The sequence below is a fragment of the Variovorax sp. PDC80 genome (assembly GCF_900115375.1).
In the GTDB taxonomy this organism is placed as follows: Bacteria; Pseudomonadota; Gammaproteobacteria; order Burkholderiales; family Burkholderiaceae_C; genus Variovorax.
This window is the reverse complement of sequence record NZ_FOWG01000002.1, coordinates 387,477-618,162: the sequence shown is the minus strand read 5'-3', so window position 1 is coordinate 618,162 and position 230,686 is coordinate 387,477. Positions and strand designations below refer to the sequence as shown.

The following is a 230,686-nucleotide window of genomic DNA, read 5'->3' as shown; positions in this document are numbered from 1 at the left end:
CACCGCCACCGGGCTGCGCTCCGCGAACTGCCCGTTCCAGTACGGGTAGTAGGGATAGGGCGGCGTGATCGCGCTGGCCGTGTCGAGCCGCGCCATCTGCGCGTCGCTCAGCTGCCAGCCGAGCGCGCCGAGGTTCTGCGTGAGCTGCGCCTCGTCGCGCGCACCGATCAGCACGCTGGCCACCGTGGGCCGCTGCAGCAGCCAGTTGAGCGCGATCTGCGCATGGGTCTTGCCGGTCTCCTCGGCCACGATGTCCATCGCGTCGACGACGCGGTAGAGGCGCTCGTCGTCCACCGGCGGCGCGAAGCCGGCGGTCTCGTGCAGCCGGCTGCCCGCGGGCAGCGGCTGGCCGCGCCGGATCTTGCCCGTGAGGCGGCCCCAGCCCAGCGGGCTCCAGACGATCGCGCCCACGCCCTGGTCCAGGCCCAGCGGCATCAGCTCGAACTCGTAGTCGCGCCCGACCAGCGAGTAGTAGGTCTGGTTCGCCACGTAGCGCTCGAGGCCGAGCCGGTCGGAGGCCGCGAGCGACTTCATCAGCTGCCAGCCCGAGAAGTTCGACATGCCGATGTAGCGCACCTTGCCCGACTTCACGAGGGCGTCGAGCGTGCCCAGCACCTGCTCGACCGGCGTCATCGCGTCGAAGGCGTGCAACTGCAGGATGTCGATGTAGTCGGTGCCCAGCCGCTTCAGCGCGGCCTCGGTCGCGCCCACCAGGTGGTGGCGCGAGGCGCCGACCTGGTTCGGCCCGTCGCCCGCGCGCAGCGAGAGCTTGGTCGAGACGATGGCCTTGTCGCGCCGGCCCTTGAGTGCGGCGCCGAGGATGGTCTCGGAGGCGCCGTTCGAATAGACGTCGGCGGTGTCGAACAGGTTCACGCCGGCGTCGAGCGCGATGTCGACGATGCGGCGCGCGCCGTCGGTGCCGGTGTTGCCCCAGGCGCTGAACAGCGGACCCTGTCCGCCGAAGGTGCCGGCGCCGAAACCGAGGGCGGGCACTTTGAAGCCCGAGCGGCCGAGAAAGCGTTGTTCCATGAGAACTTCTCCTTTGTTTGAATGCGGGATGTATCAGGCGCGCACCGAGGCGCAATCGCCGGGCAGGGCGCGGTCGCCGCGGCGGTCGAGCGCGCGGCTCCACAGCGCGATCGCGAGGCCCGCCACGGTCAGCAGCGCGGCGGCCCAGCCCAGCGCGCGCAGGCCCGGGCCATGGTCGATCACCACGCCGCCGGCCCAGGCGCCGAGCGCATTGCCGAGGTTGAAGGCCGCGATGTTGAGGCTCGAGGCCAGGTTCTGGCCGGCGCCCGAGGCCTTCTCGAGCACGCGCAGCTGCATCGGCGCCACCGTGGCGAAGGAGGCCACGCCGAGCAGGCCGACGAAGACCACGGCCGCGATCGGCGTGCCGATCGCGAACTGCATGCTGCCGAGCACCACCGCGAGCACGGCCAGCGTGCCGAGCACCGCGGGCATCACGGCGCGGTCGGCCAGCCGGCCGCCGAGGATGTTGCCCACGGCCAGGCCGCCGCCGAACACCAGCAGGATCGGCGACACGGCGGATTCCGACAGGCCCGTGACCTGGGTCAGCAGCGGCTGGATGTAGGTGAAGACGGCGAACACGCCGGCGAAGCCGAGCACCGTCATCGCCAGGCCCAGCAGCACCTGGGGCCGGGCCAGCACGGCGATCTCCTCGCGCAGCGGCGCGGGTCTGGCCTCGCCCTCGACGCGGGGCACGAACACGGCCAGCACCGCGAGCGCCGCCACGCCGATCAGCGCCACGGCCCAGAAGGCCGCGCGCCAGCCGAAGTGCAGGCCCAGCCAGGCGCCGAAGGGCACGCCCAGCAGGGTGGCGGCAGTCAGGCCGGTGAACATGATGGCGATGGCCGAGGCGCGACGCTCGGGCGCCACCAGGCCGGTGGCCACCACCGAGCCGACGCCGAAGAAGGTGCCGTGGGCGAGCGAGGTGATGACGCGCGCGCCCATCAGCAGTTCGTAGTTGGGCGCCAGCGCGCAGGCGATGTTGCCGAGCGTGAAGATCGCCATCAGCGCCAGCAGCACGGTCTTGCGCGGCAGCCGGCGGGTGGCGATGGTGAGCAGCGGCGCGCCGACCGCGACCCCGAGCGCATAGCCCGAGATCAGCAGGCCGGCGGCCGTGATCGAGACCTGGAGGTCGGTCGAGACCTGCATCAGCAGGCCCATGATGACGAATTCGGTGGTGCCTATTCCGAAGGCACCGGCGGTGAGGGCGAGTAGAGCGATGGGCATGATGCCCTGTACTGTGCGGACGAAGTCCCTCGTTGACTAGAATGCCGCTGGTCAACGCACTTGTGAATTCAACTCACAAGCCGAATCCACCGGGGAACACGCCATGCCGCGCATCGAGGTCAACCGTTCGGGCGAGATGGAGGCCTTCGTGCAGGTGGTCGACGCGGGCGGCTTCTCGGCCGCCGCGCGGCTGCTGGGCATGACGCCCTCGGCCGTCAGCAAGCTGGTGGCGCGGCTCGAGGCGCGGCTGGGCATCCAGCTCGTGCACCGCTCCACGCGCAAGCTGCAGCTCACGCCCGAGGGCCTGCACTTCTACGAGCGCAGCCACCGCGTGCTGGCCGACATGGACGAGGCCGAGCGCTGCGCGGCCGCCGGCGCGGCGCCGCGCGGGCGGGTCAGCATCAATGCCAGCGTGTCCTTCGGCCACCACATGCTGGTGCCGCTGGTGCCCAGGCTGATCGAGCAGCATCCGCAGATCACGCTCGACATCGCGCTGACCGACCGCATCGTCGACCTGATGGACGAGCGCGCCGACATCGCGATCCGCTGGGGCCAGCTGCCGGCCTCCGACCTGGTGGCGCGGCGCATCGGCGACACCAGCCAGACCATCCTGGCCGCGCCGTCCTACCTCGCGAAGTACGGCACGCCGCGCACGCCGCAGGAACTCGAGGCGCACAGCCGCCTGGGCTGGACCTACCGGCGCAGCGCGCCCGACTGGCCGTTCCGCATCGACGGCAGGACGATCCTGCTGCCGGTGGCCGGCCCGGTGCGCGCGGGCGATGGCGAGACCCTGCGCCACCTCGCGATCGCGGGCGCGGGCATCACGCGGCTGTCGCTCTATCACACGCAGCACGACATCGACGCGGGCCGGCTGGTGCCGCTGCTCGAGGAGTTCAACCCGAACGAGGTGGAGCCGATCCACGCGGTCTACATCGGCAAGGCCGGCACCCTGCCGGCGCGGGTGCGCGCGGTGCTCGACTTCCTCGTGGCCTGCTCGGGCGTGGGCGGCGGGCGCTACACGCGCAGCCGCACGGCGCCGATGCCGGGGAAATCGGCCGTCACCTGATCGCCGCGCGCGCAGGGCAGCAGGCCGATCCACGAGCCCGTGGTGACCACCGTGCCGGCCGGTACGGTCTGGCCATGGCGCGTGAGATGGCGCAGCCAGATCGGCAGCAGCCAGGCCGGATCGCCGAGCGGATGGCTGCCTTCGCGCACCACCGTGTCGGCGTTGCCGATCTTCGTTTCGCAGCGCTGCGAGGCCCAGTCGATGGCGGCGAAGGGTCGCCATTCGCCGAGCACCAGCGCGCCGTGCACCTGCGAGTCGGCCAGCCGCAGCAACGGCGTGGCGGCCTCGCGGTCCTGCCAGCGCGCATCGCAGACCTCGATGGAGACGGTCATGGCATCGACCAGCGCGGCCGCGTCTTCCTGCGCGAGCGAGGCGGCCAGCGCCGGCGTGACCTCGCGGCCCAGGCGCAGCGCGATCTCGGCCTCGATGCCGGGCTGGTGGAACACGAGGTCGGAGCAATCGGCCGGGCTCTGGCGCACGCCGGCGGGCGGCAGCGGCGCATGGGTGAGCGTCGCGCCGCGCGAGCCGCCGCCGGATTTCCAGCAGCCGGGCAGGGTGCCCGCGTCGAACCAGCCGAGCGCCGCGGCCACCGCATCCTGCACCGCGTAGGCCTCGGCGGGCTCGTGCAGCGTGTCGAGCCAGGGCACGGCATCGAGCGTGCGGTCGGCGCGGCGCGCGGCGACGAGGGCGTCGGCCAGCGCGGAAAGAGCAGGGGGCAGGGTGGTCGTGTGTGCGTTCATGCCGCCGATCTTCTCAAGATTCGACGCGCACGTTGCCGTCCTTCACCACCTTGGCCCACTTGGCGATCTCGGTGTGGATGAACTGCCTGAACTTGTCCTGCGAGCCGCCGCCGTCCTCGGCGCCGTAGGTGTCGAGCTTCTCCTGCACGTCGGGCATGGCGAGCACGGCATTGACGTCGCGGTTAACCTTCTGCGCGATCGGCGCCGGCAGCTTGCCCGGGCCCGCGAGGCCGTACCAGGTGGTGGCCTCGAAGCCCTGGAAGCCCTGCTCCTGCATGGTCGGCACGTTTGGATGGCCCTTGGCGCGCTGGGTGCGCGTCTGCGCCACGGCGAGCACGCGGCCGCTCTTCACGTGCGGCGTGGCGGCGGTCATGGTCTCGAAGCTGTACTGGATCTGCCCGCCCATCAGGTCGGCCAGCAGCGGCCCGCTGCCCTTGTAGGGCACGTGCAGCGCATCGACGCCCGCCTGCAGCTTGAACATCTCGAGCGCCAGGTGCTGCGCCGAACCCGCGCCGGCCGAGCCGAAGCTCAGCGTGCCGGGCGCGGCCTTGCAGGCGGCCACGATGTCCTTCACCGTGAGCGCCTTCTGCGCCGGGCTCGCGATCAGCAGGTTGGGCGTGACGCCCACCAGCACGATCGGCACGAAGTCGCGTTCCACGCTGTAGCGCAGCTTGGGCTGCAGGCTGGGCGCGAGCGCATGGCTGTTGATGTGGGCCATCAGCAGCGTGCTGCCGTCGCTGGGCTGCTGCGCCACGTAGTCGGCCGCGAGCACGCCGGCCACGCCGGCCTTGTTCTCGACGATCACCTGCTGGTTCCACATCAGGGTGAGCTTCTGCGCCACCACGCGCGCCAGCGCATCGGTGCCGCCGCCCGGCGGGAAGCCCACCACGATGCGCACCGGCGCGTTGGGCCAGTCCTGCGCGAACAGCCGGGGCACGCCCAGCGTGGCGGCCGCGGCGGTCGCGGCCTGGATCAGGGAACGTCGTTGCATCGTGCTTGTCTCCGTGGATGGATGGGTGTGTCGGATGCGGGGCGGGAAGGGCGCATGTCCGTGCGGCCCTCGCGCCGAGGCCGCCGCGCCGTTCGAGCGGCGCGCTGCGGCCTGGAATCGATCGAGGCTCCCTGTGTCGCTAGGCGGCCTTCTTCAGCGCCACCGGCGCGGCCGCATGGCTCGCGAAATGGTCCATCGCCGCCTGCACGCCGCTGCCCGCGAGCTTGATGCCCGTGAGCTTCATGCCCATCTCGACACCCGCGACCATCGCCACCAGCGTGAGGTCGTTGCTGTCGCCGAGATGGCCCATGCGGAACATGCGGCCCTTGAGCTTGCCCAGGCCCGTGCCCAGCGAGAGGTCGAAGCGCTGGTGGATCAGCCGGCGCAGCGCGTCGGCATCGACACCCTCGGGCGTGATCACGCCCGTGAGCACCGGCGAATAGACGGCCGGGTCGGCGCACTGGATCGGCAGGCCCCAGGCCTGGACCGCGGCGCGCACGCCCGCGGCCCAGCGGCGGTGGCGCGCGAACACGTTGTCCAGCCCTTCGCCCAGCAGCATGTCGAGCGATTCCGAGAGGCCGTAGAGCAGGTTGGTGTTGGGCGTGTAGGGCCAGTAGCCGTCCTTGTTCATCTCGACGATCTCGTCCCAGGCCCAGAAGGCCTTGGGCAGCTTCGCGCTCTTGGACACCTCCAGTGCGCGCGGCGAGAGCGCGTTGAAGCTGATGCCCGGCGGCAGCATCAGGCCCTTCTGCGAGCCGCTGACCGTGACGTCCACGCCCCATTCGTCATGGCGGAAGTCGGCGCTCGCGAGGCCCGAGATGCTGTCGACCATCAGCAGGGCCGGATGGCCGGCCGCATCGATGGCCTGGCGCACCGCGGCGATGTCGGAGGTGACGCCGGTCGAGGTCTCGTTGTGCACCACGCACACGGCCTTGATCTTCTTCTCGGTGTCCTTGCGCAGCCGCGCCTCGATCAGCTCGGCCTGCACGCCGCGGCGCCAGCTCGGCGCGTTCGGCAACTGGTCGTCGCTGCCCGCATAGGCGAGGAACTCGGTCGACACGCCCAGGCGCGTGGCCATCTTCTGCCACAGCGAGGCGAAGTGGCCGGTCTCGTACATCAGCACGTGGTCGCCCGGGCTCAGCGTGTTGGCGAGCGCGGCCTCCCAGGCGCCGGTGCCCGAGGCCGGGTAGATCGCGACCGGGTGCTTCGTCTTGAAGATCTGCTGGATGCCGCCGAGCACCTTCAGGCCCAGCGTGCCGAACTCGGGCCCGCGGTGGTCGATGGTGGGCAGGCTCATGGCCCGCAGGATGCGGTCGGGCACCGGGCTGGGGCCGGGGATCTGGAGGAAGTGACGGCCGGTGGGATGGAGGTCGAGTTGCAGCATGGCGGGTCCTTTCGGCGCCAGTTTTGCATTCAAAATTCATTTTGTTCTGCTGGTTTACCCTGAAATTCAAGGGTTGTGGGTGTTCTTTTTTGCATTCAAAATGCAATCACGAGGCCCAAAGAACGCATCCCATGACCGCCGAAATCATCGAAATCTCCCGTCTCGCGCTGCACGACCAGGTCGCGGCGCGGCTGCGCACCATGCTGGTCGAAGGCCTGATCGCGCCGGGTGCCAAGCTCAACGAGCGCGAGCTCTGCCTGCAGCTGCGCGTCTCGCGCACACCGCTGCGCGAGGCGATCAAGCTGCTCGCGGCCGAGGGCCTTGTCGACCTGCTGCCCAACCGCGGCGCGGTGGCCGTCAAGCTCACCGAGGCCGACGTGATCGACACCTTCGAGGTGCTGTCCATGCTCGAGGGCATGTCGGGCGAACTGGCCGCGCGCCGCATCACCGAGGAGCAGCTGTCCGAGGTGCGCGCGCTGCACTACGAGATGCTGGCCTGCTATGCGCGCCACGACCTCTCGGGCTACTACCGGCTCAATGCGCGCATCCATTCGGCGATCAACGAGGCCGCGGGCAATCCGGTGCTGTCGAACACCTACCGCTCGATCAATGCGCGCGTGCAGTCGCTGCGCTTTCGCACCAACCAGAACGAGGCCAAGTGGAAGAACGCGGTGGCCGAGCACGAACAGATGATCGAGGCGCTGGCCGCGCGCGATGCCGCCGCCATGCGCAAGGTGCTGGTCGCGCACGTGCTGCGCAAGCGCGACACCGTGCTCGAGCTGCTGCGCGAGGGCGAGATCTATCCGCCCGCGAAGAAGACCCGTTCCAAGGCGCCCTGAGCGCGCTTCCCCCCAAAAAAAGAAAACCCACGATGCTCATCGAACCCGCCAGCCGCATCCAGCCCGCCGGAACCGTCCTGCCGCCCAACGACACCTGCGAGGCGCTGGCGCGCCGCCTGCGCGCCGAGACGCAGGGCGAGGTGCTGTTCGACGCGGGTTCGCGCGGCCGCTACGCCACCGACGCCTCGATCTACCAGATCACGCCCGTGGGCGCCTTCGTGCCGAAGACCGAGCGCGACATCGCCACCGCCATCGACGTGGCGCGCGAGCTCAAGGTGCCGGTGCTCGCGCGCGGCGGCGGCACCAGTCAGTGCGGCCAGACCACGGGCGCGGCGCTGGTGATCGACAACAGCAAGCATTTCCGGCGCGTGCTCGACCTGGACCTCGAAGCGGGCACCGCCACCGTCGAGCCCGGGCTGGTGCTCGACCATCTCAATGCGCAGCTCAAGCCGCACGGCCTCTGGTATCCGGTCGACGTGTCGACCAGCGCCCAGGCCACCCTGGGCGGCATGGCCGGCAACAACTCCTGCGGCTCGCGCTCCATCGCCTACGGCAACATGGTGCACAACGTGCTTGGCGCGAGCGCCTGGCTGTCGAGCGGCGAGCTGGTGGACTTCGGGCCCGTGGGCACGCTGGGCGTGCGCGCCGCGGGCATCGCGCAGTTCGTGCGCGGCCTCGCGCGCCAGCACCGCGAGGCGATCGCGGCGAACTGGCCCAAGGTGATGCGCCGCGTGGCCGGCTACAACCTCGACATCTTCGACAACCAGAGCGAGAAGCCCTACACGGCCGACGGCAGCGTGAACCTCGCGCACCTGCTGATCGGCGCCGAGGGCACGCTGGCCTACACGCGCAGCCTCACGCTCAAGCTGGCGCCGCTGCCGCGCGCCAAGGTGCTGGGCATCGTCAACTTCCCGACCTTCCATGCGGCCATGGATGCCGCGCAGCACATCGTCAAGCTCGGACCCACCGCGGTCGAGCTGGTCGACCGCACGATGATCGAGCTGAGCCTCGCGAACCCGGCCTTCAAGCCCACGGTGCAGACCGCGCTGATCGGCAAGCCGGCCGCGATCCTGCTGGTGGAGTTCTCGGGCGCCGAGAAGGCGCCGCTGCTGCAGGCGCTGGCTCGACTGGTGGAACTGATGGGCGACCTGGGCTTGCCGGGCAGCGTGGTCGAGATGCCCGACGAGGCGCGCCAGAAGAACCTCTGGGAGGTGCGCAAGGCGGGCCTCAACATCATGATGAGCCTCAAGGGCGACGGCAAGCCGGTGAGCTTCATCGAGGACTGCGCCGTGCCGCTCGAACACCTGGCCGAGTACACCGACGCGCTGACCGAGGTGTTCGCACGCCATGGTTCGCGCGGCACCTGGTATGCGCATGCCTCGGTCGGCACCCTGCACGTGCGGCCGATCCTCGACATGCGCGCCGATGGCGGCGCCAAGATGCGCGCCATCGCCGAGGAGGCCTCGGCGCTGGTGCGCAAATACAAGGGCGCCTTCAGCGGCGAGCACGGCGACGGCCTGTGCCGCGGCGAATGGATCGAGTGGCAGTTCGGGCCCGCGATCAACGAGGCCTTCCGCGCGATCAAGCACAAGCTCGATCCCGTCGGCCTGTTCAACCCCGGCAAGATCATCGACCCGCCGCGCATGGACGACGGCGCGCTGTTCCGCTTCGCGCCGCCGACCGCGCCCAAGCCCTATCGCCGCATCGAACTCAAGCCGGTGCTCGACTGGTCGGCCTGGAACGTGAATGCCGACCCGGTGACCGAGCAGACCTCCGCGCCCGGCACCGGCGGCGACAGCACCGGCGGCCTGGCCAAGGCGGTCGAGATGTGCAACAACAACGGCCACTGCCGCAAGTTCGACGCCGGCACCATGTGCCCGAGCTACCGCGTCACGCGCGACGAGCAGCACCTCACGCGCGGCCGCGCCAACACGCTGCGGCTGGCGCTGTCGGGCCAGCTCGGCCCCGATGCCTTCACCGGCGAGGCCCTGCACGAGACCATGGACCTGTGCGTGGGCTGCAAGGGCTGCAAGCGCGACTGCCCGACCGGCGTGGACATGGCGAAGATGAAGATCGAGTTCCTGGCCCACTACAAGCGGCGCCACGGCCACACGCTCAAGGACCGGCTGGTGGCGCAGTTGCCCGACTACGCACACCGCGCGAGCCGGCTGCCGTGGCTCCTGAACCTGCGCAACAGCGTGCCGGGCGCCGCCTGGCTCGGCGAGAAGCTGCTGGGTTTCTCGGCCAGGCGCTCGCTGCCGGCCTGGCGCAGTGACACCTTCTGGCGCGCCAAGGACGGCGAGCCCGGCCTGTTCGCCGACCGCGACACCGTGCTGGCGATCGCGCGGCGCGGCGGCAAGGCCGCGGTGCTGTTCGTCGACACCTTCAACGGCACCTTCGAGAGCGAGAACGCGCTCGCGGCCGCGCGCGTGCTGCAGGCCGCGGGCTATGTGCTGCACACGGTCGAGAAGCGCGGCGCGCACCATTGCTGCGGCCGCACCTACCTGGCCAGCGGCATGGTCGAGGAAGCCAAACGCAAGGCCGAGGCCCTGATCGATGCCTTGCTGCCGCTGGCGCGCGCGGGCGTGCCGGTGGTGGGCCTCGAGCCCTCGTGCCTGCTCACGCTGCGCGACGAGACGCTGGTGATGGGCTTCGGCGAGAAGGCCGAGACCGTGGCCAAGCAGGCGCTTCTGTTCGAGGAGTTCGTCGCGCGCGAGGTCCGCGCCGGCCGTTTCGAGCTCGCGCTCAAGCCGGCCGAGGCGCCGATCCTGCTGCACGGCCACTGCCACCAGAAGGCCTTCGGCGCGGTGAGCCCGGTGCTCGAGGTGCTGAAGCTGATCCCGGGCGCCGCGCCCGAACTCATCGAGAGCTCGTGCTGCGGCATGGCCGGCAGCTTCGGCTACGAGGCCAGCCACTACGAGGTCTCGATGCGCATGGCCGAAGCCAGCCTGTTGCCCGCGATCCGCGCCAAGCCCGGCGCCATCGTGGTGGCCGACGGCACGAGCTGCCGGCACCAGATCGCCGACGGCGCGCAGCGCGAGGCGATGCACGTGGCGGTGCTGCTCGAGCGGCTGCTGGTGCACGCGGACGCCGCGGCGCACTGAGCGGCCGATTCACGCGCGACAGCGCGGCGGCGCCGGCTGCCGCAGAATGGTGCATCCCCGCGCACCGCCCGATGTCGACCACCCTGACTTCCTCCGCCCCCGTGCCGCCCACCTTGCGGCTGGCTTTCGCCCTGTCGATGGGCGCGGCCGTCTCGCTCGGCATCACGCGCTTCGCCTATGCGCTGCTGCTGCCGCCGATGCGCGACGACCTCGGCTGGAGCTATGCGCTGGCGGGCGGCATGAACACCGCCAACGCGGTCGGCTACCTGGTCGGCGCGCTGGTCACGCCGGCGCTGATGCGGCGCTTCGGCGTGAGCCGGCTGCTGGTGGTGGGCGCGGTGCTCGCGAGCCTGTTCATGGCCGGCAGCGGCTTCGTCACCGCGGCGCCTGCGCTGCTGCTGCAGCGGTTGCTCGCGGGCATCGCGAGCGCCTGGGTGTTCGTGGCCGGCGGGCTGATGGCCGCGCGGCTCGGCGAGGCCGACGCCTCGCGCGGCGGCCTGCTGCTGGGCATCTACTACGGCGGCACCGGTTTCGGCATCCTGGCCTCGGCGCTGCTCGTGCCGCAGGTGCTGCAGGCCGCCGCGGGCGAACCGCATGGCTGGGCCTGGGCCTGGTGGGCGCTGGCGGTGGCCAGCGGCGTGGCGACCGTGCTGCTGGCCTGGGCCGGCCGCGCGCTGCCCGATCGACCCGCGCCCGTGTCCGCCACTTCGGCTTCCGGTGCCGCACCCGGCGCACCGGTCGCGCTGCGGCGCTTCGGCTGGGCGCTCGCGGGCTATGCCTTCTTCGGCATCGGCTACATCGGCTACATGACCTTCGTGATCGCGCTGCTGCGCGAGCAGGGCGCGAGCGCGGGCTTCGTCACGCTGTTCTATGCGTTGCTGGGCATCGCCTGCATCGCCTCGTCGCGGCTGTGGGCCGGGCTGCTTGACCGCTACCGTGGCGGCCAGCCGCAGGCGCTGCTCAACGGGCTGCTGGGCGTGGCGACCTTGCTGCCGGTGCTCAGCGCCTCGGCGCCCATCGCGCTGGTCTCGGGGCTGCTGTTCGGCGGCGTGTTCCTCTCGGTGGTGGCCTCGACCACCGCGCTGGTGCGCCACAACCTGCCGTCCTCGCGCTGGGCCCAGGGCATCAGCGTCTTCACCATCGTGTTCGCCTTCGGCCAGATCGTGGGCCCGACCATCACCGGCTGGATCTCCGACGGCCCGGGCGGGCTGGCGCGCGGCCTCGTGGGGTCGGCGATCGCGCTGTGGCTCGGAGCCGTGCTGGCTTCGCGCCAGCATGCGCTGGAACCCGCATGAACGGAGGGCTTCGCCATGGATACCGCTGACACGCGCCAGCTCGCCGACGCGTCCGCCGTGCCGGGCTTCGCCGTGTTCGATACCGCGCTCGGCGTCTGCGGCATTGCCTGGGGGCCGCGGGGGCTGGTCGGCGTGCAGCTGCCACAGGATGACCCCACGCTGCAGCCCGCGCTCAGGCGCATGCGCCAGCGCTTTCCCGAGCTGCCCGAGGCCGAGCCGAATGCCGAGGCGCGACGCGCGATCGCGGCGGTGCAAGCCTTGCTCGAAGGCGCGCAGGACGACCTGCGCGACATCGTGCTCGACATGCGCGGCCTGTCCGATTTCCATCGGCGCGTCTACGAGCTCGCACGGCGCATTCCGCCGGGCCAGACGCGCACCTACGGCGAGATCGCCGAGGAACTGGGCGACAAGACGCTGGCGCGCGCGGTGGGCCAGGCCATGGGCCTCAACCCCTTCGCGCCCGTGGTGCCGTGCCACCGCGTGCTCGCTGCCGGCAACAAGCCCGGTGGTTTCTCGGCCGGGGGCGGGGCGCTGACCAAGCTCAGGATGCTCGACATCGAGGGCGCGCGGCCCAACGGGATGGCGTCGCTGTTCTAGGCGCGAGGTTCAGCGGCGCCGGCGGCCCGGCGCGCGCGGAACGCTCAGCAGCTGGCTCAAGGACGCGACCTCGCGCCGTTCCCCGCCCGGATGGGTGTCGGCGCCGCGCACCTTCGCGCCGAAATCCAGCGCGGTCCTGCGCTCCAGTTCCGCGATGCTCACGTGGTAGCGCTTCACCTTCTCGAAGCTCACGCGCGCCAGGGCCGCTTCTGACAGCGTGGCCTCGGGCACGTAGTCGATGAGCGGCGTCTGGTCGATGCTCAGGGCGGTCGCCTGCAGGCGGCCGTCCTCCACCCGCAGCACGATCTTCCAGTACTCGCGCGGGGCCTTGAACCCGGCCATCCCGGGCATGCCGCGGTCCCAGGGAATGTCGTTCTCGTCGTCGAAGATCGGTCCGGTGAACACGCTGACGCGCGCCTGGTCCGCCACCGCGTTGTTGAGCACAAAGTCCTCGAGCGCGCGCCAGTACAGGGTGCCGCCCGCGTGCGCGGCCGCTTCGGCGCCCGGCTTCCTCTTGCCCATGTTGAAGAAGCCCACCTGCGGCGACCGGTTGGTCACGTGGAAGGTGTCGGCATTGGCGCGCACGACGATGTCGTCCGGCCCCCAGAGCGGATCCTGCCGGCGCGTCAGGTGGCCTTGCTGGAAGATCCGGTTCGCATGGTCCGCCTTGCGCTTGTCGACAATGGCCGCGCCCTGTGCGTCGTAGGCCGTCTGTCCCGCGTACAGCGCGGGCGGGGTCTGTTCTTCCTCGGGGATGCGCGGGTCGATGAACCAGAGCTCGCTGGCCTCCGGGGCCTCGTCCGCTTCCTCCTCGCCCGGATGGAAGGCGGCGATGACGCCGGTGCTGCGGTCGTAGCTCTTGGCGAGGCGCCCGTCGATGTTGGTGGCGGTGAAGCAGGCCAGCCGCCGTTTCTTGTGCATCACCACGCTGAAGTGCTCGTACGGCAGTTCGTACTTGGGCCGGCCCGCCTTGGGACGCGTGTTGACGGAGACCGCCCGCAGGGCCGCGGCACCGCGCGGCTTGGGCAGGGGAACGGCAACGCCGGGCAGGAAGTCGGGCTGGTAGCCGTCGCGGTTGCCGTAGTCCGGATCGACCTGGACCCGCGCCTCTTCGCCGGTGCTCGACGGCGCCGCGTCGGCATGCGGTTGCGGCGCGACGTCCTGCGCGGGCGTCGGCGATCCGTTGCGGGCCGGGTAGCCGCCCAGCTGCACGCTCACGCGCAGCGGGATGGTCCAGGTCGCCGTGCCGTCGCTGGCCACGTCGACCGACGCACCGAGCGAAGCGTCATGCGCCACGGCCGGTGCGGCCTCGACGGACGAGACCACCTGCGGATCCAGGCCCGCGGCGATGGCCTCGGTGATCTTCTCGCGCTCGCGCGCCGGCAGGCCGCTCTTGCGCGTGTTCATGTCGGTCACGATGGCGCTGATCCGGATGCCTTCGTTGACCGTCTTGGCGATCTGCTTTCCGTTCTGGTCGAGCAGGTCGCGGTGCGGCGATCCCCAGTGGTGCAGGGCGATCACCTGCCACAGCACGTTGAAGACCGGCGAGCCCGAGGAACCCGGCTCGGTGTCGGCCACGTAGTGCAGCGTGGTGCTCGCGCGCGAGACCAGCTGGTTCTCGCGCAGCACGGCTTCCTTCATGCGGCCGTCGGGGTGCTGGACGATGTTGGCGTGGTCGCCCAGCTGGTGCTTGTCGCGGGCCGCCGAGATCGGCAGGAAGCTGTAGCCCGCGAGCACCCCGGGGCCGCTCAGGCGGCCGCCGACCGCCAGCACGGTGTAGTCGAGGTCGTCCTGGTCGTTGGTGAGGAAGCAGGCCTCGGGCGCGAAGGCGAAGCGCGTGGGCACGCGCGGGCGTCCCGCGAGGTCGCGCTCGTAGTCGAACTCCACCAGCAGGTCCGCCGCATCGGCCTTGGAGCCGATCACGTGGTTGTTGGTGAGGAACAGCACGGGCGAGATCATGAAGCCGGTGCCGAGGCCCTGGCCGTCGCGCGTCACGATCCGCGCCACGGCGCGCGCCGCATAGGCGCCGCGCTGCAGGAACGCGACATCGACGAAGTCGATCGTCTTGCCCCAGACCTTCTCCGCGCCCGAATGCGGCGCCTCGCGCGCGGCCTCCTGCACCGGCAGGCCGATCCGTCGCTGCAGCACGGCGCTGCGGCGCAGCATCTCGGGCTCGGCATCGCCGGGCCGGCCGGCGCCGATCGCATCGAGCGAGCGCTGGATCTGCTCGGCCTGCTGCTGGATGCGCTGGCGCGCGGCGACACCGATATGGGCGGGCTCGTTCATGTTCTCCTCCAACTGGCCGCGGGGGCGGCGGCGATTGCGGGTTTACGGACCGTCTCGCTCGCCTTTTAAAGGGCCTTGATGACAGGACGATGCAAAGGCACGGCCGCGTCAGGCGTTCTGGATCAGCCGCCGCAGTTCGTCCACGTGCCGGCGCAGCGCCTCGTCGTCCATCGCCGTGTAGCCGATCACCAGCCCCGGCGGCAGGTCCTTGCGCTGGCAGAAATCCGAGATCGCCTGGAAGCGCAGCCCGCGCTGCGCGGCCGCGCGCAGGAACGGCGCCAGCGCCATGTCCGGCGGCAGCCACCACACGAGGTGGAAGCCCGCGTGTTCCCCGGTGACATGCAGCCGCGCGGGCTCGAGCGCCGCGCGCAGGCCGCCGAGCACGAGGTCGCGCCGCTGCGCATAGACCATGCGCGCGCGCCGCACGTGGCGTGCGAAGTCGCCGCTCTCGAGGAAGCGGGCCAGCGCCATCTGCTCGATCACGCCGGTGGAGCGCCCGGCGATGTGGCAGGCACGGCGGAAGTCGGCGACCAGCGCGCGCGGCAGCACCATGTAGCCGATGCGCAGCGCGCCGAACAGGGTCTTGTTGAAGCTGCCGCAGTGGATCACGCGGTCGGCCGCATCGAGGCTCTTGAGGGCCGGCAACGGCGCGCTGTCGTAGCTGAACTCGCTGTCGTAGTCGTCTTCGACCACCCAGGCCTTCGCGGCCTCGGCCCACGACAGCAGTTCGAGGCGGCGCGATACCGGCATCGTGAGGCCGCTGGGCGACTGGTGCGCCGGCGTGACGTGCGCGAGCCGCGCGCCCGCATGCTGGCGCGCCTGCGCGACCGAGAAGCCTTCGGCATCGATCGGGACATGGATCAACTGCTGGCCGTGCTGGCCGAAGATCGGCGCGGCATGCAGGTAGCCGGGGTCCTCGAGCAGCACCTTGTCGCCGGGCGCCAGCAGCAGCCGCGCGCAGAGGTCGAGCCCTTCGCGGATGCCCGAGACGATCACGATCCGCTCGGCCTCGCAGGCGATGCCGCGCGCCACCCCGAGGTAGCCGGCGATCTGCTCGCGCAATGCCGGGAGCCCGAAGGGATCGTCGTCGGACAGTTGTGCCGCGGTCACGCGCCGCGCGCTGGCCTGCAAGGTGCGGCGCCAGAGATCGAGCGGGAATAGCGCCGGATCGGCCACGCGTGCCATGAAGGCCTGGTGGGCCTCGGTGGCGGCGAGCGGCGCCATGTCGGTCTTCCAGGCCGGCCGCGTACGGGGCGTGGCCGGGCGCCGCTTCGCGTCGCCGGCCTCGAAGAAGCGGTCGGGCACCTGCGCCGCCACGTAGGTGCCCGATCCGGCCCGGCTGACCAGGTAGCCCTCGCTGCGCAACTGGTCGTAGGCCGCGTCGACGGTCACGCGCGACACCTGCCAGCGTTGCGCGAGCTGCCGCGTGGAGGGCAGGCGCGCGCCCTTGGCCAGCGCGCCGTCGAGGATGCGGGCGCGGATCTGGCGGTAGATCCACGCCTGCTTGGCCTCGCCCTCGAGCGGCGGCTCGGTCGCGAGATCGAGGCTCGACGGCGTGCGCCGGGCCTGCGGGGGGCTCGAAAGTGGCCTTATCGCTTTCTCCGAAATGGATCTACAAGCAAGGCCACATTCTATTTAGATTCGCGTCCCAGGCATTCCACCCACGAAGCTCCCCATGACGACGAACCCCACGCACTTCTTCTGCACCCTCGCGCCCGACGGCCCGCGATTCCCCCTCGATGGCGCGGGCAGCCTGCTCGACGCGGCCCTGGCACAGGGCGTGGCCGTGCCGTTCTCGTGCAAGCGCGGCGAATGCGGCTCGTGCCGCGCGCAGTTGCTCGAGGGCGGCGTCGAGCGCATCGCGCCGCCCTCGGAGGCGGCCTACCAGGTCGACGCGGGAGAACTGCTGATGTGCCAGTGCCGTGCCACCAGCGACCTGCGGCTGCGCTTCGCGCACTGGAGCGCGCCGGCGCTCGCGCCATCGCGGCACTCCGCGAAGGTCTTGATCTGCGAACCGCTCACGGCCAAGGTCATGCGGCTGGTGGTCGAGCTGCAGAGCGCCGAGCCGTTCCGCTGCGCGCCGGGCCAGCATGCGCAGTTCGTGCTCGAGGACGGCGAGCGCCGCAGCTTCTCGATCGCCAACCGGCCGTCGGAAGAGGGCGAAGCCTTGAACCGGCTCGAGTTCCATATCCGCCGCATGCCGGGCGGCCTGTTCACCGAGCAGTGTCTCGCGGCGCTGCGGCCCGCGGACCTGCTCGAGCTTGAGGGGCCCCATGGCGCCTTCGTCTGGCAGGCGCCCTCCGACGGAATCGAGCACCTCGTGCTGCTGGCCACCGGCACCGGCTTCGCGGGCGTTCGGCCGATCCTGCAGACGGCGCTCGCGAGCGGCGCGTTCCGCACGGTGTCGTTCTACTGGGGCGTGGCCGAGGCCGGCGACTGCTATGCGGCCGCATGGCTCGACGAGATGGCGCGGGTGCATGCGGGCTTTCGCTGGACCGCGGTGCCGTCTTCGCGCGTGGAGGTCAAACAGCACGTGCAGCACGCGGCATCGAAGGCCGCGCACGACTGGGAGCGCACGGTCGTCTATGCCTGCGGCAACCCGGCCATGGTGCGCGACGCGCGCGCGCTGCTGCAGGCCGAGGGGCTGCCGAAGGCGCGCTTCGTCTCGGAGGTGTTTCTGCCGAGCACGAAGCAGGTCGTGCGCCATCCCTGGGAGAAGGTGGGCGCCACGTTCACGCGCGACGGCATCCTCGAGGCGCGCCGCCGCTCGATGGAGGCGCTGCCGCAGATCGCCGCGCTGATCGAACCGGGCATGACCACGGGCGAAGCGATCGCGGTCGCCGACCGGCATCTGCGCCGGCTCGGCGCCGCCTACAACTGGCATCCGACCTATGTGCGCTTCGGGCCCGATACGCAACGCACTTCGCGCGAGCCGGTCGATCGGCAGCGGCGCCTGCGCGAGGACGACGTCTACACCGTCGACCTGGGTCCGGTCTGGGACGGCTACGAAGGCGACTACGGCGATACCTTCGTTCGCGGTGCCGATGCCGACCACGCGCGCGTCACGCGCGCGGCGCGCGACATCTTCGAACGCGCGCAGGAGGCCTGGCGGCAGGGCTTGAGCGGCGCCGCGCTCTACGACTTCGCGAGCGGCCTCGCGCGCATGCATGGCTGCGCACTGGTGCGCGAGACCGGTGGCCACCGGGTCTCGGACTTTCCGCATGCGCTCTACGGCAAGCACCGCCTGGCCGAAGCCGACTTCGTTCCGGGCGACGGCATCTGGGTGCTCGAGGTCCAGGTGCGCGACCTCGAACGGCCGATCGGCGCCTTCTTCGAGGACGTGCTTCTTAAGAATTGATTCAGAACATTCCTAGCTCTGCGGCCTAGAGTTCGGCAATGACTGTGAACCGTATCGACCCCCGACCGCTTTTTCTTCTTCGCATCTTCCGTTCTTCCGCGCCGCGTATGGCGCTCGCGGCCCTTGCCGCGGGCACGCTGCTCGCGGGCTGCGTGACGCCCGGCGAGCATGCGCGCGAGCAGCGCATGCGCGACGAGCAGAACTGCATGGCCTATGGCTTCCGTCCCGAGAGCCCGGCCTATGCGCGCTGCCTGCAGAACGAGAACCTCTCGCGCCAGGACCGCGACAACCTGCAGGACATCGAATCGCGCCGCCGCTCGGAAGACCCGCGCCGCTATGGCGGCGGTGGCGGTGGCTGGGAGCGCGAACGCGACCGGGACCGCGATCGCTATGACCGCATGAACGACAACCAGCGCCAGGCGCTGCGCAACTGCGACCTGCTGCCGCCCGCCAACCAGCCGGGCTGCCGCGCGATGGTCTGGTCGACGCTCAAGTAGGGCTGCGCAACGCCTCGTCCGAGGATGCGGCATCGAGTTTCGCGAGCGCGATGACCGCCGCCTGCAGCACGAAGCCCGCGAGCGCGAGCAGCAGGCAGCCGGCTTCGCCCCAGAGCGCGCCGGCTCCCGCGCCGAGTGCGGCCCCCACGGGCCGCGCGCCGGCATTCACCGTGAGGAACACGGCCGAGACGCGGCCCAGCATGCCCGCGGGCGTCACGCCCTGGCGCAGGGTGGTCGAGCTGATGGTCCACACCATCGGCCCGGCGCCGAACACGAACAGCGACAAGGCCGCGAGCCCGGCGCTGGGCCACCGCAGTGTCGACGCCATCAACACCGCGGCCAGCACCGCGCCGAACGGGCCGACGCGGATCGCGCGGCCCGGGCTCGTGCGCGCGGCGATGCGCGGCGTGAGCAATGCGCCCGCCACCATGCCCGCGCCATACATCGCGAGCGTGAGCCCCACACCCTGCGCGCCGAGGCCGAGGGCGCGCACGGCATGCGGCACATAGCCGGCCTGCAGCACGAACCACGCGATGTTGAAGACCGCGCCGGTCAGCAGCATCGGCCGCAGCCAGGCATGGCGCAGCACGAAGCGCGCGCCTTCGCGCAGCTCGGTCCATGGATGGCGCGCGGCGGGCACGCGGCGCGCCGGCTCGGGGAGCTTCCACAGCAGGGCCACCGCCGCGACCGACAGCGCCGCCGCCAGCATGAAGGCCGCGCCCGCCCCGGTCCAGGCCACGAGCGCGCCCGCCACGGCGGGGCCGGCCGCGAAGGCCGCGCTGCGCGCCAGCTCGATGCGGCCGTTGGCACGCGCCAGCGCCTCGCGCGGCACGAGTTCGGGCACCAGCGCGGGGGCCGCGACGCTGAAGGCCACGGTGCCGATCGCGCCGATGAAGCCCAGCAGCGCCATGCCCGCGATGCCCAGGCGCGCGGACCACGGCGCCGCCAGCACGGCGAGCATCAGCAGCAGCGACAGCGCGCGCAGCACTTCGGCGCGCAGCATCAGGCGCCGGCGCGGCATGCGATCGGCGAGCAGGCCCAGCGGCATCGCGAGCAGCAGGAAGGGCAGGGTCTGCACGGCCGCGAGCAGCCCGGTCTCGGCGGCGCCCGCGCCATAGGCCATCACCGCGACCAGCGGCACCGCGGCCAGGCCGAGCTGCTCGGCCGACTGCGCCGCGAGGTTCGCGTGAGCCAGGTGGAGGAAGGGGCGGGGCAGAGAGGAGGACATGACCCGATGGTCACGGGCCGCCCCGCATCGGGCTGGCCGAAAACGGACCCGTGAAGACGGGCCTCAGCCCACGGCTTCGGCCTGCTGCGCCAGCAGCATGTCCTCGAACCAGTCCGCCACCTGCCGCGCCTCGGGCGCCGCGCCCGGCGCGAGCCCGTAGTAGTAGCGCTCGAGCCGCATGCGCAGCGCGGGCAGCGGCGAGTGCAGCCGGCCCGAGGCGAGGTCGTGCGACACCAGCGAGGTCGGCGCGAGCGCGATGCCCAGGCCGTCGACCGCGGCCTGCAGCACGAAGTGCAGGTGGTCGAACTGCAGCCGACCGGCCGGCCGCACGCGCGGTGCGCCGACCTGCTTCTTCCAGGCCTCCCAGTCCTCCTTGCGCGTGCGCGCCGACAGCTGCACGTGCGCGGCCAGCGCGCGCAGGTCGCGCAGCGGATGGGCCTTGAACAGCGCGGGCGCGCCGACCACCAGCACCTCGTCCTCGAGGAAGGGCTGCACCGCGATCGCGCCCGGCCAGCCCTCGAGCCCGCGGCGCACCGCGATGTCGAAGCTGTCGGCCACCTGCTCGGGCATCACGGTGCTCGTGACCACCTGCGGCTCGATGTCCGGATGGCGCTCGACGAAGGAGGGCAGGCGCGGGATCAGCCAGCGCACCGCGAACGAGGGCCGCACGTTGATGCGCACCGTGCGCGCCGCGCCCTGTGCCTGCAGCGCGCGCGCGGCGGCGCCGATCTGCGCCAGCGCGGGCTCGACCTCGGCGAAGAACTGCTGGCCCTCGGCGGTCAGCGCGACCTGGCGGATGCGGCGCTCGAACAGCGCGACACCGAGGAAGGCCTCGAGGCCCTTGATCTGGCGGCTGATCGCGCTGTGGGTGACATGGAGTTCGTGCGCCGCGCGCGTGAAGCTCAGGTGGCGCGCCGCGGCCGCGAAGGCGCGCACGGCGTTCAGGGGAGGCTCGCGGGACGGCATGCGTGCGATTTTGTCACGCATGCGGCGCGTTAATGTCGTTTGTCGGCGCGGGCTTCGCGGGCGCACGATGCGGGCTCGATGTCTTCTTCTTCCCGCCGCTCCGCTTCCGTCCCCGCCACGTCCGCGGCCTCCGTCTCCACCACCGACCGCAACTCCCGCCACGCCGCGCTCTCGCTCGGGCTCGCACTGCCGGGCGACGTGGTGCTCTACCTGCTGCTGCCGATGTATGCCGTGCAGTTCGGCGTGACGCTCGCCGAGGCGGGGCTGCTGCTCGCGGCCAACCGGCTGGTGCGCATCGCCGGCTATGGCTGGGTGGCCGACTTCTATGCGCGCCATGGCGACCGCCGCACCTGCACGCTGGCCGTCGCGGGCGCGGTGCTGTGCTGCCTCGGCTATGCCACGCTCTCGGGGCTGTGGGCGCTGCTGCCGCTGCGGCTGCTCTGGGGCCTGTGCTTCGCGGCCTTCAACCTCTCGACGCAGGCGCTGGCCACGGCCGACCCCGTGGGCGCCGCGCGCCGCAGCGGCCGCTCGCGCGCCTTCATCGCGCTCGGTCCGGTGGTGGCGCTGCCGCTGGGCGCGGTGCTCGCGCACTGGAGCGGGCCGCGCACCATCTTCTGGCTGCTGGCCGCGGTGGCGCTGCTCGGGCTGCTGGCCGCGCGCCGGCTGCCGACGGCGCCGCATCCGGTCGCGGTGGCGGCCAAGCGCTTCCAGCGGCCGAACAGCCTCGACGGCTGGTCCTTCATGGAAGGGCTGGCGCTCGACGGCCTGTTCATCGTCGGCCTGTCGTACCTCGGCAAGGACCTGCTGCCGGGCGCGGCGGTGGTGGTGGCCGGCGTGCTGATGGCGCTGCGCTACTTCTCCGAGATCGCGCTCAGTCCCGTGGGCGGCCGCATGGCCGAGCGCTTCGGCGCCGAGCGGCTGCTGGTGAGCCTGTCGCTGCTCACGGCGCTGGCGCTGGTGGGCTTCGGCCTGGGCTGGCTCTGGAGCTGCGCGGCGCTGATCGTGGTGCTGCGCGCGCTGCAACTGCCGCTGATCGCGCCCATCGTCGCGCACCGCACGCCCGGACCCGAGCGCGTGCAGGCGCTGGCCGCGCGTTCGACCTGGCGCGACATCGGCGCGGGGGCGGGGCCGGTGCTGGCCGGGCTGCTGTTGCCCATTGCGTCGTCGGCCTGGATCTACGGCGTGGCGGCGGCGCTGCTGGCCGCGATGGCCATCGCCTGCGGGCGCAGTGCCGCGAAACTCGAGCCATCCCCGGATTCCCTTCACCATCGACCGTCATGACCCACGACCCGCACGCGATCCAGACCCTGGCCCAGCTCCAGGCCCTGTTCGGCCAGCCCGGCGAAGCCTCGCTCAAGAAGGAGATCGACTGGCTGCATCCGTCCTACCGGGCGCTGATCGAGGCCTCGCCGTTCGCGGTGCTCGCCACCCTCGGGCCGGACGGCCTCGATGCCTCGCCGCGTGGCGATCCGCCGGGCTTCGTGGCGGTGAAGGACCCGAAGACGCTGTGGATGCCCGAGCGCCGCGGCAACAACCGCATCGACAGCCTGCGCAACATCGTGGCCGATCCGCGCGTGGCGCTGCTGTTCCTGATCCCGGGCGTGGGCGAGACCCTGCGCGTCAACGGCCGCGCGCGGCTCACGGTCGATCCGGCGCTGCTCGCGCGCTTCGCGGTGGAGGGCAAGGCGCCGCAGTGCGTGATCGAGATCGCGGTCGAGACCGTGTTCTTCCAGTGCGCGCGCGCGATCCAGCGTTCGCGGCTGTGGGCGCCGCGGCCCGACGAGGCACGGCCCGACGTGCCCACGCCCGGCGCGATCCTGTCGGCGCTGACCGATGCCGCCTTCGACGGCGCGAGCTACGACCGCGAGCTGCCGGCGCGGCAGAAGGCCACGCTGTACTGAGGAACACCGCGCGGCGGGGCGGCCCGAAAAATATTTCTTCGAAGACTGAGGGTTTGGGGGCCTTCGTTCGTCTTCAGGAGGTCGGACCCGTTCCGGCCTCTCGAAGACAGCGAAGAAAGCCCCGCCCATGCACCCCGGTCATTCCCCGTTCGAATCCCTGCAGCCGCCCGCCGCGCCGCGTCGCCGCTCCAAGTCCTTCGTGCTGCGCTGGTGCGGCAACGGCTGCGGCGAGGTAGCGATGGTCGGGCCGCTGGGCTGGTGGCCCTGCTGCTCGAAGGAGTGCTGGGAGGCCTGGCGCCAGCTCGAGACCGCCAAGGCCGCGGAAGCGACGCGGCTGGCCGGCGCGGAACTGCGCGCCGGCGCCTGAACGATTTCAGGCCCGTCCGGGTGCCGTGGCCTGCTCGGTGCGCGCGTCGTGGCCGATGATCAGCACCAGCACGAAGGCCACGGCCGCCAGCAGCGCGAGGAAGATCACCGCGTAGATGTCGTTGCCCATGCGGTCCTTGAGCGTGCCGAAGATGGTCGGGCCGATGTAGCCGCCGAGGTTGCCGATGGAGTTGATCCAGGCGATGCCCGCGGCCGCGGCGGTGCCGCTGAGCATCGCGGTGGGCAGGGTCCAGAAGGTGGGCAGGGCGCTGAAGATGCCGAAGGCCGCGAGCGTTACGGCCGCCATCTTGGGCACCGGCGCGCTGGTCTCGGCCGCCAGCACCAGGCCGACGAAGATGCAGGCCAGCGGGATCAGCAGGAACCACTTGCGTTCCTTGCGCGCATCGGAGGCGCGGGTCCAGAACAGCATCGCGATCGCGCCCACCAGGTAGGGGAAGGCGTTGATGAAGCCGATCTCCACGTTGCCCAGCCCGCCGAAGCCCTTGATGATCTGCGGCAGGAAGAAGCTCAGGCCGTACAGCGGCACCGTGATGCCCATGTAGACGAAGCCCAGGCCGATCACGCGCGGGTTCAAGAGCGACTGCTTCCACGAGATCTGGTTGATCGACTCGCGGTTGCGCCGCTCGGCGTCGAGCGTGCCCTGCAGCCACGTGCGCTCCTCGTTCGTGAGCCACTTCGCGTCCTTCGGACCGTCGGGCAGGTAGAACAGCACGAAGAAGGTCAGGATCAGCGAGGGGATCGCCTCGAGGATGAACAGCCACTGCCAGCCGTGCATGCCGCCCATCCCGTCCATGTTGAGGATGAAGCCCGAGATCGGCGAGCCGATCACGGTGGAGATCGGGATCGCGAACATGAACCAGCCGACGATGCGCGCGCGGTAGGCCGAGGGGAACCACAGCGTGATGTAGAAGATGACGCCGGGGAAGAAGCCGGCCTCGGCGATGCCGAGCAGGAAGCGCACGACGTTGAAGCTGGTCGAGCCGCCGACCCAGGCCTGGGCCGCCGACAGGATGCCCCAGCTGAACATGATCCGCGCGATCCAGCGGCGCGCGCCGAAGCGCTCGAGCGCCATGTTGCTCGGCACCTCGAACAGGAAGTAGGCGATGAAGAAGATGCCCGCCGCGCTGCCGAACACGGCCGCGCTGAAGCCCAGGTCCTTCGACATGGCGGCGCCCGCGAAGCCGAGGTTCACGCGGTCGAGGTAGGCGATGAAGTAGCTGACCATGAGCAGCGGCAACAGCCGCCAGCTCATCTTCGAGATGGTTCTCTGCTCGATCGGATTCACGTGTTGTCTCCTGTTGTGTGTGTGATATGGGAGGCGTTGAGGAAAGCCGCGGCCGTCGCCGGCCGCCGGACCATGTTAGGCCGGCCGGGCCGGCATTCCTGACACGGAAATGACCGAGGCGGGAAAGCACGGGGCAGGGCGCTTGTGCACCTTCCGCGGCCGGCCTGCATCGGGCCCGGGACTCGACCGGTTCGCGCATATGGTTATCGCTTTTCCATCGTTCCGGCCCCCGGGGCGCGGGTATAGCCTTCGTGACGATCCACGCTTTGCCGACCCGTCCCGATGTCCACGACCGCCGCTTCCTCCCCGTCCTCTTCCCCTTCCGAACCCACCGCCCCCCGTGGTCCCTCCGTCGCCTGGATAGCGGGCGTCGGCGCGAGCGCGGGCCTCGGTGCCGCGCTCGCGCGGCGCTTCGCGCAGGAGGGCTTGGTCGTCGCGCTGACCGGCCGCACGCCGCAGCAGCTCGAGGCCGTGGCCGCCGAGATCGCGGCCGCGGGCGGCACGGCCCATGCCTTCGCGGCCGACGTGGCGAGCGAGGCCGAAGTGCACGGCGTCGGCCAGCGCGTGCGCGCGCTCGGGCCGCTGTCGGTGGCGGTGTTCAACGCCTCCAGCGCGGCGCGCGCGCCCACGCTCGAGATCTCGGTCGAGCAGTTCACCCAGGCCTGGCGCACCAGCACGCTCGGCGGCTTCGTGTTCGCGCGCGAGGCGCTGCGGGGCCTGCTGGCCAATCCCTTCGACGGCGCCACGCCCGCGGGGCGCGGCAGCCTGCTGTTCACGGGCGCCACCGCCGCGCTGCGCGGCAAGCCGCCGTTCGCGGCCTTCGCGGCCGCCAAGGCCGGACTGCGTTCGCTGAGCCAGAGCCTGGCGCGCGAGTTCGGGCCGCAGGGCATCCATGTCGCCCATGTGGTGATCGACGGCGGCATCGACGGCGAGCGGCTGCGCAGCGGGGCGCCCCAGCGCGCGGCGCAGGCCGGCGAGGACGGGCTGCTGCAGCTCGATGCCATCGCCGAGAGCTACTGGCAGCTGCATGCCCAGCATCGCAGCGCCTGGACGCAGGAACTCGACCTGCGGCCGTTCAAGGAACCCTTCTGATTCAGAACGAGGAGCGCATGAGTTCCGCATCGCCATTCAGTCCGCACGAGCATCCGCTCATCGCCACCCTGCCATCGGTCGAGGCCGAGCTCAACTACCTGAAGCCGGGCCAGGGCCGGCCCGCGAGCTACACCTTCGAGCCGCCGCCGGGCACGCCCTGGGTCACGGGCGAACTCGAGGCGCGGCGCGTGGCCATCCGCGACGGCCGCCCGCTGGTGGCGCTGCGCGAGCTCTCGCTCGACCGCAGCGGCTTCACCCAGATCGCGCACCGCAGCGTGCTGGCCGACTTCTCGCAGGACGCGACCATCCGCGATCTCTACTACCGCGAGTCCGAGGCGCTGCTGCGCGACGTGACCGGGGCCGAGAAGATCGTGGTGTTCGACCACACGCTGCGCGACAGCGCCCAGGGCTCGCGCCGCACTTCGGAACTGCGCGAGCCGGTGCGCCGCGTGCACGACGACCAGACGCCGGCCTCGGCGCGGCGCCGCGTCACCGACCACCTGCCGCCCGACGAAGCGGCCGAGCGGCTCGCGAAGCGCTTCGCGATCGTCAACCTGTGGCGGCCGCTGGCCACGGTGGAGCGGCTGCCGCTCGCGCTGTGCGATGCGCGCTCCATCGATCCCGCGGACCTGGTGCCCAGCGACCTGATCTACCCCGACAAGGTGGGCGAGACCTATTCCTTCACCTGGAACCCGAAGCACCGCTGGTACTGGTTCCCGCGGCTGCGGCCCGACGAGGCGCTGCTGCTGAAGATCTTCGATTCGCGCGAGGACGGCACGGCGCGGCTCACGGCCCACACGGCCTTCGAGGACCCGACCGGCTCGCCCGAGGCGCCGCCCCGCCGCAGCATCGAGCTGCGCGCGCTGGTGTTCTGGGACAAGCCGTGAGCGCGCGCAAGCAGCTGCGGCTGGGCGCTTTCATGCGCCCGGTCAGCATCCATACCGGTGCCTGGCGCTACCCGGGCGCCTGGCCCGACGCCAACTTCAACTTCGAGCGGCTCAAGCAGCTCGCGCAGACGCTGGAGCGCGGCCGTTTCGACGCCTTCTTCATGGCCGACCACCTCGCGCTGCTCAACATGCCGATCGAGGCCTTGCAGCGCAGCCACACGGCCACCTCGTTCGAGCCCTTCACGCTGCTGTCGGCGCTGGCGCAGCACACGCAGCACCTCGGGCTGATCGCCACCGCCTCGACCACCTTCGACGAACCGTTCCACATCGCGCGCCGCTTCGCCTCGCTCGACCACCTGAGCGGCGGCCGCGCGGGCTGGAACATCGTGACCACCTCGAACCCCGACGCGGCGCTGAACTTCGGCCGCGAGGACCACATGGAGCACGACGCGCGCTACGACCGGGCGCGCGAGTTCTACGACGTGGTGACCGGCCTGTGGGACAGCTGGGCCGACGACGCCTTCGTGCGCGACGTCGACAGCGGCCGCTTCTTCGATCCGGCCAAGCTGCACGTGCTGGCCCACAAGGGCGAGCACCTGTCGGTGCGCGGGCCGCTGCACATCGCGCGGCCGGTGCAGGGCTGGCCGGTGATCGTGCAGGCCGGCGCCTCGGAGGCCGGGCGCCAGCTCGCGGCCGAGACGGCCGAGCTGATCTTCGCGGCACCGGGCACGCTGGCGAACGCGCGCGCCTTCTATGCCGACGTCAAGTCGCGCATGCGCAAGCTCGGGCGCGACCCCGAGCATCTCAAGATCCTGCCGGGCGCCTTCACCATCGTGGCCGACACGGTCGACGAGGCGAAGGCGATCCGCGCGAAGCTCGACAGCCTGGTGCACTACGACAGCGCGATCGCCTCGCTGTCGATTGCGCTGGGCCACGATGCCTCCAGTTTCGACCCCGACGGCCCGCTGCCCGAGGTGCCGCCCACCAACGCGAGCCAGAGCGGGCGCGAGCGCGTGATCGAGCTGGCCCGGCGCGAGAACCTCACGGTGCGCCAGCTCGCTCAGCGCCTGGGCGGCTATGGCGGCCTGGCCTTCGTCGGAACGGCCCAGACCATCGCCGACGAGATGCAGGAATGGCTCGAGAGCGAGGGCTCCGACGGCTTCAACGTGATGTTCCCCTGGCTGCCCGGCGGGCTCGATGCCTTCGTCGACCGCGTGGTGCCCGAACTGCAGCGCCGTGGCATCTTCAGGCAGGAATACGAAGGTCGTACCCTGCGCGAGAACCTGGGCCTGCCGCGGCCGGTCAACCGTTTCTTTTCGCAGGATTAGCGGGGCCGGGGCGAGGGGACACTGGGCGCGCCGCCGGCGCGCGGGCGGCGCATTGGCGACAATCGCTCCAATGCGTTCCTCTCCCTTCTTCCGCATGGCCCTGCTGCTGGGCCTGCTCTCCGCCATCGGTCCCTTCGCCATCGACATGTACCTGCCGGCCCTGCCGGCCATCGGCCAGAGCCTGCGCGCCGACATCGGCGCGGTCCAGATGAGCCTCACGGCCTTCTTCATCTCGCTGGGCGCGGGCCAGCTGCTGTACGGGCCGGTCTCCGACATGGTGGGCCGCAAGCCGCCGTTGTACGCGGGCCTCGCGGTGTTCGCGATCGCCAGCGTGGGCTGCGCGCTGGCCACCGACATCCAGACCCTGATCGCGCTGCGCTTCATCCAGGGCCTGGGCGCCGCGGCCGGCATGGCGATCCCGCGCGCGGTGGTGCGCGACCTGCACACCGGCACCGATGCCGCGCGGCTGATGTCGCTGCTGATGCTGGTGTTCAGCATCTCGCCGATCCTCGCGCCGCTGGTGGGCAGCGGCGTGATCGCGGTCACGGGCTGGCGCGGCGTGTTCTGGGCCGTCACCGTCGCGGCCGTCGCCGGCCTCGCGATGATGGCCACCTTGCTGGCCGAGACCCGGCCGGCCTCGGAGCGCGTCGAGAGCAGCATCGGCAGCGCGCTGTCGGCCTACTGGCTGCTGCTGCGCGATCGCCACTACCTGGGCCTGGTGTTCATCGGCAGCTTCGCGATGGCGGGCTTCTTCACCTACCTCGCGAACTCCTCGTTCGTGATGATCGACCACTACGGCCTGTCGCCCGCGCTCTACAGCGTGGCCTTCGGCGTGAACGCGGCCGCCTTCTTCGGCGCCTCGCAGTTCAACGGCGCGCTCGGCGAGCGCTTCGGCCTGGCGCGGCTGGTGAAGTTCGGCGTGGCCGGCTGCGGCGTGGCGATGGTCGCCATGTTCGCCTACTACGCCATGGGCGGCGACAGCCTGTGGGTGATGATCGTCCTGTACTTCATCGCCTCGGGCTTCATGGGCTTCGTGATCCCGACCACCGGCGTGCTGGCGCTCGAGATGCACGGCGCCATCGCCGGCACCGCCTCGGCGCTGCTGGGCACGCTGCAGATGCTGACCGGCGCGGTGGCGATGGCGGTGGTGGGGGCCTTCACCGACGGCGGCCCGCTGCCGATGGTGACCGGCATGGCCGCGGGCGCACTGATCGCCGGCCTGCTGACCTGGCTCACGCTGGGCGGCGACCGCGGCACGCAACCGGCGCGCCGGGTGCAGGAGGCCTGATGAGCAGCGTGGCGGCCAGCGTGGGCACCGAGGGCGGCGCGCGCGTCATCGACGGCCTCGACCAGCCCGCGCGGCGCTGGTCGATGCTGGTCATCATCCTCGGGTTGATCGTCTCGGTGCTCGACGGCACCATCGTCAACCTTGCATTGCCGGGCATCGCGCGCGAACTCAACGCCAGCGCCTCGCAGTCGATCTGGGTCGTCAACGCCTACCAGATCGCCATCCTCGTGATGCTGCTGCCGCTGGCCTCGCTGGGCGACCTGGTCGGCTACCGCCGCGTCTACCTGGTGGGCATGGCGGTGTTCACGCTGTCGTCGGCGGCCGCCACCTTCGCCAACTCGCTGACCACGCTGATCGCCGCGCGCGCCTTCCAGGGCCTGGGCGCGGCCGGCATCATGAGCGTGAACGCGGCGCTGGTGCGGCTGACCTATCCGTCCTCGCAGCTCGGCAAGGGCATGGCGATCAACTCGCTGGTGGTCGCCACCTCCTCGGTGGCCGGGCCCTCGGTGGCGGCGGCGATCCTGTCGGTGGCCTCGTGGCCGTGGCTGTTCGCCATCAACGTGCCGCTGGGCATCGTCACCTTCGCGCTCGGCATGAAGGCGCTGCCCTTCAACCGCGTGGCGCCGGCCGCGGGCCTGCGCTTCTCGCCGATCGACGTGACGCTCAACGTGCTGATGTTCTCGCTGGTGTTCCTCGGCGTCGACCGCCTGGGCGTGCGCGAGGGCGGGGTGGAGGCGGGCGGCCCGCCGCTGAGCGCCTGGCTCACGCTGCTGGCCGGCGTGGCGGTGGGCATCGTCTACCTGCGCCGGCAGCGCTCGCTCGCGGTGCCGCTGTTCCCGATCGACCTGCTGCGCATCCCGGTGTTCGCGCTCTCCATGGGCACCTCGGTGGCGGCCTTCTGCGCCCAGATGCTGGCCTACATCGCGCTGCCGTTCCTGCTGCTCGACGTCTACGGCCGCAGCCATTTCGAGGCCGGCCTGCTGATCACGGCCTGGCCGCTGGCGATCGTGGCGATGGCGCCGCTGGCCGGCCGCCTGATCGGCCGCTATCCCGACGGCCTGCTCGGCGGCATCGGCCTGGGGCTGATGGCCGCCGGCCTGTTCTCGCTGGCGCTGCTGCCGGCGCACCCGGTCAATGCCGACATCGCCTGGCGCATGGCGCTGTGCGGGCTGGGCTTCGGGCTGTTCCAGTCGCCGAACAACCACACCATCGTGACCTCGCCGCCCGCGCACCGAAGCGGTGCAGCCAGCGGCATGCTCGGCACGGCGCGGCTCACCGGCCAGACCCTGGGCGCGGTGGTGCTGGCCGGCGTCTTCAGCATCTGGAGCCCGCACGGCGGCCACGGGCCGGTGGTGGCGCTGGTGCTGGCCGGCTGTTGTGCCGGTATCGCCGCAATCTTCAGCAGCTTGCGGCTCAGGACGACGGGACACGCGGGCTGAATAGGTTAGGGTACGGCCCCATGAAGGAAGTACCTGATACGGTGGTATGCCCCGGCTGCGACGCGGTCTATGCCCGCGCCGAACTGCAGCCGCGCGAGGTCGCCCATTGCGCGCGCTGCGGCACCGAGATCGGCCGCCATCCGGGCGCGCAGGAAAGCCGCATCCTGCCGCTGACCGTGACCAGCCTCATCATGTTCGCGATCGCCAACCTGTTCCCGATCGTCGAGATCGAGCTGCAGGGCCTGCGCAGCCAGACCACGCTGGCCGGCGCGGTGGTGGTGCTCGGCGCCGAGGGCATGTCGGTGGTGGCGCTGCTGGTGCTGGCCACCACCATCCTGTTCCCGCTGCTGCAGCTGTGCATCCTGGTCTACCTGCTGATCCCGCTGCGGCGCGAGCACCGGCCGCTGGGCTTCGCGATCCTGGTGCGGCTGATGCAGTCGCTGCGGCCCTGGGGAATGATCGAGGTGTTCCTGCTCGGCGTGCTGGTGGCCGTGGTCAAGCTCTCGAGCATGGCGACGGTGGTGCCCGGGCCCGCGTTGTGGGCCTTCGTGGCGCTCACGGTCACGCTGACGGCGGTGCTGTCGTTCAACCCGGGCGCGTTCTGGGAAATGACCTTCCGCGCCGCCGGCGACGAGGACGAGGAGAGGGCTTCCGCATGAAGTTCCCTTCGCTGCGCCGCGCGCGCCCGCCCGAGCCGGAGCCTGCCGGGCACGAGCCGCACGCCGACGCGCCGGTCGTCACCGCCGCCTCGCTGGGCCTGCTGGCCTGCCCGCACTGCGCGGCCGTCTGGCAGGACGCGCAGGAGGGCGATGCCTGTGGGCGCTGCGGCACGCACCTGCACACGCGCAAGCCGCAGAGTCTCACGCGCACCTGGGCCTTCCTGATCGCGGCCTGCATCATGTACATCCCGGCCAACCTGCTGCCGGTGATGATCACGCGCACGCTGTTCGGCGCGCAGTACGACACCATCCTCAGCGGGGTGATCTATTTCTGGGTCTCGGGCGCCTACGGGCTCGCGGCCATCGTCTTCATCGCGAGCTTCCTGGTGCCGCTGTTCAAGCTGGCGGTGCTGTTCCTGCTCGTGGTGATGGCCCAGCGCGGCAGCACCTGGCGGCAGCACGAGCGGGCCAAGCTCTATCACATCATCGAGATCATCGGCCGCTGGTCGATGCTCGACGTGTTCGTGGTGTCGCTGTTGACCGGGCTGGTGCAGATCCAGGGCTTCGCGGTGATCACCGCGGGCGTGGGCATCGCGGCCTTCGGCTCGGTGGTGGTGCTGACCATGCTGGCCTCGCTGAGCTTCGACCCGAAGCTCACCTGGGACAGCAAGCAGGCACAGGCCGTGCAAGAGAATTTCGAGAACAGGGAAGAACAAGCAGCATGAGTGAAGAAGAACAACCGCAAGACCGACCGGCGCCGTCCGCGCCGCCATTGCCGAGGCCGCAGGTCAAGCGCCGCCGCGAGTGGCTGCCCTCGCTGATCTGGCTGATCCCGATCGTGGCCGCGCTGGTTGGCGTGATGCTGGTGGCGCGCATCCTGATGGAGCGTGGCCCCGAGATCGTGCTGACCTTCAAGACCGCCGAGGGCCTGGAAGCCGGCAAGACCGCCGTCAAGTACAAGGACGTGCAGATCGGCCTGGTGCAGAGCCTGCGGCTGGCGCGCGACCGCTCGCACGTGCGCGTGCTGGTGCAGCTCAACAAGGAGGCCGAGGGCTTCACCTCCGAGGACTCGCGCTTCTGGGTCGTGCGGCCGCGGCTCGACACCTCGGGCATCTCGGGCCTGAACACGCTGCTGTCGGGCGCCTACATCGGCGCCGACGCCGGCGTGTCGAAGGAGACCTCGGGCGAATTCAAGGGCCTGGAGGCGCCACCGATCGTCACGCGCGACGACTCGGGCCAGCAGTTCCTGCTGCGCGCCGCCGACATCGGCTCGCTCGACGTCGGTTCGCCCGTGTACTTCCGCCGCATCAAGGTGGGGCAGGTGGCGGCCTACGAGCTCGACGGCGACGGCCGCGGCGTGACGCTGCGCGTGTTCGTCAACGCGCCCTACGACAAGTTCGTGGGCGTCAACACGCGCTTCTGGCAGGCCAGCGGCATCGACGCGCAACTGAGCGCCAGCGGCTTCACGCTGCGCACCCAGTCGCTCGCGACCATCCTGCTCGGCGGCATCGCGTTCCAGGCGCCCGAAGACGCCATGGGCCCGCTCGCGAAGGAGAACACCGCCTTCATGCTCGCGCCCGACGAGGTCACCGCGATGAAGGAGCCCGACGGCCCCTCGCAGACGCTGCTGATGTACTTCAACCAGTCGCTGCGCGGTCTGGTGCCGGGCGCGCCGGTCGACTTCCGCGGCGTGGTGATCGGCGAGGTCAAGTCGATCGGCGTCGAGTTCGACCGCGCCGAGCGCGAGTTCCGCATGCCGGTGCTGGTGCAGATCTATCCCGACCGGCTGCGCCGCCGCAGCGTCGATCGCACGAACGAGAAGGAGCCGCGCTTCTCGCAGCAGGAGCGCCTGCGCTTCCTCACCGAGAAGGGCCTGCGCGCGCAGCTGCGCAACGGCAACCTGATCACGGGCTCGGTCTATGTCGCGCTCGACTTCTTCCCGAAGGCGCCGCCCGCGAAGATCGACCTGACCAAGAGCCCGATCGAGCTGCCGACCATGGCCAACAGCCTCGACGAGATCCAGTCGCAGGTGCAGGAGATCGCGAGCAAGCTCAACAAGGTGCCCTACGAGCAGATCGCGCAGGACCTGCGCACCACGCTGGCCACGCTCAACAAGACGCTGACCGCCACCGAGCAGACGGTGAGCCGCATCAACAACGACGTGACGCCCGAACTGGCCGCGGCCATGAAGGACGTGCGCAAGACCGTGAACTCGGCCGAGCGCACGCTGGCCGACGACTCGCCGCTGCAGCAGGACACGCGCCAGATGCTGCAGGAGCTCACGCGCGCCGCCGGTTCGGTGCGCGTGCTGACCGACTACCTCGAACGCCATCCCGAATCGCTGCTGCGCGGCAAACCGGACGACAAGAAATGACGAAGACGCACAGCCGAACCCTTCTCGCCGGCATCGCCGTGCTGGCCGCGCTCGCCGCGGGCTGCGCGAGCAAGCCCGACAGCTACTACACCCTCGCGAGCAGCGTGCCCGCGGACCAGATCGCCGCGCCCGCCGCCAGCGGCACCGTGCCGCTGGCCATCGAGCTCGCGCCCGTGGCCGTGCCCGAGCGGCTGGCGCGGCCGCAGATGGTGGTGCGCAAGCCCGGCGGCAGCGTGCAGGTCGAGGTGCTCGAGCAGCACCGCTGGGCCTCGTCGTTCGAGAACGAGCTGCGCGATGCGCTGGCCAGCGGCATCGCCACGCGCCTGGGCGCGCTCGACGTCAGCAAGGGCGGCCGCCCCAACGTGCAGCCGGTGTGGCGCATCGCGGCGCAGCTCAAGCAGTTCGACGCGGTCGACGGCGGCCGTGTCGAAGCGGCCTTCAGCTGGACCCTGCGGCGCGCCGACGAGCCCCGCACGCTGGTGTGCAGCTTCGAGGCCGGCGAACCCGTGGGCACCGGCATGGACGCGGTGGCGCAGGGCGCCCAGCGCGTGACCGCGGCCGCGGCCGCGGCGATGGCGCGCAGCGTGGCCGCGGCGCGCGCGAATCCGTCGGCGACCGCCTGCGCGCTCTGAGGGCGGCGGCCCCGCAATGGCTGCGGGGCAGGGCGGTGCGGCGGGATGAAGCTCTGGACTGGGTGAGACCAAGAAGAAGCGGAGACCAGCGATGACACAGATCGGCAAGACGCCCTGCGACGACACGCTGATCCGGCACGGCGCCGACGCCGTCGACGACACCGGCTGTCCCGAAGCCTCCAGGCCCTGGGTGCTGGCCGCGGCCATCGTCGGCTCGAGCATGGCCTTCATCGACGGCACCGTGGTCAACGTCGCGCTGCCCGCGATCCAGGCCGACCTGCGCGCGACCGCCTTCCAGGCGCAGTGGGTGGTCGAGTCCTATGCCTTGCTGCTGGCCGCGCTGCTGCTGGTGGGCGGCGCGCTCGGCGACCACTTCGGACGGCGCCGCGTGTTCGCGATCGGCGTCGCGATCTTCGCGCTCTCGTCGGTGGCCTGCGCGCTCGCGGCCAGCGTGCAGCAGCTGATCGCCGCGCGCGCGGTGCAGGGCATCGGCGGCGCGCTGCTGGTGCCGGGCAGCCTGGCGCTGATCAGCGCGGCCTTTCCCGAGAAGCAGCGCGGCAAGGCCATCGGCACCTGGTCGGGCTTCAGCGGCATCACGGCCGCCGTGGGGCCGGTGCTCGGCGGTTTCCTGGTCGATCATTTCTCGTGGACCTGGGCTTTCCTGGTCAACGTACCGATGGCGCTGCTGGTGCTGTGGATCTGCTGGCGCCACGTGCCCGAGAGCCGCGGCGCCTCGGCCGGCGGCGGCCTCGATCCCTGGGGCGCGCTGCTGGCCACGGCCGGGCTCGGCGGCATCGTCTATGCGTTCATCGAGGCGCCCACGCAGGGCTGGACCTCGGCGGCCGTGCTCGCGGCGCTGGCCATCGGCATCGGGGGCAGCGCGGGCTTCGTCGCCATCGAGCGGCGCGTGCGCGCGCCGATGCTGCCGCTCTCGCTGCTGCGCATCGGCAACTTCAGCGGTGCCAATCTGCTGACCCTGCTGCTCTATGCGGCGCTCGGCGGCGGGCTCTATTTCTTCCCGCTGAACCTGATCCAGGTGCAGGGCTGGTCGGCCACGGCGGCCGGCGCGGCGCTGCTGCCCTTCATCCTCATCATGTTCGCGCTCTCGGGCTGGGCCGGCCAGCTGGTCGACCGCTTCGGGCCGCGGCTGCCGCTGGTGATCGGGCCCGCGATCGCGGCCGTGGGCTTCGCGCTGTTCGCGCTGCCCGGCGTGGGCGCGAGCTACTGGAGCGGCTTCCTGCCGGCCGTGGTGGTGCTGGGCCTGGGCATGACGGTGACCGTGGCGCCGCTCACCACCACCGTGATGAACGCGGTCGGCCCCGAGCTCGCGGGCGTGGCCTCGGGCGTGAACAACGCGGTCTCGCGCGCGGCCGCGGTGCTGGCCATCGCGGTCTTCGGCGCGATCATGGCCTGGGCCTTCGATGCCGCGCTGGCCGAGCACCTGCAGGCCGCGGGCGCCTCGGCGCAGGTGACGGCCTTCTTCGAGGGCGAGCGTGCCAAGCTCGCCGGCGCCGCCATGCCGCCGGGCGTGGATGCGGCCAACGCCGAGGCCCTGCGGCGCGCGGTGGCCGAAGCCTTCGTGGCGGGCTTCCGCTGGGTGATGCTGCTGAGCGCCGGGCTGGCGCTGCTCAGCGCGGCCAGTGCGTGGCGCATGATCGGCGGCAAGGGCGCGGCTCAGGCCAACTGAAGCCGCTCGGGCACGCGCTGCGCGTGCTCGGCCAGGAAGGCGGCCAGCGTGCTGTTCACGACCTCGGGGTCGGTGATGCTGAGGAAATGCTGCCCGCCCTCGACCTCGATGTAGCGCGCCTGCGCGATGGCCGCGGCGATGCGGCGGCCGACCTCGATCGGATAGGCGTTGTCGCGCGTGCCGTGCATCACCAGCACCGGCATGCGCAGCGCGCCCACCAAGGGCGCGATGGCATCGCGGCCGGCCAGCGCGTCGAAGGCCAGTTGCCACTGCACCGGGTTCCACGACTGCCAGGAACGCTTCCAGGCACCGGCGTCGAAGTCCGGACCGAAGCAGACATGGGCCATGGCCTCGATCGCCTGCAGCGGCGGCGCCTCGAAGGACGAGGCCTGCACCTCGGCGACCAGGGCGCGGTAGGCCTCGCGCGTGGCCTCGGATTCGGCATCGATCGAGGAACCGAACACCGCCACGCTGGCGATGCGCGAAGGCGCGAGCAGCGCGGCACGCAGCGCGACGAAGCCCCCCTGGCTGGTGCCGGCAACGGCGGCGCGGTCGATGCCCAGGTGGTCGAGCAGCGCGAGCAGGTCGCGCGCCGAGTCCCAGAAGCCGAAGGGATGTTCGGCCGCGCTCTCGCCATGGGCACGCTGGTCCCAGACGATGCAGCGATGCGTGGCCGCGAAGTGGCGCAGCTGCGGCGCGAACATCTCGGCGCGCATGCCGAAGCTGTGGCAGAACACCAGCGCGGGCTTGTGGCCGCCGGTGTCTTCGTAGCGCAGGCGATGGAAGGGCAGTGACAGGAAGGGCATGGGGATGTCTCCGAGGTGATCGATGGGATGGGGCCGCGACGCCGCGTCGGGGTCTGCGAGGTTGTACCGGCGGTCCGCCGTTCGTAGGATTCCGCGCTTGCTCTGTTCTTGTCCGGGATTGCTCAGTGAACCACGCGACCGCTCTTCCTGCCGCATCGTCCAGCTACGGCGCCAAGTACGCGGCGGCCGGCAGCCTCGCGCTCGCCGATTCGTTCGCGCGGCCCTGGCGCGGTTTCGGCGCCGAGATCCGTCGGCACGCGGCGGTCGACGCACCCGGCTTCGTGCAGCCGGTGACCGAGGTGGCGATCGGCATCGCGGGCCATGGCCGGGTGTCGCGGCGCGCGGACGGCGAGGCCGAGCAGCGCTTCGAGGCGCAGCCGGGCCGCTTCTGCATCTGCCCGGGCGGGGTGCCGGTCGACCATCTGCGGCTGCAGGGGGAGGGCGTGGAGCTGCTGCACTTCTACGTGGATGGCGGGCTCGACCCGGACTTCGCGGCCCGCACGGCGCTGGCCGACTGGCCCTACGCGGGCGGGCTGGCCGATCCGCTGGTGGCGCAGATCGGGCTGGCGATCGCGCAGGAGCTGCGGCAGGAGAGCAGCGGTGGCGAACTGCTGCTCGACACGCTGGGCCATGCGCTGCTGGCGCGCATCGGGCAGCGGCACACGGGCGCGCCGGTGGCCCGTCCCGCCACGGCGGGCCGAGGCCTGTCGCCCGCGCGGCTGGCGCGCGTGCAGGCCTATCTGCAGGCCCATGTGGAACGCGCGCTGTCGCTCGAGGACATGGCGCGCGAAGCCTGCCTGAGCCGTTTCCATTTCGTGCGCGCGTTCAAGGCCTCAACGGGCCGCACGCCGCATCAATATCTGGGCAGCCTGCGGCTCGAGCTCGCGAAGTCGTTGCTGGCCGCGGGCCAGGAGAGCATCGAGGCGATCGCCTGGCGCCTGCAGTTCGCGAGCGCCTCGGGTTTCTCGCGCGCGTTCCGGCGCGAGCTGGGCCTCACGCCGTCGGCCTACGCGCAGGCGCTGCGGCGTCGCTGAGCAGGGTGTCGAGTTCGGCCCAGAGCGGATCGCACTGGCCGGCTCGGTAGGCGGCGGCCTTGAAGGTGGCGTGCTCGCCGCGGTAGGTCTCCCACAGGTCGCGATGGCCATCGGCCACGCAGGCGCGCACGTTGGCCAGCCGGTCGGCCGCCTTCACGGTCAGCGCGAGTTCCTGTTCGCCCTTCACATGCGACATGGCCGCATAGGTCCGCGCCTTGCGCTCCTTGCGGTTGGCACCGGGCGCGTCGCTCAGCAGTGCCACGCAACCCGCCACCAGGGTGCCGAAGCGTTCGGCGACATCGGCCACGGTGGCTTCGGTGTCTTCCACCACGTCGTGCAGGTAGCCCACGACCTGCGCCTGTTCTCCATAGGGCCGCAGCAGCGCGACCACTGCATCGAGGTGATGAACGTAGGGGTGCACGCCGTACTTCTGGTCGCCGTGCATCTGGATGGCGTAGCTTCTCGCGGCGTCTGGGGAGGTCTCTGGGGTCATGCGGACAACCCTAGCGGGTCGTGTGTTTGGTGGCAATGGTGAGAGGGCCGTGTTGTCGTAGGCCGGGGACGGGCGCGCGCCGACGGGGTACTCCCCTCCGCGAATGTCCCCCGCCTTCGGCTCCTCCTTTATTTCGCTGCGGGGAGTACCCCATCGACGCGCGCCTGGACGCCACCGTTGTTGAACCGCCGGCACCACCGCAGCGCTCCCGTGCACAGGGCAGCGGGTGCTTCCCGCAGCGAAATCAAGGAGGAGCCGAAGGCCGGGGACATTCGCGGAGGGAAGTACCCGCTGTCCTGTGCACGCGCCCCCAGCGCCCCCAAGAACCGTTGTTTACGAAGGAAAACACCTACCGAAACGACATTGCAACACCATTGGTGTATCGATACAGTAAATCGTTCCACCAAACGGGCGTTCGACCCCACAGGAGACAAGCCATGACCTCGATTTCACGCCGCCGCTTCGTCCAGTCATCGTCGGCCCTGCCGCTCGCGATGGCGGCCGCCGGCACGGGATTCACGCCCTTCGTCGCCGCGCAGGACAAGACCGTCGCGCTGCGCCTGTCGTCCTCGCACGTCGCCGACCTCAACTCCTCGCACTTCGCGTGGAACCAGCTCATGCAGGTCAACCTCAAGAAGGCCGTCGGCGAGCGCATCCGCATCGACTACTTTCCCAACAACCAGCTCGGCAAGGAAAGCGACGTCGTGCAGCAGGTCAAGGTCGGCTCCATCGACATGATGCTCACCGGCTCCTCGATCTGGGCCACCGTCACGCCGCAGTTCGGCATGCTCGACCTCGGCTACCTGTTCGATAGCTACGAACACGTCGCCAAGGCCCTCGACGGCGGCGTCGGCGCCAAGCTCAACGACATGCTGGTCAAGAGCACCGGCTGCCAGGTCATCACCTGGGGCCAGCACTACGGCGCGCGCAACGTCTACACCAAGCAGCCCGTCAAGTCGCTGGCCGAGGTGAAGAACGTCAAGCTGCGCGTGCTGCCCACGCCCGCCTTCATCGAGACCTTCAAGATCATGGGCGCCATCCCCACGCCCATCTCCTTCGGCGAGCTCTACATGGCCGCGCAGACCGGCGTCGTCGACGGCTTCGAGCACGATGCCGCCACCGTGCTCGCGAGCAAGCTCAACGAGGTCGTCAAGCACTGCTGGATGACCGAGCACCTGTTCAGTCCCATGGTCTGCATCGCCGGGCGCCGCGCCATGGACCGCATTCCGGCCGACCTGCGACCGGCGTTCCTCAAGGCAGCGGCCGAATCGACCGCGCAGCAGCGCCAGATCGGCGCCGAGAAAGGGCAGGGCGCCATCGAGGAACTGAAGAAGCTGGGCCTGAGCTTCACGCCCATGGCGAAGAACGAGCGCGACCAGGTGCGCAAGGAGATGGAGGCCAGGCTCTGGTCGGCCTTCGCCAAGCAGTATCCCGAGACCGGGCCGCTGTTCGCCGCCATCAACGCCGCCCGCGCCTGACCGGCATGTCCAGCGTCCTGCCCCCGATGGCCCCGGTCACGCCCGCCGTCCTGCCGCCGCTGGCACCGCTGCCGGCCGCGGGCCACGGCCACGATCCGCGCGCCCTGGGCTTCAGCACCGCCCACCCCGCGGGCCGCGGCCTCGCCTGGCTCACGCGCGCCATGGAGAACGTGGCCGGCGTCGTGCTCGCGATCGATGTTCTCATCGTCTTCGTCTCGGTCGTGTTCCGCTACTTCCTGCACGACCCCTTCGACTGGGCCGAGGAGGTCGCGCGCGCGCTGATGGTGATCCAGGTCTTCTTCGGTGCGGCCACCGTGCTCGCGCGCAGCCAGCACGTGGGCGTCGACCTGTTCCGCGGCCTGCTGCCCGCGCGCTGGCAGCCCGCGCTGATCCAGTTCGGCAACTGGATCGTGGTCGGCGTCTCGGCCAGCCTGCTCGCCTCCTCGTGGGAGCTGCTGCTCGACGCCTACAACATGACCACCCCGATCGGCCTGCCGCAGTGGATCTACGTCTACCCGGTGGTCATCGGCAGCCTGTTCATGACGCTCTTCGGCCTCGCCAACGCCGTCAACGGACCGGCGCGCCGCGTGTGGAGCACCCTGGCCGTCGGCATCGCGCTCACCGCCGCCGTCGTGGGCTGGAACACCTTCGTGCCCGGCCACGCCATCGCGCCCTGGATGCTGCTGACCGCCGGCTTCCTCGGCGGCCTGATGCTCGGCGTGCCGATCGCCTTCGTGCTCGCGCTCTCGTCGCTGGTGTTCTTCATGGCCGATCCCTCGCTGCCGATGCTGGTCTATTCGCAGCAGGTGATGGCCGGCACCGACCACTACGTGCTGCTCGCCATTCCCTTCTTCGTGCTGGCCGGCCTGCTGATGGAATCCAACGGCATGTCCTCGCGGCTGATCGAACTGCTGCTGCGCATGTTCGGCCGCCTGCGCGGCGGCCTGGGCCTCATCACCATCACGGCCACCGCCTTCTTCTCGGGCGTCTCGGGCTCCAAGCTGGCCGACATCGCCGCGGTCGGCGGCATCATCATGCCGGCCGTGCGCAAGACGAAGCAGGATCCGAACGAGACCGCCGGCCTGCTGGCCTGCACCGCGGTGATGGCCGAGACCATCCCGCCGTGCATCAACATGATCATCATGGGCTTCGTCGCCAACATCTCGATCGCCGGGCTGTTCATGGCCGGCCTCGTGCCCGCCGTGGTGCTCGCGCTCTCGCTGGCCGCGGTCACCATCTACGTCGGCGCGCGCATCGACCCCGACCAGGCCTTCGACGTGCGCACGCCCATGTTCCGCCTGCTCGGCGGCGCGCTGGTCGCGCTGGTGATGGTGGCGATGATCGGCAAGGGCGTGACCTCGGGCGTCGCGACCTCGACCGAGGTCTCGTCCTTCGCCGTGGTCTATGCGCTGGTGGTGGGCTGGCTGGCCTTCCGCGAGCTCACCTGGTCGTCGGTGGCGCGCCTGTTCGTGCGCTCGGCCTCGATGGCGGGCAGCATCCTCTTCATCGTGGCGGCCGCGTCCAGCCTCTCGTTTGCGCTGACAATCCAGCAGATCCCGCAGTACCTGTCGTCGTTCATGATCGAGTTCGCGCACGCATGGGGCAGCACCATGTTCGTGATGCTCTCGGTGCTGATCATGATCGTGTTCGGCGCCATCCTCGAGGGCGCGCCCGCGCTCATCATCTTCGGGCCGTTGCTGACACCGATCGCGGCGCAGCTGGGCGTCAATCCGCTGCACTTCGGCACCGTGATGGTCATCGCCATGGGCTTCGGCCTGTTCGCGCCGCCGGTGGGGCTGGGCCTGTTCGCCACCTGCGCCATCACCGGCACGCAGGTGAAGGACGTGGCGCGGCCGATGATGAAATACCTCGCGGTGCTGTTCGTCACCCTGGTGCTGCTGGTGCTGGTGCCGGCCTTCTCGGTCTGGCTGCCCACGCGCATGGGGCTGTGACGACGCACGAATGCAGGACCGCGATGAACCCGAAAGGACCCCGAAAACCGTGAGCAGAATCAGCGATGTCGCCCAGCGGGCGGGCGTTTCGACCAGCACCGTGTCGAATGTGTTGAACGGCCGCGTGGACCGCATGGCGGCCGCCACCCTCGAGCGGGTGCAGGACGCGATCCGCGACCTCAAGTACCGGCCCAACACCTCGGCGCGGCAGCTCAAGACCGGCTACACGCCGCTGATCGGCCTGCTGGTGCCGTCGATGGCCAACCCGATGTACGGCTTCATCGCGCGCGAGGTCGAGACGCTGGCGCAGGAGCGCTACGGCTTCCGCATCATGATCGGCAACACCTACCGCGAGAAGGAACGCGAGGCGCGCTTCTTCGAGGACCTGATGGCGCACGGCGTGCGCGGCGTGATCATCATCTCGTCGCTGATCGACGAGCAGCACGTCGAGGCCGCGGCCGAGCGCGGCCTGGTGGTGGTGAGCTACGACCGGCGCGCCACGCCCGGCGAGGCCTCGGTGATCGACCACGTCACGGTCGACAGCTTCGAGTCCTCGCGCATCGCCACCGCGCACCTGATCGAACGAGGCCACCGGCGGCTGGCCTTCGTCACGCCCTCGGGCCGCACCATGAGCCGCAACGAGAAGATCCAGGGCTTTCTCGCGGCCGCGCGCGCAGCCGGCCTCGAGGCCAGCGCGCGTGTGGTCGAAGGGCTGCCGGTCGACGAGTACGGCGACTCGATGATGAGCGAGCTGGGCCGCACCCAGGCCAGCCAGCTCGCGCAATTGCCCGAGCGGCCCACCGGCGTGGTCGGCGTCAACGACCTGCTGGCCTACGGCCTGATGGCGGGCTTTCGCGATGCCGGGCTCGCGGTGCCCGACGACGTGTCGGTGGTCGGCATCGACAACGTGTTCCTCTCCACCCTGATGTACCCCGCGATGACCTCGGTGCGCGTGCCGGTGCCCGAGATGGCGCAAGTGATGGTCGAGCGCGTGATGAGTCGCCTGGCCGACGGCGCGCTGCCCGCGGGCGAGTTCCTGTTCGCGCCCACGCTGGTGGCGCGCGACTCGGTGGCGCCACCGCGCGGCTGAGGCCGCCTTCTTCTTTCTTCCTGCCTTGTCCATGACCACGGTTTTCGTCAGCCATCCCCAGAGCAAGCTCGCCCACTACTTCGGCGAACGCGCGAGCACCGCGCTGCGCGCCTTCGCGCAGGTGCGCTTCAACCCCGAGGACCGCGATCTCTCGTCGCACGAGATCGCCGAACTGGCGCGCGACTGCGACGCCATCGTCTCCTACCGCCAGACCGTGGGCGACGAGGCGCTGTTCGCCGCGCTGCCCAGGCTGCAGGCCTTCGTGCGCTGCGCCATCGACATCCGCAACATCGACCTCGCCGCCGCGAGCCGCCACGGCGTGCTGGTGACGCAGGCCAGCGCGGGCTTCATCGCCTCGGTGTCCGAATGGATCGTGGGCGCGATGATCGACCTCGCGCGCGGCATCAGTGCCTCGACCGCGCTCTACCACGCGGGCCTGCCGGTGCCGCCCGTCATGGGCCGCGAGCTGCGCGGCGCCACGCTCGGCGTGATCGGCTATGGGCAAATCTCACGCTACCTCTGCACCGTGGCGCAGGCGCTCGGCATGCGCGTGGTGGTGCACGATCCCTTCGCGGTGATGGCGCAGCCCGGCATCGCGCAGGCCGGCTTCGGCGAGCTGCTCGCGCAGTCCGACTTCGTGGTCTGTCTCGCGGCGGCCACCGAAGACACCGAGAACCTCATGAACGCTGCCGCCTTCGCGGCCATGCAGCCGGGCGCCTTCTTCATCAATGCCGCGCGCGGCAACCTGGTCGACGAGGACGCGCTGGTCGCGGCACTCGATGCCGGCACGATCGCGGGCTGCGCGCTCGACGTGGGCCGCGCGCCCGACCAGATGCCGTCGCCCGCGGTGGCGCGCCATCCGCGCGCGATCGCCACGCCCCACATCGGCGGCCTCACGCCGCCCGCGGTCGAGCACCAGGCGATGGAAACCGTGTCGCAGCTGGCCGAGATCTTCCAGGGCCGGGTGCCGAAGGGCGCGGTGAATGCCACCGAGGCCTATCGCTGGCGCCAGGCCTTCGGCGTGCCGGCCTGATCCCTTTCCCCATCCACCGAGAGCCTCCATGGAACCGACCCGGAACGCGCGCTATGCCGGCGCCTGCGACTGCCATGTCCACATCTACGAAGACCGCTTCCCGCTGATCCCGAACGTCGCCTGGGTGCCGCCGCACTCGCCGGTGTCGGCCTACCGCGAGCAGGTGCAGCAGCCGCTGGGCATCGAGCGCGCGGTGGTGGTTCAGCCCACGGGCTACGGCTTCGACAACCGCTGCACCCTCGATGCGCTGGCGCAGTTCGGCGAGGCGGCGCGCGGCATCGCGCTGCTGGCGCCCGACGCGCCCGACGCCGAGATCGCGCGCCTGCATGCGGGCGGCATGCGCGGCGTGCGCTACATGATGATCGGCGGCGTGCTGGGCTGGGAGTCGCTGCCGGGCATGGCCGCGCGCATGGCCGATGCCGACTGGATGATCAACCTGCAGCTCGACGGCCGCACCATGCCCGAGCACGAGGAGGTGCTCAGGAAGCTGCCGTGCCGGCTGGTGCTCGACCACAACGGCAAGTTCCTCGAGCCGGTGGCGCCCAGCCATCCCTCGTTCCAGTCGCTGCTGCGCGTGATCGACGCGGGTCGCGTGTGGATCAAGCTCTCGGCGCCCTACGAGACCTCGAGGAGCGGCGCGCCCGGCTACGACGACGTGAGCCTGCTCGCGCGCACGCTGGCCGAGACCTTTCCCGAACGCTGCCTCTGGGCCAGCAACTGGCCGCACCCGGGACGCGATCCGCGCCCCGAGAGCGCGCCGCTGTACGACCTGCTGTTCTCGTGGGCCACGAGCGAGGACACGCGCCGGCGCATCCTGGTCGACAACCCGGCCGCGCTGTACGGGTTCAAGGCCTGACGCGGGCCCCGGGGAGGGCGGATCCGAAGCCCGCCATAATCGGCGCTCCCGTCTTCTTGAACCGCCTCAGGTCAGCCACGCCGCGTCGAAGCCAACCTGCCTCCTGGACTTCGACCCACCCTTGCCGGTGCCGGCGCGCCCGTGTTCGAACGCTATTACCGCGAACTGCTGAACTTCCTGTCCCGCAAGGTGCCGGACCGCGCCACCGCGGCCGACCTGGCGCAGGAGAGCTATGCGCGCGTCTACGAGGCGCAGCGCGCGGGCAGCGTGGTGCGCGACCCGCGCGCGCTGCTCTACCGGGTCGCGCGCAACCTCGTCACCGACCATCACCGCCGCAGCAGCGTGCGCGCGGGGCTCCCGGAGTCCGAGGCCGAGGACGGCCTGGGCGAGCCCGACGACTGCATGGGCCCCGCGAGCCTCGAGCCCGACGCGGCCCTGGCCTCGAGCCAGGGCCTGGCCGCGATGATCGCCGCCATCGACGGCTTGCCGCCGCGCTGCCGCGAGGCCTTCGTGCTCTACAAGTTCGACGGGCTCTCGTATGCCGAGGTCGCCGAGCGCATGGGCATCTCGGTGCGCACGGTCGAGATGCAGCTGCGCATCGCGATGGCCGCCTGCTGGGACTGCCTGGAGCGCGACGGGAAATGAAGGGATCCACGATGAACCGAAGAGAGACCGCGTCCTACAGGGTTGGCGCCCGCTCGTGCGTCTCCATCTCCAGGGACGCCCTCGCCACATGAATTCGACGCCACCACCGGAAGACGCATCGCGCCTGCGAGAGGAGGTGCTCGACTGGTTCGTGCGCCGCCAGCGCGAGGGCTGGAGCGCCAGCGAGGAGCGCGAGTTCCAGGGCTGGCTGGTGGCCGATCCGCGTCGCGGCGAGGCCTGGCGCGCCTGGGCCTCGCGCTGGCAGGCCGTCGATGCGATTCCGGCCGCGACCGTGGCCGGCTGGCGCGGAGGCTTCGCGGGCCGCGCCGCCACGCCCACGCGGCGCGGCTTCATGAAGCCGGCGCTGGCGCTGGCCGCCACCGGCATGGCCGTCGGCGCCGGCTACCTGGGCTGGCGCGAGCTGCAGGCGCAGCCGGTGTTCGTGCAGGCCTTCGCCACCCGGCGCGGCCAGCAGCTCGACCTGCCGCTGCCCGACGGCACGCGCCTGCGGCTCGACACCGCGACCCGCATCGAGGTGCAGCTGTTCCGCGACCGGCGCGAGGTGCGGCTGCTCGAGGGGCAGGCGGTATTCGCGGTGCAGTCCGATGCCGAACGGCCGTTCTCGGTGCTGGCCGGGCCGCTGGAGGTGCGCGTGGTCGGCACCCGTTTCTCCGTGCGCCACACGCCGGGGATCGACGGCGCGGACGGCACGCGGGTGTCGGTGGAGGAGGGGCGGGTGCGGGTGGCGCGGCGCGACCGCACCGGAGACAGTGCCTGGGCCGCGCCCTCGGCCGCGAGCCTGCGCGAGGCGGTGTTCCTGGTCGCAGGCCAGCAGCTCGAGAGCGACGCCCAGGGCCTGCTCGGCACGGTGGCGGCGGTGCCGGGCGAGGGCATCGCGCCGTGGCGCGAGCACCGGCTGAGCTTCGTCGACACGCCTCTGGGCCGCGCGCTGGCCGAACTCGAGCGCTACGGCAGCACCGGCCTGGTGGTGAACGATCCGGCCGTGGCGGCGTTGCGGCTGACCGGCACTTTCGACCCGCGCGATCCGCGCACCCTGCGCCGCGCGCTGCCAAGCGCCTTGCCGGTGCGGCTGAAGGAGGCGGGCGCGGTCACCGAGCTGGTCGCTGCGCACTGAACGAGAGGCGCCGCTGCCGGGCGCCGGAAAAAATTTTCGGCGGGACTACGGTATTTCTCGCGCTTCGTGCGTCAACCCAGATGAGAACCATTTGTATTCAAAGTCTGGAAACGTAGATGAACTGCTTGAAATCGAAGCCGGCACCGCTGGCCCTGGCCCTGGCGCTCGCCATGGGCCACCTGACCGCATCGGCCCAGGCGCTGCCGGCCGACCCGGTGCCGATCCGCATCGCGGCCCAGCCGCTGGCCCAGGCGCTCAACGACTGGGCGCGCCAGACCGGCGTGCAGCTCGTGGTACAGCAGAGCCTGGTGGCGGGCAAGACGGCGCCGGCGGTCGCGGGCCGGCTCGCGCCGCGCCAGGCGCTCGACCAGTTGCTGGCCGGCAGCGGCCTGTCGGCCAGCGTGGAGGGCAACGCCGTGGTCATCCGCACGCTGGTGCCGGGCGCTTCCAACGCCTCGCTGCCGGCCGTCACCGTGCAGGCCGAGGGCGAGCAGAGCGCCACCAGCCGGGTGCAGGGCTACGTGGCCCGGCGCAGCGCCACCGGCACCAAGACCGACACGCCGATCATCGAGACGCCGCAGTCGATCTCGGTGATCACGGCCGACCGCATCGAGGCCATGGGCGCCGCCAACCTCAAGGACGCGCTGGGCTACACGCCGGGCGTGTCGACCACCACCTATGGCGCCGACTCGCGCTACGACTGGATCTCGCTGCGCGGCTTCGATGCCTACTCGCCGGGCTTCTACCTCGACGGCCTGCCGCTGCGCAACAACAGCACCTGGGGCGTGTGGCGCACCGAGAACTACGGCGCCGAGCGCATCGAGCTGCTGCGCGGTCCCTCGTCGGTGCTCTATGGCATGAGCGGGCCGGGCGGGGTGGTGAACGTGGTCAGCAAGCGACCGACGGCGGAGCCGGTGCACGAGCTGCAACTGCAGCTGGGCGACCACGCCCGCAAGCAGGTGGCGGGCGATTTCTCGGGTGCGCTGGATGCCGAGGGCAAGCTGCTCTATCGCATCACCGGACTGCTGCGCGATGCGCAACTGCCGGCGGCCAAGGAGGCCGACGACCGCAGCTACATCGCACCGTCGCTGACCTGGAAGCCGTCGAGCGACACCACGCTCACGCTGCTGTCCCAGTTCACCCGCACGCGCAGCGGTGTCTACACGCGCGCGCGGCCGCAGGTCGGCTCGCTCGATCCGACCGCGATCGGCAGCTACATCCCATCGAAATTGTTCGTCGGCGAGCCCGGCTTCGACCGCTTCGACCAGGACCAGGAAATGGTCGGCTACCAGTTCGAGCACCGCATCGACGACACCTGGACGGTGCGGCAGAACGCGCGCTATGCGCACCAGAAGCTCGACTACACGGGCACGCAGCTGCGGGGCTTCACCGCGCTGAACCCCGATGTGCCGAACGATCCGGTCAACTTCCAGCAGATGGCGCGCAGCGTGTTCGGCAGCCGCGAGAACATCGCCGCCGTGGCGCTCGACAACCAGGCGCAGGCCGACTTCCGCACGGGCGAGGCGCAGCACAAGGTGCTGGTCGGGCTCGATTACCAGCGCACCCGGATCGACCAGATCACCTTCAGCGGCGGCAGCGCCTCGCCGCTGAACATCTACGCGCCGGTGTACGGCGGGCCGATCGAGCGGCCCGCGCCGTATTTCGACGGCATCACCCGACTGACGCAGACCGGCCTCTACCTGCAGGACCAGATCAAGTGGGGCGAGCGCTGGTCGCTGACCCTGGGCGGGCGCTACGACGATGCCGAAAGCACGGTCTTCAGCCGCCTCGACGGCTCGACCCAGCGCATCCGCGACCACAAGTTCACCAGCCGGGCCGGCCTGGTCTACCTGCATCCGAGCGGCTGGGCGCCGTACCTGAGCTACTCGGAGTCGTTCGCGCCGACCGCCACCATCGACCCGGTCTCGGGCGACCCGTTCAAGCCCGAGAGCGGCAAGCAGTTCGAAGCCGGCGTGCGCTACCAGCCCACGGGCAGCAAGGCGATGTACAGCGCGGCCGTCTTCGACCTGCGGCGCAAGAACTACATCAGCTTCGACGGCGATGCCATGCCCAGGCAGACCGGCGAGATCTCGGTGCGCGGCCTGGAGCTCGAGGCCACGGCCGAGGTCGCGCCGCGCATGAACCTCACGGCCTCCTACAGCTACACGCCGCGGGCCATCGTCACGGCCAGCAGCAACGCCAGCGAGATCGGCAAGCAGGCCACGGCCGTGCCGCGCCACCGGTTCTCCGTGTGGGCCGACTACCGCTTCGCCAATGGCTTGAAGCTCGGGCTCGGTGCCCGCTACACCGGGACGAACTATGGCGACGGCGAGGCCGCGCGGCCGAGCAAGGTGCCCGCGTCCACGGTGCTCGACGCCATGCTCGGCTACGACATCGATCGCTGGACCCTGGCGCTGAACCTGCGCAACCTCACCAACAAGACCTACATCGCCAACTGCGGCTACGGCAACTGCTACTACGGCTATCCGCGCACCGCGACGGCCACGGCCACCTACCGCTGGTAGGCCTCAGGAGCGCGGCATCAGCTCGTAGAAGTCGAAGCCGTTGCTGCGCCCGCCGAGGCAGCCGGCCAGCGTGTCCTCGACCTTGCGCCACAGCGCGAGCCGGTTGCGCCACTTGCGCACGCTGTGGCCCTCGTCGGGAAAGCTCAGGAAGTCCACCGGCCGGCCGAGCCGGCGCAGCTCGGCCACCACGTCGTCGGAATCCTGGCGCAGCACGCGCACGTCGTTGGCGCCGTGGATCACCAGCAGCGGCGCCTCGATGCGCTCGAGCTGCGACACCGGCGAATCGCGCAGCATGCGCGCGCGCTCCTCGGGCTGGTTCACGTCGCCGAAGAAGCGCGCGAAGTAGTGGCGGTTGCGCCAGAACGGCGGCCAGTTCTCGATCACCCGCGGCCAGTTGGCCACGCCGACGATGTCGATGCCGCAGCGGTAGTCGTGCGGCTTGCGGATCAGTTGCGAGAGCACCGAGAAACCGCCGAAGCTGGCGCCCAGCACCGCCATGCGCCGCGGATCGGCCACGCCCTGGTCGATGGCCCATTGCGCGGCCTCGGCGATGTCCTGCTGCAGCCGGCCGCTGGTCTGGCCCGCGCCGGCCATCATGAAGGCGCGGCCGTAGCCGCTCGAGCCGCGGTAGTTGACCTGCAGCACCGCATAGCCGCGGTTCGTGAGCATCTGCACGGTGTTGAAGCCCGCGGGCAGCCAGCTATCGCGCGTCCACGGACCGCCATGGATGCTGATCACCAGCGGCGCCGGGCCCTGCACGCCGCGCGGGCGCGCGAGGTAGCCGTGGACCTGCAGGCCGTCGGAGGCCTTGAACGCGAAGGGTTCGGTCGACGAGAAGAAGTCGTCGCCGTTTTCGCGCGGCGGCGGGGTGAGGCGTGCCAGCGCCTGGCTGTCGCGGTCGAGCAGCAGTTCGACCGTGCCGGTCTCGGTGACGGCGCGCAGCACCATGCGCCGCTGATCGAGCGTGCTGCTCTGCGGGCGCGCGATCACTGGATCGGCCGCGAGCCAGCCACGCTCGCGCGCGAGCTTCATGGCGGCGGCCACCTCCGCGTCGAGCGTGGCGTCGAGGTAGCGGATGCGCGGGCGGCCGGGCTCGGAGGTCCAGGCCTGCGGCGCGCCCTCGTTCGGCGGGAAATAGACAGCCCCGAGGTCGACCTGCGCGTCCTCGGCCAGCACCTTCTCGGCGCCGGTGGCCAGGTCGGCCTCGACCAGCACCAGCTTGTCGCGCCCGATGTTGCCGAGCGCCCAGAGCCGGCCGCCGGCGCGGTCGATGCGCAGCGGCGCATAGGCATCGAAGGCCTCGATGGTCTTGAAGGGGCGCCAGCTGCCGTCGCCCTGGCGCAGCTCCATCAGCAGGTCGGAGCCGTCGACGCTGCCGAGCTGGCGCATGCGCGCGGCCGGCTCGCGCCGGGTGTCGACATACCAGGCGACCACGCGGCTGCCGGGCTCGCCGCGCGCCACCTCGCGCACGCTGCGCGTGCGCGGGTCGGCCTCGAACAGGTCGAGGCTGGTGCGGTCGTTGCGGTTGCTCGTGAAGAAGAAGTTCGGGCTGCCGGGCGCGCCGCCGATGACGCCGGTCGAACGCACGCCGGGCCAGGGCGTGACGGCCCAGGGTCTGGCCTCGGGCGACTGGCTGTCGAGCACGAAGATCTGCGTGTTCTCGTCGCCGCTCGCGTCCTTGAGGTAGGCGATGTGGCGGCTGTCGGGCAGCCAGGCGTAGGCGGACGCGTTCGCCAGCGTGCCGGTGGCGAAGCTGCGCGTGCTGGCCGACTGCACCGTGGCCGCGTCGGCGCTGTCGCGCACGGCCAGGCCCACGTCGGTGCCGACGGTCTGCACCCACAGCAGCTTGCGGCCATCGGGCGACAGCACGTGGCCGCCGACCGTGTCGACGTTGGCGACGAAGCGGCGCATCGGCACCAGCGGCGGCAGCGTCCGGTCCTGGCCGGCCTGGACCAGCGCCGGATGGGTGGGCGCCGTGGCGCAAGCAGACAGCAACAACGCGCCGGCGGCGCAGGCCAGGGCGAGCAGGGCGGTGGGGCGAAAGTCGCGAGGCATGGTTGCGGTTCCTGGAGAAGCGGCCGCCGATTGTGCGAAGCCCGACCTTGGGCGAAGCCAAAGATGGCGCGCCCCGTCTTTGGCTTCGCCCAAGGTACGCGCGCGCACAATCGCCGCGTGCACATCCTGCTGATCGAAGACGACCTCGACCTGGGCCGCGCGCTGCAGGCCGCGCTCAAGGTGGACGGCCTCACGAGCGAATGGCTGCGCCGCGCCCGCGACGCGCCGCGCGTGCCCGACGCGGCCGTGTTCGACTGCGTGCTGCTCGACCTCTCGCTGCCCGACGGCAACGGCTTCGAGCTGCTGGCACGCTGGCGCGGCGAGGGCGGCACGGTGCCGGTGATCGTGATCACCGCGCGCTCGGCGGTCGAGGACCGGCTGGCCGGCCTCGACGGCGGCGCCGACGACTTCGTCATCAAGCCCTTCGCCACCGCCGAACTGATCTCGCGCATCCGCGCGGTGCTGCGGCGCTCGGCGCGCCAGGCCAGCGAGGTCTGGACGCTGGGGCCGCTTTCGATCGCGCCGCGGCGCCACCAGGCCACGCTGGCGGGCAGCGCGCTCGAGCTGTCGCCGCGCGAGTTCAGGCTGCTGCTCGAACTGGCGCGCGAGCCCGGCGCGGTGGTCGCCAAGGGCGTGCTCGCGCAGCGGCTGGAACCGCTGGGCGAGCCGCTGGACTTCGCGGCGGTCGAGGTCCATGTGTCGAACCTGCGGCGCAAGATCGGCGCGACGCGCGTGCACACGGTGCGCGGCGTGGGCTACATGCTGACGCCATGAGCGCCGCGCCGGGCCGCCCCAAGCAAGCTCGCACCGCAGTGCGAAGCACGCAGGTACTTCAATGAGCCGTCTGTCATTCGCCTGGCCCGGGCCCAGCATCGGCCGGCGCGTGCTGGCCGCGATGCTGATCGCCTTCGTCGGCGTCTGGCTGATGCTGCTGGCCTACTTCTACATCGAATTCCGCCAGGCCCTCGCGGTCGACCAGGGGCTGAAGAAGCTGGGCCGCGCGATGAGCGCCTCGTTGCGCGAGCTCGACAGCGACGAGCAGGCGGTGGGCGTGATGCGTTCGACCGCGACTCAGTTCAGGACCCTGCGCATCAGCGGCAATCCGGGCGGCAGCGTGTGGATGGAACTGCGCCGGCGCGACGATGGCGCGGTGCTCTACCGCTCGGCCTCGCTCGGCGACCGGGTGCTCGACGCGCCGGCGCCGCAGGTGATCGAGCGCGATTTCGACGGCGTCTCGTACTGGGTCCACGGCACCGAGGCCGGCCGCTGGCGGCTGCAGCTCGCCGAGCCGCGCATCACGGGCTGGTGGGTGCTCGAGCGCAATGCCACGCGCCTGCTGCCCTACCTGCTGCTGGCCTTTCCGATCGTGCTGCTGCCGGTGTGGCTGGCGGTGCGGCTCGGGCTGCGGCCGCTGCAGCGGCTGGCCGACCTCATCGCGCGGCGCGGCAGCAGCGACCTGTCGCCGATCGGCTACGACCCGCCCCAGGCCGAGCTCAAGCCGTTGACCTCGGCGCTCGAACGCATGCTGCGCCAGCTGCGCGACAAGCTCAGGCAGGAGCGCGCCTTCGTGCACGACGCGGCGCACGAGCTGCGCACGCCGATGGCGGTGATCGCCGCGCAGGCCCATGCGCTGGCCGGTGCGGCCGACGCCGCCGAGCGCGAGCGCGCGCAGCTGCATCTGGAGCAGGCGATCGCGCGCGCCTCGCACCTCACGCAGCAGCTGCTCGACCTGGCGCTGCTCGACGATGCGCAGCCCTCGGCGCCGAAGCGCGTCGACGTGGCGCAGTTCGCGCGCGGGCTGCTCGCGCAGGCGGCACCGCAGGCCATGGCGCGCGGCATCGAGCTGGCGCTCGAAGCGCCCGACAGCCTGCAGGCCGAGGTCGATGTGCCGGCGCTGCAGTCGGTGCTCGAGAACCTGCTGCACAACGCGATCCGCCATGTGCCCGACGGCGCGCAGGTGGCGATGACGCTGCGCGTGGAAGACGGCCGCCTCGCGCTGCTGGTGGCCGACGACGGGCCCGGCATTCCCGCGGCCGAGCGCGAGCGGGTGTTCGAGCGCTTCCACCGCGGCGAGGGCGCGCACGAGACGCCGGGCTCGGGCCTGGGCCTCGCGATCGTGAAACAGGCGGTGCACCGCATGGGTGGCGAGGTCGCCATCGTCGACGGCCTGGCGCCGGGGCGCGGCGTGGGTTTCAGCGTCCGGCTGCCGCTTTCCGGTCGCACGAACACTTACGGCTGACGGGCATCGCCCGGGTTGACAGGGGCTGCGCGAGGCTTCGATACTGAACCCATTGGTTCATCAACAAAGCTCCAAGGAGATACCCATGCAAAGGATCGTTCCCTGCCTCTGGTTCGACGGCAATGGCGAGGAGGCATTGAAGTTCTACAGCGCGATCTTCCCGAACTCGCGCGTGACCGACACCCTGCTGTGGGGCGACGTCAACCCGGCCAAGAAGGGCTCGCTGCTCACCGCCACCTTCGAGCTCGACGGCCAGGCGTTCATGGTGCTCAACGGCGGCCCCGAGTACAAGTTCACCCCGGCCATCTCGATGTACGTGAGGTGCGAGACCCAGGCCGAGGTCGACCACTACTGGGACAAGCTGCTCGAGGGCGGCGGCCAGCCGGTGCAGTGCGGCTGGCTCACCGACCGCTTCGGCGTCTCGTGGCAGGTCGCGCCCGACGCGATCATCCGAATGTTCCAGGACAAGGATCCGGCCAAGGCCAGGCGCGCGATGGAGGCGATGATGAAGATGGTCAAGCTCGACATCGCCACCGTGAAGAAGGCCTTCGACGGGGCCTGAGCGCTACACCAGCCGGTGGATCGCCTTCTTGCGCCACACCAGCTGGTAGTACGCGGTCTGCAGCAGCAGCATCGCGCCGAAGGTCACCGGGTAGGCATACCAGATGCCGTCCAGGCCGATGCGGTGGCTCATGAACCAGGCCACCGGCACCTCGAGCCCGAGCAGGCAGGCGATCGAGATCAGCGTGGGCACCAGCACCGAGCCGCTGGCGCGCATGATCCCCGACAGCGCCGAGGCCATGCCGAAGATCACCAGGCTCCACAGCATGATGTGCAGCAGCTCCTGCGCGATCTCGATCACCGGCGCGCTGGTGATGAAGAAGCCCATCAGCGGCCGCGAGAACAGGTAGCCCAGCAGCACCAGGCCGCCGGTGAGCAGCAGGTTCATCATCAGCGCCGTGCGCGCGATGGCGCCGAGGCGGTCGGCGCGGCCGGCACCGATGGCCTGCGCGCCGAGGATCGAGGCCGTGATCGCGATCGAGATGGCCGGGAACTGCACATAGGCCACCACCTGGTTGACCGCGCCGTAGGCGGCCGTGGCGCTCGAGCCGTAGCCGTTGACCAGCGACAGCAGCACCACCTCGGCCAGCGCCACCACGATCATCTGCACGCCCGTGGGCACGCCGACCTTGAGCACGGTCTTGAGCAGTTGCGGGTCGATGCGCATGCTGCGCAGGAAGGCCGCGTCGGGCGCGAGCGGGCTGTTGCGCTGGCGCAGCCGCCAGCCCAGCCACAGGGTCGCGACCAGGAACGAGAGCACCGAACCCCAGGCACCGCTGGTCACGCCGAGCTGCGGCAGGCCGCCCCAGCCGCGGATCAGGGCCGGCGTGACGAGCATGCCGATGGTGGTGGAGATCAGGAGCGTGAGCAGCGGCGTGACGGTGTCGCCCACGCCGCGCAGCATCGCGGTCGAGATCAGGAACACGAACACGCCGGGCATCGCGATCAGCATGATCCGCGCATAGCGCGTGGCCTCGGCCAGCACATCGGGCGGCGTGCCGAGCGCGGCCAGCAGCGGCGTGGTGAAGGCGCCGCCGAACACCGCGATCACCAGGCCCATCAGGATGCCCACGCTCAGCGTGGTGCCGGCCACCGCCTTGGCGCGGGCGACGTCGCGCGCGCCCCAGGCCTGGCCGATCAGCACCGAGGCGCCGGCGCCCAGGCCGATCACGAAGGCGATGAAGAAGAAGAACACCGGGAAGAAGCTAGAGACCGCGGCCAGCGCGGTCACGCCGATCATCTGGCCGATGTAGATGTTGTTGAGCGTGCCCGACAGCGACTGCAGGATGTTGCTCAGCAGCATGGGGGCGAGGAAGAACAGGAAGGTCTTCCACAGGGCGCGCGGCGCGCCCACGGGGGCCACGGGCGTGCCCTGGAGGCCGCTCGGGTTGGGGGCTGTGTCTGTCTTGGCGTTCATTCGTGGGTCCAGCTCGCGCCGGAGAGTTCTTGTAAATGGGCCCGCAGGTCCTCGGGCCAGGTCGAAATGTGTTGCTCGAAGCGCTCGCGCTCGAGCGCGAACAGGGCGCGCATGGCTTCCTCGAAACCGGGCAGGTTGCCGGCCAGCACCGTCATCACGCCGTAGGTGGCTTCCCGCGCCGCGCGTGCGGCATCGCGCCCTGCGTTGACGCGGCGTGCCTCGTCGATCAGCCGGCGCAGCGCGACCGAGGCGCCGCCGGGCTGGCGGCCCAGCCACTCCCACTGGCGCGGCAGCAGCGTGACCTCGCGCGCCACCACGCCGAGCTTGGGGCGCCCGACGCCGCGCGGCGGCTCGCCGGCCGGCGCCGGTGGTTCGCGCAGGTCGAGGTCGATCTGCGCGCCGCTGCGGTCGTCGAACACCAGGTACGGCGTGTCGTCGGTACGCGCGCGCAGCGCGGCGACCAGCTCGGTACGCGAGCCGCGTGCGATGCGGTGGAAGCCGGCGAAGGCGGTCAGGGTGGACGCGGGATCGGCGCAGGCCGGGAGGGAAGAGGTCTCGAGGGTCATGGAGGCGGAGCGGTAATTTACCCGGGGGCAATGAAGAAAGCCTGACTTTTCTTGCGCCCGGCGAAGGAGGAAGGCGAAGGGGACGGCTGGCACCGGCGAAGGCTCAGGCGCGCGGCCGCGCCGGGGCGTTGTAGCCCTGTGCGCCGTGGCAGCCGGACTCCTCGGCCCAGAGCTCGAACAGCGCCTCGAGCTCGGCCGCGCGGTCGAAGGCCGGGTCGTCGCGCTCCTTCACGCGCGCCAGCTCCTCGAAGGCGAAGGCCTCGGCGCCGAGCGCGATCCAGTCCTGCTGCAGCGCCTTGTTGCGGTGGCTGCGCAGGTTCAGTTCGAAGCGCTGGCGGTTCATCGCGCCCACGATGTCGAGCGCGGCCGCGGCGAATACCCGCCCCGTCTTCAGGTTGCGGATCGCGAACACGCCGGCGGGGAGCGTGCTGTCCTTGTACTGCCGGGTGAGGGCGCGCCGTGATTCCTGGGAAAGTGTCATGGCGCCAATTTTACCCGGGTTAAATTGAATCTATCAATATACCCGGGTAAAAATAGGCGCGCGCCTCAAGCCCCGCGCAAGCGCCGCCATGCCCGCAGCGCGCGCCGGTTGAAGGCATGCACCAGCCGCCAGGGCCGGCTCTGCCGCACGAGGTCCAGCACCCGGTCCTTCCAGGCCTTCCAGCGCGGATACCAGCGCGCGAACAGCGGGATGCGCATCAGCGTGCCTTCGACGAGCTGGAAGATCCGCGCCACCACCGCGGTGCCGGCCAGCTTGGCCGCGACCAGCACCGCCACGCCGCTGCCCGCGTGGCCATGGCTGAACAGGAACAGCGCCAGCACCTTGACCGGCAACAGCAGCAGCACCGGCAGCAGGAAGGCCAGCAGCGCGCCCCAGGGCGGCAGGCCGCGCAGCCAGGCTTCGGCGCGCGCCCACAGCGGCAGCCGGGCCAGCCGCGCCGCGAGCGCGGCCAGCGGTTCCCAGCCCCATTCCTCGAACAGCAGGAGCGGCACCAGCAGCACGGCGAACACCGTCCGTAACAACTTCCCGAAGCGGGACGGCGGCCGGCGCGGGCCAGGGGAGGAGGGTGGTTGCACGGTGGGGAGGTGGGGGCGTGGAGCGGTCGGACAAGTGTCCGCGCCGGGAGGCCGGACGCCATTTTCACTATGGCAAACTCGCGCGCTTCATTCGACCAACGCGACCGGCCGGCCGGTCGCAGCGACAGGGACGCCACTCAGCAATGCAGAAAATCATTCGCCAGCTCGCCGCCGAAATCAAGGTGGGCGAGCATCAGGTGAAGGCCGCCGTCGAACTGCTCGACGGGGGCGCCACGGTTCCATTCATCGCGCGCTACCGCAAGGAAGCCACCGACGGCCTCGACGACACCCAGCTGCGCGAGCTCGAGGCGCGCCTGAGCTACCTGCGCGAACTCGAGGACCGCCGCGCCGCGGTGGTCAAGGCCATCGACGAACAGGGCAAGCTCACGCCCGAACTGCGCGCCGCGATCGAACTCGCGCCGACCAAGCAGGAGCTCGAAGACCTGTACCTGCCGTTCAAGCAGAAGCGCCGCACCAAGGGCCAGATCGCGCGCGAGTTCGGCATCGAGCCGCTGGCCGACAAGCTGCTGGCCGACCCCACGCTCGATCCCGCCGTGGAGGCCAAGGCCTTCCTGCAGCCCGCCACCACGCTCGACGACGGCAAGCCCGGCCCCGATTTCTCGACCGTGCCCGCGGTGCTCGACGGCGTGCGCGACATCCTCTCGGAACGCTGGGCCGAGGACGCCGTGCTGGTGCAGCGCCTGCGCGAGTGGCTCTGGAACGAGGGCCTGCTCAAGTCCAGCCTGATGAGCGGCAAGGACGAGAACAACGCCGACGTCGCCAAGTTCCGCGACTACTTCGACTACGACGAGCCGATCGGCCGCGTGCCCTCGCACCGCGCGCTGGCCGTGTTCCGCGGCCGCGCGCTCGACATCCTCGACGCCAAGCTGGTGCTGCCGGTGGAGCCCGAGCCGGGCAAGCCCAGCGTCGCCGAAGGCCGCATCGCGCTGCACCTGGGCTGGAGCCATGCCGGCCGCCCGGCCGACGACCTGCTGCGCAAGTGCGTGGCCTGGACCTGGCGCGTGAAGCTCGCGCTGTCGACCGAGCGCGACCTGTTCACGCGCCTGCGCGAGGACGCCGAGAAGGTCGCGATCAAGGTGTTCGCCGACAACCTGCGCGACCTGCTGCTGGCCGCGCCGGCCGGCCCGCGCGTGGTGATGGGCCTGGACCCCGGCATCCGCACCGGCGTGAAGGTGGCGGTGGTCGATGCCACAGGAAAGCTGGTCGAGACCGCGACCGTGTTCCCGCACGAGCCGCGCAAGGACTGGGAAGGCTCGCTCCACACCCTCGGCAAGCTCAGCGCCAAGCACGGCGTGAACCTGATCGCGATCGGCAACGGCACCGCCAGCCGCGAGACCGACAAGCTCGCCGCCGACCTGATCAAGCTGCTCGCCAAGATGGCGGCCCAGGCCGGCGCGCCCGAGATGAAGGTCGACAAGGTGGTGGTCAGCGAGGCCGGCGCTTCCGTCTATTCGGCCAGCGAATTCGCGGCCCTCGAGATGCCCGACGTCGACGTGAGCCTGCGCGGCGCCGCCTCCATCGCGCGCCGGCTGCAGGACCCGCTGGCCGAGCTCGTGAAGATCGACCCCAAGAGCATCGGCGTGGGCCAGTACCAGCACGACGTGAACCAGAGCGAGCTCGCGCGCACCCTGCAGGCCGTGGTCGAGGACTGCGTGAACTCGGTGGGCGTGGACCTCAACACCGCGAGCGTGCCGCTGTTGAGCCGCGTCTCGGGCCTGTCCTCGGCCGTGGCCAAGGCCGTGGTGCGCTGGCGCGATGCCAACGGCGCCTTCGGCACCCGCAAGCAGCTGCTCGAGGTCACGGGCTTCGGCCCCAAGGCCTTCGAGCAGAGCGCGGGCTTCCTGCGCATCCGCGGCGGCACCGATCCGCTCGACGTCACCGGCGTGCATCCCGAGACCTATCCGCTGGTCGAGCAGATCATCGTCAAGACCGGCAAGCCCATCGCCGAGCTGATGGGCCGCGCCGACATGCTCAAGACGCTCAAGCCCGAGCTGTTCGCCAACGAGAAGTTCGGCGTCATCACCGTCAAGGACATCCTCGGCGAACTCGAGAAGCCCGGCCGCGACCCGCGCCCCGACTTCAAGGTGGCGCGCTTCAACGACGGCGTGGAGGACATCGCCGACCTGCAGGAGGGCATGATCCTCGAGGGCACCGTGAGCAACGTCGCCCAGTTCGGCGCTTTCATCGACCTCGGCGTGCACCAGGACGGCCTGGTCCACGTGAGCCAGCTGAGCCACAAGTTCGTCAACGATGCGCGCGAGGTCGTGAAGACCGGCGACATCGTCAAGGTGAAGGTGATGGAGGTCGACGTGGCGCGCAAGCGCATCGGCCTGTCGATGAAGCTCGACGCCGCCCCTGCGCGCCGCGACGGCCCGCGCGACAACCGCTTCGAAGGCGCCGGCCGCGGCCAGCAGCCGCGCCGCGACAACACGCCGCAGCCTTCGGGGCAGATGGCGAATGCGTTTGCGAAGCTGCAGGGGTTGCGCAAGTAGCCAGTGCCGATGGTGAAGCCACCTGTTAAACTAGTCATCTAACTAGTCTGATTGGTGGTTTCCCATGAAAAGCTGGCCGGTACAGGACGCCAAGGCGCGTTTCAGCGAGTTCCTCGAAGCCTGCCTGGCCGAGGGGCCCCAGATGGTGACGAAGCGCGGTGCCGAGGCGGCCGTGCTGGTGCCGGCCGCCGAGTGGCGGCGCCTGCACGCGACGGCTCGTCCTTCGCTCAAGGAGCTGCTGCTGGCCCCCGAGGCACGCACCGAATTCCTGGTGCCGGAGCGCGGCGTCGCCCGCAGGCGCAAGGTCACGCCGCTGCGCTGAGGACGAGGGCCGCATGTACCTGCTCGACACCAACGTCATTTCGGAACTCCGCAAGCCGCGCCCGCACGGCGCGGTCATCGCGTGGCTCACGCCGATCGCGGACAGCGAGCTGCACCTCTCGGCCGTGACGCTCGGCGAGATCCAGGCCGGGATCGAACTCACGCGCGAGCAGGACGCGGCCAAGGCCGACGAGATCGAGCAGTGGGCCGCGCTGGTCGCGGGCTCGTACAACGTCCTGCCGATGGATGCGGACACCTTCAGGCTCTGGGCCAAGCTCATGCATCGCAGCTCCAACACGCTGTACGAAGACGCCATGATCGCGGCCACTGCCAGGCAGCACTCATTGACCGTGGTGACCCGCAACGTCGCCGACTTCGCGAACTTCGGCGTCGCGCTGCTCAATCCCTTCGAGCACGGCAAGCCATGAAAGCCCTGCGCATCTACGCCGGCCCCGCCGCGCGCCGGCACATCGAGGCCCAGGGCCTGCGGCCGCAGGATGTGCGCACCATCCCGGGCGCGGCCGGCGGTCCCAAGGGGCTGATCCTCGGGCCGATCGATCGATTCGTCTTCGGCGAGTGGCTCACGCAATCGGACCAGCCGGTGCACCTGGTGGGCGCGTCGATCGGCGCCTGGCGACTGGCCACGGCCTGCCTCGGCGATCCGGTCGCGGCCTTCGAGCGCTTCGAGCACGACTACGTGCGCCAGCAGTTCGAGGTGCCGCCGGGACAGAAGCGGCTGAGCCCGCACCAGCTGAGCGAACGCTTCGCCGAGAGCCTGCAGGCCTTCTATGGCGGGCGCATCGGCGAGGTGCTCGCGCATCCGCGCTACCGGCTGCACGTGGTGACCTCGCGCGGGCGCCACATCCTCGGGCGCGAGGGCAGGGCGCGCACGCCGGTCGGCTACCTCGGCGCCTTCGCCTCGAACAGCGTGCACCGCAAGACCCTGGGCGCCTGGCTCGAGCGCTGCGTGTTCTCCACGCCCGGCGCCGAGCTGCCCTTCGGCACGCTCGACTTCCGCACCCGCCAGCATGCGCTGCGCGAGGACAACTTCAACCTGGTGCTGCAGGCCTCGTGCTCGATCCCGTTCCTGCTGGCCGCGGTGCACGACATCCCGGGCGCGCCGCGCGGCGCCTACTGGGACGGCGGCATCACCGACTACCACCTGCACCTCGACTACCAGCCAGTCGACGACGGCCTGGTGCTGTACCCGCACTTCCAGCGCGCGGTGGTGCCGGGCTGGCTCGACAAGGGGCTGCGCTGGCGCCACAAGTCCACGGGCTTCCTCGACCGCATGGTGGTGCTGGCGCCCGATCCCGACTGGGTGAAGACGCTGCCCAACGGCAAGTTGCCCGATCGCAAGGACTTCATCCATTTCCAGAACGACGCGCAGGCGCGCATCGCGGCCTGGACGCGGGCCACGCGCGAGGCCGAGCGGCTGGCGGACGAGCTGCAGGAATGGCTGGCGCGCGGCAGCGCGGCCGAGATCCTGCCGCTCTGAGCGGCGCCGGGCAAACCCTGAACGGGCGCCAGGCCCGCGCTTCGAGAATGGCCCGCATGCCGTCCGGCCCGGACGGCCCATAACAAGCAGGAGACCGTTCCCGATGCCCCATGTCCTGATGTCGCGCCGCCGCTTCGCCATCGCCACCTCCGCCGCCGGTGCGGCCGCCACGCTCGGCCTGCCGGTGCTCGCGCAAAGCGCCTGGCCCGGCAAGCCGATCCGCATCGTCGTGCCCTACACGCCCGGCGGCTTCACCGACCAGATGGCGCGGCTGGTGCAGATCGGGCTGCAGACGCGGCTGGGCCAGCCGGTGCTGATCGACAACAAGCCCGGCGCCAACAGCCTGATCGGCGTGGATGCGGTCGCCAAGGCCGCGCCCGACGGCAGCACCTTCGGCGTCGTGATCGCGGCCTATGCGGCCAACACCTCGCTCTATCCGAAGCTGCCCTACGACCCGCGCAAGGACCTCGCGGGCGTGTCGCTGATGGGCGTGTCGCCGCTGCTCGCGGCGGTGAACCTCGACGCGCCGTTCAAGACCGCGCGCGAACTGATCGACTACGCGCGCGCCAACCCCGGCAAGGTGAGCTTCGGCTCGTCGGGCAACGGCTCGGCCGCGCACCTCACGACCGAACTGTGGAAGTCGCTCACGAAGACCTACATGATCCACATCCCGTACCGCGGCGCGGTGCCGGCGCTGACCGACCTGATGGGCGGGCAGATCCAGCTCTTCTTCGATGCGCCCACCGGTCTCATCAACCAGGCCAAGGCCGGCAAGATCCGGCTGATCGGCGTGGCCGGCGACAAGCGGCTGCCCGCGGTGCCGGAGGTACCGACCTTCATCGAGCAGGGGTTCTCGGGCTTCACCGGCAGCACCTGGGCCGGCATGCTCGCGCCGGCCGGCACGCCGCGCGAGATCGTCAAGCGCATGTCGGACGAGGTGGCGCGCATCATCAGGAGCGACGAGACGCGCGCGAAGCTCGATGCGATGGGCACCTTTCCGGCCGGCGGCACGCCCGAGGAGTTCGATGCCTTCATTGCATCGGAGACCGCGAAGTGGGGCGCGGTGATCCGCACCGCGGGCGTGAAGGCCGAGTAGCCATCGCTGGCACGGCGGGTGCTTGCCCGCCGTTCATGAAGCACTTCATCGTCGAGATCGACTACCTCGTGCCCCTGGCACGCATCCAGGAATCCGTGCCCGCGCACCGCGCCTACCTTCAACGGGGCTACGACGCCGGCCTGCTGTTGTGCTCGGGCCCGAAGGTGCCGGCCACCGGCGGCTTCATGCTCGCGCGCGCGGAGTCGCTCGAACAGTTGCAGGCCTTCTTTCTCGATGATCCGTTCAGCCGCGAGGAGCTCGCGCGCTTCACCTTCAGCGAGTTCCTGCCGGTGAAGCGCCAGCTCTGGGCCGAGGAGTGGTTCGTTGCGCCGTCCGCCCCGGCGGATTGAGGCATCACACCTTGTCAGCGGCTCAGGCCGCGAGCACCAGCACCTTGAACTGGCTCGGCACGATCCGCATGCCGACGATGTTGCAGCGGTTCTGCACCGACAGGCTGGTCATGCGCGTGCACGGCGTGCCCTTGAGCAGCACGGTGAAGGCGCCCGTGATGTGGCGCGAGGGCCCCATCACCGTCTGCGAGACCACGCCCATCAGCACGCCCGCGTTGTCGCCGTTGGTGATCGGCGTGACGGTCGCCATGTTGTGGGCCGGCGTGCCGCCGTAGAGGATGTTCCAGGCGTTGGGAATCGCGGTCGGGCCCAGCGCGAAGTTGGGGTAGGGGATCGGCAATGCCGGCGGCGTCTTGCAGACGTCGGGGAAGGCGAGGTCGACGCCCATCATCTGTGCGTTGGCGAACATGGTGGCTGTTCCTTTCTGGCTGTCGTCGGTGGTCGATGGCGCGGGTCAGCCCATGTGGATCTGCTCGGCATCCACCTTGACCAGCCCCTTGCTGCTCACGAGCGTGTTCTTCGCATGCAGCCGCAGGGTCTCTTCCGCCTGGTAGTCGATCTGCCCTGCGCGCACCTGCTCGACCTCCTCGGTGAGCCTGAAGCTCGAGCGCGTGAGCACGCTGAGCCGGTCGAGCACGGTCTCGCAGGTGCGGCCGACGAAGCGCGCGAGCAGCGTGGTGATGCGCACTTCGCTGCCGCGGTAGTCCATCTCGCCGACCTCGAGCCGCGCCTTGCGTGCCTGCAGATCGAGCGCGGGCGCGGCCAGTTCGAGCCGGGTGCCGGCCTGCAGCGTGAGCACGCCGTCGACCGCGAGACGCGCCTGCGCCGGGTCGGCCTGCACGATGACGGCGATCAGGTAGGCCTGGTCGCGCCGCGGTCCGGCCACCAGCACCGTGTCGCCGACCGAAGGCTGCAGCAGGCAGCTCGCGGCGCGCGGGCAGTGCCAGCGGTCGCCACCGGCCTCGGCCTCGACGAGGAAGGCATCGCCGGGCAGCGCCTGCAGCACGGTGCCGAGGGCGTTGCCGGTCCAGGCGGCGGGCGCGGGCAGTGGGCGGTGCAGCAAGGTCTGCATGTCGGGCGCGTCGTGCGCGGCGGGAAAAGATGCGGGAGGAGAGGCGCGTTCGCGCAGGGCGGCAGGGCTCATGGTGCGAGGTCCTCGAGGTCGTCGGAAGTGGAAGGCAGCGGCCGGCCGAAGCCGTCACGGCCCGCGCGTTGCGGCCGGTCCTGGCGCGCGGCCGAGAAGCGTTCGGCCTCGAACAGGGCCGGGTCGCTGTCGAGCACGCCGCCGCGGTCGCCCCATCGGGTGCCGGACTGCAGCGCGCGGTGCATCTGCGTGCGCTCGAAGAAGGCGCCGCGCAGGTCGGCCTCGCCGAGGTCGGCATAGGCGAAGTCCGCATACACGAGCCGGCTGCGCGCGAACGAGGTGCGCCGGCACTGCGCGCGGTGGAACACGCACTGCTCGAGCCGCGCATCCGACAGGTCGGCGTCGTCGAGCCGCGCACCGACCCACAGGCTCTGGTCGAAATGCCCGCCGCGCGCATCGGCGTGGCGCAGGTCGGCCTCGGGAAACAGGCACTGCGGCGCATGCACCGCGGTGAGCACCGCGCGCGCGAGCTTCGCGCCCTTGAAGTTGCACTGGATCAGCGTCGCGCGGTCGAAGTTGCTGCCGCCGAGGTCGGCATCGATGAACTGGCAGAGCCGGAACTGCTGGCCCGAGAAGTCCTGGCCCGCGAGATCGGCCTCGCTGAAGATCACGTTGTGGAAGCTGGCGCCCGTGAAGCGCGCGCCGCGCAGCGCGGCGCGGTAATAGACGGTGGTGTTCAGCGCCACCGCGTCGAAACGGGTGCCGGCCAGGCTCGACTCGCCGAACACGGCCTTCGTGAGTTCGGCCCCCGCGAAGCTCGCGCCATCGAGCCGGCTCTGGTGAAAGGCCGCGAGATCGGCCCGGGCCTCGGCGGCATCCATCTCGTGCAGCTCGCAGTCGCTGAAGGCCGCGCGGCTCATCGTGGCGCCGCGCAGGCTCGCGCGCGCCAGGCTGCAGCGATGGAAGCCCGCGCGCTGCAGGTCGGCCGCGTCGAGCACGGCGCCGTCGAAGCGGCAGGCATCGAAGGCCGATTCGGCGAGCTTCGCGCCGCGCAGGCTGGCGTTGGAGAAATCGCAGTCGCGCAGGGCGCCGCCGCTGAGGTCCAGGCCATCGAATCGCATCCCCTGGAAGTCCTGCCGCTCGATGAATTCGCCGCCGCGCAGTTTCAGGGCCAGGGTTTCCGGCGTCATTGCACCGGGTCCGCCGCGCGGCGTGGCAGCGTCTTGGCCTGTTCGAGGTAGGCGCCGTGGGTGTCGGTCACCGTGTCGATCACGGTCTGCGAGACGTCGGCACGGAACAGGTTGGCTTCGCGCAGGTCGCAGGAAAGCAGGCGGGATTTCTGCAGATGGGCATTCATGAGATTGGCGCCGCGCAGCGAGGCCTGCGTGAAGTCGGCGCGGATGAACAGGCTGTCGGGGGCGTCGATGGCGCTCAGGTCGGCGCCGGTCAGCACGCAGCCCGAGAGATCGCAGGTGTCGAGCGTGGCGCGCACGAAGCGCGCGCCCTCGAGCTGCATCTCGCGCAGGCTGCAATGGACCAGCGTGGCGCCTTCGAAATCGACCGTGCGCAGGCTGCTGGTGCCGACGAAGCAGGTGGTGCGCAGCGTGGCGCCGCGAAAGCTCACGCGCCGGTCGGCCACGGTGTGGGCCCAGGCGCAGGCTTCGAACGAGGCGCCCGCGAAGTCCAGGCCCTCGACCTCGCAGGCAATGAGGCCGAACTTGTGCAGCGTGGCGCCGCGAAAGCGGCAGTCCACGAGTCGGCTGCCTTCGAGCACGGTCACGTAGTCGAAGTGCGCATCGTCGAAGCGGCAGCCCTCGAAGTGCATGCCGAACAGGTTCAGCTGCGCGAGCCGCGCGCCGCCGAAATCGCAGTGCTCGAAGCGACTCTTCTCGCTCGTGGTCTCGGACAGCCGGGCGTGCGCGAACGAGGTGCGCTCGCAGCGCGCGAGGCTCAGGTTGGCGCGGTCCAGCACGCAGTGGGCCAGCGAGGCATGCGCGAGGTTCGCGCGCACCAGCACCGCCTCGGTGGCATCGGCGCCGTCGAGCTGCGCACCCGCGAGCGACGCGCTCTCGAGCAGGGTGCGGTGCAGCCTCGCGCCGCGCAGGTCGATGCCCGAGAGGTCGGCGCCGGTCAGGTCCAGGCCCGAGAGATCGCGCGTGGTCGCCATGAGCTGCAGCACGCGTTCGCGCGCCTCGGCCGCGCGGGTGCCGTCCATCGCATCGGCGGCGCTCTGGTGCTGCGCGCCGAGCCGGTACATGTCGATCAGGCCGCGGCGGCCGTTCTCGGCCGCCTGTTCGAGCGCGCGCTGCTGCTCGGGCGGCATCTGCGGGCTGCGCGTGGCGGGCGCGATGCCCAGCAGGCCCTGCATCACGGTCCTCGCATCGAAGGCAGGCGGGCCCTTGACCTCGGTGCGCTGCGCGTTGTCGACCATCTCGCCGGTGTCGAAGCCGACCTTGCGCGACTCGGGCGCGTTGGCCTTCGCATGCCGCGCGAGGTCGCGGCGGCCGTCCTCGAGCTTCTGCAACTGTTCGCGCTCGTAGGCCTTGGCGCGCTCCATGAACGCGGGCAGCTCGCTGAGGCTGGGCCGCTTGGTGAAAGGCTCCGGCACCGCGCGTTCCTTGAAGTGGCGCGGCTTGTGGCCGGCGGCCACGCCCTGGTCGGCGAGGTCCTCGCGCAGCGTGCGCGCGCGTTCGCGCATGTTGCGCACCAGGGGCGATTCCTCGTCCTCGAGCTGGTCGATCCAGGGGCCGATGGTCTTGGCGGGCAGCAGCTCCTCGTCGCGGAAGGTGTGGAGCGCGCCGGTCTCGGGGTCGCTGCGGCGCTGCAGGATCTCGAGGTAGTGGGCCAGCGGGCGCGGTGCATCGGCGGCGCGCTCGATCGCGGGCATGACGTGCGTGATGTCGGCGGCGTCGTCCTCCGCGATCGCGGTCTCGCCGTGGAAGATCAGCGCGATCTGTTCGCGGTGCGGGAAGAACCAGGCCGTGGTAAGCCGCAGCTCGACCTCGTCGAAATGTTCGGGCTCGTCGCCGCCGGCTTGCGTCTTGCGCGCCACGAAGCCGCGCGCGCGCCAGTCGGGCAACCGACCGCGCTGCACGGGCTGCGCGGGGTGCATGTTCCAGACCTCGTAGGGCGTGCCGCCCGCGATGCGGTCGGCCTGGGTCCAGCGTTGCTCGGGCGCGGCGGCATTGAAGAGCCGCCAGTCCATGTCCTGCGCGAAGCCGGGGAACAGGTGCTCGCGCCAGTGCGCGCCGTAGTCGCTGCCGATCAGCCGCATGCGCGCGGGCCAGCTCACGTCGATCGCTCCGAGGCAGGCCGGCTCCATCGCCCGGCCCGGATGATCGATGCGGCGCTGCGGATGCTCGACGTTGGGCAGCCGCTGCACCCACAGCCCGTTCACGAGTTCCGGCTGCTGGCCGATGCCCAGCGGGTTGTCGGCGAAGGCCGGGCCGCCGTAGGCGCGGCTCCAGTCCAGGCGCATCGATTCGAAGGGCTGCGGCGCGCTCGCGCGGCCGTCGACCCAGTAGCGGTCGCCGAACACCACCAGCTGCCGCGCCAGCGCGCCCACGCGCAGCTCGACCGCGCAGGCCGTCTTCTCGGGCTGGTGATGGGTGTAGGCATGGCCGGTGGCCAGGAACTCGGCGCAGGCCTTGGGCATGCCGAGGTCGATGGCGCCGGTGGGGCCGAGCTCCTCGGAGACCGTCTTCCAGAATTCGGTCTCGGGCAGCAGCACCGGCTGTTCGTCCATCGACACCATGCCCATCACCGTGAGTGCCAGGCGCTGCTGGCCCTGGCGCAGGAAGGGGCGCGTGATGACGCTCAGCCGCAGGGGTTTGACTGTTTTCACGGGCAGGCGCGGCTCAGTGCGAGGCGCGCGGAATCTCGAGCGGCGTGCGCGCGCGGTCGATGGCGAAGATGGAGGCGTCGTTCGGATCGCGCAGCAGGTGCACCGGCTTGCCGGGCACGGCGAACTGCGGCAGCAGTCCTTCGTCGATCAGCGTGCGCACGATGGCGGGGCGCTCGTCCACGATGGCGTCGGTGCCGATCACGCGCAGCGCGAGTTCGACGGCATACACGGTCTGGCCCTGCGAGCCGCCGCGCGAGAGTTCATTCTCTGAACGCTTGAGCGACTCGACCACGGCCTGCGCGGGAATGCCGGTCTGCGCCAGCCGCTCCCAGGTCTTGGCCTCGGCCGAATAGGCGCGGTTCTCGCGCGTGGCCACGACCACGACCGACACCGCCACCAGCAGCATCGAGCCCATCAGCACCGCGAAGACGATCCACAGGAGGATTTCCATCGTTGCCGGGTGCGTCAGACCACCAGGGTCAGCACCTTGAACTTCGCCGCAAGGCCGCCGGTCGCGATCAGCATGCCCTTCTGGGCGATCTTCAGGCCCGTGGTGCTGATCTTCAGCGGCGCGTTCTTCAGCGAGAAGATGGCCACGTCGATCTTGACCGTCGCGAGCTGCGCGTTGAGCGCCGCGTAGTACTGCAGCCGCGCACCCCACACGTCCAGCGACATCCCCACCAGGCTCAGCCGGAAGCCGACGCCGCCCACGCGCGCGAGCCGCCAGTCGCCGCTCGATGCGTAGTTGTTGTTGTAGACGGTGGAGTTGTTGGTGTAGTTGTTGGTCGTGTTGTTGTAGGTGGTCGAGGTCGTGTTGTAGACGTTGGTGTTGATGACGTGCTGCGTCGTGTTGTGGATGTGGTTGGTGGTGTTGAAGGTCACGTCGGGCGAGGTGTGCACCGTCGGGCCGGTCACGATGGTGGTCGAGGGACCGTTGACCGTCACGTTGTTGACGGTGTTGATGGTGTCGTTGCGCCCGCCGCTCACGAAGCGGATCTCCTGGCCGTCGATGGTGCCGTGGAAGCCGCCGGTGATCGCGAGGTTGACGCCGCCGGTGATGGTGTCGTTCAGGCCGCCGGCCAGGTTGCGGTTCTTGCCGCCGGTGATGCGCTGGTTGACGCCGCCGCTGATGGTCTCGTTGAAGCCGCCGGTCACGTCGCGCGTGTCGCCGCCGGTGATGGTCTCCTGCGCGCCCGCGGTGATGTCGCGCGTCTCGCCGTCCTGGTAGGTGGCCGACTCGTGGCCCTTGATCAGCGTGGTGCGGGTGCCGTCGGTGGTGTGGGTCTCGTCGGCCTCGACCTCCACGTCGAGGTTGCGCTCGGCATGCAGCAGGATCTGCTCGGCGCCGGTGCGGTCCTCGAAGCGCAGCATGTTCGCCTGGTTCGCCGCGCCGCCTTCGCTCGAGCGCGTGAGGATGCCGCTGGCCGTGGCGTTGGCCGGCAGCTCCCACGGCGGCATCTGGTCGCTGTTGTAGACGCGGCCCGTGATGATCGGCCGGTCGGGCTCGCCGCCGATGAAGTCGACGATGACCTCCTGGCCCACGCGCGGCATGTGCATGGTGCCGAAGTTCGCGCCGGCCCAACTGCTCGACACGCGCACCCAGCAGGAGCTGTTCTCGTCGGCCTGGCCGTAGCGGTCCCAGCGGAACTGCAGCTTCACGCGGCCGAAGCGGTCGGTCCAGATCTCCTGCGGGCCGACCACGGTGGCGGTCTGCGGGCCGTTGGTGCGCGGGCGCGGCGTCTTGCGCGCGGGCCGGTAGACCACGGAGGAGGGCAGCACGCTGAAGTCGAACTCGCACACCGACTCGCTGCTGCCGCCGCTCGAGTACTCGGGCTCCTGCAGGTCGTAGCGGGTCTCGGTGACCAGGTACTCGCGGTTGTCGGCTTCGCGCGGGCAATGCGTGAGCGAAAACAGGTAGCCGGGCGCCATGCCCGCCACGTTGGTGTGGCCCGCGGCCAGCTCGTGCGCGCACTGCAGCTCCTGCAGGCGGATGCGCGCATAGGTGTCGCCCTGCTGGTGCTCGCTGTAGCCGCCCAGCCATTCGTAGACCTCGTACGAGGCATGGTCGTGGCCCTTGGGGTCCTGCTGCACGCTCTGCAGCGAGGCGCGCGACTTGCGGAAATCGAAGTCGTCGAGCATCACGCGGCCCGAGGTGATCTGCTCGGCCACGCGCCAGCGGTCGATGCAGGGCTCGAGCGCGTCGACCACGCGGTCGCGCGGCCGGTACGGGATGCTGGCGTAGCCGGGCAGCGGCCGGTAGGCGCCGGCATCGTCGGCCAGCACCAGCAGGTGCGAGCCGTTGCTGTGCTCGAAGTGGTAGGAGATGCCTTCGTGCTCCATGAGGCGGCTCGCGAAGGCGAAGTCGCTCTCCTGGTACTGCACGCAGTTCTCCCAGCTGCGGTAGCTGCCGGTCAGGCGCTTCTCGTACTCGAAGCCGTACTTGCCGAGCACCTCGTCGAGCACCTCGGGCACGCTCCTGTTCTGGAAGATGCGGCTGTCGGTGGTGCGCGTGAGGTACCAGAGCCAGGGCTGCACCAGCGCGCGGTAGACGTAGTGGCGGCCGGTCTCGTTGGCGCGGCCCAGCAGTTCGAAGCGCACCACGGTGCCGTTGAGGAAGCGCGGGCCGGCGTCGTCCGAGACCTCGATGCTCAGCGAGGTGCCCAGCAGCGTCTTCAGGTCGAGGTTGAAGCTGGTGCTGACCATGTCGACCTCGAACTCGAAGAGTCGGGAGAGGCCTTCCTGTCCCCGCATCGCGCGAAACTTCAACTGCTCGGCGCTCAGTGCGGTGTGGACCCGGATGGTTCGCGTCATTCGAAGGTGTTCCCTGTTCTCGAAGGACCCGGCGGGTGCGGGTCGTCGAGGCCAGTCTAGGAAGCCCTCATGTCATCGACATGACGCGATGGCGCATGCGGCGCGCTAAGACCGCGCGCTTAAGACGAACTGTTTATAAGGCCGGGGTCGGCGCCCCGGCCGGGCCTCACATGGAGGCTTCGAGCATCGCGCGGTAGTCGTCGCGCGTGGCCAGTCGCGGGTTGGTCTTGTGGCAGTGGTCGGCCATTGCGCCGTCGATGATCTGCTCGAACAACGCGGGCGTCACGCCCACTTCGGCCAGGCCCTTGGGCAGGCCCAGGCGCGCGTTCATGTCGCGGATCGCATCGCCGAGGTCGCCGGCCGAATCGAGGTGCATGGCCTGCGCCATGCGCTGCAGCCGCTGCTCCTTCTGCACCGACTCGGCACCGGCGTTGAAGTGGATCACCGCGGGCAGGAACAGCGCGTTGAGCGTGCCGTGGTGCAGGCGCGGATCGACGCCGCCGAGGCTGTGGCTCAGCGAGTGCACGCAGCCCAGGCCCTTCTGGAACGCCATCGCGCCCTGCATCGAGGCGCTCATGAGGTTGAGGCGCGCCTCGCGGTCGCTGCCGTCCTTGGTGGCGCGCTCGATGTGGCCCCAGGCGCGCTCGAGGCCGTCGAGGCCGATGCCGTCGGCCGGCGGGTTGAAGGCGGCCGACATGAAGGTCTCCATGCAGTGCGCGATCGCGTCCATGCCGGTGGCGGCGGTCAGGCGCGGCGGCAGGCCGAGCGTGAGCTCGGGGTCGCAGATCGCGGCCTTGGGCATCAGGAACCAGCTGTGGAAGCCGAGCTTGCGGTGGTCGTCGACGATCACGATCGCGCCGCGCGCGACCTCGCTGCCCGTGCCGCTGGTGGTGGGCACCGCGATCAGCGGCACCGCGCGCTCGGTGATCTTGGGCGAGCCGCCCTCGATGGTGGCGTAGGTCTTGAGCGGACCTTCGTGCGTGGCGGCGATCGCCACGCCCTTGGCGCAGTCGATGGCCGAGCCGCCGCCCACGGCGATCAGGCCGTCGCAGCGGCCGCTGCGGTAGAGCTCGACGGCCGCGCGCACGGCGGCCTCGGTCGGGTTGGACGGGGTCTGGTCGAAGATCGTGACCTCGAGGTCGGCGATGGCATCGATCGCCTTCTGCAGGATGCCGGCCGCGCGCACGCCGGCGTCGGTCACGATCAGCGGGCGCTGGATGCCGATGCGCGCGCACTCGCTCGACAGCAGCTTCACCGCGCCGAATTCGAACTGGATCTGGGTCAGGTATTGGATGAGGGCCATGGGGTGGGGGAGGGGTTCCGGAGCTTGCGGGCAGTACGATGGCGGACCATCGAATCTACCGAAACTATCAGGAGGGAGGCACCTTGCACACGAAGAAAACCCTTGCCGCTGTCGCGCTCGGCACAGCGATCGCCGTGCTGTCCGCCGCACCGGCGCTGGCCGCCTGCCTCAGCGACGAACAGGTCGCCGATTTCGCGGCCGCGCTCGAGGCCCACCGGCCCGCGGCGGACATCGAGAACATGGGCGAGACCGATGCCTCCTGCACGCGCGCGAAGCTCAATGCGCTGCATGCGCGCAAGCACGGCCCGGTGGTCGGCTACAAGGCCGGGCTCACCAATCCCGCGGTGCAGAAGCGCTTCAACTACGACCAGCCGGTGTGGGGCGTGCTCTACCGCGACATGGTGCTCGACACCGGCGCGGTGGTCGATGCCGCCTTCGGCGCGCGGCCGCTGTTCGAGGCCGACATGCTGGTGCGCGTGAAGAACGCCGACATCAACGCCGCGAAGACGCCGGCCGAGGTGCTCGCCGCCATCGACCAGGTGATCCCCTTCATCGAGCTGCCCGATCTCGCGGTGCAGACCCCGCCCAAGCTCGGCGGCCCGGGCCTCGCGGCCATCAACGTGGCGGCGCGCCTGGGCGTCAAGGGCGTGGCGATCGACGTGCCCGCCGACAGCGCGGGCCAGGCGGTGTTGCTGCACAGCCTGCGCGACATGACGGTGGTGATGAAGGACGGCTCCGGCAACGAACTGGCGCGCGGCAAGGGCTCGGACATCCTCGAGCATCCGCTCAATGCCGTGGTGTGGCTGGCCGTTGCGCTCGGCAAGGAGGGCATTGCCATGAAGCCCGGCGACCTCATCAGCCTCGGTTCCTTCTCGCCGCTGCTGCCGCCCAAGGCGGGGCAGACGGTGCTCGTGACCTACGAAGGCCTGGCGCGCGCCCAGCCCGTGGTCGTTTCCTTCAAGTGACATGACGACGAATCCCACCGCACAACGACTTCCCCATCCGCTGACCGCCAAGATGGCCAGCGTGGTCGAGCGCATGGCGCGCGCCGGCCACCCCTCGCTCGACCAGCTCACGCCCGACGAGGCCAAGGCCTCGTACGAACGCGGCGCGGGCGTGCTCGAGGTGCCCAAGCCCGCGCTCGCGCGCATCGAGGACTTCGAGATCGCCGCGCGCGACGGCCATGCGATTCCCGCGCGGCTCTACGCGCCCTCGGCCGAGGTGCTGCCGGTGCTCGTGTACTTCCACGGCGGCGGCTTCACGGTCGGCAACATCCGCACCCACGACACGCTGTGCCGCGTGCTGAGCAAGAAGAGCGGCTGCGCCGTGGTGTCGGTCGACTACCGGCTCGCGCCCGCGCACAAGTTCCCGACCGCTTCCGACGATGCCTGGGATGCCTTCGCCTTCGTCGCACGCGAGGGCGCGAGCCTGGGCCTCGATCCCGCGCGGCTCGCGGTCGGCGGCGACAGCGCGGGCGGCACGCTGGCCGCGGTCTGCGCGATCCTCGCGCGCGACGCGGGCCTGCCGCTGTCGCTGCAGATGCTGATCTACCCCGGCACCACCGGCCACCAGGACACCGAGTCGCACCGCCGCTACGCCCAGGGCCCACTGCTGACCAAGGCGCTGATCGACTACTTCTTCGGCCAGTACGTGCGCAGCCCGGCCGACCGCGACGACTGGCGCTTCGCGCCGCTGATCGCCGACGACGTGGACGGCGTGGCACCGGCCTGGATCGCGCTGGCCGAGTGCGACCCGGTGGTCGACGAGGGCATCGCCTATGCCGACAAGCTGCGCGCCGCGGGCGTGCCGGTCGACCTCGAGATCTACCGCGGCGTGATCCACGAGTTCCTCAAGATGGGCCGCGCGGTGCCCGAGGCGCTGCAGGCGCAGGACGACGCGGCGAAGGCGCTGCGCGACGCGCTGCGGCCCTGACGACCCCGATTTCATTTCCCCTGGAGACAACAAGAATGCAACGCAGTGATTTCCGTTTCTTCCACCGCCTGCGCGTGCGCTGGGCCGAAGTCGACATGCAGAAGATCGTCTTCAACGCGCACTACCTGATGTACTTCGACACCGCCATCGCCGACTACTGGCGCGCGCTCGCGCTGCCCTACGAGGAGGCGATGCATTCGCTGGGCGGCGATCTCTACGTGCGCAAGGCGACCATCGATTTCCGCGGCTCGGCGCGCATGGACGACGTGATCGACGTGGGCATGCGCTGCGCGCGCATCGGCACCTCGTCGATGACCTTCGAGGGCGGGCTGTTCCGCCAGGGCGAGTTCCTGGTCGGCTGCGAGCTGGTCTACGTGTTCGCCGACCCGGCCACGCAGACCTCGAAGCCGGTGCCGGCCTCGCTGCGCGCGATCCTCGAGGGCTTCGAGGCCGGCGAGACCATGCGCGCCATCGACACCGGCGACTGGGCCACGCTCGGCGAAGGCGCGGCGGCGCTGCGACGCGCGGTCTTCATCGAGGAGCAGAAGGTGCCCGAAGCGATGGAGTGGGACGAGCACGACGCGGCCGTGCCGCATGTGGTGGTGCGCAACCGGCTCGGCCAGGCGATCGCCACCGGCCGGCTGCTGCCGGCACAGGACGGCCGCTCGATGATCGGCCGCATCGCGGTGCATCGCGCGCTGCGCAGCGGCGGCCACGGCGTGGCGGTGGTGCAGGCGCTCGAAGCCGCGGCCCGGGCGCGCGGCGATGCGGAGATCGCGCTCTACGCGCAGCGCAGCGCCGAACGCTTCTACGAACGGCTCGGCTATGCGGTGCACGGCGAGCCCTTCGTCGAGGCCGACATCCCGCACATCGAGATGCGGCGCGTGCTGCGCTGAGCGTCGTTCAGTAGCGCGGCGGCGGATCGGGCACGTAGCCCGCTTCGGATTCGGGGAACGGCGTGGGCCCCGCGGGACGCGGCCAGCGCGGCGCCGGATTGGCCGGGATCACGCCCGCGGCGACCAGGTTCTCGCGGCTGTCGTAGCGGATGCGCACCACCTCGTCGGGCGAGGAACGCAGGCGCTCGAAGGTGGTGTGGCCGACGTACGAGGTCTCGCGGCGGCCATGGCCGGTGCCGAGGCTGGGCGCGGGCTGGCTGCGCGACTGGGCCATGGCGGAGGATTCCGCGGGGGCCGCGCTGTCGGCCGAGGGCGCGGTTCCCGGCGCCGGCGCCATCGACTTGTTGCGGGCCTCGAAATCGCCGCGCGGGGCCGACTCCTCGCGGCTGTAGCCGTCGCGGCGCGGGAAGGGCATCGGCACGGGCGGCGGCGGTGCGACGCGCTCGCGGAACACCGCGACGCCGATCACACCGACCTCGTCGGGCCGGCCGGTGCGGCTCGCGTAGGAATTGCCGTTGGCGGTGAACTCGAAGGCCGCGATCTGCGAATCGCTCTTGCGCCAGCCCGCGATGTCGGCGCGCTCGCCGCCCGTGAGCACGTAGCCGTTCTGCTGCACGCCCGCGGTTTCGCCGGTCAGCACGTTGACGCCGTCGACCGACATCACGGTCATCAGCCGTTCGCCCATGCGGTTGCGCAGCCGCAGCGCATAGCGCGCGCCGGGACGCCCGGCCAGCCAGTACTCGCCGTTGGCACGGTAGATCGGCAGCTCGCGGCCGGTGGCGCGGTCGACCACGCTGACTTCCATCAGGCCGCCGAGGCGGTCGACGGGCGAGGGCGGCAGGTAGGGGCGCGCCGGGGTCTGGGTGCAGGCCGAGAGCGCGGCCAGCGCGAGGGCGGTGGAGAAGAATCTGCGGTTCATGGAGGTCTCTCTTTCCTTGCCGGAAGTGGTCGGTGCAGGCTTCTACGGCGCACCGGCGGCAACGGGGTTAAGAAAGACGCACAAAAAAAGGCGCTATCTGAAAGATAGCGCCTTGCGCCCGAACGACGGGCGTTGGAAGCCCAAAACGCCTCACTGATTGGGCTTCAAGCTGCAGCGCGGTGCCGGTGGTCGGCGCCCGGTGCTGTTCGGAGACTCAGATATCTTCGAGCAGCGGATAAGGCAAAGGTTCCACCTGGAGCGCCGGGCCGCTGGCCGAGGCCGCATGCAGGCCACCGGCCTCGAGCGCCGCGATCTGCATCGAGATCAGCGCGGCCCAGCCGCCGTCGGGCGCCGGCGCGGCCTGCGCGACCGTGCCCACGGGCTGTTCGGCATCACTGGCGGCAAAGACTTCCTGGCCGGCCGCGACTTCCCCGTCGGCCTTCACGAGGTAGGTGCGGCGCTTGAGCGTGCCGCGGAACTGGCTGCGCGCCACCACTTCCTGGCCGGGGTAGCAGCCCTTCTTGAAGTTGACGCCGCCCACCGATTCGTAATTGATCATCTGCGGCACGAAGGCCTCGACCACCGGCGTGGTGAGCGTGACGATGCCGCTGCGCACCTCGCTCCACGACCACAGCGCCGCGTCGAGCGCGGCGCCCTGCGGCGCGGCGCTGCCGGCCGGGGCCAGCCAGAGCGCGCGCGGCACGCCGTCGGCCGGGTAGAGCGAGATGGCGCTGCCGCCCTCGATGCCTTCGATCGCGCGGCGCTGGCCGGGCGCGGCCGAGGCGTCGAGGCCGTTGGCCGCGAGCGCGGTGCCCGCGAGGCCGAGCAGCGCGAACTGCTCGCTCGCGTCGCTGAGCTTGGCCTTGGCGCGCAGCACGTACATCGACAGCCGCTTGAGCGTGGCCGCCAGGATGTCGCGGCTGCAGACCAGCAGCACGAGATCGGGCTGCGGGCGGATGCCGATGAAGCTCGCGATCACACGGCCCTTGGCGGTGCACAGCGCCGCCAGGCGGGCCTCGGCGGCGCCGAGCAGGGAGAAATCCTGAGTGAGCTGGCCATGCAGGAAGGCCGCGGCATCGGGGCCCTCGGCACGGATCACGCCCAGATGGGCGAGGGGCGCAACGCCATTGAGAACGACTGTGGTCATCGCTGAATTATCATGGCCGGGCCTGATTCGTCAGGACCGCGGCGACGGCAGCCTTTCTTCTTGCAGGGCCACCGCCTCGAGCGGCCGCCACGCTGCCGCGAAAAGCCCCGTCCAGCCCGTTCCGCCACCTCATCCTCCTCCGCTCTTCCATCGGATCCGTGCGCCGCTTCATCCTCACGCTCTTCCTGCTCGCTGCCCTGGCCGCGCTGGCCGCCGGTGCCGGCGGGCTCTGGTGGGTGCACCAGCCGCTCAAGCTGCCGGCGCCCAACGTCGATCTGTCGGTCGAGCCCGGCACCACGCCGCGCGGCATCGCCCAGGCCGTGGCCGACGCCGGCGTGGCGGTCGACCCCCAGCTGCTCTACCTGTGGTTCCGCATCTCGGGCCAGGACCGGCAGATGCGCGCCGGAAGCTACGAGCTCGACCGCGGCGTGACGCCCAAGCTGCTGCTCAACATCCTGGTGCGCGGCGAGGAGGCCACGCGCAGCCTGGTGCTGGTGGAAGGCTGGAACATCCGCCAGGTGCGCGCCGCTCTCGCCAAGGCCGAGCAGCTCAAGCCCGACAGCGTGGGCCTGAGCGACGAGGCGCTGATGGAAAAGCTGGGCCGGCCCGGCCAGCACCCCGAAGGGCGCTTCTTCCCCGATACCTACACCTATTCGAAGGGTTCGACCGACATCGCGCTGCTGCAGCGCGCGATGCGCGCCATGGACAAGAAGCTAGAGGCCGCCTGGGCCGCGCGCGGCAGCAACCTGCCGCTGCAATCGGCCGAGCAGGCGCTGATCCTCGCGAGCATCGTCGAGAAGGAGACCGGCAAGGCGGCCGATCGGGCCGAGATCGCCGCCGTCTTCAACAACCGGCTACGCATCGGCATGCCGCTGCAGACCGACCCGACCGTGATCTACGGCATGGGCACCGCCTTCGACGGCAACCTGCGCAAGAAGGACCTGCAGACCGACTCGCCCTGGAACACCTACATGCGCAACGGCCTGCCGCCCACGCCGATCTCGATGCCCGGCAAGGCCGCGCTGCTGGCCGCGGTGCAGCCGGCGCAGAGCAAGTCGCTGTATTTCGTCTCGCGTGGCGACGGCACCAGCCAGTTCAGCAGCTCGCTCGACGACCACAACCGTGCCGTCAACCGCTACCAGCGCGGCGGCGGCACTCCTGCGACGAAGGCGGCCCAATGAACGCTGGCGGACTCTTTCTCACGCTCGAGGGCATCGACGGGGCCGGCAAGTCCAGCCACCTCGATGCCTTGCAGGCGCTCTTCGAGGGCCGGGGCCGCGCGGTCACGCGCACGCGCGAGCCGGGCGGCACGCCGCTGGCCGAAACGCTGCGCACGCTGATCCTCGAACAGCCGATGGACCCGCTGACCGAATCGCTGCTGGTGTTCGCCGCGCGGCGCGACCACATCGTGCAGGTGATCGAGCCGGCACTGGCGCGCGGCGACGTGGTGCTGTGCGACCGCTTCACCGACGCCACCTTCGCCTACCAGGGCGGCGGCCGCGGCTTCGACGCCGAGGTGCTGTCCACGCTCGAGCGCTGGGCGCAGGCCGGGCGCGGCGGGCAGTCCGAGGTGGCCTTGCTGCAGCCGCACATCACGCTGTGGTTCGACCTCGCGCCCGAGATCGCGGCCCAGCGCCTGGCCGGCGCGCGCGTGCCCGACAAGTTCGAGGCCCAGCCGGTCGAGTTCTTCCGCAAGGTCGCGCAGGGCTATGCCGAGCGCGCGGCCGCCGACGCGGCGCGCTTCGTGCGCATCGATGCGAGCCAGAGCCGCGACCAGGTCTGGCAACAGGTCGAGGCGGCGCTTGTGGCGCGCGGCCTGGCCGGGGAGGGGCGCGCATGAGCGCAGCGGAACTGTCGCCCTGGCTGCGCCAGCCGCTGGTCGAACTGCTGCGCCAGCGCGGCCACGCCTGGCTGTTGCAAGGGCCCTCGGGCCTGGGTCAGTACGACTTGGCGCTCGCGCTCGCCTCGGCCTGGCTTTGCGAGCAGCCGACGGAGGAGGGCGCCGCCTGCGGCCATTGCCCGAGTTGCCACGCCATCGAGGTCCGCACCCATGCCGACCTCTGCGTGCTGATGCCCGAGGTGGCGATGCTGGACCTGGGCTGGCCGCTCGACGAGAAGGCCCAGGCCGACATCGACGATAAGAAGCGCAAGGCCAGCCGGGAGATCCGCGTCGAGGCGATGCGCGACGCGGTCGGTTTCGCGCAGCGCACCAGCGCGCGCGGCCGCGGCAAGGTGGTGCTGGTCTATCCGGCCGAGCGCATGAACACCATCACCGCCAATGCGCTGCTCAAGACGCTCGAGGAGCCGGTGGGCGACGTGCGCTTCGTGCTCGCGAGCGAGGCTGCCTGGCAACTGCTGCCGACCATCCGCAGCCGTTGCCTCGGTTTCACCTTGCCCTGGCCCGACACGCAGCAGGCCGAGGCCTGGCTCGCGGCGCAGGACGTTCCCGCCGCGGATGCCGCCGCCCTGCTGCGCGCGGCCGGCGGACGTCCGAGCGACGCCTTGCGGCTCGCGCGCACCGGCCAGTCGCCCAAGGCCTGGGCGCTGCTGCCCAAGGCCGTGCTGCGCGGCGACGTCGGCGCGCTGGCCGACCAGGCGCCGGCCCAGGCGGTCGGCGCCTTGCAGAAGCTCTGCCACGACCTGATGGCCGTCGGCAATGGCGCCGCGCCGCGCTTCTTCGAGCCCGGTGACCTGCCGGCCGCGCCATCGCGGCTCGCGCTGGCGCGCTGGTCGAAATCGCTGGCCGCGTCGGCCCGGACCGCGGAACATCCGTTCAATGCAGGACTCATGCTGGAAGCGCTCGTGAGCGAAGCGCGCAGCACCCTCAACTCAGCCGCTCGCCGCCCATGAACCAACCCGCAGCCCCCTCCGCCAATTCCGCAGCGACCGCTGCCGCAGCAGCCGCCGCCGCTGCGGGTGGCGCCACGCCGCACCGGCCGAGCGTCATCCAGCTCGCCATCAAGGAGAAGGGCGCGCTCTATGCGGCCTACATTCCGCTGTTCTCCGAGGGCGGTATCTTCATTCCGACCTCGCGCGAATACCGGCTCGGCGACGACGTCTACGTGCTGCTGACCCTGCCCGAAGACCCGCAGCGCTATCCGGTGGCCGGCAAGGTCGCCTGGATCACGCCGGCGCGCGCGGCCGGCAGCCGGGCGCCCGGCGTGGGCATCCGCTTTCCGTCCGACGAGAAATCGCGCCAGCTCAAGGCCCGCATCGAGGCCGCGCTGGGCGGCTCGATGGCTTCCGACCGGCCGACGCAGACGATCTGACATCCGGCGCGGCCCGGCCGCCCCTTGCGCTCGCCAGTTTTCCGGCTCCCTTCGTTTCCTCAGATTCCTGGCGATGTTCACCGACTCCCACTGCCACCTGACCTTTCCCGAATTCGCCGACCAGATGGACACGGTACGCGCCGCCATGGCCGCCGCCCAGGTCAACCGGGCCCTGTGCATCTGCACCCGGCTCGAGGAGTTCGACGAGGTGCAGGCATTGGCCGCGCGCTACGACAACTTCTGGGCCAGCGTGGGCGTGCATCCGGACACCGAGGACACGCTCGAGCCCAGCGTCGACGACCTCGTGCGCCTGGCCGCGCGGCCGCGCGTGGTGGCGATCGGCGAGACCGGCCTCGACTACTACCAGATGGAGGAACGCAAGGGTGGCCGCAGCATTGCCGACCTCGAATGGCAGCGCGAGCGCTTCCGCGTGCACATCCGGGCCGCCCGGCAGACCGGCAAGCCGCTCGTGATCCACACGCGCGAGGCTTCGGCCGACACGATCGCGATCCTCAAGGAGGAGGGCGAGGACGGCTCCGCGGGCGCGGCCGGCGGCGTGTTCCACTGCTTCACCGAAACCGCCGAGGTGGCGCGCGCCGCGCTGGACCTCGGCTTCTACATATCCTTCTCGGGCATCCTGACCTTCAAGAAGGCGCAGGATCTGCGTGACGTGGCGGCCTTCGTGCCGCTCGAGCGCATGCTGATCGAGACCGACAGCCCGTACTTGGCACCGGTGCCGTACCGGGGCAAGACCAACACGCCGGCCTACGTGCCGTACGTGGCACGGCAGATCGCCGAGCTGCGGCAGTTGCCGGTCGAGGCCGTGGCCCAGGCGACCAGCGACAACTTCGAGACACTGTTCAAGGGGGTTCGACAATGATGAAGAAAAACTTCAAGAAACTCGTTTATCTGTCTGCTTTTGCAGCAGTTTTTTCCGCGCATGCAGGTTCTTTCGAGGACTTCTTCAGGGCCGTGCGCGCCGACAATCCGAGCGGTGTCCGCAGCCTGCTGCAGCGCGGCTTCGACCCCAACACGCGCGACGAGCGCGGCCAGACGGGCCTTCTGATCGCGCTGCGCGAGCCGTCGCCGAAGGTGATCCAGGTGCTGCTCGAATCGCCGCAGACCAATGTCGAGCTGCGCAACGCCAAGGACGAGAGCCCGCTGATGCTCGCGGCCATCAAGGGCCAGCAGGACCTGGTCACCCAGCTCATCAAGCGCGATGCCGACATCAACAAGCCCGGCTGGACGCCGCTGCACTACGCGGCCACCGGCGGGCACCTGGCGATCATGAAGCAGCTGCTCGACAACTTCGCCTTCATCGACGCGCAGTCGCCCAACGGCACCACGCCGCTGATGATGGCCGCGATGTATGGCTCGACCGACGCGGTCAAGCTGCTGCTGGCCGAGGGCGCGGACGTCACGATGAAGAACCAGCTGGGCATGACCGCGGTCGATTTCGCCAACCGCGCCAATCGATCGGAAGCCGCGGCGCTGATCGCCGCGACGTCCGCGGCAAAGCCGGTGCCGAAGGACGGCAAATGGTAGGTATTGGTTAATAAAGTATTAGTTTTTGCTGTTGACGATCGTTATTCGTGACTTATTTCATGCTCCATCAGATGAGAAACCGATGGGGTTTGTATTTTTTGGAAACAGGCGCGAACAGAATGAGGGCTTCGATGAAGCCCTTTTTTTCGCCCGAAACATCCATGCAAGTCACCATCCAACAGCTCGGCGGCGGCGCCCTGGCATGGCAGATGTCGTTGCTCGCAGCACTTCTGATCGCCGGCACGCTCGTGGGCTGGCTCCTGTATCTGGTCATCAAGGCGGGCGTGCGCGATGGCATGAGCGAGGCGCTGCGTCGGCGCCGGCAGATCCGGCAATCGGATCTGGTTGCGGATGGCGGGGCGAACACGCGGGATTGAGGTTTCGCGCGCGGCCTGGGCTGGGCGCCACGAATCTCCACCTGCCTGCCTCCCCAGATAATCGGCACAATGTGCATTATGTAAAATCAATGATCTTGTTGTTTGGCCCGATGGCAGCCAAGCGAGGCAAGACCGTTGTGATGCGTGATTGCGGAAATGCGGCCTGAAGAGGCCCCCGCTGCCCCATCCCCACGAAGCCCATCGACCCCGCAAAAGAAAAGGCGCCCGGCACCAAGGCCGGGCGCTCAAGAACCTACAGCTGTCACGGTAGGTGCCCCAAGCCAGGGAGGAGGAGTCGCTCGGGACACCGGGATGCTGAGTCTTCGTGATGAACGTCCGTGTCGGACGGCGCCGATAGTTCGGGGCTTTCGGGAGGCCCTCGAATCCGCATGAATTCGGTGAGTACTCATATTCTGTTCATATTTGCCGCCTAGCATCCGCCGCATGCTGCTGGCCAGGCTTCGCCGATGGATCGACGCGCACCGATGCATCGGGTGCGTGATCGGTCTTTGGCTGGTGCTGCTGCATCCGTTCATCTCGGCGCATTTCCACAGCGACGGCCTCGAGGACGAGCCCGGCCTCAAGGTGCGCAATGCCGGCGAGACCGTGCGCTTCGAACCCGACGAGCGCGCCGGCCATGCGAAAAGCCTCGAGACCACCATGTTCGCGCAGGCGTCCTGCTGCACGGTCATGGTCAATGTCCTCAGCGCGGCCTTCGATGGCTTCATGGGCATCGTGCTCGCGCTGCTGCCGTTGACCATTGTCGTGGCGACCGGCCTGACCGGTGCGCGCCACGAACCGCCGCGGCGCATCGGCGCGCGGAGTGGGGCGCCTCCCCTGCCCCGCCCCTGGCTGCGGCTGCCGCCGACCACGGCACCGCCGTCCTTCGCCTGATCCGTTCCGGCGGCGCGCCCGCGCCGCATCCATCGCTTCCCTGACGCCCCTGCGGCAGGGCCGCTTCACTTCGCCCACGAGGCCTCCTCCATGTCCTTCGCCCGTCCGCGTCCTTGCCGCGCCGCTCGTGCCTGCCCGCGCACCGTCTTTGCCCCATCCCGTTCGTTCCGGTAGGCTGCATGAACGCATTCCATCTCGACCTGCTGCAGTGGCTCGCCGCCGGCCCCCATCCCACGCCCTGGGTGCTGGCGATCGCGGTCGGGCTCGCGCTCGGCGGTCCCTGGCTCTCCACGGCCGTGATCGGCGCCGCCGCCTGGCGCCGGCCCGGCCATCGGGCCTATGTCCTCTTCATCCTCGCGGGCGCCGGGCTCACCGCCATGCTGTGCCAGGAAATCGCCGCGCGCATCAACATGCCGCGGCCCTTCATCCTGGGCCTGGTGCCCGCCTACATCCCGCACGGCGCCAGCGCCGCATTGCCGAGCACGCATGCCTCGGTGATGTTCATGGTGGCTTTCGCCTTCCTCGCGCGGCCGGCGCTGCGCGCACCGGGCATCGCTCTGTTCGCGGTGGCCGCCGCCACGGGCTGGGCGCGCATCCACGTGGGCGTGCATTTCCCGCTCGACATCGCAGTCGGCCTGATGTTCGGCGCACTCATGGCGGGCCTGCTCGGCGCTGCCTGGTGGATGCTGGAACTCGGGGCACAGCAACTCGCTGCCCGCATACCGGGCCTGGCGGGCAAGCGCTGGCCGACGATGCCGAGGCCGCGCGCCTGAGCCGCGCGGCATAAGAAAACTCGAAAAGCGCATTTCCCAATCGAAGGGCGCGGCTGCAAAGTCGTCGCCCCATGGAATCCCTCACGCATCCGCCGCGCACCGCGCCCGGCAACCCATCGCCCGTGGCCGTGCCGCCACGTGCCTCGCAACCCCAACCGCCCTCCTACGACCAGCTTGCCGACCGCTTTCGCCCGATCTTCGCGCGCATCGCCGAAGGCGCGGTGCAGCGCGAGAACGAACGCCTGCTGGCCCACGATGCCGTGGCCTGGCTGGCCCAGGCCGGCTTCGGCGCGCTGCGCGTGCCGGTTGCCCAAGGCGGACTCGGCGCCTCGGTCGAGCAGTTCTTCGACCTGCTGATCGAGCTCGGCGAGGCCGACTCCAACCTGCCGCAGATCCTGCGCGCCCATTTCGGCTTCATCGAGCGCCTGTTCGCCGAGATCGATCCCGCGCTGCACGGCCCCTGGCTGCGGCTCGCGGCCGACGGCGTGATCTTCGGCAACGCCACCACCGAGCTCGGCGAAGGCCCGCTCGGCCAGATGCAGACCACGCTGCGCCGCGACGGCGACGGCTGGCGCCTCGAAGGCGACAAGTACTACAGCACCGGCACGCTCTATGCCGAATGGATCGCGGTCTCGGCGCAGCGCCACAACGACGACGGCAGCAACGACCGCGTGATCGCGCTGGTGCCCTCCGAGGCGCCGGGCGTGGAGCGCGTCGACGACTGGCGCGGTTTCGGCCAGCGACTGAGCGCCTCGGGCACCACGCGCTTTCGCAACGTGCGCGTCGATCCGGCGCACGTGCTGCTCTACGTGCGCGACCAGCCCACGCCGCTGACCGCGCAGTTCCAGCTCACGCACCTCGCCACCCTGGCCGGCATCGCGCGCGCGATCGTGCGCGACGCGGTCGATTTCGTGCAGCCGCGCAAGCGGGTCTACAGCCACGGCAGCGGCAGCACGCCGCGCGAGGACCCGCTGGTGCAGCAGGTCGTCGGCCAGCTCGCGAGCACGGCCTTCGTCGCGAGCTCGACGGTGCAGGCGGTGGCGCGCACGCTGGGCGAGATCGATCGCCTGCGCCAGCGCGGCGAAGCGATCCCCGAGCCGCTGCTGTTCCAGGTCGAGCTCGAGACCGCCAAAGCCCAGGCCGGCATCGTCGATGCGGTGCTGCAGGCCGGCACGCGGCTGTTCGACGTGGGCGGTGCCTCGGCGCTGCAGGAGGACATCCGGCTCGACCGCCACTGGCGCAACGCGCGCACGCTGGCCTCGCACAACCCGACCATCTACAAGGGCCGCGTGGTCGGCGACCACCTGCTCAACGGCGCCCGGCCCACCTTCTACTGGGCCGTGGGCGCGAACGTCTCGTCCTGAGGGCCCCGGCGGCGACATGCCGCAGCCGACGAATCCGCATATCCATGCGTGCATTCATTCGTTGGCCGGGGCGGGTGCAGCGCCAACACTCGCCCTTCCCTTCTTCATCCTCCGGCGGAGCAATTCCCATGACCCTCATCGACGATCAACCTGCCATCGGGAGCGCCCAGGCATGACCTCGGCCGATCACGCACTCGACGTGTCCGGCGTGCTGAACGCGCCGGAGTTCCGCGGCACCACAGCGGCCCCGACGCCGCGCGCGCCGCGCCCGCCCGCGCCGGTGGCCACCGATGCCGCCGCCGTGCTCGCGCGCCGCCACGCGCTGCCGCCGGGCCTCTGGCGCACCGGCGTGCTCGCCGCCGCGGCCTGGCTGGCGCTGGGCCTGCTCACGCTGCTGTGGCCCAACAAGCCGATCGGCTTCAGCGACTGGAACTTCACCGAGGAATTCGGCTACGCCACGCTCGTGATCGCCGCGGTCTTCCTCGTCATCGCGCTGCTCGGCCCGCGCGCCGGCCGCGTCGCGCGCACGCTGCGTCCGGCCGGCCAGTGGCTGGTGGCCTCGGCGCTGGTGCTCGCGCTGTGGGAGATCGCCACCGCCAAGCTCGCCGTGCTGCCCTCCCCCTTCTTCGCGCCGCCGCAGAGCCTGATCGACGTGCTGCACGAGGACTGGCAGCGTCTGGGCCTGTCCACCGCCTACTCGCTGCGCCTGCTGGCCAACGGTTTCGTGATCGGCGCGCTGGTCGGCTTCGTCACCGGCGTGGCGGTCGGCTGGTCGCGCATCGCGGGCTACTGGGTGCATCCGCTGCTGCGCTTTCTCGGCCCGGTTCCGGCCTCGGCGCTGCTGCCGCTGGCCTTCTTCTTCGCGCCCTCGAGCTACGTGGCCGCGGTGTTCCTGGTCGGCCTCGCCACCTTCTTCCCGGTTGCTGTGCTGACCTGGTCGGGCGTGGCCTCGGTCGGCAAGAGCTACTACGACGTGGCGCGCACGCTCGGCGCCTCCGAGCGTTTCCTGGTGTTGCGCGTCGCCATCCCGGCCGCGCTGCCGCAGGTCTTCGTGGGCCTATTCATGGGCCTGGGCGCCTCGTTCTCGGTGCTGATCACGGCCGAGATGATGGGCGTGAAGGCCGGCCTCGGCTGGTACCTGCAGTGGGCACAGGGCTGGGCCTCGTACGCCAACATGTATGCGGCGCTGCTCGTGATGGCCGCGCTGTGCTCGGGCTTGATCACACTGCTGTTCAAGGTGCGCGACCGCGTGCTGTCGTGGCAGAAGGGAACCGTCAAATGGTAGAAGCCGTCCTCTCCCCCAGCGTCGAGGCAGGCACCGCCGCCCACACCGGCGCGCTGATCGACATCCACGGCGTGAGCCACTGGTTCGAAGTGCCCACGGGCGTGCTGCAGGTGCTCGACAACATCGACCTGCAGGTGCGCCCCGGCGAGTTCGTCGCGCTGCTCGGCCCGAGCGGCTGCGGCAAGTCGACGCTGCTGCGCCTGGTGGCCGGCCTCGAGCCCGCGACCACCGGCCGCATCACGCAAAACGGCGAACTGATCGAGAAGCCCGATCCCTCGCGCATCGTGGTGTTCCAGGACCCCACCTTGTTCCCGTGGCGCAGCGTCTGGGACAACGTGGCGCTGGGCCTGCAGGCGCGCGGCGTGCTCGACGCGCAGCGCGGCCGGGTCGACGAGGCGCTGCAGCGCGTCGGCCTCACCGAGTTCGCGAAGGCCTATCCGCATCAACTGTCGGGCGGCATGGCGCAGCGCGTGGCGTTGGCGCGTGCGCTGGTCAACGACCCGCAGCTGCTGGTGCTCGACGAACCGCTGGGCAAGCTCGATTCGCTCACGCGCATCGCGATGCAGAGCGAGCTCGTGAACCTCTGGCAGCGCGACGGCTTCTCGGCGCTGCTGGTCACGCACGACGTCGAAGAGGCGCTGTTCCTGGCCAACCGCGTGATCGTGCTGAGCGACCGGCCGGCGCGCATCGCGGCCGAGCTGGTGGTCGACCTGCCCTACCCGCGCCATCGCGGCGATCCGCGCCTGGCCGAGCTGCGGCACGAGGCGCTGCGCCACCTGGGCCTGGACGCGACCTGGTGAGACCGGCCTTCGAGGCGCGGGCGCGATGAACGCGCTGCCCGATGCGGCCTGGCTCAATGTCCTGATCGAGGGGCTGCAGACCCTGCAGTTGCAACTGCTGAGGCTGCTCGATGCGCTGGGCCTGGTCGCCCATGCGCACGGACAGCCCGCCTGGCCCTGGGCCGAGCGGCTGTCGGGTGAGAACCTGCTGATCGACCTGGGCCAGGCGCGCCGGCTCGGCATCAGTGTCGTGCTGCTGGGACTGTCGCTGCTCGTGCTGGTCCTGGCCCTGCTTTGGCGCCGGCGCCGGATCTGGCTGCTGGGCGCCGCGGTGTTGCCCGTGGTGCTGGCCCCCTGGCCCGATGCCAACGTGGTCCTGGCGCCCGCGCATCCCACGAGCTTTCAGCAGCATGCGGCGGGCTTCAGCGCCGAGGCCATCGCGCGTGGCCGCACGCTCTATGCGCAGAACTGCGTGGCCTGCCATGGCAGCGACGGACGCGGCCAGGGTCCGCTGGCCGCGGCACAGCCCGTGTGGCCACCCAATCTCACGGGTCCGCTGCTCTGGCGCCGTGCCGATGGCGACCTGCTGTGGCGCGTGCTGCACGGCACGCGCGATCGCCATGGCGCAATGACGATGCCGGGCTTTCAAGGCCGATTGAGCGAGAGCGACGCCTGGGCCCTGATCGACTACATGAAGGCCCAGGCCGCCGGCGAAAGCCTGCGCGTGGCGGGCGTGTGGGCCCAGCCCGTGAGCCCACCCGACATGGCGGTGCGTTGCGACGGCAAGCCGGTGCGCATGCTCAGCAGCTGGCGCGGCCAGCGCATGCGGATCGTTGCCGGTGGCGATAACGCAAGTGCGTTGCTCGAGGACCCGCGCCTGGTGACGGTGCTGCTCGAACGCAAGCCCGCAGCTGCTTCGAAACAGGACGACCGGAGCATCGCCTGCGTGGCCGATTCGCCCGCGGCGTGGGAGGCCTTCTCGCTGATCGCGGCCACCGAGAAGCTCGAAGGCACGCAGTTGCTGGTCGATCGCGCGGGCTGGCTGCGCGCGCGCGGCGAGCCCGGCAAGAGCGCATGGAGCGACGACGATCTTTTGTGCCGCGCGGAGGCTGCTTCAGGAACGGCAGCCACGCCGGTGGCCGCGGCCGACGGGCTCGGCGCGCTGATCACGCGCATGGATGCGCAGCCGGTGCGTTTCGTGAAGGGCGGCTTCGTGCATTGACGGCGCGGCGCCGTCGTTCACCACGAATGCATCAGCACCGAGGGCCGCAGCGTGGCCATGGCCTGCAGGCGGCGCAGCGCACGGCGCGGCACATGGCCGTAGGCCGCGCGGCGCGCGATCGCATGGGCCGACGCGGGCGGCACCCGCCACGCGGTGGCGGTGCGCGAGATGACGAGCTGGGCCTGGTCGGCCACGGAATGGTAGGTGCGCAAGGGCATGGGGGACTCGATGGGTAACGCATCGATTCTGCGCAAGGCATGCGGCAACTCAAAGACGGATTGCGAGTTACCTGATGCATTCCGTGATCGCCCTGCCGCGCGGTGCGCGGCGTACGATGGACCGGCATCCCTTCTTCCCTTTGCATCGCTGCACATCAGGAGATACCGATCATGTCGAACCATGTCTACAAGAGCCTCGAGCTCACCGGCTCGTCCACCACCAGCATCGAGGACGCGATCCAGGGCGCGATCGCCAAGGCGCACGAGACGGTGCGCAACATCCAGTGGTTCACCGTCGTCGAGACGCGCGGCCATGTGGCCGAGGGCCGCGTGGCCCACTGGCAGGTCACGCTGAAGATCGGCTTCACGCTCGAGTGAGCGTGAGCGCCGGCTCGTTCAGGCGAAGTCGGTCGATGGTTTTTCCCAGAGGTTGACGCCGCCCTCGACCGCATGGCGGTCGATCTCGGCGAGCTCCTCCGCGCTCAGCGGCGCACCCTGGAGCGCGGCCACGTTGTCGACGATCTGCTCGGGCCGACTCGCGCCGATCAGCGCGGAACTCACGCGCGGATCGCGCAGGGTCCAGGTCAGCGCGAGCTGGGCCAGCGACTGGCCGCGGCGCTGCGCGATCGCGTTCAGCGCGCGCGCACGCTCGATGTTGGCATCCGACAGATGCTCGGGCTTCAGCGAACCGCCGCCCGGGCGGTTGATGCGCGCATCGGCCGGCACGCCCTGCAGGTACTTGTCGGTCAGCAGGCCCTGCGCCAGCGGCGTGAACGCGATCACGCCGGCACCGAGTTCCTCGGTGGCGCCGAGCAGGTCCTTCTCGATCCAGCGGTTGAACAGGTTGTAGGCCGGCTGGTGGATCAGAAGCGGCACCTTCCATTCGCGCAGCAGCGCGGCCATCTCGCGCGTCTTGCCGGCCGAGTACGACGAGATGCCGATGTACAGCGCCTTGCCCTGCTGCACCGCCTGGGCCAGCGCCGAGGCGGTTTCCTCGAGCGGCGTGTGCGGGTCGAAGCGGTGCGAATAGAAGATGTCGACGTAGTCGAGGCCCATGCGTTGCAGGCTCTGGTCGAGGCTGGCCAGCACGTATTTGCGCGAGCCGCCGCCCTGCCCGTAGGGGCCGGGCCACATGTCCCAGCCGGCCTTGCTCGAGATGATCAGCTCGTCGCGATAGGGCTTGAAGTCCTCGCGCAGCAGGCGGCCGAAATTGGTTTCGGCGCTGCCGTAGGGCGGGCCGTAGTTGTTGGCCAGGTCGAAGTGGTTGATGCCGAGGTCGAAGGCGGTGCGCAGCAGCTGGCGCTGGGTGGCGATCGGCGTGGTGTCGCCGAAGTTGTGCCACAGGCCGAGCGAGATGGCGGGCAGCACGAGGCCGCTGCGGCCCACCTTGCGGTAGGGCATGGATTCGTAGCGCGTGGAGGCGGCGAGGTAGGTCATGGGCGATGGAAGAACGCGAAGAGAAAGAGAAAGGCGCCATGTCGGCGCCGGTACTTCGCGTTCGAGGATAGCGGCAATCGCGTCGGCGCGCAGGCCGCCGACCGCTCCCTTACGACGCCACGGCCGTGTCGCGCCCGAAGGCCAGCGCCGCGAGTTCCTCGTCCGATGCGGGCAGCACCGGCGGCACCAGCGCGTCCTGCAGGAACAGCCGCAATGCGGTCCATCCCGAGCCGTCGGCCTTGCGCGCCTGGCGCCATGCGGCCGCTTCGAGCAGCAGCACCGATTGGTAGGTGCGCGCCATGCCCCAGGCCAGGCGCCGGCCGTCGCTCTCCTGCGCGCGCGGCATCAGCTCCGCGAGCGTGCGCCGCGCATGCACGATGGCATCGGGCGCGCGCGTGCCATGGCCCGCGAGCGTCGAGAGCCGCCCGTCGATGTCGGCGAGAAAGGCCTCGCCCGCTTCCGGCGCGCGCAGCGCCCGCAGCACGTCGTGCGCGAGCACCGAGGTCGTGCCCTCCCAGATGCAATGCACATGCAGGTTGCGCAGCACGCGCGGGATGCCTGTGTCCTCCACATAGCCCGCGCCGCCGAAGCTCTCGACCAGCTCGCTCGCGGCCCAGATGCTCTGGCGCGCGCAGGCCAGCTTGGTCAGCGGCGCCAGCAGCCGCGCGAGCCCGGGCGCGCCGGTGCCGCGCTCGTGGCGATTGAGCGCGAGCGCGGTCTCGAAGTTGAGCGCGAGCATCGCCTCGTACTCGGCCGTGATGCGCGCGATCCACTGCGCATGCAGCGGCTTCTCGCTGAGCAGCTGGCCGAACACGCGACGGCGGGTCGCGTAGTCGCGCGCCAGCATCAGCAGATGGCCCACGCCCGCCGGGCCGCCCCACGAGGCCCACAGCCGCGCGACGTTGAGCAGGTCGCCGATCTTGGCCACGCCGCGATCGATGCCGCCGACCGGCACCGCGACCGTGCCTTCGAGTTCGAGCTCCGCGGTCGGCAGGGCGCGCGTGCCGAGCTTGTCCTTCAGGCGCCGCACGGCGATGTGGTTCCAGCTGCCGTCGGGGCGGCGCAGCTCGACCAGGAACAGCGACAGCCCGCGGCTGCCCGGCACCGCGTCCTCGGGCCGCGCGAGCGCGAGCGCCATCTGCGAGGTGGTGGCCGAGGTGAACCACTTGGTGCCGTGCAGCGACCAGGTGCCGTCGCCGCGCGGACGCGCGACGGTCGAGGTCTGGCCGACGTCGGAGCCGCCCTCCTTCTCGGTCATCCACTGGCCCGAGGTCCAGCCGCCCTGCCGCGCCGTGAGCTTCGGCTTGTAGCGCGCGGCCAGCGCTTCGTCGTGCAGCGTGAGCAGGCGCGCGGCGCCATCGGTCATCACCAGCGGACACGAGGCCACCGCGCCCGCGCCGTCGTAGAGGTTCACGAGGCCGGCCTGCACCACGCGCGTGAACTCGCCATAGGGGTTCTCGTAGGGCAGCGCGACCAGGCCCTCCTCGAGGCCGATGTCGACCAGGCGGTGCCAGGCCGGATCGACCTCGATGCGGTCGACGCGCCGGCCCCAGGCATCGAAGGGCTCGTGGCGCGGCACGTTGTGCTCGGCCGTCGCGGCCAGCGCGGGAATCTCCCGCATCGCGCGCTCGCCCATGCGCTGGAACAGCGGGCTCGCGTCGGCGAAGACCTCGGCGGGCAGCAGGCGTTCGAGCGTGTGGTGCAAGGTGCGGTCGCTCGCGAAGCGGTTCGACAGCTCGGGATGGGGCTGGATGAAGTCGGTCATGGTGTCTCCTTTGCCGAAGGCGGAACCGGCGCATTCGCGCCCTGCCCTTTCTTCGCGGGGGCGGCGCGCGCGGCGTGGTCGAGCACCGCGGCCAAACACAGCGCGACGATGTCTTCCACCACGCGCTGCGCCGCGCGCTTGGACAGCACGCCGAGCGCGAGCGGGCCGATCATGGCCTCGGCCAGCGCGCCGACGATCGCCGCGGCGCTGGTGTGCGCGTTCTGCGCGCGGAACTCGCGGCTGTCGATGCCGTCCTCGATCACGGTCACGAAGATCGCGCGATAGGGTTCGCGAAAGCGCAGCCGGTCCTCGTCGATCTGCGGCGCCACCGGTTCGGCCAGCAAGGCCCACGCGAGCTTGGGCCGCTTGAGCGCGCGGTGCGCGAAGGTGCGGATGATCGCGGCCAATCGCTCGCCGGCACCGCTCTCGGAGGCGGCCGCGGCGGCGCAGGCGTCGATCTCGCGCTGTGAGGCCTGGCGGAAGACCTCGTCGAACAGGTCGGTCTTCGACGGGAAGTACTGGTAGAGCAAGCCGGTCGAGACCTCGGCCGTGGCCGCGACCATCGGCATGGTGGTGCCGCCGTAGCCATGTGTGGCCACGAGTTCGAGCGCGGCCAGCACGATGCGCTCGCGCGTGAGCGTCATGCGCTCTTCGACTTTCGATGTGCGTCGGTAGGTCACGCGAAGAATTGAATCACAGTTCATTTCTTATTGCAATTGCACTCCGGCTCCCTATACTTCGACGCCTCGGCCGCATCGCAACGATCGCGCCGCCGGCGGCCACGGCGTTCAGTTCAACCACCAAGGAAGCTTCTCCATGCGCAGGTTCGACGACTCCTCTTTCGGTCATGGCTGGTTCCAGGCTGCCTACAGCGAGGACCTTCGCAAGGGCGACGTGCAGCCCCTCACGGCCATGGGCCGCGAGTTCGTGCTGTGGCGCGACATGCAGGGCCAGGCCCATGCGATGGATGCGCACTGCCCGCACCTCGGCACCCACCTGGGCCATGGCGGCCGCGTCTGCGGCACCTCGCTGCGCTGTCCGTTCCACGGCTGGCAGTTCGCAGGCGACGGCGCCTGCACCGACATTCCCTACAGCCCGAATCCGCGCCTCGAGATGCGGCACCTGAAGTCCTGGCCACTGGTCGAGCGCAACGGGCTGGTGATGGTTTGGTGGCATCCGCGCGGCATCGCGCCCACCTTCGAGGTGCCGGCGATGCCCGAGCATGGCGATGCGCAGTGGTCGCGCTACCGGCGCCAGCGCTGGGAGGTCGCGACGATCTGGCAGGAGGTGCAGGAGAACATCGTCGACACCACGCACTTCCACCACCTGCACGGCGTGGCCACGCTGGCGCGGCTCGACCGCTTCGAGCCCGCGGGGCCGGCGCTGCACGTGAACATCCTGCACGACTTCAACACGCCGCGCGGCCGGCTGCCGGGCTTCCTGCAGACCTCGCTGTACGGCCCCTACTTCGCGACGGTGCGCTTTCGCATCGCCGATCTGGCCGAGATCCTGTTCGTCGATTCGGTGGTGCCGATCGAGGCCGGCCGCGTCGCCGTGAGCTTCAGCCTGATGGCGCGGCTGCAGGGCATCGCCTCGCCCGACATGAGCCTCGCGCTGATCGACGAGGCGATCCACCAGGTGAGCCAGGACGTGCCGATCTGGGAGCACAAGATGCGCTGGAAGCGCCCCAGCCTCGCCGAGGGAGACGGGCCCATCATGCGCTTCCGCCATTGGGCCGAGCAGTTCGAGACCGAGGACGAAGTCCCGGCCCCCGCGCCCCTGCGCCGTATCGAGATCGCCGCCCATGCATGAGCTCGCCGCCACCGATGCCGTCTTCGTGCGCGAGGACGCGAACACCTGGCGCGCCAGCGAGCTCGCGCGCGGTCCCTGGGATCCGCGCGCGCAGCATGGCGGTGCGCCCTGCGGCCTGCTTGCGCACATCGCCGAGTCGGCCATGGAGGGCGAAGGCTGGCAGCTCGCGCGGCTCACGGTCGAGCTGATCCGGCCGGTGCCGGTCGACCTGCTGTCGTCCGCCGTCACGACCGAGGCGGGCCGCACCACCGCGCGCGTCGAGATCGCGTTGCTGGCCCAAGGCAAGCCGGTGGCGAAGGCGCATGCGCTGCTGGTGCGCACGCAGCCCGTGGTGCCGCCCGAAGAAGCGTTGCAAAGGCCGCTGGCCCCTGCCCTGTCGATGCCGGCACCCTCGGACTGCACGGCACCGCTGCGCATCCCGGGCCTGCCCGACGTGCGCTCGTTCTATTACACGGCGACCGAAAGCCGCGTGGCGGCCGGCGATGCCGCGGCACCCGGTCCGGCCGCGGCATGGTTTCAATTGCGCGTGCCGCTGGTGGCCGGCGCCGCCAATTCGCCCGCGATGCGCGCCGCCGCCGCGGCCGACTTCGGCAATGGCCTGAGCTGGGTGCTGCCGGTCGAGCGCTTCAACTTCGCCAACGCCGACCTCTCGCTGCAGCTCGCGCGGCAGCCGGTCGGCGACTGGATCGGCCTCGATGCCGTGACCACGGTCGCGCCCGACGGCAGCGGCTGCACCTTCAGCCAGCTGCACGACGAGCGCGGCCGCTTCGGCTTCGCGACGCAGACGCTGCTCGTCTTCGCGCGCTAGCGTTTCAGCTCAAGCGCTCGTCAGCCCGCGCGACACCGGCAGCTTGCGCACGCGCTTGCCGGTCACCGCGAAGATCGCGTTGGTGATCGCGGGCGCGATGCCCGAGGTGCCGGGCTCGCCCATGCCGCCGGGCGCTTCGCCGCTGGCCACGATGTGGGTCTCGATCGCCGGCGTCTCGTTGATGCGCAGCGGCCGCACGTCGTGGAAGTTCGACTGCTCGATGCGCCCGTCCTTCACCGTCGCCTCGCCCCACAGCGCGCCCGAGATGCCGAAGATCACGCCGCTCTGCACCTGGGCCTGCACCGTGTCGGGGTTGACGACCACGCCGGTGTCGAGCGCGCACACCACGCGCCTGACCACCGGCTCGCCGCCGTCCTTCGGCACCTCGACCTCGGCCACGAGCGCCATGAAGGTGCCGAAGGCGAACTGCAGCGACACGCCGCGCCCGCGCTGCGGCGGCAGCGGCGTGCCCCAGCCGGCCTTCTGCGCCGCGAGCTCGAGCACGGCCTTGGCGCGCGGGTTGGCGCCCAGCAGCGCACGCCGGTAGTCCACCGGATCGGCCTTGGCCGCATGCGCGAGCTCGTCGATGAAGCTCTCGACCACGAACACGTTGTGCGTCGGCCCCACGCCGCGCCAGAACGCGGTGGGCACCGGCGGCTCGTGGTTCACGTACTCGATGCGGATGTTCGGCAGCGCATAGGGCGGTTTCTCGGCGCCGTCGATGGTCTCGGGATCGAAGCCGTTGTTGTAGGCCGGCGGCAGCCAGCGCTTGAGGATCGACGAGCCCGTGATGCGATGACGCCAGGCCACCGGCCGACCCTGCGCATCGAGGCCCGCGCTCACGCGGTCGTAGAAGTACGGCCGGTACATGTCGTGCTGCGTGTCCTCCTCGCGCGTCCACACCACCTTGACCGGGCCGTCGACCTGCTTCGCGATCTGCACCGCGCGCGTGATGCTGTCGACCTCGAGCCGGCGGCCGAAACCGCCGCCCAGCAGGTGGTTGTGCACCGTGACCTTCTCCACCGGCAGGTCCGATGCGGCCGCCGCCGCGGCACGCGCGCGCGTGATCACCTGGGTGCCGACCCACACCTCGCAGCCGTCGGGCCGCACATGCACCGTGCAGTTCAGCGGCTCCATCGCCGCATGGACCAGGAACGGCACCTCGTACACGGCCTCGAGGCGCTGCGCCGCGCCGGTCATCGCCGCCGCGTTGTCGCCCTCGTTGCGCGCCACCGCACCGGCCTGCAGCGAAGCCTGCTTCATCGACTCGACGATCGCCGCCGAATCGATGCCCGCGTTGGCGCCGCCGCCCCATTCGATCGCGAGCGCCGCCAGGCCCTTCTTCGCCGCGCCCATGTGGTCGGCCACCACCGCCACGCAGTCGTCGAGCCGCACGATCTGGCGCACGCCGCGCACCGCCTTCGCCTTGCTGTCGTCCACGCTGCGCAGGCGGCCGCCGAACACCGGCGACTGCGCGAGCGTGGCGACCTTCATGCCCGGCACCTTGGCATCGATGCCGTAGAGCGCGCTGCCGTCGACCTTGGCCGGCGAGTCGAGCCGTTTCGCGGGCGTGCCGATCAGCCGGAAATCGGCCGGCGCCTTGAGCGCCACCTTCTCGGGCAGCGGCAGCTTCGCGGCGTCGGCGACCAGCGCGCCGTACTTCAGGCGCCGGCCGCTGGCCGCATGCACGACCTCGCCGCGGGCCGCCTTGCAGCTGTCGGGCGCGACCTTCCAGCGCTGGGCCGCGGCCTGCACGAGCACCGTGCGCGCGGTGGCGCCGGCACGCCGCAGCGGCTCGTAGGCGGCGCGGATGGTGGTCGAGCCACCGGTCACCTGGAAGCCCAGCAGGGGATTGCCATAGAGCTTGTCATCGGGCGGCGCATGCTCGACGCGCACCGCGGCCAGGTCGACCTCGAGCTCCTCGGCGATCAGCATCGGCACGCTGGTGTAGGTGCCCTGCCCCATCTCGATGTAGCCCATGGTCACGGTCACGCGGCCATCGGGCGCGATCTTCACGAAGGCATTGGGTGTCCAGGACGGCGTGCCGGCCGAGGCGGCCTCTGCCGCATCGGGCACGGCGCCCAGGCCCACGCCGATCAGCAGGCCGCCGCCGAGCGCGGCGCCGATGCTCAGGAAGCCGCGGCGCGACAGCGCGGGCGAATCCACCGGCGCGTGTTCCGTCAGTCGATCGATCAGCATCTCAGGCCACCGCCTTTCCGGAGAGCGCGCGTGCCGCTTCCTTGATGCCCGTGCGGATGCGCACATAGGTGCCGCATCGACAGACGTTGCCGCTCATCGCGGCATCGATCTCCTCGTCGCTCGGCGCCGTGTTCTTGCTCAGCAGCGCGGTAGCCGACATCAGCTGGCCCGATTGGCAGTAGCCGCACTGGACCACGTCGAGGTCGAGCCAGGCCTTCTGCAGCGCGCGGCCCACGCGCGTGGCGGCGAGCGACTCGATGGTGCTCACGTTCGCCTTGCCCACCGATTCCACGGTCGTGAGGCAGGCCCGCGTGGGCGCGCCGTCGACATGGATGGTGCAGGCGCCGCACAGGCCCATGCCGCAGCCGAACTTGGTACCGGTCATGCCGAGCACGTCGCGCAAGGCCCAGAGCACCGGCGTGTCGCCGTCGACGTCGAGCGGGCGTTCGATTCCATTGACTTTCATGTTGTTCGTGTCCTTGTCGTGGGGTGGTTCGCTGCCCCCGCGACGCACCCGGCGGTGCGGCACGCAGGCAGGCCGACCGGAGGATGTCACGCCGCGCGAATTCCTGCAGGACGCGCAAGCCTCCTTTCGAGACATCGTGCGTAGGCGATGTCCGGCCGCACGATGCGCGGCGCGGCCGTTCCCGGGCGCCGATCGGGCGTCGACCATCCACAGACCGCCAGGAAAGGATCACCATGTTCGACCACATCGGCTTCAGGGTGCGCGACCTGCGCGCCGCGCGCCGCTTCTACGACGCGGTCGCGGGCGCGCTCGGCCTGCAGACCCTCGACAACAGCGCCCATTCGTTCCTGCTCGTGCGCAGCACCGAGCACACGGTGCCCTTCGTCTGGATCGGCACCGACCAGCCGGCCTTCTGGAACGGCGCGCACCAGGTGTCGGCCAGCCCGATCCATCTCGCGTTCTCGGCGAAGACGCCGCAGGAGGTCGATGCCTTCCACCGCGCGGCGCTGCAGGCCGGCGGCATCGACAACGGTTTTCCCGGCCCGCGCGGGCCGGCCGAGATGCACTACTACGGCGCCTACGTGCTCGACCCCGACGGCAACAACGTCGAGGCCGGCTGCCGCGGCGCGGGCTGATGCGGCCGGCTCAGGCCGCGACCGCGCCGGCGTACATGTAGCGCCGCGACCAGGGCAGCGTCTTCGCGGCGCGGCCGGCCTTGCGGCCCACGATCTGGTAGATCGCCACGTCGTCGTTCTCGAACGCATAGGCGCAGCCCGCGAGGTACACGCGCCAGATGCGGAACTTCTCCTCGTCGACCATGGCGCGCACCTGCTCGGTGTGCGCCTCGTAGGCGTCGCTCCACAGCCGCAGCGTGCGCGCGTAGTGGCGGCGCAGGTTCTCGATGTCGAAGGCCTCGAGGCCGCCCTGTTGCATGGCTTGCAGCGCCAGGCCGATGTGCGGCAGCTCGCCGTTCGGGAACACGTAGCGGTCGATGAAGTCGCCGCCGCCGTACGAGACGCCGCCGCCCTCGGGGTCGGACGAGGTGATGCCGTGGTTCATCACCACGCCGTCATCGGCCAGCAGCTCGCGCACGCGCTGGAAGTACTCGGGCAGGTTCTTGCGGCCCACGTGCTCGAACATGCCGACGCTGGTGATGCGGTCGAACTGCCCGCCCACGTCGCGGTAGTCCTGCAGCCGGATCTCGATGCGGTCGGCCAGCCCCGCGGCCTGCACACGCTCGGTCGCGAGCTCGAACTGGTTCTGCGACAGGGTCACGCCCACGCAGCGCGCGCCGAACTTCTGCGCCGCGCGGATCACGAGCGCGCCCCAGCCGCAGCCGATGTCGAGCAGGGTCTGGCCCGGCTGCAGCTGGATCTTGGTGAGGATGTGGTCGATCTTCTTGAGCTGCGCGGTCTCGAGGTCCTCGTCGCCGTTCTCGAAGTAGGCGCACGAATAGACCATGTTCGGGTCGAGCCAGAGTTGGTAGAAGGCGTTCGAGACGTCGTAGTGGTACTGGATCGACTTGCGGTCCGACGCCTTGGTGTGCGTGAAGTAGCGCGCCATGCTCTTGAGCGCGCTGGCACCGGCGCCGGTGCCGCTGTCGAGCGAGCTCTTCGCGAGCGCGTAGGCGATGTCGATGATGTCGCTGAGCTTGCCCTCGATGTCGATCTTGCTCTGCACGTAGGCCTCGCCGAGGTTGGCCAGCGTGGGCTCGAGCATCAGCGACAGCGCCGAGGGCGACTTCACGTGCAGGGTGACGGCGGGGCCGCTGAAGTCGCCGAAGTCGTACGACTTGCCGTCCCACAGGGTCAGCCGCGCGGGCAGATTGGCACGTGCGCGGACGGCCGCGCTCCACTGTTCGACCTTCTTTTCCCAAAGCATGCATTTCTCCGTGTTGGTGTTGCTTGCGATTCGGGAAAGCACGATAGCGAGATTCCTTCGGATGTGCAGGGACATGCCGTGCTCGACCTGATGGCGACACGACTTAGCGTTGGAATCTGACGGGAAGCCGTGGGTCCGGCGGCAACGTGCGGGAAAACTACAGTATTCAGAAATCTGACAATCTGTAATACAAATGCACTATTTACAAAGAATAATTGCGGAAATCGTAACGAAGCTGCGTACAGGCCACAGAGCCTCGGCTAGGGAAAAAGCTCGGATGCAAACCAACCTCCAATCCCAATGCAGATGGCTATTTCGTCTTCCAAGTGTTCCTGCGGGCTCGCCCATCTCGAACGCATACCGCGTCGCGCCTGGATGCGCTGGCTCCCGTGGCTGCGCCACTACCAGTGCACGCTGTGCGGCGGCAGGCGCATGGCCTCTGAAAACTCGGTGAACTCCGCCGTGGCTGCCCGTGCGAGCCGCGAAGCCGTCGAGCGACGGTAATCGGCCGGCCCTGACCATCGCCTGAACGGGCGCGCCCGCGGGGCGCGCACTTCTTCACCCGGCCCTCGCGCCGGGGATCTTCGAAACTCTCTCGACCGCCGAGAGAAGCTCAGTCGTAGCGCACGGTCACGAGCGCGACGGCGGCCGCCTGCGCCGCCATCGACAACACCCCACCGTCCTGCCCGATCGACCGCTCGCTGCTTGGCGCGAGCTGCGTCGTGCGCCCCCGCGCGTCGATGAACGCGATCGCCAGCGGCTGCTCGCCGAGCGTATCGACCCGCACGCTGGCGCTGGGCGGATCGATCTCCTGGCGCAGGAAACGGATCTCCATGGTGCGGCCCGTCACGCGGTGAACGAGCGCGCCCGGTCTCGCGTCGACGCGCATCTCGTAAGGCGCGCCGACGATCGCGCCGGTGAAGTGGATGGTCCCGTCGGCGGCCGTGGCCGCCAGCGGCAGAAGGCACAGGGCAAGCATTGCCCGAGGTGCCAGGTTTCGAAGCGTCGACCCGTGATGGTTCACGTTGACTCCCTTCTCGCTGCTCAGTTGGCTCCCTTATTTCTGAACAGAATGAAACCATTCTTTACAAGTGAATGCAAGCAATTGTTTCCGTCATTGCGAGGGGTTGCCAGTCGATCCGGGACGCTGTACGGGGCTGTCACCACGCTGTCGCGCCAGCGTGTTCCGCGCGGCGGCGGCGGCGTCCGCGATCAGGAACGCGGGGCCAGCTCGGGCGGCGCGTCGCTGGCCTCGATGAACAGCCGCTTGATCATCGGAAAGCGCGCGCGCACCTGCCGCTCGATGGCGGCGATGGCCGCGGCGGCTTCGCCGGTGTCGGTGTCGTCCTTGAAATTGACGTCGACGATCGCGAGCACCTGGTCGGGTCCGATGTACATCGACAGCACCCGGCCCACCTCCTCCACGCTGGGCTGCGCCATCGCCAGCTCGCGGATCGCGCGTGCCGTCTCGGGCCGCACGCCCTCCCCGATCAGCAGGCCGCGCGACTGGGCGATCAGCAGCAGCGCCACGCCCGCCAGCAGCAGGCCGATCACCATCGAGGCCGCGCCGTCGAACACCGGCATGTCGAAGCGGTGCCCGAGGTAGATGCCCAGCGCCGCCACCGCGAGGCCGGCCAGCGCGGCCGAATCCTCGGCCAGCACGGTGTAGGTGGTCGGGTCCTTGCTGCGGTCGAGCGCCTGCCAGAACGGCGTGCCGCCGGCCTGGGCGCGGAACTGCCGCAGCGCGATCAGGAAGCTCGTGCCTTCGAACACCGCCGCGGCCGCGAGCACCACGTAGTTCCAGGTCGGATCGCGCAACGGCTCGGGATGGCGGATGTGCTCGATGCCTTCATAGAAGGACACGCCGCCGCCGAGCCCGAAGATCAGCACCGCGACGATCAGGCTCCAGAAGTAGAGCTCCTTGCCGTGGCCGAACGGATGCTCCACGCTCGCCGGGCGCTTGCTCAGGCGCAGGCCGACCAGCAGCAATACGCCGTTGAAGGTATCGACCGACGAATGGATGCCCTCGGACAGCATCGCCGAACTGCCGGTGATGCCGGCCACGACGAACTTCGTGACCGCGATGGCGATGTTGGCGCCGATCGCGCCGTAGATGGCGATGCGGGATTCGGCCATGGGTGGGGCGTGGCCGTACGCCGAGCGGTTCAGGGCAGGCCGAGATAGATGCGCAGGTCGTCCCGCTGGGTGCCGGCCGAGGCGACGGCGGTGCGAAGCCGTTCTTCCGACACGCCGAACCATTCGGTCCAGTAGTCGACTTCCTTGAGATCGGTCACGTCGATCCGGTCATCGTCCCTGGGGATGCGGATCTGAAGGTCTTCGGACATCGGGCGTTCTCCTGCGTTGAAGCCACGCAGTGTCGCGAGCGCGCGGCGCCACGAGGCCGGACGCGGACGACAGCGCGTGCAGGACGGCATCCATGCGCGCGGCGCAGGCAAGAAGCTCAGGCGGCCTCGCGCGAAGCCGCCCCGAGCGCGTCGTTGCCCGCTTCCCCGAGCCAGCGCCGCTTGTCGCGCAGCGGCGGCGCGCCGAACATGCGGCCGTACTCGCGCGCGAACTGCGAGGGACTTTCGTAGCCCACGTCGTGCGCGGCCGTCGCCACGTCGGCGCCGGTCAGCAGCATCAGCCGCCGGGCCTCCTGCAGGCGCAGCTGCTTCTGGTACTGCAGCGGGCTCATCGCGGTCACGGCCTTGAAGTGATGGTGGAACGAGGACACGCTCATGTGCACCGCGCGCGCCATGTCCTCCACCTTCAGCGACTGCGCGAAGTTCACGCGCAGCGCGCTGATCGCCTTGGCCACGCGCTGGGTGTGGCTGTCCTGCAGCGCGATCTGCCGCAGCCGCGCGCCCTCGCCGTTCACCAGCAGCCGGTACATGATCTCGCGCTTGATCAGCGGCGCCATGATCGGCACGTCCTCGGGCGTTTCCAGGAGGCGCAGCAGCCGCAGCACCGGCTCGAGCACCGGCATCGCGATGCGGTTGACGTACATGCCGCGCGAGGCCGGCGCATTGGCCTTGGCCGGCAGCTGCTCGTTGCGGATCAGCTCGCCGATCTCGTCGACCGCGAGTTCGAGCCGCAGGCCCAGGTAGGGCTCCTGCTCGCTGGTCACGCGCACCTGGCCGCACACCGGCAGGTCGACCGAGGTCACCAGGTAGTGCATCGGGTCGTACACGTAGATGTCGTCGCCCACCATGATCCGCTTGGAACCCTGCGCGATCAGGCCCAGCGCCGGCGTCTGCATCGCGTGCTTGGGACCGTCGGGCTTGCTGACGCAGTAGACGAACAGGCCGGGCACCGCGGTGTCGACGGAGCCGTCGCGGCCGCCGGTCACCAGGTTGATCAGGCGCACCAGCTCCTTGCGGGCTTCGTCGAGTTCGGGTTCGAGCGGCAGCGGCGTGCCGATGGCGGAAAGGATGTCGGGGGTTTCGTCGGACATGTGGCGGGGTCCTTGTCACGGTGGAGAAACAAGCGGCTCGAAGCTTAAACCTGCCCTGGCGCCAGCGCGCGCCCGCGGCCATCGGTCTGGAGAATTAGGCAAGACCTTTGCAGGAACGCGCTGGCCCTGGGACGCTGCCCGGCCGGATACTTTTCGCAGCCCTCCGGGCTTCCCAACGCAAAGGAATTCTTTCGATGCAATACCGCAAATTCGGCCGCACCGGCCTCTTCGTCTCCGAACTCTGCCTCGGCACCATGACCTTCGGTGGGTCTTCTGGCATCTGGGGTCAGATCGGCGATCTCCAGCAATCCGACGCCGAGGCGCTGGTCGGCCGCGCGCTCGACGCCGGCATCAACTTCATCGACACCGCCGACGTCTATTCCGAAGGCCAGTCGGAAGTCATCACCGGCCAGGCGCTCAAGAACCTCAAGGTGCCGCGCGACAAGGTGGTGGTGGCGACCAAGGTGCTCGGCGAGACCGGCAGCAAGGGCGTCAACTCGGCCGGCGCCTCGCGCTACCACATCATGGACGGCGTGAAGGCCAGCCTGCAGCGGCTGCAGCTCGACCACATCGACCTCTACCAGATCCACGGCTTCGACCCCGCCACGCGGATCGAGGAAACCGTGGAGGCGCTCGACACCCTGGTGCGCCACGGCCACGTGCGCTACGTCGGCGTGTCGAACTGGGCCGCCTGGCAGATCGTCAAGGCGCTGGGCATCGCCGAACGCAAGGGCCTGGCGCGCTTCGAATCGCTGCAGGCCTACTACACCATCGCGGGCCGCGACCTCGAGCGCGAACTGGTGCCGATGCTGCGCAGCGAGGAGGTCGGCCTGATGGTCTGGAGCCCGCTGGCCGGCGGCTTCCTCAGCGGCAAGTACAGCCGCTCGGGCGAGGCGCAGCAGGCCGAGCAGGGCAGCCGCCGCATCGCCTTCGACTTTCCGCCGGTCGACAAGGAACGCGCCTTCGACTGCATCGACGTCATGCGCGAACTGGCCGAGGCACGCAAGGTCTCGGTGGCGCAGATCGCGCTGGCCTGGCTGCTGCACCAGCCGGTGGTGACCAGCGTGATCATCGGCGCCAAGCGCGTCGACCAGCTCGACGACAACATCGCCGCCACCGCCATCCAGCTCGATGCCGACGAGCTCGCGCGGCTCGACAAGGTCAGCGCGCTGCCGGCCGAGTACCCGGGCTGGATGCTCGAGCGCCAGGGCGGCGTGCGGCGCCAGCGCGTGGCGGATTCGCTGTCGCGCGGCTGAGCCGACGAAAGGGCCGCCACGCGGCGGCCCTGCCCTACTTCTTCGGCTGCACCTCGAAGGCCAGCAGCTGCGTGATCTGGCTCGCGGTGTTGAAGTTGTTGTCCGACACCAGCACCAGCGTGTCGTTGCCGTTGGGCAGCTTCGGTCCCCAGGTGATGCCCTCGATGTTGTCGAGCTTGGCCAGTCCCAGCGTGTTGAGGTCGAGCACCAGGCGCTTGCGCACCGGCTTGTAGTCGGCGCCCACGAGGCTGGCGAGGCCGCGCACGTCGGTGGCACCCTCGGTCTCGATCTCGTAGAGACGGATGTAGTTGCTGTAGTTGCCGTCGGCCGCTTGAACGCCCGCGCGCTCGATCACCAGGAACTGGTGGTCGTTGATCGCGAGCATCTCCGACACGCCGTTGTCGGCGTTCGGGCCCGTGGGCGCCTTGGGGATCGCATCGATCGGATAGGCCACCTGGCGCAGCACCGCGCCCGCGCGGTCGAACTGCGTGAAGCGCGAGACCGCGCCGCTCGTGGGCGTGGGCAAGGGGCCGTCCTCGTAGATCGGCGCTTCCATGCCGACCCACAGGCTCTTGCCGTCGGCCGAGAAGCTCAGCGCCTCGTAGGTCGCGTTGTTGCGAGAGCCCTTCTCCTGCGTCGGCGACATCCTGAACATCGCGGGCGCCGGCAGGATCAGGTTGGCCACGCCGTCGATGGCCATGCGCGCCACGAAGGGATCGAGGCCGCGTGCGCGGTCGCCCTCGCTGCCCCACCACAGGCCGCCGCCCTGCGGATCGATGCGGAACGATTCGGGATCGGCCGCGATGCTGGGGCTGCCGGAGACGTTGGAATAGACATTGCCGTTCATGTCCTTGAGCGCGATCGTCGAACGGAAGCGCACCGAGGAGAAGCGCTGGCCGTCGTAGTCCAGCTCGGCCGTGTGGAAGCGCGACGAGACGCGGTCGTCGCTGAGGAAATACCAGAGCCTGGTGGCCGGGTCGTAATCGACCGCCGAGAGGCCGCCGACCTGCACGCCGTCGATCTTCAGGTCGTTGGCCAGCACCTGTTCGCCGATCAGCCGCACGCTCTGCACGCTGCGCTCGGGTGCGGGCGCCGGCGCGGGTGGCGGCGCCGCGGGCGCGGGCGCCGGTGCCACCGGCAGGAACACGGCGCCGTCGCCACCCCCGCCGCAGGCGGTCAGGACCGTGGCCGCGCAGAGCGCCGCGACCAGAAGACGAAGAGCGGCAGGCTTGAAGGGAGGTGCGAAGGAAGGCATCGGGCGCTGCGCGAGTGGGCGAAGCGCCGGATGCTAGGGAGGGCAGATGACGGTTCGGTGAAGCCGCGCCGACCGCGACAGCAGGAGCGCCCCCGCTCAGCCCGTGTTCCGGCGCACCAGCGCCGCGATGTATTCACGCAGCGAGACGCGCCCGCGCTCGGGGTTCTCGACCTCGTACTTCTTCTCGAGCGTGACGCGCGTCATCGCCGCATAAGAGGCCGCGCCCGCGTCCGAGAAACCCATCGCCTTGAACGCATGCTCCCACTGGCTGCGCGGCGTCTGGACCGCGCGCACCGGCTTGTTCAGCGCCAGCGCGAAGGCCTCGGCCACGTCCGCGCTGGTGTAGGCCTCGGGCCCTTCCACGTGGTGCGGGCCCGAATCCTTGGCCGGCCCTTCCATCAGGCGCGCCGCGAACTGGCCCAGGTCACGCGGCGCCACCATCGGCAGCGCGAAGTCGACCGGGTACATGGTGTGGACCACGCCCTGCTGCTGCGCCGTTTGCAGCGACAGGTCCCAGTTGCTCATGTAGTAGGCCGCGCGGATCACGGCAGTGGGAACCGGCTGGGCCGCGAGCGCCTGCTCCATCTCGTAGAGCACGCCGAGGTCGCCGATGCGCTCGCCGGGCTGCGCGCCATAGGCCGACTCGGCCACGATCTTCTCGAGGTCGGCGCCTTCCACCGCGCGCAGGATGCTGCGCAGGCTGCGCCGTTCCTCGGCCGCGGTGTCGGTCGAGGGTGCCGCGGGCGGGTTCAGCAGGAACAGGCGCTTGCCGCCGGCCAGCACGCGCCGGAAAGCGGCGATGTCGAACACGTCGACCACCGCGACCTTGGCGCCCTTCTTGCGCAGCGCCTCGGTCTTCGCGGCCTGGCGCGTGATGACGGTGACGGGCTGGCCCTTGGCCAGCAGGGCTTCGGCCAGGGCCGAGCCCACGTGGCCGGTGGCTCCGAGGATGATGTGCATGGTGTCTCCGTGAGTGTGCTTGCGCTCAACCGCGCTGTTCGTTGCGCTTGCGCGTGGCCGCGGCCTTGCGCGCCGAAGCCGATCGCGCGGCCGCGGGCCGGCTCGCCGCCGCGGCACCGCCCTTGTGGCCACCCTTGCGCGACGGCGCATGGTTCTCGGCCTTGCCGCGGCCCGAGCCGCTCTTCTTGCCGCCGCCGGTCTCGGCATTGACGGTGGCCCAGGCACGGCGCTCGGCCTCGCCCTTGCCGACGCCGCGTTTCTCGTAGCCGTCCTCGATGTGCTCCGCCTTGCGTTTCTGCTTGTCCGTGTAGGACGACTTGTCGCCTCTTGGCATGGTCATCGCTCCTGTGTGGATGAAGATGAAAACCATGCTGCGCGCGCCGCGTGCACCCCGGGTAAGAAAAGCCAAGCGGCCTGCGTCAGTGCTGTCCGTCGTCGGCGACGCAACAGGGATGCATCGAGGTGTGTGGCGGGCGGTGACGGTTCAGGCCACGTGCGCCCGCGATGGCGATGCAATCAGCGGATGCCTTCGCGCTGGGCGACCGAGCGCGCGTCGCGCGCCCACACCTGCAACACGAAGTCGTCCTCCTCGTGCAGCACCAGCCGCGCCAGGCCGAGCGCGGCCAGTGCGCCGTGCACGTCGGCGGTCGAAAGGCTGCGCTGCGCGAAGTCGGGGCGCCAGTCGCAGGCCACCAGCGTGCCGTCGGCATCCAGCGTGCGTTCGCAGCAGGCGGCCACGCGGTCCATGGCCTCGCGGTCCAGAAAGTAGCCCATCTCGCTGAGCACGATCAGATCGAAACGGCCGGGGCCCGGCTGCGGCTCGAGCGGCCAGTCCTCGGGCAGCGTCTGCTGCCGCACCTCCACATGGCCGAGCCCGGCCGTGCGCCGCCGCGCGGTCGCCACCGCCTGCGGCGAGAAATCGCTCGCGAGCAGCCGGTCGCAGCGCGGGGCCAGTTCCAGCGTGAGTTCGCCGATGCCGCAGCCGGGTTCGAACGCGTCCCGGTAGTGCGGCCGCGGCAATGCGGCGAGCAGCACCGCGCGTTTGCGCGCCTCGTACCAACGCGCGCGCAGCGCATAGGGGTCCTCGCTGGCCGCGTAGAGCGCGTCGAAGTACGGGCGGTGCGTGTCGCCGCTCACAGGAAGACCACTTCGTACGGCCGCTGCGCGCGCGCCAGCGTGGTGGCGCGCAGCACCGGCGGCGCGCCGGTCGATGGATCGCGCCGCAATTGGCTCGTGAAGGCGCGCACCGCGTCGCGCTTGCGCCGCAGCGCCTCGGGGTCGAGCAGCAGGCGCCGTGCGTGCCGCCATGGCATGCGCGCATCCGCGGGGCGCGCCCAGTGCCAGCCCCAGACCGGCACCTCGACCAGCCGCGCGCCCGCGCTCGCGGCCGCCAGCGCGCAGGCCTGGCCCGTGGCCTCGTGGTCGGGATGGCCATCGCGGCGCCAGGTCGTGAAGACCACGTCGCGCGGCCGCAGCAGCGACACCAGCTGCGCCGCCAGCATCGCCTGCATCGCCTGCAGCCCGCCGTCGGGCAGCGCGAGCCGCACCGGCTCGATCGACAGGCCCAGCCGCTCGAGCGCGCGCAGGCTTTCGCGCGGACGGTTGCGCGCCAGCCGTTCGGGCGGCCACACGGCCGATCCGCGATGGCTGGCGGTGCCGTCGGTCACGGCGATCACCACCACCTCGCGGCCCTGCTGCGCGAGCTGCGCCAGCAGGCCGCCGACCGCGAGCACCTCGTCGTCGGGATGCGGCGCCACGACCACGACGCGCGCGCCCGCGGGCACCAGTTGCTCCGCGTCGATGGCGGGCAGCCGTGCCAGCCCAGGCCAGTCGTTCCATTCGTCCTCGGTGGTGCCGTCGCCGCGGATCGCACGGCGGGCCGTGTCGTCGAGTGCCTTGTCCGTCACAGCGCCCATGCGGCACTCCTTTGGTCGAAAACGATCTGGCCCAGCGCGGCCAAGTCGCGCTCGGCATGGCTTTGGCGCAAGTACACCGGCAGGTCGGCCATCGCGCGCGCGAAGCGCGCATCGCGGCACAGCGGCGCGGCGCCGAGCGCGCGGCCCGCGTGGCGCAGCACCGTTTCGGCCGACTGCTCCACCACGAGGCGCGCGTTCAAGGCCACGCGGCGGGCGTCGTCGGCCGGATGGGTGTCGATCCAGTGCGCGGCCTGCTGCAGCACCGCGGCGCCGCCGGCGAGCGCGGCATCGATGGCACCGAGGTGCGCGAGCCGATGCGCGTCGGGCTTGGCGCCCTGGGCCGCGAGCGCGAGCACCTGGCGCGAGATGCCGAGCGCGCCGCCCCACCAGCAGGCCGCGATGCCCGCGCCGCCCTGCCAGAAGCCCGGCCGGCTCACGTAATCGCCCGGCTTGCCGATCGGTACCGCGAGCGCATGGTCGAAATGCACGTCGACGCTCGCGCTCGCCGCCATGCCGACGGCCTCCCAGCCTTCGTCCGAGACACGCACGCCCGGCTGCCGGAGCGACACGGCCGCGAGGCAGGCACGGCCCTCCTCGTCGTGCACGCTGACGATCGCATGCGTGAGACCCGCGGCACCCGAGCACCAGGCCTTGCGCCCGTCGAGCCGCATGGCGCCGGGACAGCCCTCCTCGGGCCGCATGGCGACGCGCGCAGCGGGCGGCTCGGCGCACCAGGTGCCCCAGCGCGAGCCGGGCGGCACGGCCGGGCCATGCAGTTCGGCCAGGATCGCGAGCGCATCGGTGTGGCCTTCGTAGAGCTTGGCCAGCGAGAGATCGTGCGCCGCCACCTCGGCCAACGCGCGCCAGCGCATCAGCGTGCGGCCCTGGGCGGGCCATGGCACGCGGTCGGCGCCGGCTTCGACGAGGCGGGTCAGTGCGGCCGCGGGATCGGCGGGAAGCCGAAGCCTCTCGAGGGTGTCGCTGCTGAGGTCCTCCGTCATGGATCGTGGGCGTCTCTGTGTCTGTGTGGGCCTGTTGAACTCACGCGACCATAGACAGCGCCTTTCCCCCGTCCCGTCGGCAGGCAGCCTCCGGCCTTGTAGGAGCAGCGGTGACGCGCGCCCCACCGGGCGCGATCAGTCAGTCCCCGAGCACCTTCTCGAGATCCGCCTTCAGGCTGGTGGCGCGCTCGGGCGCCTTCGCCAGGCCCGTGTCGACCAGCGTCTGGGCGATCGACCGCTCGCCCAGGTGCACCGCGATCCGCGCGAGGTGCAGCGCCGTGCGCGCATGGATCGCGGTCGGATCGGTCTCGCGCAGCATCTGCACGAAGCCCTGCGGATAGCTGCCGTGCCGCGCGAAGAAGGCGCGTCCGGGCCTGGACCATTCGCTCACGATGAACGCGACCGTCTCCTCGGTTTCCGCCATCGAGCTGCCATAGGCCCAGCCGTAGGCCGGTCCGGGCGGCGGGTCCATGCGGTCGCGGAACACGCAATGCGATTCCTCGATCTCCGTCGGCGCGACCTGGCCACCGCCTTCGGTCGGCAGGAAATCGAGGTGCGCGCCGAGGTTCAGGTAGCACTGCTTGCCGCCGCTCGCGCCCTGCACGTTGAACACGTGGATCACCGGGCCCGCGATGCGTCGCAAGGTCTGGCCCGTGCCCTCGAAGCCTTCGGCCTGGAGCACGGGATAGAGCTGGCGGGTCAGCAGCTTGAGGAAGGCGGCACGGGTGGTCATCGGCTTCGTGGTCGGAGTGGATGGAAGGCGCATTCTGACCGCGCCATCGTGTTCGCTATGCTCGCCCCGCGTTTCAGGAGAACGACGGATGGCAGTGGTGGCACAGGATCAACGGATGGCGGCCTTGCGCGAACTCGGCGTGTCCGCGGCCATGCAGCGGCTCGCATCGGGCGAATGCCTGCACGAGGCCTTCAGGGGCTGCTGCCTCGGACCGCCCTTTTATGCCTACCGCGGCGCCGCGGTGCCCGAGGGCCCGGCGCTGGTGCCGCTGTGGGACCGCGACAGCCGCGTCGCGGCCGTCTGGCGCCAGCACGACGGCCTGGCGTTCATCGAGTTCAGCATCGAGGACCCCGGCGCCTTCGAAGTGCGGGCCCGAACCGAGCAAGGCTTCTGGGCCAGCCGCTTCGACTTCCTCTACGAATGCGACCTCGCCATCGAGACGTTGCAACAGGCGGCCGACTCCGTGGGCTTCCGCTTCCTCGATCGCCACCTGGCATCGCGCGAAGCCGCCGAGGATGTTCTGACGAGCTTCGCGGCGCATCGCGGCTGGCTGCACGCCCTGGTCGCGGAGATCGACCGCGAAGCGGCCGACCCCGGTCTCAGCGCCCGAGCGGCGCGAAGGCCGTCGCCTTGATCTCGACCAGTCCACCTTCGGGGTTCAGCTCGGTGACGGCCAGTTCCACCGCCGCGGGATAAGGCGCCGCGAAGAACTCGTCGCGCACGCGCGCCATGGCCGCGAGCTGGCCGGCCTTGTCCAGGCGCAGCTTCGCGCTGCCGAAGACATGGAACATCTGCAGCTCGACCACGTCGTCGAGCCGCGCGTCGCAGGCGAGCAGCAGGCGCTCGATCTGGCGGAAGACACTGCGCAGCTCATCCTCGAAGCCGGCCTCGTTCATCGCCTCGGTACCGCGCTGGCAGGCCACGATGCCCGAGAGATGGACGACATCGCCGGCGCGTCGCGCGGGTGCGTAGTGGAACTGCGCGACATCCGCCGCGAGCGCGTCGGGGATCACGACCTTGCCGGTGCGCGTGGGAATCTCGCGTATGCCGTCGATGGAAATCGGGTTCATCGTTTCAATGGAATGATTGTTCAAGAATTGGGCAAAAAAAGCGGACCGCGAAGGCCCGCCGTCATGAAACGCAGGCCGGCGTCAAAGCCTCGCGAGCGTCCCCTCCATCGCGTCCTCGAGAAAGGCGCGATCGGGCATCGACTGGCCGAGGATGCGCAGGCCGTAGTAGCTCGCGAGAAAGGCGCGCGCCATCTTCAGCGGCTGCCGCTCGCCGCCGAACTCGCCGTTGCGCTGCCCCACCGCGAACAGGTGGCACAGCAGCTGCTCGAGCCGCACCACGTAGACGCGGCTGATCTCGGCCACCGCCGGGTCCTTGCCCGCGCGGTCCAGCGTCGCGAGCAGCGCCATGCAGCCGCGCCGCTGCCGCGGATCGAGGTCGCCCTCGATGCCCCACAGCATCAGGCCGCGCAGCCGCTCCTTCGCGCTGCCGGGCCCGTTGAGGATGCGCGTCTGCGCCTCGATGCCGAGCTCCTGGTAGCGCAGCAGCGCCTGCTCGTAGAGCTGCTGCTTGCTGCCGAACGCGTTGTAGAGGCTGCCGCGGCCCAGGCCGGTCTGCTGGCACAGCGCCTCGGCCGAGCTGCCGTCGTAGCCGTTCGACCAGAACACGTCCATCGCCGCCTCGACCACGGCGGCGTCGTCGAAGCCGCGCGGCCGGCCGCTCATCGCGTGGCCTCGGCCACGGCCCAGCTGTCCTCGAGCATGTGGTAGCGCACGATCAGGCCGTCGCGTACGCCGATGTCGAAGGCGAAGGCGGTCTCGATCAGCCGGCCGGTGCGCTTCACGCGCGTGGCCAGGTCGCCGAGCACCACGGCACGCCCCTGCCCCACGAGGATGGCGTCGATCGCGAAGCGCTCGGGCGCCACGTGTTCGCGCAACTGGCGGAAGAACTCGGCCACGCCATGCCGGCCGCTCTTGCGGCCGATCCACGGCACGGTTGCCGTGTCGCCGGCGATGAACCAGTCGACGTCCTCGCTGAACAGGCGCGCGATCTCGGTCGCGTCCGCGCCTTCGCGGATCCTGCGAAACAGCGTGTCCACGGTCTCGCGCACGGCGGTGTCGGTCATTTCTGCGTTTCCAAAAAAGAAGGGGCCGGTCCCGTACCGGCCCCTCGAATCGATTCTAGGGCTTACTGTAACGATCGATCAAATATCGACGGCCGATGCCCCCGCTCACGCGAGGGCCGGCGCGTCAGCCCGTCACGGGGATGGGCCTGAACGACCAGACCAGCGGCGTGTAGTTCGCGTAGTCCACGTCGACCACGACCGCGATCGGGTCGGGGATCGTCGGGGCCGCCGCATTGCTGGTACCGATGACCTTGGCATTGAGCTCGTTGCTCACCACGGACTTGCTCTGGATGAACCAGTAGCCGAGGACTTCGCTGGGCATCAGGCACCAGAGTTGGTTCTTGCGCTGGTCCTCGTCCTTGGAGATCGGCGCCACCACCACGTTCTGCTCGGTGGCCAGGGTGAGCACGAAGCCGGTGGTCATGGTCGTCTGCAGGTACCACCAGCCGGGCGCGCCCGCGGGGATGAAGCGCCATGCCTGGTTGGGTCCATCGTTCGGCGGATAGGCGATGACCTGCCGGTTCGGGGCGGGGTTGTTCCCGTAGACGTCGAGGACCAGGCTCGGCTTGCCGAACTGGCCGATGACGAAGGGCTGTTCCGGCGTGATGAAGTAGGCATCGGGTGCAATGAATCCCGGGTCGGTGATCGGCATCATTTCTCCTGTTCGCAATGGGTGGGAATGGCGGCGTTCAGGGCTCGAGCGGCTGATCGCTCGAACCGCCCGGCCAGTACTTGTCGATGAGCTGGTAGGCCGTCTCGAGATCCAGCTTGTTGCCGTGGTCTTCCAGCAGCGAGATGGCCTGCGGGCTCGTGGAGTTCTCGGGGATGAAGCACGGCAGCCGCGGATTGAGGTTGGTGAAGCGGTCCCCGAGCATCAGCTTGGCCAGGGTCGGCATGAGGTTGTCCGAGGTGCCGTTGAGGCACATGTCGAGCATCGGCGAGGACCGCTCCTGGTTCATCAGGAACGGTGTCGTGTTCTCGAACGGATTCGGCACGCCGTCCATCCATTGGCGCGCGCCCCATTCGTAGGTGTTGGGCGCGACCCAGTCGGGCATCAATCCGGTGCCGATGGTGATGGCCGAGATGTCCTCGAGCTTGTGGCCGTTGTGCACGGCCAGCGCGATCGCGGCCATGGTGGGATCGTGGTTGAAGAAGGCGCCATCGACATTGCCTTCGAAGGAATTGAGCTGGCCCGGCATCGAGCCGCTCGAGGTCGCGGCCTTGGCGATGGGGTAGTTCACATGCCCATCGAAGCCGTCCTTCAGGTCGGCCTCGGTCAGCATGTTGGTGACCATCCAGGGCGACCACGGCTTGGGGACCACGATGCCGTCGACCAGTTCGAGACCGCCCACGTTGAAGGTCACGAACAGCACCTTCTTCCGGGTCTCGTCGCCGACCTTCTTGGCGCCGTGCAGCAGGTCCTGCGTCTCGTACACCGACTTGATCGGATAGGCCGGCGCCGTCGGATCGGTGTTCATGTTGTCGTAGAAGTTCAGCTCGCCGTGCGTGAAGAGATGGATGATCTCCTCGGGCGTCTTGCCCGCCAGCAATTCGCTCGTGATGATCGAGCCGGTCGAGCAACCCGCGATCAGGTCGACATCGCGAATCAGGTCGGGCCTGTATTCCTTCAGTCGCTTGAGAATCGTGACCGACATGAGTCCGCGAATTCCGCCGCCCACAAAAGCCAGGATGGTGAATTTCTTTGCCACTGGAAAGACTCCTTTAGGACATATCCCGAGATGGGACGCGGAGTCTCTTCTTCGCCGTCAATCGTCGTCTACGAGTGGATTCCCGCTGAATTGGAATGTTGTACAACCCAATGGATTAGCACCCACGGCAATCCGTTGCGAGAAGAAAGTTCAATGGCGGAATAGATAATTCCGCATCAATTGGATGGTCTATTCGACATGGCGAATGATCGCATTGAAATGCATTCGCCGGAATTGAGATTGCAGCTTTCGATTGGCAGATCGATGTGACGGTATCGTGACCGTCAACGCCCGAACACCAGCAGCAGATTGTTCGCCGGCATCTCGTGCCGCGCGTGCAGGCGCAGCCCCGCATCGCGCGCCTGCGCTTCCACGTCCTTCAACGGGCGGATGCCCCAGGCCGGGTCGCGCTCGCGCAGGCTCCGGTCGAACGCGAGGTTGCTCGGCGCCGGCACCGTGCCTTCCTCGAAGTAAGGCCCGTAGGTGACCAGCACGCCCTCGGGCCGCAGATGCCGCGCCGCGCCTTGCATCAGCGCGGCACAGGTGGCCCATGGAGAGATATGCAGCATGTTCGCGCAGTAGATCGCATCGAAATCCTGCGCGAAGGCCACTCCCTGCGAGGGCCAGGGTGCATCCATCACGTCGAGCAGCACCGGCGGCTTGAGCCCGGGCAGTCCGGCCTGCTCGACGCGGCGCGCGAGCGCGGGCAGCGCGCGCGCATCGGCATCGCTGGTCTGCCAGGTCCAGCCGGGCAAGGCCGTTGCGAACCACTCGGCATGCTGGCCGGTGCCCGAGGCGATCTCGAGCGCCGCGCCCTCGTCGCCGAGGAGGTCGCGCAGCCGCTCGAGGATCGGTTGCTTGTTGCGGTCGGCGGCGGGGCTGAAGGAAAGATCGGACATGCGGTGCTCGGTGGCGATGGGCGGGAGCCGGAGGCTATCAGCCCTCGACCGGCACGTGGAAATCGATCACCGCGCCGGGCCGCGTGGGTTCGAACTTGCCGTCGTACAACTCGAAGTCCGGGCTGTCGGCCAGCTTGAGGCCCGAGGCCGGGATCAGTTGGCCCCAGATGGTCGCCATCGCGTTCTTCACCTGCGGGTGCAGGGCCGATCCGTCGAGCGTGATGCGGAACACCGCATAGGTCGCGGCCGGGATGCGCTTCTCGCTGAAGCCCGCGGGCAAGGTGCTGCCGGGCGCGATGCCCACGCCCGCCATGTAGTCGAAGCTGCCCTCCTCCCGGTCGACGCTCCAGACCGCGCCATAGGTGGCCCAGCTCGGTTCCTGGCCCTTGAACGGCAAGGCGCCGATCAGGGCGGACCACAGTTGCGGAATCTCGGCGCGGCTCTCCTGGTCGAAGCGCCGGGCCGGGCCGGCGATGCTGAAGGCCTCGAGGCGCACGAGGTCGGGCAGCCGGGTCACGGCGGTGGAGGTGCTGGTGGGCAGGTTCATGGGATATTGGCCTTCGATGGGTGTGAGCGCGAAGCCGGCACGAAAGCGGCCGGGCGACACGCCGAAGATGCGCTTGAACGCGCGGGTGAATGCTTCCTGCGACTCGAAGCCGCAATCGAGCGCGAGCTCGACGAGCTTGAGCTCCGGCTCGTCGCAGAGCCGGCGCGCGCCGCGCACCAGCCGGCGGCCACGCACATAGGCCATCACGCTGCGGCCCATGCGCGCGGTGAAGAGCCGCGAGAAGTGATACGGCGACAGTCCCGCCTGCTGCGCGATGCGATCGAGCGTGAGCGTGTCGTCGAGCCGCGCCTCGATCCAGGCGATGAGCTCGGCGATCAGGTCAGGGGTGGGTCGGTCCATGCCGCGATCATCGGCCACGCGGGCGCGGCGCGTCCTGACCGAACTTGCTGTCCGGCCCTTCGGGTTCGCTAGATCAGCCGCTGGATCGGCTTGCGCTTCCACACGCCGTGGAAGTACAGCGCCTGCAGCCCCAGCGCCACTAGGTAGGTCAGCGGATAGGCGACCCAGACGCCGCGCAAACCGAGCGCCTGCTGCAGCACCCAGGCCAGCGGAAACAGCAGCACGGCCAAGCAGCCCAGCGAGATCGTCGTGGGCACGCGCACGGTGCCGGCCGCGCGCATCACGCTCGTGAACACGCTCGCCATACCGAAGGCCACGCTGCCCCAGACCGTGATGCGCAGCACCGAGGCCGCGAGTTCGATCACGGCGGGGTCGTTGCTGAACAGGCTCACCGCGAGCGGCGCCGCCAGCGACACCAGCGCGGCCAGCCCAGCCGTGAGCGCGAGGTTCATCCACAGGCCCACGCGCTTCACGTGGTCGATCTCGTCCAGGCGGCCGGCACCGATGGCCTGCGCCGCGAACACCGAGGCGGCGATGGCGATCGACATCGCCGGGAACTGCACATAGGCCATCACCTGGCCCACCGTGCCCCAGGCAGCCGTCGCGCCGGGGCCATGGCGGTTCACCAGCGACAGCAGCATCGCGTCGGCCAGCGAACTCGTGATGAAGAAGAGCCCGGTGGGCACGCCGAGCCGCGCCACCGTCGCGAGCACGGGCGCGTTCCAGCGCAGGTGCTCACGCAGCTTCGCGGGTGCGAGCAGGCTGTTCTTGCGATGCAGGTGCCAGGCCAGCCATAGCACGGCCAGTGCGTTGCCCGTCATGCTGGCCCAGGCCGCGCTCTGGGTGCCGAGCCGCGGCAGCCCGAGCCAGCCGAGGATGAAGGCCGGCGTCAGCAGCACCCAGACCGAGGACGCCACGGCGAGCGCCTTGAGCGGCGTCACCGTGTCGCCCAGGCCGCGCAGCAGCGCCGCCAGCATCAGGTGCACGAACAGCACGGGCATCGCGGCGAACAGCACGCGCGCATAGCCCACGGCATCGGCGAGCACGTCGCCCGGCGTGCCCAGCGCCTGCAGCACCGGGCCGATCCCCGCCGCGCCGATGCCCGCGATGACGCACGACAGCAGCAAGGTGCCCAGCAGCACCGAGCCCGCGACGCGCCGCACCTTGTCCGTGTCGCGCGCACCCCAGGCCTGGCCCACGAGCACCGAGGCGCCCGTGCCCAGCCCGATCGCGAAGGCCATGCAGCACATGAAGAGCGGAAAGAAGCTGACCGCCGCGGCCAGCGCACGCGTGCCGAGCAGCTTGCCCAGGTAGATCGTGATGGCCGTGCCGCCGAGCGCCTGCAGCACGTTGGTCAGGACCAGAGGGCCGAGGAAGACCAGGAAGCGTTGCCAGAGGGGGCGGGTGGAAGTGGACTCCATGGGGGGCGGATCGTAGCGCGCGCCCTGCCCCGGCCTCCGGCGTGCCTCAGCGGTCGTCGTCGTGCCACGCCGGGCCGGGCGCGCCCACCCTGCGCCGCGAGCGCGTGCGCAAGGTGATCGAGTAGCGCAGCGCCGGCGTCGGCGCGATCGCGTGCTGCCATTCCCAGCGCGCCGCGCCGCGCAGCAGGTAGATCGAGCGCGGCTCGATCCCCAGCTGAACCATGGGATCGTTGGCCGCGTAGTGGCCGTCGCGCCGGTAGGGCCGCAGCTGCATCACGGCGTCGCCGCGCAGCGAGATGCCGACGATGTGCTCGAAGTCGGGCACGTCGCGGTGCCAGCCCAGCGGCGTGCCGGGCTGGTACTCGGAGATCAGCGCATGGGTGAGCTCGGCCTCGTCGATGCCGGCCCAGGCCGCGGCGCGGCGGCGCAGCGGATGCAGCGATTCGGGCAGCGGCGCACCGGGCAGCAGCCGGTTGGCATCGAAGTCGTAGCGGCCGCCGAAGCCGATGCCGCGGCGGCGCGCGGTGTAGGCCTTGTAGCGCATCTCGCGCAGCGTGAAGCCACCGACGATGGCCAGCAGCTCGGCCTCCTCGGCGCGGCTCAGGAACTCCGGCGCATAGCGCAGCCCGTCGATGGCCGCGACCGGCGCGGCACCGAACAGGTCGGGCTGCGCATCGTGCTCGATGCGTCTAGCGGCGCGCATCGTCGCCCCTCCCCGGCCCACCTTGGCCACCCTGCCCGCCAAGGCGCACCTCCCACCAGCGCGGCAGCAGCTCGCGGATCTCGGCGCGCGAGAAGCGGTCGTCGAGCAGGTGCAGCACGCCCTCGTCCTCCTCGGTGCGGATCACGCGCCCCGCGGCCTGCACCACCTTCTGCAGGCCCGGGTAGAGGTAGGTGTACTCGTAGCCCTTGCCGAAGCGCGCGTCCATGCGCTCGCGCGTGATCTCGTTGAGCGCGTTGTATTGCGGCAGCCCGAGGCTCGCGACGAAGGCGCCCACGAGGCGCGTGCCCGGCAGGTCGATGCCCTCGCCGAAAGCGCCGCCGAGCACCGCGAAGCCGATGCCGCGGCCGCCGACGGCGAAGCGCTCGACGAAGGCCTGGCGGTCGGCCTCGGGCATGCCGCGGGTCTGGCTCCACACGGGCACCTCGGGATGCCGCGCGACGAAGGCGGCGCAGGCCTGCTCGAGGTAGTCGAAGCTGCTGAAGAAGGCCAGGTAGTTGCCGGGCCGGCGCGCGTACTGGCTGCCGATGATGCCGGCCACGCTGCGCAGCGAGTGCGCGCGGTCGCGCCAGCGCGTGGAAACATCCATCGCCACCTCGACATGGAGCTGGCGGCCGCTGAACGGCGAGGCTACGTCGAGCTCGGCCACGTCCTCGGGCAGGCCCAGCGCATCGCGGTAGAACGGAAACGGCGAGAGCGTGCCCGAGAAGCAGACGGCCGAGGCGGCATCGGCGAAGCGGCCTTCGAGAAAGGGCGCGGGCACGAGGTTGCGGATGGCCAGCCCGCGCGAGCCGTTCGGCCCCAGCGTGCGCTCGAACACCGAGTGGTCGCCGAAGCTCTCGGCCAGCCGCGCGAAATGCAGCGCATCGAAGAAGAAGCGCTGCAGCGGGCCCTGCGCCGCATCGGGCGTGGCCGCGAAGTGCTCGGCCATGGCGGTGTTGGCGGCCTGCAGGCTGCGCGCGAAGCGCTCGGGGATCTCGTCGGCGGTCTCGTAGTCGACCGCGTTGGCCTGCTGCGCCTCCTGCAGCGCGCCCCATTCGCGGTGCAGCCGCGCGAGCGGGCCGCGCACGGCGGCCGGCGCGGCGCGATGCGCCTCCTCGAGCGCGCCGTCGTCGAGCGGCGCGGTGTACATGCCGCGCGCGCGCTCCAGCAGGTTGTGGGCCTCGTCGACCAGCAGCGCCGCGCGCCATTCGCGCTCCTTCATGGTGGCCCAGAGGAAGGCGCTGCCGTCGAAGTAGTAGTTGTAGTCGCCGACCACCACGTCGCTCCAGTGGGCCATTTCCTGCCCGAGGAAATAGGGGCAGACCTCGTGCGCGAGCGCGATGCGGCGCAGCGCCGGGCGGTCGAGCCAGGCGGCGCGCGCGGCCTCGGCGCGCGCTGCCGGCAGCCGGTCGTAGAAGCCCTTGGCGAGCGGACAGGCATCGCCATGGCAGGCCCGGCCCGGGTGCTCGCAGACCTTTTCGCGCGCGGTCAGCTCGAGCACGCGCAGCGGATCGGCCGGCGCCTTGCCGCCCGCGGCGGCCTGGCGTTCGAGCAGCCGCAGCGCCTCGAGCGCGATCGCGCGGCCCGAGGTCTTGGCCGTGAGAAAGAACACCTTGTCGACGCGGCCGGCCGCGCGCGCCTTGAGCAGCGGGAACAGCGTGGCCAGCGTCTTGCCGATGCCGGTGGGCGCCTGCGCCATCAGGCAGTGGCCCTTCGAGGCCGCGCGGTAGACGGCCTCGGCGAGCTCGCGCTGGCCCGTGCGGAAGGCGCCATGCGGAAAGGCCAGCGCGCCCAGCAGGTCCGCCAGCGCCGCGTGATGCCGGCCCTCGCGCTCGGCCCAGGCGATGTAGCGACCGCAGAGGTCCTCGAAGTGGGCCTGAAGTTCCTCGCGCGTGTGCAGTTCCTCGAGCACGGTTTCCTCGCCGCTCGCGAGGTCGAGGTAGACCAGCGCCACGGTGATCGCCGCATGGCCGTCGGCTTCGCAGAGCATCCAGCCATAGCAGCGCGCCTGCGCCCAGTGCAGCGCGCGGTGGTTGCCGCGGATGGCGTCGAAGTCGCCGCGGAAGGTCTTGATCTCCTCGACGCGGGCACTGCCCGACTGCAGCTCGTAGCCGTCGGCGCGGCCGCGCACCAGCAGGGCGCCGCATTCGGACTGCAGCGCGACCTCGCTCTGGTAGTGCTCGCCGCGCCGCCCCTGCACCAGCGCGTGGCCCGCCATGCCCTCCTGCGCGCTGGGCGCGGGCACGAAGCGCAGGTCGAGGTCGCCGGCCTTCGCGCCGAAGGCGCACAGCGCCTTGACGGAGACGGGCGCAACGGTGGCGCAGAGGGCTTCGCGGGACATCGGCGTGGAGGTTCGACAGGACGCAGCGGCCGCCAGTATATGGATATTCATCCAGTGTGCTGGTGGAATTCACAGTATCCCTGCCGGCGCGTAGGCTGGGGCGCACGGGCGTTTCCGGGCCGAACCGGCAGCGGCGCCCTGTCCGGAAGGGTCCGATGTGCCACCGCCTTCGCCTCGCCTGTCCGACTTCCGAAAGGAGACACCGATGACTACCCTGAAACCCGCCACCGAACTCGCCGCCGCCGCGAGCCGCCCGTACCCCAACGACAGCGCGGCCTACCGCCAGGCCCGCACCGCCCTGCTCGCCGAGGAGATCGAGCTGCGCCGCCACGTCGAGCGCGTGGCCGCCCAGCGCCGCGAACTGCCGCTGGGCGGCGAGCCACCGCCCTACCGCTTCCGCGACGAGAACGGCCGCACGGTCGGGCTCGACCACCTGTTCGGCGACCACGACACCCTGGTCACTTACTTCTGGATGTACGGCCCGCAGCGCGAGCGGCCCTGCCCGATGTGCACCGCCTTCCTGGGCGCGCTCGACGTGCCGGTGCGCGACATCGCGCAGAAGGTGGCGTTCGCGGTGCTCGGCCGCTCGCCGGTGGCGCGCCAGCTGGCCTTCGCGCGCGAGCGCGGCTGGCGCAACCTGCCGTTCTACGAGGCGGTCGGCGACGACTTCGCGCGCGACTACCGGGGCCTTGCGCCCGACGGCAGCGAATGGCCGGCGCTCGACGTCTGGGTCCGGCGCGAGGGCCGCGTGCATCACTTCTGGGCGCCGGAGCTGGCCGAAACCGCCGACCCGGGCCAGGATCCGCGCCTCGCGGTCGATCCCACGCCGCTGTGGAACATCCTCGACCTGACGCCGGCCGGCCGCGGCAGCGACTGGTATCCGCGGCTAGAGTACTGAGCGCCGGGGGAGGCCCGCGGCCTCTCCTCCCCTCCTCTTCCCTCGCGCCTTGCCGCCGTTCCGGGGCCGGGCGGGCGGCCGCGCGCCGCCCGTCCCGTCCGGTCGAAGACAATGTCAATTGTTCGTTCACAACTACGTTCGAAATGAAAACTGCTGCCGCGATCGACACCGCCGACTTCGAGCGCCTGCTGAGCCGCAACATCAAGCTGCCGCTGCTCGGGGGGCTGTTCGGTGCCGTCGTCTTCGTCGCCCTGATCCTGTACCTGCTGTCCACCATCGCCTGGGTCGAGCACACCGACCAGGTGGTGCGCAGCGCCAGCGAGCTGCAGCGCCGTTCCATCGACATGGAAACCGGCATGCGCGGCTTCCTGATCAGCGGGCAGGACCGCTTCCTCGAACCCTACGACGCCGCGCTGGCGCGCGTGAAGACCGACACTGCGGCGTTGCGCCAGCTGGTGGGCGACAACCCCCAGCAGATCGAGCGCGTCGACCGCATCGGCTCGCTGCAGGGCGCCTGGAACGAGTTCGCGGCCGACATGATCGCCGCGCGCCGCAGCGGCGGCGACTTCGAGGCCGCCGTCAAGCTGGGCCGCGGCAAGCGCCTGACCGACGACATCCGCAACGAGTTCGACAACTTCATCAACACCGAGCAGTCGCTGCGCTTCCAGCGCAACGCCGAGGTCAAGCGCACCAGCTGGATGGTGGTGGGCCTGTTCCTGCTGTTCACGCTCACCTTGAGCGGCCTGGTCGCCTACTTCGGCCGCCGGCAGCTGGTGCGCCTGTCCGAGAGCTACGACGCGGTGCTGCAGGAGCAGGAGGCGCACACCGAGCGCCTGACCGAGCAGGCCTGGCTGCGCACGGCCCAGACCGAGCTGGTCGGCGAGCTGGTGGGCGAGCTCAGCGCGGCCGACATGGGCCGCAAGATCCTGGCCTTCTTCTCGCGCCACCTGGGCAGCACCGTGGGTGCGCTCTACGTGCGCGAGCGCCATGGCCCGCTGCGCCGCGCGGCCAGCTACGGCTTCTCGGTCGAGGCGGAGAACGCGCAGCAGGTGTTCTCGCCCACCGAGAGCCTGGTCGGCCAAGCCGCCGCCGAGAAGCGGCTGATGCTGATCGATCCGGTCGAGGCCGACTACCTCAAGGTCAACTCGGGCCTGGGCGAGATGCGCCCGCGCGCCGTGGTGCTGCTGCCGGTGGCCAACGACGGCGTGTCCAACGGCGTGGTCGAGCTCGGCCTGCCCGGCACGCCCGACCAGCGCGCGCGCGACCTGTTCGAGGTGGTGGCCGAGGACATCGGCACCTCGCTGGCCGCGGCGCGCTACCGCGAGCAGCTGCAGGACGTGCTGGCCGAGACCCAGCAGCTCAACGAGGAACTGCAGGTGCAGCAGGAAGAGCTGCGCACCGCCAACGAGGAGCTCGAGGAGCAGTCGCGCGCGCTGCGCGCCTCGCAGGCCATGCTCGAGAACCAGCAGGCCGAGCTCGAGCAGACCAACAGCCAGCTGTCCGAACGCACCGAGGCGCTCGACCAGCGCAACATGGCGCTGCGCCACGCCCAGCGCGACCTCGAGGAACGCGCCGACGAGCTGCAGCGCGCGAGCCGCTACAAGTCGGAATTCCTCGCCAACATGTCGCACGAGCTGCGCACGCCGCTCAACAGCGCGCTGATCCTGGCCAAGCTGCTAGGCGACAACCCGCAGGGCAACCTGAGCACCGAGCAGGTGAAGTTCGCCGAGTCGATCTATGCCTCGGGCAACGACCTGCTGGTGCTGATCAACGACATCCTCGACATCGCCAAGGTCGAGGCCGGCAAGCTCGACCTGGTGCCCGAGGACACGCGCCTGGACCGCCTGGCGCAGGGCCTGGAGAGCACCTTCCGTCCGCTGGCCGACGAGAAGCGGCTGAGCTTCCGCCTCGAGCTGCATCCGGCCGCGCCGGCCTCGCTGGTCACCGACCGCCAGCGCGTCGAGCAGATCCTCAAGAACCTGCTGTCGAACGCGCTCAAGTTCACCGAGCAGGGCGAGGTCTCGCTGGTGATCTCGGGCACGGCCGACGGCGGCGCCTCGTTCGCCGTCTCCGACTCGGGCATCGGCATCGCGCCGCACCAGCAGGAAGTGATCTTCGAGGCCTTCCGCCAGGCCGACGGCACCACCAGCCGCCGCTATGGCGGCACCGGCCTGGGCCTGTCGATCTCGCGCGACCTCACGCAGCTGCTGGGCGGCACGCTCAGCGTGCAGAGCGAACCGGGCCAGGGCAGCACCTTCACCCTGCACCTGCCGGCGCAGGCACCGCAGGCACCCGCGCAGCAGGAGCCGGCCGCCGCGCCATCGCGCGCCGTGGGTTCCGCGCCGGCGCGTCTGCCCGCGCGCGCGCCGGTGCCGGTCGCGCCCCCGGCCCCGGCCGCGCCGGCCCCCGTGGTGCCCGCGCCGCAGTTCGCCGACGACCGCGCGCTGCCGCGCGACCTGCAGGTGCGGCGCGTGCTCGTGATCGAGGACGAGCCGCAGTTCGCCCACATCCTCTACGACCTGGCGCACGAGCTCGGCTACCGCTGCCTGGTCGCGCACGGCGCGGCCGACGGCTTCGCGCTGGCCAGCGAGTTCGTGCCCGACGCGATCCTGCTCGACATGCGGCTGCCCGACAGCACCGGCCTGGACGTGCTGCAGCGCCTGAAGGACTCGCCGCTCACGCGCCACATCCCGATCCACGTGGTCTCGGCCGCCGACAACGCCGAGGCCGCGCTGCACATGGGCGCGATCGGCTATGCGCGCAAGCCCGCCACGCGCGACGAGCTCACGCGCGTGTTCGCGCGGCTGGAGGAGAAGCTCACCCAGAAGGTCAAGACGGTGCTGCTGGTGGAGGACGACGACCTGCAGCGCCGCAGCGTGATCCAGCTGATCGGCGACGACGACATCGAGATCGTCGACGTGGCCTCGGGTGAAGAGGCGCTGGAGCTGCTGCGCAGCCGCATCTTCGACTGCATGATCACCGACCTGAAGCTGCCCGACATGCAGGGCAGCGAGCTGCTCAAGCGCATGGCCTCGGAGGACATCGTCTCGTTCCCGCCCGTGATCGTCTACACCGGGCGCAACCTCACGCGCGAGGAGGAGGCCGAGTTGCACCGCTACTCGCGCTCGATCATTATCAAGGGCGCGCGCTCGCCCGAGCGGCTGCTCGACGAGGTGACCCTGTTCCTGCACAAGGTCGAGGCCGAACTGTCGAGCGAGCGCCAGGGCATGCTCAAGGCCGCGCGCGGACGCGACCGGATCTTCGAGGGCCGCACGGTGCTGCTGGTGGACGACGACGTGCGCAACATCTTCGCGCTCACGAGTGCGCTCGAGCAGCGCGGCGCGAAGGTCGAGATCGGCCGCAACGGCCGCGAGGCCCTCGAGCAGCTCGACCGCGTGAAGGAGATCGACCTCGTGCTGATGGACGTCATGATGCCGGAGATGGATGGCCTGGAAGCCACGCGCCACCTGCGCGCCGATCCGCGCTTCGCCAAGCTGCCGGTGATCGCCATCACCGCCAAGGCCATGAAGGACGACCGCGAGCAATGCCTGGCCGCGGGCGCCAGCGACTACCTCGCCAAGCCGGTGGACCTCGATCGCCTGTTCTCGCTGCTGCGCGTGTGGATGCCGAAGATGGAGCGCCTGTGACCGGATCGCCGCCGCCCTCGCCGCCCGAACGGCCGTCGACCGGCCGCCCGGTCCTGCCCGCCTCGCCCGCCGTGCCGGGCGCGATCGGCGCGCCGCCGCAGCCGCTGAGCGACACCGAGATCGAGCTGCGCCTGCTGATGGAGGCGATCTACCTCAAGTACAGCTACGACTTCCGCGACTACACGCTGGCCTCGCAGAAGCGCCGCGTGCTGCACGCGCTCACGCAGCTCGGCTTGCCCTCGATCTCGGCGCTGCAGGACCGGGTGCTGCGCGACGCCGCGCTGTTCGGGCGCCTGCTGCAGTTCCTCACCGTCCCGGTCAGCGAGATGTTCCGCGACCCGGCCTATTTCCTGGGCCTGCGCCGGCACGTGGTGCCGCTGCTGCACACCTATTCGTCGGTCAAGGTCTGGGTGGCGGGCTGCAGCACCGGCGAGGAGGTGTTCTCGCTCGCCATCCTGCTGCGCGAGGAAGGCCTGCTCGAGCGCACGCAGATCTATGCCACCGACATCAACCCGGCCTCGCTCGAGAAGGCGCGCCAGGGCATCTTTCCGCTCGAGGCGATCCGCGGCTACACCGCCAACTACCAGCGCGCGGGCGGGCTGCGCGCGTTCTCCGACTACTACACCGCGGCCTACGACGCCGCGCGCTTCGACCCCTCGCTGTGCGCCGACACCATCTTTGCCGACCACAGCCTGGCCACCGACAGCGTGTTCGCCGAGACCCAGCTCGTGTCCTGCCGCAACGTGCTGATCTACTTCAACCGCGAGCTGCAGGACCGCGCGCTCGGCCTGTTCCACGAGTCGCTGAGCCACCGCGGCTTCCTCGGCCTGGGCGCCAAGGAGAGCATCGACTTCTCGGCCTACGCCGAGCGCTTCGAGCCGCTGGCGCGCCCCGAGCGCATCTACAGGAAGGCCACGTGAGACAGGCGCTGCCCTCCCACCTGCGCCGCCGCGTCGAGGCGGTGGTCATCGGCGCCTCCGCGGGCGGCATCGACGCGCTGCTCGCCCTGCTGATCGGCCTGCCCCTGATCAGCCGCATCCCCAAGGTGGTGGTGCTGCACCTGCCCGAGGGGCACGACAGCCGGCTGGCCGAGGTGTTCGGCGAGCGCGTCGCCATGCCGGTGCGCGAGGCGGCCGACAAGATGCCGCTGGTTCCCGGCACGCTCTATTTCGCGCCGCCCGGCTACCACCTGTCGATCGAGCGCGATCGCTGTTTCTCGCTGAGCTGCGAGCCGCCCGTGCTGTTCTCGCGCCCCTCGATCGACGTGCTGATGGCCTCCGCGGCCGACGTCTACGGCGCCGGCCTCGCCGGCGTGTTGCTCACCGGTGCCAACGACGATGGTGCCGAGGGCATGGACCGCATTCACCGTGCCGGCGGGCTGACCGCCGTGCAGGACCCCCAAGAAGCCCTGGTTTCCGTCATGCCCAACGCCGCCATAGCGCGCCATTCGCCCGACTTCGTGCTGCCGCTGCGCGATCTCCACTCCCTGCTGATGCACCTGGAGACCGCTCATGGAAATTGATGTCGAAAGCAAGCTGCTGATCGTCGACGACCTGCCCGAGAACCTGGTGGCGCTCGAGGCGCTGATCCGCGCGCCCGGGCGGCCCGTGTTCCGTGCCCAGTCGGCCGAGGAGGCGCTGACGCTGCTGCTCGAGCACGAGTTCGCGCTCGCCATCGTCGACGTGCAGATGCCCGGCATGAACGGCTTCGAGCTGGCCGAGATGATGCGCGGCACCGAGCGCACGCGGCACATCCCGCTGATCTTCGTGAGCGCCGCCGGGCGCGAGCGCAACTACGCCTTCCAGGGCTACGAGAGCGGTGCCGTCGACTTCCTGCACAAGCCGCTCGATCCGCATGCCGTGATCAGCAAGGTCAACGTGTTCGTCGACCTGCACCGCCACCGCAAGGCGCTGCGCCACGAGATGGAACTGCTGGCCCACGCGCACCGCAAGCAGGAGGAGCTGGTGGTGCAGCTGCAGGTCACGCAGCGCGAGCTCGAGCGCGCGGTGCGCATGCGCGACGACTTCATGTCGATGGTCTCGCACGAGCTGCGCACGCCGCTCAACACCCTCTACCTCGAGGCCCAGCTGCGCCAGCTGCACGTGTCCAAGGGCAACCTCGCGGCCTTCACGGCCGACCGCCTGCCCGCGATGATCGAGCGCGACCAGCGGCAGATCCGCAACATGGTGCGGCTGATCGACGACATGCTCGACGTCACGCGCATGCGCAAGGACGCGCTCTCGATCCAGCCCAAGCCGACCGACCTCGCGCAGCTCGCGCGCGCCGTGGTCGAGAACCTGCGCCAGCAGGCCGAGGCCGCCGGCTCCGAGATCTCGCTGCAGGCGCCGGCCGAGCTGCCGGGCGTGTGGGACGAGTTCCGCATCGAGCAGGTGCTGACCAATCTGCTGACCAATGCGCTGCGCTACGGCGGCGGCCGGCCGGTCGAGATGGTGGTGGAACAGGTGGGCACCGGCGACGACGGCTTCGCGCGCGTCAGCGTGCGCGACCGCGGCATCGGCATCGCGGCCGAGGACCAGGCGCGCATCTTCGAGCAGTTCGAGCGCACCGAGCACAGCCGCAAGCATGCGGCCGGGCTCGGCCTGGGCCTGTACATCACGCGCCAGATCGTCGACCTGCACGGCGGGCGCATCGGCGTCGAGAGCGCGCCGGGCGAGGGATCGACCTTCAGCGTCGAGCTGCCGCTGGCCGCGCCGCGAGGATCGGCACAACCGTAGGCTTGCTCCTACCCCACGCGCGGCGCGGTGCCGGGACAATGTTCCATTCCGGACATTTTCAGAAAACCAAAGGCCGCAAAGGCCACCAAGGACCGACCGCCGTGAACGTGCTGATCGTCGACGACAACGAAGCCGCAGCCGACCTGCTGCAGGAACTGCTGACCCTGCAGGACCACACCGCCCGCTGCACCTACACCGGCCAGCAGGCGCTGGACGCCGCCGCCGCCGAACGCTTCGATGCCGCGCTGATCGACCTCACGCTGCCCGACATCCCCGGCACCCAGGTCGCGCGCCGGCTGCGCGAGACCGAGGCGCAGGGCGCGCCCAAGCTGCTGATCGCGATCTCGGGCTTCTCGGCCGCCGATGCCGGCGCCGCGGGCGGCCCCGACGGGCGCAAGCTGTTCGACCACCATCTGCAGAAGCCGATCGACATCGGCGCGCTCGAGGACATCCTCGCGGCCGCGGGCTGAGGCCTTTTTCCGCTGCATTAGCATCGCGGCCATGCGCCGCTTTCTTCCCTCCGCTCTCCTCGCCCTTGCGCTGAGCGCGCTGGCCGCATCGGCCGCCGCGCAGTCCCCCGACACCGTTCCCATCGCGCCCGCCGAGCGCGACCGCCTCGTGGCCCGCACCGCCGAGCTGGTGCAGGCCCGCTACGTGTTGCCAACGCAGGCCGATGCCATCGCGGCCCACCTGCGCGCCCGGCTGCGCGACGGGGCCTATGCGGGCATCGAGACGGCCGACGCGCTGCGCGCGCAGCTCGAGCAGGACCTGCAATCGGTGAACCAGGACAGGCACCTGCTCGTGGGCTTCAGCCGCGAGCCGCTGCCGAAGCCGGCCGATCCGAAGGCCGTCGCGGCGGCGCAAGTACAGCTGGCGCGGCAGTACGTGCGCCACAACCACTGCTTCTACAAGGCCGAGCGCATGGCCGGCAACGTCGGCTACATCGACCTGCGCTGTTTCGACAAGCCCGCGGCGCTGGCGGCGACCGCCGCGAGCGTCTTCGGTTTCCTCGGCCACACCGATGCCCTGATCGTCGACCTGCGCCAGAACGGCGGCGGCTGGCCCGCGGGCGTGGCCCAGGTCAGCAGCCATCTGCTCGAAGGCAAGGTGCACCTCAACGACGTGCTGCATCGCGAAGGCCACCGCGTGGAGTCGCACTGGACCCGCGCCAGGCTGCGCGGCCCGCGCTACCTGAACCGGCCGGTCTATGTATTGACCAGCAGCCAGACCTTCTCGGGCGGCGAGGAGTTCGCGTACAACCTGCAGGCGCTGAAGCGCGCCCGCATCGTCGGCGAACGCACCAAGGGCGGTGCCCATCCCTCCAGGAACCATCGGTTGAACGATCACTTCGAGGTCACGATCCCCTTCGCGCGCTCGATCAACCCGATCACGCGCACCAACTGGGAGGGAACGGGCGTCGTGCCCGATCTGCCAGCCGGCGCGGACGAGGCGCTGGGCGTGGCGCACCTGGCGGCGCTCAAGGAGCTGGTCGGCAAGGACAGCGATCCCGCGACCGTGGGCGATGTGAGCGCGGCGATCGAGGCGGCGGAGGCCGCGAAGGCATCGGCCGGCGCTCGCAAGTAGATCCGGGCGATTGCGCCGCTCAACTCGCCGTCAGCACCTTCAACGTCAGCTGCAACACCATCGGCTGCCGCATGTCCCGTGGCGGCGGCTCCGACAGCGGCTGCGCGGTCAGCAGCTGGCGCAGGTCTGCATCGGCCTGCGCATTGCCCAGCGAATCGAAGGCCACGCGCTCGGGCCGGCCGTCGGGTGCGACCCACACGCGCACGATCAGCGGTGGCGGCGGCAGGGTGCGGCCCTCCTCGAGCAGGCGCTGCTGCATCCAGGCATGCAGGCGCTGCACGGTCTCGTCGGCGGGGTCGCTGAGGCGGCCCTGGAACTGGTTGCCGGCCAGCTCGGCATAGCTGATCCAGTGCTGCGGCACCGGTGCGCGCGCCGAGGGCGCGGGCTGGGCCTGCACGGGCATGTGCACGGCGGCCAGGCCGAGGCCGGCGAGGCCGAGCGCGCGGAACAGGCTGGCCCAGGGCCGCGGCGCGGCGGCGGAATGACGGTGCGAGGGGAACATGCGTTCTTTCGGGGAAAGTTCTGGAAATCGGTGTCGGCTCAGCCGCACAGCACGCCGACCGACAGCGTGGCGGCGCGCGCGGCCGGCGACTGCTGGGGGCCGAGCTGCGGGGTGTCGCTCTCGCTGTAGGCCACGCCGTTGTCGCGCAGGAAATGCTTGATGCGCGCGGCGGTCTCGGCGCGCACGCGCGTGGAGCCCGCCGCCGCGCCGCTGCCCGACAGGCTGGGCAGCCGGCTCAGCGTGCCGCCGCTGGCGCCGGGCGCGGCCGCGATGCGCTCCACCACCACGCCCAGCAGCAGGCCGCCGGCGTCGAGCACCGCGCTGCCGCTGGCGCCGGGCTTGGCGCCCGACAGCAGCTGCAGGCCCTCGGCGCCCGGCACGGTCAGCGCGTTGCCGAGCACGGCCGAGCGGTCGGCCATGCGCTGCAGCGGGCCGTGGGCTTCGGAAAACACCGAGATTGTCGCGGCAGGCAGCACCTCGCTGCGCGGGAAGGTCGCGCCCAGATAGGGCTTGATGTCGCTGTGCAGCACGGCGATGTCGAGGTCGGCCAGCGGGCTCGTCACGCGCACCGTGGCTTCGGCCACGCGCCCGTCCTTGAGCACGAACAGCGAGCGGCAGCCGGTCACGGCATGGCGCGCGGTCAGCACGTCGCCGGCTTCGTTGAGGAACACGCCGCTGGCGTTGCCTTCGAGCCCGCGCGCGGGCTGTTCATCGGCCGCTTGGGCGGCCGGCCACGCCAGCACGGCAGCGGCCGCGCAGGCGACAGCCGCCATGCGGCGTGCAAAGCGTAGGGAAGTCATCGCCATAGAGACGGATGAGCGGGCCGCCGAATGCGCTTTGTCACGCAAGTTTCACGAAACTCTTCCCGCGCCTAGCGGCCGCGCGCGCCGGCGCCGCCGAGTTCGGCCAGCCGCGCGCGCTCGGCCGGCGTGAGCTTCGCGAGCTGCGCGGCGTCGAGCGCGCCCTGCCCCAGCATCTGGAACGGACTGGCCGGGTCGTAGCGCACGCTGCGCTGCGCGGGTGCCGCCGGCGCGCCCGTGGCACCGCCGGACGGTGCCGGCGCGGGGGCCGGCGCCTCGTCGCCGAAGCCCAGCACGCGCACGGTGAACACCGAGGGCAAGGCCTGGCGTGCGCTCGCGCGTTCGCGCTGCATCACGTCCTGCGCCGCCATCGTGGCCTGCGAGGCGGCGGCACTCGCATTCGTGAGCGCGCCGACGTTGACCGAGGCCACCACCGGCAACCCGGCCGACTCGCCCTTGACCTGGATGTTGGCGGCGTTGACCACCTGCAGCGCCGCGAGGTTCACGTTGCCCGAGACGCGAATCCCTGCCTCGCCCGCGTCGATGGTCCCGAGAGGCGCGATCAGGTCCACGTCGCCCGGCGGCACCTCGGGAATCGGATCGAGCGTCGCGATGCCCGCGCCGGTGCTCGGCACGTTCGGCGAGAGCTTGACGTTGCCCAGCGCGTCGTACTCGCGCTTGGGCGGCGTGTAGACCAGCGTGGTCTTCGAACCGCGCCCTGCATTGATGTCGCCCGTGGCCGACCAACCGAGGATGTCCCCGCCGAAGGTGGTCATGATGCGCGACAGGCCCAGCAGGATGCTGCCCTGGCTGTAGATGTCGATGCTGCCCTCGCCCTGGGTGATGAGGCCGGCGGGGCTCACGCTTCCCACGCTCGCCGGGGTCACGCCCTCCACGCCGACGATGGTGCTGCCGCCCGGCGTCAGGGTCTGGATGTCGCCGCCCACCACGGTGCGGATGCCGGCGTTGCCGTTGCTGCCCTGGTAGAGCGTGAGGCCGCCCGCGCGCGCGATCGGCTGCCCGTTCGCGTCGCGCTCGGGGAACAGCGCCGCGATCGCGTTGCGCCCGCGCAGGTAGCTGCCGTAGCGCTTGCTGTCGGGGTCGTTGTACTCGCGCCCGCCGGCCGTGAGCTCGGCATAGAACACCGCGCGCACGAACACGCGCTGCTGCTCGGGCGGCAGCGCCTGGAAATGCGCCAGCGCATCGGCCGGCGACGAAGCCGCGTAGCCGAAGCGCTCGCGCAGCCATTGCGCGAGCTCGGCGTCATAGGTCTTCACCACCTTGCCGGGCTGGTCGGCCAGCGCCGCCGAGGGGTCGATCACGCGGGCCGGGTCCAGGTACTGCGCCGCGAAGCCCGCGAAGTCGCTCGCGCCCTGCCCGCGCGGGCCCGCGCCCAGGCCCGCCTGCACCACGATGTCGGCACCGGGGCGCCGGTCGCCGAGCGCGATGGCGCCCAGGCTGGTCAGGCTGGCGCGGTTGCCCTGGTAGACCTGCCCGCCCGCCGACACCTCGAGCGTGCCGGGGCCGGCGATGCTGAAGTTGGTGTAGAGGATGTCGCCGCCGGCCGCGATCATCGAGATCTCGGCCGGGTCGCTCTGCACGATCAGGCCGCTGCTGTTGACGATGTCGCCGCCGGCCAGGATGCGCAGCGGCTTGGAGGCCAGGTAGGTCGGGATCGGCGCCTCGCCGTTGCCCAGGCTCACGTTCTGCAGGCTGCCGATCTGCACCGCCAGCACGTCGCCGTCGACCGCATAGATGTGCGAGGCCACGCCGGTGCCGGCCATGCTGGCGTCGCTCACGGTGTTGAGCCCGAAGTTGAACAGCGTGCCGCCCGTGCCGATGTGCGCGGGAATGTAGTCGGCGAAGCTGTTCTGGTACATCGCGTCCCACTCGTACTGCTGCAGCTTGCTGGCGTTCCAGTAATTGGTGGCGGCCAGCGGGTTGCTGGGGACATTGCGCAGCATGCGCCAGCCCGGGCGCAGCGGCGTGACCATGCTCGACAGCGCCGTGCCCAGCGGCCCGATCGCGTTGTGCCCGAAGGTGACGGAATTGGTCGCGTCGCCGCTCACGAGGTCGCGCGCCAGCAGGTCCAGGTGGCCGACCGGCGACGGCATCATCTGGCCGGCACCGGGGCTCTCGGTCGCGTAGTAGATGCTGCCGCCGGCCGCCACCGCGCTCAGCGTGGCCGGCATGATGTTCGTGCTGCTGCTCACGTCCTGGATGTTGGTCACGGGATCCATGTTCGGCATGCCGAAGGGCGAGACGTTGCCGCCCGCGGAGAACAGGTCGAGCGCCGTGCGGTCGGTCCACAGCGTGAACCAGCTGGCGGTCGGGCCGCTCAGGCTGCCGTTGCTGGCCTGCGTCTCGACGCGCTCGCCCGCGCGGCCCGCATCCACCACCGCGCCGATCGCGAGGTCGCCCAGCGTCTCGATGCGCAGCACGCCGTCGCCCGGCGCGAAGTTCACGACGCCGTCGCGCTGCCCGCTGTAGGGCGTGTGCGGATCGACCGCGCGCGGGTCCTGGCTGTTGGGCGTGGCGAAGTTCTTGAGCACCACGCTGCCCACGTCGGCGGCGGCCATGCGCGTGTCGCCGCGCAGGTTCGCATACAGGCCGGTGCGGATCTGCCCGCCGGCCGAGACGTCGAGGTTGCCGCCGCCGGTCTGTGCCAGCACGCCGCCGTCGGCGACGCGGCCGGTGCTGCCCACCGCGACCAGCAGGCCGCGCGTGAAGGAGCCCGTGGTGCCGATGTTGCCGCCCGCGTGCACGCTGGCATTGCCGCCGCCGAGCGTGCCCATGCCGGCGAAACCGCCGAAGCCCAGCCGCGGCTGCGCGAGGGTCGGCCAGCCGTCGATGGCATAGCTGCCGAAGTTCAGGCCCCAGGCCGTGCGCTCGCCAATCTCCGCGCCGCCCTGGCGCCACAGCCACTCGCCGGTCGACAGGGTCTCCGGCTGCAGGTAGCCGAGGATGTCGCCCTGCGCCGAGAGCGTGAAGTCGCCGCCGTTCTCGGTGAACCACATGCGTTGCGCGGGCAGCGTGCGCTCGTAGTCCGCGTTGCCCGCGCCGAGCACGCTGCCGTCGGGCAGCCTGGCGCGCGGCGCGTTGTAGCCCGAGTCGTTGCCGGTGCCGGCCACCGAGGTGCCCGCGGTGTACACGCCGAACAGCGACTCCTGCCGGTAGCTGCCGCCGGCGTAGAGCTCGAGGTCGCCGGTGCCGGTGCGCACCACGCTCGGCGCCTGCACGGTGAACTGGGTGGTCGTGCCGGCCAGGTGCAGGTCGTCGAGCAGCAGGTTGCCGCGGCCGGCCAGTTGCGCGGCCCCCTGCAGCCGGCGCGTGTCGGCGGCGCCGAGGTCGGCGCCGCTCACCAGCCGGATCGAGGCCGACAGGCTGCCCGCGGCCAGCATCTGCGACGCGGCCCACAGGCGGCCGGGCTCGGCGCGCGGGCCGCTGAGCAGGATGTCGGCGCCGCCCGGCGCGACCGCGGTCAGCACCGTGCCGGCCGCGACCGTGATGGTGCCGGCGAGGAAGCCGTTGTAGATCGTGTCGCCCGGTCCATAGGTGCCGTAGTCGTCGCTGATCGAGCCCGACACCACGACCGGGTAGTCGCCCGAGAAGATGCCGGGGAACACGTACCAGAAATCGCCCCAGGTGGCGTTGAAGGGCACGCTGACCGTGACGTCCTTCGGCGCCGGCTGGTTGGTGAACAGCACCTGCAGGCGGGTCTGCCAGCCGTTGTCGTCGGGCGTGGCCGGCGGCGGCGCGAAGCCGTCGTTGATGCTGCCGTGGATGTTGAGGTCGCCGCCCGCGCGCAAGGCCAGCGACATCGGCTCGCCCGCGCCGTAGCGCGCCGAGGCCAGGTCGCGGTCGGCCGCGGGGCCGTAGCGGTAGCCCGACAGGTCGAGGTCGCCCTTGACCGTGAGGTTGCCCGTGGGCGTGCTGCTGGCGATCTCCACGCCCGGGCGCAGATGGAAGGCCTCGCCATAGGCCGTGAGCCCGGCCATGCGCGCGCGCAGGTCGGCATTGCCGCGCGCGGCGGCGTCGAAGGCGCGGCTGTCGCTGTCGATGCGGTTCAGGTAGTCCTGGTCGACGATCTGGCCGCTGGCGTCGTCGGGGTCGGGCCGCGCATTCGTGTAGCGCGCGACGCCGTTCAGCGCGATCGCCTGCGCGCCCTTGATGTTGAGCGTGCCCGCGGCCGCGATCGCGATGTCGCCGCCGGTGGCGTTGGCCGGTGCATCGGGACCGGTGGCGCTGGGGCCGGTGCTGCCCACGCGTGGCGCGTCGATGTCGACGTGGCCGCGCGCGATGCCGTCGGGCGAGCGCAGGTCCAGCGTCGCGCCCGGCTCGAGGCGTACCGTGCCGCCGGTGCTGCCCAGCGAGATCTTCGCGCGGTTCGACGCATCGATGGGCACGCCGTAGCTGTCGGTGACCAGCGTGGTGGCATGGGTGTCGAGCACCGCGCCGGCTGCCAGCGTGAGGTCGCCGCTGGCGTTGAGGCGGATGCTGCCGGGCGTGGCGCCCGAGGCGTCGATGGTGCCGTTGACCGTGAGGCGGCCCGCGTCGGTGGCGATGCTCACCTGCCGCGCGCGCACGCCGTCGCCCACGTTCAGATCGCCCTGCTTCACGACGAAGCCGCGCGCGCCGAAGAAGGCGGCATGGTTGAGGCGCGCATTGAGCGCCGCGAAGTCGGCGTCGGAGATGGCGCGGGTCGTCAGGTCGAACTTGCCGTCGTCGAAGCCGGCGCCGCCGCCCGCGCCGAACAGCGCGCCGGCCAGCGTCACCGTGCCGGCTTTGGCGTCGAGCGTCAGCGCACCCGCGTCCTCGTGCGCGGCCGACACGTCGATGCGCGAGCCCGCGGCCTGCGCGATGCTGCCGTTCGTGCTCGTGAGCGTCGCGGCGCCGCCCCAGCTGTACTTGGTGATGTCGTAGAACTGCACGGCGCGGCCCGACAGGTCGATCTGCGCGCCCTCCCCCAGTGCGATGTCGCCATCGGCCAGCAGCTCGAGCACGCCGCTGGGCAGCGCCACCGTGGTATCGAGCGACACGCGCCGGCCCTGCAGGCTCAGCGAGGCGCCGAGTTCGGCGATGGCGGCGGTGTCTGGTGCGCCCGCGCCCGCGGGGGCCGAGACGTCGATGTCGCCGCCCGCCACATAGCGCATCGCCGAGCCGGCCTGCCCCGTGAGCAGCGGCGTCACGATCGACAGCGAGCCGCCCTGCAGCGTGCCGTCCGCGTCGCGCGAGCGCCCCACCAGCAGCGCGGCCTTGTTGTTGGCCGTGACGCGGTCGCTCGCCTGGATCTTCACCGCGCCGAAGCCCAGCGCCAGGCGCTCGAGTTCGGCCTGGCGCTGCGGCTGGCTCAGTGCGTCGTAGCCGAACTGCACCGTGCGCGCATCGATCACCAGCGTGCCGCTGCCCGTGCCCGGACCGCCCGGCTGCACCGCCACCGGGGCCGCGCCCGCGTACGGCGTGGTGGTGCCGTTGCCCGTGGCGATGCCGTTCCAGACGAAGTCGCGCGTGGCGATGCGCACCGTGTCGGCGTCGCCGCCCAGGCCGTAGAAGGCCGGCGTGTTGAACACCAGCTGTACCGGCGAGTCGCCGGTGTCCAGCGTCAGCGCGCCGTAGAAGTTGAAGGCGCCGCCGGCCGTGAGGCTCAGCCGCTCGAGCGCCGGCACGCCGGTGCTGGCCGAGGGGCGCAGCAGGCGGTCGAGCGTGCCCTGGGTCAGTTGCCAGCCCGGCTGCATGGCACCGGCGGCCTGCGCGGCCGCGAGGCTGGCGGCGGTGCCGATGTTGATCTGGTCCTGCGCCACCGTGAGGTAGCGCGCGCCCAGGTTCACGTCGCCCAGCGTCAGCCCGCCGGGCGCGGCGAAGGCGATGGTGCCTTCGCTGAGCACCGTGGCGCCGTCGTGCACCGTGATCCGGCCCGTGCCGAGCGCCGGCAGGAAATCGAGCCAGCCGTTGCTGACGGCGAACACCGCCGGCGAGTACGGGGCGCTCGACACGCCGGGTGCATTCGCATAGAGGAAGCCCAGATCGGAATCGACGCCGGGCCGGCCCATGCCGCGCGTGTCGAGCACCGCGCCGCCCTCGACCTCGACCTGGTTGCCGATCAGGAAGATCTGGCCCGCGCGCAAGGTCGCGCCGCTGCGCACGTTCACCAGGCCCACGCCCAGGCCGTTCGAGAAGTACACGCGCGCGCTGTCGCCCGAAGAATCCTGGCCATTGAAGAAGGTGTAGATGCCGCCGATGGCCAGCGTGTCGGCGCGGAAGGCATTGAGCATGTCGGCCGACACCTCGATGGCGCCGGCCTTGGGCTGCGCGGTGCCGCCGACGATGTCGATGGGCTTGTCGCCCAGCAGGTTGACCTGGCCACGCAGGCCGCCAGGGGCCGCGTCCAGCAGCGCCCGGCCCTCGAACTGCAGCGGTGCCACCGCGTCGTTCTGGGCGAAGCTGAAGCGCAGCACCTTGCCGTCGACCGGCAGCAGCGGCCGCACGTTGCCGAACAGCGCCGCCTGCGCCTTCGCGAAGTCGGCGTAGCTGGTCTCGTTGTATTGCGAGAAGCGCCGCACCGTCTGGCCCGGCGTCACCAGCACCTGGCGCGGCAGGCTGTCGCGGATGCCGGTGCCGGCGATGCCCAGCGTGCCGGTGGTGGCCCACGAGCCGCTGCCATCCGCCAGCGCACCGGTGGCGGCCGCGCTGCCCGACAGGGCCCCCATGCGCGCACCCACCTCGACGCGGAAGGCGCCCGGCATCAGCGCATAGCTGGCGGGCAGCAGCGTGTAGGTGCCGGCGGGCAGGCCCGGCACCCCCGTGCCGACCGTGATCTGCCGGCCCACCGCCGGGTCGCCGGCGCCCTTGTCGCGCACCACCGGCGCATAGGCCGAGGCGTAGCCGGGCACGATCGCATAGACCGCGCTGCCCTTCGCGGCGGGCGCATAGGCCGCCGGATTGGCATTCGCCAGCGCCGTCGTCAGCACGTCCACCGAGCCACCGCGGCCGGTGATGAAGCCCGCGCCGCGCAGGTCGCCGCCGCCCGAGAGATCGAGCACCGAGCCCGGCTCGGCCACCACCGAGCCGCCGCCGATCGAGATGCCCTGCGCCAGCACGTAGGAATCGCTCGGCGAATTCGAATTGAGCCGCTGCGTGAAATTGCCGCCGAGGCTGAACAGCGTGCCGTCGGTGCCGCGGTAGGTCAGGCCGTCCTGCGTGCCGCCGTAGGGCATGGTCAGGCCCGCGGCGCTCACCGAGCTCAGGCTGCCGTCGCGCAGCACCAGCTTCATCCAGGGCAGCGCCTCGGGATTGGCGATGACGCTGTTCATCCAGGCCGGGCCGTAGAGCGAGCCGCCGATGTCGTTGAGCCCGATCGTGCCCAGCGGCGCGCGCACCACGCCGCCCTGGTCCAGCGTCGGGCCCATCAGCACCAGCTGGCCGAACACCGAATCGGGCACCGGCGCGGCGCGGCCGTTCGAGCGGATCACCAGGCTGCGCGCCTGGTCCCAGACATTGGAGGAATTCGGCAGGCTGGCCTGGCCCGCGATCACCACGCCGCGCTGCCCGCTCACCGGATAGAGCTGCGCCGCCTCGATCAGCAGGTCGCCGGTGACGACGAAGGCGGCATTGCCTAGCCGGATGTCGCCCTCGCTGCGCAGCGTGACGGCAGCGAAGCCGTCGGCCTCGACGGTGCGGCTGGCGCTCGAGCCGCTCGGCGTCACGGAACCGTCGCCGTAGCCGGCGACGACGCCCGACTGCATGCGGCCGTAGATGTCGATCAGGCCTGCATCGAGCGTCAGCGCGCTGTCGCCGTGCGCCGGGCGGCCCACGGCCCGGCCGCCGATGATGATGCCGGGGCTGAAATAGCCCGAGGCGCCGTCCCAGCTGCCGCCATCGAGCCGGATGTAGGGCGCGGCCAGCCGCACCTTCGCATCGGGCGTGGCGTCGGCCACCGTCAGGAAGCCGTTGCGCAGGTTGAGGCTGCGGCCGAGCTGGAGGTCGATGTCGCCGTCGAACAGCAGCAGGTCGTGCGCCGACAGCGTCAGCGCATCGAAGCCGCCCGCGCTCACCCGGTCCGCCGAGAGCACCGCCGCGCCGTACTTCAGGCCCGCGTCGGCCTGGCCCGGCGCGAGGCCGTCGGCCAGACCGCCGGGACGGTAGTGCTGCGTCAGCGTGATGTCGTGCATCGTCTGCACGGCGTCGGAGAGGTTCTCCACACCCGCGAGGTAGCGCCGGTTGGCCATCTCCAAGGTCAGCGAGCCGCCGGCCGCGCCGGCGCCGCCCGCGCGCGCGACCAGCGTGCCGTCGATGACCATGCCGACGTACGAATGCAGCCCGATGCTGCCGCCGGCACCGGCCAGCGCGAGCGGCCGCGCGGGCACGCCGGCGGCGCCGCCGGCCGAACCATCGATCTCGGCATAGGCACCCGAGGCGTCGAGCACGGCACCCGGCCGGATCACGAGGAAGGAATCGGACAGGCCGAGCTCGATCGTGCCGCCGTCGGGCGCGACGCCATAAGCGCGGCCCTGCGCATCGCGCGCGACGTAAGCGCGCGCGGCCGCGTCGAGCACCGCGTTGTCGCCGATCCAGACCGAGCGCGTGGTCGAGGCCTGGTAGCTGAACTGGGAAGTCGGCTGCGAGGCGATCGAGATGGCGCCGCCCCAGGCGTCGAGCCGGCCGTCCACCGTCAACTGGCCGCCGTTGCTCCACAGCGTGATGGCCTGGCCCGGATCGACCGCGATGTGCGCATCGGTGCCCACTGTCAGCGGCGCGAGCAGGCCCGGGCCGGCGATCCTCGAGCCCGCGTCGAACTCGATGCTCGCGCCGCCGCGCTGCGCGAGCCGGGCGTGCTGCGCATCCTCCTGGTAGAGCGGCGGCGTCCACACCGGCAGCGCGGTGGCGAGCCGGCTGCCGCCGGGCAACGCCTGCAGGCCGTCGACATCGGTGCGCAGCACCGGCATGGCGACCTCGATGCGCGTGCCCGGCACCACCACGAGGCCGTCGCTTGCCGTCACCACGTAGTGCGAGAAGCCGGTCTGGAACAGCGTGGGCGACAGCGTGCCCGTGGGCGCCACGGCGACCGACCGCGCCAGCACCGCGCCGGCGGCGAGCGAGCTGCCGGCCGCCAGCGTGAACGGCATGTCGAGCACGCTGCCGGCGTTGTAGCGCACCAGCGTCGGCACGATCGGCAGCCCGTCCGGGAACACGTCGGCGGGAATGGTGACGCCGACCGGCAGGAAGAAGCCCTGGGTCACCGTGGTGCCCGCGGGCACGGTGCTGCCGATGCGATGGAGGACCCCATTCGAATCGAAGAGGTTGAACGGCACCACCCAGTCCGCCTCCAGCACCAGCGGCGCATTGCCCGGGATCCGGATCTCGACCTGCTGGCCCGTCACGGTGTAGCCGGCCGGCCGGCGGGTCAGCGTCACCGTGAGATCGATCGGCGCGATGTCGCCCGCGACCAGCTGGTAGTCCTGCAGCAGCCGCAGGTTGACCGGCGCGGCCTGCCCGGCCGCGAGCAGGCCGTCGGTGTCGAGCGCCTGGCCGCCGATGCCGACGGCGGTGCCCGAGCGCACGTCGAGCGTGCCGCCGCCGTTCACGCCGAAGGCGCGCAGCTCGCCCGCCAGCGTGAGCAGCGCGGTGGGGTCGGTCGCGGTCGAGTTGGCGTCGGTCACGTAGCCGGCCGCCAGCGTCACGTCGCCGCCATGGCCGCCGCGCAGGGCGCCGTTGCGCAGCAGCGCCGCGCCCGAGGACACGTCGATCGCCGCGCCCTGCGCCAGAGTCACGTCGCCGGTGCCGCGGATCGACACGCTGCCGCCGTCGACGTAGGGCAGGCCCGCATCGTCGCGCGGATCGGCCAGCAGGTTGGTCCACAGGCCGCTCGCATCGAGCGTGGCGCCCGCGGCCACGGTGGTCCGCGCACGCTGGCCCGTGGCGGGCGCCAGCGCGATGCTGATCGTGGTGCCCTGGCCGGCGACCGAGGGCAGCACGTTGCCCAGCGCGATCTGGCCGCCGCGCGCCACGAGATCGGCGTTGATCTCCACCTGCGGCGCATACAGCGCGATGCTGCCGCCCGGCACCACCGCGAGCGCCGCCTCCACCGTCAGGCTGCGCGTGCCGCCGGCCATCAGCTGACCGAGCTGCCAGCCGTTGACGCGGTCGCTGTCGACATGCAGCACGTCCTCGAGCGCCTGCGGCAGCGGCCCGTCGGGCGCGATGCCGTCGCCCAGCGCCGGTTGCGCGGTGCCGAACACGACCTGGCCGAAGCTCGGCGTGAAGTTGTGGAACACGCCCTGCGGTCCGTTGGTCTTGTCGGCGTTGAACACGGTCGTGTAGTTGCCGAGGATCAGTTGCGCGGCGAGCGCCGCGGCGTCGTGCGACTGCGCATAGCCGTCGATGCCGCCATCGCGCTGGATCGTCTGGCGCGGGCCGCGGTAGACCGTCGTCGTCAGGTCGCCCTCGAGCACGGCGGCACTGGTCGAGACGATCAACTGGCCCGCATCGCGGCCCACCGTGTAGCCGTTCTCGAGCCGCTGCTGCGGCCCGATCAGCGGGTTGTAGAAGAAGCCCGTGGTCTTGTCGCCCCAGCGCTTGTGCGCGTCTTCGTAGCCCTTGTAGAGGCCCGTGTACTGCACATCGGCGGGTGCGCTCGAGACTTCGTAGAGCCGCCCGTCGGCCCCCTTGAGCCAGCTCTGCTTGATCATCCCGGTCTGCACGTCCAGCGTGCCGCCCGAGAGGTTGATGTTCGAACCCGCCTGCGCGACCAGCTCGTTGCCCGCGAACACCACGCTGCCGCCCTGCGCGCCCCACTCGCCCACCGTGTGGCCCTGCAGGCCCAGGTAGCCGCCGACCTCGAGCAGGCCGCCCGGCGTGTACCAGCGCTCCTTGTCGTAGCCGCCCACGCCGGCCGCCACGCGCAGCAGCTTGCGCCGGTCGATCCATACGTTGCTGTTGTTGAGCATCGTGGTGTCGCGGTTCAGCGGGGCATCGCGCTGCTCGTTGCCCTGGATGTTGATCTCGACGTTGTTCGAGGACATCGCGACCTGCACGCCCACGGCGCCCGAGACGTCGAGCCGCGCGCCATTCGCCACCGTGCTGCGGCCATTGCTCGCCGCTACCGCGATCTGCCCGCCGGTGGCCAGCGTGGTCGAGCCGCCCTCGAACACCACGCCGCCGCCCGAGACGATCTCGATGCGCGACTGGTCGCGGCGGTCGTCGAGGCGCGCGAGGTTGTCGAAGCCGCCCGAGGCCGCGGTGCGGCGCGCCAGGTCCTGCACGGCCGAATCGGCGATCAGCGCATCGCGCTGGCTGTCCAGTGCCGTGCGGCCGTTCTGGTCGTCGAGCAGGATCGCATTGAGACCGCGTGACGTGACGGTGACGCTGCCGAGCTTGTCGCTGGCCGAGTTCAACAGATGGATCGTGCCGCGCGTGTCGACCGTCGTCGTGGACACGGCCACGCCGTCCTGCACCACCTTGCGCCCCGCGAGCGTGATGTCGCCTTCGGGCGCCTGCAGCAGGCCGGTGTTGGTGACCGCGCCCGCCGTGCTGTCGGCATTGAACTGCGGCGCCACTTCGTTGCCGCGCGTGGTCGCGTACTGGTTGCCCGTGGTGCTCTGGCCGGGCCGCACGATGAAGAAGTCGCCGGCCGCCATCTGCACCTGGCCGCGTGGCGTGGCGATGGTGCCGGCGTTGGCGACCTCCTTGCCGAGCAGCAGCGCATAACCACCGCCTTGCGTGACGGTCGTCGGCACCGCGGTGTTGATGCGCGCACCGGCCTGCACCTCGACCTTGCCATTGGCATCGGTGAAGCTCGGCGTGTAGGCCCCGCTTTCCTGCGCGCTGTAGATGCCGCGCGCCTTGAACTGGTCATCGCCGATTTTGGCGGCGGCCGCCACGAGATTGCGCGTATTGGTCTGGCTCGAGCCGCTGAACACGATGCCGTTGCGGTTCGCGATCAGCACCGTGCCGTCGCCCTTGATCTGCCCCTGGATCTGCGAGGGCCGCGCCTGTGGGTCGTTGACGCGGTTGAGCACGGCCCAATCGGCCTGCTGTTTGAAATCGACCGTGGTGCGCTTGCCGACGTTGAAGGTCTCCCAATTGAGGATCGCGCGGTCGCCGGTCTGTTGAATGGTGACCGTGGTGCGGCCATCGGTGCCTTGCGATTGCACGGGTGCCTGGGCATTGAGCCAGCCCGCGGTCAACGAATTGGTGTCGACACGAAGACCACCATCGGCCAAGCCATCAGGCACCGACGAAGGATCATCCAGCGCCGCCTGCCGTGCCGCCGCTTGTGCGGCCTGCTGCGCCGCAATGCTCTGCGCGGCCAGGTTCAGGTTGCCGATCGAACGCTGCAACTGCTCGCGCGCCTGCTGCTGTTGCGCGCTCGGCGTATTGAGCGACGACACGGGCAGGCCATTGGGCAAGCGCCCGGTGGCGATCGCCTGACCCTGCGCGATGTTCTTCTGCGCCATCCAGGCGGCACTGAACGCGCGTTGCTGCGCATGCGCCGCGCCCACCGCGCCGACCGCGAGGACGACGGCGACGGCATGGGCCAGGGGTGCGAGGCGTCGCGGTCCGGTGCGGCGGCCAGGGCGTGCGGGGAACGCGGGCTTCACCGGGGCAGGATGGAGGGGCGGCATGACAGGAATCTTTCAGTGGCGTTTCGAATGGACAGGAAGCCATGCGATGGCTTTGCCCATAGACGAATGCCGACGACGAAAGCTGTACACCTCGCCGCGCATCGGCAGCGAAGAATGCCGCCTCAGTGAAGGATCACGATGCCGCCCGGCAAGGCCGTGAGCTCGAGCCGGAACAGCCGCTGGATCTGCGCCAGCGCCTTGTCGAGGTCGTGGATGTGAAAGCGCCCGCTGACGGGCTTGCCCGCGAGCCCGCTGCCCAGCAGCATCACGCGGCCCGGCCGGTAGCGGTTGATCTCGTCGACCACCTGCGCGAGCGCGGTGCGCTGGAAGCGCAGCACGCCCTCGCGCCAATCGGAACGCTCGCCGCCCTCGATGCTGCGCACCGGCTGCGGCTGGCGGCCCTCGTACACCAGTTCCTGCGCGGCACGCAGCGCGAGCGACTCGGCGCCGAGCGTCACGCGCACCTGGCCTTCGAGGCAGCGCACGCAGACGCTGCGCGCATCGGTGTGGCGCACCTCGAAGCGCGCGTCGACGGCCTCGATGCGCCCGAGCGCCGCGCTCACGGTGAAGGGCCGGCCGCGCCGCGTGGCATCGACCGCGACCTCGCCGCCGATCAGCTCGATGCCGGCGGTCTCGCCCTGCGCGGCCTGCAGCGCGATGCTGCTGCGCGTGTTCATCTCGACCGTGAGGTCGGGCGCGAGCGCGAGGCTGCGCTGCTCGCCGGTGCCGGTGCGGTAGTCGGCCTGCCAGCTCTCGGGCGCGGGCCACAGGCCCAGCGGCGGATGCATGACGACCACGCCGGCCGCGACCGCCGCGGTGGCGATGCCGGCGCCCAGGAAGGCACGGCGCGGCAGTGTGCGCACGGCCTGCGCCACCGGCCGCGGCGCGGCGCGCAAGGCCGCGAGCGCGGGATCGTCGGCACCGGCCAGCGCGGCCGCGCCGGCCATGTCGCGCCACAGCCGGTGGGCGCGGCCGAAGGCCTGGGCATGGGCCTCGCTGAGCGCGCACCAGCGCTTGAGCGCGCGCGCATCGCGGGCCCGCGCGCTGCCCGAGGCCAGGCGCTGCACCCAGGCATGGGCCTGGCGCTCGAGGGCCTCGGCATCGCGCGGCGGCATGGGGGACGAATCGGACACGTTCAACGGCCTCGCAAGGAACCAACACCGGGCCGCGGCGCGCCTGCGCGCGGTGCCCTCTTCTTCCAGACGTTTGTCGCGGCCCGGAACTGCACGGCGGCGGCGAGGAATTTCATCGCGTGCGCTCCACGATGTACTCGTGCGCGCGCCGCAGTTCGCGGTCGACCAGGCTCAGCGACACGCCGAGCCGGTCGGCCACCTCCTGGCGCGGCATCTCGTCGACGCGCACCAGGATCAGCACGTGGCGCCGGCGCGGCGGCATCTCCTCGATGATCGCGGCCAGCTGCGCGAGCTCCGAGCGCCCCAGCGCCTCCTGCGCCGGGCCGGGCGCGGGATCGCTGAGCTCGGCGAACACCTGCTCGACCTCCTCGCCGTTCATGAAGCGCGCCTCGGCCCGGATGCGGTCGAGCGCCACGTTGGTGGCCATGCGCATCAGGTAGCTCAGCGGGTACTGCACGGGCTCGCGCGGGTCCTGCGCCTCGGTGGCGCCGGCCTGCAGCCGCAGCCAGGTGTCCTGCAGCGCATCGCCCGCGAGGTCGGCACTGCCGAGCTGCAGCGTGAGCCGGCGCTTGAGGTCGTCGTAGCGGCCCACCAGATAGTCGCGCAGCATGCCGAAGCTGGAACCGCTCACCGTGCCGCCCCCACGCGCGCATCGCAATGCCAGCCGCCGCCTTCCGCGCGCGGCGCGATCAGCATCACGTAGGGCGGCTGTTCGGCGCCGGCCAGCGGCGGCCGGCCCAGTTGCACATCGGCCAGCGCCGCGAGCACCGCGCGGTCGCGCGCGGCATCGCCGGTGGAGCCGAGCAGCAGCGGGCGCACCACGCGGCCCTGCGCGTCGAGGCCGAAACGCAGCGCCGCGCGGAAATCGCCCGCGGCCAGTCGCGGGTCACCGCAGAAGGCCTCGTTGACGCGTGCCTGCACCAGCCCGTCGTCGGGTCCCGGTGCGCGCGCCGCCTCGGCCGGTGCTTCAGCGGTTGCCGGCGCGCCGGGTTCGAGCACGAAGGCATCGGGCGCCGTGTAGTGGACCGCAAGGCCGGTGCCCTCGAGCAGCCGCTGCAGCGCCACCTCGGGCGTGTAGCGGCCCTGCACCGCCGCGCTGCTGCGCCCGGCGATCGACTCGGCCGTGTAGAAGCCCGAGCGCCCGGTGAGCGCGCCATAGGCATCGAGCGCGCCCTGCAGCGGCTGCACGCGCAGGTCGAAGCGCAGCAGTCCGGCGGACGGCATCGTCGAGGGAGCGGATGGCAACGCAGGTTCTGCGGCGGCGATCGGGTTCAGGAACGCCATGCACCCCGCCAGTGCGAGCGCACCGGCCGACGGGACCGTGGTTGCCATACGCGGGACATGCTCATGCCATTTCGGAGGAAGGGAGCGAAGCGGCGGCACCGCGGCGCGGCCGTTGTTCGGCGGCGATGCTAGGCAGAAAGTTTGACGGCGGCGTGACGCGCGCCGTGCGTTTCACTTCGGCCGCGTCGGCGCGAGCGCGCGCCGCGCCGCGTTGAGCTCGGCGTTGGTGATGTGCAGGTCGGCCATGACGCGCGCGAGCATGTCGAGCAGCGCCTCGCGCTGCCGCAGCCGCACGGTCTCCGCGCGCCGCGCGCGCTGCACCTGGCGCGCGGTGGCGTGGATCGCGCGCAGCGTCGGCGAGTCGTGGCCGTCGAAGGACTCCCCGGAACGAAGGCTGTCGGGCATCGCGCTGGGATGCGTTCGGCGCGCGCTCAGGCGGCGGCTTCGACCCGGTCGGCGGCACCAGCGGCCGGCGCTGCGCCGTTGGCGGCATCGCCGCGCGTGGCGGCGGCCGGGCCGTAGTTGCGCAGGTGCAGGAAGAACTCGCCCATCATCTGCATCCACAGGCGGGCGCTGAACGCGAGGTGCGCGGGCGTCACGCCGCCGGCGACCACCACGTCCATCTCGAGCACCACGAAATCGCCATGCTGCGCGACGCGCGCGAAGCGCTTGCTGCGGTGCCAGGCGGCCAGCACGGCCTCGGGCAGCGTGCCGCCCTGCACGTGCAGCGGGCAGCTGAAGGTGAAGTCGGTGTACTGGGTGGTGGTGACGGGATTGCCCCACAGCACCTGGAAGCCGATGCCGTGGCTGGCGCTGTGCAGGCGGACCACGCCGTCCTGCTCGATGGTGGAGACGGCCGCGCCGGCGGCCTTGATGGCGTCGGAGACCTGTTCGGGCGTGACCGCGTCGAGCAGGTCGAGGGCCTCGGCGGGCGTGGCGGCGGCGGTGGTGGTGTCGGTCGGGGTGTTCGTCATGAGGTTCCCTGTCTGTGGATGGTGGTTGTTGGTTGTGGAAGGCGGTTCAGTTGGTCTTGCGCAGCGCGGCGTCGAGCGCGGCGGCATCGATGCTCAGTTGCGTGGCCGGCGCGAGCTGCGCCAGGTGGGCCTGGATCAGCTGCTGCTGGCGCTGCTGGCGCAGCGCGGCCTGCAGCTGCGGGCGCATCTCGTCGAGCGTGGCGGTGCGCGCGGGCTGGCTCTCGAGCAGCTTCACGACGTGGAAGCCGGCGGCCGATTGCACCGGGTCGCCGACCTGGCCGGTCTTGAGCTTGCCGACGGCGTCGCGCACCTCGGGCAGCATGCGCGCGAGCGGCAGGTTGCCGACCTCGCCGCCGCGCTCGGCGCTGCTCTTGTCCTGCGACTTCGCGCGCGCGAGCGCCGCGAAATCGGTGCCGCGCGCCTCGCGCGCCAGCTTCTGGGCTTCCTCGCGCACCTTGGCGACGGCCGCGGGCGCGGCGTCGGGGGTGGCGAGGAAGATCTGTGCCACGCGGTAGGTGGGCGGCAGGTTGAAGCCAGCCTTGCCCTGCTCGTAGGCGGCGGTGAGCTCGGCATCCGACGGATAGCCCGCCGGCACCTGGCTCACCGACTCGAGGTAGCCGGTGGTCACGATGCGGGCCGTGAGCTCGCGCACCGCGGCGTCGATCTTGGCCTTGACCTCGGGCTTGTCGGTGAAGCCCTTGTCGCGTGCCTCCTTCAGCAGCGCCTCGCCGAGCAGCCGCTGGCGCAGCCAGCCCTCGACGCTGGCGCGGTTGTCCTTGACGGCCGCGCGCTCGGCATCGGGCAAGGCCTGCAGCAGCTTCTCGACCTCGTCCTGGCGCACGGTGAGTTCGCCCAGGCGGGCGACCACCGGTGCGCCCGTGGGCGCGGCGATCTGCTGCGCCGCGGCGCCGAGGCAGGCCGACGAGGCCAGCAGCAGCGCGGCCAGCGTGCGCAGGCGCGCGGGAGCAAGGGGTTTCTTCGGGTTCATGGGCTGGGTTCCTTCTGGCCGCTCACTTCGCGGCGGGTGCCGAGGCGGCGGCGGCCGGCGGCGTGGCCGCGGCCTCGGCCGGCTTGGGTGCATTGACGGCGCGCGCGTCGAAGCGGCCTTCGTACAGCTTGTCGCCGTACTGCTGCGCGATCTGCTCGAACTTCACGCGGCTCTGGGCCGCGAACGGCTGGCGCGCGGCGAACACGCTGCCCATGTCCATGGTCTCGTAGGCGCGCAGCACCTCCTGGCCCACGGCATAGAGCTGGGTGTTCTTCGCCTCGCACTGGGTGAGCGCGGTGCGCTGCGTGCCGGTCTCGGCCAGCAGGCGCTGGCGCTCGGCTTCGGAAGCGCGCGCGGTGCGCAGCAACTCCTCGTAGGCGCTGCGGAACTGCGCGATCTGGCCGCCGGACTTCTCGGCCGCGGCCTGCGCCTGCTGGCGGATCTGCTCGACGCCGGCACTGGCCTGCTCGCGCGCCTGGCGTTCGCCGGCGAGCTGGGACTGGGCGCGCGCGAGGTCCTTGCGCAGCGCCTCGACTTCGGCCGCCGGCGCGGGCGCGCCCGGTGCCGCGGCGACCGGCTTGCCGGCCTTGAGCGCGGCCAGCTCGTTCTGCGCCTGCTGCAGCTGCGAGGTGGTGATGCGCAGCTGCGCACGCAGCCGCTCTTCCATGCTCTGCGCACCGGCCGCGGCCGGTGCGCCCTGGGCGTGCGCGCCGCCGGCCAGGCCGGCCTGACCGGCGAAGGCGAGCGCCAGGACGAGCGCTGGGGTCTTGAAATGGGATCGGGCCACGGCGACGTCCTCAGAAGCGCGCATTGAGTTCGAGCTGCAGCGTGTCGATCGACAGCGGCGGACCATAGACCTCCTTGGTCGAGATCCAGCGGCCGGTGAACCAGAGGTTCTTGTCGAACGCGTACGAACCGCCGAGGAAGTAGCCGCGTGCATTGGTGCCGCCGCCATGGAAGGTCGAGTCGTTGTAGCCGTCCGGCAGCGCATCGGGTTCGATGCGCTTGTAGCCCGCGAGCACGTTCCAGTCGCCGCGCGCGGCCGGTGCCGGGCGGCCGTAGGTGGCCTGCAGCATGAAGGCGTTGCCGCCGCTCTTGTAGTCGGCCTGGGTGGTGCCGCCGGTGTTGCCGAAGTTGTTGACGATGGCGCCGCGGATGCCCGCACGGCGCCAGATGTCGTTGGCGTCGTAGGCGGTGTTGCGGATGAAGTTGGCGTCCAGGCGCAGGTTGTTGCCCGCGACCTTGGTGTCCCAGCGCATGTTCAGGTCGACCAGGCGGAACTTCGAGGCCAGGCCCACGTACTGCGGCTGCGGCGTGCCGGCCGGGTTGAGCGGGTCGAGCGAGATGTCGCGCAGCAGCATGAGCGTGTTGCCCTTCTGCATGAAGGCCGGGCGCGACCAGTCGGTGCTGCAGCCGTCGGCGCCCGCGTACAGCGCGCAGGGCTCGGAGACCTTGCCGCTGATGTTGCGGAAGTTGTAGTACGCGAGCGCGCCGCGCAGGCGGTTGTCGTCGTCGATCTTCCAGTCGGCGCCGACCTGCGCGCCGAACAGCCACTTGTTCTCGCTCTTGGCCTTGTCCTGGCTGCGGCTGGGCGCGTTGTCCGAGGAGTACTCGAGCGGGATCAGGCCCACCGTGCCGAACAGCGACAGGTCCTTGTTGCTGGCCAGCGCCTTGTCGAACTGGAACGCGATGCCGTCGAAGTTGAGGTCGCTCGAGAACAGCGTGTCGGTCGACATGAAGGGGTTGCCGAAGCGGCCACCCGTGACGGTGAGCCAGTCGACCGGCTTGTGCGAGATCCACATCTGGTCGAGCCAGACGCTCTTCTTGCTCAGGCCGCCGCCCAGGGTCTGGGTGGTCGAGACCGGGTTGTCGTCGCTGCCCGAGGCCAGGCGCACGCCGGCCTTGGTGTTCTCGCTGAGGTCCGCGAAGATGCCCACGCGGGCCCGGGCGCGGAACAGGTTGCGCCGGTCCTGGCGCGTGTTGAGCAGCGAGGGCAGCGCGAGGTTGGTGTTGGGGTTGACGTCGTAGCCGCTGCTCTTGTTGAGGTCGGGCCAGTTGATCTCGATGTTGCTGTTGTTGCCCGCATAGCTGCGCGACTCATTGCGCACGCGCACGTCGCCTTCGAAGCGGATGCGCTTGCTCCACTCGGGCGTTTCGTTGGGCGCGGCCCAGCCTTCGTCCTTGGCCTGCGCCATGACCTGGGCCTTGACCTCGTCGCGGATCTGGTCGCGCACGGTCTGCGAGATGTAGGGCACGCGCACGTCGCCCGGCTCGAGCCGCAGGCCACCGGCGCTGGCGCCGGCCACGGCACCGGCCGACACGGCGGCCAGCCGCTGCTGGGCCTGCTGCGAGGCCATGGCTTCGGCCTGGGCCTGCGCCAGCAGCGCCTCGCCCACGTCCTTGGCGAGCGTGCCGCTCTGGATCAGGCCGCGGATCAGCTTGACCATGGCGGTCTCGCCGGCCGGTCCGGCCGGGGCCGACTGGGCGGCCGCGCCGCCCGCGGCCAGCGCGAAGGCCGCGGCCACCGCGGCGGCCAGCGCGCCCTGGCGCAGGGCCGGCGCGAGGCGTCGGGCTGGGGAATATTTGGAGGGGTTCATCGCTTCGTTCACAGGATTGAATGGGGGGATGGGCGGGGCTTCGGCGTGCGTCACTGCCGGCGCCCCTTCATGGACACGCGCATCGGGAAGCGCAGCGAGGCCGGTGGCTTCTCGTCGAAGCGCTCGAGGCCGCGCACCATCGCCAGCACCGCTTCGTCGATGTCGGTGGTGCCGGTGCCGCGCACCAGTTGCGCCCGCGTGGTCCGGCCCTCGGCGTCGAGCCAGATGTCGATCTGGATGTCGTCGAAGCCCAGGTTGCGGGTGCGCGGGTCGCGCAGCAGCGCCTGCTGCAGCACGCTCGCGGCATAGCGCGAGAATGAGCCGCTGCCCAGGCCGCCGCCGGCACCGGTGCCGCTCATGCCGCCGCCGCTGCCGGCCTGGATGCCGAAGGCATCGCTGCCCGCCTGCGCGGCGCTGTCCATGGTCACGGGGTCGCCGAGGTCCTTGTTGGGACTGGGCGGGGTGTCGTCCTTCGGCGGCTCCAGCGGCTCGATCGGCTTGGGCTCGGGCTCGGTCACCGGCTTGATCTTTTCCGGCTCGGGCTCGGGCAGCTTCTCGGGTTCGGGCGGCGGGGGCGGTGGCGGCGGCAGCATCAGCGTGGGAGCGTCGGCCACCACGCGCTTCTGGCTCGCGGTGTCGGCCAGCAGATACCACACGAGCGCCGCCAGCAGCGCCAGCAGCACCGTGCCGATGGCCCAGCCGCCCCAGCGGCGCCACAGCGCGTGCGCGTCGGCAGGCGCGCCGCCGCCGGCCGCGGCGCGGCCCTCGAAGGCGAAAGTCGGATCGCGAGGTTTCACGCGCCGGTCCTCACTTCTGCTTGCCGGTCACGAGGCCGATCTGGTTCAGCTCGATGCGGCGCAGCAGGTCCAGCACGTCGACCACCTTGGCGTACTGCACGCTCGAATCGCCGCGCACGATGACGGGGAAATCGGGCGACAGGGCCTTCTCGGTGCGCAAGCGCTCCTCGAGCTCCGGCAGCGAGACCGGGTAGGCGTCGAGGAACACGTTGCCCGCGTTGTCGATCGTGATGGCCTTGGTCTTGGGCTTCTCCAGCGCCACCGAGGAACTGGCCTTCGGCAGGTCGACCTTGATGCCCGGGATGCTGGCGTTGCTGGTGAGGATGAAGATCACCAGCACGACCAGCAGCACGTCCACGAACGGCGTGATGTTGATGCCGCCGGTGCGCTTGCGCACGGCGAACTTGGCTGCGTTGGGCATGTGCGTCGCCTCAGGCCGGAACCTGTGCCGGCGAGGTCCAGCCGCCACGTGCCGCGTTGTCGTCGGCCGTGCGGCGCGCGCCGCCCTGGGCCGCGACGGCCGCGGGCACCGACCTGCCCTCGCCCTGCTCTTCGGCCAGGCGCGTCACGAACTCGTCGACGAACACCGCCATGTCGGCGCCGATGGCGTCCGAGCGCGAGGCCAGCCAGTTGTAGCCGAACAGCGCGGGGATCGCGACGCCCAGGCCGGCGGCGGTACACAGCAGCGCGGCCGCCATGCCCGGTGCCACCGAGTTGATGTCCACGGCACCGGCCATCGCCGCCACCACGAACACCAGCATGATGCCGATCACGGTGCCGAACAGGCCGACGTAGGGCGCGCCTTCGATGGTGGTCGACAGCCAGTTCATGCGCTTGGACATGCGTTCGGTCTCGCGCACCATCACGCCGTCCATGGCGGCGCGGATGGCGCCGATGGTCGCGCTCGACACGGCGCTCAGGTCATAGCCGCGTTCGTGGCGACGGCGCATCTCTTCGATCGCCACCTGGTAGAGGCGCCACAGCGAGGAGTCGTTGCGGACTTCCTGCGACACGGTGTTGCTGATCGCGAGGCGGTCCAGCGGGGCGCCGGCGGCTTCGCGGAAGTGCTCGATGAAGCGGGCATTGGCGCGCGAGGTGGCGCCGTAGCTGCGGCCCTTGCCGATCATGATGGCCCACGACAGCACCATCATCAGGCCCAGCAGGCCGACGACGATCCAGGCGTCCAGCGGCATCGCGGCCAGGATGAAGCCGAAGTGGCTCTTGCCGGCCTGCTGCTCGTCGGCACCGAAGGCCGTGAGGCGCGATTCGGCGCCTTGCGAGACGGCGTCGGCCAGCAGCAGCGCATCGCCGCGAGCGACCTTCGACAGGCGCACTTCGTCGATCGCGCCGGTGAACGGCGCCCAGGCGGCGGGTGCGGGAGCGTTCTGGCCGGCGGCCGGGGCGACCGGCGTGGCGGCCACGTCGGCGCCGAGCGCGGCGGCCGTGTTCAGCGCCGGCAGGCGCGCGGCCAGCGACACCGCGGGGCGGCCGCCGACGTACAGCGCGACGCTGTCGCCCTCGGCCTTGACCGCGATGTGCGACCACTGGCCGGCCTGCACCGGCTGCGCCGGGGTGCTGCGCTGGCCGTTGACCTGCACGAAGGGCACGCCCTGGTCGATGCCGACCAGCAGTTCGCCCGCGCCGTCGCGGCGCGCATAGATCACCTGGCGCGCGCCGAGCTGGTCGGGCCGCACCCAGGCGGAGAAGGTGAAGCTGGAACCGGCGGCCAGTGCCAGCGAGGGCGTGGCGGGCAGCATCAGCGGGGCGCCGGCGAACTGCGCGCCCTTGCCGATCACCGTGCCTTCGGCCGGCACGGTCGGGGTCTGGCCGTTGTTGCCGTAGGCGGTCGTGTCGCGCGGCGGCACCGCGCCTTCGGCGAAGTGGTAGACCAGCGTGTAGTCGGGATCGAAGCTGCGCTGGCCGTTGCCCGAGGCCGGGGCCTTGGGGTTGCCGTAGTACATCCAGAGCTTCTGCGGCGTGCCGGCCGAGACGTTGGGCACGTCGACCCAGACCAGCGCGATGCCCAGCAGCGGATCGAACTGCTCGATCTGGTGGTTGAGCACGGTCTTGTCGTCGCCGGCCACGAAGCGCAGGTCGGCACCGGTCTCGCTCACGCCTTCGAACTTGAAGTTGCCCGTGTGCAGGCGCACCAGCACCGGCACGCGGCCGGCGTCGCTGCCGATGGCGCCGGCCTGCGGGCCGCCGTCCACGGTGATCGGCTTGCGATAGGCCCATTCGGGCTGCCACCATGCATGGGCCAGGCCCGGCAGGAGCGTGCTCAACAGCGTGAGCGCGAGGAAAAGAAAGCGTCGCATGACAGGGGTTCTCCGGAAAGCTCGTGGAAAAAAATTCTTGAAAGTGGCGTTGCCGCGTTCGGATTCGGGTTCGGTGATCAGTAGCTGGCGTTGATGCTGAAATTGACCTGCGTGTCGCCCTTCTTCGTGCGCGGGCCGTCCTTCAGCGGACGGCCGACATCGATGCGGCCCGAGAAGTACTGGCCGACCTTGAAGGTGGTGCCCAGGCCCACCGAGGCGAGCGCGAAGCGGTCGGCCTGTTCGGGCAGCGGGTTCTTCAGGCGCAGGCGCGCACCATCGAAGAAGGCATAGGCGCGCCAGCCCTCGACCCAGGGGTTGAGCCAGGTCAGCGGCGGCGTGCGCCATTCGACCGAGCCGACCACGCCGTAGTCGCCGGTGGCCTCGGCCGACAGATAGCCGCGCACCGAGTTCATGCCGCCGCCGGCGATCTGTTCGCTCGACACCAGCGGCGAGTCGGTCATCTGGCCGTTGACGCGGAAGGCGAGCTGCGAGCCGCCCTCGAAGGTGTAGCTGCCGTTGAGGTCGGTCTTCAGCACCATGAAGCTCGGCGAGGACTTGTAGCGCTTGTAGTCGAACTGCGCCTGGTCGCTGCCGTAGCTGAAGAAGCTGCGCGTGCCCACCACCAGCGACACGCCCACGCCGTACTGGCTCTTCTCGGTCTGGCGCAGGCCCGAGTACGACAGCGTGATCGGCGCGTACTTGAGCGGCACCTCGTCGCTGCTGTTCTTGAGCGTGAGCGCCTCGCGGTTGTTCTTGAGGTCGACGCCGGCGCTGAACGAATGCCACCAGTTGCCGGCGTTGGGCACCGTATAGGTGGCCTTGATGCCGAGCGAGTGGCCCTTGCCGAGCACGTCGGTGCCGCCCACGGTGGCCACGTTGCTGTCGGACCAGAAGGCCGAGCCCTCGAGCGACCAGTTGCTGTTGGGCAGCGGCGCCAGGTACGAGGCCGACACCACCTGCGTCTGCTTCAGGTCCTGCGGCGCGCCGAAGAAGCTGATCGAGGCGCTGTGCCCGAGCTGCCACAGGTTGTCGTGGCCGATCGAGGCCGAGGCGCGCAGCTTGCGCGTGTCGGCGCTGTAGTCGTTGTTCAGGCCGACGCTGGCGCGCCACGGGCTCTGGTCCTCGACCTTGAGGTCCACGTCCATGGTGCCGGGCATCGCGCCCTGGCGCACCAGCGGCATCACCTGCCGCTTCGGACCGCGGTTGAGCGCGGCGAGCTGCGACTGGGCCTTGTTGAAGTCGGGCACGGTGCCCTCCTGCAGCGCGGGCACCTGGTCGCGCACGTCCAGCGGCGAGTTGTACTCGGCGCCGACCACGCGCACGCGGCCGACGCGGGTCTCGCTGACCTGCAGGAACACCACGCCCTGCGCGACCTGCTGTTCGGGCAGGTCCACGTAGACCGACTGGTAGCCGGCGGCCTGGTAGGCGGCGAGCAGCGCGTCGCGCGCGCCCTCGATGTCCTTGAGGGTGCGCTCGGGACCGAGGAAGGGCGTGACCGCCTTCTCGATCGCGCGGGCGTCCAGCGCGGTGTTGCCGCGCACGATGTATTCGGTGACGTCGACCTTTCGTTCGGGTGCGGCCGGCGCGGCAGCTGCCGCGGCCGCGGGGGGCGGGTTCTGGTTCGGGGCCTGGGTGTCGGCGGGTGCGGCGGCCGCCGGCGCGGTGTCCGCGGCTTGCGCCGACGCGACGCCGTGCGCACTCAGCGCCAGCACTGCCAGCCACACCGCTCTCCAGCACATCGGTGGGGCGTTCTTCTTCAAGTCATGCATTTCCAGCTCGGTTCTCAAGGATGAAGCTCGCTCGGCAGCGGCCCATGGTGGAGAGCCTTCATGTCGCCGCTGCGTACGTTTCCTAGACGCCCGGCAAGCGCGGCGACTGTCGTTTGTCACGAAAACTTCATCAAGAAAAGTCGGACGGGTCCTGCACGGGGTCGTCCCCGCACATAAGAAGAAGGGCCTCCACGCGGGAGGCCCTTCCTGGAATGACGCGGCGGATGCCGCGTGGTCCTTCGTGCTACTGCTTCAGATTGCGGCGCTCGCCCGGCGTCAGCGACTGCATCTGGGCGGTGCTCAGCGCGCCGGCGCCGAGCACCTGCACCACGCCCTTGGGGTCGTAGGCGGCGCCGGTGGTGCCGCGCTCGCGCGCGCCGCCGTTGCCGGCCGGCGCGCCTTCGGGCGCCTCGTTGCCGAAGCCCAGCACCCGCACCGTGAAGACCGAGGGCAAGGCCTTCCTCGCCTCGGCGCGCTCGCGCTGCAGCGAGTCCTGCGCCGCGATGCCGGCCTGCGCGGCCGCCGCGCTGGCGTTCGAGAGCGCGCCCACGTTGACCGCCGCCACCACCGGGATGCCGGTGGACTTGCCCTGCACCTGGATGTTCTCGGCATTCACCACGTGCAGCGCCGCGAGGTTGACGTTGCCCGAGACGCGGATGCCGGCCTCGCCCGCGTCGATGGTGCCCAGCGGCGCGATCAGGTCGATGTCGCCCGGCGGGATCTCGGCGATCGGGTTCAGGGTGGCGATGCCCGCGCCGGTGGTCGGCGCGTTGGGCGACAGCGTGACGTTGCCCACGCCGTCGTAGACGCGCCGCTGCGGCGTGTAGACCACCGTGGTCTTGGCACCGCGCCCGGCGTTGATGTCGCCCTCGGCCGACCAGCCCAGGATGTTGCCGCCGAAGGTGGTGAAGATGCGGCTCTGGCCCATCAGGATGCTGCCGTGGGCGTAGATGTTGACGTCGCCCTCCCCCTGCGTCATCACGCCCGAGCCCGGCCCCGGCACGAAGCCGCCGTCCACGCCCACCAGCGTGCGCCCGCCCGGCGTCATCACGTGCACGTCGCCGCCGAACTGGGTGTGGATGCCGGCGTCGAGCACGTCGTAGAAGTTCACGTCGTAGGCCGGGCTGCCCAGCGCCTCCCACTCGGCCTTGGTGATGTAGGTCTTGCCCGGCGTCGGACGGTCCTTGCCGACGCCGTTGCTGACCACGTAGCCGTCGATGTAGATCGCGCTGCTGAACAGCGTGAGGTCGCCCTCGTAGCTGCGCGGGCGGCCTTCGGCATCGGTGTCGGGCAGCAGGGTGGCGATGGCCTCGCGGCCGCGCAGATAGCTGCCGCGGCGCTTGCCGCCCTCCTCGTTGTATTCGCGCCCCGAGGCCTTGAGCTCGGCGTAATAGACGTTGCGCAGGAAGGCGCGCTGCTGCTCGGCCGGCAGCGCGGCGAAGAAGGCGCGCGCGTCCATGGTGGCGGCGTCGAAGTGCAGGCCGAGGCGGTTGGCCCCGCCGAAGCGCTCCGTGAGCCAGTTGACCAGGTGCAGCCGGCTCTCGACCTTGTACTCGCGCGCCAGCGAGCGGTTGGCCGCGCTGTCGCCGCGCGAGAGCGCCTGCTGGCGCTCGCGGTCGAGCTCCACCTGCTTGCGCGCCAGGAAGGCCGGGGCGCCGGCCTCGTCGCCGTCGTAGCCGAATTCGCGCACGAGCCACTGCGCGAGCGACAGCGCGCCGTTGTAGACCGCCACGGCCTTGCCCGGCTGGTCGGCCAGCGGCTGGCCCGGATCGGCCAGGTTGGCCGGATCGAGGTAGCGCTTCGCGAAGGCCTGCCAGTCGGCGCCCGCGCCCATGCCGGCCGACACCGCCACGCTGGCGCCGCTGCTGCGGTCGCCGGGCTTCACGTCGACCACGGCGCCCAGCGTCTTGACCTCGCCGCGGTCGGCGAAGTACAGATCGCGCCCGGCCGTCACCTCGAGCAGGCCCGGGCCGGTGACGTAGAAGCTGCTGTGGCGGATGTCGCGGCCGGCCTCGACCACCGAGATGTCGTCGGCCAGGCCGTGCGAGATCAGGTTGCCGCGGCCCTCGCCGATGGTGTCCTTCTGGCCCAGGCGCGTGCCCGAGTCGGTGATGTCGCGGCCCGCGCGCACCGCCACCGGGATCGAGCCGTCGTAGCGCGTGCCTTCGCGGCCCAGGTGGCCCAGGCTCGCCATCTGGCCGAAGCGCAGGCCGACGATGTCGCCTTCCACCGCGTAGTAGCGCGCCGGCTCCTGGCCTGTCGCGGCATAGGCCGAGGTGGCCTGGCTCGCGAAGGTGAACAGCGGTGCGTTCGCATAGCGGCCGCTGGAGTTCGCGAGCCAGTCGGTCCGCTCGTTGACCACCGACGGATGCAGGTTGTGCACCAGCATCGGACTCAGGCCGTAGGGGCCGCCGCCGGTGTAGGCGATCAGTCCCATGAAGCCCGGACGGAACGGGCTGGTGAGCGCCGCCGGGTCGGCGGTCGACGCGGTGATCGCATAGCCGCTGGCCTGGATCGAGTCGCGCGCCAGCAGTTCGAGCACGCCCTTGCCGGTGACGTTGGTGTACTGCTCGCCCTGCGGCGCCGGCGAGAGCGTGAGGCCGAACTCGGTGCGCGTGAAGGCCGCGCCGTTGTTGGCCAGCAGGTTCGCGGTGCCCACGCCGTAGTAGAGGCTGCCGCTGGCCGCGACCGCGCGCAGGATCGACGGATAGAAATGGCCCTGGTAGGTCGCGCCGACGTTGGTGTCGCGGCGCGCGTTCACCACGTCCTCGGCCACGGCGCCCTCGCCCCAGGCGGTGGTCGGCGTGAGGTTGCCGCCGGCGCTGAACAGGTCCACGCCGGTGGCGGGGGTCCACAGCGAGAACCAGCTGTAGCCCTGGCCCGTGTATTCCTTGCCCTGGTAGCCGAACGGCGTGGCGTTGAGCAGCTTGGTGCGGCCCGCGTCGGCCACGCCGCCGAGCACCAGGTCGCCGCGCGCGTCCAGCCGCGCCGCCGAGTCGCCGAGCACCAGCACCGGTCCGCCGCTGGCCCCGGCGCGGCCGGCGCTGTAGGGATCGCCGCCGCGCGAGTCGAGCTGGTCGCGCGTGCCCACGCCCACGTCGATGCCGCCGATGGCGCCGGCCTGCACGCGCAGCGCGCCGCGCAGGTTGACCAGCGTGCTGTTGAGGTCGTGCTCGTTCCTGCGCAGCGTCGCGTTCGGGTTCAGGGTGCCGCCGATGCGCAGGTCGAGGTCGCCGCCGCCCGTGAGCACGAGCTCGCCGCCGGGCGTCATGCGGCCGGTGCTGGCCACGGCCAGGTGCAGGCCTTCGCTGCGCGGCACCCGGGTGGTGTAGCTGCGCAGCGGACCGTCGTTGAAGTAGACCTCGCCGCGCGGGCCGATCATGCCGGCGTCGCGCCCGGCCTCCACCACCAGGTTGCCGCCGCCCAGCGTGCCGAAGCCGGTGAAGCCCACGAGGTAGGGGTCGTTGGTGTAGCTGTTGCCCCCGTACGGGTAGTACTCGCCGTTCGCGCCCACCACGTAGGTGCCGAAGTTGATCCACCAGGCCGCGGGACGCGCGTCGGCGCCGGTCGCGACGCTGCCGCTGCCCTGGCGCCAGAGCCAGGTGCCGGTGGCGGTCGAGCCGATCTGGCCGCGCATCTCGGACAGTTCGAAGCCCTGGCGCGGGCTGCCGCCGCTGCCGACCAGGTCGCCACGCAGGTCGCCGCCGGCGCGCAGCAGCAGGTTGCCGCCCTGCTCCGGATACCAGGCCGCGTAGAGGCTGCGCGCACCGCCGTCGATCAGGTGCTCGTAGGGCTTGCCTTCGATGGGGAACAGGATCGAGCCGTCCTTGAGCAGGCCGCGGGCCTGGTCGTAGAGCCGGTCGGCCGCGCCGCCCACGCCGGGCGCGGTGGCGGTGCCGGCCGTGTAGACGCCGTAGGGCGAGCGCAGCGTGAGGTCGCCGCCCGACACCAGGTCGAGGTCGCCGGTGCCGGTGCGCAGCACGCTGAACAGCTGCTCGCGCGCCGGGTGGTAGGCCGCGACGCGGTCCGGCGGCACGGCCGGCTTGTCGACGGTGGCGTATTGGCCGTAGCCGAAGTCGTTCATCTCGCCGGGGTCGTTGCCGACCAGGCCGATCATCTGGAGCTCCTCGATCTGCTCGGGCGTGATGGGCGTGCCCGGAACGATCTGGAAGCTCAGCACGTACTCGCCGAAGAAGTCGATCACCAGCTTCTCGCCCGCGTCCGGTCCCCAGAAGTAGGTGGCCGGCGAGCCCGTGCCCGGCACGTCGCTGACCTTCGCGCCGAGGCCGAAATGGGTGTCGGCCAGCTGCAGCCGTCCGGTGGCGTGCGGCTGCGCGAGGCGGGTGTCGGCCGCGCCGAGGTCGGCGCCGGCCACGAGGCGCAGGTCCCACGACAGCGAGCCCGCGGGCAGCATCGGCGCCAGCGCCCAGGTACGGCCCTGGTTGCCGTCGGCATCGGCGGGCCGCAGGTTGATCATCTCGACGCCGCCGGGCAGCTTGACCTGGGTTTCCGAGGGCACCACCGCGCCCTTGGACAGCGGGAGCGGGCGCGACAGCGACATGCCCACCGGCAGCGGCACGCCCGCGGGCCAGATGCCCGCGGCCATGCGCACCGCGGCCGGCAGGCGGAAGCCCGCGGCCAGGCGCGTGCCGGCCGGCAGCGTCACGGGCTCGCCCAGCACCGAGCCGGCCGCGTGCAGCAGCTTGCCCGCGGCGTCGCGCACGTCCGCGCCGAGCACCAGGCCCGCGGGCACGGTCAGCGGCTGGTCGAGCACCATCGCCCCCGGCAGTTGCGTGCCCGAGGGCAGCGTCACGGCGGCGGCCGGCAGGTCGAAGTTGAGCGTGCGGCCCTGCTCGAAACCGGTGCCGGTGTCGAGCGTGACCAGGCCGCCGTGCGGGATCACGAGGTCGCCGCCGAAGGGAATCCGGCCGCTCGGCAGGATCCAGCCCTTGTCGTCGGGCGTGGCGCCGCGCACCAGGCGCGAGCCGTCGAAGCCGTCGTTGATGCTGCCGAAGACCTCGAGGTTGCCCGGCGCGCGGATCACCAGCGCGCCCGGTTCGCCCGAGCCGTAGGCCAGGGTCTTCTGCGTGCGCGGGTTCACGCTCGCGTAGCGGTGGCCCGAGAGGTCGATGTCGCCGTCCACGTGCAGGTCGCCATCGGGGTTGATCACGGCGTCGGTCACGATCTGCACGCCGGGGCGCAGGTGGAAGCGCTCGCCCTGCGCGCGCAGGCCCGCGAGGCGGCCGTTCATCAGCGCGCCGTTGCGCAGCGCGGCATCGATGAAAGTCTCGCTCTGGCCGTGCAGGCGGTCGAGGTAGGCCTGGTCGATCACTTGGTAGCTGCGGCCGTCGACGCTCTTGTCGGTGCCCTTCGTCGCGCTCTTGTCGGTGACGAAGGCATTGACCGCGACCGACTTCGCGCCCTGGATCACGATGCTGCCCGCGGCCTCGATGGCCACGTCGTCGGCGCCGCGGCGCGGTGCGTTGAGCGCCACCGTGCCGTAGTCCTTCGCGGCGCCGGCCACGCGCAGGTCCATGCGCGCGCCGCTGGCGATCGAGAGCGTGCCGCTGCCGGCATCGAGTTCGATGACCGCGCGGTTGGGCGCGTCGATCGCCTGGCCGTAGCTGTCGCGCCGCAGCACGCTGGCGCTGGCATCGAGCACCGCCGTGCCCGCGAGCGACACGCCGTCGCGCGCGGCCAGCCGGATGCTGCCGGCCTGCTCGCCGCTGGCGTCGATGCGGCCCGCGACCGTGAGCCGGCCGCCGTCGACCGAGAGGTTGATCTCGCGCGCCTTGAGCTCGTCGCCGACCACCAGGTCGCCGCGCTTGAGCTGGAAGCTGCGCACGCCGAAGGCGCCGCCCTCGTTGAGGCGCGCGTTGAGGCCCTGGAAGTCGGCGATGGTCTGCGCGCGCAGCTCGATGTCGCCCGCTGCGTAGGGCACCAGCGTGCCGCCCGCGTCGTAAGAGCCGCTGCTGCCGGCCGCGATGGCGCCGCGCAGATCGATCGTGCCCGCGCCGGCATCGAGCGCCAAGGCATCGAGGCGGCCCGCGCGGTTGTTGCGCGCCGACAGGTCGATGCGCGCGCCCGCCGCCTGCGCGATGTTGCCGGCGCGGCTTTCGAGCACCAGGTCGCCGCCCCAGCCGTACTTGCTGACGTCGAAGAAATCGACGCGGCGGCCCGCGAGGTCGAGCATCGAACGCTCGCCCAGCAGCAGGTCGCCCTGCGCGACCAGGCTCAGCTTGCCGCTGGGCAGCAGCACCGTGGTGTCGAAGCGCAGCTGCCCGCCCGCGTCGAGCCGCAGCTCGGCGCCCAGCGCCTCGGGCGCCACCGCGCCGACCGCCGGTGCCACCGCGCCCTCGGGTGCCGTCACCGCGATGCGGCCGCCCGCGCGGATGTCGTTGACCGAGCCGGCCTTGCCGGTCATCAGCGGCGTGGTGATCAGCAGCTCGCCGCCGCTGCGGTCGAAGGCCTTGGTGCTGTCGTTCCAGGCCCCCTGCGACTGGTAGACGCCGAGGCTGCCGCGGTGGTTGGCCGTGATGCGTTCGCTGGCGTTCAGCGCCACCGTGCCGAAGCCCAAGGTCAGGCGGTCGTGCGAGATCACCGACTTCGGCTGGGTCTGGGCCGCGTAGCCGAACACGATCTCGCGCGCATCCACCTCGAGCCGGCCGCTGCCGGTGCCGGCGCCGCCGCTCATCACGCCGCCGGCCGGCGAGGCCGAGCCGTTCCACACCAGCGTGTCGGTCTCGATGCGCGCCACGTCGCCGGCGCCGCCATGGCCGTAGATGGCCGGCGTGGTCAGCACCAGTTGCGCCAGCGAGGGCTGGCCGTTGGCGGACGACAGCGTCGACAGCCGCACCGATTCGTAGAAGTTGACCGAGTCGCGCGCGGTCAGCACCAGGTTCTCGAGCGCCGGTGCGCCGGTGCTGGTGTCGCCGCGCAGCAGGCGGTCGAGCACCTGCTGGTTCAGCGTCATGCCCGCGGGCAGCGCACCGCCCGCGCGGGCGCGCTCCAGCGCCTCGGCGCTGCCGACGTTGATGCCGCCCACGGCCAGCACCAGGTTGCGCGCGCCGTAGCGCACTGAGTCGCCGAGCTCGAAGGCGCGGTCGGTCGCGGCCGTGATCGTGCCCTCGGCATAGAGGGTGGTGGTGCCGCCGCAGCGCACGCTGCCGCCGCACACGCCGATGCGGATCGGCCCCTGGCCGTAGCGGGTGTCGGTGCTCAGGCTCGGGGCCAGCATGTCGAGCCAGCCGTTGGAGACCGCGAGCACCGACACATCGCCGGGCTTGAAGACGTAGCCGGCCTTCGAGTCCCAGGAGACCGGGCCGCGGCGCAGCGTGTCGATGGCCGCGCCCTGCTCGAGCACGATGCCGCCGTCGCGCTGGCCCGCGACCAGGAACACCTGCGGCGCCGACAGCACGGCGCCTTCGCGCAGCACGATGCCGCTGGCGGCCTGGTAGGCCGTGCCGAAGCCGGCGAGGTACGAGGACTGGGTGTTGCGCTCCGACTCGAAGCGCGACTGCGGCGCACCGCCGATCGCCATGGTGCCCGCGCCGATGCCGTTGAGCATGCCGGCGTCGAGCGTGACGCCGGTGAAGCCCTCGGTGGGCCCCTTGCCCGCGGCCACGATCTCGAACATGCGCGTGCTGCCGCTCACCACCAGCTCGCTGCCGAAGCCGCCCGGCGCGGCCGCGTGCCGCACCGTGCCTTCGGCGATGCGGATGCCGCGGTCCTCCATCGGCTTGATGCCCGGGGTCAGCGTCAGCCGGCCCGCGTCGCGTTCCAGGCGCGGGCGCGGCACGCCGTCGCGCGCGGCCCAGTCGAGGCCGAACTGGGCATAGCTGGTCTCGTTGTACTGGGAATAGGTGCGCAGCAGGTCGGCCGGCGTCACCACCAGCTGCGTGGTCAGCGCGTCGAGGATGCCGGTGTTGGCGACACTGACCCGGCCCGCGGTGCTGAAGGAGCCGTTGCGCATCGCCTGCGTGGCGCCGAAGGCCGCCTGGCCGCTCGCCAGCCCGTTGAGCTCGACGCGGAAGGCGCCCGGCAGCAGCGCGTAGGTCGAGGGCAGCAGCGTGTAGGTGCCCGGCGGCAGGCCCGGCACGCCCGCGCCGATGGTGACCTGGCGCCCGACCATCGGTTCGCCCGCGCCCTTCTCGGGCGCGATCGGCGCGGCACCGGGCTGCGCGCCCGGCACGATGGCGTAGACCGGGTTGGTCGCGAGGCCCGGCAGCACGAAGGCCGCGCGGCCGGTGCCGCTTTGCACCAGCGGGTTGAGCCGCGCGTCGGTGGAGCCGCCGCGGCCCGAGAGGAAGGCCGCGCCGGTCAGCGTGCCGCCGCCCGACAGGTCGATGAGCGCCCCGCCCTGCACGTCGATGCGCTCGCCGAGCAGCGTGACGCCGCCGAAGGCCGACGCCGAGCCGCCGATGCCCACGTAGCCGGCGTCGAGGCCGTTGTGGACATAGGTCAGGCCGTCCTTGGTGCCGCCGTAGGGCATGGCCAGGCCGGCGCCGCTGGTCGAGGTGATGCTGCCGGCGCGCAGCAGCACCGTGGAGGCGAGGTCCTCGGCCTGGCCCTCGGGACGGCCCAGCGTCACGCTGCCCAGCGGCGCGCGCACCACGCCGCCCTGGTCGACGTTGGCCGACATCAGCAGCAGGGAGCCGAAGGCCGAGTACGGCACGGCGGGTTCGCCCTCGCCGATGCGCTCCACGCGCAGGCTGCGCGCCGGGTCGTAGAGGTTCTTGTAGTTGCCCCAGGTATCGAACTCGCCCCTCTTGCCGGCACGGATCTCGGCGCGCGCGCCGGTGGCCGGATAGATCTGGCTGGCCGCGAGCACCAGGTCGCCCGCGGTCTCGAGCGAGGTGCGGTCGCGCACCAGCGAGGCCTGCAGCCGCAGGTCGCCCTGGCTGCGCAGTTCGAGGCGCTCGAAGCCGTCGCGCTCGACCTGCACGTTGCCCTCGAGCTCGGGCTGGGCGCCCGCGGTGCCGAAGGCCACGGTCTCGATCACGTCGAGCACCGAGGACTCGATGCGCAGGCCCGAGCCGGCGGCCAGCCGCGGCACGCGCGGATTGACCGGGATCGGCAGGATGTACCTGTCGCGGCCCAGGCCGGTGTTGCCCCCGAGGCGCACATAGGGCGCCGCCAGCAGCACCTGCGAGCCGTCGCCCGAACCCTGCGCGAGGCTGAAGCTGCCCGAGGTCATGCGCAGGGCCTGGCCGAGCCGCAGGTTCACGCCGTCCTCGAAGCTGATCACGCCGTTGACCAGCAGCGAGAGGCTGTCGAAGCCGCCGGCCTCGATACGGTCGACGCCGATGCGCGCACGGCCGTAGGCGAGCGCGGCATCGGCCTGGCCCGGGCGCAGGTCGGCGCGCAGCGAGTCGGGGCCCTGCCGCGCACCCACCTTGATCTCGCGCAGCGAACGCACGCGCGCGTCGGGCGCGTTGGCCTCGGGATAGGCCGGCGCCTCCAGCGTCAGCCCCAGCGTGCCGCCGGCCGCGCCCGCGCCGCCCGCCGCGGCGTGCAGCGTGCCGTCGATGAACAGGCCGTTGAAGCTGCTCAGGTAGATCAGGCCGCCGTCGGAGGCGACCGCCGTGGCGCCGGCCAGCGGCAGGTCCAGCGTCGCGCTGGTGCCCGAGGCCTCGAGCCGCGCGCCGGGGCGCACCACGATGAAGTTGTCGGCGCCCACCGTGCTGGTGGCGCTGGCGTTGTAGCGCCCGCCGATCTGGATGCTGCCGCCGTCGCCGACCAGGCCGTAGCGCCGGCCGCGCAGGTCGGTCGCGATGCGGGCCTCGCCCGACACGTCGAGCACCGCGTGGTCGTCGAGCCAGATCGAGCGGTCATGGCCCTTGGACGAGGCGCCGTCGGAGCCATAGCCGAAGGTCTGCAGCTCGATGCGCCCGCCCGCCGCGCGCAGCGTGCCGTCGATGGTGAGCTGCCCGTTGCCGACGAGCGTGATGGCACGGCCGGCATCGACCTGCACCCGCGCGTCGCGGCCCACGTCCAGCGGGGCCAGCGAGCCGTAGCCCCAGCCGGCCGTGAGCTGCAGGTCGGCGCCCTGGCGCTGCGTCAGCAGGCCCTTGGCCGCGTTCTCGGTGTACTCGGGCGGCAGCCAGGTCTGGAACACGCCGGCGGTGTCGGCGCCCGTGGGCAGGCTGCGCGCGGCGGTGGTGTCGGCGCGCTGCACCGGCATCTCCACGCGCAGCGCGGCGCCCGGCGCGACCGCGAGGCCCTGGTGGCCGACGAGCTCGTAGCGCGAGAAGCCCGTGCGCAGCAGCTCGCCATCGAGATGCAGCACGCGGCCGACCGCCACGTCGCGATCGAAACGCGCGCCCACGGCGATGCGCGTGCCGGCCGCGAACTCGAGGTCGCGCGGCGCCGCGGTGCCGGCCGGGAGCATGGCCGCGGTCGGCTGGATGCCCATGCCCTGCGGGAACACCTCGGGCGACACCACGTAGCGGCTCGGGAAGCCGCTGCCGGACTGGTTCGCGAGGCCGATGATCACCGTGCCGGCCGGCAGCGTCGGCACCTGGCTCCACGAATAGATCGAGTAGGACTGGCCGGCCGCGGTCTGCAGCACGTAGCTGTCGTTGTTGCCGATGGGCTTCGGCGGGGTCCAGCTCGCGGCCAGCGTCAGGTGGGTCTCGGGCCGCGCGCGGTCCACCCGCGGCGCCGCGCCCAGCGCCTCGCCAGGCTGGGCGCGCGTGCGCATGTAGCTGAAGTCGGCCGGCAGCGTGGCGCCGGCCTTCACCACGAAACCCTCGCTCGCGATCAGGTCGATCGGCGCGACCTCGCCCGCGGCCAGCACGCCGCGGCCGCCCGCGATCTCGCCGCCGATCACCACCGCGCCGCCCGACTGCAGCCGCAGCGTGCCGCCGCCCTTCATGCCCTGGCTGCGCAGCGCGCCGCCGAGCACCAGTTCGCCGATCGGCTGGCCCGCGGTGCCGGCCTGGTAGGCATTGGCGGCCAGCGCGATGTCGCCGCCGCGGCCGCCCTGCACGCTGTGGTCGGCGCGGTAGATGGCGCCGGCCGAGGTGTCGAGCACCGCGCCTTGCGACAGCACCACGTCGCCGCTGGACTGCACGCGGATGCTGCCGCCCGCCACGAAGGGCACGCCCGCCGTGCCCGCGCGGTCGAGCGCGAGGTTGGACCACAGGCCGCGCGCATCGAGCAGCACGCCGTCGGCGATCTTCACGCCGGCCGCGAGCTCGGGCTTGAGCGGCGCCGCGAGGCGGTCGACCCAGCCGAGGCTGGCGCTCCACTTCTGGAACACGTTGCCCAGCGCGATGCTGCCGCCGCGCGCTTCGAGTCCCGCGTCGACCTGCACCTGCGTGGCATGCAGCGCGATGTCGCCGCCCGGTGCCACGCGCACCGCCTCGCGCACCGCGATGGTGTCGGTGGCATGCAGGCGCAGCGCGCCGAGTTCGAGCGCGTCGAGCCAGCCGGCGTCGAGGTGGAGGTCCAGCCCCTCCTCCGCCGCGCCGCCGATGGCGATGCGCTGCGCCACCGCGTCCTCCATGTAGCGCAGGCCCTCGGTCGCCTTGTCGTAGACCGGCGTCTGCTTGCCGACGATCAGCTGTCCGCGCAGCGCCACCGCGGTCTGCGCCTGGCGGTAGCCGTCGAAGGACTTGTCGCGCGCCTGCGTCTGGCCCTGGCCCTGGAAGGCGCTGGTGTCGATGTCGCCCTCGAGCGTCGCCTTGGCCGTCGCCACCACCAGGCGGCCCGCGTCGCGGCCCACGGTGTAGCCGTTCTCGAGCCGTTCCTTGGCGCCGATCAGCGGGTTGTAGAAGGCGTCGGTCACGCCCCAGCGCTTGTGCTCCGATTCGAAGCCCTTGTAGAGGCCGGTGTAGAGCAGGTCGCCGGGCGCGCGCGAGGCTTCGTAGAGCCGGCCGTCCGAGCCCTTGAGCCAGGTCTGGCGGATCTTGCCGGTCTGCACGTCGAGCGTGCCGCCCGCGAGGTTGATGCTCGAGCCCTTGTCGGTGCGCAGCTCGCCGCCGCCGAACTGCACCGTGCCGCCCTGCGCCGACCATTCGCCGATGCCGTGGCCGGCGATGCCGAGGTAGCCGCCGACCTCGAGCAGGCCGCCCGCCGTGTACCAGCGGTCGGTCTCGTAGCCGTTGGTGCCCGCGGGCACGCGCACCAGGTAGCGCCGGTCGAGCCAGATGTTGTTGTTGAACAGCGCGCGGCCGTCGCGGTTGCGCGGCGCGTCGCGCTGCTCGTTGCCCTGCACGTTGATCTCGACGTTGTTGGCCTCCATCGCCACGCGCACGCCGACCGCGCCCGCCACGTCGATGCGCGCGCCCTCGCGCACGCTGCTGCGCCTCGTGGCATCGACCAGCACCTGGCCGCCGGTGGCCAGCGTGAGCGAATCGCCGAGGAACTCGACCTCGCCGCCACTGGCGATGCGCACCAGCGACTGGTCGCGCCGGTGCGCCACGCCGTCGCCGGCCTTGTCCGAGTCCTTGATCATCGCGTTGCGCTGCACGTCGAGCGCGGTGGTCGCGCTCTCGTCGAGCAGGATCGCGGTCACGCTGCCGGCCTCGAGCGTCACCTTGCCCGCGGCGTCGGCCGTGTCGTTGAGCAGGTGCACCGTGCCGCGCGTGTGGACCGAGGTGGTCGACACCGCCACGCCCTGCTGGCGCACGTCGCGGCCCGTGAGCGTGATGTCGCCCTGCTCCGCCTGCAGCAGCCCGGTGTTGCGCACCAGCCCGGCGGCGCTGCCCTCGAGGCGCAGCGGCGTGATGGTGTTGCCGCGCGTGGTCGAGGCCTGGTTCTCGTCGGTGCCCAGGCCCTTGCGGATCACGAAGGCATCGCCCGCGGCCAGCATGACCTGGCCGTTGGGCGTGCTGATCTGGCCGTGGTTGTGCGCCTCGCGGCCGGCCAGCAGCACATAGCCGCCGGCCTCGGTCACCGTCTCGGGGCGGCGCGTCGCGATGCGCGCGCCGGCCTCGACCACCACGTCGCCCGTGGCCGCGCCATGGCTGAAGCTGTTGGCCGTGGTCTGCAGGTCGTTGGCCAGGCTCGGAACGAACTTCGTGCCCTGGGCTTCGCTGTAGAGCCCCTTCCTGAACTGCGCATCGCTCATGCCGACGGCCGAGGCCACCAGGTTGCGCGTGTCGACCTGGCTGCTGCCGCTGAACACGATGCCGTTGCGGTTGACCACCATCACCGTGCCGTCGGCCTGGATCCGGCCCTGGATCTGCGAGGGCCGCGCCTGCGGATCGTTGACCCGGTTGAGCACGGCCCAGCTCGGCTGCTGCTCGAACTTCACCGTGGTGTTGCGCCCGACGTTGAAGGTCTCCCAGTTGAGGATCGCCTGCGGCGCGGTCTGCGCGATGGTCACCTGCGTCTGGCCGCCGTTGTGCGATTCCACCGGCGCATTGGCATTGGCCCAGCCGGCCGTGAGGCTGGCCGTGTCCACGCGCAGCCCGCCTTCGGCCAGGCCGTCGGGCACGCCCTGGCCGCTGGCGATGGCCGTGCGCCGCGCCGCTTCCTGCGCGGCCTGCTGGGCCGCGATGCCGCGCGCCGCGAGGTTCAGGTTGCCGATCGAGCGCTGCAGCTGCTCGCCCGCGCGCTGCTGCTGGGCCTGCGGGCTCACCAGCGCCGAGGCCGGCATGCCGTTGGGCAGCCGGCCGGTGGCCAGCGCGGTGCTCTGCGCCATGTTCTTCTGCGCCATCCAGCCGGCGCTGAAGGCGCGCTGCGCATGCGCGGCGGGCACCGTGGCGCCCGCGGCCAGCATCAGCGCGATGGCATGCACCAGCGGCCGCAGCCGGATCTGGGGAGTGAAGGAAAAGGGGCTGCTCTCGTTGCGCCGGGACACCGTGCTGCTGCTGCGTTGCATGCGGACTTCCATGGGTTCGTGTTGCGTTGCTCGATCGATGCCGCGAGGCCCGCGGCCTCGTGGTCTACCGAGCTATGACAGCGAAGCCACGGCGCGACTGCACCATGTCACGAAAACTTCACGAACGACCCGCGCCACCCCGGCGCTCAGGCGCTGGCCAGGCCCAGCAGCACGATGCCGCCCGGCAGTTGCGTGAGCTCGGCGCCGTAGACGTCGCGCACCAGGAAGGCCACGTCGTCGAGCCGGTCGATCGAGAAGCTGGCCTGCACCCTGGTGCGCCCCAGCGCCGCGTTGGTGATCACCAGCCGGCCATGGCGGTAGCGGTTGACCTCGGCCACCACCTCCGACAGCGGCACCCGGTCGAACACCAGCTGGCGCCGGCGCCAGGCGCTGACCGCGCCGGTATCGACCGCCGCGACCGCGCCCAGGCCGGCCGCGCTCCAGCGCAGCTGCCGCCCCTCGTCGAGCCGCACGCGCTGCGTGCCGCGCGCCACCTCGACCTGGCCCGACAGGCAAGTCAGGCAGACCTCGCCGTCGAGGTTGCGGATATTGAAGCGCGCGCGCTGCGCCGACACCGTGCCGCCCGCGGCCGTGACGGTGAAGCGCGCCGAGCCCGAGGCCTCGTTGGCGAACTCGGCCTCGCCGGCCACGAGTTCGACGCTGTCGCCCCCGCCGCCATCGCCCGCCGCGCGGCGCAGGTTCACGCGCGTGCGTGTGTTGAGCTGCAGCACCACGCCGCCGGCCACATGCACCTCGCGCTGCTCGCCGGTCGCGGTGCTGTAGTCGGCGTTCCAGTCCGTCACCGGCGACCAGAGCCCGAGCGGCGGCGACACCGCGAGGTAGGCGACCGAGGCCGCCACCGCGCCGCCGAGCCAGGCGCGGCGGCCCGGCATCGGCAGCCGGTGGCGCGCCGCGCGCTCTTCCTGCCGGCGCAGCTGCAGCCCGGCCGGCGCCATCGCGCGCCAGACCTCGCGCGCCTGCGCGAAGGCCTGCGCATGCTCGCGGCTGCGCGCGCACCAGGCCTTGAAGGCGCGCGCGTCGTCCTCGTTCGCCTGGCCCGAGGCCAGACGCACCGCCCAGGCCTGGGCTTCGCGTTGCAGGGTCTTCATCGCGTCGGGATCTCCGGGTTCGTCGAAGGGCGCGGCTTCATCGTTTTCAGCCTTCATCTTGCTTCGACTGTTTTCCGGCGCCAGGACCGAAGCGCTGGATGAAATCCCGGCCCAAGCGCTCGCAGCAATGCTCGAGGCCGGCGCGCAATTCCTTCTCGACCGTGCGCACCGAGACGCCGTAGCGCGTGGCGATGTCCTTGTGCGGCATCTCGTCCACGCGCGCGGCCAGCACGATCGCCTTGCGCCGGCGCGGCAGCTCGGCCAGCGCGCGTTCGAGCGCCGCGAGCTGGTCGCGCGCCTCGGCGCCGCGCGCCGGGTCGGCCATCTCGTCGGCCATGTCGTAGAGCGCCTCGACCTCGCCCACGCTCAGCAGGCGCGCGTTGCTCTTGCGCTGGTCCTCGGCCACGTTGAGCGCGATGCGGAACAGGTAGGCCGAGGGATAGCGCACCTCGCTGCGCACCGTGCTGTTCTCCACCCGCAGATAGGCTTCCTGCAGCGCGTCGTTGGCCAGGTCCTCCGAGCCCAGCCGCATGTGCAGGTGCTTCCTGAACTGGGCGTAGCGCGCGAGGAACAGCGTCCGCAGTGCGGCCTTGAAGCGGTCGGGCATCGCCGCTCCCTCAGCCCGCGCGCGACCGATGGGGCCGGCAATCGCGCGCCGGGTCGGTGCGCGGGGTCAGCAGGATCGTGAGCGGCTGCGGCAGCGCGGGCGGCGGCGCGTCCAGGGCCAGGTCGCGCAGGCTGCGCAGCACGCGCGCATCGCGCTCGCGCTGGCCGCTGCCTTCGAGCACCCGGATGTCGCGCACCGTGCCGTCGGCGTCGATCCACAGCTGCACGCCGAGCCGGTAGCGGCCGAAGGCATCGGGCTGCGCGATGCACAGCACGCGCGTGATCGAGGATTGCAAGGCGGCCGCGTAGTCGCGCAGGTCGGCGACGGCTTCGTCGCTGCGGCCGCTGTCCTCGCCGCGCGAGGCCACGGGAGCGCTCGCCTCCGCCACCGATTCGGGCACCAGCGTGAACGACTGTTCGCCGACATAGCGCGCCACCAGGCCGGACCCCACCAGCAACTGGCGCAGCGCATCGCGCGGCGCGAGCCGGCCCTGCACCGACGAGGCCGTGCGGCCCTCCGCCAGGCTGCTGCTGACCAGCACCGAATGGCCGGTGATGCGGGCGAATTCGGCCAGCGCATCCTGCAGCGGCTGCGCCTGCATGTCGAAGTTCAGCGCGCCGGCCCCCTCGCGCGGACCGGGCAGTTGCGCGTGGGCGAAGCGCGCGCCCATCATCAGCAGCACGACGAGGCACCAGGACAGCGACAGGGCACTGCCCGAGGCGGAAGCACGTGTCATGAGGCGGAAGAGAGAGGCAAGGAAGTGCTGCGGGGAGAAAGTGGGGGCGCGACCGTCCGCCTCGCGGCCTGGCTCGATGTTCGCGGCCTGAGGCTATTCGGCTGACATGACCGACCCATGACAGGTGCCGGACTCCCGAGTTCGCGACACCGCCGCGACTTGTTTCCGGCCTACACTGGCGCGTTTTTTTCTTCCAGGGATCGGAGACTTCGATGCGCGCAGCCTGTGGATGGATCGCGATGCTGGCCGCCCTCGGCAGCCTGGGCGCCATGGCGCAGGAAGCCGCCCCGGCCAATCCCTGCATGGAGGTGACGGTGAACGGCGAGCGCGCCCCCTCCTACGACTGCCTGACGCAGAAGATGCGCCCGCCGGCGTCGGCGCCGCGCGACGCCGACGGTACGCCCCAACTGGCCTCGGAAGCGATCGCCAACCGGCCTTCGAACCAGCTCGGCCTGTTCAACCGCGCGGCCACCAGCACCCGCATGGGCAATACCTTCGGCACCTCGGTGTATCCGCAGCGGCCGCCGACGGTGGCGCCGGTGTCGCCGTTGATGCCGGGGCGTTGAGGGAACGAGGCCGCGCCGCGGCCTCGCCTCGTCTCAATACCCCAGCGTTCGCCGCTCCGCCGGCGTGAGCTGGTTGCGCTCGGCCGGCCCCATGGCCGAATCGCCGAGCACCTGCACCGCGCTGCCGCTGCGATAGCCGGTGCGCTGCGGCGCGGCATCGTTGCCGGCCGGCGCGGCGGGTGTGCCGGGCATGGGCTCGTTGCCGAAGCCCAGCACGCGCACCGTGAACACCGAGGGCAGCGCCTGCCGCGCGGCCGTGCGTTCGCGCTGCACCGAGTCCTGCGCGGCCATCGCGGCCTGGGAGGCGGCGGCGCTGGCGCTGGTGAGCGCGCCCACGTTGACCGAGGCCACCACGGGCAGGCCGCTCGATTCGCCCTTGACCTGGATGTTGGCCGCGTTGACCACCTGCAAGGCCGCGAGGTTGACGTTGCCCGAGACGCGGATGCCGGCCTCGCCCGCGTCGATGGTGCCCAGTGGCGCGATCAGGTCGACGTCGCCCGGCGGCACCTCGGCGATCGGGGCCAGGGTGGCGATGCCGGCGCCGGTGCTCGGCACGTTCGGCGCCAGCGTGGCATTGCCCAGGGCGTCGTAGCTGCGCTTGGGCGGCGTGTAGACCACGGTGGTCTTGGCGCCGCGCCCGGCGTTGATGTCGCCCTCGGCCGACCAGGCCAGGATGCCGCCGCCGAAGGTGGTCATGATGCGCGACAGGCCCAGCAGCACGCTGCCGCGCGTGAAGATCTCGACCTCGCCCGCGCCCTGCGTGAGCAGGCCGGTGCTCGGCGGCGGCAGCACGCCGTTCGCGCCGAGCGTGAGCCCGCCGCCGGGCGCGAGCACCTGGATGCCGCCACCGAACAGCGTGTGCGTGCCCGCCGCGCCCTGGAACACGATGCTGCCGCGCCGCTCGACCGGCTGCCCCTGGGCATCGGCTGGCGGCAGCAAGGCGCCGATCGCCTCGCGCCCGCGCAGGTAGCTGCCCACGCGCCGGCTCTCGGGGTCGTTGTATTCGCGGCCGCCCTGGCGCAACTCCTCGTAGAACACCTCGCGCACCAGCACGCCCTGCTGCTCGGCCGGCAGCGCGAGGAAGGCCGCGAGCGCGCCCTCGGCACCGCCCGCATAGCCGAAGCGCTCGCGCAGCCAGGCCAGCAACCGGTCCTCGTAGGTCTTCGCGACCTTGCCGGCCTGGTCGGCCAGCGGGCTGGCGGCATCGGCGAGCCTGGCGCGATCGAAATAGCGCGCGGCGAAGCCGGCGTAGTCGGGCCCGCCCTCGCCCATGCCGGCCGACAGCACGATCGAGGCGCCGGGACGGGTGTCGCCCTCGGCGACCGGACCGATGCTGCGCAGCGTGGATGCGCTCACCTGGTTGCCCAAGAGCGGCTGCCCCTGCAGGATGTTGCGCCCGGCCGAGACGTCCAGCAGGCCGGGCCCCGCCACGTCGAGCGTGGCGTTCAGCACGTCGCGCCCCGCATCCAGCAGGGAGACGTCGAGCGCACCGCTGTGCGCGATGTAGCCGGTCGCGATGATGTCGCGGCCGGCGCGCATCTGCACCGGCTTGCCGGCGATGTAGAAGTTCTCCACCGCGGCGCCACCCTCGTAGCGCGCGACATAACGGCCGGTGTTGGCCAGGATGTCGCCGCGCACGGCATACAGGCGGATCGGCTCGCTGCCCGGTGCGTGCAGCAGGGTCGCGCGGTCGACGCCGTGGCCGAACAGCACGCTGCCCTCGATCAGCAGGTCGTAGAGGTCCGCTTCCGGCGACGGCACATCGAGCGGGCCGTAGAAGTTGCTGGCCACCCACGCGCCGGGGGAACCCATCAGCCACAGCGGGCGCTCGGGCGTCGCCAGCGCGGACAGCGGCCCGCTCGACATCGCGGAGGTGCCGGACACCCGGTCGCGCGCCAGCAGCTCGAGCCGACCCTGGCGCGAGGGCGCGAGCGTGATGTTGGTGGCGATCGACCCGTTGGCCGCGATCGCCGACAGGCGGCCCGGGTCGTAGCGGATCCACTCCCCGTTGTTCGTGATCGACTTGCGCTGCTGGATGTCGCCGCCGGCCGAGAAGAGCTCGAGCCCGCTGCGCTCGGTCCACAGCGTGAACGAGGTCAGCACCGGATTCTCCTGTCCGTCGAACGAGGCCTGCGTCGCGCCGCCGAGCAGCACGACACGCCCGGCGTCGCGCGAGGTGAGCGCCATCAGGTCGCCGCGCGCATCGACGGCCATGGTGCCGTCGCCGACCACCAAGCCGAGCCAGCCGTAGCCGAGCCGGTCGCGCGGCGCCTGCGCGTCGACCGCGCGCGGGTCGAGATCGGACTTCAGGCCGTAGCCCGATTCCAGCGTCATGCCCACCGCGCCCGCCCTGACGCGGCTGTCGCCGCGCAGGTTGACGAGCTGGCCGCCGGTGGTCGGTATCTCGCCGATATCGCGGCCGGCGTTGATGCGACCGCCGACGTCCACGCTCAGGCGTCCGCCGCCCGATGCGAGCACGGTGCCGTCGGCGCCCACGCGGCCGCTGGAAGCCACGACCAGGTCGAGGGCCGAAGTCGTGCCGCCGACGTCGGCCAGGCCGAGGTTCGAGGTCGATCCGGCATCGCCGCCGGCGCGCACGCTCAGGTGCCCGCCGCCCAGCGTTCCGATGCCGCCGAAGCCCGCCAGCTCGATGCCGCCGGAGAGCGGCGACACGGTGTACTGGCCGAAGTTGATGCCCCAGGCCGCGCGCTGCCCGAGCTCGGCACCGCCCTGGCGCCAGAGCCAGTAGCCGATGCCGTTGCTCGACTTGAGGTTGCTGGTGTCGCCGATCGCGAAGCCGCGCGCGTCGCCCTGCGCGGACAGCAGCAGGTCGCCGCCGCCCTCGGTGAAGAACATGCGGCGCGCGTTGAGCGTGGCCTCGTAGTCGGGGTAGCCGAGCACCGAGCCGTCCCAGGTGCGCGCGCGCGGGGCGTCCCACGCTTCGCTGCCGGCGATCTGGGTGCCGGCGGTGTAGACGCCGAAACGCGAGGACTGCCGGTAGTCGCGCCCGGCCAGCACGTCGAGGTAGCCGGTGCCGGTGCGCACCACCGAGATCGCGTCCTCGGGTCCCGACTGCGTCGACGAGAGGTGCGGATCGTCGAGCAGCACGTCGCCGCGCGCGCCGAGCAGCGATGCCGCGGTCACGCTGCGGGTGTCGGCCGACGCGAGGTCGGCACCGCCCACCAGCCGCATCGACCACGAGCGCATGCCCGGCGCGAGCATGTCGGCCACGACCATCATGCGGCCCTGCCCGTCGGGGCGCCGGCTCCAGCCGAAGTCGTCGGGCGTGTCGGGTGGCGGCGCGAAGCCGTCGGAGATGCTGCCGTTGATCACCAGGTTGCCGCCCGCGCGCAGCACGACCACGCCGGGTTCGCCGGAACCGCGCCGCGATGCATCGGCGCCCGGCCCGTAGCGCCAGCCCGAGAAATCGAGCTCGCCGCGCACCGTGAGGTCGCCTTCGCTGCGCAGCTCCAGGCCGGGGCGCAGGTGGAAGGCATCGCCGAAGGCGCGCAGCCCCGCGAGCCGCGCGCGGGTGGCGCCGCTGGCGTTCGCCGCGTCGATGAAGGCGCGGCTGTCGGCGTGCAGCGTCTCGAGGTAGGCGCTGTCGACCACGCCATCGGCCGGCGCGTGGCGCGCGAAGGCATTGACCGCGATGCTCTCGGCGCCGCGCACCGTGAGGCCGGCGGCCGCGTCCACCGCCACGCCGTCGGCACCGAGGCGCGCTGCATTGATCTCGAGGCGCCCGCGCGCCACCGCGTCGGCCGAACGCAGGTCGATGGTGGCGGCGGCGTCGAGCCGCACCGTGCCGGCCGCGGATGCGAGCTCGACCTGGGCGCGGTTCGAGGCCTCGATGACCTGGCCGCGGCCGTCGAGCGCCAGGCGCGTGCCATGGGCATCGAGCACCGCGCCCGGCGCCAGCAGCAGCCGGTCGCGCGCGGCCAGCCGGATGCTGCCCACGTCCTCGCCGCTGGCATCGATGCGGCCGTTGACGGTGAGCGAGCCGCCGTCGACCGACACCTCGATGCGGTTGGCGCGCAGTTCGTCGCCGATCACGAGGTCGCCGGTCTTCACGACGAAGCCGCGGCCGCCGAAGACGCCGCCCTCGTTCAGGCGCCGGTTGAGTCCCGCGAAGTCGTCGAGCGAGCGGGCGCGGATGTCGATGCTGCCGGACTCGCGCGCCGCCGGCGAGGCGCCGAGGATGGCGCCCGCGAGCTGCACGCGGCCGTCGGCGCCCGTGGCGGTGACGCGGACCGAGCCCGCCGGCTTGCCCGCCGCCGAGACGTCGATGCGCGAGCCGGCGGCCTGCTCGACCGCGCCATGGGTGGATTCGATCAGCAGGTCGCCGCCGCTGCTGAAGCGCGTGAGGTCGAAGAAGCCCAGCGTACGCCCCGCGAGGTCGATGGCCGCACCACCGCCGAGCCGCACGTCGCGCTCGGCCTCCAGCACCAGCCGGCCGCTGGGCAGCGCCACGGCGGTGTCGAGCTCGATCGAGCGTCCGGCCAGGCGCACTTCGGCGCCCAGTGCTTCGGCCCCCGCGATGCCCGCGCCGCCGCGGCCCGCGCCCTGCGTCGCCGTCACGCGCACCGCGTCGCCCGCGCGGTAGGCCATGAACGAGCCCGCCTCGCCGGTCAGCAGCGGCGTGTTCAGCAGCAGCTCGCCGCCACGGCGACTGGCCGCATCGGCGCCTTCGCGGTACACCGACAGCGTCGCGCGCCGGTTGGCCGTGATGCGCTCGGTGGCGTCGAGACCGACGCGCGAGAACCCCAGGATCAGCCGGTCGAGCGCGACCTGGTCCTGCGCCCGCTGCAGCGGGCCGTAGCCGAACTCGATGCGGCGCGCATCGACCACGAGACTGCCGGCGCCGGTGCCCGGGCCGCCGGGCGCCACCGCGCCGGGCGCGCGGCTCGCGAACGGCGCTTCGGGCGTGCCCGCCCCGGTGGACAGGCCGTTCCAGATCAGCGTGTCGGTCGCGATCCGCGCCCTGTCCCCCGCCGAACCCCAGCCGTAGACGGCGGGCGTGTTCAGCTGCAGCACCGCGGGCGCGATGCCCGCGCCGTGCGCCGCGCGCAGGTCGAGGTCGACGCTGCCGAAGAAGTTGAGCGCGTTGCCCGCGGTCAGCGTGAGCTGCTCGATCGGCGTCTGGCCCGGCACCGTGGGCCGCAGCAGCCGCTCGAGCATCTCCTGGCTCAGGCGCACGCCGGGAGCGATCGCGCCCTGCGCCTCGGCGGCCGCGAAGGATTCGCGCGTGCCGACGTTGATCGCGGGCGCGGCCATGGCCAGGTAGCGCGCGTTGATCTCGGCCTCGCCGAGCGTCACCGGGCCGCTGCTCAGGAAGCTCACGGTGCCGCGGGTGCGCAGCATCGCGCCGTCCGCGATGGTGATCGACCCCCGCGTCGCCGACGGATCGCCCTGCGGCGGCGCGAAGTCGTAGACGCCGTTGCCCACCGCGAGGATCGCGTTGGCGCCCTGGCTCGCCGAATCGAGGTAGACGTAGCCGTAGCTGGAATCGAAGCCGGCGGTGCTGCTGCGCGAGGTGTCGACCAGCGCGCCGCGCTCCACGCGCACCTCGTGCCCGGTCAGGAAGACCTGGCCCGCCGCGAGCCGCGCGCCGTCGCGCACGACCACGGCCGCCTGCTCGGCGCCCGTGATCACCACGTGCGGACCGACCGGCACCTGGCCCGAGCCGACCACCACGAACACGTCGCGCAGGCCGTACACGCCACCCACGATCAGCGTGCCCGCGTCGAAGGCCGAGAGCTGCGCCGCGTCGAACGAGACGAAGCCCGGCGTGGTCACAGCCCCCGGCGCCACCACCTCCGCCGCGCGCCGGCCGGTGAGGAACAGGTTGCCGTCGAGCGCGGCCGCGCTGCCCGTGCCAGCCCCGGCCTCGCCGCGCAGCCGCGCCACGCCCGCGAAGGACAGTGCCCGGCCGGTCGCGCTGCCGGTGTCGATGTGCACGCTCTGGCCGTCGCGCTCGAGGCGCGCGCGCACCTCGCCGAAGGTGGCGGCGCGCGCGAGCGCGAAGTCGGCGTAGCTGGTCTCGTTGTACTGCGAGAGGCTGCGCACCGCGCTGCCCGGCGTCAGCGTGACGGCGGTGGGCAGCGCGTCGCGCACGGCGGTGTTGGCGATGCTGAGGTAGCCGCTGGCGCGCACCGATCCACTGGCGCGCAGCGACTCGAAGGCCTGGCCCGAGCCGCCGCCGAGCTCGATGCGCCAGGCGCCGGGCAGCAGCGCGTAGGTCGAGGGCATCAGCGTGTAGGTGCCCGCGGGCAGGCCGCCCACGGGCGCATCGAAGCGGATCTGCTGGCCGATGCGCGGCGCGCCGGCGCCCGCGTCCGGGGCCACCGGCGCGTAGCCGCCCGCGAAGCCCGGCACCAGCGCATAGACGCCGGCGCCCGCGCTGCTGAAGCCGTAGAAGGGATTGGCATCGACCAGCGGCGTGCGCAGCACGTCGACCGAGCCGCCGCGCCCGGTGAAGAAGCCGGCGCCGGTGAGCCGGCCACCGCCCGACACGTCGAGCACCGCGCCCGCCTCGGCCGTGATCCGCGACTGGCCGAAGGCCACGCCGGGGCGCACGAACTGCTCGGCATACAGCTCCGGCCGACCGGCCACCGAGCCCAGCGGCAGGTACTCGACCGTCTGGCCGTTGTAGGCGTAGCGGATGTTGTCCACGGTGCCGCCGTAGGGCATGACCATGCCGGCGGCGCTGGTCGAGGTGAGGCTGCCGTCGCGCAGCAGCACCTCGAACATCTGCTCGCGCAGCGGCGGCGTGCCGATGCCGAACGCGGGCTTGGTGCCAAAGATGATCGAGCCCAGCGGCGCGCGCACCACGCCGCCCTGGTCGATGGTGGCGGCCGCCAGCGTGAGCGTGCCGAAGGCCGAGGCCGGCATCGCGGGCGGCGCGCCGGTGCCGCGGATCGTGAGCCGGCGCGCGGGATCGTAGCTGTCCGTCTGGCCGATGACGGAGCGCAGGGCCACGCGCAGCTCGCCGGTGGCGCCGGTGGTGGGATAGAGCTGGGCCGCGGTCACCGTGAGGTTGCCGCCGGTCTCGAGCGTGCCGTTGGTGAAGCGCACGTCGCCGCGGCTGGTCAGCGCCACCTCGTCGAAACCGTGGAGGTCCAGCGGCCGGGCCTCGACCAGCCAGCCGAAGGGCGTGGCCACGAGGCCCTGGCTCACGCCGGTCGGGCCGAACAGGTTGGAGGCCCGCACGTCGACCAGATCGGCCTGGATGTCGAGGCGGCCGCTGTTGGCGGTGGAGGTGCTCCGGGGCACCAGGCCCGACAGGAATTCCGGTGCCTGGACCTCGATGGCGACCTTGCCGTCGAGCAGCACGTACGGCGCGGCCAGCACGACCCGCGCGGGCGGCGCGGCCGTGGAAGCGGCGAAGGCGCCGCGGCGCAGGATCAGGCTCTCGGGCAGCCGCAGCTCGAGGTCGCCTTCGATCTCGAGGATGTCGCGGTTCCACAGTTCCAGCGTGCCGAAGCCGCCCGCGCGCACCTCCTCGGCGCTCAGGCGCGCACGCGCATCGACCAGCGAGCCGTCGGCCACGCCGGGCCGTAGGCCGGCGGCGGCGCCGCTGGCGACGCGGTCCTGCGTCAGCGTCATGACCTGCACGCGGTGCGCGTTGCCCGGCGGGTTCTCGAGCGCCAGGTTCAGCGTGCCACCGGCCGCGCCCTCGCCGCCCGCGGCGGCGCGCAGGCTGCCGTCGTTGAGGATGCCGCGCGACGAGCCGATGCGGATCAGGCCGCCGTCGCCGGCCAGCCGCTGGAGGCGCGCACCGCCGGGCGGCAGGTTGTCCTGCGCCGCGTCGACCTCGGCGTAGGCGCCCGAGGCGTCGAGCCGCGCGCCGGGCCGGATGATCACGTGCGCGCCGGTGGTCTTGAGGAAATCGCGGCTGGCGCGGGTGTAGTCCTCGAGGCCGATGCGGATCGAGCCGCCGTCGGGCGCGATGCCGTAGCGCAGGCCGTCGCCGTCGAAGGCCGTGTACGCGCGGCCGGCGGCGTCGAGCACCGCGTCGCCGCCGATCCAGATCGACGTGCCGAGCGGCGCGAGGCCCAGGGCGGTCGTGCCGCGCGTGACGGCGCTGGTCAGCACGATGTCGCCGCCGGGCGCGACCACCCGGCCCTCGACCGTGAGCTGGCCCTGCGCCACCAGCCGCGCCTGGCGGCCGGGATCGACATCGATCTGCACGCCGCCCGGCAGCTGCAGCTCGGCGCCGTGCAGGCTCAGGTCGGCGCCGGTGCGCGCCGTCAGGCGGTGCCGCGGCGCATCCTCCGCGTACAGCGGCGGCAGCCAGCGCTCGAGCGCGCGCCCGGTGTCGGTGCCGCTCGGCAGCTCGCGCGCATCGGCCGCGGCGCGCAGCACCGGCATGCGCGGCGCGAGGTCCTCGTTCACCAGGACGCCGCCGAAGCTGGTGAGGCGGTAGCGCGAGAAGCCGCTTTGCAGCAGCGCCGGATCGAGCCGCTGCGCCGGCACGAAGTCGACGTCCTGCGCGAAGCGCGTGCCGCCATCGACGATCCGTCCCGGCGCATAGACGGTCGGGATCGCGGCGCGCTCGCCGGCCTGCTGGGTGAAGGTGTACGGAAAGGTCGGGAGGCCGGCGGGGAAGACCGCCGACGGCAGCACGGTGCCCGGCACGAACTGGCCCTGGACGTAGTCGATGCGGGTGCCGGCGGGCATCCGGCTGCCCGCCTCCAGGGACCCGAGCGAGGTGCCGAGCGTGACACCCACTGGCACGACCCAGTCGGCGCCCGTCACGATCGGCGTCGTGATCTGGGCCGAGACGTAGTCGGCCAGGGCGACGTCCTGCACCGTCACGCTCAGCGTGGTCGAGGCGCGCATCGGCAGCCGCTCGCCGAGCCCGATGCGCACCTCGCGCGCGAGCACCACCGCCAGCGGCACCGCCGTGCCGGCCGCGAGTCGCCCGCTTTCGAGCAGGGCGTGCTCGCCGAACACCACGCTCGAAGGCGACTGCAGCGTCAGCGTGCCGCCGCCCAGCACGCCGCTGGCGCGCAGCTCGCCGTCCAGCCGCAGTTGCACGCCGGCGGGGTTCTCCTCGAGGTTGGTCTCGACGAATGCCGCGCCGGCCAGCAGGCTCGCGCTGCCGCCGCGCCCGCCCGCGAGCCGGCCGTTGCGCGCCAGCGTCGCGCCCGAGGACACGTCCACCACGCTGCCGCGCTCGAGCACGATGCTGCCGTGCGTCATGCGCACCGAGAGGCTGCCGCCGTCGACGAAGGCGGTGCTGGCCTCGCCGTCGACGTCGCCGCCCTCGCGCTGCTGGTTGCTCCACGCGCCGCGCAGGTCGAGCCGCGCGCCCTGCGCGAGCACGAAGCTGGACGACCCGTCCTCGCGCACCAGCAGCGTGCCGAGGCTCGGCGAACTGGTGGTCGCCACCGGCGCGATGTTGCCGACCACGATGCTGCCGGCGCGCGCGCTCACGTCGGCCTCGATGCGCGTGGTGGGCGCGACGATCTCGAGCCGGCCGCCGTCGGCCAGCCGCAGCGCGCGCTCGATGCGCACCTCGCCGTTGGCGACGATCTCGAGCCCGCCCAGGCCGAAGCCGGACAGCCGCGCCGCATCGAGGAAGGCGGTGCCGATGCGTTCGGCGGGCAGCACGGCGGCCGGATCGCCCGCCAGCGCATCGGCCACGTCGGCGACCTCGCCGATGCGCACCCGGGTGTCGAAGGCGCCATCGACGCCCACGCCGCCCATGCGGCGCAGCGCCAGCGTGCCGGCTCGCGCCACCGCGAGCTGCGACTGCGCATAGCCGTCCTGCGCCGCGCTGCGCGCCTGCGTCTGGCGCGGGCCGCGGAACACCGTCGCCTCGACCTCGCCCTCGAGCACCGCCGTGGGCGCGCTCACCACCAGCCGGCCGGCATCGCGCCCCACCGTGTAGCCGTTCTCGAGCAGGCGCTGCGGGCCGATCAGCGGGTTGTAGAAATAGCCGGTGGTCTTCCTGCCCCAGCGCGCATGCGCATCCTCGAAGCCGCGGTACACGCCCTCGAACAGCATGTCGGCCGGCGCCTTGTCGAGCCGGTACAGCCGCCCGTCGCTGCCCTTGAGCCAGCTCTGGTTGAGATAGCCGGTGCGCACGTCGATCGAGCCGCCCGACAGGTTGATCGCGGCGCCGCGCTGCGTCACGACCTCGGCCGCGCCCAGCGAGACGGTGCCGCCCTGCGCCAGCCATTCGCCGATGCCGTGCGGCTGGTTGCCCAGGTAGCCGCCGACCTCGAGCAGGCCGCCGGCGGTGTAGTAGCGATCGCTGTCGTACACGCCCGGCTTGGCCGGCACGTAGCTCAGGCGTCGGCGATCGATCCAGACGTTGGCGTTGTTGAGCTTGCCGGTGTCGCGGTTCAGCGGCGCGTCGCGCTGCTCGTTGCCCTGGATGTTGACCTGGACGTTGTTCGACGCCATCGCCACGCTCACGCCGACGGCGCCCGCCACGTCGAGCCGTGCCTCGTTCGCCACCAGCACGCGCCGCGCCGCGCTCGCCGCGACCTGGCCGCCGGTCGCCAGCACCAGCGAGCCGCCCTCGAACTGCACGTCGCCGCCCGACACGATCTCCACGCGCGACAGGTCGCGGCGGTCCTGCTGGCGCGAGAGGTTGTCGAACACGCCGGGCGTGGCCTGGGTGCGCAGCCGGTCGAGGCGGGCCGAGTCGGCCATCAGCACGTCGCGCTGGCTGTCCAGCGCGCTGAATCGATCGTCCGCGTCGATCAGCACCGCCGTGACCGCCTCGCGGCCTGTGGCCACGCGCCCCTTGGCATCGGCGGCCGAGTTCAGCAGGTGCACCGTGCCGCGCGCGTTGACGGTGGTGGTGGCGAGCGCCACGCCGTCCTGGCGCACCGTGCGGCCAGCCAGCGTGATGTCGCCCTCGCTCGCGACGATCAGGCCGCTGTTGCGCACCAGCCCGGCCGTGCTGTCGGGCACGAACCGCGGCGCGATCTCGTTGCCGCGCGTGGTCGAGAAGGTGTTGGCGTCGGTGCCCACGCCCTTGCGGATCGCGAAGCTGTCGCCGGCCGCGAGCTGCGCCTGGCCGCGCGGCGTGGCGATGCTGCCGGCGTTCTCGACCTCGTGCCCAAGCAGCAGCACGTAGCCGCCGCCCTGCGTGACCGACACGGGCTGCCGGGTCGCGATGCGCGCGCCGGCCTGCACCTCGACCTTGCCCAGCGCGTCGGTGAACACCGGCTGCGGCTGGCCGTTGACCTGGGCGCTGTAGAGGCCGTTGTTCCTGAACTGCTCGTCGCCGATGCGGGCCGCGGCCGCCACCAGGTTGCGCGTGTCGACCTGGCTGGTGCCGCTGAACACCACGCCGTTGCGGTTGGCGATCAGCACCGTGCCGTCGGCCTTGATCTGGCCCTGGATGCGGCTGGGCCGCGCCTGCGGATCGTTGACGCGGTTGAGCACCGCCCAGTCGGGCTGCTGCTGGAACTCGACCGTGGTGTTGCGCCCGACGTTGAAGCTCTCCCAGTTGAGGATGGCGCGGTCGCCGGTCTGGCGGATCGCGACCGTGGTGCGGCCGTTGGCCTGCGTCTGCTGCGGTGCCTGCGCGTTGAGCCAGCCCGCGCTGAGGCTGTTGCCGTCCACGCGCAGGCCGCCCTCGGCCAGGCCGTCGGGCACCGAGGCCTCGCCCTGCGCCGCCAGCCGCGCCGCGGCCTGGGCCGCCTGCTGGGCCGCGATGCCGCGCGCGGCCAGTTGCAGGTTGTCGAGCGAGCGCTGCAGCTCGGCATTGGCGCGCTGCTGCTGCGCCTGCGGGTGGGTCAGCAGCGCGGCCGGCTGGCCGTTGGGCAGCCGGCCGGTGGCGGCGGCCGTGGCCTGCGCCATGTTCTTCTGCGCCATCCAGCCGGCGCTGAAGGCGCGCTGCGCCTGCGCGCCGCCTGTGGCCAGCGCCATCGCGAGGCCGGCGATGGCCCAGGCGACCGGATGCAGCGGCTGCGCCTGGCGCGGGATGGCGCCCTGGGCGCGGGATGGATGGTGCGGCGGGGTTCGGTCGGTGGCGCGTCGCGGGGTCGAAGACATGGTGGCGGGTCCGTGTGGGCGTCGGGGTCGGTCGTTGAAGTCCTGACCTAGACGTTGGCGCAGCGAAGACCCGCCAAGGAAATCCGACTTTTTTTGCGGGCCCGCGGCCGCGCTCAGCCCAGCATCACGATCCCGCCCGGCCAGCGTGTCGCGCGCGCGCCGAACAGCACCTCGATCTGCTCGATCGCCTCGTCGAGCGCGTTGATCCGGAAATGCCCGCTGAGCCGATGGCGCGCGAGCGAGTCGCTCGCCAGCACGACCCGGCCGTTGCGGTAGCGGTTGATCTCGTCCACCGCCTCGCTCAGGGGCGTGGCGCGGAACACCAGCTCGCCGCGGCGCCAGGCCTGGGTCTGCGCCATGTCCACCTGCGCGACCGGCGACACGCCGGTCGCGCCGCACCAGATCTGCTCGCCCTCGCGCAGCGCGACGGTGCGCGTGGGATGCATCACCTCGACGCGGCCCTCGATGCAGCTCACGCGGTAGCGTTCGTCCTGGCGCCACACGGCGACGTTGCCCACGCCGGGCACGATGCGCAGGTCGCCCGCGACCAGTTCGACGAAGGGCGCGCCGGGGCCGCGCCGCAGCGTGGCCTCGCCCGCGATCAGCCGGATGCGCTCGCCGCCGCCGGCCGCGGCGGGCTGCACCGCGAGGCTGGTCTGGGTGTTGAGCATCAGCTCGACGTCGGCCGCCAGCGTGACCGTGGCCTGCTGGCCGGTGCCGGTGCGGTAGTCGGCCACCAGCTCGGACCACGAGGGCCACAGCGCCAGCGGCGGATGCACCACCGCCGCGATGGCCGCGGCGCCCGCGCTCGCGAAGCCCGCGCCGAGCAGCCAGCGTCGGCGCGTGTCGACCGCCACCGCGGCCTGCACGGCCGCGCGGCCCGGCGCGGCGGCGGCCTCGGGAAAGAGCCGCTGGTGCGCCTGCGCCACGCCGCCGATCGCCTGCCACTCGCGCTTGGCGCGTTCGAAGGCCTGCGCATGGCCCGGGCCACGCGCGCGCCACTGCGCGAGCTGGCGCGCGTCCTTGCGCGTGGCCGCGCCCGAGCGCAGCCGGCGCACCCAGGCGCGCGCCTCCTCGTCGAGACGGGAGGCAAGGACTTCGGAATCGTCGTCGGCCATGTTCGAGATCATCGGTGTGCTGCTGACTGGACGTTCGGCGCCGAGGCCGACCGCCAATTCAATCCTTGCGCGGCCCTCGCATCTGTTCGACGCAGAACTCGTGCGCCAGGTGGATCTCGCGCTCGACGCGGCGCAGCGAGATCGCGTAGCGCTGCGCCAGCTCCTTCTGCGGGATGCCCTCGACGCGCGAGGCGAACAGCAGTTGCCGGCGCAGCGGCGGCAGCAGCTCCATCGCGCGCGCCACCGCCTCGAGGTCGATGCGCGCCTCGACCGCGACCGCCGGGTCGATGGCCTTCTCGTCGGTCATCAGCAGTTCGTCGACCTCCTCGCCCGAGAGCTCGAGCCGGTCGGCGCGGATGCGGTCGATCGCGATGTTGACCGCGGTGCGCAAGAGGAAGCTCTGCGGGCTGTGCACCGGGCCGGCCGGCGCGCGCACCGAGAGCTTGACGTAAGTGTCGTGCAGCACGTCCTCGGCCAGCTCGACCGAACCGAGCCGGTGCGAGAGCTTGCGGCGCAGCACGTCGTAGCGCTCGACCAGGAAGTTCAGCAGGCCGGCGCTCATGGGCGGCAGTCGCCGGTCTGCGCCGGCTGGCGCGGCAGGATCAGCAGCGCGATCGGCTGCGCCAGGCCCTCGGGCGGCGCCGATTCCAGCGCCAGGCCGGTGAGCCGCGCGGCGATGCGCGCATCGCGCCGTTCGTTGCCGGTGGCATGCAGCACCACGCGCTCGACCACCGGGGCCCCGGCATCGATCCAGAGGTTGAGCGCCAGCCGGTAGCTGCCGGGCATGGTGACGGGATCGCCGCACAGCGCGGCGGTCACGCGGGCCTGCAGCTGCGCGTAGTAGGCGCGGCGCGCGGCGGTCGCCGCGATGGCGGTTCGCGTGTCGGCCGTCGCGGCAACGGATGACTGCCCGGTGGTGGGCGCCTCGGGCCGCATCAGCATGAAGGCCGCCTGCGAGGTGTAGCGCACCACGATGCCGCTGCCCGCGAGCAGCTCGCGCAGCGCGGCCTCGGGCGTGTGCTCGCCCTGCAGCGGACCGGCCATGCGGCCGTCGGCGATCGCGTCGTCGTAGAGCAGCGACTGGCCGGTCTGCGCATGGAAGCGGCTCAGCGCCGCGGCCAGCGGCAGGCGCGGAATGTCGAAGTGCATCGGCGCCGCGGGATCGGCCACGGCGGTCCGTGGCGCGTCGGCGCGCGCGGCCGGCATGCCGCCCAGGAGCACCGCCACCGCCATCAGTCCCGCCGCGAGCTGTGAACCCGCTGCGGGCATGCCGGATCGAGGAAGGAGGTGCAGGAAAGGTGCATGCGCGGCGTGTTCGGAGGAGCCGGGCCGTGGACGTCGGGACCATCGCAGCCGGGGCGAGCCGGATGGTGACTGCGCTGCGTGACGGATTCGTGTCGGTGCGATGACAGGCGGCGCCGCGCTGGCCGCCCGGCGCTTCAGCGGCTCGTGCCGGCCTGCCTCGAGCGGCCGCGCAGGCGCTCGTAGCGGTAGACGCGAAAGCCCTCGTCCTGCACGAAACCCACGGGCTCCCAGCCGCGCGTCAGCGCGCAGTCGGTGATCTGCGCCATCTGCACGCCGAGGTAGTCCTGCAGCACGTCGTCGACCGCGAGCTCGAACTTGCGCAGCTCGCGGTCCAGCGCCTCGATGGCCGCGATCGCGGCCGCGACGCTGGCGAAGGGCCGGCGCCGCGCGAGGCCGAGGCCCGGCGTCGCGGGCGGTGCCTCGCGGCGCGGCTTCGGACCGAAGTCCACGCTGATGCCGCCCTCGACGCTGTCGAGGCTGCCCATCAGTGTCACGTGGCCCATGATGTTCATCCCATGAACCCGATGTCGCGCGGATACGCGATGCCGTTCGCCGTGCGCCCGAAGTTCTTCAGGTTCGGCAGGATCCCGTCGAGCTGGCTGTCGGGCACGCCGAACCAGCGCGCGAGCGTGGCGGCGTACTGGTCGACCGAGGTGGTGGGCAGCAGGCGGCCCTGGCCCACGTGCCACTGGTCGGCATCGGCCGCGGTGTTGCCGATGCTCACGGGCGGCGGCGTGCCGTAGATCGCCCTGCCCTTCACCGCGCCGCCGACCACGAAGTGATGGCCGCCCCAGCCGTGGTCGGAGCCGTCGCTGTTGTACGAGAGCGTGCGGCCGAAGTCGGAGGCCGTGAAGGCCGTGACCTGGTCGCCGAGGCCCAGGGTCGCCATCTGGCGATGGAAGGCGGCCATCGCGTCGGACAGCCGCTGCATCAGGCCGGGCTGGTTGGCGATCAGGCTGTCGTGCAGGTCGAAGCCGCCCATCGAGACGAAGAAGACCTGGCGCTTCACGCCCAGCGAGGCGCGGCCGCGGATCAGGCGCGCGACCATCTTGAGCTGGCTCGCGAGGCCGTTGTTGGCCGGGAAGGCGCCGGCGGGAAAGTCGCTCTGGATCGCCGCCGTGACCTGGCCCTCGGCCTTGACCGCGCGCCGGACCACCTTGCTGTATTCCTCCTCGAGCGTGTGGCCGCGCGACTGCTGCGCGAGCTGCTGCATCGCGGCCTTGACGGTGTCGGAACCGAACAGGTTGCCGGTGTTGGTGCCCACGCTGTAGATGCGCACCGCGCCGCCGGTGCCGACCTGGTACTGCAGCGCCTGGTCGCCCGAGAGGAACACGGCATTGCCCGACACCGACATGCAGGTGAACAGCGCGCCGGTGTTGCCCGACAGCACGAGGTCGCCGATGTTGCCGCCCCAGCCCACGGTCGAGCCCTCGGGCGAGGACGACTGCCAAACCGACTGCTGGTCGTTGTGCGAGAACAGCTTGGGCGGCACCGGCCAGGACTTGCGGTTGCCGCTGTCGTACTGGGCGCGCGTGATCGGCGCGATCAGCGGGCCGACGTTGAGCTGCACCGCCACCTTGCCCTCGTTGTGGAACAGGTCGGCCAGCGCGGTCATCGACGGATGCAGCGCGTACTGGCGCCCGCCCGGCAATGCCTGCGTGGGCGCGAGCAAGGTGGGCAGCAGCTGGGCGCGCGCGATCGCGATGCCGCCGCCCGCATCGCCGTTGCCGCCGCGGATCTGGCTGTACTTGCCGTAGCTGTCGGTGTCGTAGGTGACCACCGTGTTGGCGTAGTCGTTGCCGCCGTAGAGGAAGACGCAGACCAGCGCCTTGTAGTCGTCGCCGGGCGCGGCCTGGGCCGCGGCCTCGCCCATGGTCGCGAGGTTGAGCGCGAACGGCAGCGCGGTGCCGGCCATCGCGAGCTGGCCCGAGCGGCGCAGGAAGGCACGCCGGGTATGGCGCGCGGGATCGATCAGATGCATGGGCGCCGCTCCTGGCTGGCCGTGTTCGTCGGGGTCATGGGGTTCATTTCTGCACCAGGTATTCGGGCGCGCCCATCACCAGCATCACGGCCGCGTAGACGCGGTTGAGCCGGGCGCCCTCGCTGCTGCTGGCGTTGAGCGCGGGCGTGGCGAGCGCATTGGTGATCAGGCTCACGGTGGCGCTCGAGAGCTGGTTGCCGGTCAAGAGCAGGTTGAGCCGCTTCACGAGCGCCGCGGGGTCGAGCGCCAGCGCCTTCTCGGCCGCGTAGGCGGCGCGCACGTCGCCGTTGTCGATGCCGTAGGGCAGCGCGTTCTGCAGGAAGTTGAGGTAGCCGCCCACGCTGGACTCATTGACGATCTGGAACTCGGGCGCCACCAGCTTGCGCTCGGCGATGGCGGTGGCCGGCGGCACGTAGCCGGGCCGGAAGTAGTTGAAGACCGAGGGCGAGCGCAGCGGACTCTGGCCCAGGCCGTAGCTGGCATTGCTCTGGTCGCCGATGCGCCAGGTGCCCTTGGTGGAGCTCACGCCGAAGCTGCGGCCCCATTGCGCCAGCCGCAGCATCGGTTCGCGCAGGCGGCCGAAGTCGGGGTTGGCCAGGCCGGCCGGCGCGCGCGCCTCGTCGTCGATCAGCACGGCGGCGAACACCGCCTTCATGTCGCCGCGCACGCCCGCGCCGTTGTCGGCGAAGGCCGCGGCCACGCGCTTCACGTAGGCCGGGCTCGGGTTGCTCGTGACCAGCCGCTGGATCAGCTGCCGCCCGATGAAGGGGCCAACGTTCGGGTGGTTGAACAGCGTGTCGAGCGCGATCTTGAGCGCGGCGGCGCCGGGCGTGTTGGCGGGCACGGTGGTGCCGAGGAACTTCGCCTCGAGCATCGAGTGGCGACTCGCGACGAGCACCATCGGCCGCGTGGTCCAGTCTCGGGTCTCGACGGTGTAGCTCGCGCCCGGCGGGCGGAAGCCGTTCTCCTCGCCGGGCTTGATGTCGAGGTCGTAGCCGGTGAAGACGCGCGCGAGCTGGGTCACGTCGTTCTGCGTGTAGCTGTCGAGCGGCTGGCCGTCGGCGCCGGTCTTCGGCGTGCCGTCGGCCTCGAGCTGCTGCAGGCCGATGCTCATGAGCTGCATGACCTCGCGCGCATAGTTCTCGTCGGGCTGGCGGCCGCGGTTGTTCTCCTTCTGGTTGCCGCGGGTGTTGAGGTAGAAGCCCATCGCGGGATTGAGCGTCACGGCCTCGAGCAGCTGGCGGAAGTTGCCCGAGACGCCCGCGGCCAGCATGTCCCAGTACTGGGCCATCATGTGCGTCGGCCAGCTCGAGCCGATGTCGTTGGCCGAGACCACGAAGATCTCGCTGAGCGCGAGCGCCATGCGCTTGCGCACCGCGTCGCCCGACAGCATGAGCTGGCGCCAGACGGTGGCGTCGATGTCGGTGGCGTTGTAGGGCTGGCTCTCGACCCATTCCCAGGCGGTCTGGGTACGCGGCGCGCTGAACTGCTGTTCGAGCCAGGGCAGATAGCCGAGGCTGCGCACCGCGGCGATCTCCGGCTCGGAGGCCGAGAACTGCGCCTGCAGCAGGAAGCGCGCGGCTTCGGCGTCGCTCTTGGCCTGCAGGTAGTGGTAGGGGCCGGTGTCGGCCGGTGCGGCCGGATCGGGCTGCGGGTTGCCGCCGCCCGCGCCCGGGAAGATGCCGCCACCCGCGCCACCGCCGCCTCCTCCGCCGCCACAGCCCGCGATCAGCGCCGGCATGGCGAACAGCGCCAGGCCCTTCAGCGCCTTGGCCGATCCCTCGTGGGCGGGCGTGCCGTGGCCGTCCCCGTCCCGCGCCAGCGGCGCATCCCCCGTCTCATGAGCCGCTGCCTGCTGGCCGGCTTCTTCCGTGTCGAACATGACCCTCGCTCCTGCGGCGCCCGCGCGCCGATGGGGGTCAGGAGGCAAGGGTCATGCCCTACCGGTTTCCGTGGATCGAGAGGCAGGAACCGGCGGACTTTCGGCTTAGGAATGTGAACTTGTGTGACTTTTTCGTCGTTCAGGAAACACAATTTGACAATTCCTGTCGCGGATTGTCTTCAGCAAGCGCTCAGGCGGACACGGCGCGCGTCAGTCGTCGTCCCCGTCGTCGTTGGGCGCGCGGTACGGGTAGCCGGGACCGTAGTAGAGCCGACCCGGCGGCGGCGCGATCAGCGGTGCCGGCCGGTAGTACACGGGCGGCGGCGGGCGGTAGTACACCGGCGGGGGCGGCGCGTAGTAGATCGGCGCGGGCTCGTAGTAGACGGGCGGCGGCGCGTAGTACGGCGGCGGATAGCCCACGCCGGGCGTGCCGATCTCGATCGACCAGTGGCCGCGCGCGTTGGCGGCACCGGCCGCGAACAGCGAGGCGAGCGCCACGGCGGCGAGCGCGGCCAGGTGCGGGCCGCGGGACGAGGAAGAAGAAGGCTTGAGGTTCACTGAGGGCTCCCGGTCCAGGCTGGCTGGAAACGACCGCGAACGGCGGTCCGATGCACGAGCAACGCCCGGCCCCCGTGCCCCGTGCACGCCCGGCCACCGCTTCTGGTAGCCAAACGTGACGAGGCGGCAGCCCTTCAGCCGACCGAGCGGCGCGACAGCAGCACGTCGCCGCCCATGGTGTTGAAGGCGATGGTCGGCGCGCTGAAATCGCTGAGCGGCGCGCCGAGTCCGATCTCGCCGCTGCCGTGCAGCACGCATTCCTCGCGCCGCAGCGCGATTTCGCTGCTGGGCCCGGCATTGCCATGGAAGCGCACCCAGGTGCCGTAGGTGCTGATGTCGGTCAGCACGCAACTGCCCTGGCGCAGCTCGATGCGCGCATGCAGGCGCGACACGCGCGGATCGTTGACCACGAACTCGGCGTCGTCGACGCGGCCCAGGTGGATCGGCAACTGCTCGGTGCGGAACATCGAGCGCACGTCGAGCCAGCTCAGCTCGATCTGGCCGAAGTTCGAATCGGCATGGCGGCTCGCCATCAGCGCGGCCGGCACCGTCAGCGAGGCCGTCACGTCCTCCTGCCAGTCGATGCGATGCACCACCGAGAGCTCGCTGCGGCCGCGGATGTTGATCGGGCCGAGGTCGCGGTGATGGACCGAGCCCTCGGGCAGTTGGGCGATCACCGACTCGGTGGCCCAGATCTGGCTCGGCCCCGCGAGATCGCTGAGCCGCGAGGCCAGGTTGACCGCGTCGCCGAAGCAGTCGCCGTCGACCTCGAGCACCTCGCCGCTGGCCACGCCGATCTGCAGTTCCATGCGCAGCGGCGCGGGCCAGGCCAGCAGGCGCTTCTGGTGCTGGCGCTGCAATTCGATCACCGACTGGATCGCGCCCGCGCCTTCGGCGAAGAGCGCGAACACGCCATCGCCCAGCGACTTCACCACCCGGCCGCCATGCTTTTCGCACACCGCCCCGATCCATTGCGTCAGGCGCGTCACCGTCTCGGTGGCCCGGGCATTGCCCATCGCCTCGAAGACCCGGGTGCTCCCGGTCAGGTCCGCAAACACCACAGTGGAGTTGACAACCATGTTCTGAATTCGGCCTCACCGCCGTTGTTTTGAGTTTTCTTATCTCCGACCGGACACGGAGAACGCCGAAATCCGGTCATCCCTGGACGGGTTTGTACCGTCAAATCCTTCACCAAGTCGCACTATTCTGAAGAGGAAGAGTGAGCTGTCGGATAAATACTGTGGGCCATGTAGGAAAAGTCCTGCATTTGCCTTAATACTTTAGAAAACACTCCTCAGTTTTTGCTCGAACTGCTACGTAAAGTGTGTTGTTTTCAAACAAGAAACAATGTTCCACAACTTGTGTCTTGATCATCGCCCGATTAAGGTAACCGCCACCTTTGCTCCTGGTGTTACGTAACTCGCCATGTCGATCATCCGTCGTCTGCTTCGTCTGCTGCACCTTTCGGGTGGTGCCAGTGCGCGCACCAAGGATCTGCAGCTCGGCCGCATCCGCAGCGCGATGCTGTCGCTGCTGCCATCGCACGGCGGCCACTCGGTGCAACGCGTGAGTCAGCGCGTGCGCTTTGCCGCCGATGTCGAAACCCTCTGGTATCTGCGCCAGGACGTGATGACCGCGCTGAGCGCGGTCGACGGCGAAACCGCCGCGCGCCGCAAGATGAAGGGCATCAACAGCATGTTCGAAGGCGGATTGCCGGGCTCGATGGGACCGCGCACGCACCAGCGCATTCCCCACCACTGATGTAACGGACGGCAGGCGGTCGCGAGCTGCCTGTCGTTCGCTTCGAGGCGGCCTCCGGGCCGCCTTTTTTTTGGCGCGCGCGGCGCCTTAGTGCGCGTGGCCGTGGTCGGCGTGGTCGCCGTGCGCGTGGCCGTGATCGTGGCCATGCGCATGCCCGTGCGGCCTGGCGCTGCCGTGCGGGTGATGGCCCCAGACCATGAACACGTCGCGCCCGTCGGCCGCGAGCTCGACCTTCGCGCCCACCGGCAGCAGCACCTTGGTCGGCACGTGGCCGAACGGCAGGCCCGCGATCACCTGCACCTTGCGCAACTGCGCGCGCAGCCGGTCGATCACGGTGTCGAGGCCGAAGCCGCGGTCGTAGCCCGGCACCTTGCGCATGCCGGTGAACTGGCCGAAGACGATGGCGCGCTGGCGGCCGAGCACGCCCGCCATGCGCAGCTGCTCGAGCATGCGCTCGATGCGGTAGGGATGCTCGTTGATGTCCTCGATGAACAGCACGCCCTGGTCGACCGCCGGGAAGTACGGCGTGCCGAGCAGGCTGGTCAGCACGCAGAGGTTGCCGCCCCACAGCACGGCGTCGTGCACGGGCTTGAGCTTGATCCCGGCATCGCGCACCGGCATGCGCCAGCCGGTGCCCTCGCCCTGCCCGCTCGCGAGATCGTCGAAGCAGGCTTCCATGATGTCGTCGGGCCCGGCCTCGGCGCCGAAGTCCTCGCCCACCGCGGGGCCGGCCCAGGTCACGGCACCGGTCTTCGCGAGCAGCGCGTTCTGCAGCGCGGTGAAGTCGCTGAGGCCGACGAACTCGGTGCCGCGCTCGATGGCCTTGGCCACCTTCTTGAACGGCACGCCGTCGAGGATGCGCGTGAGGCCGTAGCCGCCGCGCGCGATCAACGCGATGTCGGCCCCGCTCGCGGCCGCGCGGCCGATGGCCGCGAGGCGGGTCGCGTCGTCGCCGGCGAAGCGCTGGTGGAAGGACAGCGCGGCCTCGTCGACCTCGACCTCGTGGCCCAGGGCCTTGAGGCGCGCCACGCCGCGCCGGAACGCGGCCTTGTCGCGCACCGCGCTGGAGGGGGAATAGATGTAGATGTGCTTGTTGCTCACGGCGTCGAGTATCCCATCGCGGCCCGCGCGGCCCCGGCCAGTGCCAGTGCCTGCGCGCGATCCGGTCCCGAGGACCGGGCCAGCGGGCCGAGGGCGCGCAGCGCGGCCTCGAAGCCGCGGTCGGGGAACGGCGCGCGCCAGGCATCGCGCACGCGCTCGCCGCCCTCGGGCGCGGCCAGCAGCGCCGCGAAGCGGCCCGCGGGCGCGGCCGCATGCAGGGCCGCAGCCAACTCCGCGCCGGCCTGCGAATGCACGAGCACCATCGGCGCGGGCGGCAACCGGGCCAGCCATTCGAGCAGCAGGTCGCGATGCCACTCGAGGCTGTGCGCGGCCTCGCGCTTGGGCTTGTCGCTCTTGCCGAAGCCGATCAGGTCGGGCACCCGCACGCGCAGCCCGGGCAGGCCCACGAGATGGCGGAAGGCGTAGCCCCATTCGCCGGGGCCATGCAGGCACAGGCAGGTCGCCTCGACGGCATCGCCATCGGCCGGCCCTTCGTCGACGTAGTGCAGGCGCCAGCCGCGCTGCGACGGCAGGTCCTGCACGTGGTGCGGCGCGAAGGCGTAGTCCGCCAGCGCCTCGAAGCGCTCGGGCGGCGTGCGCAGCGCATCGTCGCGCAGCGGCTGCGCCTGCTCGCGCGCGGCCGTGCGCCGGCGCTGGAAGAAGTCCTGCAGCAGCGCCGCGCAGTCGGCTGCCAGCACCCCGCCCCGCACCTGCGTGCGGTGGTTGAGCTGGGGCAGCGCGAACAGGTCGAGCACCGAGCCGGCCGCGCCGGTCTTGGGATCGCTGGCGCCATAGACCACGCGCGCGAGCCGCGCATGCAGCATCGCGCCCGCGCACATCGCGCAGGGCTCGAGCGTGACGAACAGCTCGCAGCCCTCGAGCCGGTAGTTGCGCAGCGCCTCGGCCCCGGCGCGCAGCGCATTGATCTCGGCATGGCCGCTCGGGTCGTGCCCGCCCACGGGCGTGTTGCGGCCGGTGGCGATCACGCGGCCGTCCTTCACCAGCACCGCGCCCACGGGCACCTCGCCGGCCTCGGCCGCGCGCCGCGCCTCGGCCAGCGCGAGCGCCATGAAGCCGTCGTCGTTCAAGGGCTCACTCGTCATCGGGCATCTTGCGCTGCGACTGCTGCATCGCGGCGTCGAGGGCCTGCTTGTACTGGTCCTGCACCTGGCGCGCCTGGTCGCGCACCGGGGCGGGCGTCGTGGCATCGCCCCCGGTCGACACCACCGGCGCGGCCGCGCCCGCGAACTGCTTCTTCGCCACCAGCGCGACGATCGCGAGCGCGACCACGAGGCCGATCAGTCCGAGTCCGCGCATCTCAGGCCGCGCCCTTCGGGGGCGCCTCGGCACCGGTCAGCCCGAGGCGCTCCATCCACACCGACAGCGCGCGCTCGTCGCCCGACCCGGCCGCGTAGCGCTCGTGCATCGCCGCATGCGATTCGCGCCGGTGCTGGTTGAGCTTGATCTTGCATTGCAGCGCGGTCACGCGCAGCTCGAAGCCCACGATGCCGGCCAGCATCTTGAGCTGGAATTCCTCGCCGAGGTCGCGCCACTGCTGCGCATAGGCCGGCTCGTGCTCGCCGATCAGGCGCTTGAGCAGCGCGTCCTTGGCCGGTGCGTCCTCGACCAGCCGGGCCTCGACCGTGCAGTGCACCGCGAGGTAGTTCCAGGTCGGCACGCGCGCGAGGTCGGGATAGACCTGCGGCGACAGGTAGGCATGCGGCCCGAGAAAGGTCGCGACCGCGCGCGGCCGCGCCTGCAGGTAGCGCCAGTGCGGATTGGGCTTGGCGCAGTGGCCCCACAGCACCAGTCCGCCGCCCTCGCCCGTCCTCTGCTCGGCCACCAGGGGCAGGTGCGTCACGTACGGCAGGCCGTCGTCGTCGGTCGAGATCAGGCTCGCGAACGGATGGGCGCGCATCAGCTCGAGCGCGACGGCGGGATCCTTGGTGTTGAACTGCGGGGGCATGTACATGGGACGAATCCTTGGGACGGCGAGGCCCGATTGTCCCCGAGCCGCCGGGCGCCCGCGCCCCGCGTTCTGCTCAAGGCGCGCCGGCGGCCCGCAACTGGTCGGCCATCGCCGTGTAGCCGCGCGCCACCGCGAGCTGCAGCGGCGTGCGCCCCTGCCGGTCGGCCAGCGAGAGCCTGGCGCCAGCGCCGATCAGGGCCGCCAGCGTGCGCTGGTGCCGCGCGCCGCCGTCGCCCAGCACCACGGCCTCGATGGTGGCGGTCCAGTGCAGGTTGTTGACGTGGTCGAGCGGCGCGCCGGCCGCGATCAGCTGGCGCACCACCTCGTCGTGGCCCAGGTGCGCGGCCGCGATCAGCGCGGTGCCGTCGTAGCGGCTCGTGACCTGCTTCGCGCTCGCGCCCAGCGACAGCAGCAGCGCCAGCGTGGCCGGATCGTCGGCCACCGCGGCGATGGTCACGGCGTCGTAGCGGTCGTCCTCGAGCAGGTCGAGCGAGGCGCCGGCCTGCGCCAGCAGGCGGATCGCCTCGCGCTGGCGCGCATGCGTGGCCACCTGCAGCGCCGTGCGGCCACGGGCATCGCGCGCATCGAGCGTCGCGCCGCCCGCGACCAGCGTGCGCAGCCGCGGCAGGTCGCCCTGCCAGGCCGCGCGGTGCAGGCCCTCGTAGGCCTTGGCCTCGGCCACGCTGGGCGCGACCTGGGCCATGGCCGCGCCCGGCACGCCCGCGGCCAGCGCGAGCGCCAGGCCGGCGGCGAGCCGAAGCGCGCGCGGCGTCTTCATCCCAGCAGGCCCTTGACCTTCTCGAGCGCGGCGTTCGCGCACTGGTCGTCGAGGTGGCCGCCGGGCGCGCCGCCCACGCCCACGGCACCGATCACCTCGTTGCCCGACTTCACGGGCACGCCGCCGCCCAGCAGCAGGAAGCCCGGCAGGTAGACCAGGTTCGCGGCGCCGGGGTTCTTCTGCGCGTTCTCCATCATGGCCTGCGTGGGGCTCTTGGCCGAGGCCGAGGTCCAGGCCTTGCGCTCGCTCGAGGCCAGCGTGTGCGGACCGGCGTTGTCGGCGCGCTGCACGGCGCGCACGGTGCCGGCGCGATCGACCACGGTGGCGGCCACGTTGTAGCCGTTGGCGGCGCAGGCGGCGACGGCCTCGGCGGCGATCTGGTTGGCCAGCGCGAGCGAGATGTTGCGCTCGGTGCGCACCGCGGCGGGCGCGGCGGTCTGGCCCTGGGCCAGGGTGGAGGCGGCCAGGCCGACGACGGCGGCAGCGAGGGTGGCGAGGCGAAGCGACGAATGCATGAAAGGGGTCTCCAGTGAGTGGCGCCGGCCCGTTGCCGGCGGCTGCGCCACTGTAGGAAAGCCGCGCCGGCGCGGCCATTCGTACGGCTGCGGGCCGCGCTCCGTAGTTCTACGGAGCGCCGCTCAGGCCGCGTCGCCGTCGACCAGCAGCGCGTAGCGCCGGATCAGCTGCGCCAGCGAATCGCTCTCGAGCTTGGCGAACAGGTTCGCGCGGTGCGTCTCCACCGTGCGCGGCGACAGCGCGAGCTCGCGCGCGATCTCCTTGTTGGTGAGGCCGGCGACGATGAAGGCCAGCACCTCGCGCTCGCGCTCCGACAGCTGCGCCACCCGCTCGCGCGCCGCCTGGTCGGCCTGCGAACGCTCGCGCGAGCGCACGTGCTGGCGCACCGCCTGCTGCAGCGCCTCGAGCAGCTGTTCGTCGTCCACCGGCTTCTCGAGGAACTCGGCCGCGCCGGCCTTGAAGGCACGGCGGCACATCTCGACCGTGCCGTGGCCGGTCAGCATGATCACGGGCTGGTCCACGCCCTGCGCCACCAGCCGGTCGAGCACGGTCAGCCCACCGATGCCGGGCATGCGCACGTCGAGCACGATGGCGCCGATGCCGCTGCGGTCGAAGCCCGCGAGAAAAGCCTGCGGATCGGCCCAGGCCTGCACGCGCAGGCCCACGGTGCCGATCAGCAGCGCGAGGCTGTCGCGCACGGCCTGGTCGTCGTCGATCAGGTGCACCAGCGGGGATTGGGGCTGGACGTTCATCGGGCGCTTTCTTCCAGCCGCAGCCGCAGGGTGAAGCGCGCGCCGCGCGGCAGCGCGTGGGCCGCCTCGAGGCTGCCGCCCATGCCGCTGGCCAGCGTCTCGCTGAGGCTCAGGCCCAGCCCCAGGCCGCCTTGGCGCGTGCTGAAGAAGGGTTCGAACAGCCGCGGCAGCGCCTCGGGCGCGATGCCCCGGCCGCTGTCGACGATGGCCAGCGTGCCCTCCTCGCCCTGGCGCGCGAGCTCGACCTCGATGCGCCGTTCGCCCGCGGGCACGCCCTCGAGCGCCTGCAGCGCGTTCATCAGCAGGTTGTGCACGATCTGCTCGAGCGCCACCGGCTCGCCGAGCACGCGCAGCGGCGGCTGGGCCGCGGCATCGAAGCGCACCGCGACACCGCGCTGCTCGAACTCGGGCGCCAGCAGGTGCATCGCATCGCGCACCACCTCGTGCAGCGCCAGCGGGCGCAGCTCGCCGCCGGCCTCGGGCCGCTCGATCACGCGCCGCAGCCGCCCCACCACGCCGGCGGCGCGCCGCGCCTGTTCGACCGCCTGGCCCATGGCGCCGCGCGCGGTGGCGATGTCGGGCGGCTCCTCGTCGAGCAGCCGGCGCGCCGCCTGCGCATTCGCGAGCACGGCCGTCAGCGGCTGGTTGAGTTCGTGCGCGAGGCCGGCCGACAGTTCGCCGAGCGCGTTGAGCCGCGCGACCTGGCCCAGGCGCAGCAGCTCTTCCGCGCGGCGGCGCGCCACGCGCTGGCGCTGCGCGGTCCACAGGCCCGCGACCAGCAGCGCCATCGCCAGCGTCCACAGCGCGATCGCGCGCCAGGGCAGTTCGGACCAGCCCACCTGGCGCTGCGCGACGAGGTCGAAGGGCTGGCTCGGCGAGGCCAGCACCTTGGTGAAGTCGAAGCGCCAGCCGCCCTCGCCGATGCGCCCCGGCTGCAGCACCAGCTGCTGGCCATCGCGCTGCAGGCTCAGCCGCACCGGGCTCTGCTGCGGGTTCATGGGCCAGTCGCGCCAGGGCACCGTGCCCGCGAGGTCGATGGCCAGCGCATAGCTGACCGGGTCGGCGCCGATCGCCAGCAGGTAGCGCCCGTGCGGCAGGTCGAGCGCCGCGTATTCGGCGCGGTGCAGTTCGCGCGAGCGCGCCTCGGCCCGCGCCAGCGCCTCGGCCTGCGGACCCGGCGGCCAGGCCGCGTCGCGCGCGCGCCGCTGCACGCCGAGGATCGACGCGTACACGGCGGGCAGCCGCTGTTCGGGACGGTCGGCCGCACCGCCGCCGCTCGCGGGCTCGAGCAGCGCGAGCGTGGCCAGCACCGCGTCGTACTGCACCACCTGCTGGCTCATCAGGCGGTGCGCGATGCGCGCGTCGGTGTCGAAGGCCTGGTGCAGTCGCTCGATCTCCGCGCGCGCGAGCCAGACCGCGCCGATGGCCGACAGCGCCAGCCAGGCCAGCCACCATCCGCCGCGGGTGCGCAACCACTGTTTCATGGCGCGGATTGTGCCCGGCGGGCAAGCGCCGGCCGGGCGAGAATGCGCGCCCGAGGCATCAGTGCAATGCAGGACCATCTTTTCCCCGACCTCCCCGGATCTCCCCCTTCGGCGCCTCTCGCGCCCGCGGCCGAGGCGCCGGCCCCGAAGAAATCGCGCGGCGGCACCGTGCAGCCGGCACCGGCCGATCCCGCGCTGGTCGACCTCGCGCTGCAGCTGCCGCCGCAGCTGCGCTTCGGCGGCTCGTCGTGGAACTACCCGGGCTGGGCCGGCCTCGTGTGGGACGGCGAGTACGCCGAGGCCGTGCTGTCGAAGAACGGCCTCGCGGCCTATGGCCAGCATCCGCTGTTCCGCACCGTGAGCCTGGACCGCAACTTCTACCGCGCGCTCACCGCGAGCCAGTACGCGCGCTACGCGGCGATGGTGCCCGACGACTTCCGCTTCGTGGTGAAGGCGCCGAGCGTGGTGACCGATGCCACGGTGCGCGACGAGAGCGGCCGCGGCACGCAGATCAATCCGGCCTTCCTCAGCGCCGACCTCGCGGTGCGCGAGTTCGCCGAACCCGCGCTGCAAGGCCTGGGCCACCGCATCGGCGCGCTGGTGTTCCAGCTGAGCCCGCTGCCGCGGCCCGTGCTGGCCGATGTGCCGCTGCTGCTCGAGCGCCTCGCCGCGATGATCGCCGCGCTGCCGGCGCTCACGCCGACCGCGCCCGACGCGGTGGTCGCGGTCGAGGTGCGCGACCCGCAGCTCATGACGCCCGAGTTCGCCGCCATGCTGCGCAGCGTGGGCGCCACCTGGTGCCTGGGCCTGCACGCGAAGATGCCGCCGATCGAGGACCAGCTGCCGATGCTGCGCGCGCTGTGGCCGCGCCCGCTGGTGTGCCGCTGGAACCTGCACCGGCGCCACGGCCGCTACGGCTACGAGGACGCCGAGAAGCTCTACGGCCCGTTCGACAAGATCGTCGACCCCGATCCCGAGACGCGCCAGGCGCTGGCGCGCGTGATCGCGGGCACGGTGAAGGCCGGGCAGAACGCCTTCGTCACCGTGAGCAACAACGCCGAGGGCTGCGCGCCGCGCACCGTGGCGACCCTGGCGCAGGAAGTGGCGGACCTGCTGCTGCGCTGAATCAGTCGACCGCCACGGTCATCTCGACCTCGACCGTCGCATTCTTCGGCAGCGCATAGACGCCGACCGCCGTGCGCACATGCACGCCCGCGTCGCCGAACACCTCGTGCAGCAGGTCCGAGGCCGCGTCGGCCACCTCGCTGTGCTGCGTGAAGTCGGCGCTGCATTGCACGAACACGCCCACGCGCAGCACCTGGCGCACCGCGTCGAGCGAGCCGAGCTCGCGGCGCAGGATCGCGAGCGCGCGCAGCGCGCAGATCTGCGCGCCCTCGCGTGCCTGCTCGAGCGACACGGTATCGCCCGCGCGGCCCGTGACCATCACCGTGGTGCCCACGCGCGGCACCTGCCCGCTGATGTAGACGGTCTGGCCGTCGCGCACGGCCGACGCATAGTGGCCGCCGACGCGGATCTCGCCCTCGAAGCTGTGGCCGAGCGCGGCGGCGATGCGGTCGGCGGTCTGTTGGCGATGGGCGGAGGCGGTCATGGGCGGAATTTCCAGCGGAAAGAAAAGGCGCCATCTTCGCCGCACCGGTGCGCCGCGAACAGATACAGAGCGCGCGAAATGCAGCCGCAACAGAGGCCGCGCGCAAGCCCTGGTCCGAGGCTTCGAGGGGCTTGCCAAGGCCCTCGCTTTCACTCGTGCGAGACTCGCCGCTGAAGGAGAGTTACAGATGAATACATTTCTATTCGTGGTCGTTCTGGCGACCCTCGCCCTGCTCCTGTTCGTGCTGATCGCCCAGAAGCGCAACGACAGCCGCGGCGGTTTCGTCGAACGCCCGCGCCCGCGCGCGCCGCTCAACGAACGCCAGCAGGCCATGTACCACCGCCTGGTGCAGACGCTGCCCGACCTCGTGGTGCTGCCGCAGGTGAGCTTCGGCGCCCTGCTCACGGCGCGCACCCGCGCCGCGCGCAGCGGCTTCGGCCGCAAGATCGCCGACTTCGTCATCTGCGACCGCAACTTCGAGGTGGTGGCCGTGGTCGGCCTCGACGAGAAGGCCGGCCGCAAGGAGCGCGCGCTGCGCGAGGCCCACGACGCGCTGCTGGTCGATGCCGGCTACCGCGTGCTGCGCTATGCGCGCGTGCCCGACGTGGGCCGCGTCGAGGCCGACTTCGATCCCTCGCTGGCCACGCCACGGCTGCAGCTCGGCCCGCGCTTCCTCGAGGCGATGGCGCTCGAGCGGCCGGCCTTCAAGGCCTCAACGCACCAGTGGCATCCGTCGAAGGCCAGGCGCCGGCGCCGCGAGCGAGCGCGCGAGCTGCCCGCCGATCAGCCCTCGAACGCGAGGTAGACCCGCCCGCCCTCGATCTTCACCGGGTAGCTGCGCAGGTCCTCGGTGAGCGGCGCGCACATCGCCTTGCCGCTGCGCACGTCGAAGCGGCCCTGGTGCAGCGGGCACTCGATCTCGTGGCCCTCGAGGAAGCCGTCGCACAGCCGCGCATGGCCGTGGGTGCAGATGTTGTCGGTGGCATGGATGCCGTCCTCGGTGCCGTAGAGCGCGATGTCGCGGCCCTGCACGTCGATGCCGATCACGTCGTCGGCGGGGACGTCGTCCACCGCCGCGGCGTCGATCCAGGTGATCGTGGTCATGTTCTTTTCCTTCGTGGCGTGGGTGGCTGTCAGTCGGGCTTGAGGCCCGTGCGCTCGATCACCGGCTTCCAGCGCCGCAGTTCCTCGCCCATGAACTTCGCCAGCGCCTCGGGCGTGCTGCCCACCGGATCGAAGTACGCGGTCTGCAGGCGCTTGAGCACCTCGGGGTCTTTGAGCACCGCGGCGATCTCGCGGCTCATGCGCTGCACGATCGCATCGGGCGTGCCCTTGGGCGCCATGTAGGCGAACCACGGCACGGCCTGGATGTCGGGCAGGCCCGATTCGCGCAGCGTCGGCAGCTCGGGCAGCAGCGCCGAGCGCTCGGCCGAGGTCACGGCGATGGCCTTGAGCCGGCCGGCCTTGGCCTGTGGCATCACCGACACCGGCGGCAGGCAGGCGAACTGCACGTCGCCCTGGATGATCGCGGTGACGGCCTGGCCCGAGGACGCATAGGGAATGTGGACCGCGAAGGACTGGGTCTTCAGCTTGATGAGCTCCACGCCCAGGTGCGAGATCGAGCCGTTGCCGGTCGAGGCGAAGTTGAACTGGCCGGGGTTGCGCTTCATCGCGTCGAGCCAGCCCTTGACCGAGTCGACGTTCATGCCGTTCGACACCGCGCACACATTGGGCGTGGTGGCCGCGAGCGACACCGGCACCAGGTCCTTGAACGGGTCGTACGGCAGGTTCTTGTAGAGGATGGTGTTGTAGACCAGCGGCGCATTGACCGACAGCAGGAAGGTGTAGCCGTCGGGCGCGGCCTTCGAGGCCTGGTCGGTGCCGCTGTTGCCGCCCGCGCCGGGCTTGTTCTCCACGATCAGCGGCTGGCCGATGCGCGAGGCGAGCTTGTCGTTGACGATGCGCGCGAGGATGTCGGGCGAGGCGCCGGCGGCGAAGGGCACGATCACGCGCACGGGACGCTGCGGCCAGTCCTGGGCCTGGGCCTGGCCCGTGATGGCGATGGCGGCCGTGGCCGCGAGCACGAACAGGGTCTTCATGGCCGCGCCTCCACGTCCACCATGCCCAGGTGGTCCTGCTGCTCGCGCGCGATGAAGCCCGCGATCAATGCGCGATAGGCGGCTTCCACCACCTCGGGATAGGCGCCCTCCTGCTCGGCCAGCGCCCTCACCTTGGCTATCACCTCCTGCTGGCGCTGCGGCGCCGAGACCTGGAAGGCATCGCGCTTGAAGCGCGCCGCGTCCTTCACGTAGCGGCCGCGCTCGGCCAGCAGCGCGACGATCCTGCGGTCGAGCGCGTCGATGTTCTCGCGCACCTCGGCGAGGTTGGCGCACAGCGGCCGGTAGGCCGGGTCGGTGAAGCGGCGCAGCGGCGCGCCGTGGGTCTCGGGTTCTTTGTCCTGCATGGCTCAGATCGGATAGATGATGGAATTCGGGATCATTTCGCTGTCGAACACGCACAGGCGCGACGCGAACTTCAGGCCTTCGGGCGTGGGCACCACGCGGTCGATGTAGCGGCCCACGTTGAACACGGTCGAGGGCCCGTCGAGCTTGGTGCGGAACACCGCGTAGTTGGCCTCGCTGTGGATGGCGCCGTCGTCGTCGACGCCGTGCACCACCGGCAGCCCGACCACGTGGCGCTGGTAGTACGGGTCGTGGAACAGCGTCTCCTGGATGCCGTAGACGCGGTCCTCGAGCATGCCGCGGCTCTCGAAGGACAGCGTGGCCAGCGGCAGGCCGCGCTCGTGGTTCTCGCGCGGCTGCAGCCGGTAGCTGCACTGCTCGGTGAAGAAGGCCGGCCACAGGCTCCACTGGCCCGAATCGACCGCATGGGCGTAGGCCGCGTAGAGCCGCGCCAGCTCGAGGTAGGCGGCGGGGTCGAGCTGCTTCATGCGGCCTCCATCACTTCGCGCCAGTAGCGGTACATGCCGCGGATCAGCGTCTCGGTCACCATGTGGTCGGTGTTCTCGACCTCGCGCCCGCCGAGCTCGGCCAGCGTGCGGTGGTAGGGCTTCTGCTCGAAGCCCTGCTGCGAGAACTCGATCACCTCGCCGTCGTCGGCCGATACGAAGCCCGCCGGCCCGAACAGGTTGGCCTGGCGCAGGCGGCGCTGCGTCATCTCCTCGCTGTCGTCCTCGAAGCCGAAATGGGTCCAGACGAAATCGAAGGCATCGTGGCCCACGGGCTGGATGTGGCGCGTCGACACGCTGTTGACCTGCTGCTGCAGGATCAGGCTCGGGAACAGCGTCATCATCACCGCGGTCGGCCCGCCCCACCAGGGCTCGGGCACGATGTCGAGGAAGCGCGGGTCCTTGAGCTGCATGCTCTCCTTGAAACTGGCGACCTGCGTCACCTGCGCGGCCTTGCCCGCGCTGCCGCGCGTGGAGATCATCGCGGCGTGGCGCCCGCGCGCATCCATCTTGAGCTCCGACTTGTTGTCGGCGCGCCAGAGCCCGAAGGTCACGAACCAGGTATGGAGCAGGCCCGGGTGGTACGGGTCCTTGATGTTCTCCTGCATCAGCTTCCAGTTGCCGGGGATGCGCTGGCGGCTGTAGCCGAGGATGGTGAGCTTGCGGCCATCGAACAGCCGGTCGAAGTAGCGCAGGATCTCGGGGCCGAGGAAGTCTTCGAAGGACTCGATGTCGTGGTCGAAGGAGGCGAACACCACGCCGCCGCGCCGCGCGACCTTGAGCTTGTTGAGGCCGTTCTCCTCGAGCTTGAAGTCCCCCGGCATGCCGCCGTTGACCTTGCCGTCCTGCTTCACGCCGCGGCGGAACGGCACGCCCTGCAGGTCGCCCTTGAGCGAGTAGTTCCACTGGTGGTAGGGGCAGACGAAGTCCTTGCGGTTGCCCTGGCGCTCGCGGCAGAACTGCATGCCGCGGTGCGCGCAGACGTTCTCCACCACGTGGATCTCGCCTTCCATGTCGCGCACCAGGATCACCGAGCGCTCGCCGACGGCGGTGCGCTTGAAGTCGCCGGGGTTCGGGATCTCGGCCTCGAGGCCGACATAGCACCAGTGCTTCTCGTAGAAGAAGCGCTGCAGCTCCTTCCTGTGCAGTTCCTCGTCGGTGTAGGCCTTGAACGGGATGCGGCTGGTCTGCTCGTTCTCCCAGCGCAGCTCGATCGGGAACACGGCTTGCGTTGTCATCGCGGGTCTCCTTGTCTTTCCGGCAATTCTTCAGGTGCCTTGCAGGTAGAAGGCATCGGCATGGATCTGCTCGGGCGCGAGGCCGCGGCCGCGCACCAGTTGCGTCACGGCCTCGACCATCGGCGGCGAGCCGCAGAGGTAGGCGCGCCAGCCCCCGAGGCTGCCGGGCCAGTCGGCGCGTATCGCGTCGGTGATCAGGCCCAGGCGCTGGCCGGCCTCGGCCGGGCCGGCGACCACCACCACCTGCACCGTCAGGCGCGGATGCAGCGCCTGCAGTTCGCGCAGCTCGGCGAGGCCATAGACGTCGGCCCCCGAGCGCACGCCGAGGTAGAGGTGGATCGATTGCTGCGTGAGCCCGGCCTCGATGGCGCCGCGCACGATCGACAGGATCGGCGCCAGCCCGGTGCCGCCGGCCGCACAGAGCATCGACCCGCGGTGCTTCGTGCGCAGGTACGCGGTGCCCAGCGGACCGCTGACGCGCACCGCGTCGCCCACGCGCAGCTGCTCGAACACATGCGCGGTGACACGGCCGCCGGGCACGCGGCGCACATGGAACTCGAGTTCGTCGTCGCGGCCGAGGCCCGCCATCGAGTACGGCCGCGCGAGTCCCGGCGCGAACTGCAGTTGCGCGTACTGGCCGGGCGAGAACTCGAGCGGCTTGTTGGGCTTGAGGCGCAGGCGGCGGATGTCGTGGGTCAGCGTCTCGATACCGGTGACCGTGGCCTTGAGCACCCGCGCCGGATGCACCACCACCTCGTCGGGCTCGGGGATCTCGATCGCGCAGCTCTCGGTCAGCGTGGCCTGGCAGGCCAGCACGTAGCGCTCGCCCTGACCGTCGGGACGGATGGCATCCTGGCCCGCGTCGAGCACCTGGCCCGACATCAGCTTGCAGCGGCAGGTGCCGCAGCGCCCGGCCATGCAGCTGTACGACACCGGCACATGGTGCTCGCGCAGCACCTCGAGCAGGTTCGCGCCGGGGCGGACCTCGAGCGTGCGGGCCAGGGGGTGGATGTGCAGGTCCATCGGATGTTCTTCTCGTGGGCGGGCGCGGTGCGCCGGTTGTCTCGGGGACGGATGATGCGCGGCCGTCGCCGATTGACCAATAGAATTCCGTGAATCCTCTTCATCACCCAAATGAATAAAGGTCCGGCATGCAGCTCAAGGACATCGACCTCAACCTGTTGCTCGTGTTCGACCGCATGCTGGCCGAGAAACGCGTGTCGGCCGTGGCCGCGTCGCTGGGCCTGTCGCAGCCCGCGATCAGCAACGCGCTCGCGCGGCTGCGCAAGCTGCTGGGCGACGAGCTGTTCCTGCGCACCGCGCGCGGCATGGAGCCCACGCCCTTCGCGCTGCAGTTGGCCGAGCCGGTGGCCTATGCGATGGGCGCGCTGCACACCGCGCTCAACCAGCAGGTGGTGTTCGACCCGGCCACCAGCACGCGCGCCTTCGCGCTCGCGATGACCGACATCGGCGAGATCTACTTCACGCCGAAGCTGATGGCCGCGCTGTCGGCGGTTGCACCGGGCGTGACCATCAGCACCGTGCGCAACAACACCGCGACCAACCTGCGCGAGGAGCTCGAGGCCGGCCATGTCGACCTGGCGATCGGGCTGCTGCCGCAACTCAAGTCGGGCGTGTTCCAGCGCCGGCTGTTCCGCCAGCGCTATGTGTGCCTGTTCGCCGGCAGCCATCCGCTCGCGAAGAAGCGCAGCGTGTCGCTCAAGGATTTCGTCGCGGCCGACCACGTGCTGGTGCAGGCCGCGGGCACCGGCCATGGCAAGGCCGACGACGTGATGGCCGCGCAGGGCATCCAGCGGCGCATCCGGCTGCGCGTGCCGCACTTCGTGGCCATCGGCCACATCCTGCGTTCGGGCGACATGATCGCCACCGTGCCCGAGCGGCTCGCGCAGAGCATCGCCGAGCCCTTCGGGCTGGTGTGGCGCCCGCACCCGGTGGCGCTGCCGCAGATCGCGATCAACCTGTTCTGGCACGCCAAGCTGCACCGCGATCCGGGCAACCAGTGGCTGCGCGGCCTGTTGTTCGACCAGTTCGCCGACGGCGACTGAGCACGGTCTTCGGGTTCGGCGTACAAACACGGCCATCGCCCCTTTCCGCATCACGATGGCGCCCTCCCCCCGCATCCGGATCGCTCCCGGCACCGAAGGCATCGAACGCCTCGAGGCCCATCTGCACGGCCAGGCCTTCTCGCCGCACCGCCACGACACCTATGCGATCGGCATCACGCTCGCGGGCGTGCAGCGCTTTCGCTACCGCGGCACGCAGCAGCAGTGCCTGCCGGGCCAGTGCCACGTGCTGCACCCCGACGAGCTGCACGACGGCGGCGCGGGCACCGACGACGGCTTCGGCTACCGCATCCTCTACGTCGACCCGGCGCTGGTGCAGCGCGCGCTGCACGGCAAGCCGCTGCCCTTCGTGGCGCAGCCGGTGCTCGATGCGGCGCGGCTGCGAGCCCTCGGCACGGGCCTGCGCACCGCGCGCGAGCTCTGGGACTTCGACGCCGCGATCGACGACGAGGTGCTGCGCACCGAGTTCGCGGTCGCGGTGGCGCAACTGCTGGCCAACGCCGCCACCGGGCAACCCCAGGCACCCGGCTCGCTCGAACTCGCGGGCCTCACGCGCGTGCGCGACCACATCGCCGCCACGCCGACCGAGCGCCCCGCGATGGCGGCGCTCGAACGCCTGGCCGGGCTCGACCGCTGGTCGCTCGCGCGCCAGTTCCGCGCGGCCTTCGGCACCAGCCCGAGCCGCTTCCGCACCTTGCGCCAGCTCGACGCGGTGCGCCAACTGCTGCGGCGCGGCAGCTCGCTGGCCGATGCGGCCGATGCAGCCGGCTTCGCCGACCAGAGCCACATGTCGCGCCAGTTCAAGCAGGCCTACGGCCTCACGCCCGCGCGCTGGAGCGCGGCGCTGGGCTGATCAGCGCGCGTCGGCGTCGGTGCGCGCCTCGATCGCGCGCACCACGGCCGCCATGTCGAGCGCGCCCAGGCCCAGCGCCTGCGTCTCGCCATAGAGCGCATGGCAGGCATCGAGCAGCGGCGAGGCCACGCCGGCCGCGCGCGCCGCCTCGGCCACCAGCCGATTGTTCTTGAGCACGTCGGTGATCGAGGCCTGCACCTCGAAGTCCTGCGCGAGCAGCTTCTGCGCCTTCATGCGCGACACGGCGCTGGCCATCGGCCCGGCCTCGAGCACCGACACCAGCTTGCGCGTGTCGAGCCCGTGGCGGTCGGCGAAATGGAAGGCCTCCGCAAGGCCAGTGACCATGGTGATCAGGAACAGGTTGACCGAGAGCTTCATCAGCAGCGCCTGCGGCACCGGGCCGCAGACCACGGTCTCGTGGCACATCGGCTTGAGCAGCGGCCGCAGCGCTTCCACCGCGTCCGCGTCGCCGGCCAGCATCGCCACCAGTTGCCCGGCCTCGGCCGGCTTGCGCGAACCCGAGACCGGCGCCTCGACATAGCGCCCGCCCGCGGCACGGACCTCGTCGGCCAGCGCCTGCGAATACGCGGCCGAGGTGGTGCCCATGTGGACGATGGTGCGCCCCGCCACGTTGTCCGCGAAGGCCGGCGTGCCGCGGCCCAGCGCTTCGTCGATCGCCTCGCCGTGGGCCAGCATCAGGATCGCGATGCGCGTGCGGCGCAGCACCTGCGCGGGCGTGTCGGCGACCTGCGCGCCGGCTTCGCGCAAGGGCTCGGCGCGCGCGGGCGAGCGGTTCCACACGACGAGCGGCGTGCCCGCGCGCGCGAGGTTGAGCGCCATGGGCTGGCCCATGACGCCGAGTCCGATGAATCCGAGGGGTCCGATGTCAGTCAACCGTGTCTCCGTGAATGCATGAATGGATGGGGGAATGGCGTGGCACCTTAGCCCTCGGTGTACGCGGCGTCTTGAAGCTTTGTGCAGCGGGCACCTTCACGAAGCCTTCAGGGGAGGCGCAGCCTTTCTTCAGGCTCGGTTTCGAGAATGAACGCAACCACCGCCGCACCGCGTGCCGCCGTTGGCTCCCTTCTTTTTCATCCCACTTTTCCAGGCATTCCATGCATTCGAACCCCGCCTCGCTTCCGAAGACCTCGTCCCTGCGCACCGCCCTCCTCCTGTCCGCCCTGCTGCTGGGCGCCGCCGCGTCGATGAAGGCCGGCGCCGCCGAATACGGCAAGGAACCCACGCGCCTGTACGTCGGTGGTGCCATCGGCCGCTCGAGCTACAGCCTGCCCTCGTCCTCGCGCGTGCCCGTGCCCTGGGGCGGCGAGAAGAACAGCAAGAGCGGCACCGCGTTCAAGGTCTATGGCGGCTACCGCTTCACCGACACCTTCGGCGTGGAAGGCGGCTATGCGCGGCTGGGCCGCGTGAAGCAGTGGAACACCAGCTACAGCGTGTTCGGCGCGAACTCGGTGCTCGAAAACGGCACCGGCCAGGTGTTCTACGCGGCCGCCACCGCGCGGCTGCCGCTGGGCGAATCCTTCGCGCTCAACGGCCGGCTTGGCGTGGCGCACGGCCGGGTCTCGGCCGGCAACAGCCACCGCCTGTTCGGCGGCGAGAGCATCGGCGGCAACGGCACGGGCCTCATGGCCGGCTTCGGCGCCGAGTACGCGGTGACGCGCAATCTCTCGATCACCGCCGACTACGACTACTTCGGCAAGGTCTCGAAGCACGCCAAGGCCGGCCTGCTGACCGTGGGCGTGCGCGCGAACTTCTGACGCCGGCGTCAGCCCGGCAGCGCCCAGCGGCCCAGCACCTCGTGCACGCCCTCGGCGCGCCGGCTGTCGATCAGCGCGAAGCTCGCGGCGGTCCAGCGCACCGGTTCGACCGTGGCCGGCTCCATCGCGCCGCGCATGTACGACAGCGTGAGGTGCGGCGTGAAGGCGCGCTTGGGCGCGAAGCCCGCATCGGCCAGCACCTCGCCCAGGCGCTGCCTGAAGGCCGCGAGCGCGGCCACCTCGGCGTCCTCGCCGCCGAGCAGCACGCAGACGCCCTTGGCGAAGCGCATCGCGCTGTCGAACGCCACCTCGAAGCGCGGCAGGTGCAGCCGCGAGGCGGCCGCGATCGCGAGCTCGACCTTGTCGCGCGGCAACTCGTCGTGCTCACCCAGGTCATGCAGCGTGACGTGCAGCCGGTCGGGCTCCACATGCATGGCGCGGAGGTCTCGTTCCGCGTGCCATTGCGCGCTCCAGGCCGCGATGCGCGCGGCATCTTCCTCGCCGGGATGGATCGCGAAGAACAACACATGCGCCGGCGGCGGCTTGCGCGGCGCGCGTTCGCCAGGGGTGGCGCGGGCTCGCGTGCGCAGCGGTGGCGGCGGTGCGTCGATGCCGGGCAGCAGCAGTTGCTGTTCGCTCGCGGGGGCGGTGCGGCGGGACTTCATGCGCGTCGGCCCTCGTGCGGGGACGTGGGCGCGCGGCGGCGGGTGTGGCGGATGGCGGCAGTCAAGCGTGGGGGCGCGTGCGGTGGCGGTCGAGGACCGCACGGCGGATGGCATTCGTTGGGGGGCTGAATGGTACAGATGCCCGGCGCGATCCGGGACCGCCGTGCGAAGAAATTTCAGCGCGCCGCGTCGACCGCCGGGCCCGTCCATTCGCGCACGAAGGACTCGGGCGCACGGCGCTCGGGCGCGCGCGTCGCCTCCTTCGCCGTACCGACGTAGAGGAAGCCCAGCAGCCGGTCCGCCTCGCCCAGGCCCAGCGCGCGCTGCACCCGCGGGTCGTAGCTGTTGAGCCCCGTGGCCCAGAAGCCGCCATAGCCCAGCAGGTGCAGCGCATTGAGCATGTTCATCGCGGCGGCGCCGACCGCCAGCACCTGCTCGGACTCGGGGATCTTGTGCGGCGCCAGCACGCGCGCGCAGAGCGCGATCAGCAGCGGCGCGGCCATCGCCTTGTTGCGGAAGCGCTCGCCGTCTTCTTCGGGATCGCGCTGGCGCGCGGCTCGTGCGAACACTTCGCCGAGGGCGATGCGGGCATCGCCGCGGATGGCGATGAAGCGCCAGGGTTGCAGCTGGCCGTGGTCGGGGGCGCGCAAGGCGGCCTGGAACACCAGGTCGAGGTCCTGCGCCGAGGGTGCGGGGTCGGTCAGCGGCCAGGGGGAATGGCGTTGCAGCAGCAGGTCGAGGGCTTCGCGCTGGCTCGAGCGAAGCGTGGAGGTATCCGGGTGCATCTCGGCGTCCTTTGACTTTGAAACGAGGGGCCGCCCGCGCGCCGATGGCGGATGCTGAAGGTTTCAGTGGCGGGCTGGCTCGCGGCGGGTGCGAGGTGGCTGGCATCGGCGCTTCGCGCGGGACCGCGGGAGCGCTGCACCATCGTTCGACGGGGCGACGAACAGGCGGTCATCGTATCGGCGGCGCATTGTCCGCGTGCGGGGTGCGTGTAAGCGCGCTACCCCGAACGACCGACGCCGACTCTTCGCAGTCGCTCGCTCAGCAACGCCACGACCGCGTCCAGGGACAACGACGCAAGCCGATTTTTCTTCAGGAAGGCGGCCCATTGCCTCTGTTTGGCCGAATCGGTGGCGAATGCGCTGGTCAGCCCGACCGGCAAGGACGCAGGCCACGGCGTCTGGCGGCGCGCGAAGGTTGCCTCGATCGCGCGCCGCAGTTCGCCATCGTCCAGTTCGTCCTCGTGCAACAGAACCCAGAGATCGAAATAGTCCTTCATGCGGCTGTTGGCCATCCCGAGCAGGCACAGCGCCTGGAGCTTCTCCGCCACCACGGTGTACTTGGGATAGGCGCGCAGTCGGGGCGCGGGCAGATCCTCCAGCAGCACCGGATAGCTCACCGACTCCGCGGCGGGCGTCACCGCGTCACCGAAACCGATGTCGACCTGGAGCGTGATCCGCGCGCCGTCGAGATGCGCAAGCAGGTCGATCCGCACCCCGCCATAGCCGGTGTCCTTGCGTATCTCGCCACCCTTGATGCTGGAGAGATCGAACACGATGCCGTCATCCACGGGGATCGCGCATATCTCATGGAACGCCCCGACCATAGAGTCGATGTCGTTCGGCCCGAACCCAAGGAGGTCGGCATCGCGTGTCGCTCGGTGGGGCACGTCGTACCACAGAGAGAAAAGCAAGGCCCCCTTGAGAAGGAAATTGGGCGCATGGCTGGAGACCGACAAGCGATAGAGCCATCGCTCCAGGCCATAGTGCGTCAGCGTCAGATTGAAATCCTGCTTCGAGGCATCCGACTTCTGCTTGAGCCGTGCACGCAGGGAGGCAGCGAGGTTGCGGCTCATGTGCCGAGGCTTTCCATGTACGGCCGCATCACGTTGGCCACCCGGTCCACCGTCGCGTAGTGCCAGAGCCGGTCCATCGACAGCTTGCGCTGTCGCCATCCGTCCTGGAGCGCTTCGATGGCCACGTCCAGACCGATCTTGTTGCGGAACTTGAAGCAGTCGGCCACCGTCTTTTCGGCATCGAAGACCGGCACGTCCACGCCGTCGATCGAGCGGTACGCGACGCCTTCGGCCAGGGCCGCGCCCGACATCCGCACGATGCGCAATGCGGGTTGGTCGAGGCGAGGGTTCGGCATGTTGGGCGGAACCGCCAGCCAGACTTCGAAGGGCGCCTGGGTTCCGATCTCGTGCACGCGCAGGGCCGACAGCAGGCAGACGACGCCCCGATCGACCCGGATCGAAGCCTCGGCCAGCGAGTGATGCTCGCTGGAAGCATGACCCGGCAGGCCATAGACCCCTCGGGCCACCCGCTCCAGCCGGCCCGCATGCACCAGGCGGCTGAGCACGACGGAAGGCAGCCCGTGCGCGACCACATCGCGTGCGCGCAGCAGCGGCGTTGCCCTGGCCAGGGCTAGAACGGCCGCCTCCTGCGGTGCGATGAGGGTTGACGGCGCCTTCATGGTGGTGTTGCAATATAGAGGAAAAAATAAAGAATCGCATAAGTATTGCAACACACGCAGTGCCGGATGAATGCGAGAGGGCTCTGCACGAGGGAGGTTTGATGCCAACCGAGAACGACACGGCGGATCTTTTTCGCCACGTCAGCGCCGAGAAAGCAGCGTTCTACCGCTGCATCATGGACGTCTTCGCGGCGGCCAAGCGGCAATACCGCCTGCAGTTGAGGCCCGACGAAGTGCTGGTCGATGCCCAGTGGCCCGCGGGAGCGCCACGCGCCGAGGAACTCAACCTCGCGCTGGCGCAACTGGCCGAGTGGGGCAACCTGGAGTCCCAACCGGACACGGCGCGCGTCTCCAACCTCAACGATTTCTATCGAGCCCGCTTTCTCTACCGGCTGTCGCAGGGCGGTGAAGCCGTCGAAGCGGCTCTTGCCACTTTTGTTCAGACGCTCCAACGACGCGCCGAGCTGCAGACCGTAGCGCTCGAGGATATTGCCAGCCGGCTCCAGGCCCTTTCGAGCTTGCTCGACGGCAGCTTCGACGCCGCCGAGCCCGACGTGCCCAAGATCCACGAGATCTTGCGTGATCTGGTCCGCGTCTTCGAAAGCCTTGCCGAGAATGCGCAGGCTTTCATGGCGGGCGTCGCGCGCAGCATCGAGCTGCAGCAGGCCGAAGCCGATGCGGTCGTGGGCTACAAGCGCCGCCTGATCGATTACCTGGAGCGCTTCATGGGCGACCTGGTGCGACGCTCCGATGCCATTGCTCGTTGGGTCCAGACGCTGTCTCCGCGCATTAACCATGTCCTTCTGCTGGTGGCCGAGCGCGAAGCGCGCGATGCCGCACCGGGTGATGCACAGGACCTGGACGATGAAAAGTTCAGACGGTGGCACGCCTGGCGCGAACGCTGGAAAGGCTTGCGCGGCTGGTTCCTCCAGACCGGGCACGAGCCACCCCAGGCAGAGCTGCTTCGGGCACGCGCCCGTGCCGCCATTCCCCAATTGCTGAGTGCCATCGCCGCGATCAATGAAAGGCGCAGTGGTCGCAGCGACCGTTCGGCGGACTTTCGCGCCCTGGCCGGCTGGTTTGCCGCCTGCGACAACGACGCCGATGCGCACAGGCTCGCGCGCGCGGCCTTCGCGCTCCACCCCGCCCGGCATTTTTCGCTCAACACCAGCAGCCGTGACAGCCTGCCCGCGACCACGCGCTGGGCGGATGCGCCGCCGCTCGAGATTCACCCCCGGCTGCGCGAATACGGAGAGTCGGCTCCCCGTGGCGCGCTCGCGAAGGTCCGGGACCGCAGCGCCGATCGCGCATTGATGGCTGGCCAGCTCGCCGAGGAGTCCCGGCAGGTCGAAGCGGCACGCAAGCGCCTGGCGACGGGTCATGCATTGAAGCTGTCGGAACTGGGCGAGCTGGACACCCATGCCTTCGGGCTCTTCCTCCAGTTGCTGGGTGAGGCCCTCGCTGAGCAGGAGGGGCCGGAAGCACCGGTGGAACGGCAAACCGGCGATGGCCTGCTTCACATCCGCCTGGAGCCCCTGGGCCATGCGGACAGCGCCCGCATCGTCACCACCGCCGGTGTCTTCGAGGGCCGGGACCATCGGGTGACCATCACCCCGACACAGGAGCTGTCATGAATGCGCGTCGCTCACCTGCCGGAAGCCGGCATATCGGAGAACTCCAGGCAAGCCACCAGCGCGACGAATTCCGCATCGCCTTGCGTGCCCTGCTGATGCAGCCGCTGATGAGCCCCATCCACGAGGATTTTCCGGCCGTGCGCCGGCAAGCAGACCGACTGCGTGAATGGTTCCTGCGCGAAGCGGGCTGGATGCTGAACGTCGAGCGAGACGGTGCCCGTCTCTACAAACGACCCGCCAACCTGCGGGACGCAACGCGCGGCCTGAAGGACTACGACAAGCGCCGCTACGTTCTCCTGTGCCTGGCATGCGCGGTGCTGGAGCGCGCGGAGCCGCAGATCACGCTGAACCTTCTGGGCCAGCGGGTGATGCAGATGGCCATCGACCCGCCACTCGCATCGCGGAAATTCGAGTTCACCCTGCGCAGCGCCGCCGAGCGGCGTGAGCTGGTCGTCGTATGCCGCAGTCTGCTGGAACTGGGCGTCCTGCAACGCGTCGCCGGCGACGAGGAGAGCTTCGTCCACGACAACCGCGGCGCGCAAGCCGATGCGCTCTACGATATCCAGCGCCGGATGCTGGCCGGGATGCTGGCAGCCGTGCGTGGACCTTCCACCTGGGCGACCGCGGATGCGCCGCTCGACCTGGAGGACCGACTGCGAGCTATGGTCACCGAACACGTGGGAGATGACGAAGAAGGCCGGCGCACGGCGTTGCGGCACGCTCTGAGCCGCCGGCTTTTGGACGATCCCGTGATCTATGCGGACTCGCTCGATGAAGACGCGCACGCGTACTTCGTCAACCAACGCGGCGCCATGGCCGACAGGCTTTGCAGGGCAACCGGCCTGACGCCGGAACAGCGAGCCGAAGGTCTGGCCCTGACCGACGAGGCAGGCACGTTGACCGACGTCTCCATGCCCGCCGAGGGCACCGAAGCGCATGCCACGCTGTTGGTGGCCGAGCATCTCGCGGCCCAGTTGCGTACCGGAGCGAGTAGCAGCGCGCTCACGGAAAAAGCCGTGGCGGCCTTCTTGGGCGCAGCCACTGAGCGCTACGGACGCTTCTGGCGCAAGTCGGCGCGCGAGCCTGGCGCCGAACACGAGTTGGCCCAGACGGCGCTGGACCGGTTGGAAAAACTCCAACTCGTCGTGCGCGAGCCCAGCCGCATCCGACCGCTGCCGGCGATCTCACGCTTTGCCCTGGGCGACGCCGAGGTGCAGCCCGTCCAGGCTCGGCAACAGCCCGCGAGCAGTCTCTTCTGACGCATGACCGATCCCCTCTTCGACCTCTCTCCTGCGCATCCGCAGCGCCCCCCGTTGCCAGAACCATTGCGCGAGCGATGGCAGCCCTTGCGGCTTGGCCTGGTCGAGCTCTTTCACTATGACAGCGAGGAGTTCTGGTTTCGCGACGGCCACCTTCTTCTTCGCGGAAACAACGGTACGGGCAAGTCCAAGGTGCTCTCGCTGACGTTGCCGCTGCTGTTCGATGCCAACCTGCGCCCTTCGCGCGTGGAGCCCGATGGCGATGGCGGAAAGAAGATGGCCTGGAATCTGCTCATGAGCAGCTATCCGAGGCGGATCGGCTATGCCTGGATCGAATTCGGGTTGCGCGAAAAAGACGGGAGCCTGCGCTACCTCACGCTCGGCGTGGGACTGTCCGCCGTCGCGGCGCGCACGCAGGTCGAGAGCTGGTTCTTCTTGCTCGATGCGGGCTCAGGCGATGCAACCCGCATCGGACGCGACCTCTGGCTCACGAACGACCAGCGCGTGGTCCTGACGCGCGAGCGCCTGGACCATGCCATCGAAGGACGTGGCCATGTTTTCGACACGGCGGCCAGCTACCGGCGCGCGGTGGACGAGCGGCTCTTTCATCTGGGCACCCGGCGCTACGACGCATTGATGGACACGCTGATCCAGCTTCGGCAACCCCAGCTGTCCAAGAAGCCCGACGAAGCGGGGCTTTCGCATGCACTGACCGAAGCGCTGCCGCCGATGCCGACGGACCTGCTCACCGATGTGGCGGAAGCCTTGAATCAATTGGAAGAGGATCGCGATCAACTCAATGAACTGAAGGAGCTGCTCAAGGCCGTCGAACGCTTCGACGGGCGCTACCGCGTCTACGCGGGGATGCTGACGCGACGGCAGGCGCGCGAGCTTCGGCAGGCGCAGACCGATTTCGACAATGCAAGCCATGCGCGCAACCAAGCGCATGCTGCCTCGACGGAGGCTCAGCACCATGAGAAACAAGCGCACGAAGCGAGCGACGAAGCTGAACTTGCCTTGGTGGCGCAACGCGCACGCCTGGAGACTTTGCAATCCGATCCGATCAACCAAGACGCGAACCGGCTCGAGCGTGCCGATAAGAACGACAAGAGACGCCAAGAAGCCGTCGACAAAGCAACGCAGGACACGGCCGAGTCTCGCGCACGCGCGGAGCGCGAAGCAGAGACGGGTAGACGGGTCGCAGAAAGGGCGAGGCTGGCCGCGCAGGACCTGCTGGCCGCTCGCGAAGACAGCGCTGGCCATGCAGAAAGTGCCGGCTTGAGCCCTTCATTCGACGAGAACCCGCTGATTCTTCAAACACCTGTGGTGATCGCAAACCTGACGGCACGGGAAATCGATTCAGCGCTCTCGGCGCTACGCGCCATCGGCCAGGCAAAGGTGGAACAGTTGACGCTACTGCGGCGCCGGCATGAGCAACTTCTCACCGCAAGCCGCGCGCTGACACAGCGCCAGGAATTCGAGGCGGATCGAAAGTCCGAGTTGCAGCAAGCCACCGAAAGCCGTGGCGCCGCGGATATCGAGTTCGAGCAAGCCGCCCAGGCATTGGTCGCGAACTGGACGGAATATTGCGCCGCATTGGTTCAGTTGCGATTTTCCGCCGATGCCGCCCTGGACGCCATGATCCATTGGATCGCACTCGCCGCCGGAGACAACCCGGCACGGCAGGCATTGCAGGCCTCTTTGCAGCAGGCCAATGTTCGACACGCCAACCGCCAGGTCGAGCTGGCCGGGATGAGCGATGCACTGAACCATGAGCGCGAGCAGCTCGAGACTGAACGACAACAACTTCGAGAGGGTCAAGATGCCGCGCCGCCACGCCCCTACACCAGGGACGCCGCCGCGCGTCACGCGCTTTCTGGTGCCCCGCTCTGGCAACTGGTCGACTTCCAGGATCACGTCGCCTCGGAGCACCGTGCCGGCGTCGAAGCCGCATTGGAAGCCTCGGGACTGCTCGACGCATGGGTCACGCCGGATGGGAGCATTCTGTCCGGCGAAGACCGTGAGCTCCCCTGGCTTGACAGTCAATGGGTGACCCGTCCGACCGCGGTTGGCGCCTCGCTGAATGACTGGCTCCGCGTGGATGCGCACGTCGACGTCGGGATCGCTGCGGGTGCCATCGAAAGACTCCTCGCAAGCGTCGCATGCAATGCACACGCCCCACCTGACGAAAGCGCCGAAGCCTGGATTGCCGCCGATGGCCGCTTCCGCCTGGGTCCGCTGACCGGTGCCTGGCAGAAGTCGGATGCCGTTTACATCGGACAAACCGCGCGCGCCGCGGCGCGCCAACAGCGGCTGAAGGAGATTGCCGCACGCATGGAGACCCTTGAGGCAGACGCAACGCAAGTCAAGCAGTACAAAGCGGACCTCGATGAGGATCGCCGCACTGCCGAGCGCGAATGGCTGGCCGCGCCATCGGACCGTGCGTTGCACCAGGCTGCGCTCAACACAAGCTTGCGGGAGAGCGAGCTTCAAGCTGCCCGCAAGAAATTGGAGCATGCCGGCGTGCTGTGCCGAGATGCGGAGCAAGCGGAAGCCAGTGCACGTACAGCGCTGGACCAGGATGCCACTGACATGGGGCTGCCATCGGACCTGGATGCGCTGCAACCGATCGAGACGGCACTTCGCAGTTTCGACCACAGCCATTTTCGCCTCGCGCGAACGGTGCAGGAATGGCGCCATGCCCATCCCGAAGTGCTGACGCAGCAGGGCCGCGAGCAGGAGGCTATCGCACTCCTGAGGACGGATGAAGAGGTGCTGGAGTCCGCTCGCTTCGAGGCCGAAGAGTCGCGCGCCAGCGTGAAGGCGTTGCGCGACACGGTGGGCGCCAAGGTCGAGGAGTTGCGCGAGAGATTGGTCGAAACGCGCAATGCCGTGAGAGAAGCCGAGCGTCAGCAGAAATCCGCGGCAGAAAACTGGCGCAAGACCATCGAGGCGAGAGCGCTCGCCAACGAAAAAGAGGCCACTGCCGACAACACGTTGCGCGAGCGCACCGAGGCCCGCGGCACAGCCATCGAGCGACTGCAGCGTTTCGCCCGAAGCAGCCTGCTGTCGTCGGCACTCCCCGACATCGAATTGCCCGACCTGCGGACTGCATGGACCATCGACCCCGCATTGACACTGGCGCGGCGCGTCGAGCAGGCGCTGGCAGAACTGCAGGACACCGACAACGCCTGGTCCCGCACACAGCGGCAGATCACCGAAGACCTGCAGGAGTTGCAGCGCGCATTGAGTGCGCTCGGACACCAGGCGCCGGCCGAGCCCAACGACTGGGGTTTCGTCGTGCAGATCATCTTCCACAACCGCCCGGAACGGCCCGACCAGCTCAAGGCTCGCCTGATGGACGATATTGCCCAGCGCAGCGAGCTGTTGTCCGCCAAGGAGAGCGCCGTGCTGGAGAACTATTTGCAGGCCGAGATTGCCGCTGAAGTGCAGCGTCTTCTGCGCTCGGCCGACAAGCAGGTACAGGCGATCAACAAGGAACTGCAGAAGCGCCCTACTTCAACGGGTGTGCGATATCGGCTGCTGTGGCAGCCGCTCGGCGAGGACGAGGGAGCACCAGTCGGGCTGGATGCAGCGCGGGAGCGCCTGCTCAACACAAGCACGGACATGTGGTCGGCCGAAGACCGTCGAGCGATCGGGAACATGCTGCAGCAACGCATTGCGGCCGAACGGGAGCGCGCGGATGCCGAACTGGGGCGCCTCGCAGGAGACAACGCAGGAAGCCTGGTCGACCAGTTGGCGCGTGCGCTCGACTATCGACGCTGGCACCGCTTCCGTGTCGAACGGTCGCAAGATGGCCAATGGCGCAAGCTCTCCGGGCCTGCGTCGAGTGGCGAACGCGCCTTGGGCCTCACGGTGCCGTTGTTCGCGGCGATCGCGAGCTTCTACAGCCAAGGCAGCAACCCGCAGGCACCCCGCCTCATGCTGCTCGATGAGGCCTTCGCCGGTATCGACGATGCGGCGCGCGCGCATTGCATGGGACTGATACGGGAGTTCGATCTCGACTTCGTCATCACCAGTGAACGCGAATGGGCCTGCTACGCGGAACTGCCAGGCGTGTCGATCTGCCAGTTGCAACGCCGCGAAGGCATCGATGCCATCTTCGTATCGCGCTGGACCTGGGACGGTCGTGCCAAGCGACCCGAAATCGATCCGGACCGACGCTTTCCCTCGCCATGAACCGGCCGATCGATCCGCGTCTGCACAAGGTTCTTGGGGGCGAGCACCTGGCTGCCCTGCGCCAGCGCCTGCGCGGTCATTTCGAGCGGGCCGATCCAGACGCTCCGCCGACGAGCCTTCGTCTCACCGGCTTGATCGGCGAAGAACGGGAGGCCTTGGCGCTCCTGGTCGGCCGCCCTCCCAGGACGGCGAAATCGATGCAGATCGATACCGGCGAGATCGATGCGGCGCTGCTTCGCGCAGGAATCGCAGCATCGCTGCGAGAGGCGCTGGAACAGCTCGACGGCCCCATCGTGCATCTCGCCACCGAACAGACCGCCCTGCGCGCCGCGTGGGCCTCGGTCGTGGCAGCGGCTCGGCATCCTGCGCTGGCTGCCTGCTTGCTGAAACCGACCGTGCAAGGCTTGCTCAAGCGTCTCTCGCGGCAGGACACATCGGTCGCCTTGCAGCTGTTGGCCGATGCGGACGCCGTGTTGCGGCACCTGCCGGCCAGTGGCATGGCTCGCGCGCGCCTTGCTGCGGAGACGCTCGGAGATGCCCACGCGCTCGACGCAGGGCGCCCCACGGCCACGCTCGTGCTGACCGCATGGCGCCAACTCGCTGACGAGCCGCCGGCCGCGGATGAAGAAAGCAACGACGACAGCCAATCCGGCGAGCGCGTCCGCGACGTGTGGGCGCGCGCGGGCGTGCTGGTCAACGAACTGGCACGGCCTGCCCTGTTCTTGAACCTGCCCCTTCATTCAGTGGGGATCGCATGGCCCCCTGGTGAACCCGGATACCTGTCGTTGCGCAGGCTGCTGCGCGCTCCGCCGGCCTGGGCAGTCGCGGGTCGAACCGTCTTCGTTTGCGAGAACCCCAACGTAGTTGCTATCGCGGCCGACGTTCTGGGGCGGGACTGCGCGCCTTTGATCTGCACCGATGGCATGCCTGCTGCAGCGCAGCGTACGCTGATGGCCCAGTTGGTATCGGCAGGAGCCCAGTTGCGCTATCACGGAGATTTCGACTGGTCGGGACTGCATATCGCCAACCATGTCTTTCGGGTGCATGGCGCAAGTCCTTGGCGGTTTCATTCCATGGACTACGAGTCCGCCACCGCCGAGGCATCGCACGCCCGAGGGCGCTTGCCCACCGTCCCCGTGGAAGCATCGTGGGACCCCGAGCTGGCGCCAGCGATGCGCCACCGTGGGTTGACGGTTGCCGAAGAAGCGGTGATCGATCTTTTGCTGCAGGACCTTCGAATATCCAACTGAACCGGAGCCAGGGATGACTTCTGCGACCCGCGATCCTTCATTCGAACGTTTCGTCACCGCGCAGCGAAAAAGGCTTCGGCAGATTGCCGGCCACACCCGGGGTGAATACCAGTTCGAGGACGTCGTCAACGAAGCGTGGTTGATGGCGGAAACACTGGCTTCGCGCAAGGGGCTGGTCGTCGCTTTCGAGAACGCAGCGTTCCAGGACCTGCTGTTGGCCTACCTGTATCAAGAACTGGTGAGGTACACGGAACTGAATGTGCGCCACGCCGTTCGTCTCGACCACGCGAGTCGCGAAGATGCCGACGACGACGGCATTCATCCCTTGATGCGCACGCTGGCAAGCGATGAAGGCCGAGACCCGGTGGCCCTGTTGATCGAACACGAGGCCGAGGCACTGAGAGAAGTAGCCGAGCAGGACAGCCTCGACTCTCTCGCCGGTGCCTATGTCCATCTCCTCAGGCAGTTCGACAACCGCATGGCTGCGGTTGCGGAGCACCTTCTCATCTCGACCTCGTACGCCTACCAGCGTTGCGCGCACGCCAGGCTGCTCGCCGTCCATCAGCGCCCCATGCCCATGCTGTCGTGCGGAGGACGCTCGCTCGCGGGACCTTGGCGCCGCTTTCGGCTGCAGCGGACGCCGCTGCAGCTCGCTTTCGACTTCGACGACAGGCTTCCTCTCGAACCCTGTGGCCAGAGCGGCACCGACTCATGATGACCACGAAGCCAGCACCCATCCGATCACCGCCGGCCGAGTGGCCGGGAGATCACGTCGAAGATCAGAAGCTAATGTCCTTCTCGACCTCCTGCAGCTTGCGCCGGGCCAGCGCCAGGTTCGACTTGGCCTTGTCGAGCACGAAGTAGATGAACACGCCCTCCTTCTGCGCCATCGGCCGCAGCAGGTGGTACTGCTTGCCGAGCGTGATCAGGATGTCTTCGATGCTGTCGTTGAGGCCGAGGGCACGCATCGTCTTGAGCTTGGCGCGCATCACTTCGGTATTGCCGGCGGCCGCCACTTCGAGGTCGACGCCGGAGCCGATGGCGCCCAGCATCATGCCGCTGGCGGAATCGACCACGGCGGCGCACAGCGCGCCGTCGGCGGTCATGAGGTTGTCGAGGCTGTTCTGGATCGTGGCCATGTGTCTTGTTCCCTGTGGATCATGCGAATGAAAGGATGAAGCGGCGGCGTCGCATGCAACCCGCCTCCGCCGGAAATTGCGATCGACGCCTCAAGGCGCCTCGAGCGCCCGCACGCAGGCGGCGGTCCGGTACAGCGCCTGCGCGAGCACCGCGCCGGCGTCGGCGATGACGTTCACCACCAGTTCCGTCTCGCCGTTGCGCACCGGGCTGACCAGCGCGAAGCCCTTGTCGGTGGCCACCGTGATGCAGGTGCAGCGACCGAGGCGCGCCTCCTGCGAGGCCACGGCGCCGATGGCGGCCATCGAGCTGGCCATCGCGGCGATGCGCGAGGGGTCGAAGTCGCGCAGGCTGGCATGCGCGATCTCGAAGCCGTCGGGCGTGGCGACCACCACCGAGACGACGCCGCTCGTCTCGTCGAGCACGCTGAGGGCCTCGGCCGCGGCACGCAGCTTGAGCGCGTGGGGAATCTTCATGGTGCGATCTCCTCGTCGATCACCTCGATCTGCATCAGCAAGGTCTCGATCAGGGCCACGACGTCGTCCTTGCGGCGCGGGTCCATCGCCAGCACCGGCAGCACCAGCCCGCGGGCCGCGAGCGCGTCGGCGTAGTCGTCGAGCGTGGGCGAAGGATGCGTGGGCAGCCGGGTGACACCGATCGCGCAGGGCATCTTCTCGAGCGCGCCCGCGAAACCGTCGAGATAGGCCACCAGGTCCGCCAGCGGATCGGGCCGGCTGTTGTCGACCAAGATCGCGAGACCCAGCGCATCGCGCACCAGGATCTTCCACATGAAGTCGAAGCGGGCCTGCCCCGGCGTGCCGTACAGGCGCAGCCGGTCGCCGTTGTCCAGCGTCAGCTGGCCGAAGTCCAGTCCCACCGTCGTGGTGGCCTTGGCCACGGAGGCATCGGCATTGGCGACCTCGGTGGCGATGGGCGCGGTTTCGCTGATGGCGGCGATGGCCATGGTCTTGCCCACGCCCATCGGGCCCGTGAAGACGAGCTTGAAATCCCTCATGGCGCGCCGCGCTCAGAACAGGCCGAGACGCCGGCGGATGCGCGAGAGCAGCCCCTGCTTGTGTTGCCGCGCATCGGCGGCTCCGGCCGTGCGAGGCGCCGGGATCGCTTCTTCCCGGACCCAGACCAGGGCCCCCTCTTCGTCGAGCAGGCGAAGGAAAGCGCGGCACACCTCGATATCGACCTGGCCCAGCGCCCCGAGGCTCTCGGCCGACTGCGCGCTCCTGGCGAGCGCCGCCGCCAGCCGGACATGGGCCGGGTGGCACTGCAGCGTCGCCTGCGACGGCCAGCGGCTCAGCGAGGCACGCGCACCGGATGGCGCTGCATGGCCCGTCACCGCGCTCGGCGCGATCTGGTTGAGCAGCTCGACCAGTTCCTCGGCGTAGATGGGGCGCGCCAGCGCGGGACTGGGTGGCGTGGCGGCGGCGCCGTGGCGCGGCACCATCGGCACCACGAAACGGGCCGGCGGCGCTTGCCGCTCCGCGGCCGGGCCTTCGCCGTCGATCAGCAGCAGGTCGCAGGACTGTGATTCGCTGACCGTCCAGCGCGAACGGAGATTGGAGCTGAGGCGGACGATGATTCTCAGGAGCTCGACCTCAACCGGAGGGAGCCCCATCACGCCCAGAACGAGTGGCATACCTTCTTCCCTGACTGTCTTTTTTGGATGGTTGCATATTGTTATTGCTGTTAACCAAATGATGTACGGATGTACAAACGCGGTTTCAGATTCGGACAAACACTGAGAACAAATCCACAACACTTGTTGCCGAAGACTTGGTTTCAGGTTGCGATGGAAGCGAAATGTTGCGGGTGAGGAACCGCGGCCCGAGGCGAATGGAACGCGGATTCAGTCTTCGTCCAGCGCCGCGAAGCGTTCCGCCAGGAAGTCCACCAGCGCCCGCACCGCCGGCAGCAGCCCGCGCCGCGAAGCGAACACCGCGTGGATGATCTCGCGCCGCGGCGCCCAGCCCTGGATCACGTGGATCAGCTCGCCGCGCGCGATCTGCTCGCGCACCATCATCGACGGCAGCTGCACGACGCCCACGCCCGCGAGGGCCGCGGCGCGCAGCGCGAGCATGCTGCGCGTGACGAGGCGCGGCTGATGGCGGATGGCCGCCTGCGCGCCATCGGGGCCGATCAGGGTCCACACGTGCTCGTGCTGCGGCAGGCCGAGGTCCATGCTCGGCAGGCCCGCGAGGTCGGCGGGCACACGCGGGATGCCGCCCGACAGCAATTTCGGATGCGCCACGAGGCACTGCCCGCGCTCGGCGAGCACGCGCATCACCAGTTCGCTGTCCTCGATCGGCGGCGGCCGCACGCGGATGGCGACGTCGACGCCCTCGCCCACCACGTCCACGCGGCGGTTGGTTTCCTCGAGGTGGATCTGCACGCGCGGGTGCGCGACCATGAAGGCCGCCACCATGTCGCCGACATGCGTGTCGAGCAACGCCACCGGACAGGTCATGCGCACCACGCCGCGCGGCTCGGCCTGGGTCAGCGCGATGGCCTCGTCGGCTGCCTCGGCCTCGACCAGCATCGCCTTGCAGTGGCCGTAGTAGGTCTGGCCCGGCTCGGTGACGGCGAAGCGCCGCGTCGAGCGCTGGATCAGGCGCGTGCCCAGGCGCTCCTCGAGCAGCGCGATGCGCCGGCTGAGCTTGGACTTGGGCATGCCCAGCGCGCGGCCCGCGGGCGCGAAGCCGCCGTGGTCCACCACCTGCACGTAGTAGTAGAGGTCGTTCAGGTCCTTCATCGCTTGCGCCCCTCATCGTTCACCGAATAGAACGCTGATGGCAACTATCGCCATCTACCGCATCCATCGTTCAACCCATATTCTCTATCCATCGGCCAGGACCCTCGTCCTGGCGACGCAAGGAGATGAAGATGAAGAAGGTTCTCGGTGTCTACAGCGCCCCTCGCACGCACTGGGTGGGCGACGGTTTTCCGGTGCGCTCGCTGTTCGGCTACGACGGCCTGGGCAAGCACCTGAGCCCGTTCCTGCTGCTCGACCATGCGGCGCCGACGTCCTTCGAACCGGCCGTCCGCCCGCGTGGCGTGGGCCAGCATCCGCACCGCGGTTTCGAGACCGTGACCATCGTCTACCAGGGCGAGGTCGAGCATCGGGACTCCACCGGCGCCGGCGGCCTGATCGGCCCGGGCGACGTGCAATGGATGACCGCCGGCGGCGGCATCCTGCACGAGGAGTTCCATTCGCGGGGCTTCACCGAGCGCGGCGGCACGATGGAGATGGTGCAGCTCTGGGTCAACCTGCCCGCGAAGGACAAGATGGCCGAGCCCGGCTACCAGACCCTGCTCGACGCGCAGATCCCGTCGGTGGACCTGCCCGAGGGCGCGGGCCGGGTGCGCGTGATCGCCGGCGACTTCGACGGCCACCGCGGCCCGGCGCGCACCTTCACGCCGATGGACGTGTGGGACCTTCGCATCGCCCAGGGTCGCACCGGTCGCTTCGAGGCGAAGGAAGGCCGGACGCTGGCGCTGGTCGTGCTGCGCGGCACGGTGCTGGTCAATGGCGAGACGATCGCGCGTGAGGGGCAGCTGGTGCACCTGGCCACCGCCGGCAGCGGCGTGGAGATCGAGGCCAACAGCGACGCGACGGTGCTGTGGCTGTCGGGCGAACCGATCGACGAGCCCGTGGTGGGCTACGGTCCGTTCGTGATGAACAGCGAGGCCGAGATCCGCCAGGCCATGGCCGATTTCAACGGCGGCCGCTTCGGGAGCATGCCGGCCTGAGCGATCGAGCCCCCGCGTTTCGGGAAGACGCGGGGGCTTTTTTCATTCAGGGGCCGTCGCCGGCCCGCAGATCCGACTCGCGCGTCACCGTCTTCGCCAGCAGCCGCAAGGTGCTCGCGCAGGCGGCCACCGCTTCGGACAGCACGCCGCTGCGCCGGTAGGCCAGCCCCAGGTCCATCGACGGCACCGCGCCCGCCATCGCCGTGCGGCGAATGCGCCCGCCGTCGTGCGACCACGGGCGAAACACCAGGTCCGACAGGATCGTCACGCCGACGTTCTGCGCGACCAGGCTGCGCACGGCCTCGATCGACTTGGTCCGGAACACGACCTTGGGTTCGAGCTTCGCCGCGCCCCAGTAGCGGCCCACGGTCTCCACGTGCTCGTCCATGTCGAGCAGCACGAAGGGAAGCTCCGCGATCTCGCGCAACGACACCGACTGCCCGGTGGCCAGGGGATGGTCGAGCGAGGTCCACAGGCGCCGCTGCGACTTCAGCAGGTTCTCGCGCCGGATGTCGGGCGCCTGCGAGAGGTTCGAGACCAGCACCACGGCCAGGTCGAACTCGCCGCTGCGCAGGCCTGCCTCGATCTCCTCGCGGTTGCGCTCGACCGGTTCGAACTCGATCAACGGCAACTGCCGGCGCATGGCGCCGATGATCTTCGGCAGCATGTATTCGGACACCGTGTCCGTGATGGCGATGCGCACGCGCCCTTCGACCGAGGACGCCGAGCCGTGGGTCTCCTCCACCGCCACTTCGAGCGTGCGCAGGATGTGCTGCGCGTGGCGCAGGAAGCCTTCGCCATGCACCGTGAGCCGCAGCCCGTCGGAGTGCCGCGTGAAGAGCTGGACCTTCAGCGCGGTCTCGAGATTGCGCAGCGAGGTCGTCAACGAAGGCTGGCTCACGTAGCAGCGCTGCGCCGCGCGCGAGACTTGGCCCGTGTGGGCCGTGGCGACGAAGTGCTGCAGCTGCTTGATCGTGATCGACATAGATCGATCCTATATCACTCTATTGATATTCAATATTTGAATTGGCTCCGGTGTTCGCCCATAGTCGCCCCGCACGACATCCCGGGCGCGAAAGACGCCCCAGGCCCAGCCACTGGAGACACCATGCCCTCGACATCAAGAACAGCCCCCGGGCAAGACGCCCTGCTTCCTTCCGCCGCGCACCCCGGCCCTGCGGGTCCCGGCCTGCTGAGCCGACTGGGCCTGCGCTTCACCGCCTGGGCCGAGCGCTGGTTCCCCGATGCCTACGTGTTCGCGGCCATCGCGGCGGCGGTGGTCGCCGTCGCGGCGCTGCTCAATGGATCGAGCCCGCTGGTCGTGGCCAAGTCCTTCGGCGACGGCTTCTGGAGCCTGATCGTCTTCACGATGCAGATGGCGCTGGTGGCGATCGGCGGCTACGTGGTCGCGACCTCGCCGCCGGCCGCGCGCTTCATCGGTCGCCTGGCATCGGTGCCCGTGTCGGGGCGCCAGGCCATCGCCTACGTGGCGGCGATCAGCATGATCCTGTCGCTGTTCAACTGGGGCATCTCGCTGATCTTCAGCGCGCTCTACGTGCGCGCCCTGGCGCGCCGGACCGAACTGCGCATGGACTACCGCGCCGCCGGCGCGGCCGCCTATCTCGGGCTGGGCGCGACCTGGGCGCTCGGCCTGAGCTCCTCGGCCGCGCAACTGCAGGCGAACGCCGCCAGCCTGCCCAAGAGCATCCTCGACATCACCGGCGTGATCCCGTTCAGCCAGACCATCTTCCTGTGGCAATCGATGGTGATGGCGCTGGTGCTGATCACCGTCTCGGTCGCGATCGCGCTGTGGTCCGCGCCGACGGCCGAGAGCGCGGTCACGGCGCAGGAGCTCGGCATCGACCTGACCGAAGTGAAGCCGGCCACGGACGCGACCGCCGCGCGGCGCCCCGGCGAATGGCTCGAGCGCAGCCCGCTGCTCACGCTGCTGCTGTGCGCCCTCGGCTTCGGCTGGCTCGCGCAGGAGTTCATGGCCAAGAGCCCGCTGATCGCGATCGCGGGGCTCAACACCTACAACCTGCTGTTCCTGATGATCGGCATGCTGCTGCACTGGCGCCCGCGCAGCTTTCTCGACGCGGTGTCGCGCTCGGTGCCCTCGACCGCGGGCGTGATCATCCAGTTCCCGCTCTACGGCGCCATCGCCGCCATGCTGACCGCCGCCAAGGGCGACGGCGGCCACACGCTGTCGGACCGCATCGCGCACCTGTTCGTGAGCATCTCCAGCGTCGACAGCTTCGCGGTGGTGATGGGCGCGTACTCCGCCATCCTGGGCTTCTTCATTCCCTCGGGCGGCGGTAAGTGGATCATCGAGGCGCCTTACGTCATGCAGGCGGCCAACGAACTCAAGGTCCACCTCGGATGGGCCGTGCAGGTCTACAACGCGGCCGAGGCGCTGCCCAACCTGATCAACCCCTTCTGGATGCTGCCGCTGCTGGGCGTGCTCTCGCTGAAGGCGCGCGACATCGTCGGCTTCACCTTCCTGCAGCTGCTGGTCCATGCGCCGCTGGTGCTCTTCATGCTGTGGTTCCTGGGACGCACGCTGAGCTACGTGGCACCCGTGATGCCCTGAACGGACCGGGCACTCGAATGGACGCGGCCACGACGCACACCAAGCCCGGCTACTGCACGCTCTGCCGCTCGCGCTGCGGCACGCTCAACGAGGTGCGCGGCGACATGCTGGTGTCGGTGCGGCCCGACACGACGCACCCGACCGGCCAGGCGATGTGCATGAAGGGCAAGGCCGCGCCCGAGCTCGTGCACAGCCCGCATCGCGTGCTGCATCCCATGCGCCGCACGCGGCCCAAGGGCGATCCGGATCCGGGCTGGGTGCGCATCGGCTGGGAAGAGGCGCTGGCCGAGACCGCCCAACGCCTGGGAGCCATCCGGGCCGAGAGCGGCGCCGAATCGGTGGTGTTCGCGGTCACCACGCCGAGCGGCACGCCCCTGAGCGACAGCATCGACTGGATCGAGCGCTTCGTGCGCCTCTTCGGCAGCCCCAACATCTGCTACGCGACCGAGGTCTGCAACTGGCACAAGGACTTCGCCCATGCCTTCACCTTCGGCTGCGGCATGCCGCCGGCCGACTATGCGCAGGCCGAGCTGATCGTGCTGTGGGGCCACAACCCCACCAACACCTGGCTGGCCCAGGCCAATGCCATCGCGAAGGGCCGCGCGAAAGGCGCGCGGATGATCGTGGTCGATCCGCGTCCCACGGCGCTGGCGCGCCAGGCCGACGTGTGGCTGCCGGTGCGGCCCGGCACCGATGCGGCGCTCGCGCTCGGGCTGATCCGCCTGTTGATCGAGGACGAGCGCTTCGATGCGGCCTTCGTGCGCGACTGGACCAATGCGCCGCTACTGGTGCGCGACGACAACGGGCATCTGCTGCGCGAGCGCGACCTGAGGCCCGATGCCGAGCACGACCGCTTCATGGTCTGGAGCGATGCGGACCAGGGGGCAGTGCCTTACGACACCGCTCGGGCCGCACGAGCTCAAGGCTCGACCCACTTCCGCCTGCGCGGTGCGGTCGAAGCGACGGCGAAGAACGGCACGCGCATCGCCTGCCGCCCGGCCTTCGATCTGCTGGCGCAGGCCTGCGCCGCCTGGACACCGCAAGAGGTGGAACGCATCACCGGCGTGCCCGAAGCCCCACTGCGCGCCGCGGCCGAGCTGTTCGGCGGCGGGCACCGCACGGCCTATCACGCCTGGACCGGCATCGGCCAGCACACCAACGCGACCCAGTCGGAACGCGCGGTCGCCACGCTGTACGCGCTGGGCGGCAGCTTCGACCGCATCGGCGGCAACCGCGTGCGCACCGGCCCGCGCGTCAACGCGGTCAATGCGCTCTCGCTGCTGCCCGCTGCGCAGCGCGCCAAGGCGCTCGGCTTGAAGGAACGGCCGATCGGCCCACCCGCCCATGGCTGGGTGACCGCGCGCGACACCTATCGCGCCATCGTCGAGGGCGAGCCCTACAAGGTGCGCGCGATGATGGCCTTCGGCACCAACCTGCCGGTCTCGCAGGCCGACACCGCGCTCGCGCAGCAGGCGCTGTCGCAACTCGAATTCCACGTGCACTGCGACCTGTTCGAGACGCCGGCAGCGCGCTACGCCGACATCCTGCTGCCGATCGACACGCCCTGGGAACGCGAGGGCCTGCGCATCGGCTTCGAGATCGACGACCGCGCGGCCGGCTGGGTGCAGTTGCGCCAGCGCATGGTGGCGCCGCGCGGGGAATCGCGTTCCGACAACGAGGTGCTGTTCGATCTCGCGCAACGCCTCGGCATGGGCGACGCATTCTTCGGCGGCAGCCTGGAGGCCGGGTGGAACCACATCCTCGAGCCCTTGGATCTCACGGTGGCGCAACTGCGCGAGCGGCCCGAAGGCATGGCCTGCGACATCGACGCGGGCGAGCGGAAGTACGCGCGCGAAACGCCCACCGGCGTGCGAGGCTTCGACACGCCCACGCGCCGCGTCGAGCTCTATTCCGAAACCCTGCTGCGCCACGGCCAGCCGCCCGTGGCGAGCTTCGTCGAGCCCGCCGACACGCCGCGCGACGCCAGGGCGACCGGACAGGGCCGCTTCCCCTACGTGCTGAGCTCGGCCAAGAACGGCCTCTACTGCCACAGCCAGCATCGCAGCCTGCCCTCGCTGCGCAGGCGCGCGCCCGAGCCGGTGGCCGAGTTGAGCCCCGCGCTCGCGCAGGCCAAGGGCATCGTCGACGGCGACTGGCTGCGCATCCGCACGCGCGTGGGCGAGGCCCGCTTCGTCGCGCGCATCACGCCCGACCTGGCGGACGACCTCGTAGTGGCCGAGTTCGGCTGGTGGCAGGGCTGCAGCGAACTGGACCGCGAGGGCCTGCCGGTCGATGGTGCATCAAGCAGAAATTTCAATGCGCTGATCTCGGCCGACCATTGCGACCCGGTCAGCGGCTCGGTGCCGCACCGCTCCTTTCTCTGCGACATCGAACGCGATCCCGCCACGGCGTTGCGGCAGCGCGCATGGACGGGCATGCGCCGCTTTCGCATCGACACACTGCGGCCCGAGGCCGAGGGCGTGCTGGGCATTCGCTTCGCGCCCATCGATGGTGGCGCCCTGCCCGACTACCGGCCTGGCCAGCATGTCGAACTGAAGCTCGATCCCGGCGATGGCACGCCGGTTTCACGTGCCTATTCGCTCACCGGTGCGGCCGAGCAAGAGGATCGGCGCGGCTACAGCATCGCGGTGCGGCACCAGCGCGGCCGCGCGGCCGACGGCACGCCGTACCAGGGGCGCATGTCGGGCCACCTGCACCGCGATCTGAAGCTCGGCGACACGGTCGAACTGCGGGCACCGTCGGGCGGTTTCGTGATTCCGCGCCGTTCGCTCCAGCCGCTGGTGCTGTTCGCGGGCGGCATCGGCATCACGCCGTTCATCAGCCTGCTCGAGTCGCTGCCCGATGGCGCCGAAGGCCCCGCGATCCGGCTCTACTACGCCAACCAGAACAGCGCGACGCATGCCTTCCGCGAACGCATCGCGCAGCACCGCGCACGCCTGCCCCGGTTGCAGGTGATCGACCACTACAACGCACCGTTGCCCGAGGACCGCGCCGGCATCGACTACCAGTCGGACCGCTACATCGATGCCGGCGTGGTGGACGATGCGCTGATCGCGCAGCGGGCGCGCTTCTACCTGTGCGGCCCGCCCGCGATGATGGACAGCGTCATCGCGGGACTGGTGGCGCGCGGCGTGCCGCGCTTCGACATCTTCAGCGAGGTGTTCCGCTCGCCCGCGGTGCCGCCGACGGATGGTCCGCAGCAGTTCGATGTCCGCTTCGCGCGCTCGGGCCGCGGGCCGGCCACGTGGACGCCCAGGCAAGGCAGCTTGCTGAGCTTCGGCGAATCGCTGGGCCTGCAACTGCCCAGCGGCTGCCGCGTGGGGCAATGCGAAAGCTGCGCCGTGCGCGTGATCGCCGGCAAGGTGGCGCACCTGCATGGCCGCGAACCCGAAGACCCGGCCGTGTGCCTGACATGCCAGGCCGTGC

The 230,686-nt window shown here is 70.9% G+C and carries 190 protein-coding genes (2 of these 190 only partly in view); 82 read left to right on the top strand and 108 right to left on the bottom strand.

Features of this window, described 5'->3' with window-relative positions; genetic code table 11:
- Positions 1-1,029, bottom strand: partial view of an aldo/keto reductase gene (locus tag BM109_RS08445; protein ID WP_093342049.1) — the 5' portion only. It extends 21 nt beyond the left edge of the window; 1,029 of the gene's 1,050 nt are visible here — the first part of the coding sequence; it begins with the start codon at positions 1,027-1,029; its stop codon lies beyond the left edge, outside the window.
- Positions 1,030-1,062: 33 nt separating this feature from the next.
- The gene (locus tag BM109_RS08440; RefSeq protein ID WP_093342048.1) at positions 1,063-2,253 is read right to left on the bottom strand and encodes an MFS transporter; all 1,191 of its coding nucleotides are present in this window, start codon (positions 2,251-2,253) and stop codon (positions 1,063-1,065) included.
- 103 nt (positions 2,254-2,356) lie between these two features.
- Here BM109_RS08440 and BM109_RS08435 point away from each other — a divergent pair, with 103 nt between their 5' ends.
- A complete protein-coding gene (locus BM109_RS08435) occupies positions 2,357-3,319 on the top strand; it encodes a LysR family transcriptional regulator (protein WP_093342046.1) in 963 nt (320 codons plus the stop codon).
- Here BM109_RS08435 and BM109_RS08430 read toward each other — a convergent pair.
- The 3 genes from BM109_RS08430 to BM109_RS08420 all read right to left on the bottom strand — a co-directional run bounded on the left by BM109_RS08430 (position 3,268) and on the right by BM109_RS08420 (position 6,434).
- Positions 3,268-4,059, bottom strand: coding sequence for a fumarylacetoacetate hydrolase family protein (locus BM109_RS08430; protein ID WP_177239284.1), 792 nt, complete (start codon positions 4,057-4,059; stop codon positions 3,268-3,270). The two genes, BM109_RS08435 and BM109_RS08430, sit on opposite strands and share 52 nt — an antisense overlap.
- Positions 4,060-4,072: 13 nt before the next feature.
- Positions 4,073-5,050: a Bug family tripartite tricarboxylate transporter substrate binding protein gene (locus tag BM109_RS08425; RefSeq protein WP_093342044.1), complete on the bottom strand. Its 978-nt coding sequence runs from the start codon at positions 5,048-5,050 to the stop codon at positions 4,073-4,075.
- A gap of 139 nt (positions 5,051-5,189) precedes the next feature.
- Positions 5,190-6,434 carry a pyridoxal-phosphate-dependent aminotransferase family protein gene (locus tag BM109_RS08420; protein WP_093342043.1) on the bottom strand — a complete coding sequence of 415 codons (1,245 nt, stop codon included), beginning with the start codon at positions 6,432-6,434 and terminating at the stop codon, positions 5,190-5,192.
- A gap of 131 nt (positions 6,435-6,565) precedes the next feature.
- Between BM109_RS08420 and BM109_RS08415 the strand changes: the two genes are divergently transcribed.
- The 4 genes from BM109_RS08415 (at position 6,566) to BM109_RS08400 (ending at position 12,269) form a co-directional block, all read left to right on the top strand.
- A complete protein-coding gene (locus tag BM109_RS08415; protein ID WP_093342041.1) occupies positions 6,566-7,273 on the top strand; it encodes a GntR family transcriptional regulator in 708 nt (235 codons plus the stop codon).
- Positions 7,274-7,305: 32 nt separating this feature from the next.
- A complete protein-coding gene (locus BM109_RS08410; RefSeq protein ID WP_093342040.1) occupies positions 7,306-10,377 on the top strand; it encodes an FAD-binding and (Fe-S)-binding domain-containing protein in 3,072 nt (1,023 codons plus the stop codon).
- Positions 10,378-10,448: 71 nt separating this feature from the next.
- Positions 10,449-11,672, top strand: a complete 1,224-nt coding sequence (locus tag BM109_RS08405; protein WP_093342038.1) for a YbfB/YjiJ family MFS transporter — start codon at positions 10,449-10,451, stop codon at positions 11,670-11,672.
- Positions 11,673-11,687: 15 nt separating this feature from the next.
- The gene (locus BM109_RS08400) at positions 11,688-12,269 is read left to right on the top strand and encodes a methylated-DNA--[protein]-cysteine S-methyltransferase (RefSeq protein WP_093342037.1); all 582 of its coding nucleotides are present in this window, start codon (positions 11,688-11,690) and stop codon (positions 12,267-12,269) included.
- Between the two features lie 9 nt (positions 12,270-12,278).
- Here BM109_RS08400 and BM109_RS08395 read toward each other — a convergent pair whose 3' ends face one another.
- Together BM109_RS08395 and BM109_RS08390 are read right to left on the bottom strand one after the other, a co-directional pair.
- Positions 12,279-14,555, bottom strand: a complete 2,277-nt coding sequence (locus BM109_RS08395; RefSeq protein ID WP_143129119.1) for a DNA/RNA non-specific endonuclease — start codon at positions 14,553-14,555, stop codon at positions 12,279-12,281.
- Positions 14,556-14,663: 108 nt separating this feature from the next.
- On the bottom strand, positions 14,664-16,148 hold the full coding sequence (locus BM109_RS08390) for a MocR-like pyridoxine biosynthesis transcription factor PdxR (protein ID WP_093342034.1): 1,485 nt from the start codon (positions 16,146-16,148) through the stop codon (positions 14,664-14,666).
- A gap of 82 nt (positions 16,149-16,230) precedes the next feature.
- Between BM109_RS08390 and BM109_RS08385 the strand changes: the two genes are divergently transcribed.
- Both BM109_RS08385 and BM109_RS08380 read left to right on the top strand, forming a co-directional pair.
- Complete coding sequence (locus tag BM109_RS08385; protein ID WP_093342032.1) at positions 16,231-17,913, top strand: NAD(P)H dependent flavin oxidoreductase family protein; 1,683 nt, start codon at positions 16,231-16,233, stop codon at positions 17,911-17,913.
- Between the two features lie 107 nt (positions 17,914-18,020).
- A complete protein-coding gene (locus BM109_RS08380; protein ID WP_093342031.1) occupies positions 18,021-18,410 on the top strand; it encodes a hypothetical protein in 390 nt (129 codons plus the stop codon).
- Here BM109_RS08380 and BM109_RS08375 read toward each other — a convergent pair.
- Positions 18,403-19,638: an MFS transporter gene (locus BM109_RS08375; RefSeq protein ID WP_093342029.1), complete on the bottom strand. Its 1,236-nt coding sequence runs from the start codon at positions 19,636-19,638 to the stop codon at positions 18,403-18,405. The genes BM109_RS08380 and BM109_RS08375 overlap by 8 nt on opposite strands.
- Positions 19,639-19,701: 63 nt before the next feature.
- Positions 19,702-20,604, bottom strand: a complete 903-nt coding sequence (locus BM109_RS08370) for a LysR substrate-binding domain-containing protein (RefSeq protein WP_093342028.1) — start codon at positions 20,602-20,604, stop codon at positions 19,702-19,704.
- Between the two features lie 78 nt (positions 20,605-20,682).
- Between BM109_RS08370 and BM109_RS08365 the strand changes: the two genes are divergently transcribed.
- From BM109_RS08365 to BM109_RS08355, 3 genes are all read left to right on the top strand, one after another.
- Complete coding sequence (locus BM109_RS08365) at positions 20,683-21,885, top strand: MFS transporter (RefSeq protein ID WP_093342026.1); 1,203 nt, start codon at positions 20,683-20,685, stop codon at positions 21,883-21,885.
- Entirely contained in the window at positions 21,882-22,505 is a 624-nt protein-coding gene (locus BM109_RS08360) for a pyridoxamine 5'-phosphate oxidase family protein (RefSeq protein ID WP_093342025.1), read from the top strand. The genes BM109_RS08365 and BM109_RS08360 overlap by 4 nt, the downstream gene beginning before the upstream one ends.
- Positions 22,506-22,632: 127 nt before the next feature.
- Positions 22,633-22,872, top strand: a complete 240-nt coding sequence (locus tag BM109_RS08355) for a hypothetical protein (protein WP_093342023.1) — start codon at positions 22,633-22,635, stop codon at positions 22,870-22,872.
- Positions 22,873-22,878: 6 nt separating this feature from the next.
- Here BM109_RS08355 and BM109_RS08350 read toward each other — a convergent pair whose 3' ends face one another.
- Positions 22,879-24,177 carry an MFS transporter gene (locus BM109_RS08350; RefSeq protein ID WP_093342022.1) on the bottom strand — a complete coding sequence of 433 codons (1,299 nt, stop codon included), beginning with the start codon at positions 24,175-24,177 and terminating at the stop codon, positions 22,879-22,881.
- A 282-nt stretch (positions 24,178-24,459) separates the two neighbouring features.
- On the opposite strand from BM109_RS08350, the gene BM109_RS08345 reads away from it, so the two are divergent.
- The 10 genes from BM109_RS08345 to BM109_RS08300 all read left to right on the top strand — a co-directional run bounded on the left by BM109_RS08345 (position 24,460) and on the right by BM109_RS08300 (position 35,563).
- The gene (locus BM109_RS08345; protein WP_093342020.1) at positions 24,460-25,269 is read left to right on the top strand and encodes an SDR family NAD(P)-dependent oxidoreductase; all 810 of its coding nucleotides are present in this window, start codon (positions 24,460-24,462) and stop codon (positions 25,267-25,269) included.
- Positions 25,270-25,286: 17 nt separating this feature from the next.
- Positions 25,287-26,156: a CmcJ/NvfI family oxidoreductase gene (locus tag BM109_RS08340; RefSeq protein WP_093342019.1), complete on the top strand. Its 870-nt coding sequence runs from the start codon at positions 25,287-25,289 to the stop codon at positions 26,154-26,156.
- A gap of 32 nt (positions 26,157-26,188) precedes the next feature.
- Positions 26,189-27,484, top strand: a complete 1,296-nt coding sequence (locus BM109_RS08335; RefSeq protein WP_093342462.1) for an LLM class flavin-dependent oxidoreductase — start codon at positions 26,189-26,191, stop codon at positions 27,482-27,484.
- Positions 27,485-27,554: 70 nt separating this feature from the next.
- Positions 27,555-28,772, top strand: coding sequence for a multidrug effflux MFS transporter (locus BM109_RS08330; RefSeq protein ID WP_177239282.1), 1,218 nt, complete (start codon positions 27,555-27,557; stop codon positions 28,770-28,772).
- Positions 28,772-30,211 carry an MFS transporter gene (locus tag BM109_RS08325; RefSeq protein WP_093342016.1) on the top strand — a complete coding sequence of 480 codons (1,440 nt, stop codon included), beginning with the start codon at positions 28,772-28,774 and terminating at the stop codon, positions 30,209-30,211. The genes BM109_RS08330 and BM109_RS08325 overlap by 1 nt, the downstream gene beginning before the upstream one ends.
- Before the next feature lie 20 nt (positions 30,212-30,231).
- The gene (locus BM109_RS08320; RefSeq protein WP_093342014.1) at positions 30,232-30,870 is read left to right on the top strand and encodes a paraquat-inducible protein A; all 639 of its coding nucleotides are present in this window, start codon (positions 30,232-30,234) and stop codon (positions 30,868-30,870) included.
- On the top strand, positions 30,867-31,595 hold the full coding sequence (locus BM109_RS08315) for a paraquat-inducible protein A (RefSeq protein ID WP_256222430.1): 729 nt from the start codon (positions 30,867-30,869) through the stop codon (positions 31,593-31,595). Before BM109_RS08320 ends, BM109_RS08315 begins: the two co-directional genes overlap by 4 nt.
- Positions 31,592-33,244: a PqiB family protein gene (locus tag BM109_RS08310; protein ID WP_093342013.1), complete on the top strand. Its 1,653-nt coding sequence runs from the start codon at positions 31,592-31,594 to the stop codon at positions 33,242-33,244. Before BM109_RS08315 ends, BM109_RS08310 begins: the two co-directional genes overlap by 4 nt.
- Positions 33,241-33,876 (top strand): PqiC family protein, encoded by a 636-nt coding sequence (locus tag BM109_RS08305; protein ID WP_093342011.1) that lies wholly within the window; start codon positions 33,241-33,243, stop codon positions 33,874-33,876. The genes BM109_RS08310 and BM109_RS08305 overlap by 4 nt, the downstream gene beginning before the upstream one ends.
- Positions 33,877-33,967: 91 nt before the next feature.
- Positions 33,968-35,563: an MFS transporter gene (locus tag BM109_RS08300; protein WP_093342010.1), complete on the top strand. Its 1,596-nt coding sequence runs from the start codon at positions 33,968-33,970 to the stop codon at positions 35,561-35,563.
- On the opposite strand, the gene BM109_RS08295 is transcribed toward BM109_RS08300, so the two are convergent.
- Positions 35,551-36,369: an alpha/beta fold hydrolase gene (locus BM109_RS08295; RefSeq protein ID WP_177239281.1), complete on the bottom strand. Its 819-nt coding sequence runs from the start codon at positions 36,367-36,369 to the stop codon at positions 35,551-35,553. The genes BM109_RS08300 and BM109_RS08295 overlap by 13 nt on opposite strands.
- Before the next feature lie 125 nt (positions 36,370-36,494).
- Between BM109_RS08295 and BM109_RS08290 the strand changes: the two genes are divergently transcribed.
- Positions 36,495-37,403 (top strand): helix-turn-helix domain-containing protein, encoded by a 909-nt coding sequence (locus BM109_RS08290; RefSeq protein WP_177239280.1) that lies wholly within the window; start codon positions 36,495-36,497, stop codon positions 37,401-37,403.
- Here BM109_RS08290 and BM109_RS08285 read toward each other — a convergent pair.
- A complete protein-coding gene (locus BM109_RS08285) occupies positions 37,363-37,896 on the bottom strand; it encodes an HD domain-containing protein (protein ID WP_093342005.1) in 534 nt (177 codons plus the stop codon). The genes BM109_RS08290 and BM109_RS08285 overlap by 41 nt on opposite strands.
- Positions 37,897-38,333: 437 nt before the next feature.
- Between BM109_RS08285 and BM109_RS08280 the strand changes: the two genes are divergently transcribed.
- The 8 genes from BM109_RS08280 (at position 38,334) to BM109_RS08245 (ending at position 48,610) form a co-directional block, all read left to right on the top strand.
- Positions 38,334-39,374 (top strand): TRAP transporter substrate-binding protein, encoded by a 1,041-nt coding sequence (locus tag BM109_RS08280; RefSeq protein WP_057590285.1) that lies wholly within the window; start codon positions 38,334-38,336, stop codon positions 39,372-39,374.
- A 5-nt stretch (positions 39,375-39,379) separates the two neighbouring features.
- On the top strand, positions 39,380-41,326 hold the full coding sequence (locus BM109_RS08275) for a TRAP transporter large permease (protein ID WP_256222429.1): 1,947 nt from the start codon (positions 39,380-39,382) through the stop codon (positions 41,324-41,326).
- A 49-nt stretch (positions 41,327-41,375) separates the two neighbouring features.
- Positions 41,376-42,416: a LacI family DNA-binding transcriptional regulator gene (locus BM109_RS08270; RefSeq protein ID WP_093342003.1), complete on the top strand. Its 1,041-nt coding sequence runs from the start codon at positions 41,376-41,378 to the stop codon at positions 42,414-42,416.
- 31 nt (positions 42,417-42,447) lie between these two features.
- A complete protein-coding gene (locus BM109_RS08265) occupies positions 42,448-43,449 on the top strand; it encodes a hydroxyacid dehydrogenase (protein ID WP_093342002.1) in 1,002 nt (333 codons plus the stop codon).
- A 28-nt stretch (positions 43,450-43,477) separates the two neighbouring features.
- On the top strand, positions 43,478-44,305 hold the full coding sequence (locus tag BM109_RS08260; protein WP_093342000.1) for an amidohydrolase family protein: 828 nt from the start codon (positions 43,478-43,480) through the stop codon (positions 44,303-44,305).
- Positions 44,306-44,446: 141 nt separating this feature from the next.
- Complete coding sequence (locus BM109_RS08255) at positions 44,447-44,950, top strand: RNA polymerase sigma factor (RefSeq protein WP_093341999.1); 504 nt, start codon at positions 44,447-44,449, stop codon at positions 44,948-44,950.
- Positions 44,951-45,038: 88 nt separating this feature from the next.
- Entirely contained in the window at positions 45,039-46,085 is a 1,047-nt protein-coding gene (locus BM109_RS08250) for a FecR family protein (RefSeq protein ID WP_093341997.1), read from the top strand.
- A gap of 116 nt (positions 46,086-46,201) precedes the next feature.
- Positions 46,202-48,610, top strand: coding sequence for a TonB-dependent siderophore receptor (locus BM109_RS08245; protein ID WP_177239279.1), 2,409 nt, complete (start codon positions 46,202-46,204; stop codon positions 48,608-48,610).
- 3 nt (positions 48,611-48,613) lie between these two features.
- On the opposite strand, the gene BM109_RS08240 is transcribed toward BM109_RS08245, so the two are convergent.
- The gene (locus BM109_RS08240) at positions 48,614-50,665 is read right to left on the bottom strand and encodes a S9 family peptidase (protein ID WP_093341996.1); all 2,052 of its coding nucleotides are present in this window, start codon (positions 50,663-50,665) and stop codon (positions 48,614-48,616) included.
- 117 nt (positions 50,666-50,782) lie between these two features.
- On the opposite strand from BM109_RS08240, the gene BM109_RS08235 reads away from it, so the two are divergent.
- From BM109_RS08235 to BM109_RS08225, 3 genes are all read left to right on the top strand, one after another.
- Positions 50,783-51,439, top strand: coding sequence for a response regulator (locus BM109_RS08235; RefSeq protein WP_093342454.1), 657 nt, complete (start codon positions 50,783-50,785; stop codon positions 51,437-51,439).
- Between the two features lie 61 nt (positions 51,440-51,500).
- Entirely contained in the window at positions 51,501-52,904 is a 1,404-nt protein-coding gene (locus tag BM109_RS08230; RefSeq protein ID WP_093341994.1) for a sensor histidine kinase, read from the top strand.
- 85 nt (positions 52,905-52,989) lie between these two features.
- Positions 52,990-53,466, top strand: coding sequence for a VOC family protein (locus BM109_RS08225; RefSeq protein WP_093341992.1), 477 nt, complete (start codon positions 52,990-52,992; stop codon positions 53,464-53,466).
- Positions 53,467-53,469: 3 nt separating this feature from the next.
- Here the strand turns inward: BM109_RS08225 and BM109_RS08220 are convergent, their stop codons facing one another.
- From BM109_RS08220 to BM109_RS08205, 4 genes are all read right to left on the bottom strand, one after another.
- On the bottom strand, positions 53,470-54,882 hold the full coding sequence (locus tag BM109_RS08220) for an MATE family efflux transporter (RefSeq protein WP_093341991.1): 1,413 nt from the start codon (positions 54,880-54,882) through the stop codon (positions 53,470-53,472).
- Positions 54,879-55,448, bottom strand: coding sequence for a DUF2239 family protein (locus tag BM109_RS08215; protein WP_093341989.1), 570 nt, complete (start codon positions 55,446-55,448; stop codon positions 54,879-54,881). The genes BM109_RS08220 and BM109_RS08215 overlap by 4 nt, the downstream gene beginning before the upstream one ends.
- 103 nt (positions 55,449-55,551) lie before the next feature.
- A complete protein-coding gene (locus BM109_RS08210; protein ID WP_093341988.1) occupies positions 55,552-55,929 on the bottom strand; it encodes a GIY-YIG nuclease family protein in 378 nt (125 codons plus the stop codon).
- Positions 55,930-55,994: 65 nt separating this feature from the next.
- Complete coding sequence (locus tag BM109_RS08205) at positions 55,995-56,459, bottom strand: hypothetical protein (RefSeq protein WP_256222428.1); 465 nt, start codon at positions 56,457-56,459, stop codon at positions 55,995-55,997.
- Between the two features lie 209 nt (positions 56,460-56,668).
- Between BM109_RS08205 and BM109_RS08200 the strand changes: the two genes are divergently transcribed.
- From BM109_RS08200 to BM109_RS08175, 6 genes are all read left to right on the top strand, one after another.
- Positions 56,669-59,038 carry a Tex family protein gene (locus BM109_RS08200; RefSeq protein WP_093341985.1) on the top strand — a complete coding sequence of 790 codons (2,370 nt, stop codon included), beginning with the start codon at positions 56,669-56,671 and terminating at the stop codon, positions 59,036-59,038.
- Positions 59,039-59,102: 64 nt separating this feature from the next.
- Positions 59,103-59,360, top strand: a complete 258-nt coding sequence (locus BM109_RS08195; protein ID WP_093341983.1) for a type II toxin-antitoxin system Phd/YefM family antitoxin — start codon at positions 59,103-59,105, stop codon at positions 59,358-59,360.
- Between the two features lie 13 nt (positions 59,361-59,373).
- Positions 59,374-59,787 (top strand): type II toxin-antitoxin system VapC family toxin, encoded by a 414-nt coding sequence (locus BM109_RS08190; protein WP_093341982.1) that lies wholly within the window; start codon positions 59,374-59,376, stop codon positions 59,785-59,787.
- Positions 59,784-60,857 (top strand): patatin-like phospholipase family protein, encoded by a 1,074-nt coding sequence (locus BM109_RS08185; protein ID WP_093341980.1) that lies wholly within the window; start codon positions 59,784-59,786, stop codon positions 60,855-60,857. The genes BM109_RS08190 and BM109_RS08185 overlap by 4 nt, the downstream gene beginning before the upstream one ends.
- Positions 60,858-60,960: 103 nt before the next feature.
- Complete coding sequence (locus BM109_RS08180) at positions 60,961-61,953, top strand: tripartite tricarboxylate transporter substrate binding protein (protein ID WP_093341979.1); 993 nt, start codon at positions 60,961-60,963, stop codon at positions 61,951-61,953.
- A gap of 35 nt (positions 61,954-61,988) precedes the next feature.
- Complete coding sequence (locus BM109_RS08175; protein ID WP_093341977.1) at positions 61,989-62,303, top strand: YciI family protein; 315 nt, start codon at positions 61,989-61,991, stop codon at positions 62,301-62,303.
- Positions 62,304-62,325: 22 nt separating this feature from the next.
- Here BM109_RS08175 and BM109_RS08170 read toward each other — a convergent pair whose 3' ends face one another.
- The 7 genes from BM109_RS08170 to BM109_RS08140 all read right to left on the bottom strand — a co-directional run bounded on the left by BM109_RS08170 (position 62,326) and on the right by BM109_RS08140 (position 71,345).
- Positions 62,326-62,712: a DUF4150 domain-containing protein gene (locus BM109_RS08170; protein WP_093341975.1), complete on the bottom strand. Its 387-nt coding sequence runs from the start codon at positions 62,710-62,712 to the stop codon at positions 62,326-62,328.
- A gap of 45 nt (positions 62,713-62,757) precedes the next feature.
- Positions 62,758-63,447 carry a DUF3540 domain-containing protein gene (locus BM109_RS08165; protein ID WP_177239278.1) on the bottom strand — a complete coding sequence of 230 codons (690 nt, stop codon included), beginning with the start codon at positions 63,445-63,447 and terminating at the stop codon, positions 62,758-62,760.
- The gene (locus tag BM109_RS08160) at positions 63,444-64,577 is read right to left on the bottom strand and encodes a pentapeptide repeat-containing protein (RefSeq protein WP_093341972.1); all 1,134 of its coding nucleotides are present in this window, start codon (positions 64,575-64,577) and stop codon (positions 63,444-63,446) included. Before BM109_RS08160 ends, BM109_RS08165 begins: the two co-directional genes overlap by 4 nt.
- Positions 64,574-67,231 carry a DUF2169 family type VI secretion system accessory protein gene (locus tag BM109_RS08155; protein WP_093341971.1) on the bottom strand — a complete coding sequence of 886 codons (2,658 nt, stop codon included), beginning with the start codon at positions 67,229-67,231 and terminating at the stop codon, positions 64,574-64,576. The genes BM109_RS08160 and BM109_RS08155 overlap by 4 nt, the downstream gene beginning before the upstream one ends.
- A gap of 13 nt (positions 67,232-67,244) precedes the next feature.
- Entirely contained in the window at positions 67,245-67,682 is a 438-nt protein-coding gene (locus tag BM109_RS08150; protein ID WP_093341969.1) for a hypothetical protein, read from the bottom strand.
- 14 nt (positions 67,683-67,696) lie between these two features.
- Positions 67,697-70,042 (bottom strand): type VI secretion system Vgr family protein, encoded by a 2,346-nt coding sequence (locus tag BM109_RS08145; RefSeq protein WP_093341968.1) that lies wholly within the window; start codon positions 70,040-70,042, stop codon positions 67,697-67,699.
- Between the two features lie 166 nt (positions 70,043-70,208).
- The gene (locus tag BM109_RS08140; protein ID WP_093341967.1) at positions 70,209-71,345 is read right to left on the bottom strand and encodes an iron-containing alcohol dehydrogenase; all 1,137 of its coding nucleotides are present in this window, start codon (positions 71,343-71,345) and stop codon (positions 70,209-70,211) included.
- An 83-nt stretch (positions 71,346-71,428) separates the two neighbouring features.
- Here BM109_RS08140 and BM109_RS08135 point away from each other — a divergent pair, with 83 nt between their 5' ends.
- Genes BM109_RS08135 through BM109_RS08125 form a run of 3 tightly spaced genes read left to right on the top strand, consistent with a single transcriptional unit; the run spans position 71,429 to position 74,173 of the window.
- Positions 71,429-72,310, top strand: a complete 882-nt coding sequence (locus BM109_RS08135; protein ID WP_093341965.1) for a 2-keto-4-pentenoate hydratase — start codon at positions 71,429-71,431, stop codon at positions 72,308-72,310.
- A gap of 1 nt (position 72,311) precedes the next feature.
- Positions 72,312-73,277, top strand: coding sequence for an alpha/beta hydrolase (locus tag BM109_RS08130; RefSeq protein ID WP_093341964.1), 966 nt, complete (start codon positions 72,312-72,314; stop codon positions 73,275-73,277).
- Between the two features lie 35 nt (positions 73,278-73,312).
- Entirely contained in the window at positions 73,313-74,173 is an 861-nt protein-coding gene (locus tag BM109_RS08125) for a YbgC/FadM family acyl-CoA thioesterase (RefSeq protein ID WP_093341963.1), read from the top strand.
- A gap of 7 nt (positions 74,174-74,180) precedes the next feature.
- Here BM109_RS08125 and BM109_RS08120 read toward each other — a convergent pair whose 3' ends face one another.
- Together BM109_RS08120 and BM109_RS08115 are read right to left on the bottom strand one after the other, a co-directional pair.
- Positions 74,181-75,092: a hypothetical protein gene (locus tag BM109_RS08120; RefSeq protein WP_093341962.1), complete on the bottom strand. Its 912-nt coding sequence runs from the start codon at positions 75,090-75,092 to the stop codon at positions 74,181-74,183.
- Between the two features lie 214 nt (positions 75,093-75,306).
- Positions 75,307-76,239 carry a CAF17-like 4Fe-4S cluster assembly/insertion protein YgfZ gene (locus BM109_RS08115; protein WP_093341961.1) on the bottom strand — a complete coding sequence of 311 codons (933 nt, stop codon included), beginning with the start codon at positions 76,237-76,239 and terminating at the stop codon, positions 75,307-75,309.
- A gap of 158 nt (positions 76,240-76,397) precedes the next feature.
- Between BM109_RS08115 and mltG the strand changes: the two genes are divergently transcribed.
- The 13 genes from mltG (at position 76,398) to BM109_RS08050 (ending at position 87,747) form a co-directional block, all read left to right on the top strand.
- Positions 76,398-77,420, top strand: coding sequence for an endolytic transglycosylase MltG (gene mltG / locus BM109_RS08110; RefSeq protein WP_093341959.1), 1,023 nt, complete (start codon positions 76,398-76,400; stop codon positions 77,418-77,420).
- Positions 77,417-78,079 carry a dTMP kinase gene (gene tmk / locus BM109_RS08105; protein ID WP_093341958.1) on the top strand — a complete coding sequence of 221 codons (663 nt, stop codon included), beginning with the start codon at positions 77,417-77,419 and terminating at the stop codon, positions 78,077-78,079. Before mltG ends, tmk begins: the two co-directional genes overlap by 4 nt.
- A complete protein-coding gene (locus tag BM109_RS08100; protein WP_093341957.1) occupies positions 78,076-79,089 on the top strand; it encodes a DNA polymerase III subunit delta' in 1,014 nt (337 codons plus the stop codon). The genes tmk and BM109_RS08100 overlap by 4 nt, the downstream gene beginning before the upstream one ends.
- Positions 79,086-79,508 carry a PilZ domain-containing protein gene (locus BM109_RS08095; protein WP_256222426.1) on the top strand — a complete coding sequence of 141 codons (423 nt, stop codon included), beginning with the start codon at positions 79,086-79,088 and terminating at the stop codon, positions 79,506-79,508. Before BM109_RS08100 ends, BM109_RS08095 begins: the two co-directional genes overlap by 4 nt.
- A 73-nt stretch (positions 79,509-79,581) precedes the next feature.
- Positions 79,582-80,388 carry a TatD family hydrolase gene (locus BM109_RS08090; RefSeq protein WP_093341955.1) on the top strand — a complete coding sequence of 269 codons (807 nt, stop codon included), beginning with the start codon at positions 79,582-79,584 and terminating at the stop codon, positions 80,386-80,388.
- Positions 80,388-81,053: an ankyrin repeat domain-containing protein gene (locus tag BM109_RS08085; RefSeq protein ID WP_093341954.1), complete on the top strand. Its 666-nt coding sequence runs from the start codon at positions 80,388-80,390 to the stop codon at positions 81,051-81,053. The genes BM109_RS08090 and BM109_RS08085 overlap by 1 nt, the downstream gene beginning before the upstream one ends.
- Before the next feature lie 161 nt (positions 81,054-81,214).
- Complete coding sequence (locus BM109_RS08080; RefSeq protein ID WP_093341953.1) at positions 81,215-81,430, top strand: hypothetical protein; 216 nt, start codon at positions 81,215-81,217, stop codon at positions 81,428-81,430.
- Positions 81,431-81,928: 498 nt separating this feature from the next.
- Positions 81,929-82,324, top strand: a complete 396-nt coding sequence (locus BM109_RS08075) for a hypothetical protein (protein ID WP_256222424.1) — start codon at positions 81,929-81,931, stop codon at positions 82,322-82,324.
- Between the two features lie 179 nt (positions 82,325-82,503).
- Entirely contained in the window at positions 82,504-83,097 is a 594-nt protein-coding gene (locus tag BM109_RS08070) for a phosphatase PAP2 family protein (protein ID WP_093341950.1), read from the top strand.
- Between the two features lie 71 nt (positions 83,098-83,168).
- Positions 83,169-84,461, top strand: a complete 1,293-nt coding sequence (locus BM109_RS08065) for an acyl-CoA dehydrogenase family protein (protein ID WP_093341949.1) — start codon at positions 83,169-83,171, stop codon at positions 84,459-84,461.
- Positions 84,462-84,633: 172 nt separating this feature from the next.
- Positions 84,634-85,746 carry an ABC transporter permease gene (locus tag BM109_RS08060; RefSeq protein WP_093341947.1) on the top strand — a complete coding sequence of 371 codons (1,113 nt, stop codon included), beginning with the start codon at positions 84,634-84,636 and terminating at the stop codon, positions 85,744-85,746.
- Positions 85,740-86,546, top strand: coding sequence for an ABC transporter ATP-binding protein (locus tag BM109_RS08055; RefSeq protein WP_093341946.1), 807 nt, complete (start codon positions 85,740-85,742; stop codon positions 86,544-86,546). The genes BM109_RS08060 and BM109_RS08055 overlap by 7 nt, the downstream gene beginning before the upstream one ends.
- Before the next feature lie 25 nt (positions 86,547-86,571).
- Entirely contained in the window at positions 86,572-87,747 is a 1,176-nt protein-coding gene (locus tag BM109_RS08050) for a c-type cytochrome (RefSeq protein WP_093341945.1), read from the top strand.
- 17 nt (positions 87,748-87,764) lie between these two features.
- Here BM109_RS08050 and BM109_RS08045 read toward each other — a convergent pair whose 3' ends face one another.
- Positions 87,765-87,965, bottom strand: a complete 201-nt coding sequence (locus BM109_RS08045) for a hypothetical protein (protein ID WP_093341943.1) — start codon at positions 87,963-87,965, stop codon at positions 87,765-87,767.
- A 171-nt stretch (positions 87,966-88,136) separates the two neighbouring features.
- Between BM109_RS08045 and BM109_RS08040 the strand changes: the two genes are divergently transcribed.
- Entirely contained in the window at positions 88,137-88,343 is a 207-nt protein-coding gene (locus tag BM109_RS08040; RefSeq protein WP_093341942.1) for a dodecin, read from the top strand.
- An 18-nt stretch (positions 88,344-88,361) separates the two neighbouring features.
- Here BM109_RS08040 and mgrA read toward each other — a convergent pair whose 3' ends face one another.
- The 3 genes from mgrA to BM109_RS08025 all read right to left on the bottom strand — a co-directional run bounded on the left by mgrA (position 88,362) and on the right by BM109_RS08025 (position 91,811).
- Complete coding sequence (gene mgrA, locus BM109_RS08035) at positions 88,362-89,402, bottom strand: L-glyceraldehyde 3-phosphate reductase (RefSeq protein WP_093341941.1); 1,041 nt, start codon at positions 89,400-89,402, stop codon at positions 88,362-88,364.
- 109 nt (positions 89,403-89,511) lie between these two features.
- A complete protein-coding gene (locus tag BM109_RS08030; RefSeq protein WP_093341940.1) occupies positions 89,512-91,167 on the bottom strand; it encodes an acyl-CoA dehydrogenase family protein in 1,656 nt (551 codons plus the stop codon).
- On the bottom strand, positions 91,164-91,811 hold the full coding sequence (locus tag BM109_RS08025; protein WP_208511688.1) for a TetR/AcrR family transcriptional regulator: 648 nt from the start codon (positions 91,809-91,811) through the stop codon (positions 91,164-91,166). Before BM109_RS08025 ends, BM109_RS08030 begins: the two co-directional genes overlap by 4 nt.
- Positions 91,812-91,983: 172 nt before the next feature.
- On the opposite strand from BM109_RS08025, the gene BM109_RS08020 reads away from it, so the two are divergent.
- Both BM109_RS08020 and BM109_RS08015 read left to right on the top strand, forming a co-directional pair.
- On the top strand, positions 91,984-92,979 hold the full coding sequence (locus tag BM109_RS08020) for a Rieske 2Fe-2S domain-containing protein (RefSeq protein ID WP_093341937.1): 996 nt from the start codon (positions 91,984-91,986) through the stop codon (positions 92,977-92,979).
- The gene (locus BM109_RS08015; RefSeq protein ID WP_093341936.1) at positions 92,972-93,787 is read left to right on the top strand and encodes a thioesterase family protein; all 816 of its coding nucleotides are present in this window, start codon (positions 92,972-92,974) and stop codon (positions 93,785-93,787) included. Before BM109_RS08020 ends, BM109_RS08015 begins: the two co-directional genes overlap by 8 nt.
- Before the next feature lie 9 nt (positions 93,788-93,796).
- Here the strand turns inward: BM109_RS08015 and BM109_RS08010 are convergent, their stop codons facing one another.
- Together BM109_RS08010 and BM109_RS08005 are read right to left on the bottom strand one after the other, a co-directional pair.
- Positions 93,797-95,986, bottom strand: coding sequence for a xanthine dehydrogenase family protein molybdopterin-binding subunit (locus tag BM109_RS08010; protein ID WP_093341934.1), 2,190 nt, complete (start codon positions 95,984-95,986; stop codon positions 93,797-93,799).
- Position 95,987: 1 nt separating this feature from the next.
- Positions 95,988-96,452: a (2Fe-2S)-binding protein gene (locus BM109_RS08005; RefSeq protein ID WP_093342451.1), complete on the bottom strand. Its 465-nt coding sequence runs from the start codon at positions 96,450-96,452 to the stop codon at positions 95,988-95,990.
- A 233-nt stretch (positions 96,453-96,685) separates the two neighbouring features.
- Between BM109_RS08005 and BM109_RS08000 the strand changes: the two genes are divergently transcribed.
- A complete protein-coding gene (locus BM109_RS08000; RefSeq protein WP_093341933.1) occupies positions 96,686-97,087 on the top strand; it encodes a VOC family protein in 402 nt (133 codons plus the stop codon).
- Positions 97,088-97,097: 10 nt separating this feature from the next.
- Here the strand turns inward: BM109_RS08000 and BM109_RS07995 are convergent, their stop codons facing one another.
- The 5 genes from BM109_RS07995 to BM109_RS07975 all read right to left on the bottom strand — a co-directional run bounded on the left by BM109_RS07995 (position 97,098) and on the right by BM109_RS07975 (position 101,787).
- The gene (locus tag BM109_RS07995; protein WP_093341932.1) at positions 97,098-98,333 is read right to left on the bottom strand and encodes an SAM-dependent methyltransferase; all 1,236 of its coding nucleotides are present in this window, start codon (positions 98,331-98,333) and stop codon (positions 97,098-97,100) included.
- 613 nt (positions 98,334-98,946) lie between these two features.
- Positions 98,947-99,357 (bottom strand): hypothetical protein, encoded by a 411-nt coding sequence (locus BM109_RS07990; RefSeq protein WP_143129115.1) that lies wholly within the window; start codon positions 99,355-99,357, stop codon positions 98,947-98,949.
- Between the two features lie 188 nt (positions 99,358-99,545).
- The gene (locus BM109_RS07985; protein WP_093341929.1) at positions 99,546-100,469 is read right to left on the bottom strand and encodes a cation diffusion facilitator family transporter; all 924 of its coding nucleotides are present in this window, start codon (positions 100,467-100,469) and stop codon (positions 99,546-99,548) included.
- 29 nt (positions 100,470-100,498) lie between these two features.
- Entirely contained in the window at positions 100,499-100,678 is a 180-nt protein-coding gene (locus BM109_RS07980) for a DUF3606 domain-containing protein (protein WP_093341927.1), read from the bottom strand.
- A 116-nt stretch (positions 100,679-100,794) separates the two neighbouring features.
- A complete protein-coding gene (locus BM109_RS07975; RefSeq protein ID WP_093341925.1) occupies positions 100,795-101,787 on the bottom strand; it encodes an AraC family transcriptional regulator in 993 nt (330 codons plus the stop codon).
- 194 nt (positions 101,788-101,981) lie between these two features.
- On the opposite strand from BM109_RS07975, the gene BM109_RS07970 reads away from it, so the two are divergent.
- The gene (locus tag BM109_RS07970; protein ID WP_093341924.1) at positions 101,982-103,043 is read left to right on the top strand and encodes an aldo/keto reductase; all 1,062 of its coding nucleotides are present in this window, start codon (positions 101,982-101,984) and stop codon (positions 103,041-103,043) included.
- A gap of 34 nt (positions 103,044-103,077) precedes the next feature.
- Here BM109_RS07970 and BM109_RS07965 read toward each other — a convergent pair whose 3' ends face one another.
- From BM109_RS07965 to BM109_RS07935, 7 genes are all read right to left on the bottom strand, one after another.
- On the bottom strand, positions 103,078-104,298 hold the full coding sequence (locus BM109_RS07965; protein WP_093341922.1) for an esterase-like activity of phytase family protein: 1,221 nt from the start codon (positions 104,296-104,298) through the stop codon (positions 103,078-103,080).
- Positions 104,299-104,394: 96 nt separating this feature from the next.
- The gene (locus BM109_RS07960) at positions 104,395-105,258 is read right to left on the bottom strand and encodes an NmrA family NAD(P)-binding protein (RefSeq protein WP_093341921.1); all 864 of its coding nucleotides are present in this window, start codon (positions 105,256-105,258) and stop codon (positions 104,395-104,397) included.
- Between the two features lie 25 nt (positions 105,259-105,283).
- Entirely contained in the window at positions 105,284-105,592 is a 309-nt protein-coding gene (locus BM109_RS07955) for a plasmid stabilization protein (protein ID WP_093342450.1), read from the bottom strand.
- Positions 105,593-105,774: 182 nt separating this feature from the next.
- A complete protein-coding gene (locus BM109_RS07950; protein ID WP_093341920.1) occupies positions 105,775-106,395 on the bottom strand; it encodes a methyltransferase domain-containing protein in 621 nt (206 codons plus the stop codon).
- Entirely contained in the window at positions 106,392-107,174 is a 783-nt protein-coding gene (locus BM109_RS07945) for a PIG-L deacetylase family protein (protein WP_093341918.1), read from the bottom strand. The genes BM109_RS07950 and BM109_RS07945 overlap by 4 nt, the downstream gene beginning before the upstream one ends.
- Positions 107,162-108,175 (bottom strand): acyl-CoA dehydrogenase family protein, encoded by a 1,014-nt coding sequence (locus BM109_RS07940; protein WP_093341916.1) that lies wholly within the window; start codon positions 108,173-108,175, stop codon positions 107,162-107,164. The genes BM109_RS07945 and BM109_RS07940 overlap by 13 nt, the downstream gene beginning before the upstream one ends.
- 139 nt (positions 108,176-108,314) lie before the next feature.
- Positions 108,315-108,908, bottom strand: a complete 594-nt coding sequence (locus tag BM109_RS07935) for a DUF4304 domain-containing protein (RefSeq protein ID WP_093341915.1) — start codon at positions 108,906-108,908, stop codon at positions 108,315-108,317.
- 115 nt (positions 108,909-109,023) lie between these two features.
- On the opposite strand from BM109_RS07935, the gene BM109_RS07930 reads away from it, so the two are divergent.
- A complete protein-coding gene (locus BM109_RS07930) occupies positions 109,024-109,542 on the top strand; it encodes a hypothetical protein (protein WP_093341913.1) in 519 nt (172 codons plus the stop codon).
- Here BM109_RS07930 and BM109_RS07925 read toward each other — a convergent pair.
- The 10 genes from BM109_RS07925 to BM109_RS07880 form a co-directional block, all read right to left on the bottom strand.
- Positions 109,508-109,978: a Rid family hydrolase gene (locus BM109_RS07925; RefSeq protein WP_093341911.1), complete on the bottom strand. Its 471-nt coding sequence runs from the start codon at positions 109,976-109,978 to the stop codon at positions 109,508-109,510. The two genes, BM109_RS07930 and BM109_RS07925, sit on opposite strands and share 35 nt — an antisense overlap.
- Before the next feature lie 81 nt (positions 109,979-110,059).
- Positions 110,060-110,641 (bottom strand): TetR/AcrR family transcriptional regulator, encoded by a 582-nt coding sequence (locus BM109_RS07920; protein WP_093341910.1) that lies wholly within the window; start codon positions 110,639-110,641, stop codon positions 110,060-110,062.
- A complete protein-coding gene (locus BM109_RS07915; RefSeq protein ID WP_093341909.1) occupies positions 110,638-111,042 on the bottom strand; it encodes a nuclear transport factor 2 family protein in 405 nt (134 codons plus the stop codon). Before BM109_RS07915 ends, BM109_RS07920 begins: the two co-directional genes overlap by 4 nt.
- Positions 111,043-111,166: 124 nt before the next feature.
- On the bottom strand, positions 111,167-111,694 hold the full coding sequence (locus BM109_RS07910; protein WP_143129113.1) for an RICIN domain-containing protein: 528 nt from the start codon (positions 111,692-111,694) through the stop codon (positions 111,167-111,169).
- 37 nt (positions 111,695-111,731) lie between these two features.
- On the bottom strand, positions 111,732-112,721 hold the full coding sequence (locus BM109_RS07905; protein ID WP_256222471.1) for a patatin-like phospholipase family protein: 990 nt from the start codon (positions 112,719-112,721) through the stop codon (positions 111,732-111,734).
- A 314-nt stretch (positions 112,722-113,035) separates the two neighbouring features.
- On the bottom strand, positions 113,036-113,650 hold the full coding sequence (locus tag BM109_RS07900; RefSeq protein WP_093341904.1) for a DUF938 domain-containing protein: 615 nt from the start codon (positions 113,648-113,650) through the stop codon (positions 113,036-113,038).
- 37 nt (positions 113,651-113,687) lie between these two features.
- Positions 113,688-114,557 carry an AraC family transcriptional regulator gene (locus BM109_RS07895; RefSeq protein ID WP_093341903.1) on the bottom strand — a complete coding sequence of 290 codons (870 nt, stop codon included), beginning with the start codon at positions 114,555-114,557 and terminating at the stop codon, positions 113,688-113,690.
- A gap of 68 nt (positions 114,558-114,625) precedes the next feature.
- The gene (locus BM109_RS07890; protein ID WP_093341901.1) at positions 114,626-115,978 is read right to left on the bottom strand and encodes an MATE family efflux transporter; all 1,353 of its coding nucleotides are present in this window, start codon (positions 115,976-115,978) and stop codon (positions 114,626-114,628) included.
- Between the two features lie 46 nt (positions 115,979-116,024).
- Positions 116,025-116,681, bottom strand: coding sequence for an alpha-ketoglutarate-dependent dioxygenase AlkB (locus BM109_RS07885; protein ID WP_093342449.1), 657 nt, complete (start codon positions 116,679-116,681; stop codon positions 116,025-116,027).
- Positions 116,668-119,022 carry an ATP-dependent DNA helicase gene (locus BM109_RS07880; RefSeq protein WP_093341900.1) on the bottom strand — a complete coding sequence of 785 codons (2,355 nt, stop codon included), beginning with the start codon at positions 119,020-119,022 and terminating at the stop codon, positions 116,668-116,670. Before BM109_RS07880 ends, BM109_RS07885 begins: the two co-directional genes overlap by 14 nt.
- A 205-nt stretch (positions 119,023-119,227) precedes the next feature.
- Between BM109_RS07880 and BM109_RS07875 the strand changes: the two genes are divergently transcribed.
- From BM109_RS07875 to BM109_RS07845, 7 genes are all read left to right on the top strand, one after another.
- Positions 119,228-119,920, top strand: coding sequence for a DUF899 family protein (locus BM109_RS07875; protein WP_093341898.1), 693 nt, complete (start codon positions 119,228-119,230; stop codon positions 119,918-119,920).
- A gap of 143 nt (positions 119,921-120,063) precedes the next feature.
- Positions 120,064-123,567: a response regulator gene (locus tag BM109_RS07870; protein WP_093341897.1), complete on the top strand. Its 3,504-nt coding sequence runs from the start codon at positions 120,064-120,066 to the stop codon at positions 123,565-123,567.
- A gap of 53 nt (positions 123,568-123,620) precedes the next feature.
- Positions 123,621-124,487 carry a CheR family methyltransferase gene (locus BM109_RS07865; protein ID WP_371268793.1) on the top strand — a complete coding sequence of 289 codons (867 nt, stop codon included), beginning with the start codon at positions 123,621-123,623 and terminating at the stop codon, positions 124,485-124,487.
- Positions 124,484-125,089, top strand: coding sequence for a chemotaxis protein CheB (locus BM109_RS07860; RefSeq protein ID WP_093341895.1), 606 nt, complete (start codon positions 124,484-124,486; stop codon positions 125,087-125,089). The genes BM109_RS07865 and BM109_RS07860 overlap by 4 nt, the downstream gene beginning before the upstream one ends.
- Positions 125,079-126,302, top strand: a complete 1,224-nt coding sequence (locus BM109_RS07855) for a hybrid sensor histidine kinase/response regulator (protein ID WP_093341894.1) — start codon at positions 125,079-125,081, stop codon at positions 126,300-126,302. Before BM109_RS07860 ends, BM109_RS07855 begins: the two co-directional genes overlap by 11 nt.
- Before the next feature lie 101 nt (positions 126,303-126,403).
- The gene (locus BM109_RS07850) at positions 126,404-126,772 is read left to right on the top strand and encodes a response regulator (protein ID WP_177239277.1); all 369 of its coding nucleotides are present in this window, start codon (positions 126,404-126,406) and stop codon (positions 126,770-126,772) included.
- Between the two features lie 31 nt (positions 126,773-126,803).
- Positions 126,804-127,886 (top strand): S41 family peptidase, encoded by a 1,083-nt coding sequence (locus tag BM109_RS07845; protein WP_177239276.1) that lies wholly within the window; start codon positions 126,804-126,806, stop codon positions 127,884-127,886.
- 19 nt (positions 127,887-127,905) lie between these two features.
- Here the strand turns inward: BM109_RS07845 and BM109_RS07840 are convergent, their stop codons facing one another.
- The 19 genes from BM109_RS07840 to BM109_RS07750 form a co-directional block, all read right to left on the bottom strand.
- The gene (locus BM109_RS07840; protein ID WP_093341889.1) at positions 127,906-128,388 is read right to left on the bottom strand and encodes an energy transducer TonB; all 483 of its coding nucleotides are present in this window, start codon (positions 128,386-128,388) and stop codon (positions 127,906-127,908) included.
- Between the two features lie 38 nt (positions 128,389-128,426).
- The gene (locus BM109_RS07835) at positions 128,427-129,161 is read right to left on the bottom strand and encodes a S1 family peptidase (protein WP_093341888.1); all 735 of its coding nucleotides are present in this window, start codon (positions 129,159-129,161) and stop codon (positions 128,427-128,429) included.
- Positions 129,162-129,259: 98 nt separating this feature from the next.
- Positions 129,260-141,808 carry a filamentous hemagglutinin family protein gene (locus BM109_RS07830; protein WP_093341886.1) on the bottom strand — a complete coding sequence of 4,183 codons (12,549 nt, stop codon included), beginning with the start codon at positions 141,806-141,808 and terminating at the stop codon, positions 129,260-129,262.
- 122 nt (positions 141,809-141,930) lie between these two features.
- Positions 141,931-142,941 (bottom strand): FecR family protein, encoded by a 1,011-nt coding sequence (locus tag BM109_RS07825; protein WP_143129109.1) that lies wholly within the window; start codon positions 142,939-142,941, stop codon positions 141,931-141,933.
- Between the two features lie 112 nt (positions 142,942-143,053).
- Entirely contained in the window at positions 143,054-143,572 is a 519-nt protein-coding gene (locus tag BM109_RS07820; RefSeq protein ID WP_218159363.1) for an RNA polymerase sigma factor, read from the bottom strand.
- Positions 143,569-144,165, bottom strand: coding sequence for a secretin and TonB N-terminal domain-containing protein (locus BM109_RS07815; RefSeq protein ID WP_093341883.1), 597 nt, complete (start codon positions 144,163-144,165; stop codon positions 143,569-143,571). The genes BM109_RS07820 and BM109_RS07815 overlap by 4 nt, the downstream gene beginning before the upstream one ends.
- A 231-nt stretch (positions 144,166-144,396) precedes the next feature.
- Complete coding sequence (locus BM109_RS07810) at positions 144,397-144,630, bottom strand: hypothetical protein (RefSeq protein ID WP_093341882.1); 234 nt, start codon at positions 144,628-144,630, stop codon at positions 144,397-144,399.
- Positions 144,631-144,656: 26 nt separating this feature from the next.
- Complete coding sequence (locus BM109_RS07805) at positions 144,657-145,199, bottom strand: YbjN domain-containing protein (RefSeq protein ID WP_093341880.1); 543 nt, start codon at positions 145,197-145,199, stop codon at positions 144,657-144,659.
- 46 nt (positions 145,200-145,245) lie between these two features.
- Entirely contained in the window at positions 145,246-146,187 is a 942-nt protein-coding gene (locus tag BM109_RS07800; RefSeq protein WP_093341879.1) for a peptidylprolyl isomerase, read from the bottom strand.
- A gap of 22 nt (positions 146,188-146,209) precedes the next feature.
- Positions 146,210-146,974: a hypothetical protein gene (locus BM109_RS07795; RefSeq protein WP_177239275.1), complete on the bottom strand. Its 765-nt coding sequence runs from the start codon at positions 146,972-146,974 to the stop codon at positions 146,210-146,212.
- 10 nt (positions 146,975-146,984) lie between these two features.
- Complete coding sequence (locus tag BM109_RS07790; protein ID WP_093342445.1) at positions 146,985-148,784, bottom strand: putative porin; 1,800 nt, start codon at positions 148,782-148,784, stop codon at positions 146,985-146,987.
- 50 nt (positions 148,785-148,834) lie between these two features.
- Positions 148,835-149,581, bottom strand: coding sequence for an energy transducer TonB family protein (locus tag BM109_RS07785; protein ID WP_256222422.1), 747 nt, complete (start codon positions 149,579-149,581; stop codon positions 148,835-148,837).
- A gap of 10 nt (positions 149,582-149,591) precedes the next feature.
- Positions 149,592-150,002 (bottom strand): ExbD/TolR family protein, encoded by a 411-nt coding sequence (locus tag BM109_RS07780; RefSeq protein WP_057590202.1) that lies wholly within the window; start codon positions 150,000-150,002, stop codon positions 149,592-149,594.
- A 10-nt stretch (positions 150,003-150,012) separates the two neighbouring features.
- Positions 150,013-151,896, bottom strand: a complete 1,884-nt coding sequence (locus tag BM109_RS07775; RefSeq protein WP_093341878.1) for a DUF2341 domain-containing protein — start codon at positions 151,894-151,896, stop codon at positions 150,013-150,015.
- 77 nt (positions 151,897-151,973) lie between these two features.
- The gene (locus BM109_RS07770) at positions 151,974-153,635 is read right to left on the bottom strand and encodes a ShlB/FhaC/HecB family hemolysin secretion/activation protein (RefSeq protein ID WP_256222421.1); all 1,662 of its coding nucleotides are present in this window, start codon (positions 153,633-153,635) and stop codon (positions 151,974-151,976) included.
- Positions 153,636-153,909: 274 nt separating this feature from the next.
- Entirely contained in the window at positions 153,910-167,496 is a 13,587-nt protein-coding gene (locus BM109_RS07765) for a filamentous haemagglutinin family protein (RefSeq protein WP_177239274.1), read from the bottom strand.
- A gap of 146 nt (positions 167,497-167,642) precedes the next feature.
- Positions 167,643-168,605 (bottom strand): FecR family protein, encoded by a 963-nt coding sequence (locus BM109_RS07760; RefSeq protein ID WP_093342442.1) that lies wholly within the window; start codon positions 168,603-168,605, stop codon positions 167,643-167,645.
- Positions 168,606-168,651: 46 nt separating this feature from the next.
- Positions 168,652-169,212 (bottom strand): RNA polymerase sigma factor, encoded by a 561-nt coding sequence (locus tag BM109_RS07755; RefSeq protein WP_093341874.1) that lies wholly within the window; start codon positions 169,210-169,212, stop codon positions 168,652-168,654.
- A gap of 10 nt (positions 169,213-169,222) precedes the next feature.
- Positions 169,223-169,948, bottom strand: coding sequence for a TonB family protein (locus BM109_RS07750; RefSeq protein WP_093341872.1), 726 nt, complete (start codon positions 169,946-169,948; stop codon positions 169,223-169,225).
- A gap of 212 nt (positions 169,949-170,160) precedes the next feature.
- Here BM109_RS07750 and BM109_RS07745 point away from each other — a divergent pair, with 212 nt between their 5' ends.
- Entirely contained in the window at positions 170,161-170,514 is a 354-nt protein-coding gene (locus tag BM109_RS07745; protein WP_177239273.1) for a hypothetical protein, read from the top strand.
- 33 nt (positions 170,515-170,547) lie between these two features.
- Here the strand turns inward: BM109_RS07745 and BM109_RS07740 are convergent, their stop codons facing one another.
- The 9 genes from BM109_RS07740 to BM109_RS07705 form a co-directional block, all read right to left on the bottom strand.
- Complete coding sequence (locus BM109_RS07740) at positions 170,548-182,532, bottom strand: filamentous haemagglutinin family protein (RefSeq protein WP_093341869.1); 11,985 nt, start codon at positions 182,530-182,532, stop codon at positions 170,548-170,550.
- A gap of 113 nt (positions 182,533-182,645) precedes the next feature.
- Positions 182,646-183,662: a FecR family protein gene (locus tag BM109_RS07735; protein WP_093341867.1), complete on the bottom strand. Its 1,017-nt coding sequence runs from the start codon at positions 183,660-183,662 to the stop codon at positions 182,646-182,648.
- 46 nt (positions 183,663-183,708) lie between these two features.
- Positions 183,709-184,212 carry an RNA polymerase sigma factor gene (locus tag BM109_RS40695; RefSeq protein WP_143129107.1) on the bottom strand — a complete coding sequence of 168 codons (504 nt, stop codon included), beginning with the start codon at positions 184,210-184,212 and terminating at the stop codon, positions 183,709-183,711.
- Positions 184,209-184,919 (bottom strand): STN domain-containing protein, encoded by a 711-nt coding sequence (locus BM109_RS40690; protein WP_143129104.1) that lies wholly within the window; start codon positions 184,917-184,919, stop codon positions 184,209-184,211. The genes BM109_RS40695 and BM109_RS40690 overlap by 4 nt, the downstream gene beginning before the upstream one ends.
- Before the next feature lie 170 nt (positions 184,920-185,089).
- Positions 185,090-185,458 (bottom strand): hypothetical protein, encoded by a 369-nt coding sequence (locus tag BM109_RS07725; RefSeq protein ID WP_256222420.1) that lies wholly within the window; start codon positions 185,456-185,458, stop codon positions 185,090-185,092.
- A 5-nt stretch (positions 185,459-185,463) separates the two neighbouring features.
- Positions 185,464-186,936 carry a DUF1501 domain-containing protein gene (locus BM109_RS07720; protein WP_093341865.1) on the bottom strand — a complete coding sequence of 491 codons (1,473 nt, stop codon included), beginning with the start codon at positions 186,934-186,936 and terminating at the stop codon, positions 185,464-185,466.
- Between the two features lie 43 nt (positions 186,937-186,979).
- Complete coding sequence (locus BM109_RS07715) at positions 186,980-188,818, bottom strand: DUF1800 domain-containing protein (protein WP_093341864.1); 1,839 nt, start codon at positions 188,816-188,818, stop codon at positions 186,980-186,982.
- A gap of 210 nt (positions 188,819-189,028) precedes the next feature.
- Positions 189,029-189,376 (bottom strand): hypothetical protein, encoded by a 348-nt coding sequence (locus BM109_RS07710; protein WP_093341863.1) that lies wholly within the window; start codon positions 189,374-189,376, stop codon positions 189,029-189,031.
- A gap of 134 nt (positions 189,377-189,510) precedes the next feature.
- Positions 189,511-190,455, bottom strand: coding sequence for an adenylate/guanylate cyclase domain-containing protein (locus BM109_RS07705; protein ID WP_093341862.1), 945 nt, complete (start codon positions 190,453-190,455; stop codon positions 189,511-189,513).
- 346 nt (positions 190,456-190,801) lie between these two features.
- Here BM109_RS07705 and BM109_RS07700 point away from each other — a divergent pair, with 346 nt between their 5' ends.
- The gene (locus BM109_RS07700; protein ID WP_093341860.1) at positions 190,802-191,137 is read left to right on the top strand and encodes a hypothetical protein; all 336 of its coding nucleotides are present in this window, start codon (positions 190,802-190,804) and stop codon (positions 191,135-191,137) included.
- 87 nt (positions 191,138-191,224) lie between these two features.
- Here BM109_RS07700 and BM109_RS07695 read toward each other — a convergent pair whose 3' ends face one another.
- The 8 genes from BM109_RS07695 to BM109_RS07660 form a co-directional block, all read right to left on the bottom strand.
- Positions 191,225-192,238 (bottom strand): LD-carboxypeptidase, encoded by a 1,014-nt coding sequence (locus BM109_RS07695; protein ID WP_093341859.1) that lies wholly within the window; start codon positions 192,236-192,238, stop codon positions 191,225-191,227.
- Positions 192,235-193,341, bottom strand: coding sequence for a tRNA adenosine(34) deaminase TadA (tadA, locus tag BM109_RS07690; RefSeq protein WP_093341856.1), 1,107 nt, complete (start codon positions 193,339-193,341; stop codon positions 192,235-192,237). The genes BM109_RS07695 and tadA overlap by 4 nt, the downstream gene beginning before the upstream one ends.
- Positions 193,331-193,555 (bottom strand): hypothetical protein, encoded by a 225-nt coding sequence (locus BM109_RS07685; RefSeq protein ID WP_093341854.1) that lies wholly within the window; start codon positions 193,553-193,555, stop codon positions 193,331-193,333. Before BM109_RS07685 ends, tadA begins: the two co-directional genes overlap by 11 nt.
- A gap of 1 nt (position 193,556) precedes the next feature.
- On the bottom strand, positions 193,557-194,210 hold the full coding sequence (locus BM109_RS07680; RefSeq protein ID WP_093341852.1) for an FMN-binding negative transcriptional regulator: 654 nt from the start codon (positions 194,208-194,210) through the stop codon (positions 193,557-193,559).
- A gap of 70 nt (positions 194,211-194,280) precedes the next feature.
- Positions 194,281-194,985, bottom strand: coding sequence for an ankyrin repeat domain-containing protein (locus tag BM109_RS07675; protein WP_093341850.1), 705 nt, complete (start codon positions 194,983-194,985; stop codon positions 194,281-194,283).
- Positions 194,982-195,500, bottom strand: a complete 519-nt coding sequence (locus BM109_RS07670) for a GlcG/HbpS family heme-binding protein (RefSeq protein WP_093341847.1) — start codon at positions 195,498-195,500, stop codon at positions 194,982-194,984. Before BM109_RS07670 ends, BM109_RS07675 begins: the two co-directional genes overlap by 4 nt.
- A gap of 123 nt (positions 195,501-195,623) precedes the next feature.
- Positions 195,624-196,253 carry a response regulator transcription factor gene (locus tag BM109_RS07665; protein WP_093341845.1) on the bottom strand — a complete coding sequence of 210 codons (630 nt, stop codon included), beginning with the start codon at positions 196,251-196,253 and terminating at the stop codon, positions 195,624-195,626.
- On the bottom strand, positions 196,250-197,737 hold the full coding sequence (locus BM109_RS07660; RefSeq protein WP_093341843.1) for a sensor histidine kinase: 1,488 nt from the start codon (positions 197,735-197,737) through the stop codon (positions 196,250-196,252). Before BM109_RS07660 ends, BM109_RS07665 begins: the two co-directional genes overlap by 4 nt.
- A 66-nt stretch (positions 197,738-197,803) precedes the next feature.
- Here BM109_RS07660 and BM109_RS07655 point away from each other — a divergent pair, with 66 nt between their 5' ends.
- On the top strand, positions 197,804-198,862 hold the full coding sequence (locus BM109_RS07655) for a DUF72 domain-containing protein (RefSeq protein WP_093341841.1): 1,059 nt from the start codon (positions 197,804-197,806) through the stop codon (positions 198,860-198,862).
- Position 198,863: 1 nt separating this feature from the next.
- Here BM109_RS07655 and BM109_RS07650 read toward each other — a convergent pair whose 3' ends face one another.
- On the bottom strand, positions 198,864-199,346 hold the full coding sequence (locus BM109_RS07650; protein WP_093341840.1) for a RidA family protein: 483 nt from the start codon (positions 199,344-199,346) through the stop codon (positions 198,864-198,866).
- Between the two features lie 187 nt (positions 199,347-199,533).
- Between BM109_RS07650 and BM109_RS07645 the strand changes: the two genes are divergently transcribed.
- Positions 199,534-200,151, top strand: a complete 618-nt coding sequence (locus BM109_RS07645; protein ID WP_093341838.1) for a DUF2726 domain-containing protein — start codon at positions 199,534-199,536, stop codon at positions 200,149-200,151.
- Here the strand turns inward: BM109_RS07645 and BM109_RS07640 are convergent.
- The 6 genes from BM109_RS07640 to BM109_RS07615 are packed head-to-tail and all read right to left on the bottom strand — an operon-like array spanning position 200,130 to position 204,575.
- Positions 200,130-200,450 carry a non-heme iron oxygenase ferredoxin subunit gene (locus BM109_RS07640; protein WP_093341836.1) on the bottom strand — a complete coding sequence of 107 codons (321 nt, stop codon included), beginning with the start codon at positions 200,448-200,450 and terminating at the stop codon, positions 200,130-200,132. The two genes, BM109_RS07645 and BM109_RS07640, sit on opposite strands and share 22 nt — an antisense overlap.
- Positions 200,451-200,479: 29 nt before the next feature.
- Positions 200,480-201,445: a Bug family tripartite tricarboxylate transporter substrate binding protein gene (locus BM109_RS07635; protein WP_093341834.1), complete on the bottom strand. Its 966-nt coding sequence runs from the start codon at positions 201,443-201,445 to the stop codon at positions 200,480-200,482.
- Positions 201,442-201,810, bottom strand: a complete 369-nt coding sequence (locus tag BM109_RS07630) for a chorismate mutase (protein WP_093341832.1) — start codon at positions 201,808-201,810, stop codon at positions 201,442-201,444. Before BM109_RS07630 ends, BM109_RS07635 begins: the two co-directional genes overlap by 4 nt.
- Positions 201,811-201,813: 3 nt before the next feature.
- The gene (locus BM109_RS07625) at positions 201,814-202,296 is read right to left on the bottom strand and encodes an aromatic-ring-hydroxylating dioxygenase subunit beta (protein WP_093341831.1); all 483 of its coding nucleotides are present in this window, start codon (positions 202,294-202,296) and stop codon (positions 201,814-201,816) included.
- Positions 202,293-203,552, bottom strand: a complete 1,260-nt coding sequence (locus BM109_RS07620; RefSeq protein WP_093341829.1) for an aromatic ring-hydroxylating dioxygenase subunit alpha — start codon at positions 203,550-203,552, stop codon at positions 202,293-202,295. The genes BM109_RS07625 and BM109_RS07620 overlap by 4 nt, the downstream gene beginning before the upstream one ends.
- 30 nt (positions 203,553-203,582) lie before the next feature.
- Entirely contained in the window at positions 203,583-204,575 is a 993-nt protein-coding gene (locus tag BM109_RS07615) for a 2Fe-2S iron-sulfur cluster-binding protein (protein WP_093341827.1), read from the bottom strand.
- A gap of 128 nt (positions 204,576-204,703) precedes the next feature.
- On the opposite strand from BM109_RS07615, the gene BM109_RS07610 reads away from it, so the two are divergent.
- Both BM109_RS07610 and BM109_RS07605 read left to right on the top strand, forming a co-directional pair.
- Positions 204,704-205,618: a LysR family transcriptional regulator gene (locus BM109_RS07610; protein WP_093341826.1), complete on the top strand. Its 915-nt coding sequence runs from the start codon at positions 204,704-204,706 to the stop codon at positions 205,616-205,618.
- Positions 205,619-205,673: 55 nt separating this feature from the next.
- Positions 205,674-206,489, top strand: coding sequence for an AraC family transcriptional regulator (locus BM109_RS07605; RefSeq protein WP_093341824.1), 816 nt, complete (start codon positions 205,674-205,676; stop codon positions 206,487-206,489).
- On the opposite strand, the gene BM109_RS07600 is transcribed toward BM109_RS07605, so the two are convergent.
- The gene (locus BM109_RS07600; RefSeq protein ID WP_256222417.1) at positions 206,490-207,383 is read right to left on the bottom strand and encodes an NAD(P)-dependent oxidoreductase; all 894 of its coding nucleotides are present in this window, start codon (positions 207,381-207,383) and stop codon (positions 206,490-206,492) included.
- Between the two features lie 221 nt (positions 207,384-207,604).
- Between BM109_RS07600 and BM109_RS07595 the strand changes: the two genes are divergently transcribed.
- Entirely contained in the window at positions 207,605-208,264 is a 660-nt protein-coding gene (locus tag BM109_RS07595; RefSeq protein ID WP_177239272.1) for an outer membrane beta-barrel protein, read from the top strand.
- A gap of 8 nt (positions 208,265-208,272) precedes the next feature.
- Here BM109_RS07595 and BM109_RS07590 read toward each other — a convergent pair whose 3' ends face one another.
- The 4 genes from BM109_RS07590 to BM109_RS07575 form a co-directional block, all read right to left on the bottom strand.
- The gene (locus BM109_RS07590; protein WP_093341821.1) at positions 208,273-208,929 is read right to left on the bottom strand and encodes a 2'-5' RNA ligase family protein; all 657 of its coding nucleotides are present in this window, start codon (positions 208,927-208,929) and stop codon (positions 208,273-208,275) included.
- Positions 208,930-209,105: 176 nt separating this feature from the next.
- Positions 209,106-209,714, bottom strand: coding sequence for a nitroreductase family protein (locus BM109_RS07585; protein WP_093341820.1), 609 nt, complete (start codon positions 209,712-209,714; stop codon positions 209,106-209,108).
- 218 nt (positions 209,715-209,932) lie between these two features.
- Complete coding sequence (locus BM109_RS07580; RefSeq protein ID WP_093341818.1) at positions 209,933-210,787, bottom strand: nucleotidyl transferase AbiEii/AbiGii toxin family protein; 855 nt, start codon at positions 210,785-210,787, stop codon at positions 209,933-209,935.
- Positions 210,784-211,407: a type IV toxin-antitoxin system AbiEi family antitoxin domain-containing protein gene (locus BM109_RS07575; RefSeq protein WP_093341816.1), complete on the bottom strand. Its 624-nt coding sequence runs from the start codon at positions 211,405-211,407 to the stop codon at positions 210,784-210,786. The genes BM109_RS07580 and BM109_RS07575 overlap by 4 nt, the downstream gene beginning before the upstream one ends.
- A gap of 101 nt (positions 211,408-211,508) precedes the next feature.
- Between BM109_RS07575 and BM109_RS07570 the strand changes: the two genes are divergently transcribed.
- The 5 genes from BM109_RS07570 to BM109_RS07550 are packed head-to-tail and all read left to right on the top strand — an operon-like array spanning position 211,509 to position 220,465.
- Entirely contained in the window at positions 211,509-213,041 is a 1,533-nt protein-coding gene (locus BM109_RS07570; RefSeq protein ID WP_093341814.1) for a TIGR02677 family protein, read from the top strand.
- Positions 213,038-214,300, top strand: a complete 1,263-nt coding sequence (locus BM109_RS07565; protein WP_093341812.1) for a TIGR02678 family protein — start codon at positions 213,038-213,040, stop codon at positions 214,298-214,300. The genes BM109_RS07570 and BM109_RS07565 overlap by 4 nt, the downstream gene beginning before the upstream one ends.
- A gap of 3 nt (positions 214,301-214,303) precedes the next feature.
- Positions 214,304-218,500: a TIGR02680 family protein gene (locus tag BM109_RS07560; RefSeq protein WP_093341811.1), complete on the top strand. Its 4,197-nt coding sequence runs from the start codon at positions 214,304-214,306 to the stop codon at positions 218,498-218,500.
- On the top strand, positions 218,497-219,750 hold the full coding sequence (locus BM109_RS07555; RefSeq protein ID WP_093341809.1) for a TIGR02679 family protein: 1,254 nt from the start codon (positions 218,497-218,499) through the stop codon (positions 219,748-219,750). Before BM109_RS07560 ends, BM109_RS07555 begins: the two co-directional genes overlap by 4 nt.
- 13 nt (positions 219,751-219,763) lie before the next feature.
- Positions 219,764-220,465, top strand: a complete 702-nt coding sequence (locus BM109_RS07550) for a hypothetical protein (RefSeq protein ID WP_093341808.1) — start codon at positions 219,764-219,766, stop codon at positions 220,463-220,465.
- Positions 220,466-220,529: 64 nt separating this feature from the next.
- On the opposite strand, the gene BM109_RS07545 is transcribed toward BM109_RS07550, so the two are convergent.
- The 5 genes from BM109_RS07545 to BM109_RS07525 all read right to left on the bottom strand — a co-directional run bounded on the left by BM109_RS07545 (position 220,530) and on the right by BM109_RS07525 (position 223,651).
- On the bottom strand, positions 220,530-220,889 hold the full coding sequence (locus BM109_RS07545; protein WP_093341806.1) for a hypothetical protein: 360 nt from the start codon (positions 220,887-220,889) through the stop codon (positions 220,530-220,532).
- Positions 220,890-220,979: 90 nt separating this feature from the next.
- Positions 220,980-221,363: a roadblock/LC7 domain-containing protein gene (locus BM109_RS07540; RefSeq protein WP_093341805.1), complete on the bottom strand. Its 384-nt coding sequence runs from the start codon at positions 221,361-221,363 to the stop codon at positions 220,980-220,982.
- Positions 221,360-221,902: a GTP-binding protein gene (locus BM109_RS07535; RefSeq protein WP_093341803.1), complete on the bottom strand. Its 543-nt coding sequence runs from the start codon at positions 221,900-221,902 to the stop codon at positions 221,360-221,362. The genes BM109_RS07540 and BM109_RS07535 overlap by 4 nt, the downstream gene beginning before the upstream one ends.
- A 12-nt stretch (positions 221,903-221,914) precedes the next feature.
- Entirely contained in the window at positions 221,915-222,538 is a 624-nt protein-coding gene (locus BM109_RS07530) for a hypothetical protein (RefSeq protein WP_093341802.1), read from the bottom strand.
- A gap of 210 nt (positions 222,539-222,748) precedes the next feature.
- On the bottom strand, positions 222,749-223,651 hold the full coding sequence (locus BM109_RS07525) for a LysR family transcriptional regulator (RefSeq protein ID WP_093341800.1): 903 nt from the start codon (positions 223,649-223,651) through the stop codon (positions 222,749-222,751).
- 131 nt (positions 223,652-223,782) lie between these two features.
- Here BM109_RS07525 and BM109_RS07520 point away from each other — a divergent pair, with 131 nt between their 5' ends.
- A complete protein-coding gene (locus BM109_RS07520) occupies positions 223,783-224,649 on the top strand; it encodes a pirin family protein (protein WP_093342437.1) in 867 nt (288 codons plus the stop codon).
- Positions 224,650-224,695: 46 nt separating this feature from the next.
- Here the strand turns inward: BM109_RS07520 and BM109_RS07515 are convergent, their stop codons facing one another.
- A complete protein-coding gene (locus tag BM109_RS07515; protein ID WP_093341799.1) occupies positions 224,696-225,634 on the bottom strand; it encodes a LysR family transcriptional regulator in 939 nt (312 codons plus the stop codon).
- Positions 225,635-225,841: 207 nt separating this feature from the next.
- Here BM109_RS07515 and BM109_RS07510 point away from each other — a divergent pair, with 207 nt between their 5' ends.
- A complete protein-coding gene (locus BM109_RS07510) occupies positions 225,842-227,239 on the top strand; it encodes a short-chain fatty acid transporter (protein WP_256222469.1) in 1,398 nt (465 codons plus the stop codon).
- Positions 227,240-227,256: 17 nt separating this feature from the next.
- Positions 227,257-230,686 carry the 5' portion of a molybdopterin-dependent oxidoreductase gene (locus BM109_RS07505; protein WP_093341796.1) on the top strand. Its footprint extends 29 nt past the window's final position, so the window shows 3,430 of its 3,459 coding nt (coding positions 1-3,430); the start codon lies at positions 227,257-227,259; its stop codon lies beyond the right edge, outside the window.

Coding starts and splice junctions, on each gene's coding strand:
- BM109_RS07815 (WP_093341883.1), bottom strand. CDS start 144,165: ATGCCGTCCGCCGGACTGCTGCGCTTCGACCTGCGCGTGCAGCCGCTG.
- BM109_RS07640 (WP_093341836.1), bottom strand. CDS start 200,450: ATGACCACGATCACCTGGATCGACGCCGCGGCGGTGGACGACGTCCCC.
- BM109_RS40695 (WP_143129107.1), bottom strand. CDS start 184,212: ATGAGCGCCGGCCTGCTGAACTTCCTGGTCGAGCGCTACGACGTGCTG.
- BM109_RS07885 (WP_093342449.1), bottom strand. CDS start 116,681: ATGCGCGCCGCTAGACGCATCGAGCACGATGCGCAGCCCGACCTGTTC.
- BM109_RS07585 (WP_093341820.1), bottom strand. CDS start 209,714: ATGCACCCGGATACCTCCACGCTTCGCTCGAGCCAGCGCGAAGCCCTC.
- BM109_RS07650 (WP_093341840.1), bottom strand. CDS start 199,346: ATGACCGCCTCCGCCCATCGCCAACAGACCGCCGACCGCATCGCCGCC.
- BM109_RS07615 (WP_093341827.1), bottom strand. CDS start 204,575: ATGGACCTGCACATCCACCCCCTGGCCCGCACGCTCGAGGTCCGCCCC.
- BM109_RS07805 (WP_093341880.1), bottom strand. CDS start 145,199: ATGACGAACACCCCGACCGACACCACCACCGCCGCCGCCACGCCCGCC.
- BM109_RS08420 (WP_093342043.1), bottom strand. CDS start 6,434: ATGCTGCAACTCGACCTCCATCCCACCGGCCGTCACTTCCTCCAGATC.
- BM109_RS07545 (WP_093341806.1), bottom strand. CDS start 220,889: ATGGCCACGATCCAGAACAGCCTCGACAACCTCATGACCGCCGACGGC.
- BM109_RS08190 (WP_093341982.1), top strand. CDS start 59,374: ATGTACCTGCTCGACACCAACGTCATTTCGGAACTCCGCAAGCCGCGC.
- BM109_RS08100 (WP_093341957.1), top strand. CDS start 78,076: ATGAGCGCAGCGGAACTGTCGCCCTGGCTGCGCCAGCCGCTGGTCGAA.
- BM109_RS07960 (WP_093341921.1), bottom strand. CDS start 105,258: ATGCACATCATCCTCGGAGCCACCGGCCACGTGGGCTCGGCCCTGGCC.
- BM109_RS07720 (WP_093341865.1), bottom strand. CDS start 186,936: ATGCATCTGATCGATCCCGCGCGCCATACCCGGCGTGCCTTCCTGCGC.
- BM109_RS07630 (WP_093341832.1), bottom strand. CDS start 201,810: ATGCAGGACAAAGAACCCGAGACCCACGGCGCGCCGCTGCGCCGCTTC.
- BM109_RS08435 (WP_093342046.1), top strand. CDS start 2,357: ATGCCGCGCATCGAGGTCAACCGTTCGGGCGAGATGGAGGCCTTCGTG.
- BM109_RS08180 (WP_093341979.1), top strand. CDS start 60,961: ATGCCCCATGTCCTGATGTCGCGCCGCCGCTTCGCCATCGCCACCTCC.
- BM109_RS08040 (WP_093341942.1), top strand. CDS start 88,137: ATGTCGAACCATGTCTACAAGAGCCTCGAGCTCACCGGCTCGTCCACC.
- BM109_RS08000 (WP_093341933.1), top strand. CDS start 96,686: ATGTTCGACCACATCGGCTTCAGGGTGCGCGACCTGCGCGCCGCGCGC.
- BM109_RS07890 (WP_093341901.1), bottom strand. CDS start 115,978: ATGGAGTCCACTTCCACCCGCCCCCTCTGGCAACGCTTCCTGGTCTTC.
- BM109_RS07780 (WP_057590202.1), bottom strand. CDS start 150,002: ATGCCCAACGCAGCCAAGTTCGCCGTGCGCAAGCGCACCGGCGGCATC.
- BM109_RS08405 (WP_093342038.1), top strand. CDS start 10,449: ATGTCGACCACCCTGACTTCCTCCGCCCCCGTGCCGCCCACCTTGCGG.
- BM109_RS07635 (WP_093341834.1), bottom strand. CDS start 201,445: ATGAAGACCCTGTTCGTGCTCGCGGCCACGGCCGCCATCGCCATCACG.
- BM109_RS07665 (WP_093341845.1), bottom strand. CDS start 196,253: ATGAACGTCCAGCCCCAATCCCCGCTGGTGCACCTGATCGACGACGAC.
- BM109_RS08065 (WP_093341949.1), top strand. CDS start 83,169: ATGGAATCCCTCACGCATCCGCCGCGCACCGCGCCCGGCAACCCATCG.
- BM109_RS07675 (WP_093341850.1), bottom strand. CDS start 194,985: ATGAAGACGCCGCGCGCGCTTCGGCTCGCCGCCGGCCTGGCGCTCGCG.
- BM109_RS07740 (WP_093341869.1), bottom strand. CDS start 182,532: ATGTCTTCGACCCCGCGACGCGCCACCGACCGAACCCCGCCGCACCAT.
- BM109_RS07610 (WP_093341826.1), top strand. CDS start 204,704: ATGCAGCTCAAGGACATCGACCTCAACCTGTTGCTCGTGTTCGACCGC.
- BM109_RS07560 (WP_093341811.1), top strand. CDS start 214,304: ATGACCGATCCCCTCTTCGACCTCTCTCCTGCGCATCCGCAGCGCCCC.
- BM109_RS07845 (WP_177239276.1), top strand. CDS start 126,804: ATGCGCCGCTTTCTTCCCTCCGCTCTCCTCGCCCTTGCGCTGAGCGCG.
- BM109_RS08280 (WP_057590285.1), top strand. CDS start 38,334: ATGACCTCGATTTCACGCCGCCGCTTCGTCCAGTCATCGTCGGCCCTG.
- BM109_RS07525 (WP_093341800.1), bottom strand. CDS start 223,651: ATGAAGGACCTGAACGACCTCTACTACTACGTGCAGGTGGTGGACCAC.
- BM109_RS07770 (WP_256222421.1), bottom strand. CDS start 153,635: ATGTGCTGGAGAGCGGTGTGGCTGGCAGTGCTGGCGCTGAGTGCGCAC.
- BM109_RS08325 (WP_093342016.1), top strand. CDS start 28,772: ATGAGCAGCGTGGCGGCCAGCGTGGGCACCGAGGGCGGCGCGCGCGTC.
- BM109_RS07915 (WP_093341909.1), bottom strand. CDS start 111,042: ATGACCGACACCGCCGTGCGCGAGACCGTGGACACGCTGTTTCGCAGG.
- BM109_RS07660 (WP_093341843.1), bottom strand. CDS start 197,737: ATGAAACAGTGGTTGCGCACCCGCGGCGGATGGTGGCTGGCCTGGCTG.
- BM109_RS07830 (WP_093341886.1), bottom strand. CDS start 141,808: ATGCCGCCCCTCCATCCTGCCCCGGTGAAGCCCGCGTTCCCCGCACGC.
- BM109_RS07840 (WP_093341889.1), bottom strand. CDS start 128,388: ATGTTCCCCTCGCACCGTCATTCCGCCGCCGCGCCGCGGCCCTGGGCC.
- BM109_RS07810 (WP_093341882.1), bottom strand. CDS start 144,630: ATGCCCGACAGCCTTCGTTCCGGGGAGTCCTTCGACGGCCACGACTCG.
- BM109_RS08220 (WP_093341991.1), bottom strand. CDS start 54,882: ATGAACGCCAAGACAGACACAGCCCCCAACCCGAGCGGCCTCCAGGGC.
- BM109_RS08425 (WP_093342044.1), bottom strand. CDS start 5,050: ATGCAACGACGTTCCCTGATCCAGGCCGCGACCGCCGCGGCCGCCACG.
- BM109_RS08095 (WP_256222426.1), top strand. CDS start 79,086: ATGAACCAACCCGCAGCCCCCTCCGCCAATTCCGCAGCGACCGCTGCC.
- BM109_RS08125 (WP_093341963.1), top strand. CDS start 73,313: ATGCAACGCAGTGATTTCCGTTTCTTCCACCGCCTGCGCGTGCGCTGG.
- BM109_RS08260 (WP_093342000.1), top strand. CDS start 43,478: ATGGAACCGACCCGGAACGCGCGCTATGCCGGCGCCTGCGACTGCCAT.
- BM109_RS08370 (WP_093342028.1), bottom strand. CDS start 20,604: ATGCCGTCCCGCGAGCCTCCCCTGAACGCCGTGCGCGCCTTCGCGGCC.
- BM109_RS08310 (WP_093342013.1), top strand. CDS start 31,592: ATGAGTGAAGAAGAACAACCGCAAGACCGACCGGCGCCGTCCGCGCCG.
- BM109_RS07590 (WP_093341821.1), bottom strand. CDS start 208,929: ATGAAGTCCCGCCGCACCGCCCCCGCGAGCGAACAGCAACTGCTGCTG.
- BM109_RS08265 (WP_093342002.1), top strand. CDS start 42,448: ATGACCACGGTTTTCGTCAGCCATCCCCAGAGCAAGCTCGCCCACTAC.
- BM109_RS07900 (WP_093341904.1), bottom strand. CDS start 113,650: ATGTCCGATCTTTCCTTCAGCCCCGCCGCCGACCGCAACAAGCAACCG.
- BM109_RS08320 (WP_093342014.1), top strand. CDS start 30,232: ATGAAGGAAGTACCTGATACGGTGGTATGCCCCGGCTGCGACGCGGTC.
- BM109_RS07750 (WP_093341872.1), bottom strand. CDS start 169,948: ATGACACGTGCTTCCGCCTCGGGCAGTGCCCTGTCGCTGTCCTGGTGC.
- BM109_RS07765 (WP_177239274.1), bottom strand. CDS start 167,496: ATGCAACGCAGCAGCAGCACGGTGTCCCGGCGCAACGAGAGCAGCCCC.
- BM109_RS08030 (WP_093341940.1), bottom strand. CDS start 91,167: ATGACCGACTTCATCCAGCCCCATCCCGAGCTGTCGAACCGCTTCGCG.
- BM109_RS08145 (WP_093341968.1), bottom strand. CDS start 70,042: ATGACGCGAACCATCCGGGTCCACACCGCACTGAGCGCCGAGCAGTTG.
- BM109_RS07920 (WP_093341910.1), bottom strand. CDS start 110,641: ATGAGCGGCCGGCCGCGCGGCTTCGACGACGCCGCCGTGGTCGAGGCG.
- BM109_RS07855 (WP_093341894.1), top strand. CDS start 125,079: ATGGAAATTGATGTCGAAAGCAAGCTGCTGATCGTCGACGACCTGCCC.
- BM109_RS08140 (WP_093341967.1), bottom strand. CDS start 71,345: ATGGCCCTCATCCAATACCTGACCCAGATCCAGTTCGAATTCGGCGCG.
- BM109_RS08025 (WP_208511688.1), bottom strand. CDS start 91,811: ATGACGCTCACGCGCGAGCGCATCGTGCTGGCCGCGCTCGAACTCGTG.
- BM109_RS08355 (WP_093342023.1), top strand. CDS start 22,633: ATGCACCCCGGTCATTCCCCGTTCGAATCCCTGCAGCCGCCCGCCGCG.
- BM109_RS08330 (WP_177239282.1), top strand. CDS start 27,555: ATGCGTTCCTCTCCCTTCTTCCGCATGGCCCTGCTGCTGGGCCTGCTC.
- BM109_RS08360 (WP_093342025.1), top strand. CDS start 21,882: ATGACCCACGACCCGCACGCGATCCAGACCCTGGCCCAGCTCCAGGCC.
- BM109_RS08250 (WP_093341997.1), top strand. CDS start 45,039: ATGAATTCGACGCCACCACCGGAAGACGCATCGCGCCTGCGAGAGGAG.
- BM109_RS08315 (WP_256222430.1), top strand. CDS start 30,867: ATGAAGTTCCCTTCGCTGCGCCGCGCGCGCCCGCCCGAGCCGGAGCCT.
- BM109_RS07745 (WP_177239273.1), top strand. CDS start 170,161: ATGCGCGCAGCCTGTGGATGGATCGCGATGCTGGCCGCCCTCGGCAGC.
- BM109_RS08115 (WP_093341961.1), bottom strand. CDS start 76,239: ATGACCACAGTCGTTCTCAATGGCGTTGCGCCCCTCGCCCATCTGGGC.
- BM109_RS08300 (WP_093342010.1), top strand. CDS start 33,968: ATGACACAGATCGGCAAGACGCCCTGCGACGACACGCTGATCCGGCAC.
- BM109_RS08440 (WP_093342048.1), bottom strand. CDS start 2,253: ATGCCCATCGCTCTACTCGCCCTCACCGCCGGTGCCTTCGGAATAGGC.
- BM109_RS40690 (WP_143129104.1), bottom strand. CDS start 184,919: ATGCCCGCAGCGGGTTCACAGCTCGCGGCGGGACTGATGGCGGTGGCG.
- BM109_RS07670 (WP_093341847.1), bottom strand. CDS start 195,500: ATGCATTCGTCGCTTCGCCTCGCCACCCTCGCTGCCGCCGTCGTCGGC.
- BM109_RS08160 (WP_093341972.1), bottom strand. CDS start 64,577: ATGACGCCGGAAACCCTGGCCCTGAAACTGCGCGGCGGCGAATTCATC.
- tadA (WP_093341856.1), bottom strand. CDS start 193,341: ATGACGAGTGAGCCCTTGAACGACGACGGCTTCATGGCGCTCGCGCTG.
- mgrA (WP_093341941.1), bottom strand. CDS start 89,402: ATGACCTACCTCGCCGCCTCCACGCGCTACGAATCCATGCCCTACCGC.
- BM109_RS07925 (WP_093341911.1), bottom strand. CDS start 109,978: ATGAACCCGATTTCCATCGACGGCATACGCGAGATTCCCACGCGCACC.
- BM109_RS08210 (WP_093341988.1), bottom strand. CDS start 55,929: ATGACACTTTCCCAGGAATCACGGCGCGCCCTCACCCGGCAGTACAAG.
- BM109_RS07540 (WP_093341805.1), bottom strand. CDS start 221,363: ATGAAGATTCCCCACGCGCTCAAGCTGCGTGCCGCGGCCGAGGCCCTC.
- BM109_RS07800 (WP_093341879.1), bottom strand. CDS start 146,187: ATGAACCCGAAGAAACCCCTTGCTCCCGCGCGCCTGCGCACGCTGGCC.
- BM109_RS08365 (WP_093342026.1), top strand. CDS start 20,683: ATGTCTTCTTCTTCCCGCCGCTCCGCTTCCGTCCCCGCCACGTCCGCG.
- BM109_RS08275 (WP_256222429.1), top strand. CDS start 39,380: ATGTCCAGCGTCCTGCCCCCGATGGCCCCGGTCACGCCCGCCGTCCTG.
- BM109_RS07625 (WP_093341831.1), bottom strand. CDS start 202,296: ATGAAGCAGCTCGACCCCGCCGCCTACCTCGAGCTGGCGCGGCTCTAC.
- BM109_RS07565 (WP_093341812.1), top strand. CDS start 213,038: ATGAATGCGCGTCGCTCACCTGCCGGAAGCCGGCATATCGGAGAACTC.
- BM109_RS08385 (WP_093342032.1), top strand. CDS start 16,231: ATGACGACGAACCCCACGCACTTCTTCTGCACCCTCGCGCCCGACGGC.
- BM109_RS08345 (WP_093342020.1), top strand. CDS start 24,460: ATGTCCACGACCGCCGCTTCCTCCCCGTCCTCTTCCCCTTCCGAACCC.
- BM109_RS07555 (WP_093341809.1), top strand. CDS start 218,497: ATGAACCGGCCGATCGATCCGCGTCTGCACAAGGTTCTTGGGGGCGAG.
- BM109_RS08045 (WP_093341943.1), bottom strand. CDS start 87,965: ATGCCCTTGCGCACCTACCATTCCGTGGCCGACCAGGCCCAGCTCGTC.
- BM109_RS08055 (WP_093341946.1), top strand. CDS start 85,740: ATGGTAGAAGCCGTCCTCTCCCCCAGCGTCGAGGCAGGCACCGCCGCC.
- BM109_RS08150 (WP_093341969.1), bottom strand. CDS start 67,682: ATGGAAATCCTCCTGTGGATCGTCTTCGCGGTGCTGATGGGCTCGATG.
- BM109_RS08410 (WP_093342040.1), top strand. CDS start 7,306: ATGCTCATCGAACCCGCCAGCCGCATCCAGCCCGCCGGAACCGTCCTG.
- BM109_RS07760 (WP_093342442.1), bottom strand. CDS start 168,605: ATGAAGACCCTGCAACGCGAAGCCCAGGCCTGGGCGGTGCGTCTGGCC.
- BM109_RS07945 (WP_093341918.1), bottom strand. CDS start 107,174: ATGGGCGCTGTGACGGACAAGGCACTCGACGACACGGCCCGCCGTGCG.
- BM109_RS07700 (WP_093341860.1), top strand. CDS start 190,802: ATGTCGATCATCCGTCGTCTGCTTCGTCTGCTGCACCTTTCGGGTGGT.
- BM109_RS07935 (WP_093341915.1), bottom strand. CDS start 108,908: ATGACCACCCGTGCCGCCTTCCTCAAGCTGCTGACCCGCCAGCTCTAT.
- BM109_RS07580 (WP_093341818.1), bottom strand. CDS start 210,787: ATGAGCCGCAACCTCGCTGCCTCCCTGCGTGCACGGCTCAAGCAGAAG.
- BM109_RS08400 (WP_093342037.1), top strand. CDS start 11,688: ATGGATACCGCTGACACGCGCCAGCTCGCCGACGCGTCCGCCGTGCCG.
- BM109_RS07705 (WP_093341862.1), bottom strand. CDS start 190,455: ATGGTTGTCAACTCCACTGTGGTGTTTGCGGACCTGACCGGGAGCACC.
- BM109_RS08015 (WP_093341936.1), top strand. CDS start 92,972: ATGCATGAGCTCGCCGCCACCGATGCCGTCTTCGTGCGCGAGGACGCG.
- BM109_RS08195 (WP_093341983.1), top strand. CDS start 59,103: ATGAAAAGCTGGCCGGTACAGGACGCCAAGGCGCGTTTCAGCGAGTTC.
- BM109_RS07520 (WP_093342437.1), top strand. CDS start 223,783: ATGAAGAAGGTTCTCGGTGTCTACAGCGCCCCTCGCACGCACTGGGTG.
- BM109_RS08170 (WP_093341975.1), bottom strand. CDS start 62,712: ATGTTCGCCAACGCACAGATGATGGGCGTCGACCTCGCCTTCCCCGAC.
- BM109_RS07535 (WP_093341803.1), bottom strand. CDS start 221,902: ATGAGGGATTTCAAGCTCGTCTTCACGGGCCCGATGGGCGTGGGCAAG.
- BM109_RS07645 (WP_093341838.1), top strand. CDS start 199,534: ATGAATACATTTCTATTCGTGGTCGTTCTGGCGACCCTCGCCCTGCTC.
- BM109_RS07515 (WP_093341799.1), bottom strand. CDS start 225,634: ATGTCGATCACGATCAAGCAGCTGCAGCACTTCGTCGCCACGGCCCAC.
- BM109_RS07955 (WP_093342450.1), bottom strand. CDS start 105,592: ATGCCAAGAGGCGACAAGTCGTCCTACACGGACAAGCAGAAACGCAAG.
- BM109_RS08335 (WP_093342462.1), top strand. CDS start 26,189: ATGCGCCCGGTCAGCATCCATACCGGTGCCTGGCGCTACCCGGGCGCC.
- BM109_RS08175 (WP_093341977.1), top strand. CDS start 61,989: ATGAAGCACTTCATCGTCGAGATCGACTACCTCGTGCCCCTGGCACGC.
- BM109_RS08005 (WP_093342451.1), bottom strand. CDS start 96,452: ATGAAAGTCAATGGAATCGAACGCCCGCTCGACGTCGACGGCGACACG.
- BM109_RS08020 (WP_093341937.1), top strand. CDS start 91,984: ATGCGCAGGTTCGACGACTCCTCTTTCGGTCATGGCTGGTTCCAGGCT.
- BM109_RS08070 (WP_093341950.1), top strand. CDS start 82,504: ATGAACGCATTCCATCTCGACCTGCTGCAGTGGCTCGCCGCCGGCCCC.
- BM109_RS08200 (WP_093341985.1), top strand. CDS start 56,669: ATGCAGAAAATCATTCGCCAGCTCGCCGCCGAAATCAAGGTGGGCGAG.
- BM109_RS08240 (WP_093341996.1), bottom strand. CDS start 50,665: ATGCCTCGCGACTTTCGCCCCACCGCCCTGCTCGCCCTGGCCTGCGCC.
- BM109_RS08305 (WP_093342011.1), top strand. CDS start 33,241: ATGACGAAGACGCACAGCCGAACCCTTCTCGCCGGCATCGCCGTGCTG.
- BM109_RS07940 (WP_093341916.1), bottom strand. CDS start 108,175: ATGACGGAGGACCTCAGCAGCGACACCCTCGAGAGGCTTCGGCTTCCC.
- BM109_RS07680 (WP_093341852.1), bottom strand. CDS start 194,210: ATGTACATGCCCCCGCAGTTCAACACCAAGGATCCCGCCGTCGCGCTC.
- BM109_RS07930 (WP_093341913.1), top strand. CDS start 109,024: ATGGCGGCCTTGCGCGAACTCGGCGTGTCCGCGGCCATGCAGCGGCTC.
- BM109_RS07775 (WP_093341878.1), bottom strand. CDS start 151,896: ATGCGACGCTTTCTTTTCCTCGCGCTCACGCTGTTGAGCACGCTCCTG.
- BM109_RS07975 (WP_093341925.1), bottom strand. CDS start 101,787: ATGTCCGACGAAACCCCCGACATCCTTTCCGCCATCGGCACGCCGCTG.
- BM109_RS08085 (WP_093341954.1), top strand. CDS start 80,388: ATGAAGAAAAACTTCAAGAAACTCGTTTATCTGTCTGCTTTTGCAGCA.
- BM109_RS07790 (WP_093342445.1), bottom strand. CDS start 148,784: ATGAACCCCTCCAAATATTCCCCAGCCCGACGCCTCGCGCCGGCCCTG.
- BM109_RS08285 (WP_093342005.1), bottom strand. CDS start 37,896: ATGACCCCAGAGACCTCCCCAGACGCCGCGAGAAGCTACGCCATCCAG.
- BM109_RS07965 (WP_093341922.1), bottom strand. CDS start 104,298: ATGCCTTCCTTCGCACCTCCCTTCAAGCCTGCCGCTCTTCGTCTTCTG.
- BM109_RS08185 (WP_093341980.1), top strand. CDS start 59,784: ATGAAAGCCCTGCGCATCTACGCCGGCCCCGCCGCGCGCCGGCACATC.
- BM109_RS08010 (WP_093341934.1), bottom strand. CDS start 95,986: ATGCTGATCGATCGACTGACGGAACACGCGCCGGTGGATTCGCCCGCG.
- BM109_RS08225 (WP_093341992.1), top strand. CDS start 52,990: ATGCAAAGGATCGTTCCCTGCCTCTGGTTCGACGGCAATGGCGAGGAG.
- BM109_RS07895 (WP_093341903.1), bottom strand. CDS start 114,557: ATGGACCGACCCACCCCTGACCTGATCGCCGAGCTCATCGCCTGGATC.
- BM109_RS08375 (WP_093342029.1), bottom strand. CDS start 19,638: ATGTCCTCCTCTCTGCCCCGCCCCTTCCTCCACCTGGCTCACGCGAAC.
- BM109_RS07910 (WP_143129113.1), bottom strand. CDS start 111,694: ATGCCGATCACCGACCCGGGATTCATTGCACCCGATGCCTACTTCATC.
- BM109_RS07980 (WP_093341927.1), bottom strand. CDS start 100,678: ATGTCCGAAGACCTTCAGATCCGCATCCCCAGGGACGATGACCGGATC.
- BM109_RS08380 (WP_093342031.1), top strand. CDS start 18,021: ATGGCGCTCGCGGCCCTTGCCGCGGGCACGCTGCTCGCGGGCTGCGTG.
- BM109_RS07875 (WP_093341898.1), top strand. CDS start 119,228: ATGACTACCCTGAAACCCGCCACCGAACTCGCCGCCGCCGCGAGCCGC.
- BM109_RS07970 (WP_093341924.1), top strand. CDS start 101,982: ATGCAATACCGCAAATTCGGCCGCACCGGCCTCTTCGTCTCCGAACTC.
- BM109_RS07985 (WP_093341929.1), bottom strand. CDS start 100,469: ATGGCCGAATCCCGCATCGCCATCTACGGCGCGATCGGCGCCAACATC.
- BM109_RS08090 (WP_093341955.1), top strand. CDS start 79,582: ATGTTCACCGACTCCCACTGCCACCTGACCTTTCCCGAATTCGCCGAC.
- BM109_RS08215 (WP_093341989.1), bottom strand. CDS start 55,448: ATGACCCTCGAGACCTCTTCCCTCCCGGCCTGCGCCGATCCCGCGTCC.
- BM109_RS07995 (WP_093341932.1), bottom strand. CDS start 98,333: ATGCTTTGGGAAAAGAAGGTCGAACAGTGGAGCGCGGCCGTCCGCGCA.
- BM109_RS07870 (WP_093341897.1), top strand. CDS start 120,064: ATGAAAACTGCTGCCGCGATCGACACCGCCGACTTCGAGCGCCTGCTG.
- BM109_RS07575 (WP_093341816.1), bottom strand. CDS start 211,407: ATGAAGGCGCCGTCAACCCTCATCGCACCGCAGGAGGCGGCCGTTCTA.
- BM109_RS08395 (WP_143129119.1), bottom strand. CDS start 14,555: ATGAACGAGCCCGCCCATATCGGTGTCGCCGCGCGCCAGCGCATCCAG.
- BM109_RS07530 (WP_093341802.1), bottom strand. CDS start 222,538: ATGCCACTCGTTCTGGGCGTGATGGGGCTCCCTCCGGTTGAGGTCGAG.
- BM109_RS08340 (WP_093342019.1), top strand. CDS start 25,287: ATGAGTTCCGCATCGCCATTCAGTCCGCACGAGCATCCGCTCATCGCC.
- BM109_RS07725 (WP_256222420.1), bottom strand. CDS start 185,458: ATGGGCCACGTGACACTGATGGGCAGCCTCGACAGCGTCGAGGGCGGC.
- BM109_RS08230 (WP_093341994.1), top strand. CDS start 51,501: ATGAGCCGTCTGTCATTCGCCTGGCCCGGGCCCAGCATCGGCCGGCGC.
- BM109_RS07620 (WP_093341829.1), bottom strand. CDS start 203,552: ATGACAACGCAAGCCGTGTTCCCGATCGAGCTGCGCTGGGAGAACGAG.
- BM109_RS08165 (WP_177239278.1), bottom strand. CDS start 63,447: ATGAGCCCTGCCGCCCTGCGCGAACGCGCCTCTCCTCCCGCATCTTTT.
- BM109_RS07755 (WP_093341874.1), bottom strand. CDS start 169,212: ATGCCCGACCGCTTCAAGGCCGCACTGCGGACGCTGTTCCTCGCGCGC.
- BM109_RS08060 (WP_093341947.1), top strand. CDS start 84,634: ATGACCTCGGCCGATCACGCACTCGACGTGTCCGGCGTGCTGAACGCG.
- BM109_RS07655 (WP_093341841.1), top strand. CDS start 197,804: ATGCAGGACCATCTTTTCCCCGACCTCCCCGGATCTCCCCCTTCGGCG.
- BM109_RS07550 (WP_093341808.1), top strand. CDS start 219,764: ATGACTTCTGCGACCCGCGATCCTTCATTCGAACGTTTCGTCACCGCG.
- BM109_RS07880 (WP_093341900.1), bottom strand. CDS start 119,022: ATGTCCCGCGAAGCCCTCTGCGCCACCGTTGCGCCCGTCTCCGTCAAG.
- BM109_RS07835 (WP_093341888.1), bottom strand. CDS start 129,161: ATGGCGGCTGTCGCCTGCGCGGCCGCTGCCGTGCTGGCGTGGCCGGCC.
- BM109_RS07685 (WP_093341854.1), bottom strand. CDS start 193,555: ATGCGCGGACTCGGACTGATCGGCCTCGTGGTCGCGCTCGCGATCGTC.
- BM109_RS07570 (WP_093341814.1), top strand. CDS start 211,509: ATGCCAACCGAGAACGACACGGCGGATCTTTTTCGCCACGTCAGCGCC.
- BM109_RS08245 (WP_177239279.1), top strand. CDS start 46,202: ATGAACTGCTTGAAATCGAAGCCGGCACCGCTGGCCCTGGCCCTGGCG.
- BM109_RS07735 (WP_093341867.1), bottom strand. CDS start 183,662: ATGATCTCGAACATGGCCGACGACGATTCCGAAGTCCTTGCCTCCCGT.
- BM109_RS08120 (WP_093341962.1), bottom strand. CDS start 75,092: ATGAACCGCAGATTCTTCTCCACCGCCCTCGCGCTGGCCGCGCTCTCG.
- BM109_RS07715 (WP_093341864.1), bottom strand. CDS start 188,818: ATGTTCGACACGGAAGAAGCCGGCCAGCAGGCAGCGGCTCATGAGACG.
- BM109_RS08050 (WP_093341945.1), top strand. CDS start 86,572: ATGAACGCGCTGCCCGATGCGGCCTGGCTCAATGTCCTGATCGAGGGG.
- BM109_RS07595 (WP_177239272.1), top strand. CDS start 207,605: ATGCATTCGAACCCCGCCTCGCTTCCGAAGACCTCGTCCCTGCGCACC.
- BM109_RS08130 (WP_093341964.1), top strand. CDS start 72,312: ATGACGACGAATCCCACCGCACAACGACTTCCCCATCCGCTGACCGCC.
- tmk (WP_093341958.1), top strand. CDS start 77,417: ATGAACGCTGGCGGACTCTTTCTCACGCTCGAGGGCATCGACGGGGCC.
- BM109_RS08295 (WP_177239281.1), bottom strand. CDS start 36,369: ATGCCCTTCCTGTCACTGCCCTTCCATCGCCTGCGCTACGAAGACACC.
- BM109_RS08080 (WP_093341953.1), top strand. CDS start 81,215: ATGCAAGTCACCATCCAACAGCTCGGCGGCGGCGCCCTGGCATGGCAG.
- BM109_RS08430 (WP_177239284.1), bottom strand. CDS start 4,059: ATGAACGCACACACGACCACCCTGCCCCCTGCTCTTTCCGCGCTGGCC.
- BM109_RS08415 (WP_093342041.1), top strand. CDS start 6,566: ATGACCGCCGAAATCATCGAAATCTCCCGTCTCGCGCTGCACGACCAG.
- BM109_RS07605 (WP_093341824.1), top strand. CDS start 205,674: ATGGCGCCCTCCCCCCGCATCCGGATCGCTCCCGGCACCGAAGGCATC.